Here is a 230,686-nt window from a genome sequence, read left to right as displayed (position 1 = left end):
GACATGGGGCAGTAGCAAGGCATTACTGACCCCATGGGCAATGTTGAAGCGCCCGCCCAGCGGATACGCCAGCGCATGCACCGCGCCAACCCCGGCATTGCCGAACGCCATGCCGGCCATCAGGCTGGCAGTGGCCATATCCTCCCGGGCTTGCAGGTTCGACGGGTTGGCGTAGGCCTTGGGCAACGCCTTGGCGATCAACTTGATGGCGCCGATGGCCAGGGCATCGGTAATCGGCGAGGCGTTGACCGACAGATAGGATTCGATGGCATGCACCAGCGCATCGACGCCGCTGGCCGCCGTGACGCTGCGCGGACAGGTCAGGGTCATTTGCGGACTGACCAGCGCCACATCCGGCAACAGGTAGTCGCTGACAATGCCCTTCTTCAGTTGCGCGACCTTGTCGGAAAGGATGGCGACGTTGGTCACTTCCGAGCCGGTGCCGGCGGTGGTCGGAATGGCGATCAACGGCGGGCCTTTGCGCGGGACCTGATCGATACCGAACAGATCCTCCAGCGCACCGTGGTACCCGGCGTAGGCCGCCACGCTCTTGGCAATGTCGATGGCACTGCCGCCGCCGAGGCCGATCAAGCCGTCATGCCCACCGTCGCGATAGGCCTGCATGCAATCTTCGACGATGGCGATTTCCGGGTCCGGCAACACCCGGTCGAAAATCTCGTAACTGCGTTCGCCCAGCTGCGCCAGTGCCAGTTCAACCGTGCCGGACTTGACCAGGGCGGCATCAGTGACGATCAGCGGGTTGTCGATATCCAGGCGTGTCAGCTCGGCAGACAGCTGCTCGATGGCACCTGCGCCGGTGATCAGTTTGTGAGCGATTTTGAAAGAGGAAAGACTCATGTGCGCAGCCTCTTATAGGTAGGGGAGCTGGGCACAATAGTAGCTGGGGATTGGGCTTTGTCTGCCATTCAGGTCGTGAATGACCAAACAGACACTAGAGATCCAATGTAGGAGCGAGCCTGCTCGCGAAGACGGACTGACAGTCACTATGGATGTCGACTGAACGTCCGCTATCGCGAGCAGGCTCGCTCCTACAGTTGATTGGTGTGGAGACTTAAACCTGCGCAGTACGCAGTTTCTCGCTACGCCCACGAAGCCATTCCAGGGTCAGCAGCAGGATCACCGAGAAGGCAATCAGCAGCGTCGCGGCGGCGGCGATGGTCGGGCTGAGGTTTTCGCGGATACCGCTGAACATCTGCCGTGGCAGGGTCGCTTGTTCGGGGCCGGCAAGGAACAGCGTCACCACCACTTCATCGAACGAAGTCGCAAAGGCAAACAGCGCCCCGGAGATCACGCCCGGCGCAATCAGTGGCAAGGTCACCCGGCGGAACGTGGTCAGCGGCGAAGCGCCCAGGCTTGCCGCAGCCCGTACCAGGTTCTGGTTGAACCCCTGCAAGGTCGCCGACACTGTGATGATCACAAACGGGACACCGAGCACGGCATGCACGACGATCAGCGAGGTATAGCTGTTGCCAAATCCCAGTGGAGCGAAGGTCAGGTAACTGGCCACACCAATGATCACCACCGGCACCACCATCGGCGAAATCACTAGCGCCATCACCAGCGGCTTGCCCGGGAAATCGCCTCGGGTCAGGCCGATCGCCGCCAGCGTGCCGAAGATCATCGCCAGTACCGTCGCTGCCGGGGCCACGATGATGCTGTTCTTCAACGAACGCATCCATTCCGCCGAGGCAAAGAAATCCTGGTACCAGTGCAGCGAAAAGCCTTGCAGCGGATAGACCAGAAAACTCCCCGAGTTGAACGACAGCGGAATGATCACCAGCACCGGCAGGATCAGGAACAACAGAATCAAGCCGCAGAGAATCCGCAAGCTGTAGAACCACACCCGTTCGATGGGCGACATATAAGGACTCAGCATTTCGTTCTCCCCTTAGCTCAGGCGCAGGCGGCTTGCGCCCACCAGCCAGCTGTAAATCAGATAAAGCACGACCGTCGCGAGCAACAGCAGCCCACCGAGTGCGGTCGCCATGCCCCAGTTGATGCTGGTGTTGGTGTAGAAGGCGACGAAGTAGCTGACCATCTGGTCGTTCGGGCTGCCCAGCAATGCCGGGGTGATGTAGTAGCCGATGGCGAGGATGAACACCAACAGGCAACCGGCGCCTACACCGGCATAGGTCTGCGGGAAGTACACCCGCCAGAAACTGGCGAACGGATGGCAGCCGAGGGAAATCGCAGCGCGCATATAGGTCGGCGAGATGCCTTTCATCACGCTGTAGATCGGCAGGATCATGAACGGCAGCAGGATATGCACCATCGAGATATAGACACCGACGCGGTTGAACACCAACTCGATCGGCTTATCGATGATGCCCATGGCCATCAGGCCGCTGTTGATCAGGCCACCCGATTGCAGCAAAACGATCCACGCCGCGACTCGAACCAGAATCGACGTCCAGAACGGCAACAGCACCAGAATCATCAGCAAGTTGCTCTGGCGCGACGGCAGGTTGGCCAGCAGGTAAGCCAGTGGATACGCCAGCACCAGGCAGATCACGGTGATGACCAGACCCATCCAGAAGGTGCGGGCGAAGATGTCGAGGTAGATCGCCTGATCCGGGGTGGCCGGGGCGACTTCGCCGAGGTCGTCGATGCGATGATCGACAGCCGCCAGCAGGTAATACGGGGTAATGCTGCTGGTGTTGCGGCGTACCGCTTGCCAGTAGGCCGGGTCACCCCAACGCTCATCGAGGCCTTCCAGTGCTTCTTTATAAGAAGCCGGCTCAGTGGCGAGCGGCAAGGCGCGGGCGGTTTTGGTCAGCAGGCTGCGGTAGCCGGCCAGTTCCATGTTCAGGCGCTTGGACAGATCACCCAGGGTCTGATTCTTGCGAGCCTCGGCGAGGTCTTCGGCCGCTGCTTTATAAACCGGTTCAGCGGGCAGGCCGCGGCCGTCCCAACTGGCGATGGCGGTCACGGTGCGCGACATGCCGCCGACCACTTCCGGGTTGCCAACGCTTTTGTAGAGCAGCGCCACGATCGGCACCAGGAACACCAGCAACAGAAACAGCACCAGCGGCGCGATCAACGCCTGGGCCTTCCAGCGGTTGACCCGCTCGGCGTGCTTGAGCCGCTGCTTCAAGGTGGGGCTGGTGCCCTCGTTCAGGGGAACGGCGATAGCCATGACGTACTCCGGGAATCTTTGATCGTTACAGAGGCGGCGAACCGCCCCTGTTGTGTTGAAACACCGCAACCAGTGGGAGCGATTTATGTGGCGAGCGAGCTTGCTCGCGCTGGGCTGCGAAGCGGCCCCAAAATTCTGTTGGCAATTGCCAATTTTGTGAGTGCTGCGCACTCAAGCGGGAGCAAGCTCCCTCGCCACAAAAAACCGCGCCCACATTGGCTTGTGCTTACTTCGCAGCCCAGGCGTTGAAGCGCTGTTCCAGTTGCTCGCCGTTGTCAGCCCAGAAGCTGACATCGATCTGCACCTGGTTGGCGATGTTTTCCGGGGTGGTCGGCATGTCTTTCAGGACATCCTTGCCCAGCAGCGGTACGGCCTGGGTGTTGGCCGGGCCGTAGGCGATGTTTTCCGAATAGGTCTTCTGCTGCTGTGGCATCACCGAGTAGGCGATGAACTTCTTCGCCGCTTCAGCGCGCTTGGCATCCAGACCTTTTGGAATGGCCCATGCGTCGAAGTCGTAGATGCCGCCGTTCCACACGACTTTCAGGTTGCTTTCTTTCTGCACGGCAGCGATACGACCGTTGTAGGCCGAGCTCATGACCACGTCACCGGAAGCGAGGTATTGCGGCGGTTGTGCGCCAGCTTCCCACCACTGGATGTTTGGCTTGAGCTCATCGAGCTTCTTGAACGCGCGGTCCTGACCGTCCTTGCCGGCCAGCACTTTGTAGACGTCCTTCGGCGCAACGCCGTCGGCCATCAGTGCGAATTCCAGGGTGTACTTGGCGCCTTTACGCAGGCCACGCTTGCCCGGGAACTGCTTGGTGTCCCAGAAATCCACCCAGCTGGTCGGTGCGCTTTTCAGTTTGTCGGCGTTGTAGGCCAGCACGGTCGACCATACGAAGAAACCCACGCCGCAAGGCTGGATCGCGCCCTTGACGTAGTCTTCGGTCTTGCCGAACAACTTAGGATCAAGCTGCTCGAACATGTCTTCGTCGCAACCACGGGACAGCTCCGGCGATTCAACCTCTACCAGATCCCAGGACACGCTCTTGGTGTCGACCATGGCCTTGACCTTGGCCATTTCGCCGTTGTACTCGCCGGCCACGATCTTGCCGTTGCCTGCCGCTTCCCACGGTGCGTAGAAGGCTTTGACCTGAGCTGCCTTGTTCGCGCCGCCAAAGGACACCACGGTCAGGTCCGGGCCGGCCGCCATTGCGTGTGCCGCGCCCATCATGCCCAGTGCCAAAGCGGTGAATTTCAGGGATCTCAACATTTATTGTTCTCTCCACGTGCAGGGTTGGTGTTGGTGTTGCCGGGGCGATCAATGCGCCTCTAAAAGAGGATCGAGTGCGCGAACGTGCTCGACCTGCCAGCCAAGCGGTACCACGTCGCCGACGGCGAGCGAGGGATCAAGCTCGGCAATCGGCTGTTTCACGAAGAAGTCGGTCTTGCCGCAGACTTCCATGCGAACCCGGACGTGGTCGCCCAGATAGATGAATTCCTCGACTCGCCCGGAGAAGCGGTTGACGCATTGGTCGCTGGAGCCATTGAGGCTCACTCGCTCCGGACGAATGGACAGGGTCACCGGCTCGCCGGTCTGGCCGACGTTGACCGCCAAGGCTTCAACCTTCTCACCGCGCCCGAGCTCCACAATGCAACGGTCGCCGGTTTGGCTGTGCAGTCGGCCATTGAGGCGGTTGTTCTCACCGATGAAGTTGGCGACGAAGGTGTTTTTCGGCTCTTCGTAGAGGGTGCGCGGTGGCGCGATCTGCTGGATTTCGCCCTGATGGAACACCGCCACACGGTCGGACATGGTCAAGGCTTCGCCCTGATCGTGGGTCACGTAGACCACGGTGACGCCCAGACGCTGGTGCAGGTGCTTGATTTCCATCTGCATGTGTTCACGCAGTTGTTTGTCGAGTGCGCCGAGGGGTTCGTCCATCAGCACCAGTTGCGGCTCGAACACCAGCGCGCGGGCCAATGCCACACGCTGTTGCTGACCGCCGGAAAGCTGCGCCGGGTAGCGCTGGGCGAAGGCATCGAGCTGGACCATGCTCAACACGCGCTTGACCCGGGCACTGACGTCGCTCTTGTTCATGCCGCGTACGGTCAGCGGGAACGCCAGGTTCTCGGCCACCGTCATGTGCGGGAACAATGCGTAGTTCTGGAACACCATGCCGATGTCGCGCTTGTGCGGCGGCACGTTGTTGATGGCGCGCCCGGCCAACAGGATTTCGCCCGCGGTCGGCGTTTCGAAGCCGGCGAGCATCATAAGGCTGGTGGTCTTGCCGGAGCCGGACGGCCCGAGCAACGTGAGGAATTCGCCTTTGCGAATGTCCAGGTTGAGGTCCTTGACGATCAGGTTCTCGCCGTCGTAGCTCTTCTGCACTCCACGAAAGCTGACCAGAACATCATTGGCCCCTGCGCTTGAATCGACCTGGCTCATACCCACACCTTTGTTATTGATGACTGCTGTGGGACTAAGCCTAGTGGACGCTGGGGACCGCGCAAATCGGGGCGCAAGAGAGATTGGCCTCAGCCGGATGGAAGGTTGGGGGTAGGGATTGCCCTACAAGGATGGCGCAAATGGATAAGGCTGCTACAAGTGTCGAGCTGCAAGCCACAAAAGCGAGCAAAACGGCTGTCGCTATTGGATATGCCTGCCATCCCAAACCAGACGGAGATCCCTTGTAGGAGTGAGCCTGCTCGCGATGGCGTCTTGTCAGTCAACATTGCATTGACTGATCCACCGCGATCGCGAGCAGGCTCACTCCTACAGTTTTGATTGCGGTGTTGTTAGAGGAGCTTGTGTTCCATCGCATACTTCACCAGCTCCGCCAGCGAGGTGATGTTGAGCTTCTGCATCAGCCGCGCCTTGTGGGTACTGATGGTTTTGCTGCTCAGCGCCAGTTGCTGGGCGATGTCGTTGACGTTGGCGCCCTGGGCCAGGCGTTCGAACACGGAGAATTCGCGCTCGGAGAGTAACGAATGCAATGGACGCGAGTCGGTAAGACCGACCTCGAAAACCATGCGGTCGGCCAGTTCAGGATCGATATAACGCCCACCTGACGCCACTTTGCGAATGGCCGTCAGCAACAGCGCCGGGTCGCTGTCCTTGGTCGCATAACCGGCAGCGCCCACCTTCAACGCCCGGGCGGCCATCTGCGCTTCGTCATGCATCGACAACACCAGGATCGCCGGTGGATTGTTCAGGGCGCGAATCCGCGGAATCGCTTCCAGGCCGTTGACGCCCGGCATGGAGATATCCAGCAACACCACTTCGCAGGGCACATGACGCAACGTATCGAGCAACTGCTCGCCATTGCTCGCCTCCCCCACTACCAGCAAGTCCTTGGCCAGGCCGATCAACTGCTTGATGCCTTCGCGGACAATGGTGTGGTCTTCGGCTACCAGTACACGGATCACGTTCTTCTCCAGGTTCAAGATCTATCGCGAGCAGGCTCGCTCCCACATTTGGAATGCGTTTCCCCTGCTCGCGAAAGCGTCAGCACAGATACCAAAAATTCTTCAGGCTTCGTCCAGAGGCACGCGCACTTCTAACGTCGTGCCCTCACCCGGCTCACTCTCCAGCGACAACTCGCCGCCCAGGATCAACACCCGCTCACGCATGCCGACGATCCCAAAGGACGTTGGCCTGCCAGGCGCGGCGACAAATCCTACGCCATCATCGCTGACCGTCAGACACAACTCGCCGCCTTCAAGGGTCAGTGTCAGTTCAACAGTATGCGCCTGGGCGTGCCGCATGACATTGGTCAGCGCCTCCTGAAGGATTCGAAACAGGCCGATTGCCTTTGCATCGCTGAGCATTGGCAAATTGTCCGGCACCTGCACCAGACACGGGATCTGCGTACGCGCCTCAAATCGTCGGGCCTGCCACTCAATGGCCGAGGCGATGCCAGCGTCGAGAATCGGCGGTCGCAATGCTGTGGCCACATCGCGGACCAACTGAAACAACTGAGCGATCAAGCGCTTCATGCTGTTCAAGCGCTCGTTCAGACCCGGATCAAGCTGGGCGTAGGCCAGTTCACACATGGAGGTTTCCAGCTTCAACACGGTGAGCATCTGACCCAACTCGTCGTGAACTTCCCGGGCAATGCGCGCCTTTTCTTCTTCGCGCACGCTTTCCAGGTGCGCGGACAACTCACGCAGTTGCTCCCGGGAACTGGCCAGTTCAAGTTCGATGCGCTTGCTCTCGCTGATGTCCCAGACGATCCCGTCCCACACATAGGCGCCGTCCTCCAGCCGACGGGTGATGGCCTTGATTTCCGCCCAGCGCTGTTCGCCCTGACGCGTGAGGATTCGCCCCTGCCACGACCAGTCGCTGTCGGTATCCAGCGCATGATCCTGGGTCTGGTGATAGCTGGCCTTGTCATCCGGATGCACGAGACTGCGCAGGCCTTTATCGCGATGGGCCAGCGTGGCCGGCGAGTAACCCACCAGGCTTTCGCTGCCTTCGCTGATGTAGGCAAAGTCGATCTGATCGGTCACCGGCGCCCGCTCCAGCCGGAAGACCAGTCCCGGAACGTTGGCGGCGATGCCCTGCAGCCGCGCCTCGCTTTCCTGCAAGGCCGCCAGGGCACGACGCCGCTCGGTGACATCGTTGAGGTAAACCACCAGGTATTCGCCATCGCGAAAGCGCAGAAAACTCAACGAGACATCGGCCGGCAGGATGCTGCCATCGGCCCGCACGCAATTGGATTCGAAGCTTTGCGGGCCGTCTTCACTGGCCCGGGCGCGCTTCCACAGGTTCAGCCAACGGTCCATGTGCAGGCCAGGCTCGAAATCGATCAGGGGCCGATCGATGATCCCGCCGGCCGGATAGCCCAGCATGTTTTCCGCCGCGCGGTTGGCGTAGCGCACATGGCTGTCCCAGTTGACCCAGAGGATGCCGACGGTGCTCTGGTCGATGGAAAACTGCGTAAGTCGCAAGGCCTCTTCGCTGGCGGCGCGCAAGGCGATGTCTTCTTGCGCGGCCAGCAGGCGCAATTCCAGGCTGTGCTGCTGGCGACGCTGCCAGAACACAATGGCCATGCAACTCAACGCCAGCACGGCCAGCAACAGACAGAGGTTTTGCCAAAACCCCGGCGACTCGGTGAGCCGCGGATACTTGGGTTGCAGCCATTGATTGTGCAGTTGCTCCAGATCCTTGGCCGGGATCGCCCGCAATGCACTTTCGACGATGTCCGCCAGTTCCGGCTTGTCGCGGAGCGTGGCCACCCGCAGCAACTGCGGCAGGCCGACATCCCCCACTACCACTAATCCGGAGAACTCCGTCTCGACCGACAAGCGTCCCAGCTGCGCCTCATCGATCACCGCATAAGTTGCCTGCTGGCCGACCAATAATTGCAATGCCTGGCGCTCCATCGGTACGCCTTGCAGATTCAGGTGCGGGTAGTTGCCGCGCAGGTAATCGGCGATGGCACTGGGCATGCGCACGGCGACGCGGGTCTGGCTGTCGAGCTTTTCCAGCTCGACAGCGCCAGCGCTTTTCTGGTCGCTGACCACCAGCTGCGGCACCCGCATGTAGGGGTCGGAAAACTGCCAGAGGCGCAGCCCGCCAGGGGTCTGGGTCAGCCCCGGGGCGATGTCGATTTCGCCCTCGCGGGCCGCGGCTTCCAATTGCTCAAGGTCGGGAAAATTGCGCCAGCTCAGTTCGACATTGAGGTTTTTTGCGAGCCACTTCATCAACTCGACGTTCACCCCGGACAGGCGCTGCAAGCGGCGATCGTATTGCGCATAGGGCGCCTGCAACACCACGCCGACCCGCAACTCGCTCTGCTGCGCCAGCCAGTGCTGTTGTTTCGGGGACAGTTGGGCAATGGGCGCCGGAGGCGCGGCGGCCGCCCAGCCCATCAAGGGAAACCACAAACAGCCGATAACCCACAGGCAGCGAAAACGCATCATTGAACTCTCACACACTGACAAATACTGACCAACCCATTAGGCTGCCGGAACATCTTCTGGCCTGGAATATCCGATGCCCCCTGTCTACCGCCTGGCACTGCCAGCATTGTGCCTGTCGCTGATCCTGCCTTGCGCTTTTTCCGTCAAGGCGGCCGACCCGGCGCCCGCCGCGGAGGAAAAAACCGCCGAAGAAAAACCACTCGAACGTCAGCCGCTGCCTGAGCGCAGTCAGGAGGAAGCGGCTGCACTTGAGCGAAAAATCCCGCCTCAGGAACAGCAACAACTGCAAGCGGGCACCGACACATTCCTGGCCTTGTGGAAGCCGGCCAATACCGCCGAACCCAAAGGCGCGGTGATTATCATCCCGGGCGCCGGCGAAACCGTTGACTGGCCGCAAGCGATCGGCCCTTTGCGGCGCAAATTGCCGGATGCCGAATGGAGCAGCCTGAGTATCACCTTGCCGGACCTGCAAAGCGATGCCATTGCGCCACGAATCGTCGAAGCCGCGCCGGCACCCAAGCCCTCCGAAACCGGCAGTAAAGACTCGACCACAGCAGCCCCTATCGAACAAGTGGCCGGTGGCGAGGCCGATATGGCCGACAAGGCCATCGCCGAAACCACCGAGGAACAGTCCAAGGCAGATGCCGAGCGCATCTTTGCCCGGATCGACGCCGCGATCGCCTTCGCCGAACAGCAAAGCGCCCGCAGTATTGTGGTGTTGGGGCATGGTTCGGGCGCCTATTGGGCCGCGCGCTACCTGAGCGATAAGCAGCCATCGCAGGTCGAAAAACTGGTGATGGTTGCCGCCCGGACACCTGTGGCGGCCACGCCCGGGCTGGCAGAGCTGACCCCGACCCTGAAACTGCCGACCGCGGATATTTTCTACAAGGACAACGCGCAGGATCGCAACGCAGCACTGGAACGCCTGCAGGCCAGCAAACGCCAGAAATCATCGGCATTCAGCCAGGTCGCGCTCAAGGCGTTGCCGGATACCAAGGCCGAACAGGAGCAACTGTTCCGTCGGGTGCGGGGTTGGTTGAATCCGCAGAACCCGGCGGACTGACAGACCGAAGAGCCTTCATCGCGGGCAAGCCACGCTCCCACAGGTTTTATGCCGATCACAAAATTGCGATCGACACAAAACCTGTGGGAGCGAGCTCGCTCGCGATAGCGGCATCACTGGCGACGCAAATTTTCCGGGCTAGCGAAAATCCCGCCGCTCCCGAATCAGCGTGTAGGCGTTATGCAGTTCACGCGTTCGCTCGGTGGCTTCACGAACCTGCGTCGCCGTCGCGCCAGTGCCGGCAATCTTGTCCGGATGATGGCGACTGAGCAGGCGCCGATAAGCACGCTTGATCTGTGCCGGCTCAGCGGTGGCCGACACCCCCAAAAGCCTCAGCGCGTCCTGATAACTGGGCACGCTGTTACCCAATGGTCGCTTCTGCGGCTCATAGTCGTGGGCCAACGCCTGCACCTGATGGGATGTCCAGCCCAGCCACTTGCCCCATTGGCCGATCAATTGACGTTCACTGCTGCCGGCACGACCATCGGCCCAGACCATTCGCCAGCAGGCGCGCAACACACCTTCTGCCGCATGGGGCTGGGCACTCAGGCGACGCAGATAACCGCGCAGCCGGTCGCGGCCCGACTTGCCGCGATTGAATGCGGCAATCGCACGACGCTGGGCCGACTCGGACATGTCCAGCGAGCGCATTTCCGCCCGGGCCTGTTCGATATGCCCGGCCTTCACCTGGCCATCACACTTGGCCAGGCGCCCCAACAGGACAAACAGCAATTCATCGTTACGCAGCACCGGGCGACCGCCCAGTTTTTCCCGCAAGTGCCCCCAGCTTTGCAGGTGCAAGCGCCTGTCCAGCGCCTGCCCCAACAACGCGCCGAGCATGGCCCCCGGAATGCTGGCTATGGCAAAGCCTGCTCCGGCTCCGATCAGAGTCCCTGGCCAAAGCATCTCAGCGGCTCGCTTCTATTAATGTTTCAACTTCGGCCAGACGCTCGTGAGTGCCGACATCGACCCAGTGCCCCCTCAACTGCTCGCCGCTCACCTGCCCGTCAGCCATGGCCTTGCGCAACAGCGGCGCGAGCTTGAAGGCCCCCGCAGTGCAACCGTCGAACAGCTGCGGATGCAACACGGCGATACCGCTGTAGGTCAGAGTGGCGGCCTCCGGCTGACCATCGTGCACCTGAGTTCCGACCAGGCTGAAGTCCCCGGCCGGATGATGGGGCGGGTTGCTGGCCAGCACCAGGTGCGCCAGGCCGTTGATGGGCTGATGCAACACGCTGAAGTCGTAATCGGTCCAGATGTCGCCGTTGACCACGACAAACGCTTCATCCCCCAGCAACGGCAACGCGCGGAAAATCCCGCCGCCGGTTTCCAGGGGCTCACCTTCGGCCGAGTACTGAATGTTCACGCCATAACGCGAACCATCGCCCAGGTAGTCTTCGATCTGCTGACCGAGCCAAGCGTGATTGATCACGATGTCTATGAACCCGGCGGCGGCCAGCGCTAGCAGGTGATACTCGATGAGCGGCACACCGCCGGCAAGAACCAGCGGTTTTGGCGTGGTCAGGGTCAGCGGGCGCATGCGCTCGCCTTTGCCTGCGGCCAGAATCATTGCCTTCATGCTTGCACTCCGGCGCGCAGACTGGCCAGCAACACATCCAGCTCGGCCAGTTCAGGACGGCGAGCGATCACCGCTTCTATGTACGCAAAGAAACGCGGCACGTCGCCCAGATAACGCGGCTTGCCGTCGCGATGGCAAATGCGCGCGAAAATGCCGATGACTTTCAGGTGACGTTGCACGCCCATCAGGTCGCTGGCACGCTGGAAGTCCTCGAAGTCGGACTGAACCGGAATCCCGAGGGCACCCGCTTGCTGCCAGTAGCTTTCGAGCCAGCCGTGCACGCGCTCCTCGGGCCAACTGAGGAATGCGTCCTTGAAAAGGCAGGTCACGTCGTAGGTCACCGGGCCATACACCGCATCCTGGAAATCCAGCACACCGGGATTGGGTTCGCTGAGCATCAGGTTGCGCGGCATGTAGTCGCGATGCACCAGGACTTTTGGCTGTGCAAGGGCGCTGTCGATCAACAGTTCGCTGACCTGCTGCCAGAGCACTTGCTGCGCCGCGTCGAATTCGATGCCCAGTTCGCGCTTCACGTACCACTCGGGGAACAGCTCCAGCTCGCGACGCAGCAAGGCCACGTCATAGCTCGGCAAAGGCGCAACCATCGGCAACTGCTGGAAAGCCAGCAACGCTTGCAAGGCATCCTTGAACAAATCGTCGGCGTTTTCGCTGTCGATGACGTCCAGATAGGTCTTGTTGCCCAGGTCATTGAGCAAAAGAAAACCGCGCTCGAGGTCGTCGGCATAAATTTTCGGCACATTTATTCCGGATTTCGCCAGCAAAAAGGCGATATCCACGAAAGGTTTACAGTTTTCCTGGGGGGGCGGCGCGTCCATCACGATGAAACTTTTGCCATCGCCTTCCCAACGGAAATACCGCCGGAAACTCGCGTCGCTGCTGGCCGCAGTCAACGTGGCCGGGGGTACGACGCCCCAGCCTTGCTCGGCAAAAAGGGTCGCCAATTGTTCATCGAGCCAAACTTTCAGGTGTTGCAAGCGTACATCTTGATCAGGCATTGCAAGGGTCTCCGACGGCGCTAGCCGTCAAGCGGGTCATGCTTTATTATCCAGCATCTTTTTCAGACCATCGAGAGGCGTGCGGCCCACACCGCGGGCAGATGGCACGCAGGAAGCCCGGACTAATAAGATGGCATTGAAATCCCCCGCGTTTCGTAAAAAATTTCCGTTGTTGGTTACCGGCAGTTTGCTGGCGCTGCAACCCCTTGCCACTTCCTACGTGGTCGCCGCGGAACAGTTTGACTGCTCAGTCTCTGCTTCGGGTTCCTGGGACTGTGCGCCAAAGACGCCGGCGGCTGCATTGCCACCGCGTCCCGTCCATGACGGCAGCGCAGTTTCCGCCACCGGTGAAGCCCCAGCCGAGAACGGTTCCAGCGAAGACGTCGGCGCCAAGCCGGTGCTGGTCACCGAATCCAAAGGCCGTGGCCTGAAGTCGCGTAGCGCAGACTACAGTCACCTCGATTGGGTTCCCCGCGAGCAGCTCACCGCCGCACAATTGGCCGAAACCGGTCCTTATTGCTCTGGTTCCTATATCGAACCGATTCGTCCTGGCATGAATGACAAGACGGATAAAAGTGATGCTCCCACCTTTATCGGCGCAAAAGCCTCCCGCTATAAGCAGGATGAGCAGGTCGCGACCTTGGCCGGTGACGTTGTCATGCGTCAGGGCAGCATGCAGGTCGAAGCCGACGAAGCCAACCTGTACCAGGCCGAGAGCCGTGGCGACCTGAACGGCAACGTGCGCATTCGCGACAACGGCGCCTTGATCGTCGGCGACCACGCCGACGTGCAGCTCGACACCGGTGAAGCCAAGGTCGATAACGCCGAATACGTGATGCACAAATCGCGCATCCGCGGTAATGCGCTGTACGCCAAACGTGCCGAGAACGCGATCATCCGCCTCAAGGACGGTACGTACACCACGTGCGAACCGAACAGCAACGCCTGGCAGCTCAAGGGCAACAACATCACCCTGAACCCGGCCACCGGTTTTGGTACTGCGACCAACGTAACGCTGCGGGTCAAGGACATTCCGGTCCTGTACACGCCGTACATCTATTTCCCGATCGACGACCGTCGCCAATCCGGCTTCCTGCCGCCGACCATCGGTACCGGCAGCGATACCGGCTTCGCGCTTGTCACACCTTACTACTTCAACCTGGCACCGAACTACGACGCCACGTTGTACCCGCGCTACATGGAAAAGCACGGCTTGTTGATGGAAGGCGAATTCCGCTACCTGACCAAGTCCAGCGAAGGCCAGTTCGGTGCGTCGTACCTCAACGACGAAAGCGACGAGCGCGACAAGCAGTCCGACGCCGAGAAAACCCGCTACATGTACAACTGGCAGCACAGGGGTGGTCTCGACTCGCGAGTGCTCACGCAAGTCGACTACACCAAGATCAGCGATCCGTATTACTTCCAGGATCTGCAAACTGACCAGATCGGCGTGAAAAGTGCTGACTACGTAAACCAGCAAGGTTCCGTCAGCTATCGTGGCGACAACTATGTGGCTCGCGTGAACGCTCAGGCTTATCAGCTGGCGACCGTATCGAACATTACGCCGTATGACCGCTTGCCGGAGATCACCTTTGATGGTGCGCTGCCGTATCATCCGAACGGTCTGAATTTTTCGTACAACACCGAAATCGTGCGGTTTGACCGGGATCTGCAGAAGGGCAATTACTCCGATGAAGACGGTAATGTAACCCCACGTCTGGACACCAACGTTGTAGGCCTGGCACGCGCCACTGGCGACCGCCTGAATCTCGCGCCCGCCGTCAGCTTGCCGATGAACGCGACTTACGGCTTCCTGACACCGAAGCTCAAGTACCAGTACACCCAGTACCAACTGGAGCTGGACAACACTGGCAAAGCTCAGATTGCCAGTCAGAACGCAGAACAGGACAGTCTCCTGGGAACATTCGACAGCAACCAGAACCGGGGCGTACCGATCGCCAGCATCGACAGCGGCCTGTACTTCGATCGCAATACCCAGTATTTCGGCAAGAACTATCGCCAGACTCTCGAGCCGCGTCTGTTCTACCTGTACGTGCCTGAGGTCGACCAGGAAGATATCCCGGTATTCGATACCAGCGAATACACCTTCAACTACTCGTCGCTGTTCCGTGACAACCGCTTCTCCGGCTCCGACCGTGTCGGCGACGAGAACAAACTATCCCTGGGCCTGACCAGTCGCTGGATCGAAGACAACGGCTTCGAACGTCAACGCATCAGCGTCGGCCAGGCCTTGTATTTCAAGGACCGCGAAGTTCAATTGCCGGGTATCGATGCAAAAACCCGCAAGGATACCCAGGCCAACGTTTCGCCTTACGCCCTGGAGTACGAATATCGCTGGAACCGCGACTGGCGTACCACGGCCGACTACAACTGGGACCCGGACAGCCGCAGCCCTCGCTCGGGCAGCGCGATGTTCCATTACCAGCCTGAAGACAACCCGAACAAGGTCATCAACGCCGGCTATCGCTATCGCAACGACCAGGTCCGTTATGATCAGAACACTGGTAAGTGGACCGTGGGTGGGGGGGATTACGGCGTCCCCGGCCAGCCTGGCTACGTGAAGGATTACTACAAGATCGAACAGCACGACTTCTCGGTGATCTGGCCGATCGTGCCGCAATGGAACGCCATCAGCCGCTGGCAGTATGACTACAACCGCAACCGTACCCTGGAAGCCTTCGGTGGCTTCGAGTACGACAACTGCTGCTGGAAACTGCGCCTGATCAACCGTTACTTTGTTTCCTATGACGAGTTCAGTCAGGAAGCACCGCAAAACGAAAAAGGCGACCATGGCGTCTTCCTCCAAATTGTTCTGAAGGGACTCGGCGGCCTGACTGGCGCCAAAGTAGAGAGCTTCCTCGACAAAGGCATTCAAGGTTATCGTGAACGTGAAGACCAAGCTTTCTGATTGTCTGCGCCCGCTGATGCTGGGCGCGCTGTTCCTGAGTACTGCGGCAAGCGCTGCAGTGCAGTCCATCGATAAAGTGGTGGCCATCGTCGACAACGACGTGGTCATGCAGAGCCAACTGGACCAACGGGTTCATGAAGTTCAGCAAACCATTGCCAAGCGTGGTTCTGCCGTGCCGCCGGCCAGCGTGCTGGAGCAGCAGGTACTTGAGCGCCTGATCGTCGAAAACCTGCAATTGCAGATCGGCGAGCGCTCCGGCATCCGCATTACCGACGAAGAGTTGAATCAGGCTGTCGGCACCATTGCCCAGCGCAACAACATGTCGGTCGAGCAGTTCCGCGCCGCCCTGACTCGCGACGGCCTGTCCTACGACGATGCGCGTGAGCAGATTCGCCGCGAAATGGTCATCAGCCGTGTACGTCAGCGTCGGGTCGCCGAACGCATCCAGATCTCCGAGCAGGAAGTGAAGAACTTCCTGGCATCCGACCTGGGCAAAATGCAGCTGTCTGAAGAGTTCCACCTGGCCAACATCCTGATTCCTACACCGGAAAGCGCCAACTCCGACGCGATTCAGAGTGCAGCCAAGCAGGCCGATGCAATTTACCAGCAGCTCAAGCAAGGCGCTGACTTCGCTCAGTTGGCAATCGCCAAGTCCGCCAGCGAAACCGCACTGGAAGGTGGGGAAATGGGCTGGCGTAAAGCCGCTCAATTGCCTCCGCCGTTCGATCGCCTGCTGAGCACCATGCCGGTGGGTGACGTCACCCAGCCAATGCGCACCCCGGGCGGCTTCATCATCCTGAAGATCCTCGAAAAGCGTGGCGGCCAGACCCAGATGCGCGATGAAGTGCATGTGCGCCACATCCTGGTCAAACCGAGCCCGATTCGCGACGAAGCAAAAACCAAGGCCCTGGCTGAATCGCTCTACAGCCGAATCGAGGCTGGCGAAGACTTCGGCGAGCTGGCGAAAAGCTACTCGGAAGACCCGGGTTCTGCCCTCAACGGCGGCGACCTGAACTGGATCGACCCGAACGCACTGGTGCCCGAGTTCCGCGAAGTGATGGCCAAGACCCCGCAAGGTCAGCTGTCCAAGCCGTTCCAGACTCAATACGGCTGGCATGTCCTGGAAGTCCTTGGCCGTCGCGCCACCGACAGCACTACACAGGCTCGCGAGCAGCAAGCAATGACCGCTTTGCGTAACCGCAAATACGACGAAGAGCTGCAAACCTGGCTGCGTCAGATCCGTGACGAAGCGTACGTGGAAATCAAACTCCCTGGCACCGACCAGGCAGCGCAGTGAAACCCCAACGTTTCGCGCTGACACCCGGCGAGCCGGCCGGCATAGGTCCCGACCTGTGCCTGCTGCTCGCCTCGCAAGCCCAGCCTCACCCCCTGATTGCCATTACCAGCCGCGACCTGCTCATTGAGCGGGCCGCGCAACTGGGTGTGGCTGTCGATTTGCTGCCGGTCACACCGGACAACTGGCCGGATGCACCCGCGCCAGCCAACAGCCTGTATGTCTGGGATACACCGCTCAAAGCCAAGGTCGTCGCCGGGCAACTGGACAAGGCCAATGCCGCCTTCGTACTGGAAACCCTGACCCGCGCCGGCCAGGGCTGCCTGGACGGAGATTTCGCCGGCATGATTACCGCGCCGGTGCACAAGGGTGTCATCAACGAATCCGGCATCGCCTTTTCCGGGCACACGGAATTCCTCGCCGACCTGACCCACACCGCGCAAGTGGTGATGATGCTGGCCACACGCGGTTTGCGCGTGGCCCTGGTGACCACTCACCTGCCCCTTCGCGAAATTGCCGACGCAATCACGCCGGAGCGTCTGGAACGCGTCACGCGAATCCTGTATGCCGACCTGCAAAACAAGTTCGGCATCGCCCGGCCACGCATCCTGGTCTGCGGGCTCAACCCCCATGCCGGCGAAGGCGGACACCTGGGCCATGAAGAAATCGATATCATCGAACCCACATTAGAGCGCCTGCGCGGCGAGGGCATGGACCTTCGTGGCCCCCTGCCCGCCGACACTCTGTTTACCCCCAAATATCTGGAGCACTGCGATGCAGTGCTGGCGATGTACCACGACCAGGGCCTGCCGGTGCTGAAGTACAAAGGCTTCGGCGCGGCAGTCAACGTGACCCTCGGCTTGCCGATCATCCGCACATCGGTCGACCACGGCACAGCCCTGGACCTGGCCGGCAGCGGCAAGATCGACACCGGCAGCCTGCAAGTCGCCCTGGAAACCGCCTACCAGATGGCCGAGACCCGTTTATGACCGAGCACTACCAACACAAGGCGCGCAAACGCTTTGGCCAGAACTTCCTGCACGATGCCGGCGTTATCGACCGCATCCTGCGCTCCATTCATGCCAAGGCAGAAGACCGCCTGCTGGAAATCGGCCCGGGCCAGGGCGCACTGACCCAAGGCCTGCTCAGCAGCGGCGCGCAACTCGATGTGGTGGAACTGGACAAGGACCTGATCCCGATCCTCAACCAGCAGTTTGCCGGCAAGAGCAACTTCAACCTGCATCAGGGCGATGCACTGAAGTTCGACTTCAACAGCCTGAATGCCGCGCCTGGCAGCCTGCGTGTGGTCGGCAACCTGCCGTACAACATCTCCACGCCGCTGATTTTTCACCTGCTGCACAACTCGCACCTGATCCGCGACATGCACTTCATGCTGCAAAAGGAAGTGGTCGAACGCCTGGCCGCTGGGCCTGGCGGCGGTGACTGGGGTCGCTTGTCGATCATGGTTCAGTACCATTGCCGGGTCGAGCACCTGTTCAACGTCGGACCGGGCGCGTTCAATCCGCCGCCGAAAGTCGACTCGGCCATCGTGCGCCTTGTGCCCCACGCGGTACTGCCACACCCGGCCAAGGATCACCGCCTGCTGGAACGCGTCGTGCGCGAAGCTTTCAACCAGCGCCGCAAAACCCTGCGCAACACCCTCAAGCTGCTGCTGAGCAATGCCGAAATCGAAGCCGCCGGCGTCGATGGCAGCCTGCGCCCCGAGCAACTCGACCTGGCCGCGTTCGTGCGCCTGGCTGACAAGCTCAGCGAACAAAAGCCTGCCGCTGACTGACAGGCGATGAACGCTATCGGGTAGGGCGCCACTCTGGTCTACTACCCGATACTTGGCCTAGACTGAACCCCAACAGCTACGCCCCGCGTCCCGCTTCGTTTTTAAGGCCCCTTGCATGTCCGATCCTCGTTATCAGGTCGACGTCAGCGTCGTCACCCGCTATCTGGCAGAACAATCGCAACCCGAGCATGACCGCTTTGCCTTCGCCTACACCATCACCGTGCAAAATAATGGCGAAATGCCAGCAAAACTGCTTTCACGGCACTGGGTCATCACCGATGGTGACGGGCATGTCGAAGAAGTGCGCGGCGCAGGCGTAGTCGGCCAACAACCGCTGATCGACCCCGGCAAGAGCCACACCTACAGCAGCGGCACGGTCATGACCACCAAGGTCGGCACCATGCAAGGCACCTATCAGATGCTGTCCGACGACGGCAAACACTTCGATGCCATCATCGCGCCCTTTCGCCTGGCGGTGCCCGGAGCCCTGCACTGATGGCAACGTACGCTGTCGGTGACCTGCAAGGCTGTCTTCAAGCCCTGCAATGCCTGCTCAAACAAGTGGCGTTCGACCCACAACGGGATCGTCTGTGGCTGGTGGGCGACCTGGTCAACCGTGGCCCGCAGTCGCTGGAAACCTTGCGCTTCCTCTACAGCATTCGCGAATCGCTGGTGTGCGTGCTCGGCAACCATGACCTGCACCTGCTGGCGGCCGGACGCAACATCGAACGCCTGAAGAAGGCCGACACCCTGCGCGAGATCATTGAAGCGCCCGATAGCGCCGAACTGCTGGAATGGCTGCGCCAGCAAAAACTCATGCACTACGACGAACAGCGCAACCTTGCACTGGTCCATGCCGGCATTCCACCGCAGTGGTCGCTGCGCAAAGCCTTGAAATGTGCTGCCGAAGTCGAGACCGCCTTGCGTGACGACAACCTGTTGCCGCCCTACCTCGATGGCATGTACGGCAACGATCCGGCGAAATGGGACAACGACCTCAAAGGCGTGACGCGCCTGCGGGTGATCACCAACTATTTCACGCGCATGCGCTTTTGCACCGCCGAAGGCAAACTCGACCTCAAGAGCAAGGAAGGTCTTGATACCGCACCAGCAGGCTACAAGCCCTGGTTCCAGCACAAGGAACGCAAGACCAAGGACCTGAAGATCATCTTCGGTCACTGGGCAGCACTGGAAGGCAAGTGCGACGAGCCAGGTATCTCGGCCCTCGACACCGGTTGCGTCTGGGGCGGCGCCCTGACCCTGATGAACGTCGACAGCCTTGAGCGCCGGTCCTGCAAATGCGACGAACACGGTCATGCCGTGCCGCCAGTCGCCTCATCCATTCCCCAAACATCGCCAGCCAGCGCCCCGCGCTAGACTGCCCATTCAGCCGAGCCACAGGAGCCCGCCATGAGCGAATTCAAACGTATCCCCCCGGAACAGGCCCAGGCCCTGCGCGAACAAGGCGCAGTGGTGGTCGACGTCCGCGACCCGGCCACTTTTGCCGCCCTGCACATCGCAGGCTCGAAGCATCTGGACAATCATTCCCTGCACGCTTTCATCCAGGGTGCCGACCTCGATGCACCGACCGTGGTGGTCTGCTATCACGGCAATTCCAGCCAGGGCGCGGCCGCCTACCTGATCAGCCAGGGCTTCTCCGACGTCTACAGCATGGATGGCGGATTCGAGTTGTGGCGTACGACGTATCCTGCGGAAACGGCGCAAGGCACCACTGAATAATTTTTTTGTAACGTTGCAAGCCCCGACTCTCGCGGGCTGGCGCGGTGGCAGACGAACGGTCTGCCACAACTAATTACGTATCTCGCCTTTACCTCCCGAATTCCCAACTATCCTTAAGCCCAGGCCATCCAAAACAGGGGAGAGCCGGTACACCGGCGCACGGGTCATCGGGAGTAGCTTTCGGAGTAGTCAGCTCCGGGAGAGTTCTGGGGGGTAAACAGCAATCGCCTGTACGGTTGCTGCCAGCATCGACTGAGTGATCCGGCGTCGGCTCCACGTATCGAGCGAGGTGACGTCATGAGTATCTTTAGCCACTTCCAACAACGCTTCGAGTCCACACGCCAGGAAGAACTCTCTCTGCAAGAGTATCTTGAGCTGTGCAAAAAAGACCGCAGCGCCTACGCTTCTGCCGCCGAGCGTCTGTTACTGGCCATCGGTGAACCAGAACTGCTCGACACCTCGACCAACTCGAGACTGTCGCGCATCTTCTCCAACAAGGTCATCCGCCGCTATCCGGCCTTTGAAGACTTCCACGGGATGGAAGAATGCATTGACCAGATCGTGTCGTATTTCCGCCATGCCGCTCAGGGCCTGGAAGAGAAGAAACAGATCCTTTACCTGCTCGGCCCTGTCGGTGGTGGTAAATCGTCCCTGGCCGAGAAGCTCAAACAACTGATGGAAAAAGTGCCCTTCTATGCCATCAAGGGCTCGCCGGTTTTCGAGTCGCCCCTGGGCCTGTTCAACTCCACTGAAGATGGAGCGATCCTGGAGGAGGACTTCGGCATTCCACGGCGCTACCTCAACACCATCATGTCGCCATGGGCGACCAAGCGCCTGGCTGAATTCGGTGGCGACATCAGTCAGTTCCGCGTGGTGAAACTCTATCCGTCGATCCTCAACCAGATCGCCGTGGCCAAGACCGAACCAGGCGATGAAAACAACCAGGACATCTCGGCACTGGTGGGTAAGGTCGATATCCGCAAACTGGAAGAGTTCCCACAGAATGACGCGGATGCATACAGCTACTCGGGCGCACTGTGCCGGTCCAACCAAGGGCTGATGGAATTCGTCGAAATGTTCAAGGCACCGATCAAGGTGCTGCACCCACTGCTGACCGCCACCCAGGAAGGCAACTACAACAGTACCGAAGGCCTCGGCGCAATTCCGTTCACCGGGATCCTGCTGGCGCACTCCAACGAATCGGAGTGGCACACCTTCCGCAACAACAAGAACAACGAAGCCTTCATCGACCGGATCTACATCGTCAAAGTGCCGTACTGCCTGCGGGTCAGTGACGAAGTGAAGATCTACGACAAGCTGCTGTTCAACAGTTCGCTGGCCAAGGCGCATTGCGCGCCGGATACCCTGAAGATGCTGGCCCAGTTCACCGTGCTCTCGCGCCTCAAGGAGCCGGAAAACTCCAACATCTACTCGAAGATGCGCGTGTACGACGGCGAGAACCTCAAGGACACCGATCCGAAAGCCAAGTCGATCCAGGAATACCGCGACAATGCGGGCGTCGACGAAGGCATGAACGGACTCTCGACCCGCTTCGCGTTCAAGATCCTGTCGAAGGTGTTCAACTTCGATCCGCACGAAATTGCCGCCAACCCGGTGCACTTGCTCTACGTGCTGGAACAACAGATCGAGCAGGAACAGTTCCAGGCCGAGACCCGCGAACGCTATCTGCGCTTCCTCAAGGAGTACCTGGCACCGCGCTACATCGAATTCATCGGCAAGGAGATCCAGACTGCCTACCTCGAGTCCTACAGCGAGTACGGCCAGAACATCTTCGATCGTTATGTGCTGTACGCCGACTTCTGGATCCAGGACCAGGAATACCGCGACCCGGAAACCGGCGAGATCCTCAACCGCGTAGCGTTGAACGAAGAACTGGAGAAAATCGAAAAACCGGCCGGCATCAGCAATCCGAAGGACTTCCGCAACGAAATCGTCAACTTCGTCCTGCGCGCCCGGGCCAACAACAACGGCAAGAACCCGACCTGGCTCAGCTACGAAAAACTGCGGGTGGTCATCGAGAAGAAAATGTTCTCCAACACCGAGGACCTGCTGCCAGTCATCAGCTTCAATGCCAAGGCAAGCAAAGAGGACCAGCAGAAACACAACGACTTCGTCACACGGATGGTCGAGCGGGGCTACACCGACAAACAGGTACGACTGCTGTCCGAGTGGTACCTGCGGGTCAGAAAATCACAATAACCCGCTGCCGGTCAGACCGGTTGTCGTCAGCCAGAGGCCTGTGTATGCATTTTCTGTTACACAAGCCTCTGGAAGGTGTTCGAAAGTCGGTAGCGAGTTCAAGCAGCATCCACAGCGCTTGGGGGAGCGTCGTACATCCCTTGGCTCTCAGTCCTTTGCTGCATCACCGCTCGCCCCTTTCAGGACAGCTTCTAAGGAGCAGTCATGAGCTATGTGATCGACCGACGTCTCAATGGCAAGAACAAGAGCACGGTGAACCGCCAGCGGTTTCTGCGGCGCTACCGTGATCACATCAAAAAGGCTGTCGAAGAGGCGGTCAGCCGGCGCTCCATTACCGATATGGAACACGGCGAACAAATCAGCATTCCCGGTCGCGACATCGACGAGCCGGTGCTTCACCACGGTCGCGGTGGCAAGCAGACGGTCGTGCACCCGGGCAACAAGGAATTCACCAGCGGCGAACATATCGCCCGTCCACCGGGAGGCGGTGGCGGCAGAGGCCCCGGCAAGGCTGGCAATTCCGGCGAAGGGATGGACGAATTCGTCTTCCAGATCACCCAGGAAGAGTTTCTCGAATTCATGTTCGAGGACCTCGAACTGCCCAACCTGGTCAAGCGCAACCTGACCGGCACCGACACCTTCAAGACCGTGCGGGCCGGAATCAGTAATGAGGGCAACCCGTCGCGGATCAACATCATCCGCACCCTGCGCTCAGCCCACGCCCGGCGAATCGCCCTGTCCGGCAGCAGCCGGGCAAAACTGCGCGAAGCCAAAGAGGAACTTCTGCGACTCAAGCAGGAAGAACCAGATAACTTCGGCGATATTCAAGAAATCGAAGCAGAAATCGAAAAACTCAGCGCGCGCATTCACCGCATACCGTTTCTCGACACATTCGACCTCAAGTACAACCTGCTCATCAAGCAACCCAACCCCAGTTCCAAGGCCGTGATGTTCTGCCTGATGGACGTGTCCGGCTCGATGACCCAGGCGACCAAGGACATCGCCAAGCGCTTCTTTATCCTGCTGTACCTGTTTCTCAAGCGTAACTACGAAAAGATCGACGTCGTATTCATCCGCCATCACACCAGCGCCCGCGAAGTGGATGAAGAGGAATTTTTCTACTCCCGGGAAACCGGCGGCACCATCGTCTCCAGCGCCCTGAAACTGATGCAGGAGATCATGGCCGAGCGTTATCCGAGCAACGAGTGGAACATCTATGCCGCCCAGGCCTCCGACGGTGACAACTGGAACGACGACTCTCCGATCTGCCGCGACATCCTGATCAACCAGATCATGCCATTCGTGCAGTACTACACTTACGTTGAGATCACCCCGCGCGAACACCAGGCCCTGTGGTTCGAGTACGAGCGCATCGCCGAAGCCTTTTCCGACACATTTGCCCAGCAACAACTGGTCTCGGCCGGGGATATCTATCCGGTCTTCCGTGAACTCTTCCAGCGCAGGTTAGTGACATGACCGCCAAAGAGCAGAAACGCCAACCCATTTCCACCGGCTCCGAATGGACGTTCGAGCTGATTCAGGCCTACGACCGCGAAATCAGTCGTATTGCGGCCGGTTACGCACTCGATACGTATCCCAACCAGATCGAAGTGATCACCGCCGAACAGATGATGGACGCCTACGCCTCGGTCGGTATGCCGCTGGGTTATCACCACTGGTCCTACGGCAAGCACTTCCTCAGCACCGAAAAGTCCTATACCCGCGGCCAGATGGGGCTGGCCTACGAAATCGTGATCAACTCCGATCCATGCATCGCCTACCTGATGGAAGAAAACACAATCTGCATGCAGGCGCTGGTGGTGGCCCATGCCTGCTACGGGCACAACAGCTTTTTCAAAGGCAATTACCTGTTCCGCACCTGGACCGACGCCAGCTCGATCATCGATTACCTGGTGTTTGCCAAGCAGTACATCATGCAGTGCGAAGAACGCCACGGCATCGACGCGGTCGAGGACCTGCTCGACTCCTGCCATGCCCTGATGAACTATGGTGTCGACCGCTACAAACGCCCTTATCCGATCTCCGCGGAGGAAGAACGTCGCCGGCAAAAGGACCGGGAAGAACATCTACAGAAACAGATCAACGATCTGTGGCGCACCATTCCCAAGGGCGCGGACAAGTACAGCGACAAGGACAACGCACGCTTCCCCGCCGAACCCCAGGAAAACATCCTGTACTTCATCGAAAAACACGCGCCACTGCTGGAGCCATGGCAGCGGGAAATCGTGCGCATCGTGCGCAAGATCGCCCAGTATTTTTATCCACAGCGTCAGACCCAGGTGATGAATGAAGGCTGGGCCACGTTCTGGCACTACACCCTGATGAACGACCTGTACGACGAGGGCCTGGTCACCGACGGCTTCATGATGGAGTTCCTGACATCCCACACCAGCGTGGTCTTTCAGCCGGGCTTCGACAGCCCTTACTACAGCGGAATCAACCCCTACACTCTCGGGTTTGCCATGTACCGGGACATCCGGCGCATGTGCGAAGAACCCACCGAGGAAGATCGCCGCTGGTTCCCGGAAATTGCCGGCACCGACTGGCTGGCAGCCATCAAGTTCGCCATGAGCAGCTTCAAGGATGAGAGCTTCATCCTGCAGTACCTGTCGCCCAAGGTGATCCGCGACCTGAAGCTGTTCAGCATTCTCGATGACGACCAGAAGGATGACCTGCTGGTACCCGCCATTCACGACGAAGGTGGCTACCGCATCATCCGTGAAACCCTCGCGGCACAGTACAACCTGGGTAATCGCGAACCCAACGTGCAGATCTATAGCATCGACCGGCGTGGTGACCGCTCCCTGACCCTGCGCCACCAACAACACGACCGCAAACCGCTGGGAGAGTCCACCGAGGAAGTGCTCAAGCACTTGCACCGCCTCTGGGGTTTCGACATTCACCTGGAAACGCTGCAGGGCGATCAGGTCATGAAAACCCATCATGTGCCGCCCCGGAGCGAGCACAGCGAAGGCGATTACGGCCGCCTGGACCTGGCCGTCATCCATCTTTGATCCGGTTTGTGCCTCCGAAAGCTCGATGCAACGGTTATCCTGTCGAGCTAACGGAGGTTTTTTATGCGTATTTATAAAGTCGGCGGCGCGGTACGTGATCGCCTGCTGGGCAAACCGGTTACCGATATCGACTGGGTCGTGGTCGGCGCCACCACCGAAGAAATGCTCGCCAAGGGCTTTCGCCCGGTGGGCGCGGATTTTCCGGTGTTCCTTCATCCAAAAAGCGGTGAGGAATACGCCCTCGCCCGCACCGAGCGCAAAAGCGGGCGCGGTTACGGCGGCTTCACTTTTCACGCCAGCCCTGAAGTCACCCTCGAAGAAGACTTGATCCGTCGCGACCTGACCATCAATGCCATAGCCGAAGACGACCAGCAGAACCTGACCGACCCGTACCACGGCCAGCGCGATCTCGAAGCGCGCCTGCTTCGCCATGTTTCCCCGGCATTTGCCGAAGACCCGCTCCGGGTCCTGCGTGTTGCCCGCTTCGCGGCGCGCTACGCGACGCTGGGTTTTACCGTCGCCCCGGAAACCCTGGCGCTGATGCGCCAACTCAGCGAATCAGGCGAGCTTGAGGCGCTGACCCCGGAGCGCAGCTGGAAGGAAATTTCCCGCGCCCTGATGGAAGATCAGCCACAGGTGTTTGTGGAGGTTTTGCGCGCATGCGGCGCACTCAAGGTACTGATGCCAGAGGTCGACGCGCTGTTTGGCGTACCGCAACCACCCGCCCACCACCCGGAAATCGATACAGGTGCACATACACTGAGCGTGTTGCAGCAAGCGGCGTTGCACAAACAGCCGCTGACCGTGCGCTGGGCGTGCCTGCTGCACGACCTGGGCAAGGGCCTGACGCCAGAGGAAGAATGGCCGCGACACATTGCCCATGAGTTCAAAGGCCTGAAGCTGATCAAAGCGATCAACGAACGCTTCAAGGCGCCGAGAGACTGCCAGGAGCTGGCGTTGCTGGTGGGCGAGTATCACACCCACGGGCATCGTGCCCTTGATCTGAAGCCATCGACATTGCTGGAATTGCTGCAAAGCTTCGACATTTACCGTCGCCCACAGCGGTTCGAGGAGTTCATCGCGGCATGCGAGATGGATGCGCGTGGGCGCAAAGGGCTGGAAGAAAGAAGTTATCCACAGGCGAATTATTTACGCGGAGCGGCAACCGCTGCTCGTAGCGTGGCGGTTCAGCCGTTGCTGGAGAAAGGCTTCAAGGGGCCGGAGTTGGGGGAGGAGATCAAGCGCGAGCGACTAAAAGCCTTGAAAGCCTACAAAGAGACCGCGTCGATCTGAAAAGCTTCGCGAGCAGGCCCGCTCCCACAGACTTACGCTAACCCTGTGGGAGCGAGCCTGCTTGCGAAGACATCAGTAAGGTCACAACAAATCTGAAGGTGTCAGCTGCTCACCGCGCCATTCGAAAGCCACTGGCGCCAACACCTGATCAATCTGTGCTTCAGCCCACAAGGCCGCAAAGCTCTTGCCTGCACCCGGGTGCACGCGATCCGGCGCTATCAACGACAACGGCCACAGAACGAACGCATTTTTCAGAATTTCTGCCCGCGGCAAGATCAAGCCATCGAAGTTGCCCACCAGGTCACCGAACAACAACACGTCGATATCCAGCGGCAAACCTCGGCGATCCGGCGCGTAACGACCGTTATCCGCCTCGATGAACTTCAATCGACGATCAAGCTCCATCAGCGGCAGATCGGTATACGCCGACACCACGAAATTGAAGAACGGCCCGCTCTTGATGCCCACCGACTGGCTTTCGAACACCGCCGAACAGCGGATATCGACAAGGAACGCCGCCAAAGCGTCGAGCCCCGCCCGCAAATGAGCTTCACGCTCGATATTGCTACCGAGCCCGAGGTACACCTGAGTCAGCGACATCCGCGCTCGATCTCCACGCCCACACCGCCGGCGGCAGCCGGGATGGCGCCAGGTTTAGTCAGCTTCAGGCGCATCCAGGTGATCTTGAATTCGCTCATCAGCACTTCAACCAGGCGCTCGGCAAAGGTTTCCACCAGCTGGAACTGCGCCTGCTCGGCAAACGCCTGGATGCGCGAGGAAACACTGGCGTAGTCGAGCGCCAGGCTCAGGTCATCACCGGCTGCGGCCGGGCGATTATCCCAGGCGAAGCTCAGATCAAGACGCAAGCACTGTCGGATGCCTCGTTCCCAGTCGTAGGCACCAATCACCGTGTCGACTTCCAGGCCCTCGATAAACACTCTGTCCAAGCACTTCTCTCCGCTACACGACAAGGGCGCAATGCGCCGTTAGAATCAGGGCGTCCTCGCCCGGAATAGTTAGCATGTTTTGGTTATTGGCGATCCTCGCCTACCTGCTCGGCTCTCTGTCCTTTGCCATTTTGCTCAGCCGCCTGACCGGTAACCCCGATCCGCGAATGAGTGGCTCGGGCAATGCCGGTGCCACCAACATGTTGCGCCTGGCCGGCAAGAAACTCGCCATCCTGACCCTGCTCGGCGACCTTTGCAAAGGCCTGCTGCCGGTACTGATTGCGCGTCTTGCGGGCCTTTCGCAGCAGGAACAGGCCTGGATCGGCGTCTATGCCGTCATCGGCCATCTGTTTCCGTTGTACTTTCGCTTTCGCGGCGGCAAGGGTGTCGCCACCGCTGCCGGCATGTTGCTGGGACTCTACCCGCCCGCCGCCCTTCTGGCGGTCTGCACCTGGCTCTTGACGTTCTACCTGACCCGCACCAGCTCCCTGGCCGCCCTCATCGCCACACCGCTGACCCTGCCGCTGCTGGCCTGGCAGGAACCGGCCGCCCTGCTACCCATGAGCACGCTCACCGGGCTGATCGTCTGGCGTCATCGCGGCAATCTACGCGACCTGTTTGCCGGGCGCGAACGGCATTTTTAAAGGGCAGGCATGAGCACCGCTCATCACAGCGCCGACAACTGCTCCATCGGCCAACGCGCCTGCACGCTGATCGCCAGACTTTCCTGCTGACCGGCCTGCAAGCGCTGGCAGCCGGCAAAGGCGATCATCGCGCCGTTATCGGTACAGAACTGCGGACGGGCATAAAACACATCGCCTTTCATGTCGCCGAGCATTTTTTCCAGGGACGTGCGCAACGCCTTGTTGGCACTAACGCCCCCTGCAATCACCAGGCGCTTCATACCGGCGGCTTTCAGGGCACGCTTGCACTTGATGGTCAAAGTCTCCACCACGGCCTGCTGGAACGCCAGCGAGATGTCGCAACGGGCTTGCTCGCTGTCGTCCCCGGCGCTGACGCACTGTTGCCAGGTGTTCAACGCAAAGGTTTTCAGGCCACTGAAGCTGAAATCCAGGCCCGGGCGGTCGCACATCGGACGCGGGAAGACGAAACGCCCTGCAACGCCCTGTTCTGCAATGCGAGCGATTTCCGGTCCGCCCGGATAATTGAGGCCCATCATCTTGGCCGTCTTGTCGAATGCTTCGCCGGCAGCGTCATCCAGGGTCTCGCCCAGGAGTGTGTACTGGCCAATTCCGTCGACCTGAACCAGTTGCGTATGACCACCCGACACCAACAAAGCGACGAACGGAAATTCCGGCGGTTGCGACTCCAGCATCGGCGCCAGCAAATGGCCTTCCATGTGATGCACACCGAGGGCCGGAATACCCCAGGCAAAGGCCAGCGCCTGAGCGCAGGAAGCCCCAACCAGCAAGGCACCGACCAGGCCAGGACCCGCGGTGTAGGCGATCGCATCGATCTCGGTCGGCACGCAGTCGGCCTCGGCCAGCACCTGACGAATCAAGGGCAGCATGCGTTTGACGTGATCGCGTGAAGCCAGTTCCGGCACCACGCCACCATAGGCGCGGTGCAGGTCGATCTGACTGAACAGCGCGTCGGCCAGCAGGCCGCGCTCACTGTCATATAATGCGACACCAGTTTCGTCGCAGGAGGTTTCTAATCCCAGTACTAGCATGGGTTTGCGCCTTGTTTAGGCTGAATTCGAAGGCGCGCATAATAGTCGTCGCGTGATGCCCCGACCAGCGGTTTTCGATCAGAGGCTTTGCATTCCGAGCGATGAGGGGTTAACATCCGCAACCCTTAAAAACCGACGTCTTCAAGTGCTCTTTTGCCGCGAGGATGTTGACCCCGGTAATGAATGAAGGTAGCTCTGGATGCCAGCCGTCAAAGTAAAAGAGAACGAACCCTTCGACGTAGCTCTGCGTCGTTTCAAGCGCTCCTGCGAAAAAGCCGGTGTACTGGCTGAAGTTCGTAGCCGCGAATTTTACGAGAAGCCAACTTCTGAGCGTAAGCGCAAAGCAGCAGCCGCTGTTAAGCGTCACGCCAAGAAAGTTCAGCGCGAACAGCGCCGCGCCGTTCGTCTGTACTAATACACAGACGATCGTAGCAAGCTTCTGCCAAGCCCGGCCCTCAGCCGGGCTTATGGCATTTGCGTAAAACGCTTGATGCTTCACTGTCGAAGCCGCAGACGCGACCGAGACAAATCTGCTTCACCGCGTCAGACCTGGCTCTTTTGCCAGCGGTGCACGTCTTTTCTGACGAGCCTTTCAAGGCTACTGACGAGCACACCCACTGATTCCTCTCACGACGATCAGCCCAAGGCACCTCCTTGCGTGCCAGATGATGAGCTATCCGAGGCCTATGATTGGCCGCAGCGGATTCAGCGCAACACATTCAAACAGTCGAATACTGAATTGGCATTAACGTCAGTGGATTTTCGGCAGATACACTTCCCGACAACGATTACGCAGACGACACTGGTCGAGCCGCACACTTTGCGCGCCTCAAACAACGACCGCGTTCGATCGCAGTACGTTACGGGCTCCTTTCAGCGCAGATGACGAGAACGCCATGGCCGGGCTAATCCCCCAGAGCTTCATTGACGACCTTCTGAACCGCACCGACATCGTCGACGTGGTCAGCTCGCGCCTGCAACTGAAAAAAGCCGGCAAGAACCACACTGCCTGCTGCCCGTTCCACAAGGAAAAGACTCCGTCGTTCAGCGTCAGCCCCGACAAGCAGTTCTATTACTGCTTCGGCTGCGGCGCTGGCGGCAACGCCCTCGGCTTCATCATGGACCACGACAACCTGGATTTCGTCCAGGCTGTCGAAGAACTGGCCAAAGCCGCGGGCATGGAAATCCCCCGCGAAGAAAGCGGCCGCCCGCACAAACCGCGACAGCCGACTGATTCGCCGCTGTACCCGCTACTCAGCGCCGCTGCCGACTTTTATCGCCAGGCCTTGAAAAGCCATCCATCGCGCAAGGCCGCCGTGGAATACCTGAAAGGTCGCGGGTTGACCGGCGAAATCGCCCGGGACTTCGGTCTGGGCTTTGCCCCTCCTGGCTGGGACAACCTGTTCAAGCACTTGAGCAGCGATACCCTGCAACAAAAAGCCATGATCGATGCCGGCCTGTTGATCGAAAACGCCGAAAGCGGTAAACGCTACGACCGCTTCCGCGACCGCGTGATGTTTCCGATCCGCGACAGTCGCGGGCGCGTCATCGCCTTCGGCGGCCGGGTGTTGGGCGACGACAAGCCGAAGTACCTGAACTCCCCGGAAACCCCGGTTTTCCATAAAGGCCAGGAACTCTACGGCCTGTACGAAGCGCGCAAGACCAACCGCAACCTCGACGAGATCATCGTCGTCGAGGGTTACATGGACGTCATTGCCCTGGCCCAGCAAGGCCTGCGCAATGCCGTCGCGACCCTGGGCACCGCCACCAGCGAGGAACACCTCAAGCGGCTGTTTCGCGTCGTGCCCAGCGTTCTATTCTGCTTCGACGGCGACCAGGCCGGCCGCAATGCGGCATGGCGGGCACTGGAGGCGACACTTTCGAGCCTGCAGGACGGTCGTCGCGCACGCTTTCTGTTCCTGCCCGAAGGCGAAGACCCGGACACCCTGGTCCGCTCCGAAGGCACCGATGCCTTCCGCGCACGGATCAACCAGCACGCACAGCCTCTGGCCGATTACTTCTTCCAGCAACTGACGGAGGAAGCCGACCCGCGCTCGCTTGAGGGTAAGGCCCATATGGCCACCCTCGCTGCGCCGTTGATCGACAAAGTCCCGGGCGCCAACCTGCGCATATTGATGCGTCAACGCCTGAGCGAAATCACCGGTCTGAGCGGTGAAGCGGTGAGTCAGCTGGCACAAAGCGCCCCGCAAGAAGCGCCGCCGGCCTACGACCCTGGCATCGATTACGACGCGATGCCCGACTACAGCGACTATCATCAGCCGCAGGCACAGGAAATGTATGTGCCGCAGCAGGAATGGACCCCGAAGAAACCCGGTGCAGGAGGCAAGAAATGGGACAAGAAACCGTGGGACAAGAATGGCAAACGGGGCGGTGATCGTGATCAACCCCGCGCGCCACGAGTGCCCGCCGCCGTAGAACCGCCGACCCTCGCCGCCTTGCGCACGTTGCTGCATCACCCGCAACTGGCCGAAAAAGTCGAGGATGCCGGGCACTTCGCCGCCGAGGATCACACCAACACGCAATTGCTGGTGGCGCTGCTCGAAGCCGTGCAGAAGAATCCCAAGCTAAACTCAATTCAACTGATTGCGCGTTGGCACGGCACAGAACAAGGCCGTTTGCTCAAGGCCCTGGCGGAAAAGGAATGGCTGATTGATGGAGATAACCTTGAACAACAGTTTTTCGACACCATTACTAGCTTGTCAGCCCGCCAACGCGAGCGAAACCTGGAACAACTTCTGCGAAAAGCGCGTCAAAGCGAATTGACCAGCGAAGAGAAAAATCAACTGCGCGACCTCTTGAGTCGCAATGTTTCCGCATCAAACCCGACCTCAACTGGCGCGTGAGGTCATAGCTCAGGTATAATCCTCGGCTTGTTTTTTGCCCGCCAAGACCTTCAGTGGATAGGGTGTTATGTCCGGAAAAGCGCAACAGCAGTCTCGTATCAAAGAGTTGATCACACTTGGTCGTGAGCAGGGCTACCTGACTTACGCGGAGGTCAACGACCACCTGCCGGAGGATATTTCAGATCCGGAACAGGTGGAAGACATCATCCGCATGATCAATGACATGGGGATCAACGTATTCGAGGTTGCGCCAGATAAGGATTCCCTTATGCTGGCCGACGCCGATACCGACGAAGCCGCAGCCGAAGAGGCCGCTGCAGCGTTGGCTGCGGTCGAGACCGACATTGGTCGTACTACCGACCCGGTGCGCATGTACATGCGCGAAATGGGTACGGTGGAGCTCCTCACGCGTGAAGGCGAAATCGAAATCGCCAAACGTATTGAAGAGGGCATCCGTGAGGTGATGAGCGCAATCGCGCACTTCCCCGGCACGGTTGATCATATTCTCTCCGAGTACACCCGCGTCACCACCGAAGGTGGTCGCCTGTCCGACGTCCTGAGCGGTTATATCGACCCGGACGATGGCATCGCGCCGCCTGCGGCAGAAGTGCCGCCACCGGTTGACGCGAAAGCCGTCAAGGCGGATGACGATTCCGACGACGAAGACGGCGAAGCCTCGGATGACGAGGAAGAAGCCGAAAGCGGTCCGGATCCGATCATCGCTGCACAGCGCTTTGGCGCTGTGGCCGATCAGATGGAAATCACCCGCAAGGCGCTGAAAAAGCACGGTCGCAACAACAAGGCAACGATTGCCGAGCTGTTGGCCCTGGCCGGACTGTTCATGCCGATCAAACTGGTGCCGAAGCAATTCGAAGGCCTGGTCGAGCGTGTTCGCAGTGCCCTGGATCGCCTGCGTCAGCAAGAGCGCGCAATCATGCAGCTCTGCGTTCGTGATGCACGCATGCCGCGTGCCGACTTCCTGCGCCAGTTCCCGGGCAACGAAGTCGACGAAAGCTGGAGTGATGCCCTGGCCAAAGGCAAAGGCAAATATGCTGAAGCCATTGGTCGTCTGCAGCCGGACATCATCCGTTGCCAGCAGAAGCTGACCGCGCTGCAAACCGAAACCGGCTTGACCATCGCCGAGATCAAGGACATCAACCGTCGCATGTCGATCGGCGAGGCCAAGGCCCGCCGCGCGAAGAAAGAGATGGTTGAAGCCAACTTGCGTCTGGTGATCTCCATCGCCAAGAAGTACACCAACCGTGGCCTGCAATTCCTCGATCTGATCCAGGAAGGCAACATCGGCTTGATGAAAGCGGTAGACAAGTTCGAATACCGTCGCGGCTACAAGTTCTCGACCTATGCCACCTGGTGGATCCGTCAGGCGATCACTCGCTCGATCGCCGACCAGGCCCGCACCATCCGTATTCCGGTGCACATGATCGAGACGATCAACAAGCTCAACCGCATTTCCCGCCAGATGTTGCAGGAAATGGGTCGCGAACCGACCCCGGAAGAGCTGGGCGAACGCATGGAAATGCCTGAGGACAAGATCCGCAAGGTATTGAAGATCGCTAAAGAGCCGATCTCCATGGAAACCCCGATCGGTGATGACGAAGACTCCCATCTGGGTGACTTCATCGAAGACTCGACCATGCAGTCGCCAATCGATGTTGCAACCGTTGAGAGCCTTAAAGAAGCGACTCGCGAAGTGCTGTCCGGCCTCACTGCCCGTGAAGCCAAGGTACTGCGCATGCGCTTCGGTATCGACATGAATACCGACCACACCCTCGAAGAGGTTGGTAAGCAGTTCGACGTGACCCGTGAGCGGATTCGTCAGATCGAAGCCAAGGCGCTGCGCAAGCTGCGCCACCCGACGAGAAGCGAGCATCTGCGCTCCTTCCTCGACGAGTGATCACAGAACCCCCGGCCCAGGCCGGGGGTTTTGCTTTGTACAGATTAAATCTCCCCGCTTCCCCCCTCCTCCCTGTAGCCGTCTACACTCGAAACATTCCCCCGAGCCATAACGAGACCGTTATGCCCAGACTGCCGACCGTGCTTTTTTTGCTGTCGCTGATGACCTGGACCGCAACGGCTGGCGCGCTGACTCTCACTGACGATGAACGTAGCTGGCTGGCGGCTCACCCGGAATTGCGCCTGGGTGTCGATGCGTCGTGGCCGCCCTTCGAGTTTCGTGACGATGGGGGCCGCTACCAGGGCCTTGCCGCGGATTACATCGAGGTCATCCGCAAAAGGCTGGCAACCCGGCTCACGCCCATCGAGCCGGTGAGCTGGACCGCCGTCCTGGAACAAGCCAAAAAGGGCAAACTGGACCTGCTGCCGGGCATCATGTCGACCCCTGAACGCCAGAAATACCTGTCGTTCACTCGCCCCTATCTGGATTTTCCGATTGTCATCCTGGCCCATGTCGGGGGCCCCCAGCCACATAACCTGAAAGACCTGTACGGCCTGAAAATCGCCGTGGTGGAAAACTACGCCCCCCACGAACTGCTGCGCAGCCACCATCCCGACTTGAACCTGGTGGCGGTGCCCAACGTCAGCTCGGCGCTACAGGCGCTGGCCACCGACGAAGTGGACGCCGTGGTAGGCGATCTGGCTTCCAGCGTCTGGGGACTGCGCCAACTCAAGCTCGATGGGTTGTATGTCAGCGGTGAAACCCCCTATCGCTATCAACTGGCCATGGCTGTACCCCGCGACAACAAGATGCTGGTCGGCATTCTCGACAAAGTCCTGGCGGACATGAGCCCCGCTGAAATCAGCGCCATTCAGGAGCATTGGGTCGGCAACGTCCTCGATCATCGAACTTTCTGGAATGACCTGCTGGTGTATGGCCTGCCCGGATTGCTGCTGCTGACTACCGTGCTGGCGGTGGTTATCCGCATCAACCGCCGCTTGAGCTCGGAAATCGCTCGCCGGGTCAACCTTGAACAGGAACTGCGCAGCAGCGAATACCACTACCGCGGCCTGGTGGAGAGCCTGTCGGCCATCGCCTGGGAAGCAAAAGTCACCGACTTCACCTACAGCTATGTATCGCCCCATGCCGAAGACCTTCTCGGTTATCCCCTGTCCCACTGGCTGATTCCGGGCTTCTGGCGCAACATCATTCACCCCGCCGACCTGACCCGCGCCCAGACCTTCTGCGATCACGAAGTGCTGGCCGGGCGCGATCACCGCCTCGATTACCGGGTGATCACCGCCGACGGCCGCTGTCTGTGGGTGCGCGATATCGTCAGCCTGATCGAACACGGGCATGAGCCAGTGCTGCGCGGGTTGATGATCGATATCACCGACGCCAAGCGCACCGAGGAAGCGCTACGCCTGTCGGAACAGAAATTCGCTTCCGTGTTCCAGCAATGCCCGGACATGCTGGTGATTGCGCGCCTGAGCGACGGCTGCCTGCTGGAAGTCAACGAAGCGTTCGAAGAACAGATCGGCCTCAAGGCCGAGGACGTCATTGGCCAGACCGCCACCAACCTGAACATCTGGGGGATTCCCGGTGTTGGGCCGGGCCTGTTGCAACGCTTGCAGGCCGGCAGCATCCGCAACCTGGAAATGCCCTTTCGTCGCAGCAACGGCCAGGTGTTTACCGGCCTGATCTCCGCCGAACCGTTTAACCTCGACATGACACCTGCGCTGGTGGTCGTGGTGCGGGACATCACCCAGCTCAAGGAAACCCAGCAACAGCTGCAAACGTCCGAAGAAAAGTTCGCCAAGGCCTTCCACGCTTCCCCCGACGGATTGCTGCTGTCGCGGCAAAGCGATGGCTTGCTGCTGGAGGTCAACGACGGTTTCAGCCGCATCACCGGCTTCAACAGCGCCATGTCGGTGGATCGTTCGGCGCTGGACCTGGGGATCTGGGTCAACCTCAATGAACGCAAGCAAATGCTCGACCTGCTGCACCGGGACGGTTTTGTCCGCGACTTCAGCTGCCATATCCGCCGCAGCGACGGGCAGATCCGCCTCTGCGAAGTGTCCAGCCGTCCGCTGCCGATTGGCGATGAAGACTGCATGCTGACCATCGCCCGGGATATCACCGATCGGCACCTGATGCAGGAAAAACTGCAACAGGCCGCCACCGTGTTCGAAAGCACCGCCGAAGGCGTATTGATCACCGATACCCAACAGCACATCAGCGCGGTCAACCGTGCGTTCACCGAAATCACCGGTTACAGCGAAAGCGAAGCCTTGGGCCACACGCCGCGCCTGCTCGCCTCGGGCCTGCATGACAGCGCGTTCTACGCGGCCATGTGGCACCAATTGACCGCCGAAGGCCACTGGCAAGGCGAGATCTCCAACCGGCGCAAGAATGGCGAGCTGTACCCGAGCTGGCTGACCATCAGTGCCGTGCGCAACCGGGAGAAGTTCATCACCCACTTTGTCGCGGTGTTCGCCGACATTTCCAGCCTCAAGCACGCGCAGGCCAAACTCGACTACCAGGCGCACCACGACCCGCTGACCGGCCTGCCGAACCGCACGCTGTTCGAAAGCCGCCTGCTGACCGCGCTCAACAGCCAGCAGGAAAACGGCGGCCAGGGCGCAGTGCTGTTCCTCGACCTCGACCGCTTCAAGCACATCAACGACAGCCTCGGCCACCCGGTCGGCGACCTTCTGCTCAAGGGCATTGCCGTGCGCCTCAAGGAGCAGTTGCGTGACATCGACACCGTGGCGCGCCTGGGAGGTGACGAGTTCATTATCCTGCTGCCGGGCCTGCAACAATCCAGCGATGCCGACCACATCGCCAATAAACTGCTCAACTGTTTCGCCGCGCCGTTCCAGGCCGGCGAACACGAGTTTTTCATCAGCGCCAGCATCGGCACCAGCCTCTATCCGAAGGATGGCTGCGACGTTGCCACACTGATCAAGAACGCCGACGCCGCGATGTACCGCTCCAAGGCCAAGGGCCGCAACCGTGTCGAAAGCTACACCCGCGACCTCACCGCCCAAGCCAGCGAGCGCGTGGCACTGGAACACGAACTGCGCCGCGCCATCGAACGCAACGAGTTGCACCTGTGCTACCAACCGAAAATCAGCCTCGAAGACTACAGTCTGGTCGGCGCCGAAGCCCTGATCCGCTGGCACCACCCGACTTTTGGCGACGTGCCGCGGGAACACTTCATCCCGCTGGCCGAAGAAAACGGCATGATCCTGCAAATCGGCGACTGGGTCCTGGAAACCGCCTGCCGGCAGATGGCCGAATGGCACAGGCTGTACGAAAGTCCCGGCCCGCTGTCGGTCAACCTGGCCGGCGCCCAACTGCGCCAACCCAACCTGGTGGGCCGCATAGAACAGTTGCTCAAGGACAACGGCCTCAACCCCGGCTTCCTGCAACTGGAAATCACCGAAAACTTCATCATGAGCCAGGCAGAGGAGGCGCTGGCGGTGCTGCATCAACTCAAACAACTGGGCGTGCAACTGGCCATCGATGACTTCGGCACCGGCTATTCGTCCTTGAGTTACCTCAAGCGTCTGCCGCTGGACATCCTCAAGATCGACCAGTCCTTCGTCCGCGGCCTGCCCGACGACCCCCACGATGCGGCCATCGTACGCGCCATCATCGCCCTCGGACGCAGCATGCAATTCACCGTGATTGCCGAAGGGGTCGAGACCCAGGCGCAACAACAATTCCTCGCCGCCGAGGGCTGTGAACAAATCCAGGGCTACATCGTCAGCCTGCCCCTCCCCCCCGACGAATTCGCCGCGACGTTTCTTCGTACAGCCGTAAAGGCTTTTTCGGATAGCACAGTCGCAAAACCGTCGCTATAATCCGCGACCTACTGAGGGCCTATAGCTCAGTTGGTTAGAGCAGAGGACTCATAATCCTTTGGTCCACGGTTCAAGTCCGTGTGGGCCCACCAAACAAGAAAGCCGCGCAATGCGCGGCTTTTGCGTATCTGAATTGCCCGAAACCGTAGAGCCACTTTTTAATCGTTCAGTTGGCAAAGTTTTCGATCTTTACCTGGCCCTCGGGGAAGGTGGCGATGATTTCCAGTTCGCCTCCCATGGCGCGGATGTAGTTGCGCAAAGTACTGATGTACATGTCCGTTCGCCGCTCCATCTTGGAGATCGCCGCCTGGTTGACATGCAGTGTCCTGGCCAGTGTGTCCTGACTCAACGCTTGCGCCTGGCGCAACTCGTGCAGCGGCATTTGTGCTCGTAGCTTCTGATGCAAGGCCTCAACACGTGCTTGAGACTCTGGAGAGCGACGCGCCACCAAATCAGCAAATTTTTTAGCCATTGTCATAGCCCTCTTTCTTCAATGTATCCAAGTGCTCGTCGTAGAGACGTTCGGCCAGTGGCACGTGTTCCGTATACCAACGCGCCTGGCCGGTTTTATCACCGCCAATCAGCAGAATCGCGCTGCGCCGTGGATCAAACGCGTACAGCACACGGTACGGCCTGCCAGCGTGCTGCACCCTTAACTCACGAAGGTTGCCATGCCGTGAACCCTTGATATCGCTGGTATGTGGAAAACCCAAGTGTGGGCCATCCTCGCCCAGCAACATCACTGTGGCCTGAACCGAGTCCTGTTCGAACTCGTTCAGGTGATCCCACCAGGCCTCAAATTCATCCGTGTATTCGACGTCCCATTTCATACAAATATGCCACCAAAGGAATATAACCTCAAAGGAATAAATGTATGAGCTTCAGAGGTGCCCAACCACCCTGACTCCTCTGTCAATTGTTAACGATGGTTACTCGCAGAGGGTTTGCCGTTTCGCCAATTGCTTCAGCGTCCTCATGACAACGCGGGAACCAGGCGTTTGGCTCAACGACTCAGAGGGTGCACCGGCCTGGAAAATCGCTCGTCGCGCCAGTCTTCGTTTACAGAGGGTGTCGCAATATCGGATGACGTCCGTAAACCTTGTAGGCAAACTCCGAATCTTGCTTTTGGGCACTTTGCTGCCTTGTTGCGCTTTTCTTCGACGGGATAGTCTCCGGACGTCGCTGACCATTCAGCGATCGGGCTTGGAAACCCGTCGAACCGCTACGCAATAGCGCCCAATCAAGACTGCGGACGTTTTTACGGCTGCAATCCTGTGCCATGGCAGCTGTGCGTGGGACGCCTTCGGGCGTGCCGGTTTCTCTGGTTCCCGGTTTTCCAACCTGCGCACAGCTGCCACCCATTCGCTTGGAAACGAAAGTGGCGGCTCCTTGAATAACCAGGAGTAATCCCATGAGTAAAATGGATTCGCCCGCACTCTCAGAACTGAAAACCGTTGGTTTCACACCCTTCTTGTATCTCTCGAATCAACCGCTGTTCCATGTCTGCCGCGACGTCCCCATCGCCGACGCTCTGGCCCAAGCCTCCGACCTGTTGTTCCTCGCCAAGTCCCTCACCGTGGACGCCGCCTACGCCCAAGACTCCGACCGCCACGCCTGGGCCGCGCATTACCTGACGACGATGAGCAAAGCGGTGATTGATGATGTGGTGAAGGTGCTGACGCGGCGACCTGTTCAAACGAGAGCGGATGCAAATCAATAGAACACTTTTCACAGGACCGGAAAATTCCCAAAAAGGGACCGAGCGTTCCCTTTTTGGGACTGATAGAGCCTACTTCCAGTGCTGAACAACATCACTGCAACTGTCAGTCCAAACACGTAATGAAGGGATAGCCTGCACCGCCCGCAACTGTTCCAGCATCGGCCCGGGGAACACAACCTCATACGTATCCGCCGCCCGCCCCCATTGCTCCACAAGAGCCATGCCGTCCACCAGCGCCACAGCCAATTCGGCAATCGTCCCGGCTTGATCTTCGATGATTTCTTGAGTCCGACCCCACACCCGATCAGTCATCGCTTTAAGCTCCGCCGAAATGCGCTCAGACGACGCTGGATCAGTATCCGGGCAGGCGACGTTGCGCAACAGATGCTGAAGCTCCCTGATTTTTGCGTAATCCTGTTCCGCCCCTTGCTCGCCTTTGAGGATGGCGGTGGCCTTGGGCTTATCGACGCGTTTGGCGGCTGAAGGTTTTGAAGGCAGTGTCTGCGCCATTGCGCCAGCCAGGAGCACCATCATCCGGGCTTCCAGATGTTCCTTCATGGCTTCCATCGACGAAATTGGGCGCACCAGGGTAATGGAGGCTCCTCCCTGGTGCCGCAGATCCTTGGTCACTGTCAGGGTCACGCCGCCCGTTTCAAACCCCAGGGCGCGAGCCACCACGTAGTGCCCCATTTCGTGATGGGCGATCTGCAAGGCACGGTCCCGTACAGCAGCAGGTAGCTTCGTTGTCATGTCCTTCGCCTCGCACCCTCGACTGCCTCAATCCTAGCCGATTTCCACACTGGCTCTTTCGCCCATGAAAAAGCCGCGCAATGGCGCGGCTTTTCTGACTCAAGCTTCAGCCCTTACTTGGGCAAAGCGTAAGCAATCACATAATCCCCACGATCCGTCGACTGACGCGCACCGCCCACAGTGAGCAGGATGTACTGCTTGCCGGTTTTCGGTGAAACGTAAGTCATCGGCCCGGACTGGCTGCCCACCGGCAAGCGCGATTTCCAGATTTCGTTGCCGTTGCCGGTATCGAAGGCGCGCAGGTAGAAGTCCTGGGTGCCGGCGAAGAACAGTAGGCCCGACTGAGTGGCGAGCGAAGCGCCGAGGGTCGGCATGCCGATCGGGATCGGCAGGTGCATGCGGATGCCCAGCGGGCCGGTGTCTTGCACGGTGCCGACCGGAACTTGCCACATCAGTTTGTGGGTCTTGAGGTCGATGGCCGACATGGTGCCGAACGGTGGTTTCTGGCACGGAATGCCGGCCGCCGAGAGGAAGCGTTCGCGCATGGCGCCGAACGGCGTGCCTTCCTGCGGTACCACGCCCATTTCGATACCGCTGGCCCCGGCTTTGATCTTGTCGCGCGGGATCATGTAGTTGGCCAGGCCCAGGCGCATGTCGTTGACGAACATGTAGTTGGTGTTCGGATCAACAGAGACGCTGCCCCAGTTCATGCCGCCCAACGAGCCCGGGAATTGCAGGGCGCGATCCATTCCCGGCGGGGTGTAGACGCCTTCGTGGCGCATGCCTTTGAACTGGATGCGGCACATCAATTGATCAAACGGCGTGGCGCCCCACATGTCGGATTCGGTCAGGGTCTTGTTGCCGATTGACGGCATGTCCACCGAGAACGGTTGGGTTGGCGAGTAACGTTCGCCGGGAACCTTGCCTTGCGGCACCGGGCGCTCTTCGACGCGAGCAATCGGCACGCCGGTTTCGCGGTTAAGCAGAAAGATCTCGCCCTGCTTGGTGACTTGCGCCAGGGCTGGCTGGGTGCCGCCCTTGTCGTCCGGCACGTCGTACAGCAGCGGTTGCGCCGGCAGGTCGAAGTCCCACAGGTCATGGTGAGTGGTCTGGAAGTGCCAGCGCACCTGGCCGGTCTTCACATCGATGGCGACGATGGACGAGTTCCACTTGTCGTCGAACTCGGTACGTTGGCCGCCGAAGAAGTCCGGGGTGGCGTTGCCGGTTGGCAAGTAAACCAGACCGAGCTTGGCGTCGTAGGACATGGCCGACCAGACGTTCGGCGTACCACGGGTGTATGTCTCACCGGCCGGAGGGCGTTTGGTGGTGTTTGGGTTGCCCGGATCCCACGCCCATACCAGCTCACCGCTGCGCACGTCATAGGCACGGACCACGCCCGGCGGTTCGCCGGTGGAGTAGTTATCGGCCACGCGGCCGCCGACGATCACCACGTCACCAGCGACCAACGGGGTCGAGGTTTGCTGGTAGTAACCGGGCTTCACTTCGCCCATGTCTGTGGTCAGGTCAACGGTGCCCTTGTTGCCGAATTCTTCGCAAGGCTTGCCGGTGTCGGCGTTGATGGCGATCAGACGGGCATCGCCGGTCGGCAGGAACAGACGTTTCGTACAGGCGGTTGGCTGATTGTCCGAAGACGCCGGGGTTTCGGAATAGCCCAGGCCACGGCAGCGCTGCCAGTTGGGCGCGGTGCCTTGCGGGTCGAACTTCCAGCGCTGAGCGCCGGTGTCGGCATCCAGGGCGAAGACTTTGCCGTAAGCGGTGCAGGTGTAGACCGTGTCGCCGATTTGCAGCGGAGTGTTCTGGTCTTCGGCGCCGGCGCCGGTGCTTTGCGGGATGTCACCGGTGCGGAAGGTCCAGGCGACCTGCAATTTGTCGATGTTGCCCTTGGTGATCTGGTCCAGCGCGGCAAAGCGGTTGCCGGCGGTGGTGTTGCCCCAGTGGGCCCAGTCTTTCTGTTCGGTGCCTGGAGTGACCGGCGTTACCGCAGGTTCGGTGGTGGCCTTGACCACGTGGGTCGGCACGAACATGTAGGACATCGTCGCAACGACGCTCACGCCCAGAATGCCAGCCAGACCGTAGGCGCCACGCCCGCCGGTCGCGCCCGAAGCGCGGACCAGGGTCGGATAGATCAACGCCACCACCAGACCGATCACGGCGAAGGTCAGTACCCGCGAGACCAGCGGCCAGTATTCGAGGCCCGCATCCCAAACGGCCCAGATCGCAGTGAGGACCAACGCCACACCATACAGCCAGGCGCCGAGCGGCTTGCGCCGGGCAATCATCAACCCGGACGCCAGCATCGCCAGCCCCATCAGCAGGAAATACCAGCTGCCACCCAGCGCGATCAGATAGCCACCGCCACCGGCCAGGCCGAGCCCGATCAGTGCAATCAGCACACCCAGCCCCGCCAGCAACCATTTGCTGCCGGCGGCAGCCCCAGAATTGTTCATGTCGGAAATTTTCCCCATTTGTGACAAGGCCGGAATAATGTACTACCTAGTTACTTATGGCAATTTGTCGCAGGCAAAAATGTCATGAACGGTATTGAGGCTAGATCAAATCTCCGTCGCGAGCGTCCTGCAGGAACTGCCTGTAACATGCTTGCGCACTGATCCATGCCGCTGGAGATAACCCTTTGCCTGACACTCGCACGCCTGTTCTCGATGAAATCGACCGCCAATTGATTGCCGCCCTGCAGATCAACGCCCGCGAGAGCGTGGCCATGCTTGCCCGGCAACTGGGCATCGCCCGTACCACCGTCACTTCGCGCCTGGCGCGGCTGGAAAAGGCCAAGGTGATCACCGGCTACGGCGTGCGCCTCGGCCAGCGCGTGGTGGATGGCGGGTTGCAGGCGTATGTGGGGATCACCGTGCAACCGCGCTCCGGTAAGGAGGTGTTGCGACGCCTGAGTGCGATGGCGCAGGTGCAGCAGTTGTGTGCGGTGAGTGGCGAATTTGATTATGTGGCGTGGTTGCGCACCGATTCGCCGGAGCAGCTGGATCAGTTGCTGGATCAGATTGGCAGTGTGGATGGGGTGGAGAAGACCACGACGTCGATCATCTTGAGTAGCAAGATTGATCGGGGGCAGCCGGTTTGAGTTTTCAGGCCCGGGTTCATCGGTGACTGAACTGGCGCTATCGCGAGCAAGCTTGCTCCCACAGTGGTCAGTGTGCACATCAAGATCGTCATACTGACCAATAAAATATCAAAATGACGACACTTTGCGTCTTATTAACGTGTTCTGTGCTCTCTAGAATGGCTGGCATCTTTTCCTATACTCAGATGCGCATTCCGCGTCGGGTCGCCAGCAAGGTCAACCATGAACAAGAACAATCGCCATCCTGCAGACGGTAAAAAGCCAGTCACCATTTTCGGCCCGGACTTTCCTTTCGCCTTCGACGACTGGATCGAACACCCGGCCGGCCTGGGCAGCATTCCCGAGCACAATCACGGTGCCGAAGTGGCGATTGTCGGCGGCGGGATCGCCGGCCTGGTGGCGGCGTATGAGCTGATGAAGCTGGGCCTGAAACCGGTCGTCTACGAAGCCTCGAAAATGGGCGGCCGCCTGCGCTCCCAGGCGTTCAACGGCGCTGAAGGCATCATTGCCGAGCTAGGTGGCATGCGTTTTCCAGTGTCGTCCACCGCGTTCTATCACTACGTCGACAAACTCGGTCTGGAAACCAAACCTTTCCCTAACCCGCTGACACCCGCGTCGGGCAGCACGGTGATCGACCTCGAAGGCCAGACCCATTACGCACAGAAGCTGTCGGACCTTCCTGCGCTGTTCCAGGAAGTGGCTGACGCCTGGGCCGATGCCCTGGAAGCCGGTTCGCAGTTCGCCGATATCCAGCAAGCCATCCGCGACCGCGATGTGCCACGTCTGAAAGAGTTGTGGAACACCCTGGTGCCGCTGTGGGATGACCGCACCTTCTACGATTTCGTCGCCACCTCCAAGGCCTTCGCCAAGCTCTCGTTCCATCACCGCGAAGTGTTCGGCCAGGTCGGTTTCGGTACCGGCGGCTGGGACTCGGACTTCCCCAACTCGATGCTGGAAATCTTCCGTGTGGTGATGACCAATTGCGACGATCACCAGCACCTGGTGGTCGGTGGCGTGGAACAGGTGCCACAAGGCATCTGGCGCCATGTGCCGGAGCGTTGCGCGCACTGGCCAGCGGGTACCAGCCTCAGCTCGCTGCACAACGGCGCACCGCGCACGGGTGTGAAGAAAATTGCCCACGCGCCGGGCGGCCGTTTCGCCGTCACCGACAACTGGGGCGACACCCGCGAATACGCCGCCGTGCTGACCACCTGCCAGAGCTGGCTGCTGACCACCCAGATCGAATGCGACGAAACCCTGTTCTCGCAAAAGATGTGGATGGCTTTGGACCGCACCCGCTACATGCAGTCGTCGAAGACTTTCGTGATGGTCGACCGCCCTTTCTGGAAGGACAAGGATCCGGAAACCGGCCGCGACCTGATGAGCATGACCCTCACCGATCGCCTGACCCGTGGCACCTACCTGTTCGACAACGGCGACGACAAGCCCGGCGTGATTTGCCTGTCGTACTCGTGGATGAGCGACGCGCTGAAAATGCTGCCGCAGCCGGTGGAAAAACGCGTGAAGCTGGCATTGGATGCGTTGAAGAAGATCTATCCGAAAGTCGACATCGCCGCGCGGATCATCGGCGACCCGATCACCGTTTCGTGGGAAGCCGACCCGCATTTCCTCGGCGCGTTCAAAGGCGCCCTGCCCGGCCACTACCGCTACAACCAGCGTATGTACGCGCACTTCATGCAGGACGACATGCCTGCCGAGCAGCGCGGGATCTTCATCGCCGGTGACGACGTTTCGTGGACCCCGGCCTGGGTTGAGGGCGCGGTACAGACCTCGCTCAACGCGGTATGGGGCATCATGAAACACTTCGGCGGTGCAACTCACGCCGAGAATCCGGGTCCAGGAGATGTATTCAACGAGATCGGACCGATCGCCCTGCCCGAGTAAGAGGAATCCGAAATGCGCGTAGCCCTTTACCAATGCCCACCGCTGCCTCTGGATGTCGCCGGCAACCTGCAACGCTTGCAGCAGCTTGCGCTGGAGGCAAAAGGTGCCGATCTGCTGGTGCTGCCGGAGATGTTCCTGACCGGCTACAACATCGGCGTTGATGCCGTCAGCGTGCTGGCGGAGGTGCACAACGGTGAATCGGCGCAGCAGATTGCGCGCATTGCCAAGGCTGCCGGGATCGCCATTTTGTATGGCTATCCCGAGCGCACCGAGGACGGGCAGATCTACAACGCCGTGCAGTTGATCGACGCTAACGGCGAGCGCATCTGCAACTACCGCAAGACCCATCTGTTCGGCGATCTGGATCACTCGATGTTCAGCGCAGGTTCCGACGACTTTCCCATCGTTGAGCTCAACGGCTGGAAGCTCGGTTTCCTGATCTGCTACGACCTGGAGTTTCCGGAAAACGCCCGGCGCCTGGTCCTGGCCGGTGCCGAGCTGATCCTGGTGCCGACCGCGAACATGATTCCGTTCGATTTCGTCGCCGATGTCACCGTGCGCTCCCGCGCCTTCGAAAACCAATGCTATGTGGCTTACGCCAACTACTGCGGCCATGAAGGCGAGATCCACTACTGCGGCCAGAGCAGCATCGCTGCGCCGGATGGCAGCCGTATCGCTCAGGCGGGACTGGATGAATCGCTGATTGTCGGTGAGCTGGATCGTCAGTTGATGGTCGATTCCCGTGCCGCCAATCGCTACCTGATCGATCGTCGTCCCGAGCTTTACGGCAACCTGAACAAGCGCTAGTCCTAGGGGGCGTTCTCAATTAGTTTCCCCGGAAACTAATTGAGAACGCCCCCTAATCCGCTAGCATTGGCACTTCACTGTTCTGGAAGTGCCCATGCCCGCGCTGAATCACCCTCGCCCCCCTACTGAAACCCTGGCCAATGGTCTGCGGGTGACGCTGCGTCATGCCCCGAATTTGAAGCGTTGCGCAGCAGCGTTGCGGGTCGCCGCGGGCAGCCATGATGTGCCGCTGGCATGGCCTGGCCTGGCGCATTTTCTTGAGCATTTGTTATTTCTGGGGACTGAGCGTTTTCCTGCGGACCAAGGGCTGATGGCCTACGTCCAGGGCCATGGCGGGCAAGTGAATGCGCGGACCAGCGAGCGCACCACAGATTACTTTTTCGAATTGCCGATCCAGGCATTTGCCGGTGGACTGGAGCGTCTGTCAGACATGCTCACCCATCCGCGTATGAATCCGGACGATCAACAGCGGGAACGGGAAGTGCTGCATGCGGAATTTGTCGCCTGGTCGCAGGATGCCGAGGCGCAGCAGCAGTTTGCGCTGTTCAATGGCCTCGCCGAGGCTCATCCGCTACGGGGTTTTCATGCCGGCAATCGTGACAGCCTGCCAGTGGATCAAGCCGATTGTCAGCAGGCTTTGCAGGATTTTTATCAGCGCTATTACCAGACCGGGCAAATGACCCTGAGCCTGGCCGGGCCGCAGAACCTCGATGAATTGAAAGCGATGGCCGAAGCCTTTGGCAGCGTCATTGCCAAAGGCGAAACAGTCTCGCAACAAGCGCCTACACAGCTGATGGACTCGCCGAACAAAAGTTATCAACAGGCTGGCGAAGGCCGTCTGGACCTGCTGTTTGCCCTCGAAACACTGCCTGACAACTCTGCCGAAGCGCTGGCATTCCTGTGCCACTGGCTGAATCTGGAAAAACCCGGAGGCTTGTTGGCGGACCTGCGCGAGCGCGGGCTGGCCGATCACCTGAAAGCCCAGCCGCTGTACCAGTTCGCCAGGCAAGCCTTGCTGCATATCGAATTCACCCTGCCCGCCGCCGACTCGGCACCAGGCATCCGCGAACGCCTGATGGACTGGCTCGGTTTCTTTGCCAAGCAAGACTGGAACCGATTGCGCGAAGAGTACGCCACCCTGCTCCAGCGCCAGCAGCAAATCAGCAGTGCCTTGCAACTGGCTCGACTGGACAGCGAACAACGTGAATTCGGGTTAACCGAGCAGGGCGTTACAGCCCTCAAGCAAATCCTCCAACAAATCGGCGCTGTGGATAACTTCGGCGGCCCATGGCAATTGCCGGCACCCAACCCGTTCCTGCACTCCGAAGCAGCGGCAGCCAACGCCGGATTGATTCGCGGCCAGACCAGCGCCCACCGCGGCCTGCGCACGTTTGCCCAGGACCGCTCGCGCAGCCGTCGTGAACGTTCGCCGATGCAATTCAGCCAGGCATGGCCGGATAACGGTGTTGAAGGTGCGATTTATCTGCGCTGGCGTCTGGACTCGGCTCCCGGCAGCCACCTTCAATCACGGCTGGAAAACCACCTGCAACCGTTACGCGAAGACGCGCACCAAGCCGGTGTGGATTTGTCCTTCAGTGCGTCGGGCAACGAATGGCTGCTCAAACTGAACGGGCTACAGGAGCCGATGCCCAGCGTCATGGAGTATGTGCTGAAAGAACTGACAAAACCCGATGCCGCTGTCCCACAAGCCGAATCGACCAGCGTGGCGTTCATACCGATTCGACAACTGCTCAAGGCCTTGCCCGATCACTGCCTCGGGCACACCGCGAACTCGGACGACATGCAGTCACTCTGGTCGAGTGCGCGATGGGATGGGCTGGCCATCGGGTTATCGGCTCAGACTCAAGCGGCCATGGGCCTGGCCTTGAGCCGCATACCCGGCACACCGGACAATCAACTGACGCCGCCCTCATCGATCCTTGCACAGCATCTGTGGAGCACTGTCGATACCGCTTCCGGTGAGCACGCGTTGCTGCTGTTCTGTCCGACAGCCACCCAGGAAATGGCCGACGAAGCCGCGTGGCGTTTGCTCGCGCATGCCTGCCAGACACCGTTCTACCAACGCCTGCGGGTGGAGCTGCAACTCGGCTATGCGGTGTTCAGCGCCCTGCGGCAGATTCACGGGCAAACCGGGTTGCTGTTTGGCGTGCAATCGCCAAGCGTTGCACCTGCGGAGCTGCTGCAACACATCAAGCAATTCCTGAATCGATTGCCGGAACTGATCAACGCACTCGACGACACCACCTTCAGCGCTCAACGCCAGGCCTTGGCGGACCAGTTTTCCAGCGCGGCGCTCACCACGGTTCAAGCGGCCGAATTACTCTGGCAGGGCAAGCTGGCTGGCCGTTCGTCGGAATATCTGACGCAATTACCCGAGGCCATTGTGCGCATTGACCGGACCGCTCTGCTGGCTGCGGCCCAACGCCTGAATCAGGCCGAAGGCGGCTGGCTGTGCCTTGCCAACAGCGCTGCCCCTGGCGCGTCATGGCAAGCGGCAAAATGATCATTACCGGGGCTGCAAGGAGCTTTCTCAAATTTTCACGGGCAATTTCTTTGAAATTTTGAGTAACATAGCAACCTAACTATCTGGAACATCTCTGACTTGAGGTGGACTATACCTATAGATAGCGCTGTCCCACCTTACCTGAAGGAGTTCAATTTATGGCCTGGACCAAACCTGCCTACACCGACCTGCGTATCGGCTTTGAAGTCACCATGTACTTCGCCAGCCGCTAATCTGCCTTGGCAGACTGCAGCTAACGCCTCGGTTATCCCGAGGCGTTTTATTTTCAGCGTTGAAATGATGGAGCGTCCATGTTTGTCCAGATTCTAGGTTCCGCTGCCGGCGGCGGCTTCCCCCAGTGGAACTGCAACTGCGTGAACTGCGCGGGCTTTCGCAACGGCAGCCTGCGGGCCAAGGCGCGGACGCAATCGTCCATCGCGATTTCCGACGACGGCGTGAACTGGGTGCTGTGCAACACCTCTCCGGACATCCGCGCCCAACTCCAGGGCTTCGCCCCGATGCAGCCGGGCCGCGCCCTGCGCGATACCGGGATCGGCGCGATCATCCTGATGGACAGCCAGATCGACCACACCACCGGCCTGCTCATGCTGCGTGAGGGCTGCCCGCATCAGGTCTGGTGCACCGACATGGTCCATGAAGACCTGAGCACCGGTTTTCCGCTGTTCACCATGCTCAACCACTGGAATGGCGGGCTGACCTGGAATCGCATCGAACTCGATCAAAGTTTCAGCGTCCCAGCTTGCCCGAACCTGCGCTTCACTCCGCTGCCTTTGCGCAGTGCTGCACCGCCCTACTCACCGCATCGCTTCGACCCGCATCCAGGCGACAACATCGGTCTGATCGTCGAAGACCTCAACACCGGCGGCAAACTGTTCTACGCACCGGGCCTGGGCAAGGTGGATGCAGCGCTTCTGGAAATCATGGCCGGCAGCGATTGCCTGCTGGTGGATGGAACCTTGTGGGATGACGATGAAATGCAGCGTCGCGGCGTCGGTACCCGCACCGGTCGGGAGATGGGGCACCTGGCGCAGAACGGCCCCGGAGGCATGCTCGAAGTGCTTGAGCAATTGCCCAACCAGCGCAAAGTACTTATCCACATCAACAATACCAACCCGATTCTTGATGAGGATTCGCCGGAGCGCGCAGAGCTGGATCGGCGCCAGGTTGAGGTGGCGTATGACGGCATGAGTATTGTGTTGTAGCGGATGGCCCTATCGCGAGCAAGCTCGCTCCCACAGTTGACCGCGTAACCCTGTGGGAGCGGGCTTGTCGGATCGCCGCACCGCCGCGAAAGCGTCCGACCAGACACCCAAGATTTCAACGGTTGTACACCGGAGAACCGCAATGACCGACACCCCAATGTCCCCCGCAGAATTCGAAGCGGCCCTGCGCGCCAAGGGCGCCTATTACCACATCCATCACCCCTATCACGTGGCGATGTACGAAGGTCGGGCGAGCCGCGAACAGATCCAGGGCTGGGTCGCCAACCGTTTCTACTATCAGGTGAACATCCCCCTGAAGGACGCGGCGATCCTCGCTAACTGCCCTGACCGCGAGATCCGCCGTGAATGGATTCAGCGCCTGCTCGACCACGACGGTGCGCCCGGTGAAGACGGCGGCATCGAAGCCTGGCTGCGCCTGGGCCAGGCCGTGGGCCTCGACCCGGACCAGCTGCGCTCCCAGGAGCTGGTGCTGCCAGGCGTACGCTTCGCCGTGGATGCCTATGTCAATTTCGCCCGCCGCGCCAGTTGGCAGGAAGCGGCGAGCAGCTCGCTGACCGAACTGTTCGCCCCGCAGATCCACCAATCGCGCCTGGACAGTTGGCCCCAGCATTACCCATGGATCGACCCGGCCGGCTACGAGTATTTCCGCACGCGCCTGGGCCAGGCACGGCGTGATGTCGAGCATGGTCTGGCGATCACGTTGCAGCACTACACCACTCGTGAAGGCCAGGAGCGCATGCTGGAAATTCTTCAGTTCAAACTGGACATTCTTTGGAGCATGCTCGATGCCATGAGCATGGCCTACGAACTGAAACGCCCGCCGTATCACAGCGTGACCGGGGAACGGGTCTGGCACAAAGGAATCACCTTATGAGTTTCGATCGCAGCAAGACCCCGACCTGGCGCCCAGGCTACCGTTTCCAGTACGAACCGGCGCAAAAAGGCCATGTGCTGCTGTACCCGGAAGGCATGATCAAGCTCAACGAGAGTGCCGCGCTGATCGGCGGTTTGATTGACGGTGAACGGGATGTCGCGGCCATCATCAATGAGCTCGACCGACAGTTCCCCGGCGTGCCCGAGCTCGGTGACGACATCGAGCAATTCATGGAGGTTGCCCGTGCGCAGCACTGGATCGAACTTGCCTGATTCATCGGTGCAAGTACCACCCAAACCCGAGATCGGCCTGCCGCTGTGGCTGCTCGCCGAGCTGACCTATCGCTGCCCGCTGCAATGCCCATACTGCTCCAATCCGCTGGATTTCGCCGAGCAAGGCAAAGAGCTGAGTACCGAACAGTGGCTCAAAGTGTTTCGCGAAGCGCGGGAAATGGGCGCCGCGCAACTGGGCTTTTCCGGTGGCGAACCGCTGGTGCGCCAGGACCTCGCCGAGCTGATTGCCGAAGCCCGCAAACTGGGTTTCTACACCAACCTGATCACCTCCGGCATCGGCCTGACCGAGCAGAAAATCAGCGATTTCAAGAAGGCCGGACTCGATCACATCCAGATCAGTTTCCAGGCCAGCGACGAGCAGGTGAACAATCTGCTGGCCGGCTCGAAAAAGGCCTTTGCGCAGAAACTGGAAATGGCCCGAGCGGTGAAGGCCCATGGTTATCCGATGGTGCTGAACTTCGTCACCCATCGGCACAATATCGACCAGATCGACCGCATCATCGAGCTGTGCATCGCCCTGGAAGCGGACTTCGTCGAGCTCGCCACGTGCCAGTTCTACGGCTGGGCGCAACTCAATCGCGTCGGGTTATTGCCGACCAAAGAGCAACTGGTGCGCGCCGAACGCATCACCAATGAATACCGCGCCAAACTGGAAGCTGAAGGGCATCCGTGCAAGCTGATTTTCGTCACCCCGGACTATTACGAAGAACGCCCGAAAGCCTGCATGAATGGTTGGGGCAGTATTTTTCTGACGGTCACGCCAGACGGAACCGCCCTGCCCTGTCACGGTGCCCGACAGATGCCGGTGCAGTTTCCCAACGTGCGCGACCACAGCATGCAGCACATCTGGTACGACTCGTTCGGCTTCAACCGCTTTCGTGGCTATGACTGGATGCCCGAGCCGTGCCGCTCCTGTGACGAGAAAGAAAAAGACTTCGGCGGCTGCCGCTGCCAGGCGTTCATGCTCACCGGCGATGCCAGCAATGCCGACCCGGTGTGCAGCAAGTCGCCACAACACGGCGTGATCCTCAAGGCCCGCGAAGAAGCCGAACACGCCACCCAGACCATCGACCAACTGGCCTTTCGCAATGAACGAAACTCACGCCTCATCGCCAAAAGCTGAGCCTTTCAGCGCTGCCAAAGCCGTGGCCGCCGGTATCGATTTTGCCGAACTGCAGGTCGGTCGGCAGGGCCTGTTCTGGAACGAGTACCGTCCCGAAGACGCAGCGTGCCGGATCTGGCATTGGCGCGATGGTGCAGCGAAATGCCTGACGCCACCGGGGTTCAGTGTGCGCAGTCGGGTGTACGAATATGGTGGCGGCGCGTTTTGTCTTACCGACGACGGTATCGTTTTCGTCAACGAGGCCGACCAACAGTTGTATCGGCAATCACTGCAAGACGAAGCGCCCGAAAGGCTGACCTCTGGAGCCTGCCGTTATGGCGATCTGCAGTTCGCCAACGGGCAAGTGCTGGCGGTCGAGGAGCATCGCGACCAACACCGACTGGTGGCGATCGATCTGTCGGATGGCACACGTCACCTGCTGACCGAGGGTGCTGATTTCTACGCGGCACCGACGCTGAGCCCTGATGCCCGGCGCCTAGCCTGGATCGAGTGGAGTCACCCGGATCAGCCATGGACAGCGACCCGCTTGATGGTTGCCGAACGCCTCGCCAACGGCGGTTTTGCCGAGGCTCGTTGTGTGGCGGGCGACGGCGTTCAAGAGTCTGTGCAACAACCGCGGTTTGATGCCGACGGTCGCTTGTATTGCCTGACGGATCGAGCGGGTTACTGGCAGCCATGGAAAGAATCTGAAAAAGGCTTGAACCCAATGCCAAGTGCCAGCGCCGACCATGGTCCCGCGCCCTGGCAACTCGGCGGCAGCACCTGGTTACCGCTCAGCGACGACAGTTATCTGGCCAGTTGGACCGAGGGCGGGTTTGGCCGATTGGGCATAGGCGGCGATTCCAGCGCTGACTTCACCGGCGACTACAGCCGCTTCCGCCATCTCGCCGTGGATGAGCAGTTCATCTATTGCATCGCCGCGTCGCCCGTCAGTTCAACCGCCGTCATCGCCATCGACCGCCAGAGCCGGCAAGTGCAGGTGCTGGCCGGCGGCATCGCACCGCTTGCCCCCGAACAGATCAGCCGCCCGCAAACCTTGCGCTACCCAAGCGGCTCAGGCGAAGCACACGGCTTCTTCTACCCGGCGATGACCGGCGAGGCGAAACCGCCATTGGTGGTGTTCGTCCATGGCGGACCGACCTCGGCGTGCTACCCGATGCTCGATCCGCGTATCCAGTACTGGGCCCAGCGGGGCTTCGCCGTGGCCGACCTCAATTATCGTGGCAGCAGCGGTTATGGCCGGGCCTATCGCCAGGCACTGCACCTGAGTTGGGGCGATGTGGATGTGCAAGACGCCTGCGCCGTGGTCAGCTACCTCAAAGAACACGGCTTGATCGATGGCGAGAAGGCGTTCATTCGCGGCGGCAGTGCCGGCGGTTACACCACCCTTTGCGCCTTGGCCTTTCACAACGTGTTCCGCGCCGGCGCCAGCCTGTATGGGGTCAGCGATCCGGTGGCGCTGGGGCGCGCGACCCACAAATTCGAAAGCGACTATCTGGACTGGCTGATCGGCGATCCGCAACTGGATGGCGAACGCTACGCCGCCCGCACGCCGCTGCTGCATGCCGGCAACATCCGCGTGCCGATGATCTTCTTTCAAGGAGAACTGGATGCCGTGGTCGTCCCGCAGCAGACCCGCGACATGGTCACGGCGCTGCAAGACAACGGCATCCTGGTCGAAGCGCATTACTACGCGGACGAACGCCATGGCTTTCGCAAGGCCGGTAACCAGGCCCATGCGCTGGAGCAGGAGTGGTTGTTTTATCGGCGGGTGATGGATTCAGTGGACTGAAGCCCGCGCTCATTGCCGAAACGGTGGCGTCTCAATCGCGAGCAGGCTCGCGAAGGCGGTCTACCTGCCGACGCTCAGCTCAGCTCAGCGCTTGGCGATGATGTACACCGCATGCACGATCCCAGGAATGTAACCGCACAACGTCAGCAGAATATTCAGCCAGAACGCCCCGCCGAATCCTACTTGCAGAAACACACCCAGTGGCGGCAACAGGATGGCGATGATGATGCGAATAAAGTCCATGGGACAGCTCCTGATTGGGGTGGACTCGTTCGAGCCCTACAGCTAATCGACCTGTGCCGTTTGTCAGGGTTCAGCCCGATTCCTCAGGCCAGTATCTCCAGACCGTGTTTGCGCACGATACTCAGCAACTTCAGCGCCATGCCACTGGGGTGTTTATCCCCTGCTTCCCATTGCTTGACCGTGGAAGCACTGGTGTTCAGGTAGCGCGCAAACACCGGTTGACTGACATTGTTGCGCTCGCGCAATGCCTTGATCTCCTGCGCGGGAATCGCATCCGGCACCCTTGCAAGACAAGACTCATCAAATTCACGCATGGTCGCCTTGCTGATTGCACCTATGGCGTACAAGGCACTAGCCGATTCGTGGATCGATTCCGATAGCTCACTTTTGAATTTTTTACTCATTTGGTATCTCCACAAACTCCTTTGCATCCAGCAAACGCTGAATTTCCATTTCGGTCAGTCCACCATATGTCTTGGCCAACGCTCGCAAGTCGAGCAAATGCCTGGGACTGATATTGCTCTGATCTTTCTTTGCGTACAGGAACTGATAGACCCAATGAGCACCGCCCTTGGCCAGGATAATCGAGCGATGGCGGTTGGCATTCAAACGCTTCTTCCAGACCCCGCCGCCCAAATTGTCAGCCTGACCATTGAGCATTTCGGTGAATGCCTCCTGGAGTTCGTCATCACCGATCCAGGCCTTGGCAGCCTGCATTGCGAAGCGCTTTGTCTTGAACAGCCTTGGTGACATCGGCATCCCTTCCATAAAACATACCACTTGGTGGTATAGAATTCAAAACCAACGCGACAGCAACGCCGTTTCGCTGGCACCGGCAGTCCCTGCCGATTCACGCTAGAAAGCCATTGATGCGCCAACCGCTCAAGCCGAGATTGCCTTTGGAAAAACCCGGCCACAAAAAAAACGCCCCACGCCAAAAGTGTCGGGCGTGGGGCGTGCGTATTACCGCGAGACGGTTCTGGAATGTGTGCAGGGCGCGTCTGATCAGACGGCAATCCCTTTGCGGCACTGCAATTGCGCGGTGCGTACTCGGGAGAAGGCCCGCGCCAGGCGCAGGAGCATTTCATCGATGTTGGCGTTGCTGACATTAAGCGCAGGGGTAAAGCGCAGGCAGTCGGGTTGCGGGGCATTGAGCAGCAAGCCTTCGTACAGCGCGGCCTTGACCACCGCGTCAGCGGAGTCGTCCGACAGCGTCAGCCCCCAAAGCAGCCCTTGTCCGCGCAACTCGCCGTGATCGTAACGATGGGCCAGACGCGTCAATCCTTCACGCAGGTGCTGACCTGCTTCTGCGACGTGTTTGAGGAAATCCTTGTCCTGCACGGTATCGAGCACCACAAGTCCCGCCGCGGTCATCAACGCATTACCGTGATGAGTGCCAGTCACCTCGCCAGTGTCGAAACAGCAAGCTTTGCCCCGCGCCAGCAGCGCGGCCAATGGCACACCGCCGCCCAAGCCTTTGCCAAGCACGACGATATCCGCCGTGACGCCGCAGGACTGTTCCGCGAGCAAGGTGCCACAACGGCCGATGCCGGTTTGCACTTCGTCGAGGATCAACAAAATACCGAGTTCACGGCACAAGCGTTCGACGCCCTTGAGGTAGTGCGCGGTGGCCGGGATAACGCCGGCTTCGCTCTGGATCGGCTCGAGCATGATCGCTACGGTCCGTTCATCCACGGCCGCATGCAACGCTGGCAGATCATTGAACGGGACACGACTGAAGCCTGGCAATTGCGGCTCGAATCGGTTGATCAATGTCGAACTGTCCGACGCCGAAATCGTCGCCAGGCTCCGGCCATGGCATCCGTTGTTGGCCACAATGATTCGCGATGCACCGCCGCGATGTTGTTGACCCCATTTGCGCGCCAGTTTGATCGCCGCCTCACAGGCTTCGCTGCCGGTATTGAGCAGGTAGGCCTGATCACTGCCGGTGCTGGCACACAGATATTCGGCGAGGCTAAGCATGCCGCGGTTATGCAGACCGAAACCCGGATTGATCAGCGACTGAGCCTGGGCTGTGATTGCATTGACCAGTACCGAAGGGCTATGACCGAGGCAGTTGGCCCCGCCGCCTTGGGAAAAGTCCAGGTACGCACGGTCATCACTGTCCCACAACCATGAACCCTGGCCACGCACAAACACCTGTTTCGGCCGCTCGACACTGGGCATCAAGTACTCGCTGGAAAGGTTAACGCCTTGGGATGGCCGGGAGGCGTCCAAGACCAGATCATCAAGACTGGGAGGACTGCGGCGCAGACTGAACAGGTTCATCTGAAAAAAAACCTTTTGAGGTTTTTTGCCTTACCTATGTAAATACCATCGAAGCAAAGGGTATTCATCGCGCTCTGTGGCCCTGTAAGCCCTGTGAATGCGGTTAGACTAGGCTCAGGTGAGGCATTCAGCCATTTCGATTTCCCAGCATTTTCGATAAGTAATACTTATGGATTTCAAGCAACTGCGTTATTTCGTCGCGGTCTATGAAGAAGGCCACGTGGGCCGGGCCGCCGAACGCCTGTCCATCTCCCAGCCGGCGCTGTCCCAGCAAATCCGCCACCTCGAGCAAAACCTCGAGGTGAGCCTGTTCGAGCGCAGCAGCAAACGCCTGTTGCCGACCCTCGCGGCCCATACGCTGTACAACCACGCACTGCCTTTGCTCGATGGTCTGCAACGGGCACGGGAAGCGCTCGGCAACTTCAAGGGTCAGGCGCTGCGCACCCTGGCCATCGGTGTATTACAGACCGTGCACACCAGCCTCGTTCCGCAGATGCTCGAGCGGGTGCGCAAGGCGCAGCCGCATCTGGTGGTGCAGATCTATGAACTGACCGGGCTGGAAATCGAGCGGCGACTGCTCAACGGTTCTCTGGATATCGGCATCGGCTACCTGCCGCCCCGCCAGCCTGGCTTGCATGGCGTGATGCTGTACGAAGATGAACTGACCCTGGTCATCCCGGCAGAGCATCCGCTGCGTGAATTCAAGAAAGTGTCCATGAGTCAGGCTGCCGAACTGCCGATGTTACTGCTGGGCGAAGAGTTTCAGATCAGGCAGATCTGGCAGGCACAGCTGACAAGCCTTGGTCGTCGTCCACAGGTGCAAGCCGAACTGAACAACATGGCCGGCATCCTCGACAGCCTGCCCCACACGCGCCTGGCGACGGTATTGCCCGGACGCTCGCAAAAGACCCATGGCAACCACGAATTGCTGTGGAAACCCCTGAGCGAACCTCGAGTGCCGCTGAAAGTCGGTTTGGTGTGTCGGGATGTGCAACGGCAACAGGCCTCGCTGGCATTGCTGCGGACATTGCTGGAAGAGGTGATAAACGGCCCGGATGGACGCCTGAACAGCGTGCAGACGCTGGATGGGACAAGCTGAAAACTTTTCTTCAGGCAAAAGAAAACCCCGCCGAAGCGGGGCTTTGCAGACTGTTTCCCTGACATCCATTTCACTCCACCGTCCTGGCAGAATCCTACGTGTCCCTGTTGTTGCTTTGCGCTTCCTGCGCTACGTCCATGAGAAGTAGATTAGCTGTGGATCCAATTTGCATCTATGGGAGAACAGCAGCACGTTATGTAAGAGAATGCTTACATAACGTTACTTCATCAGAATTGTCCTGCATCCAGCAGGAACAACGATTCACTACCGGCCTTCACCGACGCGCTCAACGAGTGAATGCGCGGCAGCAGGCGGGCGAAATAGAACCGCGCCGTGCCCAGTTTGCTGGCGTAGAAATCGTCTTGCGCTTCCTTGCCGAAAGCCGCCTTGGCCATCAGGGCCCACATGTAGGCGTACGCCACGTAGCCGAACACCTGTAGATACTCGACTGACGCCGCGCCGATTTCGTTCGGATTGCTCTTCGCTCGGTCAAGCAGCCATGCGGTCAGTTCATCGAGGGTGGTCACCGCGTCGTTCAGCGGCTTGGTGAACTCGGCGAGGTCCGCGCTGGCGGTCGCCGTGAAGTGACGAATCTCGTCGGCGAACAGATTGTAGAACGCCCCGCCGCTACCGACGATCTTGCGCCCGACCAGGTCCAGCGCCTGAATGCCGTTGGTGCCTTCGTAGATCTGGGTGATGCGTACGTCACGCACCAGTTGCTCCTGGCCCCACTCACGGATGTAACCGTGGCCGCCGAAGATCTGCTGGCCGTGTACGGTGGTTTCCAGGCCGAGGTCGGTCAGGAACGCCTTGGCCACCGGGGTCAGCAATGCCACCAGGTCTTCCGCACGCTTGCGGGTGGTGGCGTCTTCGCTGAACTTGGCGGTGTCCAGTTGCATCGCCACGTAGGTGGAGAACGCACGGCCCCCTTCGTTCGAAGCTTTCATGGTCAGCAGCATGCGACGCACGTCCGGGTGGACGATGATCGGGTCAGCGACTTTGTCCTTGTTCTGTGCACCGGTCGGCGAACGGCTTTGCAGACGGTCACGGGCGTATTCCACAGCGTTCTGGTACGAGCGCTCGCCCGTGGCCAGGCCCTGAATACCGACGCCCAGACGCTCGTAGTTCATCATGGTGAACATCGCCGCCAGGCCCTTGTTTGGCTCGCCGACCAGGTAACCCACGGCTTCATCGAAGTTCATCACGCAGGTCGCGGACGCCTGGATGCCCATCTTGTGCTCGATCGAGCCACAGTTCGCCGGGTTGCGCGCGCCCAGGCTGCCATCGGCATTGACCATGAACTTGGGTACCAGGAACAGCGAAATGCCTTTCGGCCCCGCCGGTGCATCCGGCAGCTTGGCCAGCACCAGGTGGATGATGTTTTCGGTCAGGTCGTGTTCGCCACCGGTGATGAAAATCTTGGTGCCGCTGACCTTGTAGGAACCGTCGGCCTGAGGCTCTGCCTTGGTACGGATGATTCCCAGGTCTGTACCGGCGTGCGGCTCGGTCAGGCACATGGAACCGGCCCAGATGCCGGCGTACATGTTCGGCAGGTACGCGGCTTTCAGCTCTTCGCTGGCGTGGGCGTTGATCGACAGGCAAGCGCCAGCGGTCAGCATCGGGTACAAGCCGAACGACAGGCTGGCGGAGTTGACCATTTCTTCGACCTGGGCCGAAACGGCTTTGGGCATGCCCATGCCGCCGTAGGACGGATCGCCACCGACACCGACCCAGCCGCCTTCCGCGTAGGTCTGATAGGCCTGTGGGAAACCTGCCGGCGTGGTGACGGCACCGTCCGCCCAATGGCAACCTTCTTCGTCAGCGGCACGGCTCAGCGGTGCGATGCTTTTGCTGGTGACTTTGCCGGCTTCTTCCAGGATGGCTTCGACCGTTTCTGCATCCACGGTTTCAGCCAGTGCAGGCAGTTCGGCCCAGAGTTTGGCGACCTCGAAAACTTCATTGAGGACGAAGCGCATATCGCGCAGGGGCGCTTTGTAGTCAGCCATGGCAAACCTCGCAAGATCTATACAGGTGATTCACAGGAAGAGTATTTTCGTTGGGTCGGAGTGTAACCCAACAACTTTTGCGACACATAGGGTCAACTCATGACCATTTTGTTATTTTTAGTCATCAACAAAAAAGCCCGCGCAAGGCGAGCTTCTTTGTAACGGATTTATATGACTAAAGCGCAAACAACTCCGCCGGCAGTTGCATCAGACAATCACTACCCGCCTCTATGGCCGCACGATGAGCGGCAGTGCGTGGCAGCAGACGCTTGAAGTAAAACTCGTTGGTCGCCAGTTTGCCCCGGCAGAAATCGCCATCGTCGCTGCCCGCATCGAGCTGCGCCTGAGCCACCAGCGCCATGCGCAACCACAGGTAGCCGAGGATGATGTAACCGCTGTACATCAGGTAATCCACCGACGCGGCACCGACCTCGTCAGGGTTTTTCATCGCTGCCATACCGACCTTGGTAGTCAACTCACCCCACTGCTGGTTCAGTTGATTGAGCTGCGCCACATACCCGGCCAGTTGTGGATGCTCGGCGTTCGCCGCGCAGAACTTGTGGACGATTTTGGTGAAGCCGCGCAACAGCTTGCCCTGACTGCCGAGCACCTTGCGCCCCAGCAAGTCCAGCGCCTGAATGCCGTTGGTACCCTCATAGATCGGCGCAATCCGGCAGTCGCGCACCAGTTGTTCCATTCCCCATTCGCGAATGAACCCGTGGCCGCCAAACACCTGCATGCCGTGGTTGGTCACCTCCAGACCGGTGTCGGTCATGAAGGCTTTGCAGATCGGCGTGAGAAACGCCAACAAATCTTCGGCGTCCTGGCGCGCTGTTTCATCCGGGCTCAGGTGGGCAACGTCGAGCAACTGCGCGGTGAAGTAGGTCAGCGCGCGGTTGCCTTCGTTGAAGGCTTTCATGGTCAGTAACATCCGCCGCACATCAGGGTGCACGATGATCGGATCGGCGGCTTTTTCCGGCGCTTTCGGGCCGGTCAACGAGCGCATCTGCAAACGGTCGTTGGCGTATTTGATCGCGCCCTGGAAGCTCGCCTCCCCCAGACACAGCCCCTGCATGCCGGTACCCAGCCGCGCGTGGTTCATCATGGTGAACATGCAGTTGAGGCCCTTGTTCGGCTCGCCGATCAAGAAGCCCTTGGCCTCGTCGAAGTTCAGCACGCAGGTGGCCGAGGCCTTGATGCCCATTTTGTGTTCGATCGAGCCGCAGGACACGCCGTTGCGCTCGCCCGCTTCGCCCGCCGCATCGGGCAGGAACTTGGGCACGATGAACAGCGAAATGCCCTTGGTCCCGGCCGGCGCATCCGGCAATTTGGCCAGCACCAGGTGAATGATGTTGGCGCTCATGTCGTGCTCGCCGGCGGAGATGAAGATCTTGCTGCCGGAGATCGCGTAGCTGCCATCGGCCGCAGGTACGGCGCGGGTCTTGATGATGCCCAGGTCGGTGCCGCAATGGGCTTCGGTCAGGCACATGGTGCCGGTCCATTGGCCAGCGGTGAGCTTCTTCAAATAGGTCTGCTTTTGCGCCTCGGTGCCATGGGCGTGAATCGCCGACATCGCACCGTGGGTCAGGCCGGGGTACATGCCCCATGAGGTGTTGCTGGACCCCACCATCTCGCTGATCACCAGGCCCAGAGAGATCGGCAACCCTTGACCACCGTAAAGCGGATCCGCCGCCAGGCCATGCCAGCCGCCCGCGACATATTGAGCGAATGCCTGCTTGAAGCCCGCGGGTGTGGTGACCACGCCATTGTCGAAATGGCAGCCTTCTTCATCGCCGCTGCGGTTGAGCGGCGACAGTACGTTTTCGCAGAACTTCGCCCCTTCTTCGAGGATCGCATTGACCATGTCCGGGCTGGCATCGGTGGCCCCCAGTGCGGCGTAGTTGCGGTGAAAGTCGAAGACGTGGTCGATCAGAAAGCGCATGTCGCGCAAGGGAGCTTTGTACTCGGGCATGGTCATTCTCCGTCGGCAGATTTCTCCAACCTACTGCTGCCGACCACGCCTCACAATCACTTTGCGCTCGCTGAATGCGCCATCATCACTCAACCGTAGCGGCGTCCATGCGCACGGCGCCACGGCGGTTCTGCCCGAACGCCATCACGCAGTTGCGCCCGGCGCCTTTGGCGCTGTAGAGCGCCTGGTCAGCGGACTTGAGCACCTCTTCGGGGGTGCGCTGATCGATCCGCTCGGCGACGCCGATACTGACCGTCACCGACACACTCGACGCACCGGAACCGGCACGCCGCTGGCGCCCCTGCTGATCGTCCTGCGGGCGATTTTCCTGGTTTCGCAATTGAATGTTGTAAGTGGCGATGGACTCGCGGATCACTTCAAGATGCGGCATGCACTCTTCGAGGGTCTTGCCTGCAAACACTAGGGCGAACTCCTCACCGCCGTAGCGATAAGCCTTACCGCCACCGCCGATTTTCGACAGTTTGCTGGCCACCAGTCGCAGCACCTGGTCGCCGACGTCGTGGCCGTGGGTGTCGTTGAATTTCTTGAAGTGGTCGACGTCGCTCATGGCAAGCACGTAGTTGCGCCCCAACCGTTGCATGCGTTCATTCAGCGCACGACGGCCCGGCAGCCCGGTCAGTTCGTCGCGGAAGGCCATTTGATAGGCTTCGTGGGCAACGGCGGCGGCGATCATCAGCATCACCTGGCTGCACATGATGTTCAGCGTGAACGGCAGGATGAAGGTTTTCGGCAACATCCAGAACAACCCGAGCAGCCCCACCAATTGCGCGGCATGGAGCGGGCGCGGGTTGCGCCAGTATTGCCAGGCCAGCAGCAGGAACGCCGCAATGAACACCGGATAGGACAACTGGATCAGGCTCATCCAGGCGCCATGCAAGGCAGGCCAGCGAATCTCCGACAGCCAGATCAGCAGCGCGTGTGGATAACTTTGCTCAAGCGCCAGCGTCACGCTGCCGACCGCGAGCAAAACCGCGAAGCGTGCCACCATGTCCTGGAACAGATGGGTACGTTCCTGCCACGCCGCGAACACGCCAAACAGCAGCGGCAGCAGCAGGCAACACAAATGAAAGACCACGGCGGCATCGTCACGCACCTTGCCGTTGTCGCGGTAATAGTCGGTCTGGGTGTCGAGCAGGAAGTAGGCGATGTACACCGTGACCATCAGAAACAGTTCACGCTGGCGTCGGTACACCGCGCAATAGGCACCACCGAGCAACAGCACCAGGGTAGGCAGCACGTTGAACAGCGACGTGAAGAAGACGTTCAGATCCTTGATGTAAGCAGCCGCAAGCCCCGCCAGTAACAGTACTAATGACGGCAGGAAATGACTGAAACGTACAGCAGATGAGCGCGGCAAGGGTAAAGCTCCGACCCGTCAGATCAATAGATGGCAATGTGCCCACCACTTTAACGGCAGCCCCCCCGATTTACTGAGTGAAATACTGAGGTATTTGTAAAAAGTCGTCACTGGCAGCCATCAGCCGCCAGTGACGCAAGGGCAAATACAGTTACAGGTCGTTGTTGAACGGTTGCAGCGGCCCTTCCAGCGCTGCGCGACCTTCGGCACCGACCGGATTGAGCTCAATTTCGGCGTCCTGCGCCTGCCGGGTAGTGATCTTCGGACTGGCCGGTTTTTGCCCGACCGAGTTTTCATCACCCTTTTCGCCCTGTGGCAGTACCAGCGATGGATGGTCAAACGGCGCCCGTTCCCACGCGACCCGAGGGTCGGTCAGCCCGACTTCCATGAACTTGACCAGCGCATCCACTTCAACCGGGGTGAGGTTCAGCCGAGTCATGTCCGGATCGAGGTTCGAGCCGTTGTGCTGGTTGACCGCCGGGTGCTCGAAGCCACTGGTGTTGCTGGCATCTTCACCACGCCGGTCGCCGCCGCGGTTGTAGAACTCCATCACCTGTTGCAGCGTTGCGCGACTGCCGTTGTGGAAATACGGTCCGGTCAACGCGATATTGCGCAAGGTCGGTGTCTTGAAGGCGCCATCGACCGCATCGCGAAAACCGACATTGGGCTTGAGCGTCGCATCACAAGGGATGGCCGGGCTCAAAGGCACTTCGAAGGTGCACACATCAACTTCCAGCGGGTCAGGGATCTGGCCGCCCTGGAGTACGGTGTTGTACTCGCGAGTGAAAGACAACGGATTGCCCCAGGCATCCGCCCCGCCGAGCGCCAGGTCTTCCGAGGTCGGACGCACCCCGGTGTTGTAGAAGCCGTTGTCATAGAGCGTCGTGAGGTTGTCGGCCATGACCATGCGTTCGATCCGTTCCCGAGGATGGAACAGCAAGCGGCTGCCGGCGTTGGTCAATTCCGCGCCGCCGTGGCAACTGACGCACTTGCCCTTGCCCAGGAACAGATTCATGCCCTGGACCTGCTGGTCGTTCATGGCCGCATGATCGCCCTGCAAATAAGCATCCAGCGGCGCCTGGTCCGAGATCAGCGTGGACTCATACATCTGAATCGCCAGCCCGAAGAACAGCGGGAAGTTCGCCTCCATCTGGGTGTAGGGGGCGTCGCCCAACAAGACCTGCTGCGTGGCATTCCACAAACGCGGCTGGAACGCGTTCTTGATCAGTTCACGGTAAGTCGGCCGACGGCCGCGGGACACCGGCCCGAGTACTGAGTCGGTTGACGAGATCCGTTGCTGTTTGAGTATCAAGGTATCGAGCATGCGCCGGCCAATGTCGGCGAAGGTACGCCCACCGCAGGACATTTCCACCGGGCTGCCGGGCGGCCCTACCGCTTGCGAGGCGGCGGAAGCATCCTTGAGCGCCAGCCTGACTTTGGTCGCCACGCCACTGCGATCGCTCGTCACGAAAATCCCGGCGTCAGGGTCGCGATTGCCGAACGGTGAGAAACCGTTGAATACGTTGTTGGCCCGGCCATCCCAGAAGTTGCGCACGTTGAACGCAGCGTTGATCACCGTCGGTGCGTTACGCCCTGTGCTACGGCGAACATTGATACCGCCCACCTGGAAGATACCGTCTGGTTGCTGAATGCACTTGTCGAACCGCGACTGATTGGGCTTGACGAAGTTGGCGTCGAACACGCCTTGGGAGCCGATCACATCATCGCTTGAATAGACAATCGCCGAGTTGCGATCCAGCGGATCGGCCAGCACGTGGGTCGGGAAGTCACTTTTCTTCAGCAGGTAGTTCGGACCGCCTTTGCCACCGGACCTGGTGGTGTAGCTCGGCACGTCGCCCGGAATATCCGACGCGGTAAACGGCTTGTTGAAGATCGACGAGACGTTCGCGTTGGTGTTCGCCTGGCCCGGGTTGATCTGGTTGGTGGTGCGATGATCGACACCCGCGTGGAAGTGGCAAGACGCGCAAGCGGTGGAGCCGTCACTGCCGATCTCCATGTCCCAGAACAGTGCCTTGCCCAGGAAAACGGCCGCTGAGCGATTGAGCACGTAGTCGGCCATCAGGTCGACCTTGCGCCCGCCTTCGGTTCCTGAAGGGTCGGGAGGCGTCATGCCGCGCAGTGACTGCAGGCTGGGCACGTCCGGCACGGCCGGAACGACCGGGTCTGCGGCCCAAACGCTCATGACGGGCAGGCCCATGGCAAAGAGTGTCATCAACATCGCACGGGGCAAGCAGGTGGTTCGAAAGATGCTCAAATACTTAAACATGACGACGTTCCCGATTCAGTACGGAGTAGTCAGGCTCCGCGGTTGCCCTGTTGCGAGATGAGTTCATCGCCATGAATCTTGCTGCTCGCTGGAGTAACCACATCAACTTGAAGTTGCATGGGCAATGCGAGACCTGACTGGCAAAGCACTCTCGTGGCTCGGGCCATTTTAAAGAATGATATTTCGCACCACTGGGGTAGCGCTTGATGCAACTCTAGCCGCAATAAAATATTTCAACATGAAAATTTCAATATTTTTATTTAAGCCAAATCAATAAACCCTACAAACAACAGAAACTGCGCACTATTCCTCAGTTATGGTTAAACCTCACCCCATTATTGGGTGTAATTCCCCAAACAGCCCGCATCAGGCGATCACCAACGGTCTCTAAAGCCAGCATTTAAAGGGCATCACGCCACCAGACTGCGTTTCTTGAACCTGGCAGAGTATTTGCCAATCCAAACACCCCGGTGAAAGCGGTACTTTAAAAAACACCTGTAAAAAACCGCATCGCCAGCCAATAGAACCGTCTATCAGGCATATAAAATCCATTCGTGCGCAAGTTGTACTGCGCTAGCTATTACCTTTTTTATTCATACCGCCAATACAAGCCTATTCTTTCATCATCTTCTTCAACACCCCTTCCTGCACACATAAGACCTTAGTAGTATTTAACAGGCAACACTTCTCAATCAAAACCAATGGAGACACTTACTAAAATTTTTCACACCACTCCAAACTTGGGTATATATCCCCACCCACTTTGGCGTTAACCACTTAACATATAACTATGTGTATACCACCAACATCAGCGCAGCCCGCATTTTTGCTGGCTAACAAGCGACTGAACCAATCAGGCACGACTACTGCTATGAGCCCCTCAGGCTCAAGGAAATGTCTCTCGCGTTTGCGTCCGTAACCGGCCAACGCAACGCAGGTGAAAGCATCCGAACGGCAAGTGACGACAGTACACAGGCACTTATCCCGCCGGATCGAGCCCCAATTCGACACTCACGGCTTTGCGTTTTTCTTGCGCAGGATTCAGCGCATCAGCAGATCCGCGATCTCGATCGGCCGGCAATTGGTCCTGCAAGATTCTGGAGTGAGCCATGAGCTTATCTTTGTTCGAAAAAACGCTCGCCATACCGCTGCTGCCTCACAAACGATTCAACGGCATCTTCAGTCGGCATGCCCTGCTCGCCAGTGCCGTCGCTGTCGCACTGGCCATTGGTGCCGGTGGAGATGCATTTGCCAAAAACGGAGCTGGCGGTGGCGGCGGTGGCGGGACTGCCAAGCCCCCGGGTTTGCCCTCGCCGTTCACGACACCCACACTGCCCGATCCGATTTTTACAAACCCGACTGCGATTCATGGGTTTGACGTTACCGGTTTTATCCAAAACATGACCCTGGACACCACCAATGCGAATTGCCCCAATACCAGCAACCCGGGCCGCTTTGGGGGGACCGTCCAGTTGAACGGCGTCACGATTGTTGTCCCTTGCAACACCGTTATGCAGATGCCGGCCAATACCCTGACCTGGGCCGACTTCGTCAGGGGTGGAACGCTGGCGCTCGGAAAATCACCGGCAGCCTACCCCTCGTTCGAGATCCATGTGGTAGGTAATACTGTCTCCAACAAGCAAATTGCCGGGCTGATCTTTGTCTCCCAGCAATCAGTCAATGCGGGTAGCGGTATCATCACCCGGATCGACTACACCAATGGCAACCTCGAAGTTGACAGCGGGAACCCGACGCAACCCACGATCATTCAGATCAACGATCCGACTGGACGTTTTGGCCGTGCCCAAAGCCCCGACCCACGCTTCTCCGTCGATGATGCCAACCCGACCATCCATGCCGCCACCGGCTACCCGATGTGCGTGCCGCGCACGATTTCCGGGGACGATGCGCTCTGCCCACAGAAAAACCGGCCAAAAGTGGTCACCCCGACCACGACCAACAACTGCCGCAACTTCAGCCAGGCCGGCGTCACGCCTCCGGCCAGTGGAGAGCTCTCGGGTCCAGCGGTGGGGCAGGTCTATTGCAGCCAGTACGTCATGAAGAGATTCAGCGATGCTACACGCACGGCGACGGACTCCGACCCGACACAACAGGCACCCTTCGAAGTCGGCGACTTCATCAGCTGGTCCGGTACTCTGTTCAAGTCAGCAACAACGGGCCTCCCGGACTTCATCTCTGCACACACGATCGAGGCGAATGTCGGGATCTACACTCAGCCTGGTTCGCAGCCCAGCTACCTGGCTATCGGGGAGTTTGGCATCGGTACGGCCGACCCGGCCGCAACGGCCATCAACGGAGTAGCCCAGGAGACGCAGGACCGGATTTTCCTTGAAGCCTCCACCACCGACATCCAGACCCCGGTCGACATCTATCTGATCGATGTCAATCCATCGACAGGTGTGCAAACCAATCGCTGGGCGACACCCTATGAGATGACAGGTGAGTGCAACCCTGCGCTGGGCCTTGCGGCCAGTTGCCTGGGAGCCTCGGGCGGTATTACCACACAGAACACGGGCCCACAGCCACAACGCGCCAGATTACGCGCGACCAAAGCGCCCACCGGGCTACTTAGCCAGCCGACACGTACCTTGCGCGTCGTTGCGCGGTCACTTTGCGTTCCACAGCTAAGCTTGTCCCAGGTCGGCGTGGACAGTTGCATCCAGAACGCGAGCAGGCTGACCGTCGCCAATGGACTGATTGCCGGACAGTATGTGGCGCCGGTGTTCGAGTTCATCTTTCCGGAAGGCGTCAAGCCTGGCGATCCCGTCGTCCCGAACGACTTCTGGCACCTGCCGTTCATACGTAACGGAGAAGGCGTGGGCACCCCGACTGGCGTCGGCCCTCTCGACCCGACGCCATGGTGAGCAAGGCCTGACCACCGCGCAAAAAAAACCGCCGCTCCCGGAGGAAGCGGCGGCTTTTTTGAAGTTAAGGCTTAGTAGCCCAGGTCGAAGTTCTCTTCTTTCATGTCCATCAGGTTGTTGGCGCCCGACAGCATGGTTGCGACGTGAGTGCGGGTACGCGGCAGGATGCGCTGGAAGTAGAAGCGCGCAGTCTGCAGCTTGGCGGTGTAGAACGCCTCTTCGGAAGTGCCGGCAGCCAGTTTCTCGGCAGCCAGGCGTGCCATGTCAGCCCAGAAGTAGGCCAGGCAGGCGTAACCGGAGTACATCAGGTAGTCCACGGAGGCCGCGCCAACTTCTTCGCGATCTTTCATGGCAGCCATACCGACCTTCATGGTCAGCTCGCCCCATTCCTTGTTCAGTGCAGCCAACGGAGCGACGAACTCTTGAACCGCTTCGTTGCCTTCGTTGGTCTGGCAGAACTTGTGGACGATCTTGGTGAAGCCCTTAAGAGCCTCGCCTTGGGTCATCAGCACTTTACGGCCCAGCAGGTCGAGTGCCTGGATACCGGTGGTGCCTTCGTACAGCATCGAGATGCGGCTGTCGCGGACGTTCTGCTCCATGCCCCACTCGGCGATGAAGCCGTGGCCGCCGTAGATCTGCACGCCGTGGTTGGCCGATTCGAAACCGACTTCGGTCATGAAGGCCTTGGCGATTGGCGTCATGAACGCCAACAGTGCGTCGGCTTTCTTCTTCTCTTCTTCGTCCACACCGTACTTGACGATGTCGACCTGCTTGGCGGTGAAGTAAACCATCGCACGGTTGCCTTCGGCGAATGCCTTCATGGTCAACAGCATACGGCGTACGTCAGGGTGCACGATGATCGGGTCAGCGGCTTTGTCCGGCGCTTTCGGGCCAGTCAGCGAGCGCATCTGCAGACGGTCGCGAGCGTATTTCAGGCCGCCCTGGAAACCGACTTCGGCGTGGGCCAGGCCTTGCAGCGCGGTACCCAGGCGTGCGGTGTTCATGAAGGTGAACATGCAGTTCAGGCCTTTGTTCGCCGGGCCGATCAGGAAACCGGTGGCGCCGTCGAAGTTCATCACGCAGGTGGCGTTGCCGTGGATGCCCATCTTGTGTTCCAGGGAACCACAGGACACAGCGTTACGCGCGCCAACCGAACCATCGGCGTTCGGCATGAACTTCGGCACGATGAACAGGGAGATGCCTTTGGTGCCAGCCGGTGCATCCGGCAGGCGGGCCAGTACGATGTGGACGATGTTATCGGCCATGTCGTGTTCACCGGCCGAGATGAAGATCTTGGTGCCGGAAACCTTGTAGGAACCGTCGGCCTGAGGCTCGGCCTTGGTGCGCAGCATGCCCAGGTCGGTGCCGCAATGCGGCTCGGTCAGGCACATGGTGCCGGTCCACTCGCCGGAAACCAGCTTGGTCAGGTAAGCCTCTTGCTGCTCAGGGGTGCCGTGCTCGGAGATGGTGTTCATCGCACCGTGCGAGAGGCCTGGGTACATGCCCCACGACCAGTTGGACTCGCCAACCATTTCGCTGATCGCCAGACCCAAGGACTCCGGCAGGCCTTGGCCACCGTGCTCTACGTCGTGAGCCAGGCTCGGCCAGCCACCTTCGACGAATTGCTTGTAGGCTTCCTTGAAGCCAGTCGGGGTCTTGACGCCGGACTCGCTCCAGGTGCAACCCTCGATGTCGCCCACGCGGTTCAGCGGAGCCAGTACCTGCTCACAAAACTTGGCGCCTTCCTCGAGAATGGCGTCAACCATGTCCGGAGTTGCGTCGGCACAAGCCGGAAGGCTCTGATAGTGCGCTTCGTAGCCGAGCAGCTCGTCACGAACGAAGCGAATATCACGCAAGGGGGCCTTGTAGTCAGGCATAGCGATAAACCTCTGCTGATGTAACCGGGAATGAACGACCGCATGGATTTGTTGTTGCGATCAAACAGTTGTTTGAAACATACGTTTACGCCCAAATCTTGTCAAGCGTCGATCTTTTGCCGTTCGTCATCGCAGGATTGGACACACAGGCACGCGACAACGCAGCCGCGCTTGCGAAGCAGCCCGCCGCACCGAAAAGATTAGTTGAACAAGAAAGACTTACGCAGAAAAACGCCGCGAACAGGCGCGGCGCTGGAGGGTGCGGATTCTGTAAATAATCAGGCGTAGGTATCGATCAACGTCCCGAGCACTTCGTCGGCTGCCTTGGCGACTTTCACGCCCAGCTCCGCCTGAATCTTGCCTTGGGCCATTTCGGCCACGTTGCTGGCCAGGTCCGATTGCTGGCTGCGATCAACCGATCGCAGACGATCGACCTGTGCCTCGGAGGACTGGCTGGTGACCGAACGCTCGATGGTGGTGTTGGCGATCTGCCCGGCGGCTTGATCGACACGGTTCTGCCCTGTCTGAATGGTGCTCAGACCGGCATAAAAAGCGGTGTTTCCTGAGATTTCCATGGGAGAACTCGTCCTTTCAAAGGATCAACAGCGGCCATTGAAGCAGAGTGGCCGGCAAAACACCCGTCAAAAACACTAATGGCACAGTGCCTTGTCATAGGCAAAACCCCCATGCGACAAACTTCAGTCCAACAGGTCCAGTTGCAAGTGCTCGGCCACTGCCTCGGCCGTAACGGCCTTGAGTTTAGGCACACGCCCCAGGCACGGCGCCGGGAGGCGCTCGGCAAGGGTAGCCAGGTTTTCTTCCAGCCGCGAGGTCTTCGGGTCGATGATATTGGCCACCCATCCCGCCAGTTGCAAACCGTCCCGGGCTATCGCTTCGGCGGTCAACAAGGCATGGCTGATACACCCCAGGCGTACACCGACCACCAGGATCACCGGCAGCTTCAATGCGATGGCCAGGTCCGACAGATTGTCCTGATCCGCCAAGGGTACGCGCCAGCCGCCGGCGCCTTCGATCAGGGTGAAGTCCGCCTGCATGCCCAGAATCTGCCGCATCGGCGTCAGCAACGACTGCACCGTCAGCGCCACACCCGCCTCTCGCGCCGCCAGATGCGGGGCAATGGCCGGTTCGAAGGCCATCGGATTGACCTGTGTATAGGTCAGCGGCAGCGAACACTCCGCCAGCAAGGCCAGCGCATCGGCGTTGCGCAGGCCCTTGGGCGTCACATCGCAACCGGACGCGACCGGTTTGCCCGCCGCCGTGCTCAAACCCGCCGAACGCGCCGCATGCAACAGCCCCGCAGCGACCGTGGTTTTACCGACATCGGTATCCGTACCGGCGATGAAATAGGCTGCGCTCATAAGGGTTTCTCCAAGACGGCGTACACCACTTGATAAGTCGCCGGCAGGCCCTGGGCCTGACGAAACTGTTCGTAAGCCTCGATCAGACCCAGAATCCGCGCCCGGCCGGTCAAGCCACCCGGCCGCCCGGGATTGAGATTGTGCGCACCCAACGCCTTGAGTTCATGGGTCAGGCAACGCACATCCGGGTAATGCAGCACGTGCGCAAGGTTTTGCAGACTGACCACATTCAAGCCGCTGGCCGCACACAACTGCTGATAAACACCAAACTCCCGGAAGCGGTTGACGTGCACCATGCCGTCGACTTCGCGCCAGCTGTCACGCAATTCAAACAACGTCCCTACACACAGACTAGCAAACGCGAAAATGCCACCCGGCTTCAGCACTCGAAAAGCTTCACTGAGCACCGAGTCGAAGTCCGCGCACCACTGCACGGCCAGGCTGGAGAAGACCAGGTCGCAGGTCGAATCCTGCAGTGGCAAACGCTCGGCATCACCGGCCACGAAATGCGCGGCACCGCCCAGTGGCCGGGCGTGGTTGAGCATGCCTTCGGCGATGTCCAGCGCCACACCATGGCTGCCCGGAAATTGCTCGTCCAGGGTACGACTGAAATGCCCGGTGCCACAGCCAAGGTCCAGCCAACGCTGCGGTACGAAGTCCTGCGGCAGGCACCCGAGCAATTGTCTGCCCACATCACGCTGCAACTCGGCCACGCTGTCGTAGCTGGCCGCCGCGCGGGAGAATGATGCTGCAACCTGGCGCTTGTCGGGCAAGGCGCCGGGCAGGTTGGGAAGGGATAAATCAGTCATCACCGGACTCATGCAAAAAGGCCTGGATCGCCCCCGCCACACCGTGGGGATCCTCCAGGAGAAACGCGTGGCTGGCCTGTTCAATCAGACCGATTTCGACATCCGGCAGCAGTGCCAACAATTCGCCCGCCGCTTCCGCCGGCACCAACCCGTCGAGGCCGGCGAACAGATGCAGTTGCGGCCCCTGAAAATCCAGTAAAGCCTGGCGTGTACTCAACCCACCCAACAGCTCCAATCCACTGAGCAGCGCCGAAGCCGAGGACTTGGGAGCGCCAGCCAACAAAAGGCGAGCCAGCGAGCGTGGGTCGGGGGAGCCTTGTGAACAAAGAAGACTGAAGCGTTTCAAGGTCGCCTCCGGATTCAAACGGCATCCGCTGAGGAAGGCCTTGAAGTCCTCTTCGTGCATGGCATGGGACCAACCGGCCCAAGCCACAAAACAGGGATTGCTGGCCAACGTCAGCAACCCGCAGCAACGATCACCACGACGCGCCGCCAACTCGGACGCCAGCATGCCGCCCAATGACCAACCACCAAGCCAGGCGTCTTGCGGCAACGTCGAATCAAGCTCATCGAGCCACTCTTCAAGATCGCTCGACCCCAGCTCCGGCAACGGCTCGATCTCGACGCGCAGGTGCTCATCCAGGCCGCGCAAGGCCGCCGCAAGAGGCTCCAGCGGTGAAACGCCAAGCCCCCAGCCGGGCAGCAGAATCAGACGATCACGCATGGCTTGGCTCCGGCTTCAGTTGCTGAAAACAATCGGCCAGTCCATTTAACAATAGCTGTACCTGAACCTCGCTGTGGGCAGCCGTCAGCGTGACCCGCAGACGGGCACTGCCGGCGGGTACGGTCGGCGGGCGAATCGCGGTCACCATCAACCCGCGTTCGCGCAGCATTTGCGAAAGGCGCACCGCACGCCCCGCGTCACCGATCATGATTGGCTGGATCGGCGTGAAGCTGTCCATGAGTTCCAGGCCAATCTGCTCGGCACCTTTGCGGAACTGGCGGATCAGCGTCTGCAAATGCTCGCGGCGCCAGTGTTCGCTGCGCAGCAGTTCCAGGCTTTTCAACGTGGCGCAGGCCAGCGCAGGTGGCTGGCTGGTGGTGTAGATGTAGGGGCGGGCGAACTGGATCAGGCTTTCGATCAGCTCTTCGCTGCCAGCGACAAAGGCACCCGCCGTACCGAACGCCTTGCCGAGGGTGCCGACCAGCACCGGAACGTCATCCTGGCTCAAGCCGAAGTGTTCGACGATGCCGCCACCGTTGGCGCCCAGCGGTCCAAAACCATGGGCATCGTCGACCATCAACCAGGCGCCTTTGGCCTTGGCTTCTCGGGCCAGCGCAGGCAAGTCGGCGATATCACCGTCCATGCTGAACACGCCGTCGGTGACCACCAGCGTATTGCCGGTGGCTTTTTCCAGGCGTTTGGCCAGGCTCACCGGGTCGTTGTGCAGGTAGCGATTGAACCGCGCGCCGGACAACAGCCCCGCGTCGAGCAGCGACGCATGATTGAGCCGGTCTTCGAGCACCGTATCACCCTGCCCCACCAGCGCAGTGACCGCGCCGAGGTTGGCCATGTAGCCGGTGGTGAACAGCAACGCGCGCGGGCGACCGGTCAGGTCGGCCAACGCTTCTTCCAAGGCATGGTGCGGGGAGCTATGACCGATAACCAGGTGTGATGCCCCTCCGCCCACCCCCCACTTCGAAGCGCCGGCACGCCAGGCTTCGATCACTTGCGGATGATTGGCCAGGCCCAGGTAGTCGTTGTTACAGAACGCCAGCAACGGCTGGCCATCGACCACCACTTGGGGCCCCTGTGGGCTTTCGAGCAGCGGGCGCTGGCGGTAGAGGTTTTCGGCACGACGGGCGGCAAGGCGTGCGGCGAGATCGAAAGACATGCAGGCCTCGACTATCAAATGACACATGTCCCCTGTGGGAGCGAGCCAGCTCGCGAAGGCGTCTAGTCAGCCAACATCAATGTTGAATGTCAGTCCGCATTCGCGAGCAGGCTCGCTCCCACAGGGTTTTGCATTCCTTCAGAGGAATAAATGTTGGATTCAGACGGCCGCGTTATAGAACTGCTCGCTGCTCTTCTGCTCCACCAGCGCCTGCTCGATCGCCGCCTGATGCACTTCATCGGCGTGCTCTTCGCGAGCTTCCGGCAGGATGCCCAGACGCGAGAACAGTTGCATGTCCTTGTCGGCCTGCGGGTTGGCAGTGGTCAGCAGTTTTTCGCCGTAGAAAATCGAGTTGGCACCGGCGAAGAACGCCATGGCCTGCATCTGCTCGTTCATGGCTTCGCGGCCGGCGGACAGGCGCACGTGGGATTGCGGCATCAGGATGCGCGCGACGGCGAGCATGCGAATGAAGTCGAACGGGTCGACGTCGTCGGCATTTTCCAGCGGTGTACCGGCGACTTTCACCAGCATGTTGATCGGCACCGACTCCGGATGCTCCGGCAGGTTGGCCAGCTGGATCAGCAGATTGGCGCGGTCGTCCAGCGACTCGCCCATGCCGAGAATGCCGCCGGAACAGATCTTCATCCCCGAATCACGTACATACGCCAGGGTTTGCAGGCGCTCGCCGTAGGTGCGGGTAGTGATGATGCTGCCGTAGAACTCCGGCGACGTATCGAGGTTGTGGTTGTAGTAGTCGAGGCCGGCCTTGGCCAGCGCTTCGGTCTGATCCTGATCCAGGCGACCGAGGGTCATGCAGGTTTCCAGGCCCAGGGCTTTCACGCCTTCGACCATCTTCAACACGTACGGCATGTCTTTGGCCGACGGATGCTTCCACGCCGCGCCCATGCAGAAACGGGTAGAACCGATGGCCTTGGCGCGAGCGGCCTCTTCGAGGACCTTCTGCACTTCCATCAGTTTTTCTTTTTCCAGGCCGGTGTTGTAGTGACCGGACTGCGGACAATATTTGCAATCTTCCGGGCAGGCGCCGGTTTTGATCGACAGCAGGGTCGACACCTGGACGCGGTTGGCGTCGAAATGCGCACGGTGCACCGTCTGCGCCTGGAACAACAGGTCATTGAATGGCTGAACGAAGAGTGCTTTGACTTCGGCCAAAGTCCAGTCATGACGCAGGGTTGCAGTGGTGCTGGCACTCATGGGCGTTTCCTTTGAATTATGCTTTGGCAGGCGGCTGGATAATGGAATGTCACAGTCGCTTCACAGATGTTTCGGCATATTTAAGGAAGAGCGATGCGCTGTCAACCACGATACGAAGGACCGGTTTACATCTGGTTAAAAAACAAACAATCATGCCTTTTGTGCGATGAAGCGGCCGACGGCATCCCTCCCGTCTGCACGGCCTGCGAAATCGAGTTGCCCTGGCTCGGCGATCACTGCCTGACCTGCGCCCTGCCGCTCCCGGCCGCGGGCCTCACCTGCGGCCATTGCCTGAAGCAGCCACCGGCCTTCGAGCAAGTGATTGCGCCCTGGACCTACAGCTTTCCGGTAGACAGCCTGATCACCCGCTTCAAACACAACGCCAAGTGGCCATTCGGTCGCCTGCTCGCCGAACTTCTTGCTCAATACCTGCAACATCGCTTCGAAGGCGATCTGCAGCGCCCCGATGCGCTGATCCCGGTGCCGCTGGCCACCCGGCGCCTGCGCCAGCGCGGCTTCAATCAGGCGGCGATGCTGGCTCACTGGTTGAGTGCGAGTCTCGATATCCCTTGCGACGAACGGTTGCTGCTGCGCACCCAGGACACCGACGCCCAACAGGCCTTGAACGCCGAAGCCCGACGAAAGAACCTGCGCAACGCTTTCTCCCTGGCACCCGGCGCAGTCGTCAAAGGCCGGCACCTGGCCCTGGTCGACGACGTACTGACCACCGGTGCCACGACCCAGGCCCTGGCTCGCCTGCTAATGGACGCCGGGGCGGCGAGAGTCGACGTCTATTGCCTGGCCCGCACGCCCAAACCCGGCGAGACACCCTGACTTGACTCGCACGGCCCAAGCGACCAACGTCCTCATCATCGTCACCACCCAAAGCGACTTGCCATGTCTTTGCCAACCTTGCTGTCCCAGCACATTGTCCGCCGTCCGCAGCGCATCGCCCTGTTGCAGCACATCGCCGAACAAGGCTCGATCACCCGCGCGGCCAAAAGCGCAGGCCTGAGCTACAAGGCCGCCTGGGATGCGATCGATGAGCTGAACAACCTGGCGCAGAAGCCGCTGGTGGAGCGGATTGTCGGCGGCAAGGGCGGTGGCGGTGCGCGCCTGTCCAACGAGGGGGAGCGGGTGCTGCGGCTGTACCAGAAGCTGCAAGCCTTGCAGGCCCAGGTGCTGGAAGCTGCCGAAGACGCGAGCGATCTGGATCTGCTCGGGCGCCTGATGCTGCGCACCAGCGCGCGCAACCAGTTGCACGGCAAGGTAGTAGCGATTGAACCTCAGGGGCGCAACGACCTGATTCGCCTCAAAGTCGCCGATGGCGTGATCGTCGACGCGCAAATCACCCACGACAGCACCGAGCGCCTGGAGCTGCAAATCGGCACCGAAGTTGTGGCATTGATCAAGGCCGGCTGGCTCGACGTGCTGGAAAGCGATTCCGCCGAAACGCCTGGAAACAATTGCCTCAGGGGCAGCATCGAAAAAATTCTCGACGCCGACGATGGCCCCAGCGAAGTGCGCATCACCCTGCCCAATGGCCTGACCCTATGCGCCTTGGCCGAACCGAGTCATCTGCAAGCATCGGGGTTGACCTGCGGAAAGCCGGTGCGCGTCGAGTTCTCGCCGTCCAGGGTTCTGCTGGGCACGCCACTGTAAGCAGAACTGCAACAAAAGGTTCATTACTCATCTTTAAGGTGTCTGCAAAATCCGCAGGGAGCCTGAAATGAGCCTATTAGAAGAAAACCAGTCCACCGACCTCGAAAACATGGTCGGCCTCAGCCGTCGCGGCTTCATCAGCGCGGGTGCCCTATGCGGCGCTGCGATGTTCCTCGGTGGCAACCTGCTGAGCCGCAGCGTGATGGCCGCCAGTGTCAGCGCCGGCAACAGCCAGTTGTTGGGCTTCGACAGCATTGCCGCCGCCACCAGCGATTCCATCACCCTGCCAGCGGGCTACAAGTCCTCGGTGCTGATCAGCTGGGGCCAGCCACTGCACAAGGACGGTCCGGCGTTCGACCCGAGCGGCAACGGCAGCGCCGAACATCAGGAAGTCCAGTTCGGCGACAACAACGACGGCATGAGCCTGTTCGAGTTTCCGGGCGAAAAAGATCGGGCGCTGATGGCGATCAACAACGAATACACCAACTACCGCTACCTCTACGCCCACGGCGGCATGCCGCAATCGGCGGAAGAAGTGCGCAAGGCGCTGGCCTGCGAAGGTGTGTCGGTGATTGAAGTGCAGCGCAAGAACGGCCAATGGCAATTCGTCCAGGGCTCGCGCTACAACCGCCGCATTCACGGCAACGCACCCATCACCCTGAGCGGCCCGGCCGCCGGACATGCCCTGCTCAAAACCAGCGCCGATCCGCACGGCAAGAACGTCCTCGGTACGTTCCAGAACTGCGCCAACGGCAAGACGCCGTGGGGCACCTATCTGACCTGTGAAGAGAACTTCACCGACTGCTTCGGCAGCAGCAACGCCGAGCAGAAATTCGACCCGGCGCAGAAACGCTACGGCGTGGTGGCCACCAGCAAAGAAATCAACTGGCACCCCCACGACGAGCGCTTCGACATGGCGAAGAACCCCAACGAACTCAACCGTCATGGCTGGGTGGTGGAGATCGATCCGTTCGATCCGAAATCGACGCCGGTCAAACGCACGGCCCTGGGGCGCTTCAAACACGAAAACGCCGCCCTGGCCGAAACCGGCGATGGCCATGCCGTGGTGTACATGGGCGACGACGAACGCGGTGAGTTCATCTACAAATTCGTCAGCCGCGACAAGATCGACCACAAGAACCCCAAGGCCAACCGCGACATTCTCGACCACGGCACCCTGTACGTGGCGCGTTTCGATGCCGGTGACGGCAACGTCGATCACCCGAAAGGCCAGGGTGAATGGATCGAACTGACCCATGGTAAAAATGGTATCGACGCCAGCAGCGGCTTTGCCGATCAGGCCGAAGTGCTGATCCACGCCCGCCTGGCTGCCAGCGTGGTGAAGGCCACGCGAATGGACCGCCCGGAATGGATCGTGGTCAGCCCCAAGGATGGCCAGGTCTACTGCACGCTGACCAACAACGCCAAACGCGGCGAAGACGGGCAACCGGTGGGCGGGCCGAACCCGCGGGAGAAGAACGTCTACGGGCAGATCCTGCGCTGGCGCACTGAGCGTGACGATCACGGCTCGAAAACTTTTGCCTGGGACCTGTTCGTCGTCGCCGGTAATCCGGGGGTTCACGCCGGTACACCAAAAGGCGGATCGTCGAACATCACGCCGCAGAACATGTTCAACAGCCCGGACGGTTTGGGCTTCGACAAGGCCGGACGCTTGTGGATTCTCACCGACGGTGATTCGAGCAACGCCGGAGACTTTGCCGGCATGGGCAACAACCAGATGCTCTGTGCCGACCCGGTAACCGGCGAGATTCGCCGCTTCATGGTTGGCCCGGTAGGTTGTGAAGTGACGGGGATCAGCTTCTCGCCGGATCAGAAGACCCTGTTTGTCGGGATTCAGCATCCGGGTGAAAACGGCGGCTCGACCTTCCCCGAGCACCTGCCCAACGGCAAGCCGCGGTCTTCGGTGATGGCGATTTCGCGGGAAGATGGCGGGATCGTCGGCGCCTGACAGGCCCTCATCGCGAGCAAGCTCGCTCCCACAGGATTGGCGCGATTTCAAGTCTGGCGCATGACCTGTGGGAGCGAGCTTGCTCGCGATAGCGTCAGCGCAAACAACGCACATCTCAAGCCCGCCCCCTAAAACCGCGCCGTCTGCGCTACCATGCCTGGCCGGACGCAGCAGCCTGCTGCGCGCAGGAGTCAGCATGGCCCACCCGTTTGAAACCCTCACACCAGACCTCGTGCTCGACGCCGTTGAAAGCATCGGCTTTCTCAGCGACGCGCGCATCCTGGCGCTCAACAGCTACGAGAACCGCGTCTATCAGGTCGGTATCGAAGACGCCGAGCCGCTGATCGCCAAGTTCTACCGGCCGCAACGCTGGACCAACGAAGCGATTCTGGAAGAGCACCAGTTCACCGCCGAACTCGCCGACTGCGAGGTGCCGGTTGTGGCGCCGTTGATCCACAACGGTGAAACCCTGCACGAACACAACGGATTCCGCTTCACCCTGTTCCCCCGCCGTGGCGGCCGCGCACCGGAGCCGGGCAATCTCGACCAGCTGTATCGCCTGGGCCAGTTGCTCGGGCGCCTGCATGCGGTCGGCTCGACCCGGCCGTTCGAGCACCGTGAAGCGCTGGCGGTAAAAAACTTCGGCCATGACTCGCTGGCCACACTGCTCGACGGCAACTTCATCCCCCGCAGCCTGCTGCCGGCCTACGAATCGGTGGCCCGCGATCTGCTCAAGCGCGTGGAAGATGCCTACAGCAACACACCGCACCAGAACATCCGCATGCACGGGGACTGCCACCCGGGCAACATGATGTGCCGTGACGAAATGTTCCATATCGTCGACCTCGACGACTGCCGCATGGGCCCGGCGGTACAGGACATCTGGATGATGCTCGCCGGCGATCGTCAGGATTGCCTGAGCCAGTTGTCGGAACTGATGGACGGCTACAACGAATTCCACGACTTCGACCCGCGTGAACTGGCCTTGATCGAACCGCTGCGCGCCTTGCGCCTGATGCACTACAGCGCCTGGCTCGCCCGCCGCTGGGAAGACCCGGCATTCCCCCGCAGTTTCCCGTGGTTTGGCACCGAGCGTTATTGGGGGGATCAGGTGTTGGCGTTGCGCGAGCAACTGGCGGCTCTTAACGAAGAGCCACTGAAGTTGTTCTGACCCACCCTGCCCCCCTGTGGGAGCGAGCTTGCTCGCGATGACGGCGATACATTCAGCACAACTTTGACTGACATACCGCCATCGCGAGCAAGCTCGCGCCCACAGTTGTTTGTGTTCACAAATACCCAACCTATTCAGTCAGGACATTCGCAGACAAATCTCCTTACAATCCCCTCTTTGTTAGCTGCCTAAGCAAGGATTCTGCATGCAAGCCGCCAACCCGCGTCGCGGGTACATTCTGGGCCTGAGTGCCTACATCATCTGGGGACTTTTCCCCCTCTACTTCAAAGCCATCGCCAGTGTGCCCGCCGTGGAAATCATCATCCACCGGGTGCTGTGGTCAGCGCTGTTCGGCGCCTTGTTGCTGATGGTCTGGAAGCATCCCGGCTGGTGGCGCGAGCTGCGGGAGAATCCACGACGGCTGGCGATCCTGGCCCTGAGCGGTGCGCTGATAGCAGCCAACTGGCTGACCTACGTCTGGTCGGTGAACAACGGACGCATGCTGGAGGCCAGCCTCGGTTACTACATCAACCCCTTGGTGAACGTGTTGCTGGGCATGCTGATCCTTGGCGAACGGCTGCGGCGCATGCAATGGATTGCCGTCGGGCTGGCGGCTGTCGGTGTGGCGCAACAGGTCTGGCAAGTCGGCAGCCTGCCATGGGTGTCGCTGGTGTTGGCACTGACCTTCGGTTTCTATGGCCTGATTCGCAAGCAGGCACCGGTCAAGGCACTGCCGGGGCTGGTGGTGGAAACCTGGATGCTGGTACCGATTGCCCTCGGTTGGTTGCTGCTCAATCCGACGGCCAGCAGCGCCCAGGCCGAATTCTGGACCACCTCCCAAGCCTGGTGGCTGGTCGCCGCCGGCCCGATCACGCTGGTGCCGCTGGTCTGCTTCAACGCTGCCGCACGGCATTTGCCCTACACGACACTGGGGTTTCTCCAGTACCTGGCGCCGACCCTGGTTCTGCTGCAAGCGGTCCTGCTGTTTGGCGAGCACCTGTCGTCCAGCACCTTGGTAGCGTTCATGTTTATCTGGGCCGGCCTGGCGGTTTACAGCATCGATGCGTGGATAAGTTTGCGCCGCCGCAGCTGATCAAAAAACATACAAACACCTACAGGCCACGTCTCCCGTGGCCTGCATCATTCCTTCCCAAGGTTATCCACAGCGTGATCCCCGCCGTTTGTGTGCAAGTATCTGAAACTGCTTGTTTTTTGATCAAAACATGAAGAACCCCGGTCGGCGTGGCCTGGCGGGGTGTCTCTACAGGTTATCCACAGGCGGGTGCACGTTTAACTTGGATAACCTGATCAGGGTTCACTGCGCAGCACCAACTCGACCATCAGGTCGTCAGCCAGGGTTTCCAGCCGCGATTGCAGTACGTCCAGCGACAGCGTCAGCGGGACCGCAAGAATCGCTTCGGCATGGAACAACGGCTCGCTGCTCATCGGTGCCGGACGCACTTCGGTGACCAGCCGCTCCAGACTCACCCCCTGCTCGCTCAGCAAGCGCGTGATGTCACGCACGATCCCCGGGCGATCATTGCCCACCAGTTCCATGGCGATCGGTTTCCAGGTGCAGGATTGTTCGATACCGCTTTCAGCGATCAACACGCGAATGCCATGGGCGGACAAGCCCTGCAAGGCATCGACCAGTTCGTCGTAGGCCTCGGCCGGCACCCCAACCCGAAGAATCCCGGCGAATTGTCCCGCCATGCGCGACATGCGGCTTTCCAGCCAGTTGCCGCCGTGCTCGGCAATGCATTGGGCAATGCGCTCGACTTGCCCGGGCTTGTCCGGAGCAAAAACAGTGAGTACGAGGTGGTCCATGGCACAGCCCTCTTGTCATGACTTTTGTTATAGAGAACCAAGTATAGGCAAGGGTTGGACCTGCGCCGACAGGTCAGGCGCCTTCGCGAGCAGGCTCGCGCCCACAAGGGTTGCGCGGGCCTTAGTGGGAGCGAGCCTGCTCGCGAATGAAGGCACCGCCGATCTGACTGACCCAACAAATCGTGTACAACTTTTGATATTTAACTGGAACAATCTAATAGTTTTTTGAGAACATCACGCTCCCCGACGTGACCGCAATGCGTCATGGGGTCGCAGAACGACGTAATTAGTCTAATTTTCACAACCGCAATTCATCATGTAGTATGCCGCAGCGTGCACTACATGACGTTGGATCGATGTCTGCCGCAGGCACGTTCGCAACCCTGAAAGCCCTGTCAGCAAGGCCCCAAGCCGTTGATCGGTCCCAACCCAGCCGCCTGTCATGGGCATGTACTGGTAGAGGGGTTTGTGGTTTAAATGGCCAATGGCTTCATTGTTAAATTGAAGAGCTGAAAAGCGAAATAGCTGAGCAGAGTGAGGCAAGCAATGACTGAACACGTTCAAGTCGGTGGCCTGCAGGTCGCCAAAGTCCTGTTCGACTTCGTGAACAACGAAGCCATTCCCGGTACCGGCCTCACCGCCGATAAGTTCTGGGCCGGTGCCGACAAGGTCATCCATGACCTGGCGCCGAAGAACAAAGCCCTACTCGCCAAACGCGATGATTTCCAGGCTCGTATCGACGGCTGGCACCAACAGCGTGCCGGTCAGGCGCACGACGCCGTGGCCTATAAAGCCTTTCTGCAAGACATCGGTTATCTGCTGCCAGAAGCAGCCGATTTCCAGGCAACGACGCAAAACGTCGATGACGAAATCGCCCGCATGGCCGGCCCACAGCTCGTGGTGCCGGTGATGAACGCCCGCTTCGCGCTCAATGCCTCGAACGCCCGCTGGGGCTCGCTGTACGATGCGCTCTACGGCACTGACGCCATCAGCGAAGCCGACGGCGCGGAAAAAGGCAAAGGCTACAACAAGGTGCGCGGTGACAAGGTTATCGCCTTCGCTCGTGCCTTCCTCGACGAATCGGCGCCATTGGCAGCCGGCTCCCACGTTGACTCCACCGGCTACAAGATCGTCGATGGCAAACTGGTGGTCGCCCTTAAAGGCGGCAGCAACACCGGCCTGCGCAACGACGCGCAACTGATCGGCTTCCAGGGCGATGCCGCTGCACCGACCGCGATCCTGCTGAAAAACAATGGCCTGCATTTCGAAATCCAGGTCGACGCCAACACCCCGGTCGGCCAGACCGACGCGGCCGGCGTCAAAGACATCCTGATGGAAGCCGCGTTGACCACCATCATGGACTGCGAAGACTCCGTCGCTGCTGTCGATGCCGATGACAAAGTGGTGATCTACCGCAACTGGCTCGGCCTGATGAAGGGCGATCTGTCGGAAAGCGTCGCCAAGGGCGGTCAGACCTTTACCCGTACCATGAACGCCGACCGTACCTACACCGCTGTCGATGGCAGTGAACTGAGCCTGCACGGTCGTTCGTTGCTGTTCGTGCGTAACGTCGGTCACCTGATGACCATCGACGCGATCCTCGACAAAGATGGCAATGAAGTGCCGGAAGGCATTCTCGATGGCCTGGTGACTTGCCTGTCGGCGATCCACAACCTGAACGGCAACAGCTCGCGCAAGAACAGCCGCACCGGCTCGGTCTACATCGTGAAGCCGAAGATGCACGGCCCTGAAGAAGCGGCGTTCACCAACGAGCTGTTCGGTCGCATCGAAGACGTGCTGGGCCTGCCGCGCAACACCCTCAAAGTCGGGATCATGGACGAGGAGCGTCGTACCACGATCAACCTCAAGGCCTGCATCAAGGCGGCGAGCGAGCGCGTGGTGTTCATCAACACCGGTTTCCTCGACCGCACGGGCGATGAAATCCACACTTCCATGGAAGCCGGCCCGATGGTGCGCAAGGCGGACATGAAGGCGGAAAAATGGATCGGCGCCTACGAGAACTCCAATGTCGATATCGGTCTGAGCACCGGCCTGCAAGGTCGCGCGCAGATCGGTAAAGGCATGTGGGCCATGCCTGACCTGATGGCGGCGATGCTCGAACAGAAAATCGCTCACCCGATGGCTGGCGCCAACACCGCCTGGGTACCATCGCCGACCGCTGCTGCCCTGCACGCGCTGCACTACCACAAGGTTGACGTGTTCGCCCGTCAGGCCGAACTGGCCAAGCGTGCCCATGCGTCGGTGGACGACATCCTGACCATCCCGCTGGCGGTGAACCCGCAGTGGACCGCCGAACAGATCAAGAACGAACTGGACAACAACTCCCAGGGCATTCTCGGTTACGTCGTGCGCTGGATCGACCAGGGCGTCGGCTGTTCGAAAGTGCCGGACATCAACGACGTCGGCCTGATGGAAGACCGTGCAACGCTGCGTATTTCCAGCCAGCACATCGCCAACTGGCTGCGTCACGGCATCGTCACCGAAGACCAGGTCATGGAAAGCCTCAAGCGCATGGCGCCGGTGGTTGACCGTCAGAACGCCGGCGACGCGCTGTACCGTCCGCTGGCCCCCAACTTCGACAGCAACATCGCCTTCCAGGCGGCGGTCGAACTGGTGGTCGAAGGCACGAAGCAGCCGAACGGCTACACCGAGCCGGTCCTGCACCGTCGTCGTCGCGAGTTCAAGGCTGCCAATGGCCTGTAACTGAGCGTCTGCGCCGGACATGAAAAAGCCCTGATCGAAAGATCAGGGCTTTTTTCTTTACGGCTCGGTTTATCGGCTTGAACTAAGGCTTCACCCCAAGCTCACGCTTGACCAATTCCAGCAGATTACCGGCATCAATCGGCTTGAGCAGAAAATCCACCACATTCAAATGCATCGCGGCGATCGCATCTTTCACGTCGGCATCGCCCGAGACGATGATGACCGGCAACGCCGCCCGTACCGACTCGCGCACCTGTCGGATCAGGTCCAGCCCATCGATGTGGCCCATGCGCAGGTCGGTAATCACCAGTCCGATCGAAGGTTTTTCCTCCAGCATCTTGAGCGCCGCTTCGCCACTGGCCGCGGTCAGGCAGCGAATACCGTCCAGTGCCAGAATCTCTGACAGCAGGTCCCGGGCGTCTTTATCGTCATCGACGATCAGCACCCGTTGCGGTGGCAGGTCAGGTTCCAGCATGACGGCACTCAGCGCTTCGCGCTCGGCGTCGCTCAAAATATCGTGGTCGGACATGGCTTTCTCTACATGTTCAGTTCAATTCCCTAGCACAGTTGTGAGACATCGCTAAGCAGACCATCAATGTGCACTCCGTCGGATAATTTTCCAATAGGGGAGCCGTGAGGTTTTTCGCACACTTGCGTAGGCTTCTTCCGACACTTCAGGGTGCGAACTGCCTACCTAGACTTACGTCCAATGGGCACCCCGGCCACAGGGGTCGACCATGTCTGGGTCATCCGACTACAACAATTCAAAAAAGACTGCGGTAATGGTTATGAGTAAAGCGGACGCCTTCACACAGGCAGGGAAAACCGCGGTGTTGCAGAACATCCAGGGTACGTTGCAATTCCTTCAGCGTTTCCCGCCCTTCAACCAGATGGAACACGCTCACCTGGCGTATCTGGTCGAGCAATGTCAGCTGCGTTTTTACGCCCCCGGCGAGAGCATCATCAAACCCGCCGACGGCCCGGTCGAGCACTTCTATATCGTCAAGCAAGGCCGAGTCGTGGGTGAGCGTCCACATACGGCAAACGGTGGCACCGAAACCGTCTTCGAAATCACCACCGGCGAGTGCTTCCCCCTCGCGGCGTTGCTGGGTGAACGGGCGACCCGCACCGAGCACCTGGCCGGCGAGGACACCTTCTGCCTGCAACTGAACAAGCCGGCGTTCATCCGCCTGTTTTCGCTATCGGACACCTTCCGCAACTTCGCCCTGCGCTGCGTCAGCAGCCTGCTGGATCAGGTCAACCAGCAAGTGCAGCAAAAAGCCGTGGAAACCCTGGGCACCCAATATTCGCTCAATACCCGACTGGGCGAATTGGCCATGCGCCACCCGGTAACGTGCAGCCCGCAGACGCCGTTGCGCGAAGCCGTGACGTTGATGCATGAACAGCAAGTCGGCAGCATCGTGGTGGTCGATGAACTCAAGGCGCCACTGGGGATTTTCACCCTGCGCGACCTGCGCCAGACCGTGGCCAACGGCAGCAGTGATTTCAACGAGGCCATCGAAGGACACATGACCCGGGCACCGTTTTTCCTGTCGCCGGATCACAGTGCTTTCGACGCGGCGATTGCCATGACTGAGCGTCACATCGCCCACGTCTGCCTGGTCAAGGACCAGCGCTTGTGCGGCGTGGTTTCCGAGCGCGACCTGTTTTCCCTGCAACGGGTCGACCTGGTGCACCTGGCGCGCACTATCCGCAATGCCCAGAAAGTGGAAAACCTGGTGGCGCTGCGGGGCGAAATCGGTCAACTGGTCGAGCGCATGCTGGCCCACGGCGCGTCTTCGACGCAGATCACCCACATCATCACCTTGCTCAACGACCACACCGTGTGCCGGGTGATCGAACTGACCCTCGCCGAAAAAGGCGACCCCGGCGTGCCGTTCAGCTGGCTGTGTTTCGGCAGTGAAGGCCGTCGCGAGCAGACCCTGCACACCGATCAGGACAACGGCATTCTGTTCGAAGCCAGGGATGCGGCCCATGCCGCCGAGATTCGCGGCAAGCTGTTGCCCATCGCCCAGCAGATCAACCAGAGCCTGGCGCTGTGCGGCTTCACTTTGTGCAAGGGCAATATCATGGCCGGCAACCCCGAGCTGTGCCTGTCCCGGGCCGAATGGGCGCGGCGCTTTGCGGCGTTTATCCGCGAGGCAACCCCGGAGAACCTGCTGGGCTCGAGCATCTATTTCGATTTACGCGTGGTCTGGGGCAGCGAGCAAGGCTGCGAGCAGTTGCGTCGGGGCATTCTCGATCAGGTCGGCGACAACCGTTTGTTCCAGCGCATGATGGCCGAGAATGCGCTGCGCAATCGCCCGCCCGTAGGACGTTTCCGCGAGTTCGTGCTGGCGCGCAAAAATGGCGAGAAGGCCACCCTGGACCTGAAGATCCAGGGCCTGGCACCCTTTGTCGACGGAGCCCGGTTACTGGCCCTGGTCCACGGTATCGAAGCGAACAACACGCTGGAGCGTTTTCGCCAGTTGGTCGACAAGGAGGTCATCGATCCCCTGGACGGCGCCGCGTACGAAGAGGCCTATCACTTCATCCAGCAAACCCGCATGCAGCAACACCAACTACAGACCCGGGAGAATTTTCCTTACTCAAATCGGGTCGATCCCGACAGCCTCAATCATCTGGACCGACGCATCCTGCGTGAGTCCCTGCGCCAGGCACAACGCCTGCAAAGCAGCCTGACCTTACGGTATCAGTTATGAGCCTGTTTTCGTGGCTGCGTCCGCCGAGCCCCACCCTCCCAGCTCACTTGCAACATCGACTGGAGCAATTACCGACGGCTGCCGACCTGGCGCAGTGCAGCCTGCGCGAGCAACGCTGGGTGGTGCTCGACCTGGAAACCACCGGCTTGAACCTGAGCAAGGACCACGTGTTGTCCATCGGCGCGGTGGTGATCGAGGACGGGGCCATCGACTTTCGCCAGCAGTTCGAACGCACCCTGCAATATCCGCAAGTGAAACTCGGCCCCAGCGTGCTGATCCATGGCATTGGCCCCAGCGCCATTGCGGCGGGCAGCGAACCGACAGAAGCATTGCTCGACCTGATGGAGTACATCGGGGACAGTCCGGTGCTGGCCTTTCACGCGCCGTTTGACCAGCACATGCTCGGCCGTGCATTGAAAGATCACCTGGGTTTCAAATTGCAGCATCCGTTTCTGGATGTGGCGGACATTGCGCCGCTGCTATGCCCCCAGGCGCACATTCGCGAGGCCGGGCTGGACGATTGGATCGACTGGTTCAAGCTCGAAGTCTTCGAGCGCCACCACGCCAGCGCCGACGCCCTGGCCACCGCCGAACTGATGCTGATCCTGTTCAGCCGTGCGCGACAGCAACAGATTCATAGCCCGTTGAATCTGCAACAGCGCTTGAATCAGTGGAAGCGCCGGCAGCAGGCGCCGTCCTTCTGACCTATAAGCAATCACTGTAGGAGCGAGCCTGCTCGCGCCTACAGGGGCCGTCGCCAAGCTCCCACCCGACCAACGCCAATTGCTTACCTCCCTCGCCTCTGCCACAATCGCGAACCATTCTCGTTAGTTAATATTTCCCAATCGGTGATGCGGCGTGTCGTCAGTTCCAAGCCCTCAAAGTGAGCTCGTCGGTGCGTTATATCGCGACCATCGCGGTTGGCTATTGGCCTGGCTTCGACGCAACGTCGCCTGCCCGCAGCGGGCCGAAGACCTGAGCCAGGACACTTTCGTGCGTTTGCTGGGCCGTGAGGAACTGAAGGTCCCGCGCGAGCCTCGGGCGTTTCTGGTGGCGATCGCCAAGGGCCTGCTGTTCGATTATTTCCGTCGCGCCGCGCTGGAACAGGCTTACCTCACCGAGCTGATGCTGATTCCCGAAGCCGAGCAACCGTCGACGGAAGAACAGCAAATGATCCTCGAAGACCTGAAAAACATCGAACGTTTGCTCGGCAAGCTTTCCAGCAAGGCCCGGGCGGCGTTCCTCTACAACCGTCTCGATGGCCTCGGCCACGCAGACATCGCCGAGCGCCTGGGGGTTTCGGTGCCGCGGGTGCGCCAGTACCTGGCCCAAGGCATCCGCCAGTGCTATATCGCGCTGTATGGTGAGCCGACATGAACCCGGTCAGTTCCAAACCGGTATCGGCCAGCGTGCTGGACGCGGCGATTGCCTGGCAGTTGTCCATGGACTCCGCCAACCCGGTAGAGCGCGAAGAATTCGCCAAGTGGCACGCGGCCCACGAAGAGCACGCCCGCGCCTGGCGCCAGCTGGGTATGCTCGACCAGCGTTTCAGCGTGGCCAGCGGCCCGGCCCGCACGGCCTTGCTGCAATCGCGCGAAGGTATTCGCCGGCGAGTGCGCAAGCTTGGTAACGGTGTCGCCAGCATCGTTGCAGTGATCGGCCTGGCCCTGTTCGCCGGGGATCGTTACCTGCCGATCGACTATTGGCTGGCCGACCAGCGCACCGCCGTTGGCGAGCAGCGCACCCTGCGCCTGGCTGACGGCACGCTGGTCAATCTCAACACCCACAGCGCGCTGGATGTGCGTTTCGATGAAAAGCAGCGGCGCATCGTGCTGCAGGAAGGCGAAATTCTGGTTGAAACCGGCCATGGCGATCCCCGGCCGTTCATCGTCGAAACCCGCGAAGGCAGCATGCGCGCGCTGGGTACGCGGTTTCTGGTCAAGCGCGAGGAAGATGGAACGCGCTTGAGCGTATTGCAGTCGGCGGTGGCGGTTCACCCTGAGTCCAACCCTGACGAACAGATTCTGCGCGAAGGCCAACAGGTGCTGATCCGCAACAACGGCCTGGGCCCGGTTCTGGCCGTCAGCCTCGGCGCAGATGCCTGGACCCGCGGCATGCTGGTGGTGGACAACACGCGGCTGGAAGATCTGGTGCATGAAATCGGCCGCTATCGAAACGGATACGTCGGGGTCGCACCGGAAGTGGCCGACCTGCGCATCACTGGCAGCTTCCCGCTGCGCGACACCGACCTGGCACTCAACGCCCTGCTGCCAACCCTGCCGGTGCAGATCGAACAGCACACGCAATGGTGGGTGCAGGTCGTGGCCAAGGCCGATACCAAGCCCTGAACCCGCACATAGCTCCTTGTGGCGAGGAAGCTTGCTCCCGCTGGGTCGCGAAGCGGCCCCGCATTTTCCAGTTAAACCGCTTTGGCTGATTTTACGACTGCTTCGCAGCCGGACGGGACGGTGCGGCGATCCGACAAGCCCCCTCGCCACTAAATGCGCATGCCTGAAGTTCCTCGATGCCAATTGAATTACTGAATCGAAATTATTTTCATCCAGCCCTATCACTTTTTGATTTTCGTTCGGCACATAGGCAATTGAGAAATGTTTCCATTCAGGAGCCGCTGTATGCCTAGTTCGCTAGACTCCCTGTTGCGCCGCAGTTTGCTGACGGTCGCCATTGCCCTTTGCACCCCGTTGGCCAGCAGCCAACTGGTCGCCGCTGAACAAGCATCCAGCGTCCGCGCCTACAACCTGCCGGCTGCGCCACTGACCAACACCCTGAACCAGATCGCCAGCCAGGCCGGTTTGGCACTCTCGCTGAATCCGTCCCTGGCGGCGGGCAAGACCTCGGCGCCGGTCAAAGGCCAGTTCGACGCAGCCGGCGCCCTGCGCGAAGCTCTGCGTGGCACCGGCCTGCAACTGGAGCAGAGCAGTGTAGGCACCTACACCCTGGTGGCCGTGCCCGAGGGTGTGATGGACCTGCCGGCGACCAGCGTGATCGGCGTGCAAGACACTGAAAGCGCCTGGGGCCCGGTACAGGGCTACCTGGCCAAGCGCACCGCCGCCGGCACCAAGACCAACACCGCGCTGGTCGAGGCGCCGCGTTCGATTTCGGTCGTCACTCGTGAGCAGATGGATGACCGCAACGCGCACACCCTCGACGATGCCGTGCGCTACTTGCCGGGCATCACCTCCAGCAGCTTCGGCAGCGACACCCGCGCCGACTGGTTGCGCGTGCGGGGTTTCGAGCCGACTCAATTCCTCGACGGCCTGCCACTGCCAAAAGGCGTGTACTCCAACCCGAAACAGGAAACCTGGAACCTCGACCGCCTGGCGCTGCTTCGCGGACCGGCCTCCTCGGTGTACGGCCAGACACCGCCGGGCGGCCTGCTGGACATGGTCAGCCGCCGCCCAAGCGCTGAAGCCAGCAGCGAGATCCAACTGCAATACGGCAGCGACAATCATCGTCAGATCAACTTCGCCAGCACCGGCAAAATCGACGACGAAGGCCAGTTCCTGTATAGCCTCAGCGGCGTACTGCGCGACGGCGGCACGCCCATCGACCACATCGATGACAAGCGCTACAACATTGCACCAAGCCTGACCTGGAACATCGACGACGACACCAGGTTCACCCTGCTCACGCAATTCACCCGTGACGATACCGGTATCACCAGTCAGTTCTATCCGATCCAGGGTACCAAGATCGACATGCCGTTCGGCGATATCTCCCACCACAAGAACCTGGGTGATCCGAACTACGACTTCTACGACCGCACCTACTACGCACTGGGTTACGCCTTCGAACATCGCCTGAACGATGTCTGGCAGTTCCGGCAGAACCTGCGCTACACCAAGTCGGAGCTGTCGTTCCAGGCCGTGACCGTCAACAGCTACAACCCTGAGTTTGCCGAGTTCGGGTTTGTCGTCGACGATCAAGGCAACACCGGCCGAGGCACCACCAATGTCGACGAAGACATCGCCCAATTCGCCGTGGACAACAACTTCCAGGGCGACTTCGTCACCGGCGACGTCAGTCACACCCTGCTGATCGGCCTGGACCACCAACGCAACACCACCAACTACCTCTCGATCTTCGGCACTGCGCCGGGCATCAATGTCAACGACCCGGTCTATGGCTTGCCGATCACCCGTCCGGCACGCTCCACAGCCTTCTATGACTACGAACAGAAGACCCAGCAGACCGGCCTGTACATCCAGGACCAGATGGCCCTCGACCAATGGCGCCTGACCCTCGGTGGCCGTGAAGACTGGGTCCACACCGGTACCAAGTTCTTCAACAAGGGCGATGCCACCAACACTGAACGCGACAAGAACTTCAGCGGCAATGCGGCGATCAGCTACGTGTTCGACTCGGGCTTCGTGCCCTACCTGTCCTACGCCGAATCGTTCCAGCCGACCAGCAATGCCGTCGCCTCGCCGACCGAGTCGTTCAAGCCGACCGAAGGCAAGCAGTGGGAACTGGGGATCAAGTACCAGCCACCGGGCAGCAACACCCTGCTGACGGCGGCTGTGTATGACCTGACCCAGAAAAACGTTTCCGTCACCAACAACGTGGGCAATGTGACAGTCACCAGCCAGACCGGCGAAGTGAAAGTCAAAGGCCTGGAACTGGAAGCCGTTTCCGACGTGACCGAAAACCTCAAGGTCACCGCCGCCTACACCCTGGCCAAATCCGAAGTGCAAGAGGGCATCTACAAGGGCAATCGCCTGCAACTGATGCCAAACCAGCAAGCGTCGGTGTGGGGCGACTACACCTGGCACAACGGCGTGCTGGATGGGTTTGGCATCGGTGCTGGTGCGCGCTATACCGGCAATACCTATGGCGACCAGGCCAACACCTGGCTGGGCAAGGCCGGCGCCTACACGGTGTTCGACGCAGTGGTTCACTACGACCTCGGTCGCCTGGACAACAGCCTCAAAGGCGCTTCGCTGGCCGTTAACGCCACCAACCTGTTCGACAAGGACTACATCTCGACTTGCGACAGCTTCTACTGCTACTACGGCGACCAGCGCAGTGTCGTCGCAAGTGCAACCTACAAGTGGTAACGCTCTGAGCTGACACGCCCAATGACCAGGCCGTCCTTCGTGGGCGGCTTTGGTTTTTCTGAAGGCTATGAAATGAAAAGTAAAACAATTCGCCGCTGGTCCGCTGTTCATACCTGGACCAGCCTGATTTGTACCGTGTTCCTGTTGCTGCTGGCACTGACTGGCCTGCCGTTGATCTTTCACCACGAGATCGACCACTTGCTGGGCGATGCGCCTGAAGTGAAGGCAATGCCGGCAGACACCCCGCGCCTGAATTTGCAGCAGTTGGTGGAAGCCGCCGAGAAGCATCGCCCCGGTGAAGTCATGCAGTATTTTGGCTTTGAGGACGATGAGCCCAACGCGGTGCTGACCATCATGGCCGCGACCGCGGGCACGGAGCCGAACTCGTCCCACACCTTCATGCTCGACGCCCGTACCGGCGAAGCGCTGGAGACGCCATCGGCCAACGGCGGTTTCATGATGGTCATGCTGCGCCTGCACGTGGACATGTTTGCCGGGCTGCCGGGCAAGTTGTTGCTGGCGTTCATGGGGATTCTGTTCGTAGTAGCGATCGTTTCCGGCACGGTGCTGTACCTGCCGTTCACGCGTCGCTTGAAATTCGCCACCGTGCGTCAGGACAAATCCACCCGCCTGCGCTGGCTCGACCTGCATAACCTGATCGGCGTGGTGACGCTGACCTGGGCCTTGGTGGTCGGCGTGACAGGTGTGATCAGTGCCTGCGCCGACCTGATCATCGCCGCCTGGCGCAACGACAGCCTGAGCGCGATGGTCGCGCCGTACCGCGATGCGCCACCGCTGACGCAACGAGCGCCCGCGACCCGTTTGCTCGATATCGCCAAGGATGTCGCGCCGGGCATGCAGCCGGACTTCATCGCCTTCCCAGGCACGCGTTTTTCAAGTGAGCACCATTACGCGGTGTTCATGAAAGGCAGCACGCACCTGACTTCGCACCTGCTGACGCCGGTACTGATCGACGCCAGCACCCTGCAAGTCACCGCCGTGGCCGAACGACCGTGGTACATGGACGCCATGGGCATGTCGCAGCCACTGCACTTCGGTGACTACGGCGGCATGCCGATGAAGATCCTCTGGGCGACCCTGGATGTGCTGACCATCATCGTGCTCGGCAGCGGAGTCTACCTGTGGGTGGTGCGGCGCAAGGTTGCCAGGCCGGTGCTGGAAAAAGCGGAGAGCGTGGCATGAAGCCCCGGCAGTCGAACTTCTGGAAAGTGTTTGCCATCCCGACCGTCATCGCGATGCTCAGCGCGGCTGGGTTGTTTGCCGCGTTGCTCGGGGATGGTGTTTGGGATTCGTTGAGCTGGGTGGGGCTGGGCATCCCAGCTGTGCTGGCCCTGCACGGCCTCCTGCAACGCCGCTGATCCCTGTGGGAGCGAGCCTGCTCGCGATGGGGTCGTATCAGTCGATATTGAATTGGCTGACACACCGCCTTCGCGAGCAGGCTCACTCCTACAGGTTCAACGATAAGTCTCAAATACTCGCCAGTCATACGACAACACCATCCCCCGCCTGTCGCCTCCCCCTGCAAATCCTCAGACATATCTGTTGACAGTTTTACCCTTGCGCTCCTATAAAGACGCATGTTGTACGACAACCTACAACAAATGCAGCACCAAAAATAAATCCAAAAAAATCATGGTGAAGTGATGAAAGTCAAAGGCATCCGCTGGTGGATGGTCGGCCTGGTGACGGCCGGCCTGATGGTCAACTACCTGGCTCGCAATACCCTGTCAGTGGCCGCTCCGACCCTGATGAGCGAAATGAACATCTCCACCGAGCAGTACTCGCACATCGTCGTTGCGTGGCAGGTGTGCTATGCGCTGATGCAACCGGTGGCCGGCTACATCATCGATGCCATCGGCACCAAAATGGGCTTTGCCATTTTCGCCTTCGCCTGGTCGATTGCCTGCGCGCTGGCAGCCCTGGCGACCGGTTGGCAGGGCCTGGCCTTTGTTCGCGGCCTGCTTGGCCTGACCGAAGCGGCGGGGTTGCCGGCGGCGGTCAAGACTTCCACTGAATGGTTCCCGGCCAAAGAGCGCTCGGTGGCCATCGGCTGGTTCAACATCGGTTCGTCGATTGGTGCCGTGCTGGCGCCGCCGCTGGTGGTCTGGGCGATTCTGCACAGCGGCTGGGAGCTGGCGTTCCTGATCGTGGGCGGCCTGGGCGTGGCCTGGACGTTCCTGTGGATGGTTCTCTACAAGCACCCACGGGACCAGAAGCGCCTGAGCGACGAAGAACGCGACTACATCCTCAGCGGTCAGGAAGCACACTTCAAAGACCCAGCGACGAAAAAAGGCAGCTGGAAAAAGATCATCGGCAACCGCAACTTCTACGCCATCGCCAGCGCACGCATGCTCTCCGAGCCGGCCTGGCAGACCTTCAACGCGTGGATTCCGCTGTACCTGATGACCGAACGGCACATGAACATCAAAGAGATCGCGATGTTCGCCTGGCTGCCGTTCCTGGCCGCCGACCTCGGCTGCGTGCTCGGCGGCTACCTGAGCCCGTTCTTCCACAAGTACTGCAACGTGTCGTTGTTCACCTCGCGCAAAATGGTCCTGCTGTTCGGCGCCTCGTGCATGATCGGCCCGGCCTGCATCGGCCTGGTGGCCAGCCCGTACACAGCCATCGCACTGTTGTGCATTGGCGGCTTCGCGCACCAGACCCTGTCCGGTGCGCTGTATGCGATCACCTCCGACTCGTTCGGCAAAAACGAAGTGGCCACCGCCACCGGCATGGGCGGCATGTTCGGCTACCTGGGCGCAGCCGCGTTCACCCTGGTGTTTGGCGTGATGGTGACCAAGATCGGCTACAGCCCGCTGTTCGTGGTGCTGGCGATTTTCGACATCGTTGCCGCGTTCATCGTCTGGACCGTTGCCCGTGAGATCAAGCCTCAGGTGGCCGCCCCAAATCTTCAAACTGCAGTTCCAGCCAGCTAAGACACAAGCCCTGTAGGAGCGAGCCTGCTCGCGATAGCGGTCTGTAAGCCAGCATTGATGTTGAATGTCAGGCCGCCATCGCGAGCAGGCTCGCTCCTACAAGGGTGTTTGCCATCTTGAGCTATCAGGCCAACGCGCTATGCTGCCCGACACTGCCACCGATCGAGACGCTGCCATGTCCGCCCCGAGCATGACCCTGTACCACAACCCGCTCTCTCCCTTCGTTCGCAAAGTCATGGTGCTGCTGCACGAAACCGGCCAGCAGAACCGTGTGGCGTTGCAGGCCAGCGTGCTCACCCCGGTCAACCCGGACCTGACCCTGATCGAAGACAACCCCCTGAGCAAAATCCCGGCCCTGCGCTTGGCCGACGGCAACATCATCCACGACAGCCGGGTCATCCTCGACTACCTCGACCACCAGCACGTCGGCAACCCGCTGATCCCCCGCGAAGGCTCGGCCCGTTGGCGCCGCCTGACCCTCGCCTCACTGGCCGACGGAATCATGGACGCGGCCGTGCTGGTGCGCTACGAAACCGCCCTGCGCGCCCCGGAAAAACACTGGGACGAATGGCTCGACGGCCAGCGCGCCAAAATCCGTCGCGCCCTGGCCTTGCTGGAAAAGGACGCGATTGCCGAGCTGACCTGCCACTTCGACGTGGCCGCGATCAGCGTGGCCTGTGCACTGGGTTACCTGGACCTGCGCCATCCGGATCTGGATTGGCGCACAGCGAATCCGCAGTTGGCGGCGTGGTATTTCGAGGTGAGTCAGCGGCCTTCGATGATTGTGACGATGCCGAAGGCTTAGAACTTCGCTGGCTGTACTGTCCGCTTCGCGAACAGGCCCGCTCCCACAGCAGATCGTCGGTGCGTACAAATTTTGTATTCACTGGAGAACCCTTGTGGGAGCGAGCCTGCTCGCGAAAATACCAACGCGGTTCATCAGGCAACCACTGCAAAATCCGCGTCACTAACACCTCGCTCCAGCGCTGATCCTCGCGCAACCCCACCGACCGGTTCATTGCACCGCACCAATATCGAAGTCCAAAGGTTGCGGCGGTTTTTGCCCAACCCCGTACCAATCCAGCTTGCGTGTCAGCACCATGAACACGCCTAACAAACCGAACAGCAACAACGAGCCCATCAGCAGCGCGTAATCCTCGGCGCTCAACACGCCATAAAGCAGGCCGTACAACCCCGCCAGCCCCGCGGAGAAACTCAATCCGTTTACGACACTGCGCAGGACATGGCACACATAAAATCCGATCAACAACACACAGCCAGCCGCCGACAACAGGTATGCCAGCCCGAAACCGATGTGCTCGGACAGCGACAGCAACAGCAGATAGAAGATTGCCAGGGCCACCCCCACCAGCGCGTATTGCACCGGGTGCACGGCCAGGCTTTTCAGCACTTCGAACAGGAAGAACCCGGCGAAGGTCAGGACGATGAACAGCAGCGCGTATTTGATCGCCCGGTCGCTTTTCAGGTACTGGTCAACCGGGTCGATGAAGCTCACCCCGAAGCTGCGGCCGCTAAAGGCTGTGCAGTCACCGCCGGTGACGCAACTGTTCAAGGCCTCCTGCAAGTTGGTGGAGAAGAATGACGCCTGCCAGTTGGCGGAGAATCCCTGATCGGTGACTTTACGCTGGGCCGGCAAATAGTTGCCGATGAAGCTTGGGTGAGGCCAGTCGGCGCTCAGCGAGACTGTGCTGGTTTTACCCACCGGTAAGACCTGCAACACACCCGTGCCTTGCAGGCGCAGGTCAAAACCGAAGTCCAGCTCCGTGGCCTTCTCTGTATTCAGCGTCGGTAGCGCCACGTGCACGCCCTCCCCCAGCCAACCGACCTGGCTTCCAGGAATGAAGTCCAGACTCTGGCCGTCGAGTTCGAGTTTCAAGGCATTTTCGATACCACGGATGTCGCTGATGCCAACGGCGAGAAACGGCTGGTCGAACCGGTAATCGGCAAAGTCTTCCTTGATACCGAGCCGCGCCGGCAGCGAAAAATGCCCGCTGATGCGATTGTCGGCATGAAACAGCCGCGCCTGGTAAATCCCCCGGGAGCGCAACTCGGTCTGCACCTGGCCGTCCAGTTCGAAGCGTTCCGGCAGGAAATACAGACGACCGCGCTCTTCGCCGATCTCCTGATAACGCTCGTTGGTTTTTTCACGGGTCTTCCAGGTGCGCACTACCTTGCGATACGGCACCACCATCAACGGACCGCTCACTTGCTGGCTGAAGCTGGAACTGCGGGCGATGTCGTCGAGCACACCGTCGCGCAGTTGCTGCCGGTCCTGGATCACGCCGTTGATCATCAGCAGTGGAACCAGCAACAACAGAATCAACAGGGCAATTGCCCCGAGTTTTAGGGTCAGGCTACGGTTCATGGGACTCTCCCTGTTTTGGATGGGGAAAGTCTGGGTTGGCAGTGTGAGGAATGAATGGAGGGAATGTGGAGACTTTGTGGAGACTGGACCGGCCCTATGGCAGGTGCACTGTCACTTGCACACCACCGTCGACATTGCCGATGCTCAGGGTGCCGCCATGCAGCTTGACCACTTCCTCGACAAAGTTGAGCCCGAGCCCGGTGCTTTTTCGCCCGCTGTCCGGTCTCGGCAACGAGTAGAACCGCTCGCTCAACCGTGGCAACGCATAGTCTGGAATGGCCTCGGCCTGGTTGAACAGTTTGAACTCGACCTGCTCGCCGATTCGCCTGGCACTGAGGCGCAGCAGGCCTTGGACCGGAGTGAAATCCAGCGCGTTTTCCAACAGGTTGCCCAGCGCCTGGCGCAATAAAAATGCCTCGCCAGTCAGCATCAGATCCGCTGCAATGGCTTGTTCAACCTGCAATTGACGACCTTCGATTCGCGCCGCCTGAGCATTCAGCAACTCAGTCACCAATGCGCCCAACGGCACATCGACGCGCTCTTCCAGGCCTTGGCGTTGCTCGACCTGCGCCAGGTTCAAAAGCCGCTCGATCAACTGCTGCATGCGCGCACTTTCGCTGTCGATATTGCCGACGAAACGTTGCCGCTGCGCCAGAGGCATCTCGCCCTGCAACAGCTCCGCCGCACCACGAATCGCCGCCAGCGGACTCTTCAGCTCATGGGTCAAGGTGTGCACGTATCGCTCGACGTAGGCCTTGCCTTCAAGCTGCGTGCGCATCTGCTCCACCGCCGTGGCCAACTGATCGAGTTCACCGCCGCGATAATGCGGCACTTCAACCCGCCGGCCTTCACTGACGCCTTGGGCGTACGCCGTCAATCTTCGCAGGGCACGGCTCAGCCACCAGGACAACAACGCGCCGAACAGCAGACCGAGGCCGATCAACCCGGCTCCATACGCCAGCAACCGGCGTTCGGTGCGATCCACATAAGGCTGCAACGAGCTGTTGGGCTTGGCCACGGTAACCACGCCGATGATCTGGCCGTCGTCGCGAATCGGCGCGCCGACGTGCATCACCGAAGACCCCGGATCGTTCGGATCAATGCGCGTGGAGCGAGCGCCGTATTCGCCGCGCAGGGTCAGGTAGACGTCATTCCAGCGGGAGTAGTCCTGCCCCACCGCCGCCCCACTGGAATCCAGCACGACGATGCCCTTGGCGTCGGTGACGTAGATGCGGTGGTTGACCTGATTCTTTGGCAAACCCCAGATTTTCGCCGCCGGCTGTCGCTCACCATAGGCCTTGAGCAGTTCCGGCCAACGGTTCTGGTTGAGGCTGCCGGCCTTGAAATCGTCGCGCAGGATCTCGGCCATCAGGTTGGCGGTATCGACCAGGGTTTCTTCGGTGGACTGGCGAACGCCGGGGCGGATCTCTTGCATGACCGTGTTGAGCACAAAGTAGCCGGTCAGGCCAATGAACAGGGCGTAGACCAGGAAAATCCGGATTCCCAGCGGCATCAGCTTTGTCCCGGGTTGTAGCTGTAGCCGAGGCCGCGGTGGGTCTGGATCGGCTCGGCGTCAGCCTTCACCCGTCGCAACTTGGCGCGCACGCTCTTGATGTGGCTGTCGATGCTGCGCTCGTAACCAGCGTCGGCGGCCACGCCCAAGGCATCGAGCAACTGCTCTCGACTGAAGACGCGCTCGGGCTGCTCCAGCAGGCATTGCAGCAGGCGGAATTCATGGCGAGTCAGGGTCAGCAGTTGACCGCGATAACTGATTTGCACACGTTCGCTATCGATGCGAAACAGCGTCGTCGACGGTTCGCTCACCGTGCGGGGCGCTATGCGCTTGAGAATCGCCCGGACCCGCGCCGCCACCTCCCGAGGGCTGAACGGCTTGACCACGTAATCGTCAGCGCCGATTTCCAGGCCCACGACGCGATCGATTTCGCCATCCCGGGCGCTGAGGAACATCACCGGCACTTCGCTGAAGCGCCGCAGTTGCTTGCAGGTTTCGAAGCCGCTGATGTCCGGCAGGCCGATATCGAGAATGATCAGATCCGCCGGGGTCTGGCGCTGATGCTCCAGCGCCACCGCGCCGAGGCTCAGCCATGTAGTGGTGAAACCCTCGCCTTGCAGGGCGAAAACCAGGGTGTCGGCAATGGCCGCTTCGTCTTCGACAATCAGGATATGAGGCATGGCGTCCGAGCCCGCTGGTTGAGTGGGCGAACGGTGACTCAAGGGGGAATCGGCGTCAATCCGGCTGAGCTGATTGGCGGTCAGGTCTGTAGTACCTAGCAGTTCTGGTAGTAGGCAATAGCTGCAAAAACTCCGATGCTCAAGGTTATGCGATCCGGACCTTGAACGGAGTTCAACCCATGTCCAACACATCCCGTAATACCGTACTGTGTCGCTATCACTACGATCCACTGGATCGCCAAAATGGCTGCACAGTACTTCAGCAACCCTCCATCCAGCGCTTTAATTGCAAAGAACGATTGGTCACTGAAATCCAGGGCGCCGCTCGCTGGAGCATCCTTCAGCACGACGACCAGTTACTGGCCCAGCAAAATCACCTCGATTCCAAGGTGAACACCACACTGCTGGCCACCGACCTACAACGTTCGGTGCTCAACGCTCTGGACGCGACTCAACCTAATCCCCTCGCCTACACACCCTACGGCCATCGCCCGGCGGAAAACGGATTGCTCAGCCTGCTCTGCTTCAACGGCGAACGGCCGGACCCGGTGACCGGGCATTATCATTTGGGCAATGGTTATCGCCAGTTCAATCCGGTGTTGATGCGGTTTAACAGTCCGGATAGTTGGAGTCCGTTTGGGGAAGGTGGGATTAATGCATATGCGTATTGCGATGGGGAACCGACGAGTCGTAGTGATCCGACCGGACATACCTGGAGACCGATCAAAAGTTTCTTAAGGATGATAGGGGTGATGAAAAAATCGGTTAAGACCACAACAAATGCAGATACAGGAAGATGGCAAAACGTGCAGGGACAACCGGGGATGGTCCAACTTTCCCAGACTAAGACTCCAAAACAAAATGCTATGAGGCTTACTAAACAGGAGGAAAAAAATTCGCAAAGAACTGAATCAATCCTACGCAGAAGGCCAAGCACGGGATCGAGAACTGGCATTAGCGAAAAACGCACCCCCCCCAACACTACTACTTCAAGTTCCCATATGCGCACAGGCAACCAAATTAACAGCGCACAGAATAATTCAATATCCCTCAACGAAACCACATCAACAGGGGAGTCGAGACTTCATAGTCGTAAGCGTCATACCTCTCTTACAGGAAAACCGGGAGAAATTAATCGTGATGAACAGTTAGAGTTGCGCATGAAAATCGCGAACGCTCGAAGGGAAGCAGGCCGAATTGGAGCCCGTTCGCTTCTTGGGGACGTTCGTCAATAACTCCCGGACTCGAACAATTTTTTGATGAGAAGAGTCTGGCGATCTTTATTGCCCACTCTTCTCGCCGTTCCAGTAAACCCAAATCAACAATCCGGCTTATCCGCCGTAAACCGCCGAGCCGGATTCACCGCCGCCCCGAACTCACGCAACGCTTTCGCACCGATCAGCAACGGATAATTGAAGCTACTGCGATCAGTCAGGTTGACCTCGACCGTGCGCTTGACGTTACCCAGGCACAGCTCCAGGTCGACCACCGGGCGCTTGGTGGGTGCGATCACTTCGCTGTCATCCTCTTCCTCTTCGGAGCGGGTCTTGATCTTGCTGATGCGCGCGATCTTGTGTTCGTAGACCTGGTTGCCCGCATCCTTGGTGCCGAGGCGGAAACGCACCCAGTCTTCGCCGTCACGCTTGAAGGTTTCGATGTCCTTGGCCGACAGCGACGCGGTCAGGGCGCCGGTGTCCATTTTCGCCTTGAGGACCTTCCCGCCGATTTCCGGCAGGGCGATGTATTCGTAACGACCATAGAGAGTCGGCTCGGCGGCCATGACCGGTAGGGCAATGAGGGAGAGCACTGCAAGGAGGGATTTCACGTAATGGGTTTCCATGAGAGTGAGCAGTCGGATTTTAGACCGTCGTTCGCTTGATCGTTCCCATAAGGTTACCGACCCAAAAGTGAAACATTTGTCAGCACCGATTTGGCCTGTCGCCCGAAGCTGCTTATCATGGCGCGCCCAACCGCTTCCACGAGTGACTTATGCGCCGCCTGCTCACCGGCTGTTTCGTGACCCTGCTGCTTCTGCTCAACACCCTGGTCCTGATCGGACCGTTGATGGTGTTTGCCCTGCTCAAATTGATCCTGCCCGGCCGTTTTCGCGATTACGCCTCCTGGTCGGTGATGTGGATCGCCGAGACCTGGTCCGAGATCGACAAGCTGATCTTCCGTGTCTGCATCCCTACCCAATGGGACATCCGTGGTGGTGACGATCTGCGCCGCGACACTTCATATCTGGTGATCAGCAACCATCAATCCTGGGTCGACATCCCGGCGCTGATCCAGACGCTGAACCGGCGCACGCCATTCTTCAAATTTTTCCTCAAGAAAGAGCTGATCTGGGTGCCCTTCCTGGGCCTGGCGTGGTGGGCGCTGGATTACCCGTTCATGAAGCGCTACAGCAAAGCCTTCCTGGCCAAATACCCGGAACTGGCGGGCAAGGATCTGGAAATCACCAGGCAGGCCTGCGAACTGTTCAAGCGCCAATCGGTGACAGTGGTCAATTATCTGGAAGGCACCCGCTTCACGGCGGCTAAATGTGCCCAGCAACAGTCACCGTTCAATCACCTGCTCAAGCCCAAGGCCGGCGGGGTGGCCTTTGTGCTGGCGGCGATGGGCGAACAGCTGGACGCGATTCTCGATGTGACAGTGGTTTACCCGCAGCAGGAGATTCCGGGGTTCTGGGACTTGATCAGCGGCAATGTGCCGAGGGTCATCATCGATATCCAGACTCGCGAACTCGACCCGGCGCTGTGGCAGGGCGATTACGAAAACGACCCGGTGTTTCGCGAGAAGGTCCAGAACTGGGTCAACCAGCTCTGGATCGAGAAGGACCGGCGCATCGACGACTTGCGCGCCGGGCGCCGCTGAATCAGCTACCGGCGCCAGCACCCCAGATCCCGCCCAGGCTGCTCAGCAGCGAACCGCCGACGCCCTGCTGGCCGAGGTATTGCAGGAGCACCGGGGTAAACAGGCCGATCATGCCGCTGTCCATGCCCAGGGCGCTGAAGGCGTTGTTCAGGTCGTTGGTGTTCTTGACGTTACCCAGGGCATTGTCCAGTCCTGCAGCTTTGCCGCTGGAGCCGAGCAGACCGGCCAGTGCACCCAACTCACCGCCGCCCGAGAGCATGTCGATGCCCGGTACACTTTTGGCCAGTTCCGAGTAGTCGGTCGAACTCAACTGGTTCTTCGCCAGCCCAAGCATCGCCCCGGCGCCGCCGATGGCTTGCTGTGGGGTGATGTCCAATTCACTGAGGGTGCTCAGCAGGTCGGCTGTCTGCGGCGTTGGTGCGGCGGTCGCGGCCGCGTCACCGCCCTTCATGCCGGCAATGGCATTGGCCGCATCACCCAGACTGAACTGTGCGAAGACCGGGCTGGCCGCCAGGGTCAGGAGTGATGCCAGGGCAAAACCGCGTGAAATCTTCATTCAGACATCCTCTTGCGTCATGAAAAACGCCCGGCTTACAGGCGCAAAGCTGCCGATTTGACCGGGCAAACGCGGGCATGTTCCTCAGGTTTCCACCCATTTCCCACCCGCTCGTCACAAAGCAGCCCAGAAGCCTGCGGCACTATCAGATCTGCTAGTGGGCGGCTCTGTTCGAATTCGCCACAGTAAAACCCTGAATCGACAAACTCCTTCAGGAACCCGGCCATGCTCCCCAATCGAGAATCCCTGCTCTGCCGCTACCACTACGACCCGCTGGATCGTCTGGTTGATTGCACTCCCACATCACTAGACACCTGCCGGCGCTTTTATCTGAAAGATCGTCTGGCCACCGAGATTCAAGGTGTGGTGCAGCGTTCGATCATGCAGCACGACGATCAACTGCTGGCTCAGCAACAGCGTCAGAACGGGGCCGTGGAAGCGCGCTTGCTTGCCACTGATCAACAGCGTTCGGTATTGAATGTGATCGACGCAACTCGTCCCCATTCCTTGGCCTATTCACCCTATGGTCATCGCCCTGCGGAAAGCAGCTTACTCAGCCTGCTCGGCTTCAATGGCGAACGGCCGGATCCAGTGACAGGGTGGTATCTGTTGGGAAATGGCTATCGGGCGTTTAACTCGGTGTTGATGCGGTTTAACAGTCCGGACAGTTGGAGTCCGTTTGGGGAGGGTGGGTTGAATGCGTATGTGTATTGCGTGGGGGATCCGGTAAATCGGACCGATCCGTCGGGACATATTTCACAATTCGTCAAGAACGCACTTTTGAAAGGCTCATCACTCAAGTTGCCTCGACACGTAGCACCTAAGAACACGCGAGCACGCACTGCCTACATAAAAACGCCTGACCTACAGATTATAAAAAATCCGACTCATTTTGAACCACCATCAAATACGACTAGAGGTGTTTCTGAGCCACCGCCGCAACCAAAAGTAGATTTAAGTACGTTAGATTATATTGGCACCCATGGATCCACGACAGCACACCATAATAGTTTAACAGCCGGGCTACACTCCAACTTCATGAATAGCGCTAGCGGTCTCAGCAGCGGTCCAGGCTTCTATGTATCCCCTACTCGAAGAACAGCAGTAGATTTTTCGGAGATCGCGGCCAGTTACTCCAACAATGGCACACCCCACGTTTATGAAGTATATGTCAGTGACTTTAGTTCCATGATTCCTGGTCGCCATTACCGGTATGGAACAATGGGCGAGGGAGGCTTGATTTACAGATCGTTAAACGAAATGGAAATAGTTTTGCATGAGCGTATTTATAGACGAGTTTCAATTCATGCTACGGAGATCAGAAGGCCCCAGGTACTTCCCAGAGCCTCCGAGGCACCGTTCTGAATTCTACCAAGGGATAACAAAAGAGGGTGACATCATTTCACCCTCTTTGTTTACCCTAAGCCTTTACGCCGCACTAAACATCTTATGCGGATCAATCACAAACTTCTTCGGCACACCCGCATCGAACTCGCCATACCCCTGCGGCGCCTGATCCAGGCTGATCACCTGCACCCCCACCACTTCGGCGATGTTGATGCGGTCCCACATGATCGCCTGCATCAGCTGGCGGTTGTACTTCATCACCGGGGTCTGGCCGGTGTGGAAGCTGTGGGATTTAGCCCAGCCCAGGCCGAAGCGGATGCTCAGGCTGCCCATTTTCGCGGCAGCGTCCACGGCGCCCGGGTCTTCGGTCACGTAGAGGCCGGGGATGCCGATCTTGCCTGCCACACGCACCACGCCCATCAGCGAGTTGAGCACGGTGGCCGGCGCTTCGTGTTTCACGCCGTCATGGCCGTGGCCTCGGGCTTCGAAGCCGACAGCGTCGATGGCGCAATCCACTTCCGGTTCACCCAGCAGTGCAGCGATCTGTTCGTGCAGCGGGGTATCGAGTGACAGATCGGCGATTTCGAAACCCTGGGCCTTGGCGTGGGCCAGGCGCACGGTGTTGACATCACCGACGATCACCACCGCCGCACCCAGCAGGCGAGCGGATGCGGCCGCCGCCAGACCGACCGGACCGGCACCGGCGATGTACACAGTGCTGCCCGGGCCAACGCCGGCAGTCACGGCGCCGTGATAGCCGGTCGGCAGGATGTCGGAGAGACAAGTCAGGTCACGGATTTTTTCCATGGCCCGGTCGCGATCCGGCAGTTTCAGCAGGTTGAAGTCGGCGTACGGCACCATGGCGTATTCGGCCTGGCCACCGGTCCAGTCGCCCATGTCGACATAACCATAAGCACCGCCCGGACGCGCCGGGTTGACGCTCAGGCAGACACCGGTATGCATCTCTTTGCAGGAACGGCAGCGCCCGCAAGCGACGTTGAACGGTACGGATACCAGGTCGCCGATTTGCAGGTTCTCGACGTCGCTGCCCTTCTCGATCACTTCGCCGGTGATTTCGTGGCCCAGCACCAGGCCGGTTTGAGCGGTGGTACGACCGCGCACCATGTGCTGGTCGGAACCACAGATGTTGGTGGAAACCACACGCAGGATGACGGCGTGGTTAATCTTCCTGCCACGCGGGTCCTGCATTTTCGGATAATCAATACTCTGCACTTCGACCTTGCCAGCGCCGAGATACACCACACCACGATTGCCAGACATGCTTTCACCTCGCTGTTGTTTTTATGGAACCGCGTTGCCCAGGCAGGCAGCGCGTTAAGTGCTCGGGTTATTGCCTGTGTGTCTTGTGTTGTCCGTTATGCCGCTATCGCGAGCAGGCTCGCTCCTACAGTGGATCTTTGGTGTGACTGAGATTTGTGGGTAACCACAAACCCCTGTAGGAGTGAGCCTGCTCGCGATGGCAATCTAAAGAACGACTGTTCTGTTCGCGTTCAAAAACACGCGTCTTTCAATGTGATACCCCACCGCCCGGGCCAGGGTCAGGCCTTCGATATCCCGCCCCTTGGCGATCAGGTCTTCCGGGTAATGGCTGTGATCCACTGCCTCGACGCCCTGGGCAATGATCGGGCCTTCATCGAGATCGTTGTTGATGTAATGCGCCGTGGCGCCTACCAGTTTCACGCCCTTGTTGTAGGCCTGGTGATAGGGCTTGGCGCCCTTGAAACCCGGCAGCAGGGAGTGGTGAATGTTGATCGCCTTGCCATCGAGCTTGCGGCACAGCTCTGGCGACAGCACTTGCATGTAGCGCGCAAGGATCACCAGTTCCGCACCGGATTCTTCGATCACCTGCCACACCTGGCGCTCTTGCGACGGCTTGTCGTTCGGGTCCAGCGGGAAGTGGTAGTACGGAATCTGGTGCCAGTCGGCCAGTGGCTTGAGGTCCGGGTGGTTGGAGACCACAGCAGCGACGTCCATCGACAACTGGCCGATGCGCTGGCGATAGAGCAAGTCGTTGAGGCAGTGATCAGCCTTGGAAACCATGATCACCACTTTCGGCCGATAGTTTGGCGCGGTCAGTTCGAAGATCATGCCGAAGGCTTCACCGCGCTCGGCCAGGCCCGCGCGGAAGGACTGCTCGTCGAAACCGTCAGGCTGGCGGAATTCCACACGAATGAAGAAACGGCCCGAGAGTCGGTCATCGAAGGAATGGTGCTCGGTGACGTAGCAGCCCTGCTCGAACAGAAAGCGGGTCACCGCGTCCACGGTGCCGAGCACGCTGGGGCAGTCGGCGGTCAGAATCCATGTGTCTGGGGCGCGGCTCATAGTGCGGTGACTCCTGTAGCAAATTCTGTGATCACAGAGAATTCTGTGTTGAGCTTGCCTGTGGCGAGGGGGCTTGCCCCCGTTGGGCTGCGCAGCGGCCCCAAATCCGGAGTGTGCGATCTAACAGGTAGACCGCATTCACTGGTTTTACGACTGCTTCGCAGCCGAACGGGGGCAAGCCCCCTCGCCACAAAAGCAGCCACACTCACATACCGTGTCAGGCCTGTACGCTCAGGCCGTACTCGGCAGAAGCGTCCTGCAACCACAACCACCAGTAATCCGAGAAGCTGCGACGAATCAGCAGTTCCCAGGTGTCTTCTGCGGTGTGACGGATCATCAGTTGCGACTTGGCGAACACCGTGCCGACGGCTTTGCCCACCGGGAAGTTGTTCGGGTGCACGTCGTAGCTGGTGGACTTCATCAGCACCTGGCGCACGTTCGGGCCGCTCAGTTCGAGGAGTTGCTGGCCGCCGCTGACGTTGACGATCGCAATGTGCAAATCGCCCAGCGCTTTGCGCAGTTTTTGCTCGGCGGCCAGTTCTTCACCGGTCGGCACGATCAGCAGCCACTCATCCGGCCCCATCCATTGCAGGCTGGTTTCACCTTTGACTATGACGCTCAGTGCGCCGGGCAATTCGATGCCTAGGGCCTTGTGCACGCCAGCGGCGAATGCGGCGTCGTGGCCATCACCACGGATGGTCAGGTGACCGAGGAGTTTCTTTTCACGCACAGTCACACCGGCGTTCTTGCGGCCCTTGCCCACCAGGCTGGCGAGGTCGGCGTGATGCAGCGACGACTCGGCCTTGGCCCCGGAGGTTGGGCGTTGTTGGTAAACATTGGCTGCGGTCATAAAGCACCTTTCCTGAATTCTGTTAGCCCTGTGGAGACTGTTCTGCCGCTTTCGCGAGCAGGCTCGCTCCCACAAGGGGTACGCGATCTCCTGTGGGAGCGAGCCTGCTCGCGAAAGCGGCTGCCGGCCCCCCACAGGACCCGAGCCTTAAACGTTCTGGCGCTCGCCCTTCGGATCAAAGAACACCGAAGAAACGATTTCCGCCTCGATCACGCTGCCGTCGGCCAGCGGTGCGAACACTCGCTCGCCCATCCGCTGCAAGCCGCCCTTGACCACGCCCATGGCGAACGAATAGCCCAGGGAGTTGTGCAGGTAACTGGAAGTCACGTGACCCACCATGGTCATCGGAATGGCTTGCTTGGTGTTGAACACCAGTTGCGCGCCTTCCGGCAGCCATTTGTTCGGATCGATCGGCTTCAGGCCAACCAATTGCTTGCGCTGATCACGCACGCAGTCTTCACGGTTCATGCCACGCCAGCCGATCCACGAGAACGGTTTGGTGCGACCGACACACCAGCCCATGTTCAAGTCGTCCGGGGTCATCGAACTGTCAGTGTCCTGGCCGACGATGATGAAGCCCTTCTCCGCCCGCAGCACGTGCATGGTTTCAGTGCCGTACGGGGTCAGGTTGTACTTCTTGCCGGCGTCGACGATTTTTTCCAGCACGCCCATGGCGTAGTCGGCTTGCACGTTGACTTCGTACGACAGTTCACCGGTAAACGAAATCCGGAATACCCGCGCTGGCACACCACCCACCAGACCTTCTTTCCAGGTCATGAACGGGAAGGCTTCGTTGCTCAGGTCGATGTCGGTGACTTCAGCGAGCAGCTTGCGGCTGTTCGGCCCGGACAGGGTCATGGTCGCCCAGTGGTCGGTGACGGAGGTGAAGTACACCTTCATGTCCGGCCATTCGGTCTGGTGGTACAGCTCCAGCCACTGAAGTACGCGAGCCGCGCCGCCCGTGGTGGTGGTCATGACGAAATGGTTGTCGGCCAGGCAAGCCGTCACACCGTCGTCGAAGACCATGCCGTCTTCTTTGCACATCAGGCCGTAACGCGCCTTGCCCACGTCGAGCTTGGTCCAGGCGTTGGTGTAGACGCGGTTGAGGAACTCACGCGTATCCGGGCCCTGGATGTCGATTTTGCCGAGGGTCGAAGCATCCAGCAGGCCGACGCTGTCGCGCACGGCTTTGCATTCGCGCTTCACCGCGGCATGCAGGTCTTCACCGGATTTAGGGAAGTACCAAGGACGTTTCCACTGGCCGACGTCTTCGAACTCGGCGCCATTTTTCAGGTGCCATTGATGCAGCGCGGTGTAGCGCACCGGCTCGAAGATGTGCCCACAGTGACGACCGGCCACGGCGCCGAAAGTCACCGGCGTGTAGTTCGGACGGAACATGGTGGTGCCCATCTGCGGGATGGTCACGTTCAGCGAGCGGGCAGCGATGGCCAGGCCGTTGACGTTGCCGAGCTTGCCCTGATCGGTACCGAAGCCCAGCGCGGTGTAGCGCTTGACGTGCTCGACCGACTCGAAGCCCTCGCGGGTCGCCAGTTCGATGGCGGCGGCGGTGACGTCGTTTTGCAGGTCGACGAATTGCTTCGGCGCCCGTGCGGTGTTCTTTTCATGGGGCACCTGGAACAGCGCCAGGGTCGGCTCTTCGAGACGGCTCAGGGCTTTTGGCAACACGCCTTCAACCGACTGGAAGCCGGCTTCGGCAGCAGCGCGAACGCCACCTTCAAAACCATCGGCCAGGGAATCGCCGAGGCCGTAGACGCCGTTGATGCCACCGACACACACGCGTTTCTGCGGTGCTTCACCCGGTACGAAACCGAGGATGTCTTCGCGCCAGATCGGCTTGCCGCCCAGGTGCGAAGCCAGGTGAACCACCGGGCTGTAGCCACCGGAGCTGGCGACCACGTCGCAGTCGAGCCATTCGCCTGGGCTCGTCACGGTGTGGGCTTTGACATCGATGGCGGCCACACGGGCAGCGGTCACGTGCTTGCTACCACGGGCCTCGATCACGGCGCTGCCGGTGAGGATGCGGATGCCTTTGGCGCGGGCTTCTTCCACCAGCGCACCACGGGGATTGCTGCGAGCGTCGGCGATGGCCACCACTTGCAGGCTGGCATCGAGCCAATCCAGGGCAACGCGGTAGGCGTGGTCGTTGTTGGTCGACAGCACCAGTTTCTTGCCCGGTGCCACACCATAACGACGCACGTAGGTCGAGATGGCGCCGGCGAGCATGTTGCCCGGCACGTCGTTGTTGCCGTAGACCAGTGGACGTTCGTGAGCGCCGGTTGCCAGCACCACGCGAGTGGCGCGGACCCGGTGGATGCGCTGACGCACCTGGCCGATCGGTGCGCGGTCGCCGAGGTGATCGGTCAGGCGCTCGTGAATGGTCAGGAAGTTGTGATCGTGGTAGCCGTTGACGGTGGCGCGCGGCAACAGCAGCACGTCAGGGGTGTTCTTCAGCTCGTCGATGACGCTGGCCACCCACTCCATCGCCGGCTTGCCGTCGAGGCTTTCGCGGGAGTCGAGCAGGCTGCCGCCGAACTCTTCCTGTTCGTCAGCCAGGATCACACGGGCACCGCTGCGCGCAGCGGCCAGTGCAGCGGCCAAGCCAGCAGGGCCGGCACCGACGATCAGCACGTCGCAGTGCTGGTTCATGTAGTCGTAGGTGTCCGGATCGTTCTCGGTCGGCGAGCGGCCAAGGCCGGCAGCCTTGCGGATGTACTTCTCGTAGGTCATCCAGAACGATTGCGGGTACATGAAGGTTTTGTAGTAGAAGCCCGGTGGCATCAGCTTGCCGCCGACCTTGCCGAGAATCCCCATCATGTCGTTGTTCACGCTCGGCCAGCCGTTGGTGCTGGTAGCGACCAGGCCTTGGTACAGCGCCTGTTGCGTGGCGCGCACGTTCGGGATCTGCGTGGCTTCGGTGGCGCCGATCTGCAGCACCGCGTTCGGCTCTTCAGCGCCGGCAGCGAAGATGCCGCGCGGACGGGAATACTTGAAGCTGCGACCGATGATGTCGACGCCGTTGGCCAGCAGTGCAGCGGCCAGGGAATCGCCTTCGAAGCCTTTGTAGTTCTGGCCGTTGAAGGTGAAGGTCAAGACTTTGTTGCGGTCGATCCGTCCGCCGTTGGACAGGCGATTGATCTGGCTCATACCTTCTCTCCCAGAGCCGTGCTGGCCGCTTTCGGGCTATCGGTCTTGTCGGTGAATTGTGGCTTGGTGCCGATCTTGTAGGTTTCGAGAATCTCGTAGGTCACGGTGTCGCGGGTGACGTTGAAGTACTGACGGCAACCGGCGACGTGATCCCACAGCTCGTGGTGCAGACCGCGAGGGTTATCGCGGAAGAACATGTAGTCGCCCCACTCCTCGTCGGTGCAGGTGTTCGGATCCAGTGGACGCGGGATGTGCGCCTGGCCGGATGCATGGAATTCCTCTTCGGAGCGCAGTTCGCCGCAGTGAGGACAGAAGATATGCAACATGGGGATTTCTCCTGTTAGTGGGCAACCGCAGCAGCGCCGTGTTCATCGATCAACGCACCGTTGTGGAAACGGTCGATGGAGAAAGGTGCGGCCAATGGGTGCATTTCACCCTTGGCCAGGCTCGCGGCAAACACGTTGCCCGAGCCAGGTGTGGCCTTGAAGCCGCCGGTGCCCCAACCGCAGTTGAAGAACATGTTCGGTACCGGGGTTTTCGAAATGATCGGGCAGGCATCCGGCGTGGTGTCGACGATGCCGCCCCACTGACGGTTCATGCGTACGCGCGACAGCACCGGGAACATCTCGACGATGGCCTGGATGGTGTGCTCGATCACCGGGTACGAACCACGCTGGCCGTAGCCGTTGTAGCCGTCGATACCGGCGCCGATCACCAGGTCGCCCTTGTCGGACTGGCTGATGTAGCCGTGCACGGCGTTGGACATGATCACGCTGTCGATAATCGGCTTGATCGGCTCGGACACCAGCGCCTGCAGCGGGTGGGATTCGATCGGCAGGCGGAAACCGGCGAGCTTGGCCATGTGCCCGGAGTTACCGGCGGTCACTACGCCGACGCGCTTCGCGCCGATGAAGCCCTTGTTGGTTTCAACGCCGATGCACACGCCGTTTTCCTTGCGGAAACCGATCACTTCGGTCTGCTGGATCAGGTCCACGCCGAGGGCGTCGGCGGCACGGGCAAAGCCCCAGGCCACGGCATCGTGACGGGCCACGCCGCCGCGACGCTGAACGGTAGCGCCCATCACCGGGTAGCGGGTGTTCTTGGAGCAGTCGAGGTACGGAATCTCGTCGGCAACCTGTTTGGCATCGAGCAGTTCACCGTCGACGCCGTTGAGGCGGTTGGCGCTGACCCGACGCTCGGAATCACGGATGTCCTGCAGGGTGTGGCACAGGTTGTAGACGCCGCGCTGGGAGAACATCACGTTGTAGTTCAGGTCCTGGGACAGGCCTTCCCACAGTTTCATCGCGTGTTCGTACAGGTGCGCCGACTCATCCCACAGGTAGTTGGAGCGAACGATGGTGGTGTTGCGCGCGGTGTTACCGCCGCCCAGCCAGCCTTTCTCGACCACGGCCACGTTGGTGATGCCGTGTTCCTTGGCCAGGTAGTAGGCCGTTGCGAGACCATGCCCGCCACCGCCGACGATGACCACGTCGTAGACCTTTTTAGGGGTCGGCGTGCGCCACATTTTCTGCCAGTTTTCATGATGGCTGAGAGAGTGTTTGAAGAGGCCGAAGCCCGAGTAGCGTTGCATAGTCATTTACTCCAAAACCGCACTCAGCGATAAACCGGGAAGTCCGCGCACAGGGCTGCCACTTGCTCGGCGACATTGGCCTCGACATCGGCGTCGCCGAGGTTGTCGAGGATGTCGCAGATCCAGCCGGCCAGCGTGACGCACTGGGTCACCTTGAAGCCGCGAGTGGTGACCGCCGGGGTGCCGATGCGCAGGCCGGAGGTCACGAACGGCGACTGTGGATCGTTCGGGACAGCGTTCTTGTTCACAGTGATGTGGGCGCGACCGAGGGCTGCGTCCGCCTCTTTACCGGTCAGGCCCTGACGGATCAGGCTGACCAGGAACAGGTGGTTGTCGGTACCGCCGGACACTACATCGTAGCCGCGTTTGATAAACACGCCGGCCATGGCCTGGGCGTTGTCGATCACTTGCTGCTGGTAAACCTTGAAGCCAGGTTCCAGCGCTTCCTTGAAGCACACTGCCTTACCGGCGATCACGTGCATCAGCGGGCCGCCCTGGGCACCCGGGAAAACTGCCGCGTTGAGCTTCTTCTCGATTTCTTCGTTGGACTTGGCCAGGATCAGGCCGCCACGTGGACCGCGCAGGGTCTTGTGGGTAGTGGTGGTGACCACATCGGCGTAAGGCAGCGGGTTCGGGTACAGGCCGGCAGCGACCAGACCGGCCACGTGGGCCATGTCGACGAACAGCAGCGCACCGACCTTGTCGGCGATCTGGCGGAAGCGCGGGAAGTCGAGGGTCTTGGAATAGGCCGAGAAGCCGGCAACGATCATCTTCGGCTTGCACTCGACGGCCAGGCGCTCGACTTCGTCGTAATCGATCAGACCGGTCTTGGTATCGATGCCGTACTGCACGGCGTTGTACAGCTTGCCCGAGGACGACACTTTGGCGCCGTGGGTCAGGTGACCGCCGTGGGCCAGGCTCATGCCGAGGATGGTGTCGCCGGCTTGCAGCAGGGCCAGGTATACGGCGCTATTGGCGGAGGAACCGGAGTGCGGCTGAACGTTGGCGTAATCGGCGCCGAACAGTTGCTTGGCGCGCTCAATGGCCAGTGCCTCAACCTTGTCGACGTGTTCGCAGCCACCGTAGTAGCGCTTGCCCGGATAACCTTCGGCATATTTGTTAGTCAGGCCGCTGCCTTGCGCTTCCATCACGCGCTTGCTGGTGTAGTTCTCCGACGCGATCAGCTCGATGTGATCTTCCTGACGTTGCTCTTCGGCATTCATCGCCGCCAGCAGTGCATCGTCGTAACCCTGGATCTGGTCTTGCTTGCTGAACATCGCGTCTCTCCCAGCGGCGGCGGTGCGCCATTCGTCTCGGTGAGGCACTGGCGTTTCGGCAGTGCCCTTTGGTAGCGATGGTATGACTGGCTTGGAGTCGTCAAATGCCTACGGGCGCCACGCAAAGGTGCGTTTACGACATGGGAAGAAATGGCAGGCCAAACACGACCGTCGATCCAGCGCAGATCCCCTGTGGGAGCGAGCTTGCTCGCGATAGCGGCATCACATTCAACATTGATGTCGACTGACCCGCCGCCATCGCGAGCGAGCTCGCTCCCACAGGTCAGGCGATGGCCTGTCGCACTGCGAGCAACACAAGGAAATGCAGGGGATAGAGCGCATACGCCCAGCGCCGCATCGGCGGTGGTTTTGCGCCCTTTGCATGTCGCAACAAGAACAGCCCGAGCCATGGCGCGATCAGGCACGTGACGATGGCCGGAATCGCCGCGACATTGCCCAGGCGAGCGGCGTGATACAGCAACTGCCACTGATTGGCCGCCAGGCACACCACCCCCGCCAACAGCGCGAAATACCAGGGCCGTTGCAGTACCAGCAACATCGCCAGCGGCAACAGCACTCCAAAGAAACCGAACATCAACCGCTGGGAGAAAAACCCTGCCAGCATCAACGCGCCCACCGCCAGCAGCCGCGAGGCAAGCACCGGCTGCTGCCAGCCACGAATCACCAGCAAGCCCAAGGCAAGGGTGGGCAGCACGTTCAAGGTGTCGGGATTGGGAATGTACATCCGGTAAGGAATTTCACTCACCGCGCTAAACAGCAACAACCACCCCAGATAGCGCCACTGGCCACCGGTCGTCGCAGTCCGCGTGCGCGCCAGATTGGCCGCCATCGCCAAACAGAACCATGGAAACGCCAGGCGCCCCGGCACATACAACAGATCGGCGGAATAACCGACATATCGCAGGTGATCGAGCACCATGCACAGCAGCGCCAGCCACTTGAGCAGATCCAGTGCCCCGTCGCGCTGCTTTAAGTGCATGGCCTTGTGCATGGTCTTGTGCATGCTCTTGTACATAGTCACGTGCATAATTGCCCTTCGACCGTGTATTTTCCCGACAGCGACATCCTGTGCGCTCCACCTGACGATCTTGGGTACAGTGCGCACCCTCATTGACCACGGGACGCTTCACCATAGGCATCTCGACCACGGAAGCAGGCCATGACCGACAAGAGCCAACAATTCGCCAGCGACAACTATTCCGGCATCTGCCCTGAAGCCTGGGCTGCCATGGAACAGGCCAACCACGGCCACCAGCGCGCATACGGCGACGACGAGTGGACCGCCCGCGCGTCCGACGATTTCCGCAAGCTGTTCGAAACCGACTGCGAAGTGTTTTTCGCCTTCAACGGCACCGCCGCCAACTCGCTGGCGCTGTCGTCGTTGTGCCAGAGTTACCACAGTGTGATCTGCTCGGAAACCGCCCACGTCGAAACCGACGAATGCGGCGCCCCGGAATTCTTCTCCAACGGCTCCAAACTGCTGATCGCCCGCACTGAAAACGGCAAGCTGACCCCGGAATCGATCCGTGAGGTCGCGCTCAAGCGCCAGGACATCCACTACCCGAAACCCCGCGTCGTGACCCTGACCCAGGCCACCGAAGTCGGCAGCGTCTACACCCCGGACGAAATCCGCGCCATCAGCGCCACCTGCAAGGAACTGGGCCTGAACCTGCACATGGACGGCGCGCGCTTCTCCAACGCCTGCGCCTTCCTCGGCTGCACCCCGGCCGACCTGACCTGGAAGGCCGGCGTCGACGTGCTGTGCTTTGGCGGCACGAAAAACGGCATGGCAGTGGGCGAGGCGATTCTGTTCTTCAACCACAAACTGGCTGAAGACTTCGATTACCGCTGCAAGCAGGCCGGGCAGTTGGCGTCGAAAATGCGCTTCCTGTCGGCACCGTGGGTCGGGATCCTGGAAAACGACGCCTGGCTCAAATACGCCAACCACGCCAACCACTGCGCGCAATTGCTCGCCGAGCTGGTCAGCGACATTCCAGGCGTGGAGCTGATGTTCCCGGTACAGGCCAATGGCGTGTTCCTGCAACTGTCGGAACCGGCCATCGCCGCACTGACCGCCAAGGGCTGGCGCTTCTACACCTTCATCGGCAACGGCGGCGCACGCTTCATGTGCTCGTGGGACACCGAGGAAGAGCGCGTGCGTGAATTGGCGCGGGATATCCGTGAAGTCATGGCATAACCACGATCCCCTGTGGCGAGTGGGCTTGCCCCCGTCGGACTGCGCAGCAGGCCCAAAGTCTGAGTCCGTGGTTTGTCAGTCAGACCGCGACAGCAGGTTTTACGACGGCTGCGCCGCCGAACGGGGGCAAGCCCCCTCGCCACAAGTTCGCGTTCGTCCGTTCCCCCGCCACTGCTCCTGAAAGACTTCGTCTACATTGTTTGTCGAGCCTGTGCTCACATAACAATAATCAGGAGCGTCAGCATGTCATTGCAAGGCAAAACCCTGTTCATCACCGGCGCCAGCCGCGGCATCGGCCGCGAGATCGCGCTGCGGGCCGCACGTGACGGCGCCAACATTGTGATTGCCGCCAAAAGCGCCGAACCCCACGCCAAGCTGCCGGGCACGATTTTCAGCGTGGCCCAGGAGGTGGAAGCCGCAGGCGGCAAGGCGCTGGCCTTGCAGGTGGATGTGCGTGAAGAGGATGCCGTACGTGCGGCGCTGGCCCAGGCCAACGAACATTTCGGCAGTATCGATGCGCTGATCAACAATGCCGGGGCGATCAAGCTGACTGGGGTCCAGCACCTCGAACTCAAGCGCTTTGATCTGATGCATCAGATCAACACCCGCGCCGTCTTACTGTGCAGCCAGGCTGCGTTGCCTTACCTGAAAAAATCCGGCGGCCACATCCTCAATCTGTCCCCGCCGCTGAACCTTGCCACCAAGTGGTTCGCCCAATACAGCCCCTACACCGTCACCAAGTACGGCATGAGCATGCTGACCCTGGGCATGAGTGAGGAATTCAAGAACTACGGGATCAGCGTCAACTCGCTATGGCCACAGACGATGATTGCCACCGCCGCGATCGAGTTTCAGTTGGGGTCGCGCGAGTCGTTCAAGCATGCGCGCCTGCCTGCGATCATGGCCGATGCCGCCCATGTGATTCTGAGCAGCAGCGGGCGCAGCCTGACCGGGCGTTTGTTGATTGATGAGGAGATTCTGCGAGAAAGCGGTGTGACGGAGTTCGAACACTATCGGTTCGCGCCGGACAGCAGCGACAAGCTGATGACGGATCTGTTTATTGACTAAAAACCTGTGGGAGCGAGCCTGCTCGCTCCCACAAGGGAACACCACTGCTTTCAGAGATATATTCCCACCCGAATCAATACTCGATCCGCACATCGCCTTTCGGCACGCTGCAGCACGACAGGATGAACCCTTCGGCTTCGTCTTCCTCGGTGATCCCGCCGTTGTGCTCCATCTCCACTTCGCCGCCCAGTTTCAACACCTTGCAGGTGCCGCAGATGCCCATGCCGCACGCTTTCGGAATCATCAGGCCGACCTTGGCCGCCGCTGCATGCACGGTCTCGCCCGGGGCCACGCGGATGCTCTTGCCGGAGGTGGTGAATTCCACTTGATGCAAGTCCGCGGCGTCGACTTCCGGTGCCTCGGCCGCTTGTTCGGCGTGTTCCACGGCGTCAGCGCGCGCCTCTGGCGGGGTCGCTCCGAAGGATTCTTCGTGATAACGCGACATGTCGAAGCCAGCGGCTTCCAGCAAGCGCTTGACCGCATTCATATACGGTGTCGGGCCGCAGCAGAATACTTCGCGCTCAAGGAAGTCAGGCGTCATCAATTCAAGCATTCTGTGGTTCAGGTAACCGCGATAACCGGCCCATGGCTCACCCATGCCGTGCTTCTCGCAGATCAGGTGCAGGCTGAAGTTCTCGATCCGCGACGCCATGTGTTCCAGCTCACGGTGGTAAATGATGTCTTTAGGCGAACGGGCGCTGTGGATAAACACCATGTCGACATTGCCGTTGGTGTCGTAGAACCAGCGCGCCATGGACATGACCGGCGTGATACCAACGCCGCCGCTGAGGTAGAGCACCTTCGGCGCGGTGAAGTCCATGGCATTGAACAGCCCGACCGGCCCGTGCACCGCCAGCTCCTGGCCTTCGTGCAGGGTGTCGTGCAGCCAGTTGGACACCTTGCCGCCCGGCACGCGCTTGATGGTCACCGAAAAGCTGTACGGCACCGATGGCGAGCTGGAAATGGTGTACGAACGCATGATCGGCTGGCCTTCAATCTCCAGCTCCAGGGTGACAAACTGCCCCGGTTTGAAGAAGAACAGGATCGGCTGGTCGGCCATGAAGCAAAAGGTGCGCACATCCCAGGTTTCCTGGATGACTTTGACGCAACGGACGATGTGTCGACCATTGGCCCAGGTCTGGGTGGTTACCGGGTTCAGGAAGCTGTTGGACATGCTGATCTCCACGGCCGACTGTCGGCCTTCATGTTGGCGATTCTGCGTATAGCGCGAACCATCCATTTACCTATCTGCGACATTGACATGCTTATCGCGACCAGCCCCCAACGACCGGGGCTTGCGCGTCGGGAACAGATTGCACCATGTCGCCCATGGATAAGGTTCTGGCCAGCGCCGGCCCCACACTCGCCCCATACCAAGACACATTCTTTACACCTTGCGTAGCAACCCTGATTAGCCACTTTCGCCGGCCACACAGAATGGCCTTGAGGATTAAACGATGGACGTCACTACTACCCTGAGCCTGGGCGATCCGCTGGAACCCGCACGCAAGGCCACCGCACAGATGCTGCAAGAGCGCGAGCGCACGTTCTCGCTGCCGCAGCCGTTTTACTCCGACGAGCGCCTGTTTGATATCGACATGCAGGAAATCTTTCAGAAAGAGTGGTTGATCGCCGGCATGACGTGCGAGATCCCTACCAAGGGCAACTACCTGACCCTGCAGATCGGCAAGAACCCGATCATCGTGATCCGTGGCGCCGAAGGCGTGGTGCATGCGTTCCACAACGTCTGCCGCCACCGTGGCTCGCGCCTGTGCACCAGCGACAAGGGCAAGGTCGCCAAGCTGGTTTGCCACTACCACCAGTGGACCTACGAACTGGACGGCCGCCTGCTGTTCGCCGGCACCGAAATGGGCGCCGACTTCGACATGAAAGAGTACGGCCTCAAGCCGGTGAACGTGAAGACCGCCGGCGGCTACATCTTCATCAGCCTGGCGGAGAATCCGCCGGCCATCGATGACTTCCTGTCGACACTGAACCATTACATGGAACCGTACGACATGGAGAACACCAAGGTGGCGGTGCAAACCACCTTGATGGAAAAGGCCAACTGGAAACTGGTGCTGGAAAACAACCGCGAGTGCTACCACTGCAACGCGTCGCACCCGGAACTGCTGAAAACCCTGCTGGAGTGGGACGACGTCACCGACCCGCGCGCCGACCAGGCCTTCAAGGACCACGTCGCCGCCTCCGCCGCTGCCTGGGAAGCCGAGAAGATCCCTTACGCCCACGCCAGCTTCGGCCTGCGTAACCGCATCGTGCGCATGCCGCTGCTCAAGGGCACCGTGTCGATGACCATGGACGGCAAGCAGGGCTGCGCCAAGTTGATGGGCCGCATCCAGAACCCGGACCTGGGCTCGATGCGCATCCTGCACCTGCCGCACTCGTGGAACCACTGCATGGGCGACCACATCATCGTGTTCACCGTGTGGCCGATCAGCGCCCAGGAAACCATGGTCACCACCAAGTGGATCGTGCACAAGGACGCGGTCGAAGGCGTGGACTACGACGTGGAGCGCATGCGCCAGGTCTGGGACGCCACCAACGACCAGGACCGTCGTCTGGCCGAAGAGAACCAGCGCGGCATCAACTCCACTGCGTACCAGCCTGGGCCTTACTCCAAGACTTATGAGTTTGGTGTGGTGAACTTCGTGGACTGGTACAGCGAGCGTCTGCTGAGCAACCTGGGGGCCGAGCCTGCGCCGTACCTCAAGGGTGTCCCGGTTAGCGGCTAAACATCAAAAGCATCGCGAGCAGGCTCGCTCCCACACTCGATCTGTGTCGTTCACAGATCCACTGTAGGAGCGAGCCTGCTCGCGATGGCACCCTCTGCATCAACACAATCCTCTCGGTAATTCCTCTCCTCATTAGAACTGCACGAAATATGACCTATCTCGTTCAGGCCTATGCCCGCCGCACCTCCCAGCCTTCCGCGAACAAGTTATCCACATCTCCACCCACAGCTATTGGGGACAACTGTGGACAGACCGCAAAATTTCTCCACAAAACCCAAAGAAAAATCGTGACTTATCCAGAAGCATGCTTCCACGAGCGGACTGGTCGTTTTTTGATCAAAAGCCTGAAAGGCACGGACTGCGTAGCTTTCAGAGGATGGCAAACACCTTATCCACAGAAGCGCCAACAGACTTTGGGGTTAACTTCGAAGGCTCTGTGGAAAACCGCTACAACCCGCAAAAAACCGGTGTTTGCACGGAATTCTACGGCTCACAACCATCAATTGATCACTTTTTGATCGCAACCATGAAAGCCGCTGTTTATAAGGCCTACAGCCGATAGCAAACATCTTATCCACAGAAGCGCCAACAGAGATTGGGGGCAAGTCTGCACCCACAACAGCACTTATCCCGTTGAAAAAGCTTGGAAAAACCACGGACAGGACTGGTTGTTTTTTGACCTGAGGCTTGCAGGGCCTGATTTATATGGGGTGTAGCCATGGGCGAACATGTTATCCACAGAACCACCAACAGGGATTGTGGGTAAACACCGAAGTTGTTCAGATTTTATTGAGACATGAGCGACCTGAATCCAGATCCAGGTTCAATTCAAAGTCTTTGAACGCGTGCCATCCGAGCAATATTGACGGGACGTATTGCCCGCCTATCAGCGACGGCGGGATGGTAAAGCCCGGGTAGTATTTGTAGGTGACCGCCATGGTGTTGCCTTGCAGGGCCAATACGCCGTCGAAGCGTTGGAAGCGTTTGTTGTTGCCGGTGTAAACGTTCGAGCCTCCCGGTGTCAGCGCCTGCACAACGCTGACTTGCCTGCCGGGCGACGAGGCCGTCAAGTAGTCGACATTTCCGGTATCGATGATGGCCTGCGTTGCCCGGCGATCCAGCTGTGCGGCCACCACCAACCGTTGATTGAGATCCAGGCGGCTAATGGCAATCGGCGCATCACAGCGTGTGGCCGGCGGCGGATTCAGCTCCAGTGTTCTGCTGGTGATCTTCAAGCGCCCCAGCTTGCTGATCAGATCCAGCCCCAACAGATTGTCCCGGTCGCTGACAAAGACCAGGACATTCCTGAACTCGCGGGTGCCGACTTTCAGCGACCCGAGAACTCCCAGCCTCGCGGCCAAGCCTTTTTCGCCATAAAACGTGCTGTAGCGATAAAAAGCATCGGGCAACAACCTGATGCCCAACTGTTTCGCAGTGTCGATGTTGACCCGGGTTTGCGGTGCGCCCGTGTCCAGAACAAAACGCGCCGAGACACCATTGGCCGCGCCGACCTCGATAAATGGCAGCACTTGTTCAGCGTTGTAGAAGTCGTCGGCATACGGATAGAGCGGCAGCACCTCATACCGCGTCGAACCGTTGACCGTGAAATCGCCGGTCGCCGCCAGGACAGCCAGTGATTTGCTGCCAAACGTGGAGAACAGCGGCTTCAGATCGGCGCTGGCCGCAATCGCCCGGGCATGCCTGGCCTTGATCGCCAGGTAGTACTCGGGGATTTGATTGGCGGCCTTGGCTTCGAGCAATCTGGCGAAGACCGTCACCGAGCAGCTGAGGTGTCTGTCGGCATCCAGTACCTTGTCGCACTGTTGCCGCAGTTGCGCCAGGGACGCGTTGCGGCCTTGTTCGGAGTCTATCCAGCGGTAAAAATCCTGATCAGCCTCGGACGCCTTTGTCTGGGCGGCAGAGATCAAGCCTGTGGATAACCACATGGCCGATGCACAGAGCGCCAGAAGAGCGAAAGTCTTCATATTCAGGCCAGTCATAAAAACAGGGTTTTATGAGTCAGCGCTGAATGTCTGAAAGCTCCCGAAAACGTGCCGCACCCTTGATCAGCGCATGGAAAACTGTAGCTCACCGGGCTGACGGGTGTGGTGCGGGACGAAGAGATCCTGTGGGAGCGAGCTTGCTCGCGATGACGGAGTATCAGTCAACATCAATGCCGCCTGATACCACGCTTTCGCGAACAAGCCGCCCCCACAGTGTTTGTTAGCGAACCACACCTTCTTCAATCAGCAATTTGAGGATGGCCTCGGCCCCGGCTTGCGCCGTCACGCCCTTGAGTACCTGCCCGCCTCCACCACTGGCCTTGGCCGTCGCGGCTTTCATTCGGTCGGCACCGCTCTTGGCCTTGATCACCTTCAGACGCTTGGGCCTTGGCTTGGCCGGTTGCAGGGTTGCGACCGCGAGCAGTTCATCGTCGATGACCTCGACGTCCTGCGCTTGCAGCACGCCGCGTCGGGCCGGGCCGTAAGCGCTCTGCCGAGGCTTGGGTGCAGCGTTATCCACCGTCGCCAGAAACGGCAGGCGTACCTTCAGCCGACGACGTTGACCGCGGGGCAAGGCTTGCAGCACCAGCGCCGAACCGCCATCGATGGACTCGACCTGCGCCAGTCCCACCACCAGCGGCCAGCCCAGGCTTTCGGCCAGCAGGAAGGGCAACATGCCCGAGCCTTCACCGGTTTCCGCCTGGCTACCGGTCAACACCACCTGCGCCCCGGCATCGCGCAAATAGTCGGTCAGCGCCGGTAGCGCGTCGGCGCCTTGCGGTTGTTCCAGCACATGCAGTTGCTCAAGCCCCATGCCCAGGTAGGCGCGCAATGCAGGCTCGGAAATGTCGCCGGCATGCAGCACCTGCAAGTTATCCCCAGCCAATTGCAGGCCCAGTTCAACCGCCCGCGCATCCTGCTCCGCGCGACGCGGCCGACCGGATGTCGGGTGGGCGCCGATGGACACCAGGCTGATGATTTTCGTGCTCATAACCCTTTCCTTCCCTTAAGCCGCATCGCGCTTGGCGTCGTTGCGGTAAGCCTCTACCGCCTCGATCAAGGCTTGAAGAATCTCCGCGCTCTCGCCAATCACCGAGAGGTCCGCACGCTTGATCATGTCGCAGCCCGGGTCGAGGTTGATCGCCACCACCTTGTCGCAGGCACCAATGCCTTGCAGGTGCTGGATCGCCCCGGAAATCCCCACCGCCACATAGACCCGTGCAGTGACCCAGGTGCCGGACGCGCCGACCTGGCGGTCGCGGGCCATGAAGCCGTCGTCCACCGCCACCCGCGATGCGCCTTCGGTCGCGCCGAGGGCTTCGGCGGTCCTGTGGAAAAGTCCCCAGTCCTTGACCCCGTTGCCACCGGAGAAAATGAACTCGGCTTCGGCCATTGGAATTGCCGCCGGATCGACGGCCACCGCGCCCAGATCTTCGATCCGCGACAGGCTGCGCGCCACAGTTGTGGATAACTCCACGGCCAAGGCTTCGTGACGGGTTTCGCTGACCGGTTCGGCGCACTCGGCAGCCGCCAGAATCAATCGCGCCAGCGGCCGGGCAAGGTCTTGCAGACCTGCGCCAGCACGGCCGATGCACTCCTGATCCTTGACCTGCCAGACCCGCGTGGCCGGGCGCTCGCCCAGTGCCGCAGCAAAACGACGGCCGAGTTCGCCACCGCCACTGCGGCTGTCCGGCAGCAACCAGTGACGCGGGCTGAACTGGTTATCCACAGCCCGCAGGCCCTGGACCCGTTGCTCCGGTGCATAACCGTTGAATTCTTCGCCTTCCAGCACCAGCAGGCGGTCGACGCCCGCCGTGGCGAAAGCGTTTTCCTTGTGTTCGCCGAACACCACGGCCAGCACTGCGCCGTCCTTGCCGGCCAGTTGATGGGCCAGGCCCAGCAGGTCGCGGTCGTGACTGCTCAAGCGACCACCGACCATGTCCGGCACCACGCTGATGTAAAACGCAGGCGCGGTCACCTGATGCAGCGGCAATTGTACTTCCACGGCAGCCGAGCGCTTGGTCGCCCCGCCCTGCTGAGCGCCGCTGCGGTCGATGCGTTTGATACCGTTGGGGCCGATGAAACCGACTCCATGGGGATTCTTGCGGATGACGCCGTTAGGCCCCATCCAGCTGTGTTGCGCCGGCTGCATGGCTGCGTGCAGCGGGTGCAGACGGTTGCGGGCAATCCATTCGGCCCGCGGGTCGCGGCGGATAATGTCGCTCATCAGTGGGCCTCCGCTGGTTCACGTTGGGCCGGCGTAGAGGGTTTGGAGGCGGCTTCTTCCAGCAACGCGTCGGCCACCAGCTCGGCAATGTCCTTGATCATCGGCCGGGGTTCGACCACGCCTTCGAGCATCGCGGTGCATTGTGGACAACCCACGGCCACCAGTTCGGCGCCGGTTTCGCGGATGTCTTCCATGCGCATGTCGGGAATGCGTTGCTTGCCGGGAATGTCGGTGATCGGCGCGCCGCCACCACCGCCGCAGCAGCGCGAGCGGAAGCCGGAACGTTGCATCTCTTTCACTTCGATCCCTAGGGCGCGTAACACCTGACGCGGTGCCTCGTATTCGCCGTTGTAGCGGCCGAGGTAGCACGGGTCGTGGTAGGTCACGCTGTCGCCTTTGTGCTGACCGAGATTGAGCGCGCCAGCATCGATGATTTCCGCCATGTAGGTGCTGTGGTGCTGCACCAGGTAGTTGCCATCGAAAGCGCCATACTCGTTTTTCAGCACGTGGAAACTGTGCGGATCGCAGGTGACGATGCGGTTGAAACTGTATTTGGCCAGAGTCTGGATGTTGCGCTTGGCCAACAGCTGGAAGGTCGCTTCGTCGCCCAGGCGCCGAGCCACGTCACCGCTGTCGCGTTCTTCGAGGCCGAGCACCGCGAAGTCGATTTTCGCCGCTTTCAGCACTTTGACGAACGCACGCAGGGTGCGCTGGTTACGCATGTCGAAGGCACCGTCGCCAACCCAGAACAGCACGTCGGTGGATTTCTTTTCGCTGAGCAGATTGAGGTTCAAGTCTGCTGCCCAGTTCATCCGCCCTCCCGGCGCGAAACCGCCCGGGTTGTCGGTGGCGATCAGGTTTTCCAGCACCTCGGCGCCCTTGTTCGGGGTGGCGCCTTTTTCCAGGGTTAGATGACGGCGCATGTCGACGATGGCATCGACGTGCTCGATCATCATCGGGCATTCCTCGACGCAGGCGCGGCAGGTGGTGCACGACCACAGGGTCTCGGCATCCACCAGGCCGTTGACGATCGGTTGATGCGGATTACCCGCGTGTTCGCCAATCGGCTTGCCCGGATACGGGCTGCCGGCGAACTTGGCGTCAGTGCCACCGGCCAGGCCGACGACCATGTCCTGAATCAGTTTTTTCGGGTTCAACGGCTGGCCGGCGGCGAACGCCGGGCACGCCGCTTCGCATTTACCGCACTGCACGCAGGCGTCGAAGCCGAGCAATTGGTTCCAGGTGAAATCCTTGGGTTTTTCCACGCCCAGTGGCGCGGTCGGGTCATTCAAGTCCAGAGGCTTGAGGCCCGTGGAACGACCGCCACCGAAGCGTTCTGCGCGACGGTGCCAGGCCAGGTGCAGCGCACCGGCGAAGGCGTGTTTCATCGGCCCGCCCCAGGTCATGCCGAAGAACAGCTCCGACACGCCCCACAACACGCCAACCCCGAGAATCGCCGCCAACAGCCAGCCACCGAAGTTTTCCGGGAGGATCCCTGCCACCGGCAGGGTCAACAGGAAGAACGAGACCGAGAACGCCAGCAGGCTTTTCGGCAGGCGCATCCACGGGCCTTTCGACAGACGGGACGGCGGGTTGCGCCGACGCAGGTAAACAAAGATCGCACCAACGAACATCACCGCTGTCATCAGCAGCAACGCATAGCCGAGGAAGCGGTTATGCAGGCCGAAACCATGCACCAGGATCGCCAGCACGATGGACGCCACCGCACCGCCGGCCGTGGCGACGTGGGTGTTGGCAATGTATTTGTCCCGCGCGACCACATGGTGCAAGTCGACCATGTAGCGCTTGGGCATGGCGAACAGGCCGCCGATCAGGTCGACTTTCGAAGCCCGGCCCCGGCGCCACATGGCCACCCGCCGCAACGCGCCCAGGACACCAAGGCCCAGGGCTGCGAACAACAGGATTGGAAGAAGGGTGTTCAACATGGTGAAGCTCCCAAAGACCTCGGGTCTTGCAAGGGTTCATGTGCTTGCCGTTAAAGGCCTGACACCGACCTGTGGCGAGGGGGCTTGCCCCCGTTCGGCTGCGAAGCAGTCGTAAATCGGTCAAATGCATTTTTTACTGACAGACCGCATTGACTGATTTTGGGGCCGCTTCGCAGCCCAACGGGGGCAAGCCCCCTCGCCACAGTGATGATGGTGATACTGTTAGAAATCCTTGCACAACCGCAGCGCGTCATAGATCGCAGCGTGTGTATTACGCTGAGCCACGCAGTCGCCGATACGGAACAGCAAGTAGCCGTCACCCGTGGTGCTCAGCGATGGCTGCGGCTTGATCGCGAACAAGGCTTCGATGTCCATCTGGCCTTTGTTGCGCGAGCCTTCCTTCAGCGAGTAGTAGATTTCTTCGTCCGGACGCACGCCGTTTTCCACCACCACCTGGTCGACCACCCGCTCCTCTTTGGCGCCGGTGTATTCGTTTTCCAGCACCGCCACCAGCTTGTCGCCTTCGCGGTAGACCTTCTCCAGCATCATGTCCCCGGTCATGATCACTTCTTTGGGGTACATGCTGCGGTAGTAAGTCGGGAACGACGTACCGCCGATGGCCACGCCCGGTTTGATGTCGTCGGTGACGATCTCGACCTGGCTGCCCTTGTCGGCGAGGAAGTCGGCCGTCGACATCCCGGTGAACTCGCAAATGGTGTCGTAGACCAGTACGTTCTTGCCCGGTGCAACCTTGCCATCAAGGATGTCCCAACTGCTGACCACCAGGCCTTCAGCCGCGCCCCAGTGTTCGTTCTGCTCCAGGAATGGATGGCCGCCGACGGCGAGCACCACCACGTCTGGACGCAAGTCGAGAATGGTTGCCGCATCGGCCGCCACGCCCAGGCGCAGGTCAACTTTCAAACGCGCCAATTCCAGTTGGAACCAGCGGGTAATACCGGCGATCTGGTCCCGTTGCGGGGCTTTCGATGCGGTCGTGATCTGGCCACCGATGAATTCTTTCTTCTCGAACAGGGTCACGTCGTGGCCACGTTCGGCCGACACGCGAGCGGCTTCCATCCCGGCAGGACCGGCACCGACCACCACAACTTTGCGCTTCACACCGGTCGACTTCTCGATGATGTGCGGCACGCCCATGTATTCACGGGAGGTCGCGGCGTTCTGGATGCAAAGTACGTCCAGGCCTTGGTACTGACGGTCGATGCAGTAGTTGGCGCCGACGCACTGTTTGATCTGGTCGACCTGGCCCATCTTGATCTTGGCGATCAGGTGCGGGTCGGCGATGTGGGCGCGGGTCATGCCGACCATGTCGACGTAGCCGCCCTCCAGAATACGGGTCGCCTGGTTCGGGTCCTTGATGTTCTGCGCGTGCAGTACAGGTGCCTTGACCACTTCCTTGATACCGGCCGCCAGATGCAGGAACGGCTCCGGTGGATAACTCATGTTGGGGATAACGTTGGCCAGGGTGTTGTGGGTGTCGCAACCCGAGCCGACCACACCGATGAAGTCGATCATGCCGGTGTCGTCGTAGTACTTGGCGATCTGCTTCATGTCCTCATGGGACAAGCCATCCGGGTGGAACTCATCACCGCACAGACGGATGCCGACGCAGAAATCCGGACCGACTTCCTTGCGCACAGCCTTGATCACTTCCAGGCCGAAACGCATGCGGTTCTCGAAGCTGCCGCCCCATTCATCGGTACGCTTGTTGACCCGCGGGCTCCAGAACTGGTCAATCATGTGCTGGTGCACGGCCGACAGTTCGACGCCGTCCAGGCCACCGGCCTTGGCCCGCGCCGCAGCAGTGGCGTAGTTGCCGATCACCCGCCAGATTTCTTCCGGCTCGATGGTCTTGCAGGTCGCACGGTGCACCGGCTCACGGATGCCCGACGGCGACAGCAGGGTTGGCCAGTGCTCGCCGTCCCAACGGGAACGACGGCCCATGTGGGTAATCTGGATCATGATCTTGGCGCCATGCTTGTGCATGGCATCGGCCAGGTTCTGGAAGTGCGGAATGATCCGGTCGTCCGCCAGGTTCACCGACTTCCACCAGCCTTGCGGGCTGTCGATGGCCACGCTGGAGGAGCCGCCGCAAATCGCCAGGCCGATCCCACCCTTGGCTTTCTCTTCGTAATACTTGACGTACCGGTCGGTGGTCATGCCGCCGTCGGTGGCATAGACCTCCGCGTGCGCGGTGCTGAGCACGCGGTTGCGGATGGTCAGTTTGCCGATCTGGATCGGCTGGAACATTGCTTCGAAAGCCATGGCGGGTTCCTCGACTTACAACGGCTTGACGGTGAACAAGCCGTCTTCGTGGCCCTCTTCGGAGCCACCGTAGACTTGTTCGGCCACGGTGCGGATCTTGCTGCCGCGAGCGGCGAGGATCTGATCCATCGCCCCTGCAAACCAGCCGGTGAACATGTAGTCGACCTTGCGCCCGACCTTGCCGTACACGTAGACGAACGCCGAGTGTTCGAGCTTGACGCTGGCGGTGCCTTTGTCGAGGTCGATGTCCTGGATCTTGAACAGGCCCCAGCCACGCTGCGACAGGCGCTTCATGTAGTGTTCGAACACTGCGACGCCTTCCAGGCCGTGGCATTCGGCTTCTTTTTCACACCAGTGCCAGGCGGACTTGTAGCCGGCCTTGTAGAGGATTTCGGCGTAGGCTTCAGCGCCCAGCACTTCCTCGATGCCCATGTGGTTGTTGACGAAGAAATGACGTGGCACGTACAGCATCGGCAGGGCGTCGGAGGTCCAGACACCGGTTTCGCTGTCGACTTCGATTGGCAATTGCGGGGCGATCTTGGCCATGGAAACTTAACTCCAGAAAATTTGTTGTGTTGCCCGCTGCACGGACGGCAGCGGGAAAGGATTCAGAAGTGCGGCGGCTTATTCGCCCCAGACATCTTTCAAGACGTTGACCCAGTTCTCGCCCATGATCTTGCGTACCACGCGCTCGGAGTGGCCGCGCTTGAGCAGGGTCTCGGTCAGGTTCGGGAACTCGCCCACGGTGCGGATGCCCAGCGGGTTGATGATCTTGCCGAAGCTGGTCAGACGGCGGGCGTAGCCCTTGTCGTGGGTCAGGTATTCGAAGAAGTCCTGGCCGTGGCCCTGGGTGAAGTCGGTGCCGATACCGATGGCGTCTTCGCCGACGATGTTCATTACGTACTCGATGGCTTCGGCGTAGTCGTCGATGGTCGAATCGATGCCCTTGGCCAGGAACGGCGCGAACATGGTCACGCCGACAAAGCCGCCGTGGTCGGCAATGAACTTGAGTTCTTCATCGGACTTGTTGCGCGGGTGCTCCTTGAGCCCCGACGGCAGGCAGTGGGAGTAGCAGACCGGTTTCTTCGATTCGAGGATGACTTCTTCGGAAGTCTTGGAACCGACGTGGGACAGGTCGCACATCACGCCTGCCCGGTTCATCTCGGCGACGATTTCGCGACCGAAGCCCGACAGGCCGCCGTCACGCTCGTAGCAACCGGTGCCCACCAGGTTCTGGGTGTTGTAGCACATCTGCACGATACCGACGCCAAGCTGCTTGAAGACTTCGACATAGCCGATCTGGTCTTCAAAGGCGTGGGCATTCTGGAAGCCAAAAAGGATGCCGGTCTTGCCCTGCTCCTTGGCTTTACGGATGTCGGCGGTGGTGCGGACCGGAATCACCAGGTCGCTGTTCTCGCGGATCAGCTTCTGGCTGGCGGCGATGTTGTTGACGGTGGCCTGAAAGCCCTCCCACACCGACACGGTGCAGTTGGCTGCCGTCAGACCGCCCTTGCGCATGTCTTCGAACAGCTCGCGGTTCCATTTGGCAATGATCAGACCGTCGATAACGATGCTGTCGGCGTGTAATTCGGCTGGGCTCATCAGGCTGTCCCCTTGTTGGCGATTCATGCGCCGAATCGTCTGCCGGCGCTTTGGGGCCAGCATATGCCTCGGTGCCTAAGCAGCCGGGTGCAAAAACGACAGGGGAATTGCCGAAAGCGTCAATCCGCGACAAAGGGTCGTCGCCAGGCACAATCACCGACCTGTTCAAGGCCGCCTGCTTGGGCCAGAATTCGCCGCATCACTGGATGCTTCACTGGACAAGAGCGGCAACGATAATGAAATCGATCATTCTGGCAATGGCACTGATTGCGACCGGCGTACACGCAGCGGAGGTGTCCGACGACAACCCGTGCGACAAAGTCGAAAACGACGTCCAGACCCTGGAATGCTCGGCCTTCAGCAAAACCACCGCCGAAGACCTGCTCAAGGAAAACCTCCAGGGCCTGGCCGAGCGCATGCAGTCGCAGTACGGCAAAACCCCGTCGCAACTGGCCGACATCACCGCCAAGATCAAGGCCGCCCAACAGCAATGGCTGAAGACCCGCGACGCAGACTGCGCCGTCGAAGCCTTCCCGACTACCGCTGGCAGCAAGGCGTTCACCATTGCCCAGAACGATTGTGTGGCGCGGATGAGTGATGAACGGTCGGAGTTTTTGGAGTCGATTGGGCAGGAGTAGTCCTGAAAATTCCGGTGAAAGCTGGGACTACCACCAGCTTTCAATCGCCCAAAAACCCTTTTCCCACAAAGTACTCTGATCTGACCTACAGCTTCTGTCCAAAGCCGCTGTTCTGTGGACTTTTCACGCAACATGCCGACAAATGTTGTTGATGGCCAACCATAAAAATATAAGCAAAGATTCGCAATTCTTATAAAAGACTTATATTTTTCCGAGATGAACGCACCTACTGACATCCAAATCATCAATGACGCCGAAGGTAATCCAGCCTTCGTGGTCATTCCCTATGCACAATACGTGGCGCAGAAAATCGAACCCGACTTGATCCCCCATGAGGTGGTGAGCCGAATCGTCGATGGCGCTACTCCCATCCGCGCCTGGCGCGAACACTTGAACCTTACCCAGGAAGAAGTGGCCAAACGCATGGGCATCACTCAACCGGCCTTCGCCCAGCAAGAGACTGTCGCCAAGCCTCGCAAGGCCACCCGCGAGAAGATCGCTGCGGCTTTTGGCATCACCGCCAGTCAGCTTGAGCTGTAAGCTACACACCCTCTGTCACTAATGGGATTGAACATGAAAGTCTGCGGCATCGAAATCAAAGGCAGCGAAGCGATCATCGCCGTGGCCACGCTGGACGGTCAGGCGCTGGGCCATGTCGCGCTCGCCACCAAGAAAATTGCCCTGGACGATGACGACGAAGCCGCCAACGTCAAAGTGTTCGCCGCTCAGGTCGCCTCGTTTGTCCGCGAGAATTCCATCGACCGCATCGCGATCAAGAAGCGCAGCAAGAAAGGCGAGTTCGCTGGCGGGCCGACCACCTTCAAGATCGAAGGGGTTTTCCAGTTACTGGAGAATTGCGAGGTAGCCCTGCTGTCGCCGCAGACCATCAATGCCCAGGCCAAGAAGCACAATTTCGAACTGCCAGGGACGCTGAACAAATATCAGCATGAGGCTTACAAAGCGGCGTGTTCGGCGTTGGTGAAGAAGTAATCTCAGGCACCGCTGTACAACTGTAGGAGTGAGCCTGCTCGCGATAGCGGTGCATCAGTCGACATGAATGTGTCTGACAGACTGCCTTCGCGAGCAGGCTCACTCCTACAGGGTTTTCGGGTGTTTATGCTTTCGCGGTACGCCGGTCCTCCCGCGGACAGCGCTCATACTTCGCCCGATAACTGCGGGTGAAATACGACGGCGATTCAAACCCGCAGGCAATGCTCACTTCAAGCACGCTCATATCCGTCTGCCGTAGCAACTGCCGGGCCTTTTCCAGCCTTAACCGCAGGTAGAAATTGCTCGGCGTGTCGTTCAGATGCAGGCGAAACAGGCGCTCCAGTTGTCGCCGCGTCACCTTGATCGATTCCGCCAGTTCCAGCGTGCTCAGCGGCGGTTCGCTGTGCTGCTCCATCTCGCCGATCACGTGCACCAGTTTCTTGTTGCTGATGCCATAGCGCGTGGCTACTTCCATGCGCTGGTGGTCTTTGCGTGGGCGGATGCGGCCGAGCACAAATTGCTCGCTGACCTGAATAGCCAATTCCGGACCGTGGGCCTGGGCGATCAAATCCAGCATCAGGTCAATGGAAGCGGTGCCGCCGGCAGAGGTGATGCGCCGGCGGTCGATCTCGAACAGTTCCTGGGTGACGCTGAGCTGTGGATAAGATTCCTTGAAGGCGTCGATGGCTTCCCAGTGCAAGGTCAGGCGATGACCGTCGAGCAAACCCGCCTCGGCGAGGATGAAGCTGCCGGTGTCGATGGCGCCTAGGGTCACCCCTTCGTGGTCCAGGCGGCGCAGCCAGTGCTCCAGCGCCGGGGTGGTGAACTTCAGGGGCTCGAAGCCGGCGACCACCAGCAGCGTCGCGCCTTTCTTGAGCGGTTCCAGCGCCGCGTCGGCGTTGACCGACATGCCGTTACTGGCCAGCACCGCCCCGCCATCAGCGCTCAGCACATGCCAGCGATACAGCTCGCCACGAAATCGATTAGCGACCCGCAACGGCTCGATGGCCGAGATAAATCCGATGGCCGAGAAACCCGGCATCAACAAGAAGTAGAAATCCTGGGACATGGAGCGCACTCGCTTAGCAGGTAACAAGAGGCCAGGTAACGAGAGGGCGGGCAGCGTAGGGATGTTGATACGCCAGTTGCGAGCGGCATTCAAGAGCACAGGTCGCTGCAGTGCAAGAGCTGGTCGCCGCAGTGCGCTTTCATCGGTGCTTTGCTGCGTAACTTGGCATCACCGGCGCATCAGACACCGGAACTCACAATAAACGAACTGCCGAGGAACCTGAGATGAAACGACTGATCAGCAGCTGTGTTCTTGCACTCAGTGGTACCGCTTTGCTGAGCGCCAGTGTCATGGCAGCCGAACCCGCCGCGTGCCAGAACGTGCGCATGGGTGTAGTGAACTGGACCGACGTGATCGCCACCAGCGCCATGACCCAGGTATTGCTCGATGGCCTCGGCTACAGCACCAAACAAACCAGCGCCTCCCAGCAAATCATCTTCGCCGGGATCCGCGACCAGCGTCTGGACCTGTTCCTCGGCTACTGGAACCCGCTGATGACCCAGACCATCACCCCGTTCGTCGACGCCAAACAGGTCAAGGTGCTTGAAGCGCCAAGCCTGCAGGACGCCCGCGCGACCCTAGCCGTGCCGACCTACCTCGCCGACAAGGGCCTGAAAACCTTCGCTGACATCACCAAATTCGAAAAAGAACTGGGCGGCAAGATCTACGGCATCGAGCCTGGCTCGGGCGCCAACACCCAGATCAAGGCGATGATTTCCAAGAACCAGTTCGGCCTCGGCAAGTTCCAGCTGGTCGAGTCCAGCGAAGCCGGCATGCTCGCCGCCGTGGATCGCGCCGTACGTCGCAATGAAGCCGTGGTGTTCTTCGGCTGGGCGCCGCACCCGATGAACGTCAACGTGAAAATGACCTACCTCACCGGCAGTGAAAACGCCCTTGGGCCGGACGAAGGAAAGGCCACGGTGTGGACCGTCACTGCACCGACATACGCCGAGCAATGCCCGAACATCGGTCGCCTGCTGAGCAACCTGACGTTCACCGCCGAAGACGAGAGCCGGATGATGCAGCCACTGCTGGATCACAAGGACGCTTTCGAGTCGGCCAAGCAATGGATCAAGGATCACCCGCAGGACAAAAAGCGCTGGCTTGAAGGCGTCACCACCTTCGATGGCAAACCGGCCGCTGAAAACCTGCAACTGACCAGTAAATAAACCCGATAGAACCACCGACTCGCAGCCCCGACGGGCTGCGAACGGGACCACCACGCCTGGCCAAAACCAAAAACTCGCCTGTAAGGAACCGCCCAAATGAACCACGACGTCATCATCACCTGCGCACTCACCGGTGCTGGCGACACGACCGCCAAGAGCCCACACGTGCCGGTCACCCCGAAACAAATCGCCGCTGCCGCCGTGGAAGCCGCCAAGGCCGGCGCCACCGTGGTTCACTGCCATGTGCGTGACCCGCAAACCGGCAAGTTCAGCCGTGACGTGGCGCTGTACCGCGAAGTGATGGAGCGCATCCGCGAGGCGGACGTCGACATCATCGTCAACCTCACCGCCGGCATGGGCGGCGACCTGGAAATCGGTGCCGGCGAAAACCCGATGGAATTCGGCCCGAACACCGACCTGGTCGGCCCGCTGACCCGCCTGGCCCACGTCGAAGAACTGCTGCCGGAAATCTGCACCCTCGACTGTGGCACCCTGAACTTCGGCGACGGCGACACCATTTACGTCTCCACCCCGGCCCAGCTGCGCGCTGGCGCCAAACGCATTCAAGAGCTGGGCGTGAAAGCCGAGCTGGAAATCTTCGACACCGGCCACCTGTGGTTCGCCAAGCAGATGATCAAGGAGGGCCTGCTCGACAACCCGTTGTTCCAGCTGTGCCTGGGCATCCCTTGGGGCGCGCCGGCAGACACCACCACCATGAAAGCCATGGTCGACAACCTGCCGGCCGACGCGGTCTGGGCGGGCTTCGGTATCGGTCGCATGCAGATGCCGATGGCGGCGCAAGCGGTGTTGCTCGGCGGCAACGTACGGGTCGGACTGGAAGACAACCTGTGGCTGGACAAGGGCGTGCTGGCGACCAACGGCCAACTGGTCGAGCGCGCCGGTGAAATCCTCAGCCGCCTCGGTGCCCGCGTCCTGACCCCGGCTGAAGGCCGGGCAAAAATGGGCCTGACCAAGCGCGGTTGACCCTTACACACTTTCCCCCTGTGGGAGCGAGCTTTTGTGGCGAGGGGGCTTGCCCCCGTTGGGTCGCGAAGCGGCCCTAAAACCAGAAACTGCTGTGTTTCAGACACACCAAGCTCAATGGTTTACGACTGCTTCGCAGTCGAACGGGGTGGTGCGGCATTCCGACAAGCCCCCCTCGCCACAGAGCTCGCTCCCACAGTTTTTTTCCGAGCCAAATTCAGGAAATTGCCATGACCTTCATCACCGAAATCAAAACCTTCGCAGCGCTGGGCAGCGGTGTCATCGGCAGCGGCTGGGTGTCCCGCGCCCTCGCCCATGGTCTGGATGTAGTGGCCTGGGACCCGGCGCCCGGCGCTGAAGCTGCCTTGCGCAAACGCGTTACAAGTGCCTGGGGCGCGCTGGAAAAACAAGGCCTGGCGCCGGGTGCATCGCAGGATCGCCTGCGTTTTGTCGCGACCATCGAAGAGTGCGTGCGCGATGCCGATTTCATCCAGGAAAGCGCCCCGGAGCGTCTGGAACTGAAACTGGACCTGCACAGCAAAATCAGCGCGGCGGCCAAACCCAATGCGTTGATCGGCTCCAGCACCTCCGGCCTGTTGCCGAGCGAGTTCTACGAGAGCGCCACGCACCCGGAACGTTGCGTGGTCGGTCACCCGTTCAACCCGGTTTACCTGCTGCCATTGGTGGAAGTGGTCGGCGGCAAAAACACCGCCCCTGAAGCGGTGCAAGCGGCGATGAAAGTTTACGAATCCCTCGGCATGCGCCCGTTGCACGTGCGCAAGGAAGTACCGGGTTTCATCGCCGACCGCCTGCTCGAGGCGCTGTGGCGTGAGGCGCTGCACCTGGTCAACGACGGCGTGGCGACTACCGGTGAAATCGACGATGCAATCCGCTTCGGTGCCGGTTTGCGCTGGTCGTTCATGGGCACGTTCCTGACCTACACCCTGGCGGGTGGCGATGCCGGTATGCGTCACTTCATGGCGCAGTTCGGCCCGGCGTTGCAATTGCCGTGGACCTACCTGCCGGCGCCAGAGCTGACCGACAAGCTGATCGACGACGTGGTCGACGGCACCAGCGATCAACTGGGCAAACACAGCATTTCGGCACTGGAGCGCTATCGTGATGACTGCCTGCTGGCGGTGCTGGAGGCGGTGAAGACCACCAAAGAGAAGCATGGGATGGCTTTCAGCGAGTAAGCCCAGGCCTTGGGGCCAGCAGCACTGGCCCCATCGCGAGAAAGCTAGCTCCTACAGGGGGAATGCATTCCAATGTAGGAGCGAGCCTGCTCGCGAAAGCGCCGGTACAGTCACCACAAATCTCGGAACCAGAACCATGCCCACCCTGACAACTTACCAAACCAAAATCATCCCCGACTGGGTCGACTACAACGGCCACCTGCGCGACGCCTTCTACCTGCTGATCTTCAGCTACGCCACCGATGCCCTGATGGATCGCCTGGGCCTGGACAGCAACAGCCGCGAGGCCAGCGGCAACTCGCTGTTCACCCTCGAACTGCACCTCAATTACCTGCACGAAGTGAAGCTCGACGCCCAGGTCGAAGTGCACACCCAAATCATCGCCCACGACAGCAAGCGCGTTCACCTCTATCACAGCCTGCATCTGGTCGGTGATGCCCAGGAGCTTGCTGGCAACGAACAGATGCTGCTGCACGTGGAACTCGCCGGGCCGCGTTCGGCGCCGTTCAGCGAACTGTCCTTGGGCCGGCTGCAAGCTATCGTCGCCGAACAGGCGGACCTGCCAACACCCGAGTACATTGGCCGAGTGATCGCATTACCCCCAAAAAAATAACAAGGAGATCGCCATGAACACCGCCGTAGCATTTGCCGACTTTCGTACCTATCCGTTGATCAGCGCGCTGACTGGCGTGCAGACCCTGGCGGACCGTGTTCTGGTGAAGTGGGCCGACGATCGCGTCAGCCCTTTCCACCATCAATGGCTACGGGATAACTGCCCGTGCCCGCAGTGCGTCTACAGCGTGACCCGCGAGCAAGTGCTTGAAATCGTCGATGTGGCTGAAGATCTGATGCCCGATAACGCCAGTATCGACGGCGATGGCTGTTTGTCGGTTGATTGGCAGGACGGCCACTCAAGCCGTTTCGACCCTGGCTGGCTGCGCGCCCATGCCTATGACGACGAATCCCGCGCCGAGCGTCAGCAGCGCAAGCCTAAAGCCAGGCTCTGGCACAGCGATTTGCAGTTGCCAGTGTTCGAATACCAGGCGCTGATGAACGACTCGCAAGCGTTACTGCAATGGCTGCTGGCGGTGCGGGATGTGGGATTGACCCAGGTCCGTGGCGTGCCCACCGAGCCCGGCTCGTTGAAGCTGATCGCCCAACGAATTTCCTTCATCCGCGAGAGCAATTTCGGCGTGCTGTTCAACGTGCAATCCAAGGCCGACGCCGACAGCAACGCCTACACCGCCTTCAACCTGCCGCTGCACAGCGACTTGCCGACCCGAGAGTTGCAACCGGGGCTGCAATTTTTGCATTGCCTGGTCAATGACGCCGAGGGTGGCGAAAGCATTTTTGTCGACGGTTTTGCCATTGCCGACGCCTTGCGCCGAGAGGCCCCCGAATCCTTCAAAAGCCTCTGCGAAATCCCCGTGGAGTTTCGCAACAAGGACCGTCACAGCGACTACCGCTGTCTGGCGCCGATCATTGCACTGGATGCGTTGGGGCAGGTGTCTGAGATCCGCATGGCGAACTTTCTGCGCGGGCCGTTCGATGCCTCGGTGGAGCAGATGCCCAAGCTGTATCAGGCCTACCGGCGCTTTATCGCGATGACCCGCGAGCCTCGGTTCAGGTTGATGCAGCGGCTCAATCCCGGTGAACTGTGGTGCTTCGACAACCGCCGCACCCTGCATGCCCGCAACGCCTTCGACCCCGCCACCGGGGCGCGGCACTTCCAGGGCTGCTATGTGGACCGGGATGAGTTGTTGTCGCGGATTCTGGTGTTACAGCGCTAGACCGCGTCATCGTTCTTCGCGAGCAGGCTCGCTCCCACAGTTGATCGGATTCTCCCATAGGAACGCGGCTGAATGTGGGAGCGGGCTTGCTCGCGAAGGCGGTATATCAATCAACACAAAACCCACTGAATCACAGGCAAAAAAAACCCCGATCAAGCCGTGACAGGATCGAGGCAGAGGGTACTGTTGAGGAGCTGCCGTGCGAGGGTGACCAAACCTTCGTGAAGCGAGCTGAGTCCAGTGTGCCCACTCCCCCGCGGGCCAGGTTAGCCGAAAACGACATGTTCATAACCAATTGAGCCATTGCGACAATTCGTCCTTGCCGACACCCGGCACCCCTACCAGAATCGAACCACGACACCGTTCCCTGAAGAAGGATTGCGTCATGATGCACGCCGATTTGATAGACCAGGAAGACCTGTTGGGCCAGCTCAAGTCGTTGGGATTCAACGTGCCCAATGGAGCCACTGCCGAGCAGGCTTGCGAGTGCGTGGTAAGGGGCCTGGACGATGCCCGGGCGTATGAACTTCGCAAGATGGTCAAGGAGATGTACACCAGCAGCGCGACGATCCTGCCGGCAGTGCGCCAGGCCATCGACAAACAATTGCTGCCGGCGTTGGCGGAGTATCAGCAAAACCACACCACCCGATAAAACGCCTTCGCGAGCAGGCTCGCTCCCACATTGGTTCTGTGAACAACACAGATCAAATGTGGGAGCGAGCCTGCTCGCGAATGAAGTCGCCCCGGTCTAGAGCCTTACACTGGCAAACGTCGACTCATTGCGCGCCTGGCTCAGCGCCGACAACGGCCCGGACAACGGTGACAGCACCAGCGCTTGTGGCAACGGCATCATCGCCACTTGCTGGGTGGTGTTGGACCCTACGCGCTCGTCACGCGGCGGAATGCCGAAGTATTCGCGGTAGCACTTGGAGAAGTGCGGCGTGGACACGAAGCCACAGACCGACGCCACTTCGATGATCGACATCGGCGTTTGCTTGAGCAGCTGGCGCGCGCGGATCAGGCGCAGTTTCAGGTAGTAACGCGACGGCGAGCAGTGCAGGTACTTCTGGAACAACCGCTCGAGCTGACGACGGGACACCGCGACATACACCGCCAGTTCGTCCAGGTCGATCGGCTCTTCGAGGTTGGCTTCCATCAACGCGACGATTTCCTGCAACTTCGGCTGGTTGGTGCCGAGCATGTGCTTGAGCGGCACTCGCTGGTGATCCTGCTCGTTGCGGATGCGCTCGTAGACGAACATTTCCGAAATGGCCGCCGACAGCTCACGACCGTGATCGCGGCTGATCAAGTGCAGCATCATGTCCAGCGGCGCGGTACCGCCGGAGCTGGTGAAACGGTTACGGTCGAGGGTGAATAAGCGGGTACTCATCGCTACACGGGGGAAAGCTTCCTGCATCGCCGCCAGGCATTCCCAGTGCACGCTGCAATCAAACCCGTCGAGCAGGCCGGCGCAGGCCAGGGCCCAACTGCCGGTGCACACCGCGCCAAGGCGGCGGGACTGGCGAGCCTGGCTTTGCAGCCATGACACGTGTTCGCGGGTAACAGTGCGTTGGATGCCGATGCCGCCGCAAACAATCACGGTATCCATTGGCGGGGCTTTGTGCATGGAGGCGTCGGGGGTGATCTGCAGGCCGTCACTGGCCCAGACCTGGCCGCCGTCGACGGTGAGGGTGGTCCAGCGATACAGCTCGCGACCGGACAACTGGTTGGCCATGCGCAGGGGTTCCACTGCGGAGGCCAGAGAAATCAGCGTGAAATTGTCCAGCAGCAGAAAGCCGATGGATTGAGGCGCACGGTTCTGGGGTTGGGCCCCGGAGTTGAACGTCGTCATCGCGGTATCTCCTCACACAAAGCGGGTGATGGCCTCAGGCGGAGGCTCTTTTTATTGCCATCGTTCTCGCGTGGGAGACGGGCTTTGTAATGACAGAGCAATTGCCATGCCTAAATTTGAATGCGCGTTCAATAACTCCTAAAAACGACGTCGGAATGTGTCTATATATGTCTTGCAAGGCGGGGGGATTTAAATGGCCATCAGGACTGGCAAGCGCCCCGGCCCACAAGCCGTGAGCAATTCGGTAGCACTTGTGGGAACGGCGTTGCGCCGCGATGGAAAGGAGTGTCACCGCAGGCACGGGTGACGGGCGGTCGAAGGCCGGTTGGCCCTCGATCAGTGGCAAGACGATTTATCTGTGAGCGACGCGCTAAAAGGTGGCGCGTTTTCGAGCGGGTGTTCACTTAGCGCGCAGTTTTGACTGGTCCGTGGCGAGGGGGCTTGCCCCCGTTCGGCTGCGAAGCAGTCGTAAAAGTTTTAGGGCCGCTTCGCGACCCAACGGGGCGGTGCGGCGGTCCGACAAGCCCCCTCGCCACAGGGTCAATACGGTCTCAGCACTCCACCGCGCTAACCGCCAACCCACCCCGCGATGTCTCCTTGTATTTGTCATGCATGTCGGCACCGGTATCGCGCATGGTGAGGATCACCCGATCCAGCGAAATGAAGTGCTGACCATCACCGCGCAAAGCCATCTGCGCGGCGTTGATCGCCTTCACCGCGGCAATCGCGTTGCGCTCGATGCACGGCACCTGGACCAGTCCACCCACCGGGTCGCAGGTCAGGCCTAGGTTGTGCTCCAGACCGATTTCCGCCGCGTTGCACAGTTGCTCTGGCGTGGCGCCAAGGATTTCCGCCAGCCCGGCCGCCGCCATGGCGCAGGCCGAACCGACTTCGCCCTGGCAGCCGACTTCGGCACCGGAGATCGAGGCGTTCTTCTTGCACAGGATCCCCACCGCCGCCGCGCCGAGGAAATAATCGACGACATTGGCGTCGGTCACCACCTCGCTGAATTTCATGAAGTAGTGCAGCACTGCCGGAATGATCCCCGCCGCGCCGTTGGTCGGTGCCGTGACCATACGCCCGCCGGCGGCGTTTTCTTCGTTGACCGCCAGGGCGAACAGGTTGACCCATTCCATGGCGCTCAAGGTTGAGCCGATCACGTTGGGTTTGTTCAGCTCCTGCAGGCTGCGATGCAGCTTGGCCGCGCGGCGGCGCACGTTCAGCCCGCCGGGCAGGATGCCTTCGTGTTTGAGGCCTTGTTCGACGCAATCCTGCATGGCGCGCCAGAGCTTCATCAGGCCGCTGCGGATTTCCTCCTCGCTGCGCCACACCCTCTCGTTAGCCATCATTAACTCAGCCACGCGCAAGTTGTGCTTTTTACACAGCTCCAGCAGCTCGGCCGCACTGGAAAAGTCATAAGGCAACACGGTGCGGTCGAGGTCGACGACACCGCTGGAGGCCTGCGCCTCATCGACGACAAATCCGCCGCCAACCGAATAGTAGGTGTCGCGATACAACTCGCCGTCATCACCTTCGACAATCAGGGTCATGGCGTTGGGGTGGAATGGCAGGTTCTCGTCGATCAGGCGCATGTCCCGGGCCCAGATGAAGGGCACTGGCAGGCGACCGTCGAGCAGCAGAGTATCGGTCTCACGCAGGGTGGCGATACGAATGCCGATTTGCGACGGATCGATCGCATCCGGCCACTCGCCCATCAGGCCCATGATCACCGCATTGTCGCTGCCGTGGCCGATGCCGGTGGCCGACAACGAGCCGAACAGCTGGACTTCGACACGCCGCACCTGCTCAAGCAGCCCGCGCTCGCGCAGGCCCTGCACAAACAACGCCGCCGCCCGCATGGGCCCCACGGTGTGTGAACTGGAAGGGCCGATGCCGATTTTGAACAGGTCGAAAACACTGATAGCCATTACTGCCGAACTCCTGGATGGGCCCACTGCGCACGCGAAAGCGCACGGTGACGGAGCTGCTACGCTCAAGCTGCAATCCGCCGAGATGACCGCATCATCAAGCTTTTATCCAGTTGTTCGACGTCTCTAACCGACGCACTCATGCCCACCAGCGCCGCGTGTCTTTTACGCTGTGTTTTCGCCGTTTTTTTGCGGTTCAGAGGGGGAAATCGGGCTGAAAAAATCTGTAAACGACGTCACCGACACTGGATGCGACCATCCCTGTACTGGATACGACGCACCCTGTAGGCGTCAGATTTTCACTGGTACATGATCATATCGACTCGATTGCAAGGCGACGTGGTAGAGCTGTCTCCAGAACGCCATCCAACCGCAACCTATAAGTGCGGTGGTCCAGTCGGAACACTGCCAAAAAAAACACCAAGGAGTCCATCCATGAAAGGTTCCCCGTCGTTGTTGTTGGCCGCCATGCTTAGTCTGCCGGTTCTGGCGCAAGCCGCAGAACCGGCGCAATGCAGTACCGTAAACTTCTCCGATGTCGGCTGGACCGACATCACCGCGACTACCGCGACCACCAGCGTTGTGCTCAACGCCCTCGGCTACAAGACCAAGACCACCATGATTTCCGTGCCCGTGACCTACAAGTCCCTGGCCGACGGCAAGAACATGGACGTGTTCCTGGGCAACTGGATGCCGACCATGGAAAACGACATCAAGGCCTACCGCGATGCCGGCACCGTGGAAACCCTGCGCACCAACCTCAAGGGCGCCAAGTACACCCTCGCCGTCCCTCAGGCGCTGTACGACAAGGGCCTGCATGACTTCGCCGACATCGCCAAATTCAAGAAGGAGCTCGACGGCAAGATCTACGGCATCGAGCCTGGCAACGACGGCAATCGTCTGATCCAGAGCATGATCGACAAAGATGCCTTCGGCTTGAAGGCCGCCGGCTTCAAAGTCGTCGAATCCTCCGAAGCCGGCATGCTGTCGCAGGTCGACCGCGCGCAGAAACGCGACACCGCCGTGGTGTTCCTGGGCTGGGCGCCGCACCCGATGAACAAGCGCTTCAAGATTCAATACCTGACCGGTGGTGATGACTTCTTCGGCCCGGACTTCGGTGCCGCCACCGTAGCGACCAACACCCGCAAGGGTTACGCGCAGGAGTGCGGCAACGTTGGTCAGTTGCTGAAGAACCTGGAGTTCACCGTCGACATGGAAAGTGAACTGATGGGCAACATCCTGGACGACAAGATGAAGCCTGACGCGGCCGCCAAGGCCTGGTTGAAAAAGAATCCACAGGTGCTCGATACCTGGCTCGCTGGCGTGACCACCATTGACGGTAAACCTGGCCTGGAGGCCGTGAAAGCCAAACTGCAGTAATCGCTTATGCCGGGCAGGTTCGCCTGCCCGGGCTGTTTATTTCCTTGCATGCGGACGTTCACTACCATGCTGATTGATCAGAAAATACCCCTAGGCCAGTACATCGCGAGCTTCGTTGAATGGTTGACGCAACACGGCGCCAGCACCTTCGACGCAATCGCCGTGACACTGGAAACGATGATCCACGGCGTGACGTTTGCGCTGACCTGGTTCAACCCGCTGGCATTGATCGGCCTGATCGCACTGCTCGCCCACTACATCCAGCGCAAATGGGGCCTGACCGCCTTTGTCGTTGCCTCCTTCCTGCTGATCCTCAATCTGGGGTACTGGCAGGAAACCATGGAAACCCTCGCCCAGGTGCTGTTCGCCACCCTGGTCTGTGTGGTCATCGGCGTGCCGCTGGGCATCGTCGCCGCGCACAAGCCGATGTTCTATACTTTAATGCGTCCGGTACTCGATCTGATGCAGACCGTACCGACCTTCGTATACCTCATTCCTACCCTCACCCTCTTCGGGCTGGGTGTGGTCCCGGGCCTGATCTCCACGGTGGTGTTCGCGATTGCCGCGCCCATACGCCTGACTTACCTGGGTATCCGCGATGTTCCGGAAGAATTGATGGACGCCGGCAAGGCCTTTGGCTGCTCGCGCCGTCAGTTGCTTTCACGAATCGAACTGCCCCACGCCATGCCAAGCATCGCGGCCGGCATCACCCAGTGCATCATGCTGTCCCTTTCGATGGTGGTGATTGCGGCACTGGTGGGCGCCGATGGCCTGGGCAAACCGGTGGTCAACGCACTGAACACTGCTGATATCGCCCTGGGCTTCGAAGCAGGCCTGGCGATCGTACTGCTGGCGATCATGCTCGACCGTATCTGCAAACAACCCGACGCCAAAGTAGGGGGTGATGCATGAGCATTATTCGCTTTGATAACGTTGACGTTATCTTCTCCAAGGATCCACGCGAGGCCCTCAAGCTGTTGGACCAGGGCATGACCCGCAACGAAATCCTGAAAAAGACCGGGCAGATTGTCGGCGTTGAAAAAGCCAGCCTGGACATCGAAAAAGGTGAAATCTGCGTACTGATGGGACTGTCCGGCTCCGGCAAGTCCAGCCTGCTGCGCTGTATCAACGGCCTCAACACCGTCAGCCGTGGCAAGTTGTTCGTCGAGCACGAAGGCAAGCAGATCGACATTGCCTCGTGCACGCCGGCAGAACTGAAAATGATGCGCACCAAGCGCATCGCGATGGTGTTCCAGAAGTTCGCCCTGATGCCTTGGTTGACCGTTCGCGAAAACATCAGCTTCGGTCTGGAAATGCAGGGTCGTCCCGAGAAAGAACGCCGCAAACTGGTGGACGACAAGCTTGAGCTGGTGGGCCTGACCCAGTGGCGCAACAAGAAACCCAACGAGCTGTCCGGTGGTATGCAACAACGCGTGGGCCTGGCTCGCGCACTGGCGATGGACGCCGACATTTTGCTGATGGACGAACCGTTCTCGGCCCTCGATCCACTGATCCGCCAAGGCCTGCAAGACGAGCTGCTGGAACTGCAACGCAAGTTGCACAAGACCATCGTCTTCGTGAGCCACGACCTTGATGAAGCGCTGAAACTCGGCAGCCGTATCGCGATCATGAAGGACGGCCGGATCATCCAGTACAGCAAACCGGAAGAAATCGTCCTCAACCCGGCGGACGACTACGTGCGGACCTTCGTAGCCCACACCAACCCACTGAACGTGTTGTGCGGCCGCAGCCTGATGCGCAGCCTGGACAACTGCAAACGCATCAACGGTTCGGTATGCCTCGATCCGGGTGGCGATTCGTGGCTGGACCTGGCCGAAGGCAACACCATCAAGGGCGCTCGCCAGAACGGGTCTGCGCTGGACTTGCAGAACTGGGTACCGGGTCAGGCCGTTGAAGGCCTGGGTCGTCGACCAACCCTGGTGGACTCGAACATCGGCATGCGCGATGCGCTGCAGATTCGTTATCAGACCGGCAACAAACTGGTGCTGCACGATAACAACCATGTGGTGGGGATTCTTGGCGACAGCGAGCTGTATCACGCACTGCTCGGCAAGAACCTGGGGTAAGGCAACAGACACAAAAACGCCGCGAGAGAATCGCGGCGTTTTTGTTTGTGCAGATATTCAGCTGTAAACAGAGAACCCTGTGGCGAGGGGGCTTGCCCCCGTTCGGCGGCGCCGCCGTCGTAAATCCGGATAATGCGGTTTATCTGAACTACTGCGGTGTATGGGTTTAGGGTCGCTGCGCAACCCAACGGGGGCAAGCCCCCTCACCACAATTAGAACTGCGGTGCAATCACTGCACCGCAACCCCTTCACACCTTAGCTATAAACCCGGCCAAGGAGCTGCCGATGGCTTTCAAACTGATCGAGCACGTCACGGGTGATCTGATCCTGGGTGAAGCCCATCAAGTCGTAGTCCTGGCTGCCGTTGTGCAGGTACACCTCGGCGCGATAGAAACGCTGACGCGCTTCATCGACCTGCGCCGACTCGGTTGGCGTCGCCAGATACCCGTCCAGGCTCACTTCGTAGACGAAAGGGTTGCCCTCTTCCATCTCAACCCGTACGCCCATGCAGCGCTTGGACTTGCCCAGAAGTGTCTGCACTTGCAGGCCTTGAGCACGCATTTGCGCCGTCGCATCTTCCAGCGCCGGGCTCACTTGCTTGTCCATGAAACGTTGCACCACCGATTGGCTCGGCTGCAGGTCCAGTTGGGTCAAACGCTCGCTGAAACCACGGCGACCGCGTGCCGCCAGTTCCGCCTGCTCCTGTTCGATCTGCACGTCCTGGCGCATGGCCTTGTGCAAGCCGAACATGAAGAAGACCAGCACCACCGAGAACGGCAGACCGGCCAGCACCACCATGGTTTGCATGGCTTCGAAGTTGCCGGCGAACAGCAGGCCGATGGTCACCAGGGTGATCACCGCCGACCAGAAGATCCGCAGCCAGTGCGGCGCGTCTTCGTCGACATTGCCGCCCTTGCACGAAAGGTTGGCCATCATCACCGCGCCGGAATCCGCCGGGGTCAGGAATAGCACGAAACCGACAAAGATCGACACGCCGATCACAACCTTCGACGCCGGGTAATGCTCAAGCAGCTGGTAGATCGCCATGGACGGCTGTTCCAGCGCCGTCTTCCCGAGCTCCACCGCCCCATGGTTCATCACCAGGTCCAAAGCCGAGTTACCGAAGATCGACAGCCACGCCAGGGTGAAGCCCAGCGGAATCAGCAGAACGCCGGCTACCAGTTCACGCACGGTGCGGCCACGGGAAATACGCGCGATGAACATGCCCACGAATGGCGCCCAGGAAATCCACCAGGCCCAGTAGAACAGGGTCCACAGGCCCAACCAGCGGTCGGATTTCTCACTGTCGCCTTCGTACACATAGAGGTCGAAAGTCTTCAGCACCACGCCGTTCAGGTAGTCACCGACGTTCTGTACGAAGCCGTTGAGCAGGTGCAGGGTCGGGCCGAACAACAGCACGAAAATCAGCAGGCCGCTGAACAGCACGATGTTGAGGTTGGACAGACGGCGGATGCCGTTTTCCACACCCGACACGGCAGCGATGGTCGCCACGGTGCTCATCACGATGATCACGATCAGCAGGTTGGTGTTGCTGTGTTCCATGCCGAACAGGTTTTCCAGCCCCGACGACACTTGCAGCGAACCGATCCCCAGGTTCGTCACCAGCCCCAGCAGGGTCACGAACATGCCGAAGCCGTCCACCGCATGCCCGGCAGCGCCCTTGACCCAACGCTCGCCCACTAGCGGATACAACGCCGAACGCAACGCCAGCGGCTGGTTATGCCGGTAGGCAAAGTACGCCACGGCCAACCCCACCAGCGCGTAGATCGCCCAGCCATGCAGGCCCCAGTGCAGGAATGTCAGCTGAACCGCCTGACGGGCGGCAAGGTTGCTGCCGGCCACGCCTTCCGGTGGGTTGAAGTAGTGGTCCAGGGGCTCCGACGCACCGAAGTACAGCAACGAGATGCCGATACCTGAGGAGAACAGCATCCCCGCCCAGGCGCCGTAGCTGAAGTCCGGGGTGTCGTCCTTGCTGCCCAGTTTCAGTTTGCCGTAGGACGAAAACGCCAGGCCGACGACAAAGATCAGGTAGGCGGCAATCACCACCATGTAGTACCAGCCGAAGCTGCGGGACAACCAGGCTTGCGCCGTACCCAGCATTCTGCCGGCCTCTTGCGGGGCGATGATCAGAATGGCGGTCAACAACAGAATCAACGCGGTAGAGGTGTAGAACACCCAACCGTTGACCGTCACCTTCTCGGGTGGGGTCTTTATTAGCGAGGCAGAACTCATGGCACAGATGCTCCGGGCAGTGCGAGAGAAGAACGCAAGACAAACGTGTTACCCGACCAATCGATTAGTGGGCAGCCGACCGGCGGGTGATATAAAGACACCCCGAAAAAAGCCCGAAACCCCTGGAGCGCCGCAGCGCGTAGGTTTCGAGCCGTTTCAGTTGTCGTTTTTTCCGCCACTGCACGTAGGAAAATTCACAGGCAGCGACGATTTGTCGCAGATCTTATTCTTTGTTGATTGAACGTTCAATCAAAACAAAATAGACTGGCCTTCAACCCGGTAGCCGTTCCACGTCCACCGGAAGGCCTAAGGAGATGTGCAAGATGCCCAAGGTCGGTATGCAACCCATCCGCCGCCAGCAATTGATCGAAGCCACTTTGCAGGCCGTCGATCAGGTCGGAATGGGGGACGCCAGCATTGCGCTGATCGCCCGTTTGGCCGGTGTCTCGAATGGCATCATCAGTCACTACTTTCGGGACAAGAACGGCCTGATTGCCGCCACCATGGGGTACCTGATGACCGTCCTGAGCGAGAACGTCACCCTGCGCCGACAGGCGCTGAGAGATGACAGCCCGCGGGCGCATCTGCAGGTGATCATCGAAGGCAACTTCGACGCCAGCCAGGTCAATGGCCCGGCAATGAAAACCTGGCTGGCCTTCTGGGCCACCAGCATGCACCAGCCGTCTTTGCACAGGTTGCAGCGGATCAACGATCACCGTCTGTATTCCAACCTGTGCTGCCAGTTCCGCCGCGTGCTGCCGCTCAATGATGCGCGCAGTGCCGCCCGAGGCCTGGCAGCGTTGATCGACGGGTTGTGGTTGCGCGGCGCGCTGTCGGGAGATGCTTTCGACACCGAGCAGGCGCAACAGATTGCTTACGAATACATGGATACCCAACTGGCCAAGCGGGTGAGTTAGAGCACACATAAACGCTCAACCACCGAACGCGCCAGCCACTTAATGCTCTTGCGAGGACTTTATGGCCCGTTTCGAACTGCAAAAACTCTACATCGATGGCGCGTACAGCGACGCCAGCAGCGACGCCACTTTCGAAGCCATCAACCCGGCTAACGGTGAAGTCCTCGCAAAAGTGCAACGTGCGACCAAGGAAGACGTCGAACGCGCTGTGGTGAGCGCCGAAAAGGGCCAGAAGATCTGGGCCGCCATGACCGCCATGGAGCGTTCGCGCATCCTGCGTCGCGCCGTGGAAATCCTGCGCGAGCGCAACGACGAACTGGCCGCCCTGGAAACCCTGGACACCGGCAAGGCCTACTCCGAAACCCGCTACGTCGACATCGTCACCGGCGCTGACGTGCTGGAGTACTACGCAGGCCTGGTACCGGCCATCGAAGGCGAGCAGATTCCGCTGCGCACCACTTCGTTCGTCTACACCCGTCGCGAGCCGCTGGGCGTCGTGGCCGGTATCGGCGCGTGGAACTACCCGATCCAGATCGCCCTGTGGAAATCCGCACCAGCCCTGGCGGCCGGTAACGCGATGATCTTCAAGCCAAGCGAAGTCACCTCGCTGACCACCCTGAAACTGGCCGAGATCTACACCGAAGCCGGCGTGCCAAACGGTGTGTTCAACGTCCTGACCGGCAGCGGCCGTGAAGTCGGCACCTGGCTGACCGAACACCCGCGCATCGAGAAAGTCTCGTTCACCGGCGGCACCGACACCGGCAAGAAAGTCATGGCCAGCGCTTCGAGCTCTTCGCTCAAGGACGTGACCATGGAACTGGGCGGCAAATCGCCGCTGATCATCTGCGACGACGCCGACCTCGATCGCGCCGCCGACACCGCGATGATGGCCAACTTCTACAGCTCCGGCCAGGTTTGCACCAACGGCACTCGTGTGTTCGTACCGGCCCACCTGAAGGCCGCTTTCGAAGCCAAGATCGCTGAGCGCGTTGCGCGCATCCGCATCGGCAACCCGGAAGACGAAAACACCAACTTCGGCCCGCTGGTCAGCTTTGCGCACATGGAAAGCGTGCTGGGCTACATCGCCAAGGGCAAGGAAGAAGGTGCCCGCCTGCTATGCGGCGGTGAGCGCCTGACTGACGGCGAGTTCGCCAAAGGTGCGTTCGTGGCGCCGACCGTGTTCACCGACTGCACCGACGACATGACCATCGTGCGTGAAGAAATCTTTGGCCCGGTAATGGCGATCCTGTCCTACGAAACCGAGGAAGAAGCGATCCGCCGCGCCAACGACACCGACTTCGGCCTGGCCGCCGGTATCGTTACCAAGGACCTGAACCGCGCCCACCGCGTGATTCATCAGCTGGAAGCCGGTATCTGCTGGATCAACGCCTGGGGCGAGTCCGACGCGAAGATGCCGGTTGGCGGCTACAAGCAGTCGGGTGTCGGCCGTGAGAACGGGATCAGCTCGCTGAACAACTTCACCCGCATCAAATCGGTACAGGTCGAGCTGGGCGATTACAGCTCAGTGTTCTGAGCAGCGGCAAGCCACAAGCTTCAAGCGGCAAGCAAGGGCAAAAGCCTTGCTTGCCCACCGCTCTCATTTCAACCAAGCCCCGCTTCGCTGCTTCTACTTGCAGCTTGAAGCTTGAGGCTTGCAGCTCACGGAGGCATTCAATGTCCCAAGAATTCGACTACATCATCATCGGTGCCGGCTCGGCCGGTAACACCCTGGCGACCCGTCTGACCGAAGACGCAGGCGTCACTGTCCTGCTGCTCGAAGCGGGCGGCCCGGACTACCGTTTCGACTTCCGCACGCAGATGCCGGCCGCTTTGGCGTTCCCGCTGCAAGGCCGTCGCTATAACTGGGCCTACGAAACCGATGCCGAGCCGCACATGGACGGTCGTCGCATGGAATGCGGTCGCGGCAAGGGCCTGGGCGGTTCTTCGCTGATCAACGGCATGTGCTACATCCGCGGTAACGCCATGGACTACGACGGCTGGGCGAAACTGCCAGGCCTGGAAGACTGGTCGTACCTGGACTGCCTGCCGTATTTCCGTAAAGCGGAAACCCGCGACATCGGACCGAATGACTACCACGGTGGCGACGGCCCGGTCAGCGTGACCACGCCGAAAGCCGGCAACAACCCGCTGTTCCACGCCATGGTTGAAGCCGGCGTGCAGGCCGGTTACCCGCGTACCGAAGACTTGAACGGCTACCAGCAGGAAGGCTTCGGCCCGATGGACCGCACCGTGACACCGAAAGGTCGTCGTGCTTCCACCGCCCGTGGTTACCTGGACGTCGCCAAGAAGCGTTCGACCCTGACCATCGTCACCCACGCCCTGACCGACAAGATCCTGTTCGAAGGCAAGCGTGCGGTCGGCGTGCGTTACCTGGTCGGCGCCGCTGAAGAGCGCGTTGAGGTCAAGGCGCGCAAGGAAGTGCTGTTGTGCTCCGGCGCCATCGCTTCACCGCAGATCCTGCAACGCTCCGGCGTCGGCCCGGCCGAGCTGCTGAACAAGCTCGACATTCCGGTGGTCCACGACCTGCCGGGCGTCGGTGAAAACCTGCAGGATCACCTTGAGCTGTACCTGCAATACGCTTGCACCCAACCGGTCTCCCTGTACCCGTCGCTGCTTTGGTACAACCAGCCGGCCATCGGTGCCGAGTGGCTGTTCAACGGCACCGGCATCGGCGCCAGCAACCAGTTCGAAGCCGGCGGTTTCATCCGCACCCGTCCGGAATTCGAATGGCCGAACATCCAGTACCACTTCCTGCCGGTAGCGATTAACTACAACGGTAGCAACGGTGTGAAAGAGCACGGTTTCCAGGCGCACATGGGCTCCATGCGTTCGCCGAGCCGCGGGCGCATCCAGGCCAAGTCCAAGGACCCGCGCCAGCACCCGAGCATCCTGTTCAACTACATGGCCACCGAGCAGGACTGGCAGGAATTCCGCGACGGCATCCGCCTGACCCGTGAAATCATGCAGCAACCTGCACTGGATGCCTTCCGTGGTCGAGAGATCAGCCCAGGCATCGACGTGCAGAGCGACGAGCAACTGGACAAGTTCATCCGCGAGCACGCCGAAACCGCGTTCCACCCGTCCTGCTCGTGCAAGATGGGCACCGACGAAATGGCCGTGGTCGATGGCGAAGGTCGCGTGCATGGCATGCAAGGCCTGCGGGTGGTCGATGCGTCGATCATGCCGATCATCACCACCGGCAACCTCAACGCACCAACGATCATGATGGCCGAGAAAATCGCCGACAAGATCCGTGGCCGCAAGCCGTTGCCGCGCAGCACCGCCACTTACTATGTGGCGGGTGAAGCGCCGGTGAAGGGCAAGCCGGTGCGGGAATTGAGCCAGATCGCTTAAGGCGTTACACCGCGTTACGGCTATTCGCGAGCAGGCTCGCTCCTACAGGTTTCAGGTTGGATTGCAGATTTGTGATCCACCCTCAACCACTGTAGGAGTGAGCCTGCTCGCGATGAGGTCCTGACAACCCGCACACATCTTCCGGACAAACCCAGCAATCCCTCTCTCCACAGATCCAAACTTGATCCTCCCCCCTTGCAGGCCTAATCTAGCGCCACGCAATCGTTTCACCCCTCCCCTCGCAACACCGCTCCATCGCCACTCCATACCCAGGAGGTTCACGAATGTTCGATTTTTACCCCCAGCTCAAGCAGCGCTTCGCTGCCTTGCGCACGGGTGCCGAATTCTTTTCCCTGCGTTATGTGCGCGAATCCGGACAGTACCTGTCGGTGCGCAAGAACGTCGCCGAACCGCCAAGCCTGAGCCGTGACGAAGGGGCGATGCTGACCGTGCGGGTTAATGGCGTCGAGGCCTATGCGGCCACCAACGACCTGTCGCAACAGGGCCTGCAAGCTGCCCTCGAACGCGCCGAATTCCAGGCCCGTCGACTCAAGCCCCACGCCCTGCTGGACCTGCGCGAACAAGCCGTTTCCAGCGACCGCGCCGATTACTTTTCACCCAACCTCGACCAGGCCTTTCCGCCCCTGAGCGACTGCTTCCAGTTGCTCGGCGCCGAATCCGCCGCCGTGCCCAAGGACGACCGCCTGGTAAACTGGCAAGTCAGCCTCGGCATCACCCACGTCGAGCAGATCTACCTCAACAGCGCCAGTGCCGAACTGCGCCAGGCCCAACGCTTTGTGTACCCCGGCCTGGACGTCACGGCCTACGACGGCAACGACAGCCAGACCCGCAGCCTTGGCCGCGAAAACTTCGGCCAGCAAGGCGCGGCGGACGTCATCAGCCGCTGCGGCCTGATCGGTGCCGGTGCCCAGGTGGCCGATCAGGCCCTGCAGTTGCTCCTGGCGCCAAACACCCCGCAAGGCAAACGCGACCTGCTGCTGATGCCCGACCAGATGATGCTGCAAATCCACGAGTCCATCGGCCATCCGCTGGAACTGGACCGCATCCTCGGCGACGAGCGCAACTACGCCGGCACCAGCTTCGTCAAAGCCAGTGATTTCGGCCGCCTGCAATACGGTTCCGGCCTGCTCAACGTGACCTTCGACCCGGACATCCCCGAAGAACTCGCCAGCTACAGCCATGACGACGACGGCACGCCTGCCAGCAAACAGTTCCTGATCCGTGAAGGCCTGTTGCTGCGCCCGCTGGGCGGTGCGTTGTCGCAATTCCGTGCCGGTATGGAAGGCGTCGCCAACAGCCGTGCCTGTGGCTGGAACCGCCCACCGATCGACCGCATGGCCAACCTCAACATCGAACCGGGCGATCAGTCCATCAAGCAGTTGATCGGCGGTATCGAAAACGGTGTGCTGATGTCGACCAACCGTTCATGGTCGATCGACGATGCGCGCAACAAATTCCAGTTCGGCTGCGAATGGGGCCAACTGATCGAAAACGGCGAACTCAAGGGCGTGGTGAAGAACCCCAATTACCGGGGCATCTCCGCGCAATTCTGGAAGAGCCTCAGCGCCGTCGGCGATGCCACTACCCTCAAGGTCCTCGGCACACCGAACTGCGGCAAGGGCGAACCGAACCAGGTGATCCGCGTCGGCCACGCGTCACCGGCCTGCGTGTTCAGCAACGTTGATGTATTCGGAGGAGACGCCTGATGAATCCTTCAAACAGCCAGTCCGCGTCGTTCAAGGCGCTGGTCAACAGCCTGCGTGAAGCCCTGCGCGAGCCCGAGCAGTTCACCCTCAGCTACGCCGCCGAGTCGTCGGCCTTCGTGCGCTTCAACCACGCCAAAGTGCGTCAGGCCGGTCAGGTGCAGCAGGCGAGCATCGGCCTGAAACTGATCAACGAAGGCCGCCATGCCGACCTGAACATCACCCTGGCCGGCGATCCCCAGGTTGATCTGCAACGTTTGACCGAAGGTCTGCAACAGCTGCGGGAAACCTTGCCGCTGCTGCCTCAGGATCCTTACTTGCTGCTCAACTACAACGGTTGGCAGAGCAACAACGTGCAGTCGCATCCGCTGCCGGACACCGAGCAGGTGGTCGCGCAAATCACCCAGGCCGCCGAAGGTCTGGATCTTGTCGGTTTCTACGCTGCCGGCCCGATCAGTCGTGGCTTTGCCAGCTCTTCGGGCGCCTTCGGCTGGCATCAGGCCAACAGCTTCAACTTCGACTTCAGTCTGTTCCACGAGAATGGCCAGGCCGTGAAAGCCAGCTACGCCGGGCACGACTGGAACAGCGAAGGCTTTGCCAAACGCTTCCAGCAAGCCCGCGAGCAGCTTGAGTTTCTGGGCCGGCCGCTGCGCACTTTGCCACCCGGCCAATACCGCGCCTACCTGGCACCGGCCGCGCTGGAAGAAATCATGGGCATGCTGTGCTGGGGTGGATTCTCGGCACAGTCGATTGCCAGCAAAAGCAGCCCGCTGCAAAAGCTCTACGGTGGCGACAGCGCGTTCAGCCCGCTGGTCTCGCTGGATGAAAAAGTCAGCGGCTCGCTGAGCCCGGCGTTTTCCGATGAAGGGTATCCACGCAGCGATCTGGGGTTGATCGTCGACGGCAAGGCCGGGGCACGACTGGTCAGCTCGCGCAGCGCCGCCGAATACGGCTTGACCGCCAATGGTGCCAGCGGTGGTGAATCGCCGAGCGCGCTGAACATGAAAGCCGGGGCATTGCCTGACGCGGACATCCTCAAGCAACTGGGCACCGGGCTGTACATCAGCAACCTGTGGTACCTGAACTTCTCCGATCAACCGGCCGCACGCCTGACCGGCATGACCCGGTTTGCCACGTTCTGGGTCGAGAACGGCGAGATCCAGGCACCGGTCAGCACCATGCGCTTCGATGACAGCGCCTTCAGCCTGCTCGGTTCGCAACTGGAAGCGTTGACCGAGGAGCGGGAGTTGTTGCTGTCGGCGAGCACCTACAGCCAGCGAGCGACGGCTTCGGCGTTGTTGCCGGGGGCGTTGGTCAGCCGATTGACCCTGACGCTGTAAACGCAATATCCCGGTATACCGGGAAACCTGTGGCGAGGGGGCTTGCCCCCGTTGGGTCGCGAAGCGGCCCCAAAATCGGCAAATGCGTTTCGTCAGATCAACCACATTGCCGGATTTGCGACTGCTGCGCAGCCGAACGGGGCGGTGCGGCGTTCCGACAAGCCCCCTCGCCACAATGGTCCTTTCTAGTCCAATTGAGGTCCCATGCCCAACCGCCCACCTCTCGACGCTGTAACCGCCCGCTGGATACCCTGGGTTGTCGCCATTGCCTTCTTCATGCAGTCCCTCGACGGGACAATCCTCAACACCGCCCTGCCAGCCATGGCCCGGGACCTGGCCGAAGATCCATTGCGCATGCAGGGTGTGATCATCGCCTACATGCTCACGGTCGCCTTGCTGATTCCCGCGTCCGGCTGGATCGCCGATCGCTTCGGCACCCGGAAAATCTTCTTCAGTGCGATTTTGCTGTTCAGCCTCGGCTCGCTGCTCTGCGCATTGTCGAGCAGCCTGAGCATGCTGATCGGCGCCCGGGTGATCCAGGGCCTGGGCGGCGCGTTGATGCTGCCGGTCGGGCGGCTGGTGGTGTTGCGCGCCTACCCGCGCTCGGAACTGGTGCGGATCATGGGCTTCATCACCATTCCCGGGCTGCTCGGCCCGTTGATCGGCCCGACCATGGGCGGCTGGATGGTGCAATACCTGACCTGGCACTGGATTTTCCTGATCAATCTGCCGGTGGGGCTGGTCGGTTGCTACGCCGTGTGGAAATTCATCCCGGACCTGCGCGGTTCCGAGCGCACCCGTTTCGACAGCCTGGGCTTCGTGCTGTTTGGCGCGGCGATGATTCTGATCACCATCGCCATGGAAGGCCTGGGCGAACTGCACCTGCCGCACCTGCGGGTGATGTTGTTGCTGTTCGGCGGCATGGCGTGCCTGGCGGCGTACTGGCTGCGGGCCGGGCATATCGAGAACCCGTTGTTTGCGCCGTCCCTATTCAAGACCCGGACCTTTGCCGTGGGCATTCTCGGCAACCTGTTCGCCCGCCTCGGCAGCGGCGCCCTGCCCTTTCTGGTGCCGTTGTTGCTACAAGTGGCGCTGGGCTATTCGCCGTCCCAGGCCGGGATGAGCATGCTGCCGCTGGCCGCGGCGGCGATGATCGCCAAGTGGGTCGCGCGGCCGCTGATCGAGCGCTTGGGTTATCGCATCGTGCTCACCGGCAACACCCTTGCGTTGGGCATCATGCTGGCGAGCATGGGCCTGGTCAGCGAGCAGACGCCGTACTGGCTGCTGCTGTGCCTGCTGGCGATCCTTGGCGCGATCAACTCCTTGCAGTTCACCGCGATGAACACCGTGACCCTGATCGACCTCGACGATGCCAATGCCAGTAGCGGCAACAGCCTGCTGTCAGTGGTCGCGCAATTGTCCCTGAGCCTGGGGGTTGCGTGCGCAGGTGCATTGCTCGGTGGCTTTACGGCGGAGATTGGCAATGATGGCGTGGACACGGTTCTGGGGGCATTCCAATTGACCTTCGTGACCGTGGGAATCATGGCGATGCTGGCCGCTACGATTTTCTCGCAACTGTCAAAGAATGACGGACGGCGAGTCAAACGTCCGGAAGAACACATAGAGCCTTAGGGCGAATGGCCACCGGGCTGGTACACTGCGCGACATTTTGTTTTGCAGGCCAGTCCCGTGACCACCATCGCCACCGAATTTAATACTTTGCCGCTGTCCGCCGCCATGCTGGCTAACCTCGACTCCCTCGGTTATGCCCAGATGACGCCGATCCAGGCGCAAAGCTTGCCGGTGATCCTCAAGGGGATGGACCTGATCGCCCAGGCCAAGACCGGCAGCGGCAAGACCGCCGCCTTCGGTATCGGCCTGCTGAACCCGATCAATCCGCGCTACTTCGGTTGCCAGGCGCTGATCCTGTGCCCGACCCGCGAGTTGGCTGACCAGGTCGCCAAGGAAATCCGTCGCCTGGCCCGTGCCGAAGACAACATCAAGGTCCTGACCCTGTGCGGCGGCGTGTCCCTCGGCCCGCAGATCGCTTCGCTGGAGCACGGCGCGCACATCATCGTCGGCACCCCGGGACGCATCCAGCAGCACCTGCGCAAGGGTTCGCTGGTACTCCACGGCCTGAACACCCTGATCCTCGACGAAGCCGACCGCATGCTCGACATGGGTTTCTACGATTCCATCGAAGAAATCATCATGCAGGCCCCGGAGCGTCGCCAGACCCTACTGTTCTCCGCCACCTACCCGGTAGGCATCAAGCAGCTGGCCTCGAAGTTCATGCGCAACCCGCAGCAAGTGAAGGCCGAGGCGTTCCACGACGACACGCAGATCGAGCAGCGCTTCTACGAGATTTCCCCGGATGACCGCATGAGCACGGTGACCAAGGTGCTTGGCCACTTCCGCCCGGCCTCCTGCGTGGCTTTCTGCTACACCAAGCAGCAGGTTCAGGAAACCGTCGACCACCTGACCGCCAAAGGCATTTCCGCCGTCGGCCTGCACGGCGATCTGGAACAGCGTGACCGCGACCAGGTGCTGGCGATGTTCGCCAACCGCAGTACTTCGGTACTGGTGGCGACCGATGTCGCAGCCCGCGGCCTCGATATCGATTCCCTGGACATGGTGATCAACGTCGAACTGGCCCGTGATTCGGAAATCCACATCCACCGCGTCGGCCGTACTGGCCGCGCCGGTGAGAAAGGCCTCGCGGTCAGCCTGGTGGCGCCGTCCGAAGCGCAGCGCGCCCAAGCCATCGAGCAATTGCAGCAGACACCACTGACCTGGGATCAGGTGGACAACCTCACCTCCAAGGGCGGTGGCCCACTGTTGCCGCAGATGAGCACCCTGTGCATCGCCGCCGGCCGCAAGGACAAGGTTCGTCCGGGCGACATTCTTGGCGCACTGACCGGTGACGCCGGCATCCCAGGCGCCCAGGTCGGCAAGATCGCGATTTTCGACTTCCAGGCCTATGTGGCCGTAGAACGCGGCGTCGCCAAGCAGGCCTTGCAGCGTTTGAACGACGGCAAGATCAAGGGCCGTTCGTTGCGCGTTCGCATCCTGTAAGAACAACGTATACCCCTGTGGGAGCGGGCTTGCCCGCGATGAGGCCAGAACATTCAACATCAATGTTGTCTGTCAGTCCGCCATCGCGGGCAAGCCCGCTCCCACATGGATCGCCGGTGAATTTGAATTTTGTGTGAGGACACCGTTTTGCGCTCTACCGAAGTCGTGATCATTGGCGCTGGCGCCGCAGGGTTGATGTGTGCACTGACCGCCGCCGGGCGTGGGCGCAAGGTGTTGCTGCTGGACCATGCCAACAAGGCCGGCAAGAAAATCCTGATGTCGGGCGGTGGCCGCTGCAATTTCACCAACATGTACACAGAGCCGAGCAATTTCCTCTCGCAGAACGCACACTTCTGCAAATCCGCCCTGGCCCGTTACACCCAGTGGGATTTCATCGGCATGGTGGCCAAGCACGGCGTGCCGTACCACGAGAAAAAACTCGGCCAGCTGTTCTGCGATAACAAATCCAGCGACATCCTCGAAATGCTGCTCAACGAGTGCGATCAGGTCGGCGTCAGCCTGCACCTGGACACCTCGATCCAGACCATCGAGAAACTCGAAAGCGGCTACCTGCTGGACACGACACTCGACCAGATCACCTGCGAATCCCTGGTGATCGCCACCGGCGGTCTGTCGATCCCGACCCTGGGTGCCACCGGTTTCGGTTACCAGGTGGCCAGGCAATTCGGACACGAACTGCTGCCGACCCGCGCCGGCCTGGTGCCGTTCACCATCACCGATCAGCTCAAGGCCCTGTGCACCGAGTTGTCCGGCACGTCGGTGGATTGCCTGGTGAGCTGCAATGACCAGAGCTTCCGCGAGAACATCCTGTTCACCCACCGCGGCCTCAGCGGCCCGGCGATTTTGCAGATCTCGTCGTTCTGGGAATCCGGCGACACCGTCGAGATCAACCTGCTGCCGGATCACGACGTGCCGGACTGGCTGCAACAGCAGCAAGCCGAACGCCCCAACAGCGAGCTGAAAACCCTGCTTGGCGAAATCTTCACCAAGAAGATGGCCAACCTGCTGGCGGACAACTGGTTCGTCTCCAAACCGATGAAGCAGTACACCCACGCGGAACTGGCCGATATCGCGGAAAAACTGGCGAGCTGGAAAGTCGTGCCGGCGGGTACCGAAGGCTATCGTACTGCCGAGGTGACCCTGGGCGGCGTCAACACCAATGAAGTGTCGTCCAAGACCATGGAATCGCTGAAAAGCCCGGGGCTGTACTTCATTGGTGAGGTGCTGGACGTGACCGGGCATCTTGGCGGGTTCAACTTCCAGTGGGCGTGGGCTTCTGGTTACGCCGCCGCGCAGTACGTCTGACTCACCCCAAAACCTGTAGGAGCGAGCCTGCTCGCGATAGCGGTCTAACAGTCGACATCAATATCGAATGTACCGGCCTCATCGCGAGCAGGCTCGCTCCTACATTGAATACGTGTGGTATCAAGGAACAGATTTTGCTGTCTGATGTGATCGGCGCCATTGCGTCGGCGTCATTAGTGGCTCAATTTAGCGTCATTGCCTCGGAAGGCCTTCGCATTTCATGTCATCGACTTCGTTCCGCCAGTCTCTGCGTCGCCTTTGGGCGCTGGATAAATTCAGCTACAGCGTGCGGGTATTCATTGCCCTGACCGGCACCATGGCGCTGTGTTGGTATCAGGATGAAATGGGCCTGCTGATCCCGTTGTTCCTGGGGATTATCGCCAGTGCCCTGGCCGAAACCGACGACAGCTGGCAGGGCCGTATCAACGCGCTGGCGGTGACGCTGGTGTGTTTCGCTGTCGCCGCCCTGTCTGTCGAACTGCTCTTCCCCTACCCCTCGCTGTTTATCATCGCCTTCGCCCTGGCCGCGTTCTGCCTGACCATGCTCGGCGCTCTTGGCGAGCGCTATGGCGCGATTGCCTCGGCAACTTTGATCCTTTCGGTCTACACCATGATCGGCGTGGACCAGCGCGGCGGAGCGGTCAGCGATGTCTGGCACGAACCGTTGCTGCTGGTGGCCGGTGCTGCCTGGTACGGCTTGCTGTCGGTGGTGTGGCAGGCGCTGTTTTCCAATCAGCCGGTGCAGCAGAGCCTGGCGCGGTTGTTCCGCGAACTGGGTTTTTACCTGAAGCTGAAATCCTCGCTGTTCGAGCCGATCCGGCAGATGGACGTGGAGGCGCGGCGCCTGGAATTGGCCCAGCAGAACGGCCGGGTGGTGGCGGCACTGAACGCCGCCAAGGAGATCATCCTGCACCGGGTCGGCAATGGTCGCCCGGGGTCGAAAGTCAGCCGCTACCTCAAGCTGTACTTCCTTGCCCAGGACATCCACGAGCGCGCCAGCTCATCGCACTACCCTTATAACGCTCTGGCCGACGCCTTCTTCCACAGCGACGTGCTGTTCCGCTGCCAACGCCTGTTGCGTCAGCAAGGCAAGGCCTGCCGGGCCCTGGCCGAATCGATCCAGATGCGCCAGCCGTTCACCTATGACGCCAGTTTCGCCGAGGCCCTGAGCGACCTGGATGCCTCTCTCGAACACCTGCGCATCCAGAGCAACCCGGCCTGGCGCGGCTTGCTGCGTTCACTGCGGGCACTGGCGGCCAACCTCGGTACTCTCGACCGCCTGCTCAGCGATGCCAGCAACCCCGACGCCCTGGCCGATGCCACCGACAGCAGCCTGCTCGACCGTTCGCCGCGCAGCCTCAAGGACGTGTGGCTGCGCTTGCGCACGCAACTGACGCCGACCTCGCTGCTGTTCCGTCATGCCCTGCGATTGCCCCTGGCCTTGAGTATCGGCTACGCCATGGTGCATTTGATTCACCCGTCCCAGGGTTACTGGATCATCCTCACCACGCTGTTCGTTTGCCAACCGAATTACGGCGCCACCCGCCGCAAACTCGGTCAACGGATCATCGGCACCGCCATCGGCCTGACCCTGGCCTGGGCGCTGTTCGACCTGTTCCCGAACCCGCTGATCCAGTCGTGTTTCGCCATTGCCGCCGGGGTGGTGTTCTTTACCAACCGCACCACCCGCTACACCCTGGCGACGGCGGCGATCACCCTGATGGTGCTGTTCTGCTTCAACCAGGTGGGTGACGGGTATGGACTGTTCCTGCCCCGGTTGTTCGATACCTTGCTCGGCAGTCTGATCGCCGGGCTGGCGGTGTTCCTGTTCCTGCCGGACTGGCAGGGCCGACGCCTGAACAAAGTGCTGGCCAACACCCTGGCCTGCAACAGCATTTACCTGCGCCAGATCATGCAGCAATACGCTGCGGGCAAAAGCGACGACCTGGCTTACCGCCTGGCCCGCCGCAACGCGCACAACGCCGACGCGGCGCTGTCCACCACGCTGGCCAACATGCTGATGGAGCCGGGGCATTTCCGGAAGGAGGCGGACGTGGGCTTCCGCTTCCTGGTGCTGTCACACACGCTGCTCAGTTACCTGTCGGGCCTCGGCGCGCACAGGGAAACCCAACTGCCGGCGGACGTGCGCGAGCACTTGATCGATGGGGCCGGGGTGAAACTGGCCACCAGCATCGACGCGATCGCCCAAGGGCTGGCGAGCAAGTCTTCGATCGAGATTCAGAGCGATGAAGAAGAAGCACTGGCCAATGAACTGGAACAGATGCCTGATGAAATCGATGAGGGGCAGCGGTTGGTGCAGACGCAACTGGCGTTGATCTGTCGGCAGTTGGGGCCGTTGAGGACGCTGGCGGCGCATCTGATCAAGGACACCAGTGAGGATTGAGACCTGTGGTGTCCGGGCGGACCTCATCGCGAGCAAGCGCGCTCCCACAGGGGGCACTGATGTTCACAAAACTTGTGTCGACTGAAGATCTACTGTGGGAGCGAGCTTGCTCGCGATGAGGCCATCAGCAACAACACAGAAACTGGCTCAACCCACTCACATCCCGTGCTGTTTGATCAACTTGTCATAACTCCCGTCCGCCTTCATCGCCGCGATCTCGCGGTCGAAACCGGCGACGATCCGCGCATGCTCGGGATTCTTCAGGCTGACCATAATATGCAGGCTGTTCTCGCTTAATGGCTTGGGCAGGAACTCCACGGCGTTTCGCACCTTGGGTGACTCACGGGCCAGATAGTAGCGAGCGACGAACTCATCTTCCAGTGTCAGCTTGACCCGGTCGGCCGCGAGCATGCGCACCGCCATGGCGAAACTGTGCACGGGGATTTTCTGCAACGACTCGTCGCTGTCGAACGCAGGCGAATACGCGTATCCACGCACGATCGCGATCGGATAGGTGTGCAATTGCTGCAGGTTATTGAATTCGATGGGCGCGTCTTTGCGCTTGAGAAAGCGTACGCGATTAAGCAGGTACTCGCCAGAAAACTGGCCAAGCCTGGTCCGCTCCTCGGTGTACCAGGCGTTGACCAGCACGTCGTATCGACCCTCGCCCAGTCCCATCAAGGCCCGTGCCCAGGGCACCTGCTCGAACTCACTGGCATAGCCGGCCCTGGCGAGTGCGGTACTGACAATGTCCGTGGCCAAACCACCGTTGACGAGCGTGGAATCGGTAAAGGGGGGCCAGGCATCAGCGACCAGCCGCAGTTTTTCTGCCGCCGCTCCCTGAACCAGCAACAGCAATCCAATCAAGGCCAAAGCTCGATGCAATCGCGGCATGCCAGAAAATCCTTAGCGGGCAGGTTGCCCGACGTGTTTTCAGCCAAAACCCCAAGGCCCCTGTATCGGCAAGACCCGGGTACTCAACATTAGCTCATCGACGCCACAGCACAGCGCTTCGATCCAGATTACACAAAGAAGACATCTGCGCGAGAAATGAATGATGGCATTTTGGCCTTTGTCACAGATTCTTCCACCATAAAGACTTCTGGCGTGAGTGCGCTTAGTATCGGAACGACGTTTTCAGGGAATAAAAACATGACAGTCGATTGGATCTGCAAACACCACAGCGACCTGGGCAAGGAGCAGCTGTACGCCATTTTGCAGTTGCGTGCGGAAGTGTTCGTCATCGAGCAAAAATGCGTTTACCAGGATATTGATGGTCAGGACCTGGAAGGCGACACCTGCCACGTGATGGCCTGGGACGGTAACCGGCTGGTGGCCTACCTGCGGCTGCTCGACCCGCAGTCACAAGGCGGCGACGTGGTGATCGGGCGGGTGATCATTGCCCCTCAGGCACGCGGCGTCGGCCTGGGGCATGAGCTGATGGATCAGGCGTTGAAACAGATCGAAAAATACTGGCCCGGCCTGCCGGTCTACCTCTCGGCCCAGGCGCATTTGCAGGGGTATTACGGGCGGTACGGGTTTGTCGTGGCGGGTGAGGAATATGTCGAGGATGGCATTCCACACATTGGCATGCGTCGCCCGTAAGGGCCTCTTCGCGAGCAAGCCCGCTCCCACACTGGATTGTGTTCACAACTCAAATCAACTGTGGGAACGGGCTTGCTCGCGAAGGCGTCAGTCAAACCACTGAAAGATTTCAGGGATACTCCAACACTGCCTTGATCTGCCGCAGATTACGTTCGATCCAATCACGATCAATCGCCCCCCACTCGCGAATCCGATAGCGCCCCGCATGGTTGCGCGCGCCTTCTTCCTGCTCGAACTCACAAATGATATCCAGATCCGCCAACGCCGCGATGGTGTCCTGTGCCGTGCGCCGGGGCATGCCGGTGACCTCGGTCAGCGACGGGACGCTGCTGGCCAGCCCGCTGTCGATCAGGTACGCCACGTACAACCGGCGATAGAAGCTGCTCTTGGTCTTGCTCACGTCCATCCAATGCTCCTTAAAAGATCGCAGCCTGCGGCAACGCCTACAGATCCCGCCACGTCAGGTACACCCGCACATCAAATTCCACCTGGTGATAACCCGGCAGCATGTGTTCGCACAGTTTGTAGAACGCCTTGTTGTGGTCCGATTCCTTGAAGTGCGCCAGCTCATGCACCACGATCATTTTCAGGAACTCGGAAGGCGCCTCCTTGAACAACGAAGCGATGCGGATTTCCTTCTTGGACTTGAGCTTGCCGCCCTGCACCCGGGAAATCGTGGTGTGCAGGCCAAGGGCACGGTGGGTCAGGTCCAGGCGGTTGTCGAACAGCACCTTGTCGATGGCCGGAGCATTACGCAGGTACTCCTGCTTGAGGTCCAGGGCATAGGTGTACAGCGCCTTGTCGCTCTGCACCCCGTGCTTTTGCGGATAACGCTGGCTCAGGTAATCGCCCAGCCGACCGTCGGCGATCAGCTGGCGCACCTGATCCTGCAGGGTAGCGGGATAAGCCTGGAGATATTTCAACACGGTCATCGGGGCGGCAATACAGGTCACTAAAAGGTCGCCAGTGTAGCGAATTCAGCGGGGTAGCGCGCCCCAGTCAAACGGCTGGACAAAGACCCCGGTGTCTTCGGCCATCAGCGGCCGGGCCACCAGAAAACCTTGCACAGATTCACAGCCGTTGGCTTGCAGCCATTCATACTGCGCAACGGTTTCCACCCCTTCGGCAATCACCAGCATCCCGAACTGTTTGCACAGGTCGATCACACTGCGCACCAGCGCCGCATCCTTTGCCGACGCCGGCAACTTGGCGATCAAATGGCGGTCGATCTTGAGGGTATCCAGCTCCAGGTCGCGCAAGTGCGTCAGGGAACAGGGGCCGGCCCCGAAGTCATCCAATGCCACTCGTACGCCCAGATTGTGCAACAGGCGCAATTGCTTGCGGGTTTCTTCGGGGTTGTGCATCAAGGCCTCTTCCGTGACCTCGACTTCCAGATGACGCGGTTGCAGGCCATGGCGCTCCAGCACCTGGCGCAACTCGGTGACCAGATTTGGCAAGCCGAACTGCGTACTGCTCAAGCTGACGCCGAGCACCAGGTCCTCGGCAAACAGGGACTCCCAGGCTTTGCGTTGCCCGGCGCCGCGATGGTAGATCCAGCTACCCAGGCGACTGATCAGCCGCGCCTCCTCCAGCAATGGCAAAAACAGCCCCGGGGGGACATCGCCAACGCTCGGATGCTGCCAGCGCAACAAGGCCTCGAAGCCCCGAATCCGCCCGTCGGCAATCGCCACCTGAGGCTGATACACCAGATTGAAATCCCGGTTCTCGATGGCCGTGCGCACACTTTCTTCCAGCATCAGCCGCGTGCGCGCCCGGCCATTCATTTCATGATCGTAGAAGCGATATTGCTGACGGCCGGCACGCTTGGCTTCGTACATGGCGATGTCGGCCGCCCGCAGCATGCCGTCGAGATTGGCGCCACAATCAGGGAACGTGGCGATGCCGATGCTGGCACCCAGGGCGATATCGAGGCCATCGACCTGCTGACAGATCGACACTCGCTCGATGAGCTTCTCGGCAATCTTCGCCGCCTGTTCGGGGAACTCCAGATCCAGCAGCGCGGTGAATTCGTCGCCGCCCATCCGCGCCAGAATGTCGAAGGGCCGCAGGCAAGCCTTCAACTGTTCGGAGACCCAGCGCAGCACACGATCACCAGCATCGTGCCCTAGGGAATCGTTGACTCGCTTGAAGCCGTCGAGGTCCAGGTACATCAAGACCCAGGAACTGTCGGAACGCTCACCGCGCAACAGCAGGTTCTCTACGGTCTGGTAGAAACCCCGGCGGTTGAGCAATCCGGTCAACGGATCGGTGACCGCCTGAAACTCCAGTTGCTGATGCAGATGGCGCACCACCGACATGTCCAGCACGGTCACGACCATCGCGTGTTGCTCGGCAGGCAATGGCGCGCAGGACAAGGCCACCGGCACCTGCTGGCCGGGCGCGGTTCGTAGCTGGGCATCGTGCAGTCGCAGGGTTTCGCCGCGTTTGTATCCGGCCAGCAACTCGGAATCGGCCCATATCGGGATATGCGGTTTTTGCAGGTAGTCCAGAAACTCCTTGCCTTGCAGCTCCTGCACCGGGGCATTGAGCAACCGAGACATCGCAGGATTTGCAAAACGAATCAGACCGTCCTCACCCAATACCAGAATGCCTTCGGCTGCGTTATCCAGCACCGACGCATTAAAGGCACGAGCGGCTTCCAGATCATGACTCAGTCGCTGCAGGGCCCGGCGGTTACGCTGGTGTTCAAGCAACGCCTGGACCTTGGGCGTGAAGACCTGTGGGTCGAACGGCTTGAACAGGTAATCCACCGCACCACTGGCATAGCCCTTGATCACGGCGTCCTTGGACTGTTCGTTGGCGGTCAGGAAAATGATCGGTGTCAGACGGGTCCGCTGGCTACCGCGCATCAGGCGCGCCACTTCATAACCGTCCATTCCTGGCATCTGCACGTCCAGCAGCACCAGGTCGATATCGTGTTCAAGTAACAAGCCGAGGGCCTCGAAACCCGAGTTGGCAGTAATGACCCGCCAGCCCTGGCGCTGTAACAACGCGCGCATGCTAATCAGGTTTTCAGGGTAATCGTCGACGACTAAAAGGGTTGAGCCGCCTTCTACTGGCGTGGGTTGCGCGCATTCCATGCTGCTTCTCTAATTGCGGGGTGTCAGGCCGGTTTCTCGTGAAAACCGGACAAATACTGTGCCTTCACTCTAGACCCGGTTCTGCGAAAGCAGAAGGTGTCAGTGAGCCATCATTTAATCATTGTGTCTTTTTACCGACTAACGGTCGAATGCTCTGTCCGATGAAACCCCGGAAGATGGCATTTCGACAGGATGTTGACGTCAGCCATCCGTCAGGCGAGCATTAACAAAATCCCCCGCTACGCTTATAAAGGCCGCCCAAAAGGTGCGGTCTAGAGCTTCTGGTACGCCCGTGCAGCATGAACCCAGTGGAAGAACCGACATGATCGATCTCGCAACCTGGAACCTCAGCGTTCCCGTTGGCAGCCCACCGTACACCGTCGAAACCGCCAAACTGGTGGATGGCTTCAAAGATCAATACTTCCATTCCGACACCGGCACATTGTTTTTCTGGTCGCCCGTGACCGGCTCCCGTACCGAAAACGCGATTTATCCGCGCACCGAATTGCGTGAAACCTACAGCAACGGCACGTTGAAAAACTGGTATTACCCGGAGGCCGACAATTTGTTGTATGCCACTCTGGCAGTAAACCAGGTGCCGAGTTCCGGGAAGATCGTCATCGGCCAGATCCATGCCTATCAAAGCCAGAAACCTCTGGTGAAGGTCGAATACCAATACAAAACCAGTACAGGCACCGGCAATATCGTCGCCAAGGTCCGGATGCATCCCGATGACGATACAGGCCAGGTGATCATCGTTGCGACGGGGGTGAAACTCGACCAGGAGTTCAACTATCTCATTCATCTCAGCCCTGGTGGCGCCTTGGGCATCAGCGCCGCAGGTTATCAATGGGATACGCAAATCAGCACAACCTGGCGCGACAAACCGCTGTATTTCAAGGCCGGGGTCTATGTGCAGGACAACACCGGGTACACCACGGAAGGCGGCAAAGTGACATTTAGCAAGCTGGATATCGATCACAATCAATAGCCCCGAAAGTCCGCGTCATACATTTCTCTCGCCCACAAAAAAACCCGCCTCTCGGCGGGTTTTTCATCAAGGCAGTTTAACGCTCAGGCTTAGTTGACCTTGGCGTTCAACTCACCTTTCAGGTAACGCTGATACATGCCTTCCAGCGAGATCGCCTTGATCTTCGAAGCGTTGCCGGCAGTGCCGAAGGCTTCGTAGCGAGCGATGCACACGTCGCGCATGGCGGTAACGGTGGCGCCGAAGAATTTACGTGGGTCGAACTCGCTCGGGTTGGTGGCCATCAGGCGACGCATTGCGCCAGTGGATGCCAGGCGCAGGTCGGTGTCGATGTTGACCTTGCGCACGCCGTGCTTGATGCCTTCGACGATTTCTTCAACCGGTACGCCGTAGGTTTCTTTGATGTCGCCGCCGTACTGGTTGATGATCGCCAGCCACTCTTGCGGAACCGAAGACGAACCGTGCATCACCAGGTGAGTGTTCGGAATGCGCTTGTGGATCTCTTTGATGCGGTCGATGGCCAGCACGTCGCCGGTAGGCGGCTTGGTGAACTTGTAGGCGCCGTGGCTGGTGCCAATGGCGATCGCCAGGGCATCAACCTGAGTGCGTTTTACGAAGTCAGCGGCTTCTTCCGGGTCGGTCAGCATCTGGCTGTGATCCAGAACGCCTTCGGCGCCGATGCCGTCTTCTTCACCGGCCATACCGGTTTCCAGCGAACCCAGGCAGCCCAGCTCGCCTTCTACCGAAACGCCGCAAGCGTGAGCCATGGCTACGGTTTGCTGGGTAACACGGACGTTGTAGTCGTAGTCGGTCGGGGTCTTGCCGTCTTCGCCCAGGGAACCGTCCATCATTACCGAGCTGAAGCCCAGTTGAATGGAACGCTGGCAGACGTCAGGGCTGGTGCCGTGGTCCTGGTGCATGCACACCGGGATGTGCGGGAATTCTTCGATCGCGGCCAGGATCAGATGACGCAGGAATGGCGCGCCAGCGTATTTACGGGCGCCGGCCGAAGCCTGGACGATCACCGGGGAGTCAGTCTTGTCAGCGGCTTCCATGATGGCGCGCATCTGCTCAAGGTTGTTGACGTTGAAGGCTGGAACGCCGTAGCCGAACTCGGCTGCGTGGTCCAACATCTGGCGCATGCTGATAAGTGCCATTGTGTGTATCTCTCCCGGTTGAGGGTCGTTAATCGTGCCAGCCTGCCGGAGCGGCGGCGGCTATTCAAGTTTTTGCAGATCGGGGGTTGGCCCGGGCTGCGGATTCGGTGTTCTTCGTTTTACTCGGCCTTGCAACCACGGCCGATCAAATCATTGGTGGCGACCCAGTAAACCAGGCCTTCCTCACCTTTTATGTGAAACGCCAGCATGTCATTGCTGTACAGCGAACCCGATGCACCCGGTTCCTGCTTCAGGCGGTAGACCTGATCGGCACCGCCCAGGCGCACGTCGACTTCCCTGCGGCTGTCGTCGGTGTAGCGCCACAGCACTTTGGCCTGGCTGTCGCAGGTCCAGGTGGTCCAGTTATCCACAGGGGCGGACGACTGGAACAGGTTCAACTGAGCACAACCGGCCAACAACGTCAGCGCCGCAACGGCGATAAAACCTTTCATCCGTGTCCCTCGACTGACGGCGCACGCCGCCAGCCCTGAGTAATGAGTCAGACCCGTCAAGGGCAGCCATGTTCCTTGGCGGGTGCCTGGGTCTCGTATTTGTCCAGGCCCTCCGGCCCGGAACGCTTGTTGAGCACCGGGTTGGTTTCCGCCTGCCAGTCAGCCTGGTAGCAGCCTTTGTCCGACTCGGACGGCGCCGGTTCCGCAGTGGCCTTCGGGTTACTCCCGCACGCCACCAGCGAACCTGCGACGATCAACAGCGCTAACGTCTTGACCATTTCAACACTCCCTGCCTGGTCAAACGGGCGACCCTCAGGCCTTGGCCCGGCTTTCCAGGACTTCAACGGCTGGCAGGACCTTGCCTTCGACGAATTCGAGGAACGCGCCGCCACCGGTAGAAATGTAGGAGATCTGCTCGGCCACGCCATACTTGTCGATGGCGGCCAGGGTGTCGCCACCGCCGGCAATGGAGAACGCCGCGCTGTCTGCGATGGCCTGGGCCAGCACCTTGGTACCGTTACCGAACTGATCGAATTCGAACACGCCGACCGGACCGTTCCACAAGATGGTTTGCGACGACTTCAGCAGCTCGGCAAAATTCGCCGCGGTCTGCGGGCCGATGTCCAGGATCATGTCGTCGGCAGCAACGTCAGCGATCAGCTTGACGGTCGCAGTGGCGCTTTCGGCGAATTCCTTGGCAACCACCACGTCCACTGGCAGCGGTACGCTGACCTTGGCGGCGATGGCGCGAGCGGTGTCCAACAGGTCCGGCTCGTACAGGGATTTACCGACCGGGTGACCGGCAGCGGCCAGGAAGGTGTTGGCGATGCCGCCGCCGACGATCAACTGGTTGCAGATCTGGCTCAGGCTGTTCAGCACGTCGAGTTTGGTCGACACCTTGGAGCCGGCAACAATGGCCGCCATCGGCTGGGCCGGGGCGCCCAGGGCTTTGCCCAGCGCATCCAGTTCAGCAGCCAGCAGCGGGCCGGCAGCAGCGACTTTGGCGAACTTGGCCACGCCGTGGGTCGAACCCTCGGCACGGTGAGCGGTGCCGAAGGCGTCCATCACGAACACGTCGCACAGGGCTGCGTATTGCTGGGCCAGTTCGTCAGCGTTCTTTTTCTCGCCCTTGTTGAAGCGTACGTTTTCGAATAGCACGATGTCGCCCGCTTTCACGTCGACACCGCCCAGGTAATCGGCCACCAGCGGCACTTCACGACCCAGAGCACGGCTCAGGTAGTCGGCGACTGGCTTGAGGCTGTTCTCGGCCGAGAACTCGCCTTCGGTCGGACGGCCAAGGTGCGAGCAGACCATCACGGCCGCGCCTTTTTCCAGGGCCAGCTTGATGGTCGGCAGCGAGGCCAGGATACGCGCATCGCTGGTGACAACACCGTCCTTGACTGGGACGTTGAGGTCTTCGCGGATCAATACGCGCTTACCTTGCAGATCGAGGTCGGACATCTTCAACACGGTCATGGGTCGCACTTCCTACGGTTTTTTTGAAGTTGCTGTTTGCAGATAGTGTTCTGCAACGTCCAGCATTCGGTTGGCAAAACCCCATTCGTTGTCGAACCAGGCCAGGATGTTCACCAGCCGTGGGCCGGAAACGCGGGTCTGACTGGCATCGACGATCGCCGAATGTGGGTCATGGTTGAAATCACAGCTTGCGTGAGGTAGCTCGGTGTAGGCCAGCAAGCCTTTGAGCGGGCCGCTGGTGGCGGCTTCGCGCAAGATCCGGTTGACCTCGGTGGCGTCGGTCGCGGTGGCGGTCTGCATCGTGATATCGAGGCAGGACACGTTGACCGTCGGCACCCGCACGGCTTTGGCCTGAATTCGGCCGGCAAGTTCCGGCAGCAGGCGCTCGATACCACGCGCCAGACCGGTGGACACCGGAATCACCGACTGGAACGCCGAACGGGTACGGCGCAGGTCTTCGTGGTGATAGGCATCGATGACCGGCTGATCGTTCATCGCCGAGTGAATGGTGGTGATCGATACGTAATCCAGACCAATGGCCTGATTCAACAGGCGCAACAGCGGCACGCCGCAGTTGGTGGTGCAGGACGCGTTGGACACCAGCAACTCGTCGCCGGTCAGGCAATCCTGGTTCACGCCATAGACGATGGTTGCGTCGACGTCCGTCTCGCTGGCCATCGGCTGGGAAAACAGCACACGCGGGGCGCCGGCGTCGAGGAAACGCTGGCCGTCCTCTCGCGTGTGATAAGCACCGGAGCACTCCAGCACCAGATCGACGCCCAGGGACGCCCAATCGATGCCTTCGGGGGTAGCACTGCGCAGGACCTTCACGCAGTCGCCATTGATATGCAGACAATCGCCGTCGACCTTCACTTCGCCGGGGAACCGGCCATGGGTGGAGTCGAAGCGTGTCAGGTATTCGATGCTGGCCATGTCCGCCAGATCGTTGATCGCGACAATCTCGAACCCGGCCTTCTCGCCTCGCTCGAACAACGCACGCAAGACGCAACGACCAATCCGGCCGTAGCCGTTGAGTGCAACTTTGTAGGGACGCGGTTGAGGCATGGGGTTCTCGATTACCGTGGTGAATCCATCAGTTTTGTGTCGTTTGAACCGACGCTATCGCGAGCAGGCTCGCTCCTACATGGGCGATGTAGAACCCTGTAGGAGCGAGCCTGCTCGCGAAGGCGTCAGCCCGGACAACATCACTGTCGGACTTAGTCTTCCAGCAGCTCTTCAGCCTGACCCAGGATGTTTTCCAGGGTGAAGCCGAACTCTTCGAACAAGGCCGACGCAGGCGCCGACTCGCCGTAGGTGGTCATGCCGATCACGCGGCCTTCCAGGCCCACGTACTTGTACCAGTAGTCCGCATGGGAAGCCTCGATGGCGATACGGGCGCTGACCTGCAACGGCAGGACCAATTGCTTGTAGCCGGCGTCCTGGGCATCGAACACGCTGGTGCACGGCATGGAAACCACGCGTACCTTGCGGCCCTGCTCGGTCAGTTTGTCGAAGGCCTGAACGGCCAGGCCGACTTCCGAACCGGTGGCGATCAGGATCAGCTCAGGCTCGCCAGCGCAGTCTTTCAGCACGTAACCACCACGGCTGATGTCGGCGATCTGGCCGGCGTCGCGGGTCTGGTGCTGCAGGTTCTGGCGGGAGAAGATCAAGGCCGAAGGACCGTCCTTGCGCTCCAGTGCGTATTTCCAGCTCACCGCCGACTCAACGGCGTCGGCTGGGCGCCAGGTATCGAGGTTCGGCGTGCAGCGCAGGCTGGCCAGTTGCTCGATTGGCTGGTGAGTCGGGCCGTCTTCGCCCAGACCGATGGAGTCGTGGGTGTAGACGTGGATCACACGCTGCTTCATCAGGGCCGACATGCGCACCGCGTTGCGCGCGTATTCCATGAACATCAGGAAGGTCGCGCCGTAAGGCACCAGGCCGCCGTGCAAGGCAACACCGTTCATGATCGCGGTCATGCCGAACTCGCGCACGCCGTAGTACATGTAGTTGCCGCTGGCGTCTTCGGCGGTGACGCCTTTGCAGCCTTTCCACAGGGTCAGGTTGGAACCGGCCAGGTCAGCCGAACCGCCGAGGAACTCAGGCAGCAACGGGCCGAATGCGTTCAGGGCATTCTGGCTGGCTTTACGGCTGGCGATGGTTTCGCCCTTGGCAGCCACTTCGGCGATGTAGGCCGAGGCTTTTTCGCTGAAATCAGCTGGCAGCTCACCGCTCAGACGACGCACCAGTTCGCTGGCTTCAGTCGGGAACGCGGCGGAGTAAGCGGCGAAACGCTGGTCCCACTCGGCCTCGACAGCTTTACCTGCTTCCTTGGCGTCCCACTCGGCGTAGATATCGGCCGGGATTTCGAACGGACCGTGGTTCCATTTCAGCGCCGCACGGGTCAGGGCGATTTCCGCGTCACCCAGTGGGGCGCCGTGGCAATCTTCCTTGCCTTGCTTGTTCGGCGAACCGAAACCGATGGTGGTCTTGCAGCAGATCAGGGTTGGCTGCTCGCTTTTGCGCGCAGTGTCGATCGCCGTCTTGATCTCTTCCGGGTCGTGACCGTCGACATTGCGGATCACTTGCCAGTTGTAGGACTCAAAACGCTTCGGCGTGTCGTCGGTGAACCAGCCTTCGACTTCGCCATCGATGGAGATGCCGTTGTCATCGTAGAAGGCGATCAGCTTGCCCAGGCCCAGGGTACCGGCCAGGGAAGCGACTTCGTGGGAAATGCCTTCCATCATGCAGCCATCACCCAGGAACACATAGGTGTGGTGGTCGACAATGTTATGGCCAGGACGGTTGAACTGCGCCGCCATGACTTTTTCAGCCAGGGCAAAACCCACGGCGTTGGCCAGGCCTTGGCCCAGTGGACCGGTGGTGGTTTCTACGCCCGGGGTGTAGCCGAGTTCCGGGTGGCCCGGGGTGCGGCTGTGCAGTTGACGGAACTGCTTCAGGTCATCGATCGACAGGTCGTAGCCGGTCAGGTGCAGCAGCGAGTAGATCAACATCGAGCCGTGGCCATTGGACAGCACGAAGCGGTCACGGTCGGCGAACGATGGATTGCTCGGGTTGTGCTTGAGGTAGTCGCGCCAAAGTACCTCGGCGATATCCGCCATACCCATCGGGGCACCGGGATGGCCGCTGTTGGCTTTTTGCACGGCATCCATGCTGAGGGCACGAATGGCGTTGGCACGCTCACGACGGCTAGGCATCGCTGTTCTCCTGGGGGCTTGAATAAAACGAAACGGAAAAAAGGCGAGCATTTTCCCTCACCGGGACGCCTCGGGGCAATGACAGATAGTCATCTGAAGGCGTTTTTCCAATGGATAACGACGTATTCGCTTGGTGAAACCTTTCCGCCGTCCGTTTGTTGACTGAAGCTAACGTTAAGAAGTGCCATCTATCGAGCAATATCAAAACTTTTTGATATTGCTCTTGCGATGCCTTCGACCCGTGACTAGACTGCCGGCCTTATGAATTTACGCGTGCCATCCATTCAACATGACGATTGCGATGAGCTGGCAGCCTTGTGCAAGGCTGGCGGCGATCCCCTGCGGTTGAATGTCTTGCGCGCACTGGCCAACGATTCGTTCGGTGTGCTGGAACTGGCACAGATCTTCGGCATCGGCCAGTCAGGCATGAGCCACCACCTCAAGGTACTGGCCCAGGCCGACCTGGTGGCGACGCGCCGCGAAGGCAACGCGATTTTCTACCGTCGTGCACTGCCCCACACCGAACTGCTGGGCGGCAAATTGCACGCAGCGCTGCTCGAAGAAGTGGACAACCTGACGCTGCCGACCGACGTACAGTCGCGCATCACCCAGGTCCATGGACAACGCGCGGCCGCCAGCCAGGACTTTTTCTCACGGGTGGCGGAGAAGTTTCGCGCCCAGCAAGACTTGATCGCCGGCCTGCCGCAATACCGCGAAAGCGTGGTGGCCCTGCTCGACAAGCTGAGCTTCGACAAAGACGCCACGGCCATTGAAGTCGGCCCCGGCGATGGCGCATTCCTGCCGGAACTGGCGCGCCGCTTCGCGCAAGTCACGGCGCTGGATAACAGCAGCGCGATGCTTGAGCTGGCGCGCCAGGTCTGCGAACGCGACAAGCTGACTAACGTCAGCCTGCAACTGGCCGATGCATTGAACGGCGTCAGCCTCAAGGCCGATTGCGTTGTACTGAACATGGTGCTGCACCATTTTGCCGCGCCGGCCGATGCGCTCAAGCACATGGCCAATTTGCTGCAACCAGGCGGTAGCCTGTTAGTGACAGAGTTATGTAGCCACAACCAGAGTTGGGCCAAGGAGGCCTGCGGTGATCTCTGGCTGGGGTTTGAACAGGACGATCTGGCCCGTTGGGCCACCGCTGCGGGACTCGTTCCCGGGGAAAGCCTCTATGTAGGCTTACGTAATGGTTTCCAGATCCAGGTCCGCCATTTTCAGCGACCGGCTGGCGACACTCACCATCGGTAATTTCAGGAAAACATCGAGATGAGCGAATACTCCCTTTTCACCTCCGAGTCCGTGTCTGAAGGGCATCCGGACAAAATCGCCGACCAGATTTCTGATGCGGTGCTGGACGCCATCATTGCTGAAGACAAGTTCGCCCGTGTGGCGTGCGAGACTCTGGTGAAAACGGGCGTGGCGATCATCGCCGGCGAAGTCACCACTTCGGCCTGGGTTGACCTGGAGCAGATCGTTCGTGACGTGATCACCAACATCGGCTACACCAGCTCCGACGTCGGCTTCGACGGCGCGACCTGCGGCGTGATGAACATCATCGGCAAGCAGTCCCCAGACATCAACCAGGGTGTCGACCGTGCCAAGCCTGAAGATCAGGGTGCCGGCGACCAGGGCCTGATGTTCGGCTACGCCAGCAATGAAACCGACGTGCTGATGCCTGCACCGATCACTTTCTCGCACCAACTGGTGCAGCGCCAGGCCGAAGCCCGTAAATCCGGCCTGCTGCCTTGGCTGCGCCCGGACGCCAAGTCGCAAGTGACCTGCCGTTACGAAAACGGCAAGGTTGTCGGTATCGACGCCGTCGTTCTGTCGACCCAGCACAACCCGGAAGTGTCGTACAACGACCTGCGCGAAGGCGTGATGGAGCTGATCGTCAAGCACGTGCTGCCTGCCGAACTGTTGAGCAAGGACACCCAGTTCCACATCAACCCGACCGGCCAGTTCATTATCGGCGGCCCGGTGGGTGACTGCGGTCTGACCGGTCGCAAGATCATCGTCGACAGCTACGGCGGCATGGCCCGTCACGGCGGTGGCGCATTCTCCGGCAAGGATCCATCGAAGGTTGACCGTTCGGCTGCCTACGCCGGTCGTTACGTGGCCAAGAACATTGTTGCCGCCGGCCTGGCCGAGCGTTGCGAGATTCAGGTGTCCTACGCCATCGGCGTTGCTCAGCCGACTTCGATCTCGCTGAACACCTTCGGTACCGGCAAGATCAGCGATGACAAGATCGTCAAACTGGTCCGCGAAGTGTTCGACCTGCGTCCATACGCGATCACCACGATGCTCGACCTGCTGCACCCGATGTATCAGGAAACCGCTGCGTACGGCCACTTCGGTCGCACCCCGGCGACCAAGACCGTGGGCGACGACACCTTCACCACGTTCACCTGGGAAAAAACCGATCGCGCCGACGCTCTGCGTTCTGCTGCCGGCCTGTAAGACTTCCCCGCAACACCCGAAGCCCCGCACGGTTCGCGCCCTGCGGGGCTTTTTATTGGGATTCGCTTTACACCGCATCGCAGCCTTCGCGGGCAAGCCATTAGAAACACTCGGTAAAAACCCCGCCCGCTGCGCTAACTGATACTGACCTAGCCTTCAAGCACCTCACCGAGCAAGGACGCTCAAGATGCTTCCCCACCTGCGCCTGTTTTTTGCCGTTCTACTGTTCTTTACCCACATGACCGCCAATACCGCCGAGTGCCCCGACTGGACGCCGGAACGCGCCCTGATTGAAGTCAACAAACTGCAACAGCAAGTCGACCTCTGGGACGACAGCTATCACCGCCAGGGACGCTCACTGGTCGCCGATGAACTCTACGACCAGTCCCGCGCCCAACTCACCCAATGGCGCCACTGCTTCAACCTGAGCCCGTCCGCAGACCCCTTGCGCACTGCACGCGGCACACTGCCCCACCCTATCGCCCACACTGGCCTGGACAAACTGCACGATCAGCCCGCCGTGGAAAAATGGCTGCGTGGCCGGGTGGACGTCTGGGTCCAGCCTAAAATCGATGGCGTGGCGGTGACCCTGGTTTACCGCAACGGTCTGTTGGCCCAGGCCATCAGCCGTGGTGACGGCAAGAGTGGTCAGGACTGGACGCTTCCTGCACGGCAGATTCCGGCCATCCCGCAACGGCTACCGCAGGCCCGGGACCTGATCGTGCAAGGCGAACTGTATTGGCGCCTGACCGATCATGTGCAGGCCCGGGCCGGTAGCCTCAATGCTCGTGGCTCGGTGGCCGGCCTGATGGCGCGCAAGGTCTTGAGCGCCGAACAGGCCGCCAACATCGACTTGTTTGTCTGGGACTGGCCCCAAGGGCCGGCGAGCGTGCCCGCGCGTGCCGCGGCGCTGACTGCGCTTGGCTTCCCGAGTACCACGACATACAGCCAGCCCATTGCCTCCGCTGTCGATGCCGAACGCTGGCGCGAGCACTGGTATCGCTCTGCCCTGCCCTTTGCCAGCGACGGCATCGTCCTGCGCCAAAACCAGCGCCCAGCCGCTGAGCGCTGGCAGGCCAGGTCGCCCTACTGGGCCATCGCCTGGAAATACCCCTTCGCCCAGGCACTGGCCGAAGTCCGCCAGGTTCACTTCAAAATCGGCCGGACCGGGCGGATCACTCCGGTACTTGAACTGACCCCGGTGAAGCTCGATGACCGGCAGATCAAACACGTCAGCGTCGGTTCGTTGCAACGCTGGCAGGCGCTGGACATACGCCCGGGTGATCAGGTCGCCATCAGCCTGGCCGGGCTGACCATTCCCAGGCTCGATAGCGTTGTATTGCGCAGCAGCGAACGCGCCGAATTGAACACACCGCTGGCAGCAGACTTCCATTTATTGAGTTGCTGGCAACCGACTCCGGGCTGCGAGAGCCAGTTTCTCGCGCGCCTGACCTGGCTCAGCAGCAAGCAGGGCCTGGCGCTACCCAATGTGGGTCCGGGTACTTGGGAAAAACTTCTTGCAACAGGTCGCCTGAACGGTCTGCTGGATTGGTTGACCCTCGATGCCCAAGAGCTTGCTACCATTGACGGTTTCGGCGAGCGCAGTGCGGCTCGCCTTGCGGACGGCTTCAACCAGGCCCGGCAACGCCCGTTCGCGCACTGGCTCAAAGCCTTGGGATTACCACCGACAGGCCAGGCGCATCTCGGCGATTCATGGCAGGTACTGGCAGAGCGAAACATCGAACAATGGCGGGCCGAGGCCGATATCGGGCCAGGGCGCGCAGCGCAACTGAACGCATTTTTCCGCGATCCGCAGGTCCTGGCCTTGAGTGAAACATTACGTGATGCGGGGATTGACGGCTTTTAGCTGTCGGCCCTGCGCCCACCGGGAACCCCAAGGGACCGCTGGGCTCCAACAAGCCATTGCCACACCGGCCTGCTTGCTTTCCTACATGGAGCTTTTATGAAATTTCTTTCACCGCTCGCCCTGTTGACCCTTTGCAGCGTGCTGGCCACCCCGTTGATGGCGGACGAGGAAGCGCCAGGGCTGACCGGTTGCGCCGCCAAGAAGCAAGGAATCATCAACCAGATCGAATTGGCCAAGGTCCACGGTAATGCCGACCAGCAGGCCGGCCTGGAAAAGGCCCTGAGCGAAGTCGAAGCGAACTGCACCGACGCCTCGCTGAAGAAGGAACGGGAAAACAAGGTGCTCGACGCCAAGCACGAAGTCAGCAAGCGTCAGGCGGACCTCGACAAGGCCATGAGCAAAGGCGACCCCGACAAGATCAACAAGCGCAAAGACAAACTCGCCGATGCCCGCAAGGAATTGCAGAACGCACTGGATGAGCTGGATAAATAAACAAGCAACACCCAAGGCTAACCGTGGCGAGGGAGCTTGCTCCCGCCGGGCTACGAAGTAGCCCCAAACCAGCCATCCTGAACATCAGATCGAACCCGACTGCCAACTAACGCCTGCTGCGTAGACGAGCGGGACGATGCGGCGCTCCGACAAGCTCCCTCGCCACAACAACAGACCGTCGCAGCCGAGAATCAATGATCCCGAAACGCCTTATGACAAGCACTGCAAGCATCTTCGACTTTCTGCACCACCGGCCCCAGGTTGCTGGCCTTGTAGGGCTGGACCTGGCTGGCGATCACCAATTCACCGGTGGCGCTTTCAAGGTCGCGGGCCATTGCCTGAAAGCGTGCCTGTTGCTCCCAGACATCGCTCTTGGCGCTGGTGTGATCTTCCTCGCGCACTTGCGGAAAATGCTGCCACGGCTCACGGGACAACGCATCGAGCTTCACCGCGCCTTCGGCGAATTTCGGACCATCGAACGCAATGCGTCCACGCAACATGCCGCCCAGGTCTTCGCCAGTCTTGAGCATCTGCTTGAAAATGGCCTTGCGCTGGCCGAGCGGCGAGTTGGGGTCGACACCGCCACAAGCGGACAACGTCAGGCAGGCCAGCAATACAACAGAAAGTCTTTTAAAAGTCATGGTGGCTTCAGGTCACGGGAAACGGCGGCCAGTATCCTCGCGTCATCGGCAAAGACCAATAGCCCTATTATCAACAAGGGTTGCTTGAGCACATGGAGCGCTCAGGCAACCGGCAAAGGAATCACTCCATGAACAGCCGTTTCAAGGCCTGGCGTCACAGCCTGGCCTGGACCCTGCCGATGGTGGCCCTGCTCGCAGGCTGCACCGGTGGCGACAACAAACAACCGAAAACCCACGCCCTGGCCACCTACTCCAGCGCCACATGGGAAGCGCTGCCGGCGGTGTCCGACAGCGACCTGGTCGCCGGTTTCGGTTCCTGGCGCAGCGCCTGCACCCGACTAAAGGCCGACCCGGTCTGGGGTGGCACCTGCGTAGCGGCTGCCAACGTGCCGCAAACCGCCAGCGACATTCGCGGTTTTCTCAAGCAGAACCTCGATGTCTATGGCCTGCGCGCTGCCAACGACAACTCCAACGGTTTGATCACCGGTTACTACGAACCGGTTTACCCCGGCAGTCTGACCCAGACCAGCGTTGCCAGTGTGCCGGTGTATGGCGTCCCCGAAGACATGATCATCGTCGCCCTCGACAGCATTTACCCGGAACTCAAGGGCAAGCGCCTGCGCGGTCGACTCGAAGGTCGTGTGCTCAAGCCGTACGACGATGCGGCAACCATCGAAAGCAAAGGGGTCAAGGCGCCGGTCGTGGCCTGGCTGACCGATCCGATGAACCTGCAGTTCCTGCAAATCCAGGGTTCGGGCCGTATCCAGCTCGACAATGGTCGCCAGTTGCGCATTGCCTACGCCGATCAGAACGGCCATCCGTATCGACCGATCGGCCGCTGGCTGGTGGAACAGGGCGAGTTGAAAAAAGAAGACGTGACCATGGGCGCCATCAGCACCTGGGCCAAGGCCAATCCGTCGCGGATTCCCGAACTGCTCGGCAGCAACCCCAGCTACGTATTCTTCACCCGCAACCCGGACAGCAACGAAGGTCCGCGCGGCTCGCTGAACGTACCGTTGACTGCCGGTTACAGCGCGGCGGTGGATCGCAAGGTAATTCCGCTGGGCAGTCTGCTGTGGTTATCGACCACCAAACCGGACGGCACTGCACTGGTTCGCCCGGTGGCAGCACAGGACACCGGCGGCGCCATTGCCGGCGAGGTTCGGGCGGATCTGTTCTGGGGCACCGGCGATGCGGCCGGGCAACTGGCCGGGGACATGAAACAGCAGGGACAGATCTGGATGCTCTGGCCCAAAGGTGCTGCGCTGCCACAAGTACCGCAGGTGGCGGATGCAGAGAAGACCAAGCCCTGAGGCGAGTGTTGACCGTTAGATAGCTTTCGCGAGCAGGCTCGCTCCCACAGAAGACACGCGTTCCAATGTGGGAGCGACGGTGCGACGATTCGACCTGCTCGCGATGAGGCCGGCAAAAACCCTGAAGATCGTTTAGACCGACACCACAAAAAAACTCACGATCAACGCCATCCCCACGAACCACACCAGCGACCGCAGCGTCGCCCAGTCCGCCAGGTAGCAAATGATGTAGAGCAGGCGACTGGTGATGAACAACACCGACAGCACATTGATCGTCACCAGTTCGGCATTGCCTGCCAGGTGCGCTACGATCACTGCCGCAGCGAACGCCGGGATCACTTCAAAGCTGTTCAGTTGCGCCGCATTCGCGCGCCTGCCCAAGCCTTCCAGCGAATCGAGAAAATCCCGGGGGTCATGGTTGTCTCTCAACCTGAACCCGCCACTGATCTTGGCGACCCACGTACACACATACGGCAGGAGAATCGCGATCAAAATGCACCACAGAGCAACCGTCATAAAGCAGTCCCTTCTTCACGTTTCAGAACAGTCAAAATTTCATGACCAAAATGCCGATCAGCACCAGCCCACAAGCTAAGAGGCGCGGTCCGCCAAAAGGTTCTTTCAGGTAACGCATGCCAAATAGCACCACCAGAATTACGCTGATCTCGCGCAACGCCGCCGCTTCTGCAATCGAGCCCAATTGCATCGCCCACAGCACCAGAGCGTAGCTGAACAACACGCAAAACCCGACGGCCAGGCCCAGTCGCCACTGCTCGCGCCAGAACAACATGAACGCGGGCCGCTTGCGCACCAACGCCAACAGCGGAAACGGCCAGGCACTGAGCAAGGTGACCCAGACCAGGTAATCCAGTGGATGGGACCAGCGCCGCAATGCCTGACCGTCGATGTAGGTGTAGCAACCGATGCACAGACCGATCAGCGCCACCACCGGTAGCATCGACCATGGAAGGCGCGCTCCGCCGCCGCCCTGCCAGAGCAGGCACAGCATGCCGAACGGGATCAGCAGGATTCCGAAGATCTGCTGATGGGTCAGCACCTCCCCGGCAAAGATCAGCGTCAGCGCCAGCACCACCAACGGTGACAGGCCGCGCATCAATGGATAGACCAGCCCGAGGTCACCGACCCGATAGGCCTGGATCAACAAATAGCGATAGAGCAACTCGAACGCCGCCGACGCCAGGATCCACGGCCAGATCTCCAGTGGCGGCACGCTCAGGAACGGCAGCATCAGCGCGACAAAAAGCAGCGCCACGCTGTCCATGCAGGCCACCACCAACAGTCGCTCCGCACTGAACTTGATCAGGGTATTCCACGCCGCATGCAACAGCGCCGCCACCAACACCAACGCCGTCGCAAGCACGGCCTACTCCTTTTGTTGTCTCCACGATCCTTATAGGGGCGCCGAGAATTGATTCGCCATACTTCAGTGGCTGCTTATACTGCAAGTGACCACGCCGCACTCAGTTGCGCACAGACTAATTCCAATAAAAATTCTGCCCGACCCGCTCTCGTCGAGAACGGTCGTCGGCCTGCGTATGCCTGATCACAGCGTCAAGACTACCGACAGAGACCTTGCGCATGCCACTCGCTTTGCTTGCCCTCGCTGTTGCCGCCTTCGGCATCGGCACCACTGAATTCGTCATCATGGGTCTTTTGCCCGATGTCGCCCGCGACCTCGGCGTGAGCATTCCCGATGCCGGATTGCTGATCACCGGCTACGCCCTGGGCGTGGTGTTCGGTGCTCCGATCCTCGCGGTCGGCACCGCCAACATGCCACGTAAGGCCACGATGTTGGGCATGACGCTGATGCTCATTCTCGGCAACATGCTCTGCGCACTGGCGCCGAACTACGCCACGCTGATGGCCGCGCGCGTGATCACGGCACTGTGCCACGGCGCATTTTTCGGCATCGGTTCGGTGGTGGCTGCCGGGCTGGTGGCACCCAACAAACGGGCTCAGGCGATTGCCATGATGTTCACCGGTCTGACCCTGGCCAATGTGCTCGGCGTGCCACTGGGCACCGCACTCGGGCAATACGCAGGTTGGCGCTCGACCTTCTGGGCGGTGTCGGTGATCGGGGTTCTGGCGGCGATTGCGCAATGGGTCTGGCTGCCGAAAAACATCGCGATGGATAAAGCCAACCTGGCCAGCGAGTTCAAGGTACTGGGCAAGGCCAACGTGCTGCTGGCCCTGGGCATGAGCGTGCTGGCCTCAACCAGCCTGTTCAGTGTGTTCACTTACATTGCACCGATCCTGCAGGACATCACCGGAGTCAGCCCTCACGGCGTCACCATCATGCTGCTATTGTTCGGCGTGGGCTTGACCGCCGGCAGCATGCTCGGTGGTCGTCTGGCGGACAGCCGCTTGCTGCCTTCGCTGGTGGGCATGGCGCTGGCGGTGCTGTTGGTGCTGGCGGCATTCACGCAAACCAGCCATTCGGTGATCCCGGCGGCAATCACACTGGTGTTGTGGGGGACGTTTGCCTTTGCCTTGTGCCCGATCCTGCAACTGCTGATCATCGATCAGGCCCACGAGGCACCGAACCTGGGTTCGACACTGAACCAGAGCGCCTTCAACCTGGGTAACGCGGCCGGCGCCTGGATCGGCGGGCTGGTGGTGGCCAGCGGCGCGGACCTTGCGGACTTGCCGTGGACCGGTGCACTGGTCAGCGGGCTGACCGTGTTGACTGCACTGTTCTTCATCTATCGCCAGCGTCGCGGTGCGACTGCGCTTGATTTGGTGGGCTGAGCATCACCTTGATTGTATGCCGCATTCGTGAGCAGGCTCGCTCCCACAAGGGATCGCGGCTCAATGTGGGAGCGATGATTCGACCTGCTCGCGATGGGGACATCACCGATCTCACTGACCGGCGTCATCATCCTTGAACTGATCCTTGACGTACTTGATCTCTGTCCGACCATGAGGCGCCGGCAAGCCGTCTTCACCGAGGTTCACGAACACCATTTTTTCAACGGTGAGGATGCTCTTGCGGGTGATCTTGTTGCGCACTTCACAGGTCAGGGTGATGGAAGTGCGGCCGAATTCGGTCGCCGTGATGCCCAGTTCGATGATGTCGCCCTGGCGCGAGGCGCTGACGAAGTTGATTTCGGAAATGTACTTGGTGACCACACGCTGGTTGCCCAACTGGACAATGGCGTAGATCGCCGCCTCTTCGTCTATCCAGCGCAGCAGGCTACCGCCGAACAGCGTGCCGTTGGGGTTGAGGTCTTCGGGTTTTACCCATTTGCGGGTGTGGAAGTTCATGTTCACTCCTGAAAGCAGTTTCAAGCGGCAAGCTACAAGCTGCAAGTTGATCGTCGAGCGGCTATTTCTTGTAGCTTGCCGCTTGCAACTTGCCGCTGCAACTTGTCGCTTGCAGCTTGCAACTTGCCGCTCAAAGAAAGCTATAATCGCCACCGTTTCAAAACGGTCATCTTCAATTGCTACCGTTTTCCCGCCACCTGTCCGAGGGGCGCTGCAGCAGGTTCGACCTGTCAGGCTCGGATGGGGCGTTGCCTGGCCTTCACTGGCTGGACACTAAACGCACAACGGCGCCCATTCGCATACATTACGAATGGAGGCTCTTCATGAGCGCTGTCAACACGCCTGCAGATTTTACCGACTACAAAGTCGCCGACATGTCCCTGGCTGCCTGGGGCCGTCGCGAAACCATCATCGCCGAGTCTGAAATGCCAGCCCTGATGGGTCTGCGTCGCAAGTACTCCGAAGAGCAACCGCTCAAGGGCGCGAAGATCCTCGGCTGCATCCACATGACCATTCAGACTGCCGTGCTGATCGAAACCCTGGTTGCCCTGGGTGCCGAAGTGCGCTGGTCGTCCTGCAACATTTTTTCGACTCAGGATCAGGCCGCCGCTTCCATCGCCGCTGCCGGCATCCCGGTTTTCGCCTGGAAAGGCGAGACTGAGCAAGAGTACGAGTGGTGCCTGGAGCAAACCATCCTGAAAGATGGCGCGCCTTGGGATGCCAACATGATCCTCGACGACGGCGGCGACCTGACCGAGCTGCTGCACAAGAAATACCCAGCCGTTCTGGACCGCGTCCACGGCGTGACCGAAGAAACCACCACCGGCGTTCACCGCCTGCTGGACATGCTGGCCAAGGGCGAGCTGAAAATCCCGGCCATCAACGTCAACGACTCGGTAACCAAGAGCAAGAACGACAACAAGTACGGCTGCCGTCACAGCCTGAACGATGCGATCAAGCGCGGCACCGACCACCTGCTGTCCGGCAAGCAAGCGCTGGTCATCGGCTACGGCGACGTGGGCAAGGGTTCGGCCCAGTCCCTGCGTCAGGAAGGCATGATCGTCAAAGTCTCCGAAGTCGACCCGATCTGCGCCATGCAAGCCTGCATGGACGGTTTCGAACTGGTTTCGCCGTTCATCGACGGCATCAACACCGGTACCGAAGCGAGCATCGACAAGGCACTGCTGGGCAAGATCGATCTGATCGTGACCACCACCGGTAACGTCAATGTTTGCGACGCAAACATGCTCAAGGCCCTGAAGAAGCGTGCTGTTGTCTGCAACATCGGCCACTTCGACAACGAAATCGACACCGCTTTCATGCGCAAGAACTGGGCATGGGAAGAAGTGAAGCCGCAGGTTCACAAGATCCACCGCACCGGCGCTGGCGATTTCGACCCACAGAACGACGATTACCTGATCCTGCTGGCCGAAGGCCGTCTGGTTAACCTGGGTAACGCCACTGGCCACCCGAGCCGCATCATGGACGGTTCGTTCGCCAACCAGGTTCTGGCTCAGATCTTCCTGTTCGGCCAGAAGTACGCCGACCTGTCGCCAGCCAAGAAAGCCGAGCGCCTGACCGTTGAAGTACTGCCGAAGAAACTCGACGAAGAAGTGGCCCTGGAAATGGTCCGCGGCTTCGGCGGCGTTGTGACTCAACTGACCAAGACCCAGGCCGACTACATCGGCGTGACCGTCGAAGGTCCGTTCAAGCCGCACGCTTACCGCTACTAAGAGCAGCTGCAAGCTTTGAGCTTCAAGCGGCAAGCACAGGCCAAAAGCCGATCTTGCCGCACGAAGCCCGCAGTTTTGCCCCAATTTGCCAAAACAGTGTCAGGCAGCAAGTTCCAGGCACAAGAGACGAGCGCACCTCCGCTTCTCTTGCAGCTTGTGGCTTGCAGCTTGTAGCTGGAGGTTCCCTCCATGTCCCAAGATCGTCGCTACAGCTTCGAGTTCTTCCCTACGAAGACCGATGCTGGGCAAGAAAAGCTGCTCGCCACTGCTCGCCAGCTGGCCGCCTACAACCCCGATTTCTTCTCCTGCACCTACGGCGCCGGCGGTTCGACCCGTGATCGCACGCTGAACACCGTGTTGCAGCTCGAAAGCGAAGTCAAAATCCCTGCCGCTCCGCACCTGTCCTGCGTGGGCGATAGCAAAGCTGACCTGCGTGGCCTGCTGGCCCAGTACAAGGCCGCCGGCATCAAGCGTATCGTCGCCCTGCGCGGTGACCTGCCTTCGGGCATGGGCATGGCCAGCGGTGAAATGCGCCACGCCAATGACCTGGTTGAATTCATTCGTGAAGAAACCGGTGATCACTTCCACATCGAAGTCGCCGCTTACCCGGAAATGCATCCGCAAGCGCGCAATTTCGAAGACGATGTTGCCAACTTCGTGCGCAAGGCCAACGCTGGCGCCGACAGTGCGATCACCCAGTACTTCTTCAACGCCGACTGCTACTTCTACTTCGTGGAACGCGTGCGGGCATTGGGTGTGAACATCCCGATCGTGCCGGGCATCATGCCGATCACCAACTACAGCAAGCTGGCGCGCTTCTCCGATGCCTGCGGTGCGGAAATCCCGCGCTGGATCCGCAAGCAACTGGAAGCCTACGGCGACGACACCCAGAGCATTCAGCGCTTTGGCGAACAGGTCATCACCGAGATGTGCGAACAACTGCTGCAGGGTGGCGCTCCAGGCCTGCACTTCTACACCCTGAACCAGGCTGAAGCGAGCCTGGCGGTGTGGAACAACCTGAAGTTGCCGCGTTGAAGCAGCTGCAAGCTTCAAGCTGAAAGCGACAAGCAAGATCAAAGGATCGTATTCTTCGGCAGCTCCTGTAGGAGCTTTCGCAGGCTGCGATCTTTTGCTTTCAGCGCACTATTAATGTGCAGCAATCCACGGAGTTAGAGCTTCTGCGGTCAGTTTCTGGCTCTTTCCGGTTTCTCGTCGTAATCTCAGCCCATGCCTTTGATCACGCAGTTAATCGCCGTGCTTGTCTTCACTTGCCTGAGCTTCACCGCCCGGGGCGAGAAGCTGCGCATTGTCACGGAACCGTGGGCGCCCTACGTATACGAAGACAACAACGGCAAATCCCTGGGCCTGGACTACGAAACCACCGCCATTGTCTTCAAGCGCCTGGGCATCGAAGTGGAGTGGCAATTCCTGCCATGGAAACGCTGCCTGTCGATGTTGGAGTCAGGCCAGGCCGACGGCGCGCTGGACATCTTTCACAGCGACGAACGCGATGCGACCCTGCTCTACCCCAGCGAACCACTGTCTGAAGTCCAGTTCGTGATGTTCTACGCCAATGAACGGCCCCATCCGTTTCGCACCCTCGATGACTTGCGCGGCCTGACCATCGGCACCTCGCCGGGTTACCTGTACAGCAAGGACTTCAGCGATTCGACGCTGTTCACCCGCGAGCCGGCCCCCACCCATGAAGCCAACTTCGGCAAACTGGTACGCGGGCGGATTGACCTGCTGATCACCGACCGCCGGGTCGGCCAGCATTTGCTCGACGAACTGGGAATCCGCAACAAGATCACCGAAAACCCTACGATCATCAGCCAGCAAAGCCAGTTTCTCGCGGTACGGCGCAATGCGGGCATGGATCTGCTGGTGCAGCGTTTCGGCGCCGAACTCAAACGTTTCAAGCGCGAGCCCGCCTACGCTGAACTGAGTGCCCGCTACGGCGCGGAACCGGCAGCCAGCGTGAAAACCGAAAAGACCACGGTAGCCACGGAAAAAACCGTTGAGCAGCAGGAAAGCGGCGCGCAGTGATTGCTCTGTTATACTCCGGCCTTCCCGCCAGGCTCACGCCCGGACGCTCGGAATCGTTAATGGCATCTCAACCCCGCTACTGCGCAGCTTTCAGCCCGCGCGAGCGCTTGCAGACGAGCCTTCGAGACCCAGCAGGACCGGACGGGATTGCGTCCTCTTAAACGCGATTCGCGCCAGGCAAGACTCCCATTGGGCCAAGCCCTAACTAGAACAGGATTACTCATGTCCTTTGCTTCCCTCGGTCTCTCCGAGGCTTTAGTCCGCGCCATCGAGGCAGCGGGCTATACCGAGCCTACTCCGGTGCAACAGCGGGCCATTCCCGCCGTGTTGCAAGGTCGCGACCTGATGGTCGCGGCACAGACAGGTACTGGTAAAACCGGCGGTTTCGCCCTTCCGATTCTGGAGCGGTTGTTCCCCAACGGTCACCCGGACAAATCCCAGCGTCACGGCCCGCGCCAGCCGCGCGTACTGGTCCTGACCCCGACTCGCGAACTCGCCGCGCAAGTGCATGAAAGCTTCAAGGTCTATGCCCGTGACCTGAAGTTCGTCAGCGCCTGCATCTTCGGCGGTGTCGGCATGAACCCGCAGGTTCAGGCCATGTCCCGTGGCGTAGACGTGCTGGTGGCCTGCCCTGGGCGCCTGCTCGACCTGGCCGGCCAAGGCAGCGTCGATCTGTCACACGTGGAAATCCTCGTGCTGGACGAAGCCGACCGCATGCTCGACATGGGCTTCGTCCATGACGTGAAAAAGGTCCTGGCCCGTCTGCCAGCCAAACGCCAGAACCTGCTGTTCTCGGCGACCTTCTCCAAGGACATCACCGACCTCGCCGGGAAGCTGCTGCACAATCCGGAGCGCATCGAAGTCACGCCGCCGAACACCACGGTCGAGCGTATCGAACAGCGCGTATTCCGCCTGGCCGCCAGCCACAAGCGTTCTTTGCTCGCGCACCTGATCACCGCTGGCGCCTGGGAACAGGTGCTGGTGTTCACCCGCACCAAGCACGGTGCCAACCGCCTGGCCGAGTACCTGGACAAGCACGGCCTGAGCGCCGTCGCGATCCACGGCAACAAGAGCCAGAACGCCCGCACCAAAGCCTTGGCCGACTTCAAGGCCGGTGAAGTACGCATCCTGGTCGCCACCGACATCGCCGCTCGCGGTCTGGACATCGACCAGTTGCCACACGTAGTCAACTTCGAGCTGCCGAACGTCGATGAAGACTACGTGCACCGCATCGGCCGTACCGGCCGTGCCGGTCGTTCGGGCGAGGCGATTTCGCTGGTCGCCCCGGACGAAGAAAAACTGCTGAAAAGCATCGAACGCATGACCAAGCAGAAAATCGCCGACGGCGACCTGATGGGCTTCGATGCGAGTGCCGTGGAAGCCGAGAAACCTGAAGTGCGCGAACGTCCGGACATGCGTAACCCACGCAATCCACGTGGCCCGCGCGGCGACGGTCCGAACGGCAGCGGTGGCGGCGGCGGTCGCAAGGACAAAGGCAAAGACAAGGGCAAGGAAAAACCGGCCGGCGAACGCGGCGAGCGCCCTGCCCGTCAGCAGAAGCCACGTGAAGGCACTCCGGCTCGCGAACAGCGTCCGTCGCAGCCTCCTCGTGCCGCCTCTGATCGTGCCCCGGACGAGTTCCTGGACGACGATGTCGATAACTTCGGTAACCGCGTCGACTACGTGCCGCAGCAGAAACCCGCGCAAGGCCGTGGTCGCCGTCCGGGTGCTCCGGCACAAGGCACTGCGGCAGGTTCGGGCGCTCCACGTTCCGGCAAGCCACAAGGTCGCCAGAACGGTCCGCGCAACAGCGAAGGCGCCAGCACCGGCACCCCACCGGCCAAGCGTAGCGGTCCTCGCAGTGGCGCACCGCGCGACGGCCAGGCCCGCCGCGAAGACTCGCGCAATCGCCGTCCGGCCCGTGACGACCAGCCGCGTTCGGAACCCGCCGTACAGAACCCGCGCGGTCCCGCGCCGAAGATCATGCACAAGGAGTCGAAGGCTGACCGCTTCCCGACACCTGAGCAGCTGGATCAACTGCCAAGCCGTCCTCGTGGTGAGAAACCAGCGCTGCTGACCCGCAATCGCTGAGTTATCGCTGCAATGAAAAAATGCCCCGAACCAAAAGGTCCGGGGCATTTTTTATGGCTGATGACATCCTGTAGGAGCGAGCCTGCTCGCGATGGTCGTCAACGATAACGCTGCAAGCCTGATGCTCCGCGGCGCTCTCAGGTCTATCGCGAGCAGGCTCGCTCCTACAGTCTCAGCATTACTTCGCTTTAACACCTTCAAACGAGATGTACAGATCGACTGCGTCGGACTGTGGACCCAGGTCCATCATCTTGCCGAAATCGGAACGCTTGATGCTGGTAGTGCCCTCGAAGCCTGCACGGTAGCCGCCCCATGGATCCTTGCCTTCACCCAGGAAAGTGGCCTTGATCACGACTGGCTTGGTTACGCCAGCAATAGTCAGGTCGCCGGCCACGTCGGCCGTGTCTTTGCCAGCAGCGTTTTTACCGGTGGCTTTAACGCTGGTGGACACGAACGTGGCCTTAGGGAAATCAGCCACTTTCAAGAAGTCTTTGCTGGAGATGTGCTTGTCACGTTCGGCGTTGTTGGTGAAGACGCTGGCGGGGTTCACGTTGAACTCGATCTTGCTGTCTTCAGGCTTGGCAGCGTCGAAGCTGAACTTGCCGTCCATGGTCTTAAAGGTACCGGTGATAAAGCTGTAGCCCAGGTGGCTGATCTTGAAGTCAACGAAGGCGTGCTGGCCTGTGGTGTCTACAACATAGTCAGCCGCCATCACGTTGGCGGACAGCAGAGCGGAGCCGATGGCCAGAGCGGCGAGAGTCTTTTTCAACATGCTTTGTTTTCCTTGGGAGTCGAGGTTGAACTTCAGGCTTTGCGACCCAGCATTCGCTTGAGGGTCACATCACGGTCGATAAAGTGGTGTTTCAATGCTGCCAACGCATGGAGGCCGGAAAAAATTACCAGCACCCACGCCAGGTAGAGGTGAATCGCACCGGCGTTATCTGCCTGGTCCGGTAGTCCGGAAACCAGGGCAGGCACTTCAAACCAGTCAAACACCGGAATCCCGGCGCCTTCTGCGGTGGAAATCAGGTAACCGGCAATCATCACAGCGAACAGACAGAAATACAGAAAGGCATGACCGAACATGGCGCCCAGTCGCGTCATGCGGCTGTAGCTGGCCAGGGTTGGCGGCGGCGGGCTGATGAAACGCCACAACACGCGCAATACCATGACCCCCAGCAGGATCAAACCGATGCTCTTGTGCAGATCCGGCCCTTCCTTGCGCCATGGGTCGTAATAGCCGAGGCCAACCATCCATAGCCCAAGGGCGAACAAACCGAACACGGCCAGTGCCACGCCCCAGTGCATGAAGATGCTGACCCAGCCGTAGCGGGAGGTAGAGTTACGTAGCTGCATTGCCTAGATCCCTGTAAGTGCTGGCCCAAGACTATCGAGTTATCTATCGAATTAAAGCGGAAAATTTTGCTTTGAAATATCGAGAAATACGATCAAGAGTCTGAAACAGGCGAGTTAAGAAAAGATTAACGGCAAATGTGTGTACAAAAATGTAGCCCAATTCAATAACACTTCCTGCCAAAGGTTTATTCGATTGTGTGCCCAGATTTCTCCAGGCATAAAAAAACGCGGCTTTTACGCCGCGTTTTTTTTATGCCCGGGGCTTACTACGCCTTGGCATCCGTTGTCGGAGTCGCCGCGGGTTTAGCCACTGGCTTCTTCACCGGCTCGGCTTTCTTCACAGGAGCCTTGGCCGGGGCTTTTTTCGCCTCGGTCTTGGCAGCCGGTTTCGCCGGAGCTTTCTTGGCCGGCTCGGCTTTTGCCGGGGTTACTGGTTTCGGCGCTTCGACCGGAGCCGGTGCAACAACCGGAGCTGGAGCAGGTGCCGGAGTTGCCGGTGCTACCGGCTCAGGTGCCTTGACCGGCTCTGGCTTCTTCTCGTCATCCGAGCCGCCGAACAGGTTGCTGAAGAAATTGCCTTTCTTCGCCACCACCGCACCAGCGCCCGCCGCTGCGGCGGCCGGACCCACTTTCGCCGGCTCGAACGACTTGCCCGCCGCCAGGTCTTCAACCTGGCTGGCTGCACGTTGACCGGTACGCAGCGCGCCTTCCAGGGTGCCCGGGTACAGAGTGTCGGTGTGTTCGCCAGCGAAGGCTACGCGCTGAATCGGGCGTTCCCACAGGCGCCAGAACTTGCTGATCTGGCCCGGACCGAAGGCCAGGTAGGCGCCGCCAGTCGACGGGTCGGTGCTGTAGCGACGGATTTCATAACCGGTGAACGAACCACGCGCCTGTGGATAGAACGCGTGCAGACGGATCAACACCTGATCGACCATCTGCTTGTCGCCGAATGCCTGCATCACCCGCGCGTTGTCGCCGGACAGGTTGATCACCACGTTGGCGCCACCCTTCAGGGCAGGTTCGATCCACAACATGCCCAGGCCGGTGTTGCTGAAGATCTCGCCGGACATGCGCGCCTTGGGCTCCCATACTGGCGTCTTGAACTTCAGCATGATCTGGTCGCGCCAGCCGTAGTTGGTGCCCTTGATCGCCGCCAGGTGCTGGGCGTCCAGCGCCGGGGTCATCTGGATCTTGTTCAGGGCGCGCAATGGCACGGCCAGCACCACGTAGTCTGCCTGATAGCCGACGTTGTCGACTTTGACGGTCACGCCGTCCTTGTCCTGAATGATCGACGAGACCGGGGAACTGGTCTTGATGGTTTTCAGCTGTTTGACCAGGGCCTGGGCCAGCACAGGGCTGCCACCGACCAGGCGCGAAGCACGCAGATCACGATCGGAGACGCCACGGTAGACACGGCTCTGCTGCGCGAAGTACAGCAGCGACAAGCGCGAAGGTTCGTCGTAGCGGGTGCGGATCTGCTGGTTGATCAGCTGGCGAGCGGTGGCTGGCAGGTTCTGCTTGTCGAGCCAGCTCGACACGTTGATCTGATCCAGCGCGTGCAGTGTGTTGTTGGCTGCGGGGTTCTGCGGGTCGTCGATCGAGCGCGCCAGGTCGTCCACGGTCTTGTCGAAGCGCTTGAGCGCCTCGGCGGTGGCCGGCTGCTTGGTCGCCAGGTCGGCAGCGGAGAAATACTCGCCATCGATCAGGTAGCCTGGGGTCCGCACGAACTCAGGGGCTGGCGTGGTGCTCAGCTTGAAGGTCGATACGTACTTGTTCAGCACCGGCTGGGCCTTGTCGTTGCCGATCCACTCGCTGGTGGCCATGCCGGAGCGGCCGCCCAGGCTCGACTTGGCTTCCAGCAGGGTGACCTGCCAGCCCTTGTTCTGCAGCTCGTACGCGGCAGTCAGGCCAGACAGGCCGCCGCCGATCACGATCGCGGTTTTATCCTTGGCCAGCGCAGACACGCTGAACAGCCCCAACATCACCAGCGCACAGGCGCGCAGCCAACCGACAGACATTCAGCGAACTCCGGAATCACACGAGGAAAACAGCAGTTTTTGCGAGCCAGACGGCTCAAGAACCGCGAAGGATACGTCAGCATTCGGACGCCCGCCAGCAACGTCTATCGGCCTGTACAAAGTAGCTCATTCGACACAATGGGTTGTCCCCGTGGCACGCATTGCATAGGCTTGCGCGATTGTTTGTCCGCGCTGGTCACGGACCGCCTCCAGGAGAGTGAAAATGGGCCTGAATAATCATTGGATGCAACGCGACCTCGCCGTGCTGTGGCATCCCTGCACCCAGATGAAAGATCACGAACAACTGCCGCTGATCCCGATCAAGCGCGGGGAAGGCGTGTGGCTGGAAGACTTCGAAGGCAAACGCTACCTCGATGCGGTCAGCTCCTGGTGGGTCAATGTGTTCGGCCACGCCAACCCGCGGATCAACCAGCGCATCAAGGACCAGGTCGACCAGCTCGAACATGTGATCCTTGCTGGCTTCAGTCATCAACCGGTGATCGAGTTGTCCGAGCGCCTGGTGAAGATGACACCGGAAGGCCTGACCCGGTGTTTTTACGCCGATAACGGCTCGTCCTGCATCGAAGTCGCGCTGAAAATGAGCTTTCACTACTGGCTCAATTGCGGTCAGCCGAACAAGAAGCGCTTCGTTACCCTGACCAACAGCTACCACGGCGAAACCATGGCGGCGATGTCGGTGGGCGACGTGCCGCTGTTCACCGAAACCTACAAAGCGCTGTTGATGGACACCATCAAGGTGCCGAGCCCGGACTGCTACCTGCGCCCCGAAGGCATGAGCTGGGAAGAGCACTCGCGCAACATGTTCGCGGCCATGGAGCAGACCCTGGCCGAAAACCACGACACGGTCGCGGCAGTGATCGTCGAGCCGCTGATCCAGGGCGCCGGTGGCATGCGCATGTACCACCCGGTGTACCTCAAGCTGCTGCGAGAAGCCTGTGACCGCTACGGCGTGCACCTGATCCACGACGAAATCGCCGTCGGCTTCGGCCGTACCGGGACGATGTTCGCCTGCGAACAGGCCGGCATCCGCCCTGATTTCCTGTGCCTGTCCAAGGCCCTGACCGGCGGCTATCTGCCGCTGGCGGCGTGCATGACCACAGACGAGGTCTACAGCGCCTTCTACGACGACTATCCGACCCTGCGCGCCTTCCTGCACTCCCACAGCTACACCGGCAACCCGCTGGCGTGCGCAGCGGCCCTGGCGACCCTGGATATTTTCGAAGAAGACAACGTCATCGAGAACAACAAGGCCCTGGCCCAGCGCATGGCTTCGTCGACGGCGCACCTGGTCGATCACCCGAACGTGTCCGAAGTGCGCCAGACCGGCATGGTGCTGGCCATCGAGATGGTCAAGGACAAGGCCAGCAAGGAAGCTTACCCATGGCAGGAACGTCGTGGCCTGAAGGTGTTCCAGCACGCCCTGGAGCGCGGTGCTTTACTGCGTCCATTGGGCAGCGTGGTGTATTTCCTGCCGCCGTATGTGATCACCCCGGAGCAGATCGACTTCCTTGCCGAAGTGGCCAGCGAAGGGATCGACATTGCGACCCGTGACAGTGTCAGCGTGGCAGTGCCGAAGGACTTCCATCCGGGGTTCCGTGATCCGGGTTGACAGTCACTGATTACCCTGTGGCGAGGGGGCTTGCCCCCGTTGGGTCGCGTAGCGACCCCAAATCCGGTAACCCGGTTTCCCCGGATCAATCGCATCAGCAGGATTTGCGACTGCTTCGCAGCCGAACGGGGCGGTGCGGCGGTCCGACAAGCCCCCTCGCCACAAAAAGCTACTTCGACACATTTACGATGCCGAACATTAGATTCAGTAGAGACCCAGCATGAGACTGTCCCGCTTCTTTATCGACGCCCCCCTGAGCATCGGCGAGCATGAGTTGCCCGAAGCCCAGGCCCATTACATCAGCCGCGTGCTGCGCATGGCCGAGGGCGATGCATTGCAGTTGTTCGACGGTTCGGGCCAGGAGTTTCGCGCCAGGCTGGTCGAGGTCGGCAAAAAGCGCGTCGTAGTGCAGGTCGATGAAAGCTTCGCCGGGCAGATCGAGTCGCCCCTGCAAATCCACCTCGGCCAGGGCCTGTCCCGGGGCGAGCGCATGGACTGGGCGATCCAGAAAGCCACGGAACTGGGCGTCACTGAAATCACCCCGATCTTCACCGAACGCTGCGAAGTCCGGCTCAAGGACGAGCGCGCCGACAAACGCCTGCTGCACTGGCGCCAGGTGGCGATCAGCGCATGTGAACAATGTGGGCGCTCGCGAGTGCCGGTGATTCATCCGCCGCTGTTGTTGGCTGACTGGTTGAAGCAGACCGAAGCCGAATTGAAGCTGGTGCTGCATCCGGTGGCTGAGCCGATGGTGAGCCATGCCAAACCTTCAAGTCTGGCATTCCTGATTGGTCCGGAGGGTGGTTTGTCCGATGCCGAAGTCGATCAGGCCAAGGCCAGCGGCTTCCACGCCGCCCGCCTCGGTCCACGGGTGCTGCGCACCGAAACCGCGCCGGTTGTTGCACTGGCGGTGGCCCAGCAACTCTGGGGTGATTTCTAGGCTACTGCACCGGATCACTCACCGGTTTGGCAATGATCGCCTTGAGTTCGCTGGTCATCGGGAACTCAAGGTTCAAACCCTTCGGTGGGATCGGCTGCTCGAACCAGCGTTTGTAGATGCCATTGATCTCGCCCGAGCTGTACAGATCCGCCAACGCGCCGTTGACCAGCGCCAGGAACTGCGGATCGTCCTTGCGCACCATGCAGCTGTAGATCTCCCGCGATTGCTCCTCCCCGACCACCACCCACTTGTGCGGGTCATTGGCCTTGGCGCGCTCACCGTAGAGCAGCGCGTCGTCCATGTAGAACGCCACCGCCCGGCCCGATTGCAGCATCTGGAAGGCTTCGCCGTGGTCCTTGGCGCTGATCACGAACATGTCGATCTTGTGATCGACGTTGTAGCTTTTCAGGAAGCGCTCGTTGGTGGTGCCGGCGGTGGTCACCACGTTCTTGCCGCGCAGGTCAGCGAAGCTCTTGATCCCACTGTCCTTCGCGGTCAGCAACTGGCCTTTGACGTAAATGAAGCCATAAGAGAACGCCACCTGCTTCTGCCGTTCGGCGGTCACGCCGGTGGAGCCGCACTCCAGGTCCACGGTGCCGTTCTGCACCAGTGGAATGCGGGTCTGCGAGGTCACCAGGTTGTACTTCACCTTCAAGTCTGGCAGCGCCAGTTGCTGCTGGATGCGCTCGACGATCTTGCCCGCCAGATCCACCGAGTAACCCATCGGCTTGCCGCTGTGATCACCCACGTAGGAGAACGGCACCGAAGCATCGCGATAGCCCAGGGTGATGCTGTTGGCGCTGGCGATCTTGCTCAGGGTGCCGGTCAGCGGCGCTTCATTGGCCTGAACCTGACTGCCAAGCAACAGGCCAAGCGTACAAGCGAGCAACGTGATTTTTTGCATTGTTATTCTCCGTTGTGGGTGTTGGTTTATCAGACGCGTGCAGCGATGACGGTGATTTCCACCAGCACCTGCGGTCGGGCCAGTTCGGCCTGCACGGTGGTGCGGCTCGGTGCCTGCCCCGGCGATAGCCAGGCCGACCAGACCTCGTTCATCGCGGCGAAATCCTCGGTGATGTTCTTCAGGTAAATGGTCGCGCTGAGCAGATGATCCTTGTCGCTGCCCGCCTCGGCCAGCAAGGTATCGATTTTCGCCAGCACTTCGCGGGTCTGGCCGCTGGCATCCAGGGCATCGCCCGGCACCTGACCGGAGAGAAACACCAGGTCGCCAAAGGTCACGGCGCCAGACAGGCGCGGGTTGCTGTGCAGTCGGGTAATCGTCATTGCGGTCTCCTCTTCAGAAATCGGTGTTCAGGCGGCCCGGTGGTTGAAACCGCGCAGGTCGATGGAAGGCCGGCGCTCGCCGATCAGCTCGCTGAGCAAGCGCCCGCTGCCGCATGCCAGGGTAAAACCCAGCGCACCGTGGCCGAGGTTGAGCCACAGGTTGCGATACGCCGTCGCGCCCAGTAACGGCACGCCGCTAGGGGTGGCCGGGCGCATGCCGGCCCACTCGACGGCTTCGTCATAGGCGCCGGCATTTGGAAAGGTGTCGTGGGCCTGACGCTTGATCAGCGCCAGGCGCTTGGGGTCCAAAGCAGGGTCGAAGCCGACGATGTCGACCATCGCCGCCACCCGCAATTGCTTGCCGATGCGGGCATAGACGATCTTGCGGTCGTAGTCGGTGATGCTCACGTCCGGTGCCCGGTGACCGATGCCGATCGGCACGGTCAGGCTGTAGCCCTTGAGCGGATAAAGCGGCAGTTGAAGCCCGGGTAGCGCCAACAGCGGACTGCGGTGACCGGCGGCGATCACCAGTTGATCGACCGGCAGCACTTGCTCGCCCAGCTCAATGGCGTTGACGCTACCATTGCTGTGGCGAATGCCGGTCACCGCTTGCCCGAGACGAAACTCGCAACAGCCGGACGCTTGCAGCCGGGCGGCCAGTTGCTGGCAAAAACCGTGGCAATCGCCGACCTCTTCGTCCGGGGTGTAGATCGCCCCGACAAAGGGCGCATCTATCAGCGCCGGTTCCAGCTGCGCGCATTCGGCCGGCGACAACACTTGCTGTTGCTGCGGGTCGGCCAGGCCCTGGCGCGCATGCTCGAAGCTGCTGTTCCGGCGGAAAGTCACCAGTTTGCCATTGCGCCGCCACTGGAATCCCGCCAGTCCATCGTCCTCGCGCCAGGACTTCAATGTGTCCTGGCTGAACAGCGCCAGGCGCAGCAAGTGCGCGGCGTTCTCGCGGTTGACCGAGCGGCGGCAGGCGCCGAGGAACGACGCCATCCAGCGCCACTGGGCCGGGTCGAAGCGCGGGCGCAGCTTCAATGGTGAATCGCCGCGCAGCATCCAGCCGATGGCTTGCCTAGGCACACCGGCGTCGGCCAGGGGCGCGACATAGCGATAGGACAACTGGCCGCCGTTGGCGAAGCTGGTTTCGCTGCCCAGCGAGCCACGCGCCTCAACCACCGTCACCTCAAAGCCGTCGCGCACAAGCGCATAGGCCGTTGCCAGGCCAATCACGCCGCCACCGATGATGCACACACGCTGAGCCATGTCCGTCCTTAAAACCGTTGTGAAGACGAGGCCAAGGTTAGAGCCAGGTGACAGACGTTGAACAATGCATAAAGATGGCAAACCCATAAACAAAGGTTATGGACTTGCCATGCGCCTTCGCCATATCGAGATTTTCCAGGCCATCCGCCAGACCGGTTCGATCAGCGCTGCCGCGCAATTGCTACACGTCTCGCAGCCGGCGGTGAGCAAGGTGTTGCAGCACGCCGAGCAACAATTGGGTTTTCCGCTGTTCCTGCGGGTACGCGGCAAATTGCAGGCGACGCCGGAAGCGCTGGAGCTGGAGCGCGAAGTGGACAAGGTCAGCGAAAGCCTGCAAGGCGTGCGACGCCTGGCGCAGAGCCTGCGCCGCGAGCCTGGCCACAGCCTGCGCATCGGTGCCACCCCGGCGCTGGCCCTGTCATTGCTGCCGCCGGCCATTCACGAATGGACCGGGCGTTACCCGGACATCGTTTGCGAACTCTCCAGCGCCCACAGTCGCGAACTGGTGCAGAACCTGTTGATGCGCGAAGTGGATGTCGCCCTGACCCTGCAACGCCCGGATCACCCGGGGCTCAAGGCCCAGGCGCTGGCGTCCGGCGTGCTGGTGGCGCTGGCGCCGAGTGGTTACTGGACTCAGGAAGAGGTGGGTAAACCGTTGCCGCTGATGGCGCTGGCAGATGCGCCGCTGATCGGTTTATCCAGCGCCGATCCACTGGCCGCGCGGCTCGACAGTTACTTGGAAGCGGTCGAACCGCCGCCCCGGGTACGCATCGCCGTGCAAACCTACTCACTGGCACGGGCGATGGTGGAATCCGGCGCGGGCCTGGCGGTGATCGATCCGTTCACCGCCCTTGGCGCCTCTCCCGCCACCACAACGATCCGCCCTCTGGCACCGCCGCTACCCATCACCCTGTACGCAGTGACCCGCGTCGCCGAACCACCGCCCCACACCTTGAACGACCTGTTGCAGGTATTCAGCCGTCGAGCCCGGGAGCAGCTGGATCGCCTGGTCCCGGTACAGCCTTAAAGGACATAAAAGAAAATCGCCACAAAATGCAGCAAGCTCCCGGCGATCACGAACAGATGCCAGATCCCGTGGGCATGGCGCAGGCGATGATCGAGGGCAAAAAAGATAATCCCCACGGTGTACAGCACCCCGCCTGACGCCAGCCACGTAAACCCGACGCCACCCAGCGCCGCAAGCAGCGGCTTGACCGCCACCAGCACGATCCAGCCCATCACCGCATAAATCACGATCGACAGAATGCGCGCTTCCGAACGCGGCTTGATCTCCTGCAGAATGCCGATCAGCGCCAATCCCCAGACAATCCCGAACAAGGTCCAGCCCCACGGCCCGCGCAGGGTCACCAGGCAGAACGGCGTGTAGCTGCCGGCGATCAACAGATAGATCGAAAAGTGATCGACCTTCTGCATGATCGCTTTCTTGCGCCCGCGCACGCTGTGGTACACGGTCGATGCGCTGTAGAGCACCAGCAAGGTGAAGGCGTAGATCGCCATACTGACGATCTTCCACGGGCTGCCGTCGAGACTGGCCAGCACAATCAGCCACACCCCGCCGATAAACGCCGCCACGGCCCCGAGCAGATGCGTCCAGGCGTTCAGTCTTTCCCCGTGATACATGCGTTGCTTACCTCGCATTTCATTGCCGCAGAGCGCAAGGCTCAGGCTTCAAGCGTAAAAGCGCAATGTTTCTGTACGACGAGCCTGGCGTAATTGGGCACAATCGAGTCATTCCAAAAAGAGTCCGCCCCATGCTGATCGATGAAGAGTTGACCCTGAAAAAACTCGAGGTGTTCCTGGCCTTCATGCGTACCGGTAACCTGGCGCGGGCCGCTGCCGAATTACAGACCAGCAACGTCAGCGTGCATCGGGCGATCCATTCACTGGAAAGCGCCCTGCGCTGCCCCTTGTTCAAGCACGAAGGCCGCAGCCTGACGCCGCTGGAAAGCGCTTATGTGCTGGAAGAACGGGCGCAGAAGCTGATTCAGGATGTCGTCGAAAGCGTGCGCCTGACCCGCGAAGCCGCCGGGTTCTCGGCCGAACGTTTCAAACTCGGCTCGCTGTATTCACTGACGGTGAAGACCGTGCCACAACTGATCATGGGTTTGAAGATCCGCCGCAGCGAGCTCAACATCGACCTGATTCTGGGCTCCAATATCGACCTGCTCTACAAGCTCAAGAACATGGAAGTCGATGCGGCCCTGGTGTCGCTGGACGAGAGTGTCAACGATCCGGATTGCGAGCAGATCCCGCTGTTTTCCGACGACATCTTCCTCGCCACACCCGCCGATTCCAAGTTTGCCCAGCGAACCGAAGTCGACCTGGCCGAGGTCCGCGACGAAACCTTCATCACCCTGACCCAGGGCTTCGCCACCCATCAGGACGGCAAGCGGGTATTCGAGCAGGCAGGGTTCGAGCCGAAGGTGGCGATGCAGGTCAACGACATTTTTACCCTGCTGAGCATGGTCAGTTCGGGCGTGGGTTATGCGTTGCTGCCGGGGCGGATTGCGGCGGTATACGAGAACCGGGTGAAGCTGATCCCGTTGCAGGAAAAGTACCGCTTGCAGCAGCACATTGGCGTGGTGTTCCTCAAAGCCAAGGAGCGTGATCCGAATCTGCTGGCGTTGCTGGCGGAGTGTCGGATGTATGCCAATCGGCAGGTTTGACGGAGCCCTTGTGGCGAGGGAGCTTGCTCCCGTTCGGGTGCGAAGCGCCCGTAAAATCAGGCCACCGGATTTACCTGACTCATCTCGGTGGTAGATTTCAGGGCTGCTACGCAGCCCAGCGGGAGCAAGCTCCCTCGCCACAAAAAGCGGTCACTGGACTAGCCGACAATCCCCCGAACAATAAAGAACAACAACGAAGGCCCCAACAGACAGCCAAGCCCGGTGTGGAAGGTCGCGGTCAGCGCGCCATAAGGCACCAGACGTCGATCCGTCGCCGCCAAGCCGGCGGTCACGCCACTGACTGTCCCGGCCAGCCCACCGAACACCATCGCCGAGCGCGGGTTATCCAGGCCCATCCAGCGCGCCGCCATCGGCGTGCCGACCATCACCAGAATCGCCTTGATCAAACCGGTGGCAATCGACAGCGCCACCACATCGGAACTGGCGCCAATGGCCGCGCCGGTCACTGGCCCGACGATGTAAGTCACCGCACCGGCGCCAATGGTGGTCATGCTCACCGCATCGCGGTAACCGAATGCCCAGGCCATGCACGCACCGACAATAAACGGCAGCACCGTGCCCAACAGCAGCGCGATCACACCAATCAAGCCGGCCTTTTTCGCTTCCGTGGCCTGCACTTCAAATGCTGTGGCGACGATGGCGAAGTCCCGCAGCATGGCGCCGCCCATCAACCCGATGCCGGAAAACAGCGTCAAGTCCGCCAGGCCTTTTTGCCCGCCGGTCATCGTGCCGCCGACCCAGGCCAGTACCAGGCCGATGACGATGGCAATCGCCGAGCCGTGGATACGCCCGAAGGTCAGGCGTTTGGAAATCAGCACTGACACCCACATGATCACGCCGACGAAGGCGAATGCGGTGACCAGACCGTTATGTTCCAGACCATTCTTGATGAGATCCCACATATCAGCGACCTCCTGCCGGTGCGCCAACCGGCGTTACATCCACCGGTTCATCGGGCAAGGGTTCGCCTTTGTGGGTCCGGCTGATCAGGGCAATAGTGCAGCCGCAGATCACCACCGAACCGATCGCCGCCAATACCGCCACCGGACCACCATGCAGCGCCGTGACCACGTTTTGTTGCGCGGCCATCGCCACCACCACCGGGATGTACATGGCGCCCCAGAAGCCGACGCCCAGCTCGCAATCCTTGGTCATGCCGCCACGCCTGTGCATCCACAACCGTGCGCAAATCAGCAGGATCATCGCGATCCCGACACCGCCGACGTTTGACTTCACTCCCAGCAACACACCGAGCATGTCACCCATGATCACCCCTGCCAGCGTACAGATCGCCAACAGCGCCACACCGTAAATAATCATTGTTGTAGTCCTCAAAGTGCATTTCGAATGTTGTTTTTGTTGTTCGAAGCCTTAAGTCGGGTGATTTAAGAGTGGCAGCTTCCCTCCTCTCGCATCAGCGCCTGCAAGGTATCGAGCCGGGCACCGTCGAAGGCAATCACGGTGCCCTGCTCGAACACCCGGCGCGCCAGCCCGGTCAGCACCGCACCGGGCGGCAGTTCGATCTGTAGACGCACGCCGCGCTCGTAGGCGCTTTGTACCGTGCCGCGCCAATCGACGATGCGGCACATGTTGAAGGCCAGGTCATCACGCAAGGCTTCAGGCTTGATCAGCGGACGCGCGCGACTGCCGCTCAGGTAGCCCATCTTCGGGGTGTGCAGCGGCACTTTGGCGAAGGCTTCGGCCAACCGTTGCGCGGGTACCTCAAGCAATGGGCAGTGGGACGGCACGCTCACTGCCAGACGCTTGGCCAAGCCAGCCCCGCAACCTTTCGCCAACTCGGCCACCGTTTTCATCGCCGCGTCGCTACCGGCAATCACCACCTGGTTATCGGCGTTGATATTGGCCAGATAAACCGGCATTTGCGCGCTGTGCACCCGGGCCAGTAATCCTTCCACCGTGGCCAGGTCCAGACCGATGATCGCGGTCATGCCGTAGCCCTGTGGATAAGCCTGCTGCATCAACTCACCGCGCAGGCTGACCAGATGCAACGCATCGCTGAAACCCAGGGCGCCAGCCACCACCGCTGCAGGGTAAGCGCCGATCGACAAGCCGGCCAAGTAGTCCGGGGCCATGGCCAACTGACGTGAAGCGGCGACACCGGCGATCAGCAGGCAAAGCTGCACCGCCCTCGTCGACTGCAACGCCTCGGCAGAATCCAGCTGCGTCACATCCTCACCGAGCAGGTCGCTCGCCTCGTTCAATGTTTCCCGAGGCAAACGCGCCAGCATCCCGGGTTGTTGCGCGCCTTGGCCGGGGAACACCAGCAAGCTGCTCATGCTGCTTGCTCCTGTGGATTCCACGGATCAGTGACCAGGCTGGCCTGAGTGGCACTTTTCAACAGGACCCGCGACGAAGCACCGGCCCATTCGCGCAAGGCAACGGCGCCCGACGGTGCCTGCAACTGCAGGTCCACGCGGCACACGGCGGCATCAAGAACGGCCACCAACGCCTGCGCGTCGACACGACTCAACGGACGTGGCGTACGCAGGATCAGATCGAGGTCGCTGCCCTCGTGCAAAGCGGCAAACCCACTGGCCAACTCGAACCCGGCGCTGCCGCTGACACCCCAGACCCAACCACTGTCATCGAGGTGCGAGCGCAGTTGCGCCAAGGCCCGCAGCGCCGGGAAATCGCGTCGGCCTTGAACATGGCATAGTTCTTCCGGCCGCACCCGGCGCGTGACGGCAGCGACTTCCATCACCGCTGCAAATCGCAGTTCGCGCAACGGCCCGCGCACGCCCACCGCCACCTGCCCCGCCACACTCAAGGCACGACGGACCACCACCGGCTGGCCGGCACTGATCGACTCGATCACCCAGGCAGGCGCATCCACAGGTAACTGCTGCGGGGTCATGCCCCACAGCAGGTCGTGAGCCAACAGCGTGCTCACCACTGCGCTCTCAGCAATTGGCGAACCTTGCTCGACGCCGCCCGATTGGCCGCACCCAAGCGACCGCTCAGATCAGGGCCCGCGGCGGCCACATCGCCAATCGCCTGATGCAGGCACTCGGTCACCCGCGTCAGATCCGCCGCAGTCGGCTGCTCGATCTTTTCCACCGACAAGGTTTCCCACAGCAGCCCGAGGCTGGCATAGCTGTCGATGTCATAGGCCATCGGCGGCACGCTGGAAGCCAGGGCTTCGAGTTCTTCGACGCTGCGCAAGGTCACCCGCGCCGCCGACGCCTTGCCCATGGCGTGCACCATCACCCCCGGATCGCGCAGGGCGATCAAGCGGTTGGCCTGATAACCGTGGGCCAGAAATGCCCCGGACATCGCCTTGCCCACCAGTAAGCCGATCACCGCATGACCGGCCAGACGGGCACGGGCATAACTGTCCGCCGCAGCGGCCAGCGCCTGATGAATGCCGAGGGCTTCTTCGCGTCGGCCGTAGGCCTGGCTCGGCACGTCGACGATGGCGATCACTGCGCGCTTCTGCGTTTTGTCAGCATCGGCGGCAATCACCTCATCCACCGCCTTCGCCAGGCCCCAGCCTTCGAGCAGCCCCACTTCGCCATTGCGTGCACGGACGAAGCGGTTTTCCGGGTCGGCCACCACCGCGATGAAACGCACAGGCTGATCGCCCAGCGAACCGTCGGCGACCTTCAGCGAAGCCGGCAAACCCTCGACCGCTTTCGCCCCGGCACTCAAGGCGTTGAACCAGTTCAAACCTCGCAGGGAATACGAACTCATGGGCGTTCTCCTTGGTACAGATCGCGAACCACAGACGGCTCGATTTGCGGTTCGGCGTCCAGACGCGCCAGATGTTGCAGGAACAGCTCGGCCTGTTGGCTACGTGGTTGCGCCGGCAAACCTTGCTGGAGCAACTCGCCGACTTGCTGGCGAATCTGCGCCACGTCGTCGGCAACATAGCGATCCACCAGGCCACTGGCGAAGCGCTGCTCGCCACCGGTCAGGCTCCAGATGAAGGGCCGGTCGCGGGAGTCGTATTCCTCGAGTCCGGCTTCCTGTTCGATCACCTGCGGGCCGTTCAAGCCGAGTCGCGCCTCCTGGGTCACCAACAGATAGCTGCACAACCCGGCGGCAATCGACATGCCGCCAAAGCAACCGACGCTGCCCGCCACCACACCGACCACGGGTTGGTACTGCTGCAACTCGACAATCGCCGCGTGGATGTCGGCAATGGCCGCCAGGCCTAGGTTGGCTTCCTGCAAGCGCACGCCGCCGGTTTCCAGCAGCAGCACGGCGCGGGTCGGGATGCCGTTGCGATTGTCCTCAGCGGCCAGTTCCAGTGCACCGGCAATTTTTGCTCCGCCGACTTCACCGAGGCTGCCGCCCTGGAACGCACCTTCGATGGCCGCGATCACCACCGGCAAACCATCGAGATTGCCCTTGGCGATCACCACGCCGTCATCGGCTTGTGGCACCACGCCCTGGCGCGACAGCCACGGCGACATGATCCGTTGAAAGGGGTCGAGCAGTTCGCGGAAGGTGCCGGCGTCGAGCAACGCCTTGGCGCGTTGCCGAGCACCGAGCTCGACGAAACTGTGCTTGTTCAGCAGGGATGCGCTGTCAGTCATGGCCGATCTCCTCGAAGCCTTGCTCCAGACGCAGGCGCACCACGCCGGGTGTCGCGCCGAAATCGTGGATATCGATATCCATGGCCGGCGGCGTCTGGCCGTCGAACATCCGTGCGAACAGATGCTGCCAGCGCTGTTCGCTGCCATTGACCGAGGTCTGCACGTTGATCGTCAGCTTGCCGGACTGGCCCGGTTCGATCAGCACTTCCAGATCGCCAGAGCCGACACAACCCACCAGGGTGCGACCGCGTGGCGGCTGTCCGGCGGGGAATTCAAAGGATAAGGTTTCCATCAAAACACTCCCTGGATGAGGCCGTCGCCAGACGCGATACGGTCGATGAACAGGCAGGCTGCGAGCAGGTCGGCAGCACCGCCGGGCGAGGCATTCAACGCGATGAGTTGTTGGTCCAGCTCATGCAGGCGGCGACGTCCGCCGAGGCTGGCACTGCCACCAGCATCGAGCACCGCCCGGGCGCCCAGTTGCATGGTGTTCAGGCCTTCTTCACCGGCGCGGTAAAGCACGCAGGTGTCAGCCAGATTGGTCATGATCGCCAGCAGCGCATCGAGCCGGGCGTTCTGTTCGCCATAGCCGGCGGCGCGGCTGCGCAGCAGTTGTGGCAGAGCACGTTGGGTCACTGCCGGAAAACCCAATTGCGCTTCTTCACGGGCACCGCGAGCGCCGTAGCGTTGGGCGACTTGCGCACCGTGACTGAGCGGACGTGGTGCAAAACGGTCGTCGAGCAGGGCCAACCGCGCAGCACGTAACGCCACGCTATTGGCGCTGCAGGATTGAGGCTCCAGCGCCGCGGCAGTGACCAACAAGCCCAAGGCCCAGATCGCCCCGCGATGGGTGTTCACCCCACCGGTGGTGTCGAGCATGGCTTGCTCACCTTCGCGACCGATGCGGCCCACGGCTTCGCGCAGGGGCAAGCCGATCTCGCCGAACTCGATGGCGGCTTCAGCCATTTCCTTAAAGGCCGACCACAAGGACAGCGCCGACGCGTGCATCAGCCCCAAGTGCAAATCGGTGTGGGCGCCATTGCCGCGACGGTCGACCAGTGCCGGTTTTGGCGACAGATCAGCCTCGTCGATCAGCGCGTCCACCGCCAGATCCGCCAGCCGTTCGGCCAGGCTCAGGCTTTTGGGTTGCAGGTTAAGTGCGTGCATTACCAGCTCCTGAACTTGGCGGGCGGGTTGTAGAGGCCACCGGACCACTCCACCAGATCAGCCACGCTTTTCGCTGCGAGCAACTCGCGAGTGGCGTCGGTGCGGCGGATGCCGAGGTCTTCGGGCAAGGCGATCAGGCCTTCGCGGCGCATGCGCGCGGTGTCTTTGGGGTTGTGGCGCAGGCCGATGGCGGTCACCCCGGCGACGGCGGCGATCATCGCCTGGCGTTCTTCCAGCGAGCGCGCCTTGTACAGGTAGGCGATGCCTTCTTCGGTCAACAGGTGGGTCACGTCGTCGCCGTAGACCATGATCGGCGCCAATGGCATGCCGCTTTTCTTCGCCACATCGACCGCATCGAGGGTTTCAACGAAAGTCGGTTTGCCGCCCTCCTGGAAGGTTTCGACCATCTGCACCACGAGCTTTTTGCCACGCTCGAGCATCGGCTCGGCCACATCGGTATTACGCATATCGAGCCAGGCCGGCGTGCCGTGACGGCGACCGCGCGGGTCGTGGCCCATGTTCGGTGCCCCGCCGAAACCGGCCAGGCGTCCGCGAGTCACGGTGGAGGAATGCCCGTCGCCATCGACTTGCAAAGTCGCGCCGATGAACAGGTCCACGGCGTATTGCCCGGCCAGTTGGCTGAACATCCGATTGGAACGCAGGGAGCCGTCGCGCCCGGTAAAGAACACATCCGGCCGCGCCGCAATGTAGTTCTCCATCCCCAGCTCGGTGCCGAAGCAATGCACGCTTTCGACCCAGCCACTTTCGATCGCGGGAATCAGGGTCGGGTGCGGGTTGAGGGTCCAGTTTCGGCAGATCTTGCCTTTGAGGCCGAGGGACTCGCCGTAGGTCGGCAGGATCAGTTCGATGGCGGCCGTGTTGAAACCGATACCGTGGTTGAGCGACTGCACGTTGTGTTTTTCGTAGATCCCGCGAATCGCCATCATCGCCATCAGCACGTGCACGGGCTTGATGTGCCGAGGGTCGCGGGTGAACAGCGGTTCGATATAGAACGGCTTGTCGGCCACCACCACGAAGTCGACCCAGGAGGCTGGTATGTCGACGCGCGGCAGGTCGCTGACGTCGTCCACCAACTGGTTGACCTGGACGATGACGATGCCGTCGCTGAAGGCCGCCGGCTCGATCAGTGCCGGGGTGTCTTCGGTGCTCGGCCCGGTGTAGATGTTGCCGGCGCGGTCGGCCATGAACCCGGCCGAAAGCACGACGTTGGGAATCAGGTCCACCACCAGTCGTGCGTAGAGTTCGATGTAGGTGTGGATCGCGCCGATTTCCAGCAGGCCGTCTTCAAGCAACTGGCTGATGCGCAGGCTCTGGGTGCCGGCAAAAGAGAAGTCGAGCTTGCGGGCGATGCCGCGTTCGAACAGGTCCAGGTGCTCGGAGCGCCCGACGCTGGGCATGATCATGTGCAGGTCGTGCAGCTTCGCGGGGTCGGCCTTGGCCAGGGAGCGCGAGAGGAAATCCGCCTGCTTCTGGTTGTTGCCTTCGAGCACCACACGGTCGCCGGGCAGGATCAGCGCTTCAAGCGCCGCGACGATGTTGTCGGTGGGCAACACCACACCGTCGGCGAGACCTCGCACCAGCTCGAGGCGCCGCTGCTTTTCGCTGCGCCGCCGCGTCCATCGCGAGTCGGGGGATATTGTTGTTGTCATGACCACTCCACGGGTTCGCTGTCGTGGAGCTACCTTAGGAGTGTTGGGCGTAGCGTATCAATCAAGCAGAGTGGTGGATCGTTACGCTCAGGTTAATGATCGAGATCTGCGTCGTTCATGCGGGCCTCTTCGCGGGCAAGCCCGCTCCCACAGGGTTAGTGGTTGCCGTTGAATTTGGGCAACACACGGACACTGTGGGAGCGGGCTTGCCCGCGAAGGGGCCGGAAAGACCACAACTGAATCGGGATCAGTTGATTAACCCGGCATCCACCAACAACGCCTCCAGCGCCAACAAATCCGGCACCTTGGCCACCTGCTCGCCCACCTGCACCGCCGCCTGCTCCAGCGAACACAACGGCACATCCACATAACTCAACTGGCTATCGAGCTTGCAGGAGCGAGGAATCCCCTGCACCAACAGCGCGATGAACTTCAGTTCGGGCCGCCCGCCAAGGGCGTTGAGAATGACGATCCGCGCGCGTTCGCCGATGACGACTTTCTGCGCGCATGCCGACTCGAAACTCAGCAGCGGAATCTGCCGGTCGCGCCAGGTCACCAGGCCCAGATACCACGGCGGTGTGTCGAGGTCGAACGTCCCCGGCTGCTGGTAATCGATCAGCTCGGCAACGGCGACGTTGGGCAGGATCAGGTTGCGGTCGGCCAACGGCAGCAGCAGGCCTGTGAGGTTGCTGGTGCGGTGCTCAAGCATGGGTCTTGCTCCACAAGGCGATGCTTTCGAGCAGCACCGATTCCTGGTACGGCTTGCCAAGATAATCATTGACGCCGATGGCCATGGCGCGGTCGCGGTGTTTCTGTCCGGTGCGGGAGGTGATCATGATGATCGGCAGGTGTTGCAGGCGTTCGTCGTTGCGCACCTGGGTCGCGACTTCGAAGCCATCCATGCGCGGCATCTCGATGTCCAGCAGCATCAGGTCGGGCATATGCTCTTCCAGCAGCAGCATGGCATCGACCCCGTCCTTGGCGGTCAGCACGTTCATGCCGTGGCGTTCGAGCAAGCGGCTGGTGACCTTGCGCACGGTGACCGAGTCGTCGACCACCATCACCAGCAGCGGCCGATGCGGTTCGGCCTCGATCTCTTGCCCCGCCGGACGCTGGGGTACACGGGCCTGCATGGCGCGGATCGGCGCCAGCAAATCCAGAATCAGCACCACCCGGCCATCCCCGAGAATCGTCGCCCCGGACACCCCTTGCACCGCCGCAAACTGCGGCCCCAGGCTCTTGACCACGATTTCGCGAGTGCCGGCCATGGCGTCCACCAGCACCGCAATGTGCCGTTCGTTGCACTGCACCAGCAACACTGGCAATGGCAGGCTCTGGCCCAACAGTTTCGGGCGCGGGCTGGTTTTCAGCAGCTCACCCAGGTAGCACAGCTCGTAACGTTGTCCGGCGTATTCGTAGGTCGGCGAATCGAAGCGGAAATACCCTTCGAGTTCATTGGGCAGGACGCGCACGATGCCGTCGATGGTATTGAGCGGGATCGCGTATTGGTCCTCACCGCACTGCACCATCAACGCCCGGTTGACCGATACGGTAAACGGCAGGCGAATGCGGAAATGCACGCCCTGCCCGGGCACCGAGTCGATGCTCATGGTGCCGCCCAGTTGCCGCACCTCTTCGTGCACCACGTCCATGCCAACGCCGCGCCCGGAGATCTGGGTGATTTTTTCGGCGGTGGAAAACCCCGGTTGCAGGATGAACTGCAACACGTCGTGATCACTGATGACACTGTCCGGGGCGAGCAGGCCGCGCTTGATCGCCTTGCGCCGCACCGCGTCCAGCGGCACACCGGCGCCGTCGTCGCGGATGTCGAAAATGATGTCGCCGCCTTCGCGCAGCAGATCGAGGGTGATCTTGCCCTTGGCCGGTTTCCCCGCCGCCAGCCGCGCTTCGACGGACTCCAGGCCATGGTCGACGGAGTTGCGCAGCATGTGTTCCAGCGGCGCGGCCATGCGCTCGAGAACGTTGCGATCCATCTCGCCTTCGGCGTTGTCGACGATGAAATCCACGTCCTTGCCCAGTTCGCTGGACACCTGCCGGACGATGCGCTGCAAACGCGGGAGCATGCGTTCGAACGGCACCATGCGCGTGCGCATCAGGCCTTCCTGCAATTCGGTGTTGATGCGGCCCTGCTGTTGCAGCAGGTTTTCCGTGTCGTGATTGCGTCGCTCGAGGGTTTCCTTGAGGTCGAGCAAGTCAGAGGCCGATTCGAACAGCGCCCGGGACAGTTGCTGCAATTGTGAGTGGCGGTCCATTTCCAGCGGGTCGAATTCCTCGTAGCCCAGGCGTTCGGCGTCGACTTGCTGGCGGCTGAGGATCCGCCCCTGGGTCTCGGTGTCGAGGCGGCGCAACTGGTCGCGCATCCGCTCGATGGTAGTCTCCATCTCATTCAGGGCGATGTGCGCATCGTTGACCTGCTGCTCGATCCGGCCACGGAAGATCGAGGTTTCACCGGCCAGGTTGACCAAATCGTCGAGCAGCTCCGCCGAGACCTTGACCATGTCGGCGCCGACATCGGACGGCGGCGCCAGCGGCTCGGCCTTGGGCGTGGCCGACGGCGCAACCGGCGCGGGCGCTTCAGGCACGGCCGGGTGGCTGAAGTTCTTGATCGCATCGATCAAGCGGTCGGCCGGCGGCATCGGCTCGCCGGCGCGGGCCGCGTCGAGCATCTGCGCCAGGCGGTCATGGCTGCGCTGCAACAGCGCAAACAACGGCTCCGTCGGTTGCAGCACGCCGGTGGACAGGCCTTCGTAGAGGAACTCCAGTTCATGGGCCAGATCGCCGATCGCGGCGATTTCCACCATGCGCGCGCCACCCTTGAGCGTGTGCAGGTCGCGCAGCAGGGTTTCCACTTCCTGACGACTCGAAGGTTGGGCCTGCCAGCGCTCCAGCGCCGCCCCGGAGCTTTCGATGATATCGAAACCTTCCTCGAGGAAGATCTCCAGCAATTCCGGATCGTGCGCAGCCGAGTCGTTGTCGGTCGCCTGCCGGGCGGACTCGGCGATACCCGAATGACCTTGACGGTAGGCACGAATGGCTTCGATCAGCTCAGGGGCATCGTCCAGCGGCTGGTTGAGCTGCAACTGTTCGAGGTACAGCGCCAGTCGCTCATGGCTCTGTTTGAGCAGTACCGCCAGTGAATCGCTGAAGGCATAACGACGGTCCACCAAGCCCTGGTAAAGGCTTTCCAGTTCATGGGCCAGATCCCCGACCGGCCCGACCTCGGCCATGCGCGCGCCACCCTTGAGGGTGTGTAAATCCCGTTGCAGGGACGACAGCGGCGCGGCGTTGTCCGAGTCGCGCAACCAGCGCTGCAAGGCCTGACCGGCGCTTTCGAGGATATCCACCGCCTCTTCAAGGAAGATCGCAACGATTTCATCGTCCAGTCCTGGCGCCGTCGCACTCTGCTCAAGCTCGGCGGTGGCCGTACCCAATTCGCGGATGCTCAAGCTGCGGCTGCCATCGCTGCGGATCAGGCCCATGGCGGAAGGGTCAAGGCTCTCGTCGAGCAGTTCGCGCAAGGCCCTGATCCGTTGCGGCTGCGGGCTGACTTCCTGGCCGGCGGCCAGTTCGTCGAGCATGTTGATCAGCGCTTCGTGGGCAGCCTGTGCTTCATGGAAAAACCGCTCGCTGACTGCCAGGCTGCTTTCTTCCACGGCACCGTAGAGATCGAGCAACGCTTCGCACAATTCATCCACCGGGTGCAGGTCGGCCAGGTGGGCGCCTTCGCCGAGGGTGGTCAATTCGTCCAGCAGCGCACTGAGTTCCTGACGTTCGCCGGGATGTTGCTGCCAACGCTGCAACAGGCTTTCGGCGTCCAGCAGGATGTCCATGCCCTGGGCGAGGAAGTTGTTGATCAGTTGCGGATCGCGTTTGATCCGCAGCCCGGTGCTCGGTGTGCTCAGGAGGTTTTCCAGGTGCTCGGCCAGCAGCGCCCTGGCTCGCTCGGCCAAACCCCGGGCACCGGGAATTTCCGCCAGCGGATCTTTCTTGAGCTGGCGCAAACCGAGGCGAAACAGCCCTTCAGCTTCCAGCAGCAATTCGACTTCATCCAGATCCAGCGCGATCAGGTGCGCCTTGTATTCTCGGGCCAGTTGATCCAGCGGTGCGGCCAGCTCGGCAATCGGCAACACACCGGCCATATAAGCGCTGCCCTTAAGGGTGTGCAAGGCGCGCTGCAATTCGTCGCTGGCCTGCAACGGCACATGTTCGGCGGCCTGATCAAGGAAGCGATTGAGGCTGCCCAGATGGGTTTCGGCTTCTTTGCGGAAGATCTCCAGCAACAGCGGGTCGAGGGCCGCGACATCTTGCGTATCCTCATCGGACACCGGTTCATCGCCCTTGGCCAGGGCATGGGCGCGGGCGGCCAACTGGTCGACATCGTTGCGCTGACGCTGGGCATTGGCGGCGTATTCGGCCACCAGTTCCGGCAGCAGATGCAGCACATCGCCGATCAGTTGCTGCACCGTGGCGCCCGGTTCCACGCTGTTTTCCAGTACGCGGTTAAGCAGGTTTTCCACGGCCCAGGCCAGCTCGCCCAGCACCAGGGCGCGCACCATGCGGCCACTGCCCTTGAGGGTATGGAAGGCGCGGCGCAGCTCACCCAGGGCCGAACGGTTGTCAGGGTTGACCGACCAGCGCGGTAAGTACTCGCGCAGGACTTCCAGGACCTCGTCGGTTTCTTCGAGGAACACTTCGCGCAGTTCTTCGTCCACCGGCTCTTCGCCCGCGGGCGGCGGCAGCAGGCTGCCCGGGGTGTTCAACGCGGGCGGGTTCAGGCTCGAAACCGGGCTGGCGAGCACATCGGCCAGGGTCTGGACGATCTGTGGATCATCCAGCTCCTGCATCATCTGCATGACCTGCGCATCGCTCGGGTTGAGTACATCATCAAGCACGGGCACATGCTGCTCACTGGGGAAAAACCCGAGGCTTGCCAGGCTTTTTTCCGCGACATCGAGCAGGTTTTCACCCTGCGCCTGCGGGTCATCGCTGAGGCGCTCGAGGTAGTACTCGATGCTGGTGATCACGTCGGCCAGGCTGTCCAGTTCCTGCCAGCCCGGTTGACCCGGCTCGAGCAGCAGGTGCTCGCGAATAAAGTGATTGCAGGTCTCGACCAGGCTCGCCGCCCGGCTCAAGGGAATCATCGCCAGTGCCCCGCGCACCTGGGTCAGCAAGGCCGGCAGCGCCTGCAAATGCTGGCGGTCCCAATCGGCGTCGATGTAGTCGACGATCATGTCCTTGGCCTGCAGCAAACAGATGCGGGCCTCCTTGATCACGATCTGATGGATCTGCGTCAGGTCGGTGGTCGGCAGGTGGTTGTCGTCCTGGCTCTCCGGCTCAACGGTTCCGACCATGCCGGCCAGCGTCGCTTCGACGTACAACAAGGCCCCGGCAACGTCCATGAGGATCGCATCGTTGGGTTCGCGCTGACCCTGAGCGAGACTGAGCACCACCGCCAATTGATCGATGATCACCTTGCGCGGCTGGCCGAAACCCAGCACCGCCAAGGTGTCAGCGATTTGCCGCAGCGGCGCCAGCAGGCTGTCGAGGTCGGAGGTGTGCTGGCGGTCACTGCGCACGAACAGGTCCAGGCGCTCCTTGACCCGCACCAGCTCTTCGCACAGCGCAGCCAGTACCGAGCGCATGGCATCACGGTCGGGACCGGCCAGCCGCGCGCGTTCTTCATCGACCATCGCGCTGTCAGGCAGCGCGTCGTCCAGTGAGTAGCGTTCTTTCATGGTCAGCATCTGCCCGGTGGGATGTTCGGCCTTAGCAATGTAGAACAGCAAACTCTTGAGCAGCTCCGGCGGGGCCGGTTGATTGATGCCGGGCATGCCTTGTTCGAGCATGCGCTTGAGTTCCTTGTCGGCCTCCTTGAACAGACTGCGCAAGGCCGGGCTGTTGGCGATCGCACCGCCCCGCATGCCTTCGACCAGCGCCGATGCCACCTGCCATAACGGGCTCAGAGGTGCATTGGTGCACAGTGCTTCGAGGCGGGTGAAGACCTTGGCCAGGTAATCGAGGTTGGTGTCGTTGTCCTGTTCACGCAGGAATCCGACCAGCGCAAGCTGCAGCATCTGCCGAAGCTTGCGCAGCACACCGGGCAACTCGGCCGGCTCCAGCTGCGCCAGCGTTTTTGCATCCAACGCTGGCAACTCGGGCAATTGCGGGCTGAACAGGCTAGTTTCCGACAACAGGCTTTCGCCACGGGCGCTGCGCAGGTCGTTGATCAGGGGCAACACCACCAGTGGCAAGTCGCGACGCGCGCCTTGCACCCGCTCGAGGTAGATCGGCAGTTGCCCGAGGGCCTGCATCAACAAGTGCAACGCCTCGTCGCGATGGCTGGCACGGTTGCTCTGCAAGGCCATGGCCAGCTGTTCCATTTCTTCGGCGAGCAACGCCGCGCCGTAGAACTCGACCATCTGCAAACTGCCGTGGACTTGATGGATGCATGCCAGGCAATCATCCAGCGCTTGGGTCGCCTGCGGATCATCGAGCAGGTTTTCAATCGCGTGATGAGCCTGTTTCAGCGTTTCGGCAATCTCGCCCTTGACCCACTCGAGGGCCACATAGTCGTGCCGATCACCCATAACCACTCCAATCACAATTCAGATACCCATGGGCGGTTCAAGCTTTGTCCACAACCTGCGCCTTGGCATCGGGCAAGGTGAAACCGGACACCGAACGACGCAACTGACTGGCCATTTTCGCCAGGTTGCCGATGCTGTCGGCCGTGGCGGTGGAACCCGACGACGTCTGCGAGGTGATCTGCTGGATCACGTTCATCGTCAGGGAAATCTGACCGGCCGACGACGTCTGTTGTTGCGCCGCATTGGAAATGCTCTGGATCAACGCCGCAAGTGTCTTGGACACGCCTTCGATTTCTTCCAGGGCCACACCGGCATCCTGCGCCAGACGAGCGCCGCGCACCACTTCGGTCGTCGTCTGCTCCATGGAAATGACGGCTTCGTTGGTGTCGGTCTGGATCGCCCGCACCAGGGTTTCGATCTGCCGGGTAGCGGCGGACGAGCGCTCGGCCAGGCGCTGCACTTCATCGGCGACCACGGCGAAACCGCGACCGGCGTCACCGGCCATGGACGCCTGGATGGCCGCGTTGAGGGCAAGGATGTTGGTCTGGTCGGCAATGTCATCGATCAGGCTGACAATGTCGCCGATTTCCTGGGATGACTCGCCCAGGCGCTTGATGCGTTTAGCGGTGTCCTGAATCTGTTCGCGAATGTTGTCCATGCCGTGGATGGTGTTGTGCACCACCTCGTTGCCCTTGTTGGCGATTTCCACCGAGCGCTCGGCAACCGCCGAAGATTCCGCCGCGTTGGCCGACACCTGGTCGATGGACTCGGCCATGTCGTTGATCGCCATCGACGCTTCGGAAATCTGCTGGGCCTGATGTTCCGACGCTTGGGCCAGATGCATGGCGGTGGCCTGGGTTTCCTGCACGGCGGCGGCCACCTGGCCGGCGGTGAGGTTGATGGTCGCGACCAGATCGCGCAACTGGTCGACGGAGTAGTTGATCGAGTCGGCGATAGTGCCGGTAAAGTCTTCGGTCACCGAGGCCGTCACCGTGAGGTCGCCATCGGCCAGGTCTTCGATCTCGTCGAGCAGGCGCATGATCGCGTTCTGGTTTCGCTCGTTTTTCTCGGCGGTTTCGCGCAACTGACGATTGGTTTCGCGCACCATCACCATGCCGATCAGGATGATCGAAGCCAGCGCCAACAAGCCCAGCACATAACCGCCAATGGTGTCTGTGGTGCGCCCGCCGACCATGTTTTCGAAACCGCTGGCCAGGTGTGAGGCTTCGTCGAGCAGGGTTTGCGACAGGCTGAAAATGTTCGAGGCCGATTCGCGGACCTTGAATAGTTCCGGCGAGGTTTCGAGAATCTCGTCCACCGAGCCCGAGACGAACTCGAACAGCTCGGAAATTTCCGCGAGTCGCGCACGGGCGTCGTGGTCTTCGACCTGGCTGACCTTGAGCGCCGGGTCGCCCTGGAGCATGCCATTGAGCACCTTGCCGAACTGCGTCGCGTCACGCCCGAATGCATCGGCGGCCTGCTGAGAATTTTCGTCGCCGGCCAACACCGTGTTGACCGCGCCGAGGATTCGCTCGGCCAGCAGCGACTGGCGCTGGGCCATAGCCACCTGGGCCGCCGGGGCACCCCGCTGAAGCAGGATCTCGACGACTTTCTCGTACTCGACCTGCAATTGCGGCACGGTTTCGGCCAGGGTCGCGGCGACCTGATGCAGCGACAGGACGGTTTGCTCGCTGGAAAGAATCGCATCGGTGTTTTTCAGCAGGCGTTCCCAGTCCTGTTGCACCGCGCGCATCTCTGGACGCACGGTGGTAGGGGCTGGCGGCAGACCGGTGGCCGGGTCGCCCTTCTTCAGATAACCCCAGCGCTGGGCGAAATCGTTGCGCGCATCACTGAGCAACTTGAACGCGGCAGACTTGCCGGCGGCGGCTTCGGTGGCGTTCTTGGCAATACGCTGGGACAGCACGCGCAGTTCGCCGGCGTGGCCGATGTACTGTTTGTCATAGACAGCCTGGGTGTTGAGGTACGCGAAGTTGGCGAACAGCAGCATGATGAAGACGATCAGCGCGATAAACAGCACGATAATCTGCGACCGGCTGCGCGACCCTTCCATTGGCTTGCCTGCTTTTGCTTTTATCATCGGTCCTCGCCTGTTAACCCACACCTTCCAAGACTTGCCGAGGAACCTGTGGGAGCGAGCTTGCTCGCGATAGCGGTGTGTCAGTCGACATTAATGCTGGCTGCAAGTCCGTCATCGCGAGCAAGCTCGCTCCCACAAGGTTCTCTGTTGCTCCAACTACACCGCGACGTTCATGAACCCCTGGGACTGCGTCAACGCAAACGGGCTGAACACCTGCCAGCACTGCTCGCGCTGAAACCGGCCTTTGACGAACGCCGCCACCGGCCCCTTCAACTCGTCTGCCGGCACCGGCTCCAGGCTGTCCTGGGCAAAGTGCTGGAGGCCGAAGACTTCATCGACCAGCAACCCGGCAAACACCTCTTCATGTTCCACCACCAACACCCGCCGCTGCCGGCGCGCCGCCGAAAGCTCGTGCCCGAAGAAGCCGCACAGGTCCATGACCGGCAGCAAACGCCCGCGCAGGTTGGCGACACCCTTGACCCAGGGTTTGACCCCCGGCAGCTGAGTGGAGCGCGGCTCATGCAAGACTTCGCTGACTTCGCTCATGGGCGCGACATACCAGTGTTCGCCCAGGCGAAAACCGATGCCGCTCCAGCTGTCCCGCCGGGCCGGCTGGGACGGCAGGTCCGCCGCCAGCAGACGACAGCGCTGGTCGATTTGCAGCAGCAGCTCGAAAGCCGTCAGCGACTCGTTCATGGCCTGACGATCAACCGGCCAGCACGTTGTTCAGGGTCTTGATCAGGGTGTCTTCATCGACCGGTTTGGTCAGATAGTCCTTGGCGCCCTGGCGCGTGCCCCAGACCTTGTCGGTTTCCTGATCCTTGGTGGTGATGATGATCACCGGGATATGCCCGGTTTCCGGGTCTTTGGTCAGTTGGCGGGTGGCCTGGAAGCCGTTGAGGCCGGGCATGACGATGTCCATCAGCACTGCATCGGGCTTTTCCTGGCGGGCCAGGGCCACGCCGTCGGCGCCGTTTTCGGCTTTCAACACTTCATGACCGTGCTTTTCCAGCATGCCGGTCAGTTTGTACATTTCGGTCGGCGAATCATCGACGATCAGAATACGTGCCATGGTCTTCCCCATTCTTGTCGACGCCTGGCCCGATGGCCGAGCGTCACTGTGCGTGTCCTACTGCGGCAAAACGGCGGCGAAGCCAGGAACATGGGCCTGGATCGCATCAAGCAATTCTTCCTTGCTGAACGGCTTGGTCAAAAACTGGTCGGAGCCAACGATGCGCCCCTTGGCCTTGTCGAACAGCCCGTCCTTGGACGACAGCATAATCACCGGCGTGGACTTGAACGCGCTGTTGTTCTTGATCAGGGCGCAGGTCTGATAGCCATCCAGCCGCGGCATCATGATGTCGACAAAGATGATGCCGGGATGGTTGTCGGCAATCTTGGCCAGGGCATCAAAACCGTCGATGGCCGTGATGACCTCACAACCCACGTTCTTGAGCAGCGTTTCGGCGGTGCGACGGATCGTCTTCGAATCGTCGATCACCATGACCTTCAAGGCGCTGGGGTGCTGTTCCATAAAATGCTCTACCGTCGCCTTTGCGAAACAAATTGTCCGTTTGCCGGTTAACGCGGCTCGAAACCCTTGATGTTCAAGGGCCGGCACGACATGGCAGCCTTTTTAGCACAGTCTCCAGAACCAATCTATCGGCCGACCCGCAAGGTGGTTTTTCCTTGACCGGGAACACACTCAGCGCCACTCTGACGCCACTTTTTTCATACCGATCCGGTAGCCAATTTTCGAGGAAAACCCAATGAGCGTTCGCGTCGGGATTGTCATGGACCCTATCGCCAGCATTTCCTATAAAAAGGATAGCTCGCTGGCCATGCTGCTGGCCGCGCAGAAGCGTGGCTGGGAGCTGTTCTACATGGAACAGCGCGACCTGTATCAGGGCGAAGGCCAGGCCCGGGCCCGGATGCGTCCGCTGCAGGTGTTCGCCAACCCGGGAAAATGGTTCGAACTGGGCGCCGAAAGCGACGCGCTGCTGAGCGATCTGGACGTGATCCTGATGCGCAAGGATCCGCCGTTCGATATGGAGTTCGTCTACTCCACCTATTTGCTGGAGCAAGCCGAGCGCGCTGGCGTGCTGGTGGTCAACAAGCCGCAAAGCCTGCGTGACTGCAACGAGAAGCTGTTCGCCACGCTGTTCCCGCAGTGCACGCCGCCGACCGTAGTCAGTCGCCGCGCCGACGTGTTGCGCGAATTCGCCGCCAAACACGGCGACGTGATCCTCAAGCCGCTAGATGGCATGGGCGGCACGTCGATTTTCCGTCACCGCGCGGGCGATCCGAACCTGTCGGTGATCCTCGAAACCCTGACCGCCCTCGGCGCCCAGCAGATCATGGGCCAGGCCTACCTGCCGGCGATCAAGGACGGCGACAAGCGCATTCTGATGATCGATGGCGAGCCTGTGGATTATTGCCTGGCGCGGATTCCAGCCCAAGGCGAAACCCGTGGCAACCTCGCTGCCGGTGGTCGCGGCGAAGCCCGTCCGCTGACCGACAAGGACCGCTGGATCGCCGCGCAAGTCGGCCCGACCCTGCGTGAAAAAGGCCTGCTGTTCGTTGGCCTGGACGTGATCGGCGAACACCTGACCGAGATCAACGTCACCAGCCCGACCTGCATTCGCGAGATCGATAACGCGTTTGGCACTGACATCGGCGGCATGTTGATGGATGCCATAGAGAAGCAGCTGCAAGCTGCAAGCCACAAGCGGCAAGCTTGAAGCGTGCGGAGTACAGCTTGTCGCTTGAAGCTTAGAGCTTGAAGCTAAAAACCAACATTGCGTTATCATGCCGGGCCCGTAAAAACGCGATGTTGGTTTTTTTGCCATGACCCTCCCGTCCGATCTGCCTGCTGAGCTCGCCCACCGTGGCGTGCGCCCGGCTGATCGCCTCGGTTTTACCCTGTTTCTGGCGGTGTTGATCCACCTGGCCTTGCTGTTGGGTGTCGGGTTTGCAGTGGTCGAGCCCAAGCAGATCAGCAAAACCCTGGAAATCACCCTCGCCACCTTCAAAAGCGAAAAAAAGCCCGAGAAAGCCGATTTCCTGGCCCAGGAAAATCAGCAAGGCAGCGGCACCCTGGATAAAAAGGCGATTCCCAAGACCACCGAGGTCGCGCCGTTCCAGGACAACAAGGTGCAAAAGGTCACGCCACCGCCGGCCGCCAAGCCTGAAGCGCAGGAGGCCCCGCCGAAGGCTGCCGTGACCACCGTGGCGCCGAAGCCGAAAAAAGCCCCCGCCAAGACCGAGGAGCCCAAGACCGAGGTCAAGCCCCAGGTCCAGGCGCCGACCTTCGACAGCGAGCAACTGTCCAGCGACATCGCCAGCCTCGAAGCGGAACTGGCCGCCGAACAACAGCTGTACGCCAAGCGCCCACGCATTCACCGTTTGAGCGCGGCCTCGACCATGCGCGACAAGGGCGCCTGGTACAAGGACGAATGGCGCAAGAAAGTCGAGCGCATCGGCAACCTCAACTACCCCGACGAAGCGCGGCGCAAACAGATCTACGGCAACTTGCGCCTGATGGTGTCGATCAACCGCGACGGTTCGCTGTATGAAGTGCTGGTGCTGGAATCTTCGGGCCAACCGCTGCTGGACCAGGCGGCCCAGCGGATTGTGCGACTGGCAGCACCCTTTGCACCGTTTACCGGGGATTTGTCGGATATCGACCGGCTGGAGATCATCCGCACCTGGAAATTTGCCCGTGGTGACAGGCTCTCAAGCAATTGATTCACCGCAAACCCCCTGTAGGAGCGAGCCTGCTCGCGATTGCGATCTGTCTGACACTTAAATGCTGGATGTACCGCCATCATCGCGAGCAGGCTCGCTCCCACACTTAATCTGTGTCGCGACTGATATTCGGGGCATTTCCTGTGCATCCCCAGCTTGTCAGTTCGCCCCTCGAACGCCACACTAGCGGTCATGAAAAACGTCAGCCCCAGCTACCTCAAGCATCAATTCCTGATCGCCATGCCACACATGGCCGACCCGAACTTTGCGCACACCTTGACCTACATCGTCGAGCACACGGCCAATGGCGCCATGGGGCTGGTGGTCAACCGTCCGCAAGATCTGAACCTGGCCGATATCCTTGAGCAATTGCGCCCGGAAATCGAACCGCCAGCGCTCTGCCAGCATGTGCCGATCTTCATCGGTGGCCCGGTGCAGACCGATCGCGGTTTCGTTCTTCACCCCAAAGGTCTGAGCTTCCAGGCGACCGTTGATCTGGAAGACGAGCTGGCCCTGTCGACCTCCCAGGACGTGCTGTTCGCCATCGCTGACGGTGTCGGCCCGGCGAAAAGCCTGATTGCCCTCGGCTACGCCGGTTGGGAAGCCGGGCAACTGGAGGCCGAACTGGCGCAGAACGCCTGGCTGAACTGCCCGTTCGACGCCGACATCCTGTTCAATACCAGCAGTGAATTGCGCCTGGAAGCGGCGGCCAAACATCTGGGCGTCAACCTCAGCCTGCTGACCAGCCAGGCGGGGCACGCCTGATGGCCCTGAAGCTGATTCTGGGTTTTGACTACGGCACCAAACAGATCGGCGTTGCGGTCGGCCAGGTGATTACCGGCCAGGCTCGCGAGCTGTGCACCCTGAAGGCGCAGAACGGCATCCCCGACTGGAACCAGGTCGAAGCTCTCATCAAAGAGTGGAAACCCGATGCTGTTGTGGTCGGCCTACCGTTGAACATGGACGGTACGCCCAGCGACATGTGCGCCCGCGCGGAAAAGTTCGCCCGGCGCCTGAACGGCCGCTTCAACCTGCCCTTCTATACCCACGATGAACGCCTGACCACCTTCGAGGCCAAGGGCGAACGCCTGGCTCGTGGTGGCCAGAAAGGCAGTTACCGCGACAACCCGGTCGATGCCATCGCCGCCGCCCTGCTGCTGCAAGGCTGGCTCGACGAAAACACCGCACTGTTTGAATCCTGAAGAGCCGCTGTGCGTCTCTCTTAGCTACAACCCGAGCCACTTCCCGCACAGGCTGGCTCGGGCCCAAGAAGGAGCAACCATGAGCCTGCCCAATCCCGCCGAACTGATCAGCCAGATGGCGACCCGACTTGACGCCTATCTGGTCAAACGAGGCATCAGCGACCCGCGCTTCATCGGCATCCGTACCGGCGGCGTCTGGGTGGCCCAGGCCCTGCTCAAGGAGCTGGGCAGCAATGAGCCCCTCGGCACCCTGGACGTGTCCTTCTACCGCGACGACTTCAGCCAGAACGGCCTGCACCCGCAGGTTCGCCCTTCGGCGCTGCCGTTCGAGATCGAAGGCCAGCACCTGGTGCTGATCGACGACGTACTGATGAGCGGCCGGACCATCCGCGCCGCCATGAACGAACTGTTCGACTACGGCCGCCCGGCCAGCGTGACGCTGGTGTGCCTGCTGGACCTGGACGCCGGCGAACTGCCGATCCGCCCGAACGTGGTTGGCGCGACCCTGTCGCTGGCCGCCCACGAACGGGTGAAGCTGTCCGGCCCGGAGCTTGCGCTCGAACTGCAAGACCTCGCCCTTTAATTCGCCCTATTGAGAGTCCCCCTCGCGATGACGCCTCTAGAAACCAAGCGCCCGCTGCAGCTCAATGATCAGGGCCAGCTGCGCCACTTCCTCTCGCTCGACGGTTTGCGCCGCGAGCTGTTGACGGAAATCCTCGACACCGCCGACTCCTTCCTTGAAGTCGGCGCCCGGGCCGTGAAGAAAGTCCCGCTACTGCGCGGCAAGACCGTGTGCAACGTGTTCTTCGAGAACTCGACCCGCACCCGCACCACCTTCGAACTGGCGGCCCAACGGCTCTCGGCGGACGTGATCACCCTCAACGTGTCCACGTCGTCGGCGAGCAAGGGCGAAACCCTGCTCGACACCCTGCGCAACCTGGAAGCCATGGCCGCCGACATGTTCGTCGTGCGCCACGGTGATTCGGGTGCCGCGCACTTCATCGCCGAACATGTCTGCCCGCAAGTGGCGATCATCAACGGCGGCGACGGCCGGCACGCACACCCGACCCAGGGCATGCTCGACATGCTGACCATCCGTCGACACAAGGGCGGTTTCGAAAACCTTTCGGTGGCCATCGTCGGCGATATCCTGCATTCGCGAGTCGCGCGCTCGAACATGCTGGCCCTGAAAACCCTCGGTTGCCCGGACATCCGCGTGATCGCGCCGAAAACCCTGCTGCCGATCGGCATCGAGCAATACGGCGTGAAGGTCTACACCGACATGACCGAAGGCCTGAAAGACGTCGACGTGGTGATCATGTTGCGCCTGCAGCGTGAACGCATGACCGGCGGCCTGTTGCCGAGCGAGGGCGAGTTCTACCGCCTGTTCGGCCTGACCACCGCGCGCCTGGCCGGCGCCAAGCCCGATGCCATCGTGATGCACCCGGGGCCGATCAACCGTGGCGTGGAAATCGAATCGGCGGTGGCCGACGGCCCGCATTCGGTGATCCTCAACCAGGTGACCTACGGGATCGCCATTCGTATGGCGGTACTGTCCATGGCCATGAGCGGGCAGACTGCGCAACGCCAATTCGAGCAGGAGAACGCCCAGTGAAGCTCAGCATTCTCGGTGCCCGCGTGATCGATCCGGCCACTGGCCTGGATCAAGTGACCGATATCCACATTGAAGCCTGCAAAGTCGTCGCCCTTGGCGCTGCGCCAGCCGGTTTTGTCGCCGTCGACACCATCGACGCCAAAGGCCTGGTGGCCGCTCCCGGCCTGGTCGACCTCAACGTTGCCCTGCGCGAACCGGGTTACAGCCGCAAAGGCTCGATTGTCAGCGAAACCCGCGCGGCGGCGGCTGGCGGCGTGACCAGCCTGTGCTGCCCGCCAAAGACCAAACCGGTCCTGGACACCTCGGCGGTGGCCGAACTGATCCTCGACCGCGCCCGTGAGGCCGGCAACACCAAAGTCTTCCCGATTGGCGCCCTGAGCAAAGGCCTGGACGGTGAACAGCTGGCCGAGCTCGTGGCACTGCGCGATGCCGGTTGCGTGGCCTTCGGCAACGGCCTGGAGAGTTTCCGCAACACCCGTACCCTGTGCCGGGCGCTGGACTACGCAGCGACTTTCGACCTGACGGTGATTTTCAACTCCCAGGATTACGACCTGGCCGAAGGTGGCCTGGCTCATGAAGGGCCGACCGCCAGCTTCCTGGGCTTGCCGGGCATTCCGGAAAGTGCCGAGACCGTCGCCCTGGCCCGGGATCTGCTGCTGGTTGAACAGACCGGCGTGCGCGCACACTTCAGCCAGCTCACAAGCGCACGCGGCGTGGAGCTGATCGCCCAGGCCCAGGCCCGGGGCCTGAAGGTGACCGCGGATGTCGCCCTGTACCAGCTGATCCTGACCGACGAAGCCCTGATCGGCTTCAGCAGCCTGTACCACGTCCAGCCGCCGCTACGCACCCGCGCCGACCGCGAGGGCCTGCGCGCAGCGGTGAAATCCGGCGTGATCTCGGCCATCTCCAGCCATCACCAACCCCATGAGCGTGACGCCAAACTGGCACCGTTCGGCGCGACCGAGCCGGGCATCAGCAGCGTTGAACTGCTATTGCCACTGGCAATGACCCTGGTCGAAGACGGCTTGCTGGACCTGCCGACGTTGCTCAAGCGCCTGAGCGCCGGCCCTGCCGAGGCCTTGCGCCTGCCGGCAGGCAAACTGGCGGTGGGTGGCGCGGCGGACATCGTGCTGTTCGACCCTGCGGCCTCGACCGTGGCGGGTGAAACCTGGCTGTCCAAGGGCGAAAACTGCCCGTTCATTGGCCATAGCCTGCCGGGTGTGGTGCGTTACACCCTGGTGGATGGGCGGATCAGCCACCAGGCTTAAAAACAAAAGATCGCAACCTGCGGCAGCTCACACGGGAATATGCATTTCCCTGCAGGAGCTGCCGCAGGCTGCGATCTTTTGCTCTTCGCTTATCGACTCTGCGCGTTACGCACAGAAACCTGGTCATTCAACGTCCAGAAGTCATACAGCACGCCAATAAAGAACAACCCGCCCGTCACCAGGTACAGCAACCCGCTGATCCATTTCCCCTGATACATCCGGTGCACACCGAACACCCCGAGAAAAGTCAGCAGGATCCACGCCACGTTGTATTCGATGGGGCCCGCGGTAAACCGCAGGTCAGCCTCGCGGTCCATCGCCGGAATCAGGAAAAGGTCGATCAGCCAACCGATCCCCAGCAAGCCGAAGGTGAAGAACCAGATCGTCCCGGTCACCGGCTTGCCGTAATAGAAGCGGTGAGCGCCGGTGAAACCGAAAATCCACAGCAGGTAACCGATCACTTTACTGTGGGTGTCTTGCTGCTGGACAGCCTGTTGATAGGGGTTCATGAATGACCTCGATTCATACGATAGATAAATATTCTTTAATTCTTTGTGACTTTTTTACAGGCATCCGACGTATGGCAAATGCTACCTTCACTCCCGTCAAAGCCTTGTAACACCGGACTCCTGTCCGACAATTGCGCCATTTTGCCGCTTTTTTGCCACCATTTCCCTCCAGATTGAATCGACCAACGGCCTCGGAGGCGGCAAAAAAGCTGTTATAAAGTTGCGCGCTAACTTATTAAGAGCCTTGCCTAATGCGTTCATTTTTCAAGACATGGCTAACCATTTGCCTTTTGATGCCACTGGCCGCCCACGCCACCAATCGTGAGCAACGTCTTCCTAACGTTAATGGTTACACCCCAAAATCCCATGCCTCTGCTCCTTCGAGCAAAGACAAGAAATCCGCTAAATATGCTCCAAGCCTGGCCAACGACAAAAGCGGCCTGGTTCCACCGATGGGCACCAAGGAAAGCAGCAACGTGCTGAGCCGCGCTGTGAACGTCCTTGGCACTCCCTATCGTTGGGGCGGCAGCAGCCCAAGCAAAGGCTTCGATTGCAGCGGCCTGGTAAAATACGCGTTCAACGACGCCACGTTCGACCTGCCACGCACCTCCAACGCCATGGCCAGCGGTCATGGGGAGAAAGTCGATCGCGACGACCTGAAGCCGGGCGACCTGATTTTCTTCAACATCAAGAGCCGTCGGGTCAATCACGTTGCCATTTACCTGGGCAACGACCGTTTCATCCACGCGCCACGTCGTGGCAAGTCGGTGTCCATCGATACCTTGAAGAAACCGTACTGGGAAAACCACTACGTGGTTGCCAAGCGGGTTCTGCCGAAAGAGCCGAATCAGCTGCGGGTTGTTCAGCGCTGATTGGCTAGCGCACACCTGACGGCGAGTACTTGTGGCGAGGGAGCTTACTCCCGCTGGAGTGCGTAGCGTTCCCGGTTTTTTGGGGTTGCTTCGCAACCCAGCGGGAGCAAGCTCCCTCGCCACAGGTAACATTGCAATTCTCAGAAGTTATCCGGTGACCGCGCCTTCTCCCGCGCATGTTCACGACTGACCAACCCCTTGGTCACCAGGTCCTTCAAGCTCATATCCAGCGTCTGCATCCCCAACGACCCTCCCGACTGAATCGCCGAGTACATTTGCGCCACCTTGTCCTCGCGGATCAGGTTGCGGATCGCCGATGTCCCCAGCATGATCTCGTGGGCCGCGATGCGTCCGCCGCCGATTTTCTTCACCAGGGTCTGGGACACCACCGCCAGCAGCGACTCGGAGAGCATCGAGCGCACCATCGACTTCTCGTCCCCCGGAAACACGTCGACCACCCGGTCGATGGTTTTCGCCGCCGACGTGGTGTGCAGCGTGCCGAACACCAGATGGCCGGTTTCGGCCGCGGTCAATGCCAGGCGAATGGTCTCCAGATCGCGCATCTCCCCCACCAGAATCACATCCGGGTCTTCCCGCAGTGCCGAACGCAAGGCGGTGGCGAAACTACGGGTATCGCGATGGACTTCACGCTGATTGATCAGGCATTTGCGCGACTCATGAACGAACTCGATGGGGTCCTCGATGGTGAGGATGTGGTGATGACGATGGGTATTGAGGTAATCGATCATCGCCGCCAGCGTGGTGGACTTGCCGGAACCGGTCGGGCCGGTCACCAGCACCAGGCCACGGGGAGCGTCGGTCATCTTGTGGAACACGCCGCCCATGCCCAGTTCGTCCATGCTCTGCACTTTTGACGGGATTGTGCGAAACACGGCACCCGCGCCACGGTTCTGATTGAACACATTGACCCGAAAGCGCGCCACGCCGGGCACGTCGAAGGAAAAGTCGGTTTCCAGATGCTTTTCGAATTCCACCCGCTGGGCGTCATTCATGATGGCATGGATCAGAGCCTGCACCTGTTGGTGATCCAGGGCCGGCAGATTGATGCGCCGCACATCACCGTCGACGCGAATCATCGGCGGCAGGCCGGCAGACAGGTGCAGGTCGGATGCCCCCTGTTTGGCGCTGAATGCCAGCAGCTCAGTGATATCCATAGCGCCTCTCAATTCCAGTAGAATGCCGCGAACCTTCAGACCGCTGGCGCCTCTTGATGTCCACCATAGCAGACAACATTCTTCAGGTTAGTTCGCGCATACATGCCGCAACACTTGCCGCGAACCGCGCCGAAAACAGCGTCCGGTTGCTGGCTGTGAGCAAGACCAAACCCGCTCAGGACCTGCGTGAAGCCTACGCCACCGGCCTGCGCGACTTTGGCGAGAACTACTTGCAGGAAGCGCTGGGTAAACAGCTGGAACTGGCCGACCTGCCCTTGATCTGGCACTTCATCGGCCCCATTCAATCGAACAAGACTCGTGCTATCGCCGAGCACTTCGACTGGGTGCATTCCGTGGATCGTCTGAAAATCGCACAACGCCTGTCCGAACAGCGTCCCGCCGATTTGCCGCCCCTGAACATCTGCATTCAGGTCAATGTCAGCGGTGAAGCCAGCAAATCCGGCTGCGCCCCGGCCGACCTGCCGGCTCTGGCCAACGCCATCAGCGACCTGCCGCGCCTGAAACTGCGCGGGTTGATGGCAATCCCGGAGCCTACGGAAGATCGCGCCGCCCAGGATGCCGCTTTCGCTGCCGTGCAAAGCCTGCAAGCCAGCCTGAACCTGCCGCTCGACACACTTTCCATGGGCATGAGCCATGACCTCGAGTCAGCCATTGCCCTAGGTGCCACCTGGGTCCGTATCGGTACGGCCTTGTTTGGCGCCCGCGACTACGGTCAGCCTTGAAAAATGGCTGACTCTTCTCTTTATAAGGACCTGACATGAGCAAGACGCGTATTGCCTTTATCGGTGCCGGTAACATGGCCGCCAGCCTGATCGGTGGCCTGCGGGCCAAGGGTCTGGAAGCAGCGCAGATCCGCGCCAGCGATCCGGGTGAAGAAACCCGCGCCCGCGTGAGTGCTGAACACGGCATCAAAACCTTTGCCGACAACGCCCAGGCCATCGACGGTGCCGACGTGGTCGTGCTGGCGGTCAAACCCCAGGCGATGAAAGCCGTGTGCGAAGCCATTCGCCCAAGCCTCAAGCCCGATCAACTGGTGGTTTCGATTGCCGCGGGCATCACCTGCGCCAGCATGAACAACTGGCTCGGCGCACAGCCGATCGTGCGCTGCATGCCCAACACCCCGGCGTTGGTGCGTCAGGGTGCAAGCGGCCTGTTCGCGACAGCCGAGGTGTCCGCCGAACAGCGTCAGCAGGCCCAGGAGTTGCTGTCCGCGGTCGGCATCGCCCTATGGCTGAATGAAGAGCAGCAACTGGATGCCGTCACCGCCGTGTCCGGCTCGGGCCCGGCGTATTTCTTCCTATTGATCGAGGCCATGACCGCCGCCGGCGTGAAACTCGGCCTGCCAGCGGACATCGCCGCGCAACTGACCTTGCAAACCGCCCTGGGTGCCGCACACATGGCGGTCTCCAGCGACGTAGACGCTGCCGAGTTGCGCCGCCGTGTCACCTCGCCTGCGGGCACCACGGAAGCTGCAATCAAGTCGTTCCAGGCCAATGGCTTCGAAGCCCTGGTCGAAAAGGCACTCGGCGCTGCCGCGCATCGCTCGGCCGAGATGGCTGAGCAACTTGGCCGCTAATCAGCTCTTAAAAAGGACTCAATAATGCTAGGACTCAACGATGCTGCCGTTTTCATCATTAAAACCTTGGGCAGCCTTTATCTACTGATTGTACTGCTGCGCTTCATCCTACAACTGGTTCGGGCGAATTTTTACAACCCGCTCTGCCAGTTCATCGTCAAAGCCACCCAACCTCTGCTCAAGCCGCTGCGCCGGGTCATCCCGAGCATGTTCGGGCTGGATATGTCGTCGCTGGTGCTGGCGCTGATCGTGCAGATACTGCTGATGGCGGTCATCCTCACGCTCAAAGGCTTCGAGGTTAACTGGTTGCTGATTGCGCCATGGTCGGTGATCGCCCTGTTCTCGTTGTTTTTGAATGTGCTGTTCTACGCGATGATCATCAGCGTGATTCTCTCCTGGGTTGCCCCGGGCAGCCACAACCCAGGGGCTGAGCTGGTCGCGCAGATTACTGAACCGGTACTCGCCCCGTTCCGCCGCATCATCCCGAACCTGGGCGGCCTCGATATTTCGCCGATCTTCGCGTTCATCGTGATCCAGTTGCTGCAAAGCTGGCTGATCCCGCGCCTTGCGTACTATGCCTTCATGCCACAGGGTCTGCTCGGCCTGATCTGATGAGCTACTTCCGCTGGGACGGTGACGACCTGATTCTGGAGTGTCACCTGCAACCGGCAGCCCGCAGTGATGATTTCTGCGGGCTGCACGGCGATCGCCTGAAGATCCGCCTGACCGCGCCGCCGGTCGAGGGCAAGGCCAACGCGTATCTGATGGCGTTCCTGGCCAAGGCCTTTGGCGTGTCCAAGAGCCAGGTCAGCCTGATCAGTGGCGAGTTGAACCGGCAGAAACGGGTGCGAATCTGTTCGCCGAAGAAGTTGCCGGACTTGCCTGATCTGGTGCGCCCGGCAGGCTGACCGCGTCATCGTTCATCGCGAGCAGGCTCGCTTCCACATCTGAAATGCAATCCCTGTGGGAGCGAGCCTGCTCGCAATGAATACACCTCGTTACAGCTGGAGGAAAACAGCTCGGACCTTTGCTTGCCGCTAACCCCAGCGGTCTTTAGACTTACGCCTCATTTCAATGAGAGCAGGGTCGATGCCAGCTGCCTTTCCCCCCGATTCTGTTGGTCTGGTGACGCCGCAAGTGGCGCACTTCAGCGAACCCCTGGCGTTGGCCTGTGGACGTTCGCTCCCGGCCTATGACCTGATTTACGAAACCTACGGCACGCTCAACGCCACGGCGAGCAACGCCGTGCTGATCTGCCACGCCCTGTCCGGTCACCACCACGCCGCCGGTTATCACAGCGTCGACGACCGCAAGCCCGGTTGGTGGGACAGCTGCATCGGCCCCGGCAAGCCGATCGACAC

General features: G+C 60.6%; 198 protein-coding genes, 1 tRNA gene and 1 riboswitch (2 of these 200 cut by a window edge). Of the genes, 102 read left to right on the top strand and 97 right to left on the bottom strand.

Going from position 1 to position 230,686, the window contains the following annotated elements; all coding sequences use genetic code 11:
- The 7 genes from KGB07_RS10630 to KGB07_RS10600 all read right to left on the bottom strand — a co-directional run.
- On the bottom strand, positions 1-858 hold the 5' portion of the coding sequence (locus tag KGB07_RS10630; protein ID WP_046039498.1) for an iron-containing alcohol dehydrogenase. 291 nt of this gene lie to the left of the window's left edge; 858 of the gene's 1,149 nt are visible here — the first part of the coding sequence; it begins with the start codon at positions 856-858; its stop codon lies beyond the left edge, outside the window.
- A 214-nt stretch (positions 859-1,072) separates the two neighbouring features.
- Positions 1,073-1,897, bottom strand: coding sequence for an ABC transporter permease (locus tag KGB07_RS10625; RefSeq protein ID WP_046039496.1), 825 nt, complete (start codon positions 1,895-1,897; stop codon positions 1,073-1,075).
- Between the two features lie 12 nt (positions 1,898-1,909).
- On the bottom strand, positions 1,910-3,157 hold the full coding sequence (locus KGB07_RS10620; RefSeq protein WP_223465338.1) for an ABC transporter permease: 1,248 nt from the start codon (positions 3,155-3,157) through the stop codon (positions 1,910-1,912).
- A 226-nt stretch (positions 3,158-3,383) separates the two neighbouring features.
- Positions 3,384-4,427 carry an ABC transporter substrate-binding protein gene (locus KGB07_RS10615; RefSeq protein WP_223465336.1) on the bottom strand — a complete coding sequence of 348 codons (1,044 nt, stop codon included), beginning with the start codon at positions 4,425-4,427 and terminating at the stop codon, positions 3,384-3,386.
- Between the two features lie 48 nt (positions 4,428-4,475).
- A complete protein-coding gene (locus tag KGB07_RS10610; protein WP_046039490.1) occupies positions 4,476-5,600 on the bottom strand; it encodes an ABC transporter ATP-binding protein in 1,125 nt (374 codons plus the stop codon).
- A 350-nt stretch (positions 5,601-5,950) separates the two neighbouring features.
- Positions 5,951-6,580 carry a response regulator transcription factor gene (locus KGB07_RS10605; protein ID WP_008051638.1) on the bottom strand — a complete coding sequence of 210 codons (630 nt, stop codon included), beginning with the start codon at positions 6,578-6,580 and terminating at the stop codon, positions 5,951-5,953.
- Positions 6,581-6,682: 102 nt separating this feature from the next.
- On the bottom strand, positions 6,683-9,079 hold the full coding sequence (locus KGB07_RS10600) for a PAS domain S-box protein (RefSeq protein ID WP_223465334.1): 2,397 nt from the start codon (positions 9,077-9,079) through the stop codon (positions 6,683-6,685).
- A gap of 73 nt (positions 9,080-9,152) precedes the next feature.
- Here KGB07_RS10600 and KGB07_RS10595 point away from each other — a divergent pair, with 73 nt between their 5' ends.
- On the top strand, positions 9,153-10,142 hold the full coding sequence (locus tag KGB07_RS10595) for an alpha/beta hydrolase family protein (protein WP_223465332.1): 990 nt from the start codon (positions 9,153-9,155) through the stop codon (positions 10,140-10,142).
- A 138-nt stretch (positions 10,143-10,280) separates the two neighbouring features.
- Here KGB07_RS10595 and KGB07_RS10590 read toward each other — a convergent pair whose 3' ends face one another.
- From KGB07_RS10590 to KGB07_RS10580, 3 genes are read right to left on the bottom strand one after another with little or no spacing between them, the layout of a single operon-like run.
- Positions 10,281-11,048 (bottom strand): TerB family tellurite resistance protein, encoded by a 768-nt coding sequence (locus KGB07_RS10590; RefSeq protein WP_046039485.1) that lies wholly within the window; start codon positions 11,046-11,048, stop codon positions 10,281-10,283.
- Position 11,049: 1 nt separating this feature from the next.
- Complete coding sequence (gene murU, locus KGB07_RS10585; RefSeq protein ID WP_046039484.1) at positions 11,050-11,721, bottom strand: N-acetylmuramate alpha-1-phosphate uridylyltransferase MurU; 672 nt, start codon at positions 11,719-11,721, stop codon at positions 11,050-11,052.
- Entirely contained in the window at positions 11,718-12,737 is a 1,020-nt protein-coding gene (locus KGB07_RS10580) for an aminoglycoside phosphotransferase family protein (RefSeq protein ID WP_223465330.1), read from the bottom strand. Before KGB07_RS10580 ends, murU begins: the two co-directional genes overlap by 4 nt.
- Before the next feature lie 130 nt (positions 12,738-12,867).
- Here KGB07_RS10580 and KGB07_RS10575 point away from each other — a divergent pair, with 130 nt between their 5' ends.
- The 11 genes from KGB07_RS10575 (at position 12,868) to KGB07_RS10525 (ending at position 27,043) form a co-directional block, all read left to right on the top strand.
- Positions 12,868-15,666 carry an LPS-assembly protein LptD gene (locus KGB07_RS10575; RefSeq protein WP_046039482.1) on the top strand — a complete coding sequence of 933 codons (2,799 nt, stop codon included), beginning with the start codon at positions 12,868-12,870 and terminating at the stop codon, positions 15,664-15,666.
- A complete protein-coding gene (surA, locus tag KGB07_RS10570; RefSeq protein WP_404942351.1) occupies positions 15,647-16,963 on the top strand; it encodes a peptidylprolyl isomerase SurA in 1,317 nt (438 codons plus the stop codon). The genes KGB07_RS10575 and surA overlap by 20 nt, the downstream gene beginning before the upstream one ends.
- On the top strand, positions 16,960-17,949 hold the full coding sequence (gene pdxA, locus KGB07_RS10565) for a 4-hydroxythreonine-4-phosphate dehydrogenase PdxA (RefSeq protein ID WP_046039481.1): 990 nt from the start codon (positions 16,960-16,962) through the stop codon (positions 17,947-17,949). The genes surA and pdxA overlap by 4 nt, the downstream gene beginning before the upstream one ends.
- Positions 17,946-18,755 (top strand): 16S rRNA (adenine(1518)-N(6)/adenine(1519)-N(6))-dimethyltransferase RsmA, encoded by an 810-nt coding sequence (gene rsmA, locus KGB07_RS10560; protein ID WP_046039480.1) that lies wholly within the window; start codon positions 17,946-17,948, stop codon positions 18,753-18,755. The genes pdxA and rsmA overlap by 4 nt, the downstream gene beginning before the upstream one ends.
- Before the next feature lie 115 nt (positions 18,756-18,870).
- Complete coding sequence (gene apaG, locus KGB07_RS10555; protein WP_007980214.1) at positions 18,871-19,251, top strand: Co2+/Mg2+ efflux protein ApaG; 381 nt, start codon at positions 18,871-18,873, stop codon at positions 19,249-19,251.
- Positions 19,251-20,132 (top strand): symmetrical bis(5'-nucleosyl)-tetraphosphatase, encoded by an 882-nt coding sequence (locus tag KGB07_RS10550; RefSeq protein WP_223465329.1) that lies wholly within the window; start codon positions 19,251-19,253, stop codon positions 20,130-20,132. Before apaG ends, KGB07_RS10550 begins: the two co-directional genes overlap by 1 nt.
- Positions 20,133-20,165: 33 nt before the next feature.
- A complete protein-coding gene (gene glpE / locus KGB07_RS10545; protein WP_008051614.1) occupies positions 20,166-20,495 on the top strand; it encodes a thiosulfate sulfurtransferase GlpE in 330 nt (109 codons plus the stop codon).
- A 297-nt stretch (positions 20,496-20,792) separates the two neighbouring features.
- Positions 20,793-22,715 (top strand): PrkA family serine protein kinase, encoded by a 1,923-nt coding sequence (locus KGB07_RS10540; RefSeq protein ID WP_007982655.1) that lies wholly within the window; start codon positions 20,793-20,795, stop codon positions 22,713-22,715.
- Between the two features lie 204 nt (positions 22,716-22,919).
- Positions 22,920-24,191 carry a YeaH/YhbH family protein gene (locus tag KGB07_RS10535; protein WP_007993202.1) on the top strand — a complete coding sequence of 424 codons (1,272 nt, stop codon included), beginning with the start codon at positions 22,920-22,922 and terminating at the stop codon, positions 24,189-24,191.
- A complete protein-coding gene (locus tag KGB07_RS10530) occupies positions 24,188-25,750 on the top strand; it encodes a SpoVR family protein (protein WP_223445646.1) in 1,563 nt (520 codons plus the stop codon). Before KGB07_RS10535 ends, KGB07_RS10530 begins: the two co-directional genes overlap by 4 nt.
- Positions 25,751-25,813: 63 nt before the next feature.
- The gene (locus tag KGB07_RS10525; RefSeq protein ID WP_223465327.1) at positions 25,814-27,043 is read left to right on the top strand and encodes a multifunctional CCA addition/repair protein; all 1,230 of its coding nucleotides are present in this window, start codon (positions 25,814-25,816) and stop codon (positions 27,041-27,043) included.
- Positions 27,044-27,124: 81 nt separating this feature from the next.
- On the opposite strand, the gene folK is transcribed toward KGB07_RS10525, so the two are convergent.
- Positions 27,125-27,643 (bottom strand): 2-amino-4-hydroxy-6-hydroxymethyldihydropteridine diphosphokinase, encoded by a 519-nt coding sequence (gene folK / locus KGB07_RS10520; protein WP_046039471.1) that lies wholly within the window; start codon positions 27,641-27,643, stop codon positions 27,125-27,127.
- Positions 27,634-27,990, bottom strand: coding sequence for a dihydroneopterin aldolase (gene folB, locus KGB07_RS10515; RefSeq protein ID WP_223465326.1), 357 nt, complete (start codon positions 27,988-27,990; stop codon positions 27,634-27,636). Before folB ends, folK begins: the two co-directional genes overlap by 10 nt.
- A gap of 74 nt (positions 27,991-28,064) precedes the next feature.
- Here folB and plsY point away from each other — a divergent pair, with 74 nt between their 5' ends.
- Positions 28,065-28,634: a glycerol-3-phosphate 1-O-acyltransferase PlsY gene (gene plsY / locus KGB07_RS10510; RefSeq protein WP_046039467.1), complete on the top strand. Its 570-nt coding sequence runs from the start codon at positions 28,065-28,067 to the stop codon at positions 28,632-28,634.
- Between the two features lie 23 nt (positions 28,635-28,657).
- Here the strand turns inward: plsY and tsaD are convergent, their stop codons facing one another.
- On the bottom strand, positions 28,658-29,683 hold the full coding sequence (tsaD, locus tag KGB07_RS10505; RefSeq protein ID WP_046039465.1) for a tRNA (adenosine(37)-N6)-threonylcarbamoyltransferase complex transferase subunit TsaD: 1,026 nt from the start codon (positions 29,681-29,683) through the stop codon (positions 28,658-28,660).
- Positions 29,684-29,882: 199 nt separating this feature from the next.
- Between tsaD and rpsU the strand changes: the two genes are divergently transcribed.
- The 5 genes from rpsU to KGB07_RS10480 all read left to right on the top strand — a co-directional run bounded on the left by rpsU (position 29,883) and on the right by KGB07_RS10480 (position 38,423).
- Positions 29,883-30,098 carry a 30S ribosomal protein S21 gene (gene rpsU / locus KGB07_RS10500; RefSeq protein ID WP_002551877.1) on the top strand — a complete coding sequence of 72 codons (216 nt, stop codon included), beginning with the start codon at positions 29,883-29,885 and terminating at the stop codon, positions 30,096-30,098.
- A gap of 481 nt (positions 30,099-30,579) precedes the next feature.
- Complete coding sequence (dnaG, locus tag KGB07_RS10495) at positions 30,580-32,547, top strand: DNA primase (protein WP_046039464.1); 1,968 nt, start codon at positions 30,580-30,582, stop codon at positions 32,545-32,547.
- Positions 32,548-32,614: 67 nt separating this feature from the next.
- On the top strand, positions 32,615-34,462 hold the full coding sequence (rpoD, locus tag KGB07_RS10490) for an RNA polymerase sigma factor RpoD (RefSeq protein WP_046039462.1): 1,848 nt from the start codon (positions 32,615-32,617) through the stop codon (positions 34,460-34,462).
- Positions 34,463-34,584: 122 nt separating this feature from the next.
- The gene (locus tag KGB07_RS10485; protein ID WP_223465324.1) at positions 34,585-38,331 is read left to right on the top strand and encodes a bifunctional diguanylate cyclase/phosphodiesterase; all 3,747 of its coding nucleotides are present in this window, start codon (positions 34,585-34,587) and stop codon (positions 38,329-38,331) included.
- 15 nt (positions 38,332-38,346) lie between these two features.
- A tRNA-Ile gene (locus KGB07_RS10480) sits at positions 38,347-38,423 on the top strand.
- A 74-nt stretch (positions 38,424-38,497) separates the two neighbouring features.
- Here the strand turns inward: KGB07_RS10480 and KGB07_RS10475 are convergent.
- Positions 38,498-38,803: an XRE family transcriptional regulator gene (locus KGB07_RS10475; protein WP_008051594.1), complete on the bottom strand. Its 306-nt coding sequence runs from the start codon at positions 38,801-38,803 to the stop codon at positions 38,498-38,500.
- On the bottom strand, positions 38,796-39,161 hold the full coding sequence (locus tag KGB07_RS10470; RefSeq protein WP_046039458.1) for a type II toxin-antitoxin system RelE/ParE family toxin: 366 nt from the start codon (positions 39,159-39,161) through the stop codon (positions 38,796-38,798). The genes KGB07_RS10475 and KGB07_RS10470 overlap by 8 nt, the downstream gene beginning before the upstream one ends.
- Positions 39,162-39,742: 581 nt before the next feature.
- On the opposite strand from KGB07_RS10470, the gene KGB07_RS10465 reads away from it, so the two are divergent.
- The gene (locus tag KGB07_RS10465) at positions 39,743-40,051 is read left to right on the top strand and encodes a DUF3077 domain-containing protein (protein ID WP_223465322.1); all 309 of its coding nucleotides are present in this window, start codon (positions 39,743-39,745) and stop codon (positions 40,049-40,051) included.
- A 69-nt stretch (positions 40,052-40,120) separates the two neighbouring features.
- Here the strand turns inward: KGB07_RS10465 and KGB07_RS10460 are convergent, their stop codons facing one another.
- Together KGB07_RS10460 and KGB07_RS10455 are read right to left on the bottom strand one after the other, a co-directional pair.
- A complete protein-coding gene (locus KGB07_RS10460; protein ID WP_223465320.1) occupies positions 40,121-40,801 on the bottom strand; it encodes a peptidase M41 in 681 nt (226 codons plus the stop codon).
- Between the two features lie 113 nt (positions 40,802-40,914).
- Complete coding sequence (locus KGB07_RS10455) at positions 40,915-43,269, bottom strand: glucose/quinate/shikimate family membrane-bound PQQ-dependent dehydrogenase (protein WP_223465319.1); 2,355 nt, start codon at positions 43,267-43,269, stop codon at positions 40,915-40,917.
- 185 nt (positions 43,270-43,454) lie between these two features.
- Between KGB07_RS10455 and KGB07_RS10450 the strand changes: the two genes are divergently transcribed.
- The 10 genes from KGB07_RS10450 to KGB07_RS10405 all read left to right on the top strand — a co-directional run bounded on the left by KGB07_RS10450 (position 43,455) and on the right by KGB07_RS10405 (position 54,478).
- Positions 43,455-43,916: an Lrp/AsnC family transcriptional regulator gene (locus tag KGB07_RS10450; protein WP_046039454.1), complete on the top strand. Its 462-nt coding sequence runs from the start codon at positions 43,455-43,457 to the stop codon at positions 43,914-43,916.
- Between the two features lie 222 nt (positions 43,917-44,138).
- Positions 44,139-45,821, top strand: a complete 1,683-nt coding sequence (locus KGB07_RS10445) for a flavin monoamine oxidase family protein (RefSeq protein ID WP_046039452.1) — start codon at positions 44,139-44,141, stop codon at positions 45,819-45,821.
- Between the two features lie 12 nt (positions 45,822-45,833).
- Entirely contained in the window at positions 45,834-46,628 is a 795-nt protein-coding gene (locus tag KGB07_RS10440; RefSeq protein WP_223465318.1) for a carbon-nitrogen hydrolase family protein, read from the top strand.
- 94 nt (positions 46,629-46,722) lie between these two features.
- A complete protein-coding gene (pqqF, locus tag KGB07_RS10435) occupies positions 46,723-49,152 on the top strand; it encodes a pyrroloquinoline quinone biosynthesis protein PqqF (protein ID WP_223465316.1) in 2,430 nt (809 codons plus the stop codon).
- A 158-nt stretch (positions 49,153-49,310) separates the two neighbouring features.
- Complete coding sequence (pqqA, locus tag KGB07_RS10430) at positions 49,311-49,385, top strand: pyrroloquinoline quinone precursor peptide PqqA (RefSeq protein ID WP_003444522.1); 75 nt, start codon at positions 49,311-49,313, stop codon at positions 49,383-49,385.
- 78 nt (positions 49,386-49,463) lie between these two features.
- Positions 49,464-50,375 (top strand): pyrroloquinoline quinone biosynthesis protein PqqB, encoded by a 912-nt coding sequence (gene pqqB, locus KGB07_RS10425; RefSeq protein WP_223465315.1) that lies wholly within the window; start codon positions 49,464-49,466, stop codon positions 50,373-50,375.
- A gap of 142 nt (positions 50,376-50,517) precedes the next feature.
- Positions 50,518-51,270: a pyrroloquinoline-quinone synthase PqqC gene (pqqC, locus tag KGB07_RS10420; protein WP_008051584.1), complete on the top strand. Its 753-nt coding sequence runs from the start codon at positions 50,518-50,520 to the stop codon at positions 51,268-51,270.
- Positions 51,267-51,542, top strand: a complete 276-nt coding sequence (pqqD, locus tag KGB07_RS10415) for a pyrroloquinoline quinone biosynthesis peptide chaperone PqqD (protein WP_090451769.1) — start codon at positions 51,267-51,269, stop codon at positions 51,540-51,542. Before pqqC ends, pqqD begins: the two co-directional genes overlap by 4 nt.
- A 7-nt stretch (positions 51,543-51,549) precedes the next feature.
- Positions 51,550-52,686 carry a pyrroloquinoline quinone biosynthesis protein PqqE gene (gene pqqE, locus KGB07_RS10410; protein ID WP_411741531.1) on the top strand — a complete coding sequence of 379 codons (1,137 nt, stop codon included), beginning with the start codon at positions 51,550-51,552 and terminating at the stop codon, positions 52,684-52,686.
- Entirely contained in the window at positions 52,652-54,478 is a 1,827-nt protein-coding gene (locus KGB07_RS10405) for a S9 family peptidase (RefSeq protein ID WP_223465314.1), read from the top strand. Before pqqE ends, KGB07_RS10405 begins: the two co-directional genes overlap by 35 nt.
- A gap of 84 nt (positions 54,479-54,562) precedes the next feature.
- On the opposite strand, the gene KGB07_RS10400 is transcribed toward KGB07_RS10405, so the two are convergent.
- The 4 genes from KGB07_RS10400 to KGB07_RS10385 all read right to left on the bottom strand — a co-directional run bounded on the left by KGB07_RS10400 (position 54,563) and on the right by KGB07_RS10385 (position 57,010).
- On the bottom strand, positions 54,563-54,721 hold the full coding sequence (locus KGB07_RS10400) for a YqaE/Pmp3 family membrane protein (RefSeq protein WP_003228885.1): 159 nt from the start codon (positions 54,719-54,721) through the stop codon (positions 54,563-54,565).
- 83 nt (positions 54,722-54,804) lie between these two features.
- Positions 54,805-55,125, bottom strand: coding sequence for a helix-turn-helix domain-containing protein (locus KGB07_RS10395; RefSeq protein ID WP_046039442.1), 321 nt, complete (start codon positions 55,123-55,125; stop codon positions 54,805-54,807).
- Positions 55,118-55,474: a type II toxin-antitoxin system RelE/ParE family toxin gene (locus KGB07_RS10390; protein ID WP_046039441.1), complete on the bottom strand. Its 357-nt coding sequence runs from the start codon at positions 55,472-55,474 to the stop codon at positions 55,118-55,120. Before KGB07_RS10390 ends, KGB07_RS10395 begins: the two co-directional genes overlap by 8 nt.
- Positions 55,475-55,726: 252 nt before the next feature.
- Positions 55,727-57,010: an aspartate aminotransferase family protein gene (locus KGB07_RS10385; protein WP_223465313.1), complete on the bottom strand. Its 1,284-nt coding sequence runs from the start codon at positions 57,008-57,010 to the stop codon at positions 55,727-55,729.
- A gap of 169 nt (positions 57,011-57,179) precedes the next feature.
- Here KGB07_RS10385 and KGB07_RS10380 point away from each other — a divergent pair, with 169 nt between their 5' ends.
- Entirely contained in the window at positions 57,180-58,109 is a 930-nt protein-coding gene (locus KGB07_RS10380) for a LysR family transcriptional regulator (protein WP_046039438.1), read from the top strand.
- A gap of 227 nt (positions 58,110-58,336) precedes the next feature.
- On the opposite strand, the gene KGB07_RS10375 is transcribed toward KGB07_RS10380, so the two are convergent.
- The 4 genes from KGB07_RS10375 to KGB07_RS10360 all read right to left on the bottom strand — a co-directional run bounded on the left by KGB07_RS10375 (position 58,337) and on the right by KGB07_RS10360 (position 65,752).
- On the bottom strand, positions 58,337-60,115 hold the full coding sequence (locus tag KGB07_RS10375; RefSeq protein WP_046039437.1) for an acyl-CoA dehydrogenase C-terminal domain-containing protein: 1,779 nt from the start codon (positions 60,113-60,115) through the stop codon (positions 58,337-58,339).
- Between the two features lie 175 nt (positions 60,116-60,290).
- The gene (locus tag KGB07_RS10370) at positions 60,291-62,087 is read right to left on the bottom strand and encodes an acyl-CoA dehydrogenase C-terminal domain-containing protein (protein WP_046039435.1); all 1,797 of its coding nucleotides are present in this window, start codon (positions 62,085-62,087) and stop codon (positions 60,291-60,293) included.
- 85 nt (positions 62,088-62,172) lie between these two features.
- Positions 62,173-63,465: a GGDEF domain-containing protein gene (locus KGB07_RS10365; protein ID WP_046039434.1), complete on the bottom strand. Its 1,293-nt coding sequence runs from the start codon at positions 63,463-63,465 to the stop codon at positions 62,173-62,175.
- Between the two features lie 151 nt (positions 63,466-63,616).
- Positions 63,617-65,752 (bottom strand): cytochrome-c peroxidase, encoded by a 2,136-nt coding sequence (locus KGB07_RS10360; protein ID WP_223465312.1) that lies wholly within the window; start codon positions 65,750-65,752, stop codon positions 63,617-63,619.
- A 1,109-nt stretch (positions 65,753-66,861) separates the two neighbouring features.
- Here KGB07_RS10360 and KGB07_RS10355 point away from each other — a divergent pair.
- Complete coding sequence (locus KGB07_RS10355; protein ID WP_223465311.1) at positions 66,862-68,637, top strand: hypothetical protein; 1,776 nt, start codon at positions 66,862-66,864, stop codon at positions 68,635-68,637.
- 71 nt (positions 68,638-68,708) lie between these two features.
- On the opposite strand, the gene KGB07_RS10350 is transcribed toward KGB07_RS10355, so the two are convergent.
- From KGB07_RS10350 to bioB, 7 genes are all read right to left on the bottom strand, one after another.
- Complete coding sequence (locus tag KGB07_RS10350) at positions 68,709-70,514, bottom strand: phenylacyl-CoA dehydrogenase (RefSeq protein ID WP_008051571.1); 1,806 nt, start codon at positions 70,512-70,514, stop codon at positions 68,709-68,711.
- A 278-nt stretch (positions 70,515-70,792) separates the two neighbouring features.
- Complete coding sequence (locus tag KGB07_RS10345) at positions 70,793-71,089, bottom strand: hypothetical protein (protein WP_046039431.1); 297 nt, start codon at positions 71,087-71,089, stop codon at positions 70,793-70,795.
- Positions 71,090-71,212: 123 nt separating this feature from the next.
- Positions 71,213-71,893: a dethiobiotin synthase gene (bioD, locus tag KGB07_RS10340; protein ID WP_046039429.1), complete on the bottom strand. Its 681-nt coding sequence runs from the start codon at positions 71,891-71,893 to the stop codon at positions 71,213-71,215.
- Positions 71,890-72,702, bottom strand: a complete 813-nt coding sequence (gene bioC / locus KGB07_RS10335; RefSeq protein ID WP_046039428.1) for a malonyl-ACP O-methyltransferase BioC — start codon at positions 72,700-72,702, stop codon at positions 71,890-71,892. The genes bioD and bioC overlap by 4 nt, the downstream gene beginning before the upstream one ends.
- On the bottom strand, positions 72,695-73,426 hold the full coding sequence (locus KGB07_RS10330; protein WP_046039426.1) for an alpha/beta fold hydrolase: 732 nt from the start codon (positions 73,424-73,426) through the stop codon (positions 72,695-72,697). Before KGB07_RS10330 ends, bioC begins: the two co-directional genes overlap by 8 nt.
- Positions 73,419-74,597 (bottom strand): 8-amino-7-oxononanoate synthase, encoded by a 1,179-nt coding sequence (gene bioF, locus KGB07_RS10325; RefSeq protein WP_046039424.1) that lies wholly within the window; start codon positions 74,595-74,597, stop codon positions 73,419-73,421. The genes KGB07_RS10330 and bioF overlap by 8 nt, the downstream gene beginning before the upstream one ends.
- 159 nt (positions 74,598-74,756) lie before the next feature.
- Positions 74,757-75,812: a biotin synthase BioB gene (bioB, locus tag KGB07_RS10315; protein ID WP_223465310.1), complete on the bottom strand. Its 1,056-nt coding sequence runs from the start codon at positions 75,810-75,812 to the stop codon at positions 74,757-74,759.
- Between the two features lie 93 nt (positions 75,813-75,905).
- Here bioB and KGB07_RS10310 point away from each other — a divergent pair, with 93 nt between their 5' ends.
- The 5 genes from KGB07_RS10310 (at position 75,906) to rarD (ending at position 81,707) form a co-directional block, all read left to right on the top strand.
- The gene (locus KGB07_RS10310; protein WP_223465308.1) at positions 75,906-76,646 is read left to right on the top strand and encodes a ComF family protein; all 741 of its coding nucleotides are present in this window, start codon (positions 75,906-75,908) and stop codon (positions 76,644-76,646) included.
- A gap of 63 nt (positions 76,647-76,709) precedes the next feature.
- Entirely contained in the window at positions 76,710-77,474 is a 765-nt protein-coding gene (locus KGB07_RS10305; RefSeq protein ID WP_046039420.1) for a TOBE domain-containing protein, read from the top strand.
- 67 nt (positions 77,475-77,541) lie between these two features.
- On the top strand, positions 77,542-79,443 hold the full coding sequence (locus KGB07_RS10300; protein WP_046039419.1) for a PhoX family protein: 1,902 nt from the start codon (positions 77,542-77,544) through the stop codon (positions 79,441-79,443).
- A gap of 196 nt (positions 79,444-79,639) precedes the next feature.
- Positions 79,640-80,614, top strand: coding sequence for a serine/threonine protein kinase (locus tag KGB07_RS10295; protein ID WP_046039418.1), 975 nt, complete (start codon positions 79,640-79,642; stop codon positions 80,612-80,614).
- Positions 80,615-80,819: 205 nt separating this feature from the next.
- The gene (gene rarD, locus KGB07_RS10290) at positions 80,820-81,707 is read left to right on the top strand and encodes an EamA family transporter RarD (RefSeq protein ID WP_046039417.1); all 888 of its coding nucleotides are present in this window, start codon (positions 80,820-80,822) and stop codon (positions 81,705-81,707) included.
- Between the two features lie 215 nt (positions 81,708-81,922).
- On the opposite strand, the gene KGB07_RS10285 is transcribed toward rarD, so the two are convergent.
- The gene (locus KGB07_RS10285; protein ID WP_046039415.1) at positions 81,923-82,441 is read right to left on the bottom strand and encodes a glycine cleavage system protein R; all 519 of its coding nucleotides are present in this window, start codon (positions 82,439-82,441) and stop codon (positions 81,923-81,925) included.
- Positions 82,442-82,987: 546 nt separating this feature from the next.
- Here KGB07_RS10285 and KGB07_RS10280 point away from each other — a divergent pair.
- Positions 82,988-85,165, top strand: a complete 2,178-nt coding sequence (locus tag KGB07_RS10280) for a malate synthase G (protein ID WP_223465306.1) — start codon at positions 82,988-82,990, stop codon at positions 85,163-85,165.
- Between the two features lie 82 nt (positions 85,166-85,247).
- On the opposite strand, the gene KGB07_RS10275 is transcribed toward KGB07_RS10280, so the two are convergent.
- Positions 85,248-85,694, bottom strand: a complete 447-nt coding sequence (locus tag KGB07_RS10275) for a response regulator (protein ID WP_223465305.1) — start codon at positions 85,692-85,694, stop codon at positions 85,248-85,250.
- A gap of 253 nt (positions 85,695-85,947) precedes the next feature.
- Between KGB07_RS10275 and KGB07_RS10270 the strand changes: the two genes are divergently transcribed.
- The 9 genes from KGB07_RS10270 to KGB07_RS10230 all read left to right on the top strand — a co-directional run bounded on the left by KGB07_RS10270 (position 85,948) and on the right by KGB07_RS10230 (position 96,728).
- Positions 85,948-87,888 carry a putative nucleotidyltransferase substrate binding domain-containing protein gene (locus KGB07_RS10270; protein WP_223465304.1) on the top strand — a complete coding sequence of 647 codons (1,941 nt, stop codon included), beginning with the start codon at positions 85,948-85,950 and terminating at the stop codon, positions 87,886-87,888.
- Positions 87,885-88,592, top strand: coding sequence for a PolC-type DNA polymerase III (locus KGB07_RS10265; RefSeq protein ID WP_223465303.1), 708 nt, complete (start codon positions 87,885-87,887; stop codon positions 88,590-88,592). Before KGB07_RS10270 ends, KGB07_RS10265 begins: the two co-directional genes overlap by 4 nt.
- Before the next feature lie 154 nt (positions 88,593-88,746).
- Positions 88,747-89,265, top strand: coding sequence for an RNA polymerase sigma factor (locus KGB07_RS10260; protein WP_223465302.1), 519 nt, complete (start codon positions 88,747-88,749; stop codon positions 89,263-89,265).
- Positions 89,262-90,236 (top strand): FecR domain-containing protein, encoded by a 975-nt coding sequence (locus tag KGB07_RS10255; RefSeq protein ID WP_223465301.1) that lies wholly within the window; start codon positions 89,262-89,264, stop codon positions 90,234-90,236. The genes KGB07_RS10260 and KGB07_RS10255 overlap by 4 nt, the downstream gene beginning before the upstream one ends.
- 285 nt (positions 90,237-90,521) lie before the next feature.
- On the top strand, positions 90,522-92,966 hold the full coding sequence (locus KGB07_RS10250) for a TonB-dependent siderophore receptor (RefSeq protein WP_223465300.1): 2,445 nt from the start codon (positions 90,522-90,524) through the stop codon (positions 92,964-92,966).
- A 72-nt stretch (positions 92,967-93,038) separates the two neighbouring features.
- Entirely contained in the window at positions 93,039-94,169 is a 1,131-nt protein-coding gene (locus KGB07_RS10245) for a PepSY-associated TM helix domain-containing protein (protein WP_223465299.1), read from the top strand.
- Positions 94,166-94,345, top strand: coding sequence for a hypothetical protein (locus KGB07_RS10240; protein WP_046039401.1), 180 nt, complete (start codon positions 94,166-94,168; stop codon positions 94,343-94,345). Before KGB07_RS10245 ends, KGB07_RS10240 begins: the two co-directional genes overlap by 4 nt.
- A 285-nt stretch (positions 94,346-94,630) precedes the next feature.
- On the top strand, positions 94,631-95,923 hold the full coding sequence (locus KGB07_RS10235) for an MFS transporter (protein WP_223465297.1): 1,293 nt from the start codon (positions 94,631-94,633) through the stop codon (positions 95,921-95,923).
- 175 nt (positions 95,924-96,098) lie between these two features.
- Positions 96,099-96,728 (top strand): glutathione S-transferase family protein, encoded by a 630-nt coding sequence (locus KGB07_RS10230; RefSeq protein WP_223465295.1) that lies wholly within the window; start codon positions 96,099-96,101, stop codon positions 96,726-96,728.
- A gap of 210 nt (positions 96,729-96,938) precedes the next feature.
- Here the strand turns inward: KGB07_RS10230 and creD are convergent, their stop codons facing one another.
- The 3 genes from creD to creB all read right to left on the bottom strand — a co-directional run bounded on the left by creD (position 96,939) and on the right by creB (position 100,502).
- Positions 96,939-98,309, bottom strand: a complete 1,371-nt coding sequence (gene creD / locus KGB07_RS10225) for a cell envelope integrity protein CreD (RefSeq protein ID WP_046039396.1) — start codon at positions 98,307-98,309, stop codon at positions 96,939-96,941.
- A gap of 94 nt (positions 98,310-98,403) precedes the next feature.
- Positions 98,404-99,822, bottom strand: a complete 1,419-nt coding sequence (creC, locus tag KGB07_RS10220; protein ID WP_046039394.1) for a two-component system sensor histidine kinase CreC — start codon at positions 99,820-99,822, stop codon at positions 98,404-98,406.
- Positions 99,822-100,502: a two-component system response regulator CreB gene (gene creB, locus KGB07_RS10215; RefSeq protein WP_223465293.1), complete on the bottom strand. Its 681-nt coding sequence runs from the start codon at positions 100,500-100,502 to the stop codon at positions 99,822-99,824. The genes creC and creB overlap by 1 nt, the downstream gene beginning before the upstream one ends.
- Positions 100,503-100,681: 179 nt before the next feature.
- On the opposite strand from creB, the gene KGB07_RS10210 reads away from it, so the two are divergent.
- Positions 100,682-101,737, top strand: coding sequence for an RHS repeat-associated core domain-containing protein (locus tag KGB07_RS10210; RefSeq protein ID WP_223465292.1), 1,056 nt, complete (start codon positions 100,682-100,684; stop codon positions 101,735-101,737).
- Positions 101,738-101,820: 83 nt separating this feature from the next.
- Here the strand turns inward: KGB07_RS10210 and KGB07_RS10205 are convergent, their stop codons facing one another.
- A complete protein-coding gene (locus tag KGB07_RS10205) occupies positions 101,821-102,327 on the bottom strand; it encodes an ATP-dependent zinc protease (protein ID WP_046039553.1) in 507 nt (168 codons plus the stop codon).
- Positions 102,328-102,491: 164 nt separating this feature from the next.
- Between KGB07_RS10205 and KGB07_RS10200 the strand changes: the two genes are divergently transcribed.
- Positions 102,492-103,379 (top strand): acyltransferase, encoded by an 888-nt coding sequence (locus tag KGB07_RS10200; protein ID WP_046039392.1) that lies wholly within the window; start codon positions 102,492-102,494, stop codon positions 103,377-103,379.
- Between the two features lies 1 nt (position 103,380).
- Here KGB07_RS10200 and KGB07_RS10195 read toward each other — a convergent pair whose 3' ends face one another.
- Positions 103,381-103,935 carry a DUF2780 domain-containing protein gene (locus KGB07_RS10195; RefSeq protein WP_046039391.1) on the bottom strand — a complete coding sequence of 185 codons (555 nt, stop codon included), beginning with the start codon at positions 103,933-103,935 and terminating at the stop codon, positions 103,381-103,383.
- 225 nt (positions 103,936-104,160) lie between these two features.
- Here KGB07_RS10195 and KGB07_RS10190 point away from each other — a divergent pair, with 225 nt between their 5' ends.
- Positions 104,161-105,300, top strand: a complete 1,140-nt coding sequence (locus KGB07_RS10190) for an RHS repeat-associated core domain-containing protein (RefSeq protein ID WP_223465291.1) — start codon at positions 104,161-104,163, stop codon at positions 105,298-105,300.
- A gap of 63 nt (positions 105,301-105,363) precedes the next feature.
- Here KGB07_RS10190 and fdhA read toward each other — a convergent pair whose 3' ends face one another.
- The 8 genes from fdhA to KGB07_RS10150 form a co-directional block, all read right to left on the bottom strand.
- A complete protein-coding gene (fdhA, locus tag KGB07_RS10185; protein ID WP_046039387.1) occupies positions 105,364-106,563 on the bottom strand; it encodes a formaldehyde dehydrogenase, glutathione-independent in 1,200 nt (399 codons plus the stop codon).
- Between the two features lie 204 nt (positions 106,564-106,767).
- Positions 106,768-107,625, bottom strand: a complete 858-nt coding sequence (purU, locus tag KGB07_RS10180) for a formyltetrahydrofolate deformylase (RefSeq protein ID WP_007981374.1) — start codon at positions 107,623-107,625, stop codon at positions 106,768-106,770.
- Between the two features lie 217 nt (positions 107,626-107,842).
- Positions 107,843-108,475: a sarcosine oxidase subunit gamma gene (locus KGB07_RS10175; RefSeq protein WP_007980412.1), complete on the bottom strand. Its 633-nt coding sequence runs from the start codon at positions 108,473-108,475 to the stop codon at positions 107,843-107,845.
- A 147-nt stretch (positions 108,476-108,622) separates the two neighbouring features.
- On the bottom strand, positions 108,623-111,640 hold the full coding sequence (locus KGB07_RS10170) for a sarcosine oxidase subunit alpha (protein ID WP_046039385.1): 3,018 nt from the start codon (positions 111,638-111,640) through the stop codon (positions 108,623-108,625).
- Positions 111,637-111,966 (bottom strand): sarcosine oxidase subunit delta, encoded by a 330-nt coding sequence (locus tag KGB07_RS10165; protein ID WP_046039383.1) that lies wholly within the window; start codon positions 111,964-111,966, stop codon positions 111,637-111,639. Before KGB07_RS10165 ends, KGB07_RS10170 begins: the two co-directional genes overlap by 4 nt.
- A gap of 14 nt (positions 111,967-111,980) precedes the next feature.
- Positions 111,981-113,231, bottom strand: coding sequence for a sarcosine oxidase subunit beta (locus KGB07_RS10160; RefSeq protein ID WP_007947735.1), 1,251 nt, complete (start codon positions 113,229-113,231; stop codon positions 111,981-111,983).
- A gap of 23 nt (positions 113,232-113,254) precedes the next feature.
- Positions 113,255-114,508, bottom strand: coding sequence for a serine hydroxymethyltransferase (gene glyA / locus KGB07_RS10155; protein ID WP_046039380.1), 1,254 nt, complete (start codon positions 114,506-114,508; stop codon positions 113,255-113,257).
- Positions 114,509-114,791: 283 nt separating this feature from the next.
- The gene (locus tag KGB07_RS10150; protein ID WP_046039379.1) at positions 114,792-115,556 is read right to left on the bottom strand and encodes a TraX family protein; all 765 of its coding nucleotides are present in this window, start codon (positions 115,554-115,556) and stop codon (positions 114,792-114,794) included.
- A gap of 132 nt (positions 115,557-115,688) precedes the next feature.
- On the opposite strand from KGB07_RS10150, the gene KGB07_RS10145 reads away from it, so the two are divergent.
- On the top strand, positions 115,689-116,726 hold the full coding sequence (locus KGB07_RS10145; RefSeq protein ID WP_046039378.1) for a low specificity L-threonine aldolase: 1,038 nt from the start codon (positions 115,689-115,691) through the stop codon (positions 116,724-116,726).
- Between the two features lie 243 nt (positions 116,727-116,969).
- Positions 116,970-117,794 carry an SDR family oxidoreductase gene (locus tag KGB07_RS10140; RefSeq protein ID WP_046039377.1) on the top strand — a complete coding sequence of 275 codons (825 nt, stop codon included), beginning with the start codon at positions 116,970-116,972 and terminating at the stop codon, positions 117,792-117,794.
- Between the two features lie 73 nt (positions 117,795-117,867).
- Here the strand turns inward: KGB07_RS10140 and gbcB are convergent, their stop codons facing one another.
- On the bottom strand, positions 117,868-118,968 hold the full coding sequence (gene gbcB / locus KGB07_RS10135) for a glycine-betaine demethylase subunit GbcB (protein ID WP_046039551.1): 1,101 nt from the start codon (positions 118,966-118,968) through the stop codon (positions 117,868-117,870).
- 283 nt (positions 118,969-119,251) lie between these two features.
- Here gbcB and gbcA point away from each other — a divergent pair, with 283 nt between their 5' ends.
- Positions 119,252-120,547: a glycine-betaine demethylase subunit GbcA gene (gene gbcA, locus KGB07_RS10130; protein WP_046039375.1), complete on the top strand. Its 1,296-nt coding sequence runs from the start codon at positions 119,252-119,254 to the stop codon at positions 120,545-120,547.
- Between the two features lie 779 nt (positions 120,548-121,326).
- Here the strand turns inward: gbcA and KGB07_RS10125 are convergent.
- The 7 genes from KGB07_RS10125 to KGB07_RS10095 form a co-directional block, all read right to left on the bottom strand.
- Entirely contained in the window at positions 121,327-122,493 is a 1,167-nt protein-coding gene (locus KGB07_RS10125; RefSeq protein WP_046039373.1) for a retropepsin-like aspartic protease, read from the bottom strand.
- A gap of 277 nt (positions 122,494-122,770) precedes the next feature.
- Positions 122,771-123,541, bottom strand: a complete 771-nt coding sequence (locus KGB07_RS10120) for an electron transfer flavoprotein subunit beta (protein ID WP_046039371.1) — start codon at positions 123,539-123,541, stop codon at positions 122,771-122,773.
- A gap of 15 nt (positions 123,542-123,556) precedes the next feature.
- On the bottom strand, positions 123,557-124,777 hold the full coding sequence (locus KGB07_RS10115; protein ID WP_046039370.1) for an electron transfer flavoprotein subunit alpha/FixB family protein: 1,221 nt from the start codon (positions 124,775-124,777) through the stop codon (positions 123,557-123,559).
- A complete protein-coding gene (dgcB, locus tag KGB07_RS10110; protein WP_046039368.1) occupies positions 124,777-126,723 on the bottom strand; it encodes a dimethylglycine demethylation protein DgcB in 1,947 nt (648 codons plus the stop codon). Before dgcB ends, KGB07_RS10115 begins: the two co-directional genes overlap by 1 nt.
- Positions 126,724-126,945: 222 nt before the next feature.
- Entirely contained in the window at positions 126,946-129,006 is a 2,061-nt protein-coding gene (gene dgcA / locus KGB07_RS10105; protein WP_046039367.1) for a dimethylglycine demethylation protein DgcA, read from the bottom strand.
- 15 nt (positions 129,007-129,021) lie between these two features.
- Positions 129,022-129,552: a DUF5943 domain-containing protein gene (locus KGB07_RS10100; protein WP_008048169.1), complete on the bottom strand. Its 531-nt coding sequence runs from the start codon at positions 129,550-129,552 to the stop codon at positions 129,022-129,024.
- Positions 129,553-129,630: 78 nt separating this feature from the next.
- Positions 129,631-130,608, bottom strand: a complete 978-nt coding sequence (locus tag KGB07_RS10095) for a dipeptidase (RefSeq protein ID WP_046039549.1) — start codon at positions 130,606-130,608, stop codon at positions 129,631-129,633.
- Between the two features lie 236 nt (positions 130,609-130,844).
- On the opposite strand from KGB07_RS10095, the gene KGB07_RS10090 reads away from it, so the two are divergent.
- From KGB07_RS10090 to KGB07_RS10080, 3 genes are all read left to right on the top strand, one after another.
- Positions 130,845-131,246: a lysozyme inhibitor LprI family protein gene (locus KGB07_RS10090; RefSeq protein WP_046039366.1), complete on the top strand. Its 402-nt coding sequence runs from the start codon at positions 130,845-130,847 to the stop codon at positions 131,244-131,246.
- Positions 131,247-131,462: 216 nt separating this feature from the next.
- The gene (locus KGB07_RS10085; protein WP_046039364.1) at positions 131,463-131,786 is read left to right on the top strand and encodes a helix-turn-helix domain-containing protein; all 324 of its coding nucleotides are present in this window, start codon (positions 131,463-131,465) and stop codon (positions 131,784-131,786) included.
- A gap of 33 nt (positions 131,787-131,819) precedes the next feature.
- A complete protein-coding gene (locus tag KGB07_RS10080) occupies positions 131,820-132,236 on the top strand; it encodes a DUF3010 family protein (RefSeq protein ID WP_046039547.1) in 417 nt (138 codons plus the stop codon).
- 124 nt (positions 132,237-132,360) lie between these two features.
- On the opposite strand, the gene KGB07_RS10075 is transcribed toward KGB07_RS10080, so the two are convergent.
- Positions 132,361-133,305, bottom strand: a complete 945-nt coding sequence (locus KGB07_RS10075) for a GlxA family transcriptional regulator (RefSeq protein WP_046039362.1) — start codon at positions 133,303-133,305, stop codon at positions 132,361-132,363.
- Between the two features lie 224 nt (positions 133,306-133,529).
- On the opposite strand from KGB07_RS10075, the gene choX reads away from it, so the two are divergent.
- From choX to KGB07_RS10045, 6 genes are all read left to right on the top strand, one after another.
- Entirely contained in the window at positions 133,530-134,474 is a 945-nt protein-coding gene (gene choX, locus KGB07_RS10070) for a choline ABC transporter substrate-binding protein (protein WP_046039360.1), read from the top strand.
- 96 nt (positions 134,475-134,570) lie between these two features.
- A complete protein-coding gene (locus KGB07_RS10065; RefSeq protein WP_008048151.1) occupies positions 134,571-135,458 on the top strand; it encodes a 3-keto-5-aminohexanoate cleavage protein in 888 nt (295 codons plus the stop codon).
- A gap of 230 nt (positions 135,459-135,688) precedes the next feature.
- The gene (locus KGB07_RS10060; RefSeq protein WP_223465290.1) at positions 135,689-136,654 is read left to right on the top strand and encodes an L-carnitine dehydrogenase; all 966 of its coding nucleotides are present in this window, start codon (positions 135,689-135,691) and stop codon (positions 136,652-136,654) included.
- 136 nt (positions 136,655-136,790) lie between these two features.
- Entirely contained in the window at positions 136,791-137,267 is a 477-nt protein-coding gene (locus tag KGB07_RS10055; RefSeq protein WP_223465289.1) for a thioesterase family protein, read from the top strand.
- Between the two features lie 13 nt (positions 137,268-137,280).
- Positions 137,281-138,444, top strand: coding sequence for a gamma-butyrobetaine dioxygenase (locus KGB07_RS10050; RefSeq protein ID WP_223465288.1), 1,164 nt, complete (start codon positions 137,281-137,283; stop codon positions 138,442-138,444).
- A gap of 385 nt (positions 138,445-138,829) precedes the next feature.
- Positions 138,830-139,096 carry a hypothetical protein gene (locus tag KGB07_RS10045; RefSeq protein WP_046039350.1) on the top strand — a complete coding sequence of 89 codons (267 nt, stop codon included), beginning with the start codon at positions 138,830-138,832 and terminating at the stop codon, positions 139,094-139,096.
- Between the two features lie 96 nt (positions 139,097-139,192).
- On the opposite strand, the gene KGB07_RS10040 is transcribed toward KGB07_RS10045, so the two are convergent.
- Together KGB07_RS10040 and KGB07_RS10035 are read right to left on the bottom strand one after the other, a co-directional pair.
- A complete protein-coding gene (locus KGB07_RS10040; protein ID WP_007975492.1) occupies positions 139,193-140,296 on the bottom strand; it encodes a GlxA family transcriptional regulator in 1,104 nt (367 codons plus the stop codon).
- 551 nt (positions 140,297-140,847) lie between these two features.
- Positions 140,848-142,224, bottom strand: coding sequence for an L-serine ammonia-lyase (locus tag KGB07_RS10035; protein ID WP_223465287.1), 1,377 nt, complete (start codon positions 142,222-142,224; stop codon positions 140,848-140,850).
- Between the two features lie 435 nt (positions 142,225-142,659).
- Here KGB07_RS10035 and KGB07_RS10030 point away from each other — a divergent pair, with 435 nt between their 5' ends.
- The 3 genes from KGB07_RS10030 to choV all read left to right on the top strand — a co-directional run bounded on the left by KGB07_RS10030 (position 142,660) and on the right by choV (position 145,691).
- Positions 142,660-143,604 carry a choline ABC transporter substrate-binding protein gene (locus KGB07_RS10030; RefSeq protein WP_046039346.1) on the top strand — a complete coding sequence of 315 codons (945 nt, stop codon included), beginning with the start codon at positions 142,660-142,662 and terminating at the stop codon, positions 143,602-143,604.
- Positions 143,605-143,670: 66 nt separating this feature from the next.
- Positions 143,671-144,516, top strand: a complete 846-nt coding sequence (gene choW, locus KGB07_RS10025; protein WP_046039343.1) for a choline ABC transporter permease subunit — start codon at positions 143,671-143,673, stop codon at positions 144,514-144,516.
- The gene (gene choV, locus KGB07_RS10020; RefSeq protein WP_046039341.1) at positions 144,513-145,691 is read left to right on the top strand and encodes a choline ABC transporter ATP-binding protein; all 1,179 of its coding nucleotides are present in this window, start codon (positions 144,513-144,515) and stop codon (positions 145,689-145,691) included. The genes choW and choV overlap by 4 nt, the downstream gene beginning before the upstream one ends.
- 255 nt (positions 145,692-145,946) lie before the next feature.
- Here the strand turns inward: choV and KGB07_RS10015 are convergent, their stop codons facing one another.
- Positions 145,947-147,887 (bottom strand): BCCT family transporter, encoded by a 1,941-nt coding sequence (locus KGB07_RS10015; protein WP_223465367.1) that lies wholly within the window; start codon positions 147,885-147,887, stop codon positions 145,947-145,949.
- A 380-nt stretch (positions 147,888-148,267) separates the two neighbouring features.
- On the opposite strand from KGB07_RS10015, the gene betI reads away from it, so the two are divergent.
- The 9 genes from betI (at position 148,268) to yccS (ending at position 162,105) form a co-directional block, all read left to right on the top strand.
- The gene (betI, locus tag KGB07_RS10010; RefSeq protein WP_046039336.1) at positions 148,268-148,861 is read left to right on the top strand and encodes a transcriptional regulator BetI; all 594 of its coding nucleotides are present in this window, start codon (positions 148,268-148,270) and stop codon (positions 148,859-148,861) included.
- A gap of 61 nt (positions 148,862-148,922) precedes the next feature.
- A complete protein-coding gene (gene betB, locus KGB07_RS10005) occupies positions 148,923-150,395 on the top strand; it encodes a betaine-aldehyde dehydrogenase (protein ID WP_223465286.1) in 1,473 nt (490 codons plus the stop codon).
- 140 nt (positions 150,396-150,535) lie between these two features.
- Positions 150,536-152,236 carry a choline dehydrogenase gene (gene betA, locus KGB07_RS10000; RefSeq protein ID WP_046039333.1) on the top strand — a complete coding sequence of 567 codons (1,701 nt, stop codon included), beginning with the start codon at positions 150,536-150,538 and terminating at the stop codon, positions 152,234-152,236.
- Positions 152,237-152,520: 284 nt separating this feature from the next.
- Positions 152,521-153,963, top strand: a complete 1,443-nt coding sequence (locus KGB07_RS09995) for a TldD/PmbA family protein (protein ID WP_046039332.1) — start codon at positions 152,521-152,523, stop codon at positions 153,961-153,963.
- A complete protein-coding gene (locus KGB07_RS09990) occupies positions 153,963-155,300 on the top strand; it encodes a TldD/PmbA family protein (protein ID WP_046039331.1) in 1,338 nt (445 codons plus the stop codon). The genes KGB07_RS09995 and KGB07_RS09990 overlap by 1 nt, the downstream gene beginning before the upstream one ends.
- Positions 155,301-155,504: 204 nt before the next feature.
- Entirely contained in the window at positions 155,505-156,932 is a 1,428-nt protein-coding gene (gene mdtD, locus KGB07_RS09985; RefSeq protein ID WP_046039330.1) for a multidrug transporter subunit MdtD, read from the top strand.
- Positions 156,933-157,037: 105 nt separating this feature from the next.
- Positions 157,038-158,375 carry an ATP-dependent RNA helicase DbpA gene (gene dbpA, locus KGB07_RS09980; RefSeq protein ID WP_259674431.1) on the top strand — a complete coding sequence of 446 codons (1,338 nt, stop codon included), beginning with the start codon at positions 157,038-157,040 and terminating at the stop codon, positions 158,373-158,375.
- A 147-nt stretch (positions 158,376-158,522) separates the two neighbouring features.
- A complete protein-coding gene (locus KGB07_RS09975; RefSeq protein ID WP_046039326.1) occupies positions 158,523-159,701 on the top strand; it encodes an NAD(P)/FAD-dependent oxidoreductase in 1,179 nt (392 codons plus the stop codon).
- Positions 159,702-159,921: 220 nt separating this feature from the next.
- Positions 159,922-162,105, top strand: a complete 2,184-nt coding sequence (gene yccS, locus KGB07_RS09970; protein ID WP_223465285.1) for a YccS family putative transporter — start codon at positions 159,922-159,924, stop codon at positions 162,103-162,105.
- 156 nt (positions 162,106-162,261) lie between these two features.
- Here yccS and KGB07_RS09965 read toward each other — a convergent pair whose 3' ends face one another.
- The gene (locus KGB07_RS09965) at positions 162,262-162,999 is read right to left on the bottom strand and encodes a substrate-binding periplasmic protein (RefSeq protein WP_046039324.1); all 738 of its coding nucleotides are present in this window, start codon (positions 162,997-162,999) and stop codon (positions 162,262-162,264) included.
- 258 nt (positions 163,000-163,257) lie between these two features.
- Between KGB07_RS09965 and KGB07_RS09960 the strand changes: the two genes are divergently transcribed.
- Positions 163,258-163,710 (top strand): GNAT family N-acetyltransferase, encoded by a 453-nt coding sequence (locus KGB07_RS09960; protein ID WP_223465284.1) that lies wholly within the window; start codon positions 163,258-163,260, stop codon positions 163,708-163,710.
- A 109-nt stretch (positions 163,711-163,819) separates the two neighbouring features.
- Here KGB07_RS09960 and KGB07_RS09955 read toward each other — a convergent pair whose 3' ends face one another.
- The 3 genes from KGB07_RS09955 to KGB07_RS09945 are packed head-to-tail and all read right to left on the bottom strand — an operon-like array spanning position 163,820 to position 166,811.
- A complete protein-coding gene (locus KGB07_RS09955) occupies positions 163,820-164,116 on the bottom strand; it encodes a helix-turn-helix domain-containing protein (RefSeq protein WP_046039321.1) in 297 nt (98 codons plus the stop codon).
- Between the two features lie 37 nt (positions 164,117-164,153).
- A complete protein-coding gene (locus KGB07_RS09950) occupies positions 164,154-164,642 on the bottom strand; it encodes a M48 family metallopeptidase (protein WP_046039320.1) in 489 nt (162 codons plus the stop codon).
- Between the two features lie 45 nt (positions 164,643-164,687).
- Positions 164,688-166,811, bottom strand: a complete 2,124-nt coding sequence (locus KGB07_RS09945) for a putative bifunctional diguanylate cyclase/phosphodiesterase (protein WP_046039319.1) — start codon at positions 166,809-166,811, stop codon at positions 164,688-164,690.
- Positions 166,812-167,133: 322 nt separating this feature from the next.
- Here KGB07_RS09945 and KGB07_RS09940 point away from each other — a divergent pair, with 322 nt between their 5' ends.
- Positions 167,134-167,802 (top strand): polysaccharide lyase family 7 protein, encoded by a 669-nt coding sequence (locus KGB07_RS09940; RefSeq protein WP_046039318.1) that lies wholly within the window; start codon positions 167,134-167,136, stop codon positions 167,800-167,802.
- 89 nt (positions 167,803-167,891) lie between these two features.
- Here KGB07_RS09940 and fba read toward each other — a convergent pair whose 3' ends face one another.
- The 6 genes from fba to tkt form a co-directional block, all read right to left on the bottom strand.
- Positions 167,892-168,956 (bottom strand): class II fructose-bisphosphate aldolase, encoded by a 1,065-nt coding sequence (fba, locus tag KGB07_RS09935; RefSeq protein ID WP_007981624.1) that lies wholly within the window; start codon positions 168,954-168,956, stop codon positions 167,892-167,894.
- Between the two features lie 119 nt (positions 168,957-169,075).
- On the bottom strand, positions 169,076-169,408 hold the full coding sequence (locus KGB07_RS09930; RefSeq protein ID WP_046039317.1) for an MliC family protein: 333 nt from the start codon (positions 169,406-169,408) through the stop codon (positions 169,076-169,078).
- 56 nt (positions 169,409-169,464) lie between these two features.
- Positions 169,465-169,686, bottom strand: coding sequence for a hypothetical protein (locus KGB07_RS09925; RefSeq protein ID WP_046039316.1), 222 nt, complete (start codon positions 169,684-169,686; stop codon positions 169,465-169,467).
- Between the two features lie 34 nt (positions 169,687-169,720).
- Entirely contained in the window at positions 169,721-170,884 is a 1,164-nt protein-coding gene (locus KGB07_RS09920) for a phosphoglycerate kinase (protein WP_046039315.1), read from the bottom strand.
- 12 nt (positions 170,885-170,896) lie between these two features.
- Positions 170,897-171,949 carry an erythrose-4-phosphate dehydrogenase gene (gene epd / locus KGB07_RS09915; protein WP_008050248.1) on the bottom strand — a complete coding sequence of 351 codons (1,053 nt, stop codon included), beginning with the start codon at positions 171,947-171,949 and terminating at the stop codon, positions 170,897-170,899.
- A gap of 152 nt (positions 171,950-172,101) precedes the next feature.
- Positions 172,102-174,099 carry a transketolase gene (tkt, locus tag KGB07_RS09910; RefSeq protein ID WP_046039314.1) on the bottom strand — a complete coding sequence of 666 codons (1,998 nt, stop codon included), beginning with the start codon at positions 174,097-174,099 and terminating at the stop codon, positions 172,102-172,104.
- Between the two features lie 261 nt (positions 174,100-174,360).
- Here tkt and KGB07_RS09905 point away from each other — a divergent pair, with 261 nt between their 5' ends.
- The 4 genes from KGB07_RS09905 (at position 174,361) to KGB07_RS09890 (ending at position 178,924) form a co-directional block, all read left to right on the top strand.
- Positions 174,361-175,356 carry an ArsR/SmtB family transcription factor gene (locus KGB07_RS09905; protein WP_046039312.1) on the top strand — a complete coding sequence of 332 codons (996 nt, stop codon included), beginning with the start codon at positions 174,361-174,363 and terminating at the stop codon, positions 175,354-175,356.
- Positions 175,357-175,374: 18 nt separating this feature from the next.
- Complete coding sequence (gene metK / locus KGB07_RS09900; RefSeq protein ID WP_008050251.1) at positions 175,375-176,565, top strand: methionine adenosyltransferase; 1,191 nt, start codon at positions 175,375-175,377, stop codon at positions 176,563-176,565.
- A 187-nt stretch (positions 176,566-176,752) separates the two neighbouring features.
- Positions 176,753-178,432 (top strand): NAD-dependent DNA ligase LigB, encoded by a 1,680-nt coding sequence (ligB, locus tag KGB07_RS09895; RefSeq protein WP_046039311.1) that lies wholly within the window; start codon positions 176,753-176,755, stop codon positions 178,430-178,432.
- A 96-nt stretch (positions 178,433-178,528) separates the two neighbouring features.
- The gene (locus KGB07_RS09890) at positions 178,529-178,924 is read left to right on the top strand and encodes a DUF1090 domain-containing protein (RefSeq protein WP_046039310.1); all 396 of its coding nucleotides are present in this window, start codon (positions 178,529-178,531) and stop codon (positions 178,922-178,924) included.
- Positions 178,925-179,115: 191 nt separating this feature from the next.
- On the opposite strand, the gene KGB07_RS09885 is transcribed toward KGB07_RS09890, so the two are convergent.
- Complete coding sequence (locus KGB07_RS09885; protein WP_046039309.1) at positions 179,116-179,565, bottom strand: c-type cytochrome; 450 nt, start codon at positions 179,563-179,565, stop codon at positions 179,116-179,118.
- 128 nt (positions 179,566-179,693) lie between these two features.
- Between KGB07_RS09885 and KGB07_RS09880 the strand changes: the two genes are divergently transcribed.
- Complete coding sequence (locus tag KGB07_RS09880) at positions 179,694-180,878, top strand: murein transglycosylase A (protein ID WP_046039308.1); 1,185 nt, start codon at positions 179,694-179,696, stop codon at positions 180,876-180,878.
- A gap of 132 nt (positions 180,879-181,010) precedes the next feature.
- On the opposite strand, the gene KGB07_RS09875 is transcribed toward KGB07_RS09880, so the two are convergent.
- Together KGB07_RS09875 and KGB07_RS09870 are read right to left on the bottom strand one after the other, a co-directional pair.
- Positions 181,011-181,394, bottom strand: a complete 384-nt coding sequence (locus tag KGB07_RS09875) for an MAPEG family protein (protein WP_046039307.1) — start codon at positions 181,392-181,394, stop codon at positions 181,011-181,013.
- A 31-nt stretch (positions 181,395-181,425) separates the two neighbouring features.
- On the bottom strand, positions 181,426-182,259 hold the full coding sequence (locus tag KGB07_RS09870; RefSeq protein WP_223465283.1) for an EamA family transporter: 834 nt from the start codon (positions 182,257-182,259) through the stop codon (positions 181,426-181,428).
- A 218-nt stretch (positions 182,260-182,477) separates the two neighbouring features.
- On the opposite strand from KGB07_RS09870, the gene KGB07_RS09865 reads away from it, so the two are divergent.
- Positions 182,478-183,647: an MFS transporter gene (locus KGB07_RS09865; RefSeq protein WP_223465281.1), complete on the top strand. Its 1,170-nt coding sequence runs from the start codon at positions 182,478-182,480 to the stop codon at positions 183,645-183,647.
- 111 nt (positions 183,648-183,758) lie between these two features.
- On the opposite strand, the gene KGB07_RS09860 is transcribed toward KGB07_RS09865, so the two are convergent.
- Positions 183,759-184,163, bottom strand: coding sequence for an acyl-CoA thioesterase (locus KGB07_RS09860; RefSeq protein ID WP_046039304.1), 405 nt, complete (start codon positions 184,161-184,163; stop codon positions 183,759-183,761).
- A gap of 197 nt (positions 184,164-184,360) precedes the next feature.
- A riboswitch (S-adenosyl-L-homocysteine riboswitch) is annotated at positions 184,361-184,463 on the top strand.
- Positions 184,464-184,486: 23 nt separating this feature from the next.
- Here KGB07_RS09860 and ahcY point away from each other — a divergent pair.
- The 4 genes from ahcY to KGB07_RS09840 all read left to right on the top strand — a co-directional run bounded on the left by ahcY (position 184,487) and on the right by KGB07_RS09840 (position 190,033).
- The gene (gene ahcY, locus KGB07_RS09855) at positions 184,487-185,896 is read left to right on the top strand and encodes an adenosylhomocysteinase (RefSeq protein WP_046039303.1); all 1,410 of its coding nucleotides are present in this window, start codon (positions 184,487-184,489) and stop codon (positions 185,894-185,896) included.
- 189 nt (positions 185,897-186,085) lie between these two features.
- The gene (gene metF, locus KGB07_RS09850) at positions 186,086-186,931 is read left to right on the top strand and encodes a methylenetetrahydrofolate reductase [NAD(P)H] (protein WP_046039302.1); all 846 of its coding nucleotides are present in this window, start codon (positions 186,086-186,088) and stop codon (positions 186,929-186,931) included.
- Positions 186,932-187,123: 192 nt separating this feature from the next.
- A complete protein-coding gene (locus tag KGB07_RS09845) occupies positions 187,124-187,942 on the top strand; it encodes a substrate-binding periplasmic protein (RefSeq protein ID WP_223465280.1) in 819 nt (272 codons plus the stop codon).
- A gap of 222 nt (positions 187,943-188,164) precedes the next feature.
- Positions 188,165-190,033 carry a DEAD/DEAH box helicase gene (locus KGB07_RS09840; protein WP_046039300.1) on the top strand — a complete coding sequence of 623 codons (1,869 nt, stop codon included), beginning with the start codon at positions 188,165-188,167 and terminating at the stop codon, positions 190,031-190,033.
- A gap of 178 nt (positions 190,034-190,211) precedes the next feature.
- On the opposite strand, the gene KGB07_RS09835 is transcribed toward KGB07_RS09840, so the two are convergent.
- From KGB07_RS09835 to KGB07_RS09825, 3 genes are all read right to left on the bottom strand, one after another.
- Positions 190,212-190,805 (bottom strand): YceI family protein, encoded by a 594-nt coding sequence (locus KGB07_RS09835; protein ID WP_046039299.1) that lies wholly within the window; start codon positions 190,803-190,805, stop codon positions 190,212-190,214.
- Between the two features lie 32 nt (positions 190,806-190,837).
- Positions 190,838-191,389, bottom strand: a complete 552-nt coding sequence (locus KGB07_RS09830; protein WP_046039298.1) for a cytochrome b — start codon at positions 191,387-191,389, stop codon at positions 190,838-190,840.
- 266 nt (positions 191,390-191,655) lie between these two features.
- Entirely contained in the window at positions 191,656-193,407 is a 1,752-nt protein-coding gene (locus KGB07_RS09825) for a flavin monoamine oxidase family protein (RefSeq protein ID WP_046039297.1), read from the bottom strand.
- A 223-nt stretch (positions 193,408-193,630) separates the two neighbouring features.
- On the opposite strand from KGB07_RS09825, the gene KGB07_RS09820 reads away from it, so the two are divergent.
- Both KGB07_RS09820 and KGB07_RS09815 read left to right on the top strand, forming a co-directional pair.
- Positions 193,631-195,037, top strand: a complete 1,407-nt coding sequence (locus KGB07_RS09820; RefSeq protein WP_223465278.1) for an adenosylmethionine--8-amino-7-oxononanoate transaminase — start codon at positions 193,631-193,633, stop codon at positions 195,035-195,037.
- Positions 195,038-195,257: 220 nt separating this feature from the next.
- Positions 195,258-195,977, top strand: a complete 720-nt coding sequence (locus tag KGB07_RS09815) for a 16S rRNA (uracil(1498)-N(3))-methyltransferase (RefSeq protein WP_223465277.1) — start codon at positions 195,258-195,260, stop codon at positions 195,975-195,977.
- A gap of 1 nt (position 195,978) precedes the next feature.
- On the opposite strand, the gene KGB07_RS09810 is transcribed toward KGB07_RS09815, so the two are convergent.
- The 3 genes from KGB07_RS09810 to KGB07_RS09800 are packed head-to-tail and all read right to left on the bottom strand — an operon-like array spanning position 195,979 to position 198,530.
- Entirely contained in the window at positions 195,979-196,881 is a 903-nt protein-coding gene (locus KGB07_RS09810) for a transporter substrate-binding domain-containing protein (RefSeq protein ID WP_007975438.1), read from the bottom strand.
- Positions 196,882-196,910: 29 nt separating this feature from the next.
- The gene (locus KGB07_RS09805) at positions 196,911-197,261 is read right to left on the bottom strand and encodes a RidA family protein (RefSeq protein WP_046039294.1); all 351 of its coding nucleotides are present in this window, start codon (positions 197,259-197,261) and stop codon (positions 196,911-196,913) included.
- Between the two features lie 27 nt (positions 197,262-197,288).
- Positions 197,289-198,530: a D-amino acid dehydrogenase gene (locus KGB07_RS09800; protein ID WP_223465275.1), complete on the bottom strand. Its 1,242-nt coding sequence runs from the start codon at positions 198,528-198,530 to the stop codon at positions 197,289-197,291.
- A 109-nt stretch (positions 198,531-198,639) separates the two neighbouring features.
- On the opposite strand from KGB07_RS09800, the gene KGB07_RS09795 reads away from it, so the two are divergent.
- The gene (locus KGB07_RS09795; protein ID WP_046039291.1) at positions 198,640-199,557 is read left to right on the top strand and encodes a LysR family transcriptional regulator; all 918 of its coding nucleotides are present in this window, start codon (positions 198,640-198,642) and stop codon (positions 199,555-199,557) included.
- Here KGB07_RS09795 and trhA read toward each other — a convergent pair.
- Positions 199,554-200,171, bottom strand: coding sequence for a PAQR family membrane homeostasis protein TrhA (gene trhA, locus KGB07_RS09790; protein WP_046039289.1), 618 nt, complete (start codon positions 200,169-200,171; stop codon positions 199,554-199,556). The two genes, KGB07_RS09795 and trhA, sit on opposite strands and share 4 nt — an antisense overlap.
- Before the next feature lie 131 nt (positions 200,172-200,302).
- Between trhA and KGB07_RS09785 the strand changes: the two genes are divergently transcribed.
- A complete protein-coding gene (locus KGB07_RS09785) occupies positions 200,303-201,217 on the top strand; it encodes a LysR substrate-binding domain-containing protein (protein ID WP_046039288.1) in 915 nt (304 codons plus the stop codon).
- 158 nt (positions 201,218-201,375) lie between these two features.
- Here the strand turns inward: KGB07_RS09785 and madM are convergent, their stop codons facing one another.
- From madM to pilG, 15 genes are all read right to left on the bottom strand, one after another.
- Positions 201,376-202,140, bottom strand: a complete 765-nt coding sequence (madM, locus tag KGB07_RS09780; protein WP_046039286.1) for a malonate transporter subunit MadM — start codon at positions 202,138-202,140, stop codon at positions 201,376-201,378.
- Between the two features lies 1 nt (position 202,141).
- Positions 202,142-202,558, bottom strand: coding sequence for a malonate transporter subunit MadL (madL, locus tag KGB07_RS09775; protein ID WP_056726512.1), 417 nt, complete (start codon positions 202,556-202,558; stop codon positions 202,142-202,144).
- A 65-nt stretch (positions 202,559-202,623) separates the two neighbouring features.
- Complete coding sequence (gene mdcH / locus KGB07_RS09770) at positions 202,624-203,535, bottom strand: malonate decarboxylase subunit epsilon (protein WP_046039282.1); 912 nt, start codon at positions 203,533-203,535, stop codon at positions 202,624-202,626.
- Positions 203,532-204,152, bottom strand: a complete 621-nt coding sequence (locus KGB07_RS09765) for a malonate decarboxylase holo-ACP synthase (protein ID WP_223465274.1) — start codon at positions 204,150-204,152, stop codon at positions 203,532-203,534. Before KGB07_RS09765 ends, mdcH begins: the two co-directional genes overlap by 4 nt.
- Positions 204,146-204,949, bottom strand: a complete 804-nt coding sequence (mdcE, locus tag KGB07_RS09760; protein ID WP_046039279.1) for a biotin-independent malonate decarboxylase subunit gamma — start codon at positions 204,947-204,949, stop codon at positions 204,146-204,148. Before mdcE ends, KGB07_RS09765 begins: the two co-directional genes overlap by 7 nt.
- Positions 204,946-205,797, bottom strand: a complete 852-nt coding sequence (locus KGB07_RS09755) for a biotin-independent malonate decarboxylase subunit beta (protein WP_046039278.1) — start codon at positions 205,795-205,797, stop codon at positions 204,946-204,948. Before KGB07_RS09755 ends, mdcE begins: the two co-directional genes overlap by 4 nt.
- A complete protein-coding gene (locus KGB07_RS09750; RefSeq protein ID WP_046039276.1) occupies positions 205,790-206,089 on the bottom strand; it encodes a malonate decarboxylase subunit delta in 300 nt (99 codons plus the stop codon). Before KGB07_RS09750 ends, KGB07_RS09755 begins: the two co-directional genes overlap by 8 nt.
- Positions 206,089-206,964 (bottom strand): triphosphoribosyl-dephospho-CoA synthase, encoded by an 876-nt coding sequence (locus KGB07_RS09745; RefSeq protein WP_223465272.1) that lies wholly within the window; start codon positions 206,962-206,964, stop codon positions 206,089-206,091. Before KGB07_RS09745 ends, KGB07_RS09750 begins: the two co-directional genes overlap by 1 nt.
- Positions 206,964-208,634 (bottom strand): malonate decarboxylase subunit alpha, encoded by a 1,671-nt coding sequence (mdcA, locus tag KGB07_RS09740; RefSeq protein ID WP_116579621.1) that lies wholly within the window; start codon positions 208,632-208,634, stop codon positions 206,964-206,966. The genes KGB07_RS09745 and mdcA overlap by 1 nt, the downstream gene beginning before the upstream one ends.
- A 247-nt stretch (positions 208,635-208,881) precedes the next feature.
- Positions 208,882-209,343: a chemotaxis protein CheW gene (locus KGB07_RS09735; RefSeq protein ID WP_223465270.1), complete on the bottom strand. Its 462-nt coding sequence runs from the start codon at positions 209,341-209,343 to the stop codon at positions 208,882-208,884.
- Positions 209,336-215,242, bottom strand: a complete 5,907-nt coding sequence (locus KGB07_RS09730; RefSeq protein ID WP_223465269.1) for an Hpt domain-containing protein — start codon at positions 215,240-215,242, stop codon at positions 209,336-209,338. The genes KGB07_RS09735 and KGB07_RS09730 overlap by 8 nt, the downstream gene beginning before the upstream one ends.
- 37 nt (positions 215,243-215,279) lie before the next feature.
- Complete coding sequence (locus KGB07_RS09725; protein WP_046039268.1) at positions 215,280-217,340, bottom strand: methyl-accepting chemotaxis protein; 2,061 nt, start codon at positions 217,338-217,340, stop codon at positions 215,280-215,282.
- Between the two features lie 156 nt (positions 217,341-217,496).
- Positions 217,497-218,036: a chemotaxis protein CheW gene (locus KGB07_RS09720; protein ID WP_046039266.1), complete on the bottom strand. Its 540-nt coding sequence runs from the start codon at positions 218,034-218,036 to the stop codon at positions 217,497-217,499.
- 10 nt (positions 218,037-218,046) lie between these two features.
- Entirely contained in the window at positions 218,047-218,412 is a 366-nt protein-coding gene (gene pilH / locus KGB07_RS09715) for a twitching motility response regulator PilH (RefSeq protein ID WP_007897961.1), read from the bottom strand.
- A 57-nt stretch (positions 218,413-218,469) separates the two neighbouring features.
- Entirely contained in the window at positions 218,470-218,874 is a 405-nt protein-coding gene (pilG, locus tag KGB07_RS09710; protein ID WP_007987791.1) for a twitching motility response regulator PilG, read from the bottom strand.
- Positions 218,875-219,109: 235 nt separating this feature from the next.
- Here pilG and gshB point away from each other — a divergent pair, with 235 nt between their 5' ends.
- The 7 genes from gshB to KGB07_RS09675 all read left to right on the top strand — a co-directional run bounded on the left by gshB (position 219,110) and on the right by KGB07_RS09675 (position 225,172).
- Positions 219,110-220,081: a glutathione synthase gene (gene gshB / locus KGB07_RS09705; protein ID WP_223465267.1), complete on the top strand. Its 972-nt coding sequence runs from the start codon at positions 219,110-219,112 to the stop codon at positions 220,079-220,081.
- A gap of 106 nt (positions 220,082-220,187) precedes the next feature.
- Positions 220,188-221,087 (top strand): energy transducer TonB, encoded by a 900-nt coding sequence (locus KGB07_RS09700; RefSeq protein WP_046039262.1) that lies wholly within the window; start codon positions 220,188-220,190, stop codon positions 221,085-221,087.
- A gap of 192 nt (positions 221,088-221,279) precedes the next feature.
- On the top strand, positions 221,280-221,852 hold the full coding sequence (locus tag KGB07_RS09695; protein WP_046039260.1) for a YqgE/AlgH family protein: 573 nt from the start codon (positions 221,280-221,282) through the stop codon (positions 221,850-221,852).
- Positions 221,852-222,289 (top strand): Holliday junction resolvase RuvX, encoded by a 438-nt coding sequence (gene ruvX, locus KGB07_RS09690; protein ID WP_056726497.1) that lies wholly within the window; start codon positions 221,852-221,854, stop codon positions 222,287-222,289. Before KGB07_RS09695 ends, ruvX begins: the two co-directional genes overlap by 1 nt.
- 79 nt (positions 222,290-222,368) lie before the next feature.
- Entirely contained in the window at positions 222,369-222,872 is a 504-nt protein-coding gene (gene pyrR, locus KGB07_RS09685; protein WP_046039256.1) for a bifunctional pyr operon transcriptional regulator/uracil phosphoribosyltransferase PyrR, read from the top strand.
- 27 nt (positions 222,873-222,899) lie between these two features.
- Complete coding sequence (locus KGB07_RS09680) at positions 222,900-223,904, top strand: aspartate carbamoyltransferase catalytic subunit (RefSeq protein ID WP_007939362.1); 1,005 nt, start codon at positions 222,900-222,902, stop codon at positions 223,902-223,904.
- Positions 223,901-225,172 carry a dihydroorotase gene (locus tag KGB07_RS09675; protein ID WP_223465265.1) on the top strand — a complete coding sequence of 424 codons (1,272 nt, stop codon included), beginning with the start codon at positions 223,901-223,903 and terminating at the stop codon, positions 225,170-225,172. The genes KGB07_RS09680 and KGB07_RS09675 overlap by 4 nt, the downstream gene beginning before the upstream one ends.
- An 89-nt stretch (positions 225,173-225,261) precedes the next feature.
- Here the strand turns inward: KGB07_RS09675 and KGB07_RS09670 are convergent, their stop codons facing one another.
- Positions 225,262-225,681 carry an NINE protein gene (locus KGB07_RS09670; RefSeq protein ID WP_046039250.1) on the bottom strand — a complete coding sequence of 140 codons (420 nt, stop codon included), beginning with the start codon at positions 225,679-225,681 and terminating at the stop codon, positions 225,262-225,264.
- 251 nt (positions 225,682-225,932) lie between these two features.
- Between KGB07_RS09670 and KGB07_RS09665 the strand changes: the two genes are divergently transcribed.
- Positions 225,933-226,553 carry a C40 family peptidase gene (locus tag KGB07_RS09665; RefSeq protein WP_046039247.1) on the top strand — a complete coding sequence of 207 codons (621 nt, stop codon included), beginning with the start codon at positions 225,933-225,935 and terminating at the stop codon, positions 226,551-226,553.
- Positions 226,554-226,693: 140 nt separating this feature from the next.
- Here the strand turns inward: KGB07_RS09665 and KGB07_RS09660 are convergent, their stop codons facing one another.
- Positions 226,694-227,728, bottom strand: coding sequence for a type IV pilus twitching motility protein PilT (locus KGB07_RS09660; protein ID WP_046039245.1), 1,035 nt, complete (start codon positions 227,726-227,728; stop codon positions 226,694-226,696).
- A gap of 56 nt (positions 227,729-227,784) precedes the next feature.
- Between KGB07_RS09660 and KGB07_RS09655 the strand changes: the two genes are divergently transcribed.
- From KGB07_RS09655 to metX, 5 genes are all read left to right on the top strand, one after another.
- Positions 227,785-228,471, top strand: a complete 687-nt coding sequence (locus KGB07_RS09655; RefSeq protein ID WP_223465264.1) for a YggS family pyridoxal phosphate-dependent enzyme — start codon at positions 227,785-227,787, stop codon at positions 228,469-228,471.
- 35 nt (positions 228,472-228,506) lie between these two features.
- Positions 228,507-229,325 carry a pyrroline-5-carboxylate reductase gene (proC, locus tag KGB07_RS09650; protein ID WP_046039242.1) on the top strand — a complete coding sequence of 273 codons (819 nt, stop codon included), beginning with the start codon at positions 228,507-228,509 and terminating at the stop codon, positions 229,323-229,325.
- Positions 229,326-229,349: 24 nt separating this feature from the next.
- Entirely contained in the window at positions 229,350-229,937 is a 588-nt protein-coding gene (locus KGB07_RS09645) for a YggT family protein (protein ID WP_046039240.1), read from the top strand.
- A complete protein-coding gene (locus KGB07_RS09640; RefSeq protein WP_046039238.1) occupies positions 229,937-230,233 on the top strand; it encodes a DUF167 domain-containing protein in 297 nt (98 codons plus the stop codon). The genes KGB07_RS09645 and KGB07_RS09640 overlap by 1 nt, the downstream gene beginning before the upstream one ends.
- Positions 230,234-230,414: 181 nt before the next feature.
- Positions 230,415-230,686 carry the start of a homoserine O-succinyltransferase MetX gene (gene metX, locus KGB07_RS09635; RefSeq protein WP_046039236.1) on the top strand. It continues 868 nt past the right edge of the window, so only the first 272 of its 1,140 coding nucleotides appear in the window; it begins with the start codon at positions 230,415-230,417; the stop codon falls past the right edge of the window.

The sequence above is a fragment of the Pseudomonas sp. GL-RE-26 genome, from assembly GCF_019956275.1.
Taxonomy (GTDB): Bacteria; Pseudomonadota; Gammaproteobacteria; order Pseudomonadales; family Pseudomonadaceae; genus Aquipseudomonas; species Aquipseudomonas grandcourensis.
This window is presented reverse-complemented; position numbering and strand designations above follow the sequence as displayed.

Coding starts and splice junctions, on each gene's coding strand:
- pqqF (WP_223465316.1), top strand. CDS start 46,723: ATGCCCGCGCTGAATCACCCTCGCCCCCCTACTGAAACCCTGGCCAAT.
- KGB07_RS10590 (WP_046039485.1), bottom strand. CDS start 11,048: ATGCTTTGGCCAGGGACTCTGATCGGAGCCGGAGCAGGCTTTGCCATA.
- dgcB (WP_046039368.1), bottom strand. CDS start 126,723: ATGTTGAACACCCTTCTTCCAATCCTGTTGTTCGCAGCCCTGGGCCTT.
- KGB07_RS09905 (WP_046039312.1), top strand. CDS start 174,361: ATGAATTTACGCGTGCCATCCATTCAACATGACGATTGCGATGAGCTG.
- KGB07_RS10625 (WP_046039496.1), bottom strand. CDS start 1,897: ATGCTGAGTCCTTATATGTCGCCCATCGAACGGGTGTGGTTCTACAGC.
- KGB07_RS09755 (WP_046039278.1), bottom strand. CDS start 205,797: ATGACTGACAGCGCATCCCTGCTGAACAAGCACAGTTTCGTCGAGCTC.
- KGB07_RS09680 (WP_007939362.1), top strand. CDS start 222,900: ATGACGCCTCTAGAAACCAAGCGCCCGCTGCAGCTCAATGATCAGGGC.
- KGB07_RS10230 (WP_223465295.1), top strand. CDS start 96,099: ATGTCCGCCCCGAGCATGACCCTGTACCACAACCCGCTCTCTCCCTTC.
- KGB07_RS10310 (WP_223465308.1), top strand. CDS start 75,906: ATGCGCTGTCAACCACGATACGAAGGACCGGTTTACATCTGGTTAAAA.
- KGB07_RS09665 (WP_046039247.1), top strand. CDS start 225,933: ATGCGTTCATTTTTCAAGACATGGCTAACCATTTGCCTTTTGATGCCA.
- rpsU (WP_002551877.1), top strand. CDS start 29,883: ATGCCAGCCGTCAAAGTAAAAGAGAACGAACCCTTCGACGTAGCTCTG.
- KGB07_RS09655 (WP_223465264.1), top strand. CDS start 227,785: ATGTCCACCATAGCAGACAACATTCTTCAGGTTAGTTCGCGCATACAT.
- creD (WP_046039396.1), bottom strand. CDS start 98,309: ATGAACCGTAGCCTGACCCTAAAACTCGGGGCAATTGCCCTGTTGATT.
- KGB07_RS10350 (WP_008051571.1), bottom strand. CDS start 70,514: ATGCCTGACTACAAGGCCCCCTTGCGTGATATTCGCTTCGTTCGTGAC.
- KGB07_RS10375 (WP_046039437.1), bottom strand. CDS start 60,115: ATGGCTGACTACAAAGCGCCCCTGCGCGATATGCGCTTCGTCCTCAAT.
- KGB07_RS09695 (WP_046039260.1), top strand. CDS start 221,280: ATGAAAAACGTCAGCCCCAGCTACCTCAAGCATCAATTCCTGATCGCC.
- KGB07_RS10355 (WP_223465311.1), top strand. CDS start 66,862: ATGAGCTTATCTTTGTTCGAAAAAACGCTCGCCATACCGCTGCTGCCT.
- gshB (WP_223465267.1), top strand. CDS start 219,110: ATGAGCGTTCGCGTCGGGATTGTCATGGACCCTATCGCCAGCATTTCC.
- glyA (WP_046039380.1), bottom strand. CDS start 114,508: ATGTTCAGCAAGCAAGACCAGATCCAGGGTTACGACGATGCACTGCTG.
- KGB07_RS10240 (WP_046039401.1), top strand. CDS start 94,166: ATGAAGCCCCGGCAGTCGAACTTCTGGAAAGTGTTTGCCATCCCGACC.
- choX (WP_046039360.1), top strand. CDS start 133,530: ATGAAACGACTGATCAGCAGCTGTGTTCTTGCACTCAGTGGTACCGCT.
- KGB07_RS10145 (WP_046039378.1), top strand. CDS start 115,689: ATGACCGACAAGAGCCAACAATTCGCCAGCGACAACTATTCCGGCATC.
- KGB07_RS10550 (WP_223465329.1), top strand. CDS start 19,251: ATGGCAACGTACGCTGTCGGTGACCTGCAAGGCTGTCTTCAAGCCCTG.
- KGB07_RS10050 (WP_223465288.1), top strand. CDS start 137,281: ATGAACACCGCCGTAGCATTTGCCGACTTTCGTACCTATCCGTTGATC.
- betB (WP_223465286.1), top strand. CDS start 148,923: ATGGCCCGTTTCGAACTGCAAAAACTCTACATCGATGGCGCGTACAGC.
- madL (WP_056726512.1), bottom strand. CDS start 202,558: ATGATTATTTACGGTGTGGCGCTGTTGGCGATCTGTACGCTGGCAGGG.
- KGB07_RS10460 (WP_223465320.1), bottom strand. CDS start 40,801: ATGACAACGAAGCTACCTGCTGCTGTACGGGACCGTGCCTTGCAGATC.
- KGB07_RS09865 (WP_223465281.1), top strand. CDS start 182,478: ATGCCACTCGCTTTGCTTGCCCTCGCTGTTGCCGCCTTCGGCATCGGC.
- KGB07_RS10150 (WP_046039379.1), bottom strand. CDS start 115,556: ATGCACGTGACTATGTACAAGAGCATGCACAAGACCATGCACAAGGCC.
- KGB07_RS10525 (WP_223465327.1), top strand. CDS start 25,814: ATGCGTATTTATAAAGTCGGCGGCGCGGTACGTGATCGCCTGCTGGGC.
- glpE (WP_008051614.1), top strand. CDS start 20,166: ATGAGCGAATTCAAACGTATCCCCCCGGAACAGGCCCAGGCCCTGCGC.
- KGB07_RS10405 (WP_223465314.1), top strand. CDS start 52,652: ATGAACGAAACTCACGCCTCATCGCCAAAAGCTGAGCCTTTCAGCGCT.
- KGB07_RS09990 (WP_046039331.1), top strand. CDS start 153,963: ATGAATCCTTCAAACAGCCAGTCCGCGTCGTTCAAGGCGCTGGTCAAC.
- folK (WP_046039471.1), bottom strand. CDS start 27,643: ATGTCGCTGACTCAGGTGTACCTCGGGCTCGGTAGCAATATCGAGCGT.
- KGB07_RS10300 (WP_046039419.1), top strand. CDS start 77,542: ATGAGCCTATTAGAAGAAAACCAGTCCACCGACCTCGAAAACATGGTC.
- gbcB (WP_046039551.1), bottom strand. CDS start 118,968: ATGTCCAACAGCTTCCTGAACCCGGTAACCACCCAGACCTGGGCCAAT.
- KGB07_RS10085 (WP_046039364.1), top strand. CDS start 131,463: ATGAACGCACCTACTGACATCCAAATCATCAATGACGCCGAAGGTAAT.
- metF (WP_046039302.1), top strand. CDS start 186,086: ATGTCCCAAGATCGTCGCTACAGCTTCGAGTTCTTCCCTACGAAGACC.
- KGB07_RS09835 (WP_046039299.1), bottom strand. CDS start 190,805: ATGTTGAAAAAGACTCTCGCCGCTCTGGCCATCGGCTCCGCTCTGCTG.
- pilH (WP_007897961.1), bottom strand. CDS start 218,412: ATGGCACGTATTCTGATCGTCGATGATTCGCCGACCGAAATGTACAAA.
- KGB07_RS09960 (WP_223465284.1), top strand. CDS start 163,258: ATGACAGTCGATTGGATCTGCAAACACCACAGCGACCTGGGCAAGGAG.
- KGB07_RS09955 (WP_046039321.1), bottom strand. CDS start 164,116: ATGGACGTGAGCAAGACCAAGAGCAGCTTCTATCGCCGGTTGTACGTG.
- KGB07_RS10160 (WP_007947735.1), bottom strand. CDS start 113,231: ATGCAACGCTACTCGGGCTTCGGCCTCTTCAAACACTCTCTCAGCCAT.
- KGB07_RS10140 (WP_046039377.1), top strand. CDS start 116,970: ATGTCATTGCAAGGCAAAACCCTGTTCATCACCGGCGCCAGCCGCGGC.
- KGB07_RS10610 (WP_046039490.1), bottom strand. CDS start 5,600: ATGAGCCAGGTCGATTCAAGCGCAGGGGCCAATGATGTTCTGGTCAGC.
- KGB07_RS10615 (WP_223465336.1), bottom strand. CDS start 4,427: ATGTTGAGATCCCTGAAATTCACCGCTTTGGCACTGGGCATGATGGGC.
- madM (WP_046039286.1), bottom strand. CDS start 202,140: ATGTGGGATCTCATCAAGAATGGTCTGGAACATAACGGTCTGGTCACC.
- bioD (WP_046039429.1), bottom strand. CDS start 71,893: ATGAGCGCAGCCTATTTCATCGCCGGTACGGATACCGATGTCGGTAAA.
- rarD (WP_046039417.1), top strand. CDS start 80,820: ATGCAAGCCGCCAACCCGCGTCGCGGGTACATTCTGGGCCTGAGTGCC.
- KGB07_RS10575 (WP_046039482.1), top strand. CDS start 12,868: ATGGCATTGAAATCCCCCGCGTTTCGTAAAAAATTTCCGTTGTTGGTT.
- KGB07_RS09830 (WP_046039298.1), bottom strand. CDS start 191,389: ATGCAGCTACGTAACTCTACCTCCCGCTACGGCTGGGTCAGCATCTTC.
- dgcA (WP_046039367.1), bottom strand. CDS start 129,006: ATGGCTTTCGAAGCAATGTTCCAGCCGATCCAGATCGGCAAACTGACC.
- choV (WP_046039341.1), top strand. CDS start 144,513: ATGAGCATTATTCGCTTTGATAACGTTGACGTTATCTTCTCCAAGGAT.
- KGB07_RS09840 (WP_046039300.1), top strand. CDS start 188,165: ATGTCCTTTGCTTCCCTCGGTCTCTCCGAGGCTTTAGTCCGCGCCATC.
- KGB07_RS10195 (WP_046039391.1), bottom strand. CDS start 103,935: ATGAAGATTTCACGCGGTTTTGCCCTGGCATCACTCCTGACCCTGGCG.
- fdhA (WP_046039387.1), bottom strand. CDS start 106,563: ATGTCTGGCAATCGTGGTGTGGTGTATCTCGGCGCTGGCAAGGTCGAA.
- KGB07_RS09805 (WP_046039294.1), bottom strand. CDS start 197,261: ATGACGATTACCCGACTGCACAGCAACCCGCGCCTGTCTGGCGCCGTG.
- mdcA (WP_116579621.1), bottom strand. CDS start 208,634: ATGACAACAACAATATCCCCCGACTCGCGATGGACGCGGCGGCGCAGC.
- bioC (WP_046039428.1), bottom strand. CDS start 72,702: ATGACTGATTTATCCCTTCCCAACCTGCCCGGCGCCTTGCCCGACAAG.
- KGB07_RS09795 (WP_046039291.1), top strand. CDS start 198,640: ATGCGCCTTCGCCATATCGAGATTTTCCAGGCCATCCGCCAGACCGGT.
- KGB07_RS10190 (WP_223465291.1), top strand. CDS start 104,161: ATGCTCCCCAATCGAGAATCCCTGCTCTGCCGCTACCACTACGACCCG.
- creB (WP_223465293.1), bottom strand. CDS start 100,502: ATGCCTCATATCCTGATTGTCGAAGACGAAGCGGCCATTGCCGACACC.
- KGB07_RS09965 (WP_046039324.1), bottom strand. CDS start 162,999: ATGCCGCGATTGCATCGAGCTTTGGCCTTGATTGGATTGCTGTTGCTG.
- dnaG (WP_046039464.1), top strand. CDS start 30,580: ATGGCCGGGCTAATCCCCCAGAGCTTCATTGACGACCTTCTGAACCGC.
- metK (WP_008050251.1), top strand. CDS start 175,375: ATGAGCGAATACTCCCTTTTCACCTCCGAGTCCGTGTCTGAAGGGCAT.
- KGB07_RS09825 (WP_046039297.1), bottom strand. CDS start 193,407: ATGTCTGTCGGTTGGCTGCGCGCCTGTGCGCTGGTGATGTTGGGGCTG.
- mdcH (WP_046039282.1), bottom strand. CDS start 203,535: ATGAGCAGCTTGCTGGTGTTCCCCGGCCAAGGCGCGCAACAACCCGGG.
- plsY (WP_046039467.1), top strand. CDS start 28,065: ATGTTTTGGTTATTGGCGATCCTCGCCTACCTGCTCGGCTCTCTGTCC.
- pilG (WP_007987791.1), bottom strand. CDS start 218,874: ATGGAACAGCACCCCAGCGCCTTGAAGGTCATGGTGATCGACGATTCG.
- purU (WP_007981374.1), bottom strand. CDS start 107,625: ATGAGCCGCGCCCCAGACACATGGATTCTGACCGCCGACTGCCCCAGC.
- KGB07_RS09785 (WP_046039288.1), top strand. CDS start 200,303: ATGCTGATCGATGAAGAGTTGACCCTGAAAAAACTCGAGGTGTTCCTG.
- KGB07_RS10595 (WP_223465332.1), top strand. CDS start 9,153: ATGCCCCCTGTCTACCGCCTGGCACTGCCAGCATTGTGCCTGTCGCTG.
- KGB07_RS10095 (WP_046039549.1), bottom strand. CDS start 130,608: ATGAGCCCAGCCGAATTACACGCCGACAGCATCGTTATCGACGGTCTG.
- KGB07_RS10540 (WP_007982655.1), top strand. CDS start 20,793: ATGAGTATCTTTAGCCACTTCCAACAACGCTTCGAGTCCACACGCCAG.
- rpoD (WP_046039462.1), top strand. CDS start 32,615: ATGTCCGGAAAAGCGCAACAGCAGTCTCGTATCAAAGAGTTGATCACA.
- KGB07_RS10080 (WP_046039547.1), top strand. CDS start 131,820: ATGAAAGTCTGCGGCATCGAAATCAAAGGCAGCGAAGCGATCATCGCC.
- KGB07_RS10265 (WP_223465303.1), top strand. CDS start 87,885: ATGAGCCTGTTTTCGTGGCTGCGTCCGCCGAGCCCCACCCTCCCAGCT.
- KGB07_RS09875 (WP_046039307.1), bottom strand. CDS start 181,394: ATGACGGTTGCTCTGTGGTGCATTTTGATCGCGATTCTCCTGCCGTAT.
- gbcA (WP_046039375.1), top strand. CDS start 119,252: ATGGACGTCACTACTACCCTGAGCCTGGGCGATCCGCTGGAACCCGCA.
- pqqD (WP_090451769.1), top strand. CDS start 51,267: ATGAGTTTCGATCGCAGCAAGACCCCGACCTGGCGCCCAGGCTACCGT.
- KGB07_RS09660 (WP_046039245.1), bottom strand. CDS start 227,728: ATGGATATCACTGAGCTGCTGGCATTCAGCGCCAAACAGGGGGCATCC.
- KGB07_RS09885 (WP_046039309.1), bottom strand. CDS start 179,565: ATGACTTTTAAAAGACTTTCTGTTGTATTGCTGGCCTGCCTGACGTTG.
- mdcE (WP_046039279.1), bottom strand. CDS start 204,949: ATGAGTTCGTATTCCCTGCGAGGTTTGAACTGGTTCAACGCCTTGAGT.
- KGB07_RS09730 (WP_223465269.1), bottom strand. CDS start 215,242: ATGGGTGATCGGCACGACTATGTGGCCCTCGAGTGGGTCAAGGGCGAG.
- bioB (WP_223465310.1), bottom strand. CDS start 75,812: ATGAGTGCCAGCACCACTGCAACCCTGCGTCATGACTGGACTTTGGCC.
- KGB07_RS09820 (WP_223465278.1), top strand. CDS start 193,631: ATGGGCCTGAATAATCATTGGATGCAACGCGACCTCGCCGTGCTGTGG.
- KGB07_RS10600 (WP_223465334.1), bottom strand. CDS start 9,079: ATGATGCGTTTTCGCTGCCTGTGGGTTATCGGCTGTTTGTGGTTTCCC.
- KGB07_RS09940 (WP_046039318.1), top strand. CDS start 167,134: ATGATCGATCTCGCAACCTGGAACCTCAGCGTTCCCGTTGGCAGCCCA.
- bioF (WP_046039424.1), bottom strand. CDS start 74,597: ATGTCTTTCGATCTCGCCGCACGCCTTGCCGCCCGTCGTGCCGAAAAC.
- KGB07_RS09920 (WP_046039315.1), bottom strand. CDS start 170,884: ATGACCGTGTTGAAGATGTCCGACCTCGATCTGCAAGGTAAGCGCGTA.
- dbpA (WP_259674431.1), top strand. CDS start 157,038: ATGCTGGCTAACCTCGACTCCCTCGGTTATGCCCAGATGACGCCGATC.
- KGB07_RS10200 (WP_046039392.1), top strand. CDS start 102,492: ATGCGCCGCCTGCTCACCGGCTGTTTCGTGACCCTGCTGCTTCTGCTC.
- apaG (WP_007980214.1), top strand. CDS start 18,871: ATGTCCGATCCTCGTTATCAGGTCGACGTCAGCGTCGTCACCCGCTAT.
- ligB (WP_046039311.1), top strand. CDS start 176,753: ATGCTTCCCCACCTGCGCCTGTTTTTTGCCGTTCTACTGTTCTTTACC.
- KGB07_RS10175 (WP_007980412.1), bottom strand. CDS start 108,475: ATGACCGCAGCCAATGTTTACCAACAACGCCCAACCTCCGGGGCCAAG.
- KGB07_RS09860 (WP_046039304.1), bottom strand. CDS start 184,163: ATGAACTTCCACACCCGCAAATGGGTAAAACCCGAAGACCTCAACCCC.
- choW (WP_046039343.1), top strand. CDS start 143,671: ATGCTGATTGATCAGAAAATACCCCTAGGCCAGTACATCGCGAGCTTC.
- KGB07_RS10455 (WP_223465319.1), bottom strand. CDS start 43,269: ATGAACAATTCTGGGGCTGCCGCCGGCAGCAAATGGTTGCTGGCGGGG.
- KGB07_RS09800 (WP_223465275.1), bottom strand. CDS start 198,530: ATGGCTCAGCGTGTGTGCATCATCGGTGGCGGCGTGATTGGCCTGGCA.
- KGB07_RS10030 (WP_046039346.1), top strand. CDS start 142,660: ATGAAAGGTTCCCCGTCGTTGTTGTTGGCCGCCATGCTTAGTCTGCCG.
- yccS (WP_223465285.1), top strand. CDS start 159,922: ATGTCATCGACTTCGTTCCGCCAGTCTCTGCGTCGCCTTTGGGCGCTG.
- KGB07_RS10165 (WP_046039383.1), bottom strand. CDS start 111,966: ATGTTGCATATCTTCTGTCCTCACTGCGGCGAACTGCGCTCCGAAGAG.
- KGB07_RS10385 (WP_223465313.1), bottom strand. CDS start 57,010: ATGAACCTGTTCAGTCTGCGCCGCAGTCCTCCCAGTCTTGATGATCTG.
- KGB07_RS10280 (WP_223465306.1), top strand. CDS start 82,988: ATGACTGAACACGTTCAAGTCGGTGGCCTGCAGGTCGCCAAAGTCCTG.
- KGB07_RS10065 (WP_008048151.1), top strand. CDS start 134,571: ATGAACCACGACGTCATCATCACCTGCGCACTCACCGGTGCTGGCGAC.
- betA (WP_046039333.1), top strand. CDS start 150,536: ATGTCCCAAGAATTCGACTACATCATCATCGGTGCCGGCTCGGCCGGT.
- KGB07_RS09995 (WP_046039332.1), top strand. CDS start 152,521: ATGTTCGATTTTTACCCCCAGCTCAAGCAGCGCTTCGCTGCCTTGCGC.
- KGB07_RS10250 (WP_223465300.1), top strand. CDS start 90,522: ATGCCTAGTTCGCTAGACTCCCTGTTGCGCCGCAGTTTGCTGACGGTC.
- betI (WP_046039336.1), top strand. CDS start 148,268: ATGCCCAAGGTCGGTATGCAACCCATCCGCCGCCAGCAATTGATCGAA.
- KGB07_RS10275 (WP_223465305.1), bottom strand. CDS start 85,694: ATGTCCGACCACGATATTTTGAGCGACGCCGAGCGCGAAGCGCTGAGT.
- KGB07_RS10360 (WP_223465312.1), bottom strand. CDS start 65,752: ATGTTTAAGTATTTGAGCATCTTTCGAACCACCTGCTTGCCCCGTGCG.
- KGB07_RS09845 (WP_223465280.1), top strand. CDS start 187,124: ATGCCTTTGATCACGCAGTTAATCGCCGTGCTTGTCTTCACTTGCCTG.
- KGB07_RS10255 (WP_223465301.1), top strand. CDS start 89,262: ATGAACCCGGTCAGTTCCAAACCGGTATCGGCCAGCGTGCTGGACGCG.
- KGB07_RS10345 (WP_046039431.1), bottom strand. CDS start 71,089: ATGGAAATCTCAGGAAACACCGCTTTTTATGCCGGTCTGAGCACCATT.
- KGB07_RS10305 (WP_046039420.1), top strand. CDS start 76,710: ATGTCTTTGCCAACCTTGCTGTCCCAGCACATTGTCCGCCGTCCGCAG.
- KGB07_RS10045 (WP_046039350.1), top strand. CDS start 138,830: ATGATGCACGCCGATTTGATAGACCAGGAAGACCTGTTGGGCCAGCTC.
- KGB07_RS10270 (WP_223465304.1), top strand. CDS start 85,948: ATGGTTATGAGTAAAGCGGACGCCTTCACACAGGCAGGGAAAACCGCG.
- tsaD (WP_046039465.1), bottom strand. CDS start 29,683: ATGCTAGTACTGGGATTAGAAACCTCCTGCGACGAAACTGGTGTCGCA.
- KGB07_RS10475 (WP_008051594.1), bottom strand. CDS start 38,803: ATGGCTAAAAAATTTGCTGATTTGGTGGCGCGTCGCTCTCCAGAGTCT.
- trhA (WP_046039289.1), bottom strand. CDS start 200,171: ATGTATCACGGGGAAAGACTGAACGCCTGGACGCATCTGCTCGGGGCC.
- KGB07_RS10400 (WP_003228885.1), bottom strand. CDS start 54,721: ATGGACTTTATTCGCATCATCATCGCCATCCTGTTGCCGCCACTGGGT.
- KGB07_RS10580 (WP_223465330.1), bottom strand. CDS start 12,737: ATGCCTGATCAAGATGTACGCTTGCAACACCTGAAAGTTTGGCTCGAT.
- KGB07_RS10100 (WP_008048169.1), bottom strand. CDS start 129,552: ATGGCCAAGATCGCCCCGCAATTGCCAATCGAAGTCGACAGCGAAACC.
- KGB07_RS10470 (WP_046039458.1), bottom strand. CDS start 39,161: ATGAAATGGGACGTCGAATACACGGATGAATTTGAGGCCTGGTGGGAT.
- KGB07_RS09670 (WP_046039250.1), bottom strand. CDS start 225,681: ATGAACCCCTATCAACAGGCTGTCCAGCAGCAAGACACCCACAGTAAA.
- KGB07_RS10535 (WP_007993202.1), top strand. CDS start 22,920: ATGAGCTATGTGATCGACCGACGTCTCAATGGCAAGAACAAGAGCACG.
- KGB07_RS09945 (WP_046039319.1), bottom strand. CDS start 166,811: ATGGAATGCGCGCAACCCACGCCAGTAGAAGGCGGCTCAACCCTTTTA.
- KGB07_RS09750 (WP_046039276.1), bottom strand. CDS start 206,089: ATGGAAACCTTATCCTTTGAATTCCCCGCCGGACAGCCGCCACGCGGT.
- KGB07_RS10485 (WP_223465324.1), top strand. CDS start 34,585: ATGCCCAGACTGCCGACCGTGCTTTTTTTGCTGTCGCTGATGACCTGG.
- rsmA (WP_046039480.1), top strand. CDS start 17,946: ATGACCGAGCACTACCAACACAAGGCGCGCAAACGCTTTGGCCAGAAC.
- KGB07_RS10120 (WP_046039371.1), bottom strand. CDS start 123,541: ATGAGCACGAAAATCATCAGCCTGGTGTCCATCGGCGCCCACCCGACA.
- creC (WP_046039394.1), bottom strand. CDS start 99,822: ATGCCGCTGGGAATCCGGATTTTCCTGGTCTACGCCCTGTTCATTGGC.
- tkt (WP_046039314.1), bottom strand. CDS start 174,099: ATGCCTAGCCGTCGTGAGCGTGCCAACGCCATTCGTGCCCTCAGCATG.
- KGB07_RS10060 (WP_223465290.1), top strand. CDS start 135,689: ATGACCTTCATCACCGAAATCAAAACCTTCGCAGCGCTGGGCAGCGGT.
- epd (WP_008050248.1), bottom strand. CDS start 171,949: ATGCCTCAACCGCGTCCCTACAAAGTTGCACTCAACGGCTACGGCCGG.
- pyrR (WP_046039256.1), top strand. CDS start 222,369: ATGAGCCTGCCCAATCCCGCCGAACTGATCAGCCAGATGGCGACCCGA.
- KGB07_RS10115 (WP_046039370.1), bottom strand. CDS start 124,777: ATGAGCGACATTATCCGCCGCGACCCGCGGGCCGAATGGATTGCCCGC.
- KGB07_RS09725 (WP_046039268.1), bottom strand. CDS start 217,340: ATGATAAAAGCAAAAGCAGGCAAGCCAATGGAAGGGTCGCGCAGCCGG.
- KGB07_RS10390 (WP_046039441.1), bottom strand. CDS start 55,474: ATGTCACCAAGGCTGTTCAAGACAAAGCGCTTCGCAATGCAGGCTGCC.
- KGB07_RS10285 (WP_046039415.1), bottom strand. CDS start 82,441: ATGGACCACCTCGTACTCACTGTTTTTGCTCCGGACAAGCCCGGGCAA.
- KGB07_RS10380 (WP_046039438.1), top strand. CDS start 57,180: ATGGATTTCAAGCAACTGCGTTATTTCGTCGCGGTCTATGAAGAAGGC.
- ruvX (WP_056726497.1), top strand. CDS start 221,852: ATGGCCCTGAAGCTGATTCTGGGTTTTGACTACGGCACCAAACAGATC.
- KGB07_RS10245 (WP_223465299.1), top strand. CDS start 93,039: ATGAAAAGTAAAACAATTCGCCGCTGGTCCGCTGTTCATACCTGGACC.
- KGB07_RS10530 (WP_223445646.1), top strand. CDS start 24,188: ATGACCGCCAAAGAGCAGAAACGCCAACCCATTTCCACCGGCTCCGAA.
- KGB07_RS09930 (WP_046039317.1), bottom strand. CDS start 169,408: ATGAAAGGTTTTATCGCCGTTGCGGCGCTGACGTTGTTGGCCGGTTGT.
- pqqC (WP_008051584.1), top strand. CDS start 50,518: ATGACCGACACCCCAATGTCCCCCGCAGAATTCGAAGCGGCCCTGCGC.
- KGB07_RS09810 (WP_007975438.1), bottom strand. CDS start 196,881: ATGCAAAAAATCACGTTGCTCGCTTGTACGCTTGGCCTGTTGCTTGGC.
- KGB07_RS10035 (WP_223465287.1), bottom strand. CDS start 142,224: ATGGCTATCAGTGTTTTCGACCTGTTCAAAATCGGCATCGGCCCTTCC.
- KGB07_RS10330 (WP_046039426.1), bottom strand. CDS start 73,426: ATGCGTGATCGTCTGATTCTGCTGCCCGGCTGGGGGCTTGGCGTTTCA.
- KGB07_RS09720 (WP_046039266.1), bottom strand. CDS start 218,036: ATGAACGAGTCGCTGACGGCTTTCGAGCTGCTGCTGCAAATCGACCAG.
- KGB07_RS10075 (WP_046039362.1), bottom strand. CDS start 133,305: ATGTCCCAGGATTTCTACTTCTTGTTGATGCCGGGTTTCTCGGCCATC.
- KGB07_RS09925 (WP_046039316.1), bottom strand. CDS start 169,686: ATGGTCAAGACGTTAGCGCTGTTGATCGTCGCAGGTTCGCTGGTGGCG.
- KGB07_RS09640 (WP_046039238.1), top strand. CDS start 229,937: ATGAGCTACTTCCGCTGGGACGGTGACGACCTGATTCTGGAGTGTCAC.
- KGB07_RS10210 (WP_223465292.1), top strand. CDS start 100,682: ATGTCCAACACATCCCGTAATACCGTACTGTGTCGCTATCACTACGAT.
- KGB07_RS10370 (WP_046039435.1), bottom strand. CDS start 62,087: ATGCCCGAGTACAAAGCTCCCTTGCGCGACATGCGCTTTCTGATCGAC.
- KGB07_RS09735 (WP_223465270.1), bottom strand. CDS start 209,343: ATGCTTGAGCACCGCACCAGCAACCTCACAGGCCTGCTGCTGCCGTTG.
- fba (WP_007981624.1), bottom strand. CDS start 168,956: ATGGCACTTATCAGCATGCGCCAGATGTTGGACCACGCAGCCGAGTTC.
- KGB07_RS10235 (WP_223465297.1), top strand. CDS start 94,631: ATGAAAGTCAAAGGCATCCGCTGGTGGATGGTCGGCCTGGTGACGGCC.
- mdtD (WP_046039330.1), top strand. CDS start 155,505: ATGCCCAACCGCCCACCTCTCGACGCTGTAACCGCCCGCTGGATACCC.
- KGB07_RS09645 (WP_046039240.1), top strand. CDS start 229,350: ATGCTAGGACTCAACGATGCTGCCGTTTTCATCATTAAAACCTTGGGC.
- KGB07_RS10440 (WP_223465318.1), top strand. CDS start 45,834: ATGCGCGTAGCCCTTTACCAATGCCCACCGCTGCCTCTGGATGTCGCC.
- KGB07_RS09890 (WP_046039310.1), top strand. CDS start 178,529: ATGAAATTTCTTTCACCGCTCGCCCTGTTGACCCTTTGCAGCGTGCTG.
- proC (WP_046039242.1), top strand. CDS start 228,507: ATGAGCAAGACGCGTATTGCCTTTATCGGTGCCGGTAACATGGCCGCC.
- KGB07_RS10170 (WP_046039385.1), bottom strand. CDS start 111,640: ATGAGCCAGATCAATCGCCTGTCCAACGGCGGACGGATCGACCGCAAC.
- KGB07_RS10445 (WP_046039452.1), top strand. CDS start 44,139: ATGAACAAGAACAATCGCCATCCTGCAGACGGTAAAAAGCCAGTCACC.
- KGB07_RS09700 (WP_046039262.1), top strand. CDS start 220,188: ATGACCCTCCCGTCCGATCTGCCTGCTGAGCTCGCCCACCGTGGCGTG.
- murU (WP_046039484.1), bottom strand. CDS start 11,721: ATGAAGGCAATGATTCTGGCCGCAGGCAAAGGCGAGCGCATGCGCCCG.
- KGB07_RS10090 (WP_046039366.1), top strand. CDS start 130,845: ATGAAATCGATCATTCTGGCAATGGCACTGATTGCGACCGGCGTACAC.
- KGB07_RS10465 (WP_223465322.1), top strand. CDS start 39,743: ATGAGTAAAATGGATTCGCCCGCACTCTCAGAACTGAAAACCGTTGGT.
- KGB07_RS10125 (WP_046039373.1), bottom strand. CDS start 122,493: ATGTGGTTATCCACAGGCTTGATCTCTGCCGCCCAGACAAAGGCGTCC.
- ahcY (WP_046039303.1), top strand. CDS start 184,487: ATGAGCGCTGTCAACACGCCTGCAGATTTTACCGACTACAAAGTCGCC.
- KGB07_RS10620 (WP_223465338.1), bottom strand. CDS start 3,157: ATGGCTATCGCCGTTCCCCTGAACGAGGGCACCAGCCCCACCTTGAAG.
- pqqB (WP_223465315.1), top strand. CDS start 49,464: ATGTTTGTCCAGATTCTAGGTTCCGCTGCCGGCGGCGGCTTCCCCCAG.
- KGB07_RS09745 (WP_223465272.1), bottom strand. CDS start 206,964: ATGCACGCACTTAACCTGCAACCCAAAAGCCTGAGCCTGGCCGAACGG.
- KGB07_RS10395 (WP_046039442.1), bottom strand. CDS start 55,125: ATGAGTAAAAAATTCAAAAGTGAGCTATCGGAATCGATCCACGAATCG.
- KGB07_RS10055 (WP_223465289.1), top strand. CDS start 136,791: ATGCCCACCCTGACAACTTACCAAACCAAAATCATCCCCGACTGGGTC.
- KGB07_RS10040 (WP_007975492.1), bottom strand. CDS start 140,296: ATGACGACGTTCAACTCCGGGGCCCAACCCCAGAACCGTGCGCCTCAA.
- KGB07_RS09815 (WP_223465277.1), top strand. CDS start 195,258: ATGAGACTGTCCCGCTTCTTTATCGACGCCCCCCTGAGCATCGGCGAG.
- KGB07_RS10295 (WP_046039418.1), top strand. CDS start 79,640: ATGGCCCACCCGTTTGAAACCCTCACACCAGACCTCGTGCTCGACGCC.
- KGB07_RS09950 (WP_046039320.1), bottom strand. CDS start 164,642: ATGACCGTGTTGAAATATCTCCAGGCTTATCCCGCTACCCTGCAGGAT.
- KGB07_RS09880 (WP_046039308.1), top strand. CDS start 179,694: ATGAACAGCCGTTTCAAGGCCTGGCGTCACAGCCTGGCCTGGACCCTG.